Here is a 161,604-nt window from a genome sequence, read left to right as displayed (position 1 = left end):
ACGGCCGCCATCGGTGATGATCTCTATCTCAGACATAAGCACGTGCTCAGGCATAGACCTGAGCCTCCATGGTTATGCCCAAGTGTCCGGTCGAAACGGGGGCCAGTTCACAAGGTTCTTCGGCTGGAGGAAGTTTCTGCGAAAGATCCTACCCCCCTGCCCCTGCGTCGTCACGCGAGATTTCAAAGCACCGCCGCGCCGCAGGGTGCATGGTCGAAGGAAATGATCAGGGAGGAAGGATCATGAGGATTGGCTGCCCGCGGGAGATCAAGCCGCAGGAATATCGCGTGGGTCTCACGCCCCATGCCGCGCGCGAAGCCGTGGCCCACGGGCATGAGGTGCTGGTGGAAGCCGGGGCCGGCGCGGGTTCGGGCTTTCCCGACGAGGATTACCGCGGCGCCGGTGCCCGTCTGGTCTCCACCGCCGAAGAGCTTTTCGCCGAGGCCGACCTGATCGTGAAGGTAAAGGAGCCGCAGCCCGTCGAGCGCAAGCGCCTGCGCGAGGGGCAGGTGCTGTTCACCTACCTGCATCTGGCGCCCGATCCCGAGCAGACGCGCGACCTGCTGGCCTCGGGCGTCACGGCCATCGCCTATGAGACGGTGACCGACGCACGGGGCGGCCTGCCGCTTCTGGCGCCCATGTCCGAGGTGGCGGGCCGGCTCGCGCCGCAGGTGGGCGCCTGGACCTTGCAGAAGGCCAACGGCGGGCGGGGAGTCCTGCTCGGCGGTGTGCCGGGGGTGGGCCCGGCGAAGGTGGTGGTGATCGGGGGCGGCGTGGTCGGCACCCATGCAGCGCGGATCGCCGCCGGCATGGGCGCCGACGTGACCGTGCTCGACCGCTCGCTGCCGAGGCTCCGCGCGCTCGACGAGGCGTTCGGCACGCTCTTTCGCACCTCCTACGCCTCGAGCGGCAACACCGCCGAGCAGGTGACCGGCGCCGATCTGGTGATCGGGGCGGTGCTGATCCCGGGCGCCGCCGCGCCCCGGCTGGTGAGCCGGGCGCAACTGTCCGAGATGAAGCCGGGGGCTGCGATCGTCGATGTGGCGATCGACCAGGGCGGCTGCTTCGAGACCTCGCGCCCGACCACGCATCAGGACCCGATCTACGAGGTGGACGGGGTGATGCACTACTGCGTGGCCAACATGCCGGGGGCGGTGGCCCGCACCTCGACGCTCGCCCTCGGCAACGCGACCATGCCCTTCCTGCTCGCGCTCGCGGACAAGGGGTGGAAGCGCGCCTGCGAGGAGGACCCGCATCTGCTGGCCGGCCTCAACACCCACGCCGGGCATCTGACCTACTACGCCGTGGGACGCGCGCTTGAAATCGACGTGCTGTCGCCTCAGCTTGCGCTGAAGATGTAAGACCGGGGGCCCGGCCTGACCGTCGTCAGGCCGCGGCGTTTTTCAGAAGATCCCGGATCTCGGCCAGCAACTGCTCCTGCGTGGGTCCGGCCGGCTCGGCCTCGGCCGCGGGCGGGCTCTTGTGCAGGGCGGTCTCCTTCACCCGGTTCACCATCTTCACCAGCAGGAACACGACCCAGGCGATGATGAGGAAATTGATGACCGCGGTGATGAAGGCGCCGTAGGCAAAGACGGGCGCGCCCGCCTCACGGGCGGCGGCGAGGCTCGTGTAGTCGCCGTCGCCGAGGTTCACGAACAGGTTCGAGAAGTCGATCCCGCCGGTGATGAGCCCGATGACCGGGTTGATCAGATCGGCCACGAGGCTCGAGACGATCCCGGTGAAGGCCGCGCCTATGATGATGCCCACTGCCATGTCCATCACGTTGCCCTTGGCGATGAAGGACCGGAACTCGTCGAGAATGGTCATGCCCGTCTCCTGCTGTCGCGGCCGGAGGATGCTCCGGCCTCTCGCGCGACCATAGCGACCCACGGGGCGGAACGGAAACGCCCGCGATCAGACGGACCGCCTCACTGCATCAGCGCTCCGAGCACGGCCATCGCCTCGGGCGAATCCCAGTCGGCGTCCCCGATGAGCCGCGCCACCTCGCGCCCCTCGGGATCGAGGACCAGCGTCACCGGCAGCCCCATCACCCCGATCTGCCGGGCCAGGGCCGACTTCGGATCGCGCAGCACGGGCAGGTGCGTGACCTCGGCCTCCTCGAAGAACTTGCGGATGCCGGGCACGGCGTTGCGGCCGGTGGCAACCGTGACCACCGAGAATCCCTCGCCGCCCAACTCCGCCTCGAGCCGGTCGAGCGTCGGCATCTCCTCGCGGCAGGGGGCGCACCAGGTGGCCCAGAAGTTCGCCACCACCCACCGGCCGCGCCAGTCCGAGAGCGACCGCGGAGCCTCGTCGAGATCGGCCAGCATCACCTCGGGCAGCGGCCGGGCCTCGGAATGGATGACGAGCTTCTTCATGTCCCCGGCCAGGAGAGTGCGCGCCTCGGCCGGCCCCGCCGCCGCGCCGTTTGCACCGAAGGTCAAGGCCGTGTAGATCACGGCAAACAGCAGACGCAGCATTCCACCTCCCGAAGGCTTTCCATGTCCGACGCGCCCGTTTCCTCCTCCGCCGCCAACGCCATGTGGGGCGGCCGCTTCGCCGCCGGCCCCGACGCGATCATGCAGGCGATCAACGCCTCGATCGGGTTTGACAAGCGGCTCTACGCGCAGGATATCCGCGGCTCGCGCGCCCATGCCGCGATGCTCGCGGCGCAGGGCATCCTGAGTTCTAGGGATGCCGAGGCGATCGGGGAAGGGCTTCTCACCGTCTTGTCAGAGATCGAGGCGGGCGGCTTCCCGTTCCGGGTCGAGCTTGAGGACATCCACATGAATGTGGAGGCTCGGCTGAAGGAGCTGATCGGCGAGCCCGCCGGCCGGCTGCACACCGCGCGCTCGCGCAACGATCAGGTGGCGGTGGATTTCCGCCTGTGGGTCCGCGACCAGTGCGACGCGGCCATCACGGGCATCGAGGCGCTGATGCGGGCCTTCGTCGCGCAGGCCGAGGCGGGGGCCGATTGGGTGATGCCGGGCTTCACCCACCTGCAGACGGCGCAGCCGGTGACCTGGGGCCATCACATGCTGGCCTATGTCGAGATGCTGGCCCGCGACCGGTCGCGCTTCGCCGATGCCCGCGCGCGGATGAACGAATGTCCGCTCGGGGCGGCTGCGCTGGCAGGGACCGGCTTCCCCATCGACCGGCACATGACGGCGGCGGCGCTCGGCTTCGACCGGCCGACGGCGAACAGCCTCGATTCCGTCTCGGATCGCGATTTCGCGCTGGAATTCCTGTCGGCCTCGGCGATCTGCGCCCTGCATCTGTCGCGCTTCGCCGAAGAGCTCGTGATCTGGTCCTCGGCGCAGTTCCGGTTCGTCCGGCTGTCCGACCGCTGGACCACCGGCTCGTCGATCATGCCGCAGAAGAAGAACCCCGACGCGGCGGAACTGCTGCGCGCCAAGCTCGGCCGGGTGCTGGGCGCGGCGGTGGCGCTCTTCACGGTGATGAAGGGCCTGCCGCTGACCTATTCCAAGGACATGCAGGAAGACAAGGAACAGGTCTTCGACGCGGCCGACACGCTGATGCTGGGGCTGGCTGCCATGACCGGCATGGTGGCCGACATGCAGGCCAACCGCGAAAGCCTCGCCGCCGCCGCCGCCTCGGGCTTCTCGACCGCGACCGATCTCGCCGACTGGCTGGTGCGCGAGCTGGATCTGCCCTTCCGCGACGCGCACCATGTGACGGGCACGCTCGTCGCCCGCGCCGAGGCCCGCGGCTGCGACCTGCCCGACCTGTCGCTGGCCGAGATGCAGGAGGTCCATCCGGGCATCCGCGAGGATGTGTTCGCCGTCCTCGGCGTCGCGAATTCCGTGCGCAGCCGCACCTCCTACGGCGGCACCGCGCCCGACAATGTCCGCGCGCAGGCCGCGCGCTGGAAAGAGCTGCTGGGAGGCGCCGCATGAGAGCCCCGCTGATCCTTCTTGTCCTCGCGCTGGCCGGCTGCGGCATTGATGGCCCGCCGCTGCGGCCCGGCACCGACCAGCCGGTCGAGGTTCAGCCCGGTCTCACGATCGGCGGCACCGCCGAGTTCGGCATCAGGAGCAACTGAGCAGGATGGGCCGCGCGCTTCTCCTGCTGCTGGCGCTCGCCGCCTGCGCCGATCCGAATGCACCGCATGTCGGGTTGGGCGTCGGCGTCGGACCGGGAGGGGTGAGCGTCCATCCCCGCATGTCCACCCGCGTGGGCGCAACAAGCGTCGGCGTGTCCCCGCACGGCGCCTCGGTGGGCACGGGCATCGGAAACGTAGGCGTCGCCGTTGGAGGAGCTTTCTGACATGTCCCCGCTGCGCATGATCTTTCTGGCCCTCGCGATCTGGGGCGCCATCCACCCGATGTATCACTTCGTCTCCTACATGGTGACGACGGGCGAAGGGTTCGGCGGCCTGATCGACGCCTGGTATGTGAACGCCTCGACCACGGGCCTCGTCTGGGATCTGACCATCGCGGCCATCACGCTCACGGTCTGGATCCTCGCAGAGTGTTTCTCCCGCAGGGCATGGATCGGGCTGGTGGCCATCCCGGCCACCTTCCTGATCGGCGTCTCGTGCGGGTTGCCGCTCTATCTGTTCCTCCGTTCGCGCCCCGCCACCTGAGGCTGCGGCCCTTCCGACCCACGAGACCGAGACATCATGGACCATTTCCTCTACCGCAACGGGTCGCTCCACGCCGAAGAGGTGCCGCTGGCCGATATCGCCGCCACCGTCGGCACCCCCTTCTACTGCTATTCGGCGGCCACGCTCGAGCGGCACTACCGGCTCTTCACCGAGGCGCTGACCCCGCTGCCGCACATGGTCTGCTTCGCCATCAAGTCGCTGTCGAACCTTGCGGTGCTCAAGCTGCTGGGCGATCTCGGCGCGGGGATGGATGTGGTCTCGGGCGGGGAATATCTGCGCGCGCGCGCCGCCGGCGTGCCGGGCGAGCGCATCGTCTTCTCGGGCGTGGGCAAGACGCGCGAGGAGATGCGCCTCGCGCTCGAAGGCGGGATCCGCCAGTTCAACGTGGAGTCCGAGCCCGAGATGCGGGCGCTGTCCGAGGTGGCGGCCTCGATGGGCCTGCGCGCGCCGATCGCCGTCCGGGTGAACCCGGATGTGGATGCCCGCACGCACGAGAAGATCGCCACCGGCAAGAAGGAAAACAAGTTCGGCATCCCGATCGCGCGCGCCTCCGAGGTCTATGCCGAGGCGGCGGCCCTGCCGGGGCTGGAGGTCGTGGGCATCGACGTGCACATCGGCTCGCAGCTGACCGAACTCGAACCGTTCGAGCAGGCCTACCTCAAGGTCGCCGACCTGACCGGACGCCTGCGCGCCGAGGGCCACGAGATCCGCCGGCTCGATCTTGGCGGGGGCCTCGGCATCCCCTACACCCGCTCGAACGAGGCCCCTCCCCTGCCCACCGATTACGGCGCGCTCATCAAGCGTACCGTCGGGCATCTCGGCTGCGAGATCGAGATCGAGCCGGGGCGGCTGATCTCGGGCAATTCGGGTGTGCTGGTCAGCCGGGTCATCTATGTCAAGAACGGCGAGGGGCGCGACTTCCTGATCCTCGACGCGGCGATGAACGATCTCGTGCGGCCCTCGATGTATGGCGCGCACCACGACATCGTGCCGGTGGCCGAGGCCGCGCCGGGCACCAAGGGCCAGCCCTATGACGTCGTGGGCCCGATCTGCGAGACGGGCGACACTTTCGCCAAGGCGCGTCCGCTGCCGCCCATGTCCGAGGGCGATCTCGTGGCCTTCCGCTCGGCCGGCGCCTACGGCGCGGTGATGGCCTCGGAATACAACTCGCGCCCACTGGTGCCCGAGGTGCTGGTGCGCGGGGATCACTTCGCCGTCATACGGGCGAGACCGACGTTTGACGAAATGCTGAGGCGCGATAGCATCCCTGAATGGCTGTGACGCGCGCAGCCTCAGTCAGGCGAGGCGCATGGCCCAGAAGAACCGCGACACCGCCCCGGATCCCGCGACCGAGACGGCCCTTGCCCGTCTGATCTGGCCGCTCCGCCTGACGTGGGCGGGGCTCTGGGCCGAGCGGCTTGCGCGCGGCTTCTGGCCGGTCTGGACGATCCTGATCGCCGCGCTGGCGGCGCTGGTCCTCGGGGTGCAGGATGCCCTGCCGCTCGAGTGGGTGCAGGGTGGGCTGGCGGCGACGGGCATCGGGGCACTGCTCGCCGCGGGCTTCGGCCTGCGGACCTTCCGCAGACCCGGCCGGGCGGAGGCGCTGGCGCGTCTCGACGCTTCGCTGCCGGGCCGGCCGATCTCCTCCATGACCGACGCGCAGGCCATCGGCAGCGCCGATCCCTGGTCACGCGCGATCTGGGAGACCCATCGCCGCCGGATGGCGGAACGCGCGGCCCTCGCCCGGCCGGTCCCGCCGGACCTGCGGCTTGCCCGCCGCGATCCGTTCGCGCTGCGCTACCTGGCGCTGACGGCGCTGGTGGTGGCGCTGATGTTCGGCTCGGTCTGGCGCGTGGCTTCGGTGACGGGGCTTGCCGGAAGCGGGGCCGAGGCGATGGTCGGGCCGAGCTGGGAGGCCTGGGCGCAGCCCCCCTCCTACACCGGCAAACCCTCGCTCTATCTCAATGACATCGACGCGCCCGAGATCACGCTGCCCGTGGGCAGCCGGCTGCAGATCCGCCTCTATGGCGAGGTGGGATCGCTGAGCGTCAGCGAGAGCGTCTCGGGCCGTCCGGCGGGCGAGGCCCCGGCCGGCCCCGCGCAGGATGTCGAGGTGCGCCAGAACGGCGCCGTGACGATCGACGGTCCCGCCGGCCGCGCCTGGAAGGTGATGGCCCTGGCCGATCGCCCGCCGCTCGTCACCGCCGACGGCAACATGGAGCGCGAGGCGGACGGGCAGATGAAGCTCTCGTTCTCGGCGCAGGACGATTACGGCGTGACCGGCGGGCAGGCGACGATCCTGCTCGACCTGCCCGCCGTGGATCGCCGCTTCGGCCTGACGATCGAGCCGGAACCGCGCGAGCCGGTGACGCTCGACCTGCCGCTGCCGATCTCGGGCAGCCGGGCCGAGTTCACCGAGACGCTGGTCGAGGATCTGGCCAGGCATCCGTTCGCCAACCTGCCCGTGGTGCTGAACCTGACGGTGACCGATGCGGCGATGCAGGAGGGCCGGGCCGAGCCGCTGAAGGTGGTACTGCCGGGCCGGCGCTTCTTCGACCCGCTGGCCGCGGCGCTGATCGAGCTGCGGCGTGACCTGCTCTGGAATCGGGCAAACGGTCCGCGGACGGCGCAGATCCTCCATGCCGTCACCCATGCGCCCGCCGGTCTCTTCCGCAACGAGGGCGCCTTCCTGCGCACGCGGGTGCTGATGCGGAGCTTGGACGCCGAGGCCGCCACCCTTGCGCCGGCGCTGCGCGACGAGATCGCCGAGCAGCTCTGGGAGATCGCCCTGATGGTCGAGGAAGGCGATCTCGCCTCGGCACTCGAGGCGCTGCGGCGCGCGCAGGACCGGCTGGACGAGGCGATCCGCAACGGCGCCTCGCCCGACGAGATCCAGCGCCTCATGGACGAGATGCGGCAGGCGCTCGAGAATTACATGCGCGAGCTGGCCGAAGAGGCGATGCGCAACCCCGACCAGCAGCAGTCCGAGAACCGGCAGACGATGGAGATGTCCGGCGACCAGCTGCAGGAGATGCTCGACAAGCTGCAGGAGCTGATGGAGCAGGGCCGGATGGCCGAAGCGGCCGAGCTGATGGAGATGATGCGTCAGCTGATGGAGAACATGCAGGTCACGATGGGCGAAGGCCAGGGCCAGGGGCAGGGCAGCCAGGCGATGCGGGACCTGTCCGAGACGCTGCGCGACCAGCAGGGCCTGTCGGACGAATCCTTCCGCCAGTTGCAGCGCGGGCCGAACGGCCAGCCCCGCGGCGGCGAGGAGGGCGAGGGTGAGGGTGAGGGCCAGGACGGCCGCAGCCTCGCCGACCGCCAGCGCGAACTGGGCGACCGGCTGAACGGGACGCAGCGGGGCGACCTGCCCGGGCAGGGCAGCGAGCGCGGCGAGAGCGGCCGCCGCTCGCTCGACGAGGCGGGCCGGGCGATGCGTGAGGCCGAGCGGGCCCTGCGCGAGGGCGACATGCCCGGCGCGCTCGACCGGCAGGCCGAGGCGATGGAACGGCTGCGCGAGGGGATGCGGGAGCTGGGCGAGGCCATGGCCGAGGAGCAGCGCCAGCAGAACGGCGACGGCCAGGGCGAGGCCTTCGGCCGGGCGGATCCGAACAGCCAGCGCGATCCGCTGGGCCGCGAGCCGGGCGAGACCGGCCGGATCGGCTCGGACCGCAACATGCTGCAGGGAGAGGATGTCTATCGCCGGGCGCAGGATCTGCTGGACGAGATCCGGCGCCGCTCGGGCGATCTTTCGCGGCCCGAGATCGAGCGCGAGTATCTGCGCCGGTTGCTCGACATGTACTGACGGAAGCGGGGGGCTGTCTGCCCCCCGCACCCCCCGAGGATATTTTCACAGAGTGAAGGGACGGCCTGTCAGGCGCCGCCGCGGAGTTGGTCGGCCGCCGCGCGCAGCAGCCGGTCGAGGAGGAGCCGCGCCTCGTCCACCCCCGCCACGTAGCGGCGCAGGGCGGGCTCCGCGCCGGGGATCTCGGCCGCGATCCGGGGCGCCATGACATAGGCCAGCGCGAGCATCAGCGCGGCAAAGATCATCAGGAAGAAACCGGCGCGATGGGCCGCGCGCGACGGGCGAACCGGCGCGGGTGCGGGCAGGAGATCCTCGGCGGGGCGGGCGGCGTTCGACCTGAGGCTGGAATTGATCTCCTCGATGTCGGGGAGAAGATCGCGGCGCGGGCGCGGCATGGGTTCCGCGAGGGCCGGCTCGGGCGGCGGGGGCGCGGCTGGCGCGGCAGAGGGGGCCGGCTCGGGCGCCGGTTCCGGCCGCATGGCTGGCGGACCGGTCACCTCGGCCTCGCGCTGGCGGGCGGCCAGTTCGGCCTCTTCGCGCAGGACGGCCAGGAGGCCCTTGTCGAGGCTGCGGCTGGGCGGCGCGACGGGTGCAGGTTCGGGAAAGCCCGCGTCCTCCTCCTCCTCATCGGGGAGCGGCGGCAGGGGCGCCGCGGGATGCGGCACGGATGCGGGGGACGGCGGCGCCGCCTCTGGCGGGGGGGCCAGGGGGACCGGGTGCTCGGCCTCTGACGCGGGAGTCAGCGAGACCGGGCGATGGAACCAGCCGTGGCCGCAGTTGGAGCACTGGACATCCCGCCCCTCCGGCGGGATGGCATCATCGGACACCTCGTATTGCGCATCGCAATTCGGGCAAATCAGCCGCATGTCCCTCTTCCTGCCGCATGTTCTGGTTCTTGCCCCATCTTGTAGCGCCGTTGGTCGGCCCATCCAAGCCTTTGCGGCCCGCGCCGCACCGAGCCGCATTGAAACCGCGCACAGGTCGGTTAAGACTGCGGCCGCATCGCGGGGACCCGAGGAGAGTGCAGGCGTGATCGCCTTCGACAATGTCGCCTACAGTTACGGCGGGGGGGAACTCCTGTCGGAGATCTCGCTGCGTCTCACGCCGGGGTCGTTCCATTTCCTGACCGGGCCTTCCGGGTCGGGCAAGTCCACCTTCCTCAAGCTCTGCTACGCCGAACTGCTGCCGACGGCCGGCAGCGTCACCATCTTCGACCGCGAGGTGCGCAGCCTCGGCCGGGACGAGGTGGCCAGGATGCGTCGGCGCGTGGGCGTGGTCCATCAGGACTGCCAGTTCCTCGACCACCTGCCGCTGGCGGCGAACGTCACCCTGCCGCTTGCGGTCACGGGGCGCGAGACGAACGCGCAGGATCTGGCCGACCTGATGGCCTGGGTCGGCCTCGGGCAGTTGGCGGATGCGCTGCCGCCCGCCTTGTCGGGGGGCGAGCGGCAGCGGGCCGCCGTGGCACGGGCCATCATCACCTCGCCCGACGTGCTTCTGGCGGACGAGCCCACCGGAAACCTCGACTGGGAGATGTCGCTGCGGCTCTTGAAACTGCTGGTCGAGCTGAACCGGATGGGGACCACGATCCTGGTCGCGACCCACGATCTCAACCTGATCCGCAACGCCAAGCAGCAGGTGGCGGCGCGGGTGCTGCGGATCTCGAACCGGCGCATCCAGCTTGCGGGGGCCGACCTGTGACGCTGCGCGAGCTGCTGAGCGAGATCGCCACGCCGGACCGGCAGGCGGACCGGGTGGTGCCGCCCTCGGGCCACACGGCCTGGCTCACGGGGTTCACGGCCGGAACCATGGCCTTTCTTGCCGTCTTCGCGCTCGCCCTGTCGCTGGCGGCGGGGCGGCTTGCGGATCGCTGGGGCGAGGCGCTGGAGCGGACGGCCACGATCCGCATCTCGGCCCCGGAAGAGCAGATGGAGCTGCAGACGCGCGCCGTTCTCGACCTGCTGGCCACGACGCCGGGCGTCGCCTCGGCGCGGGCGCTGACGGACGCCGAGGAACATGCGCTGCTCGAGCCCTGGTTCGGCTCGGACCTGCCGCTCGACACGCTGCCGATCCCGCGGCTGATCGAGCTGCAGGAGGAGGGCGAGGGCTACGACGCGCAGGGCCTGCGCCAGAGGCTGGCGGCCGAGGCGCCGGGCGCGGTGCTTGACGATCACCTGCGCTGGCGCCAGCCGCTGGCCATCGCGGCGTCGCGGCTCAGGCTGCTGGGGGGGGTGTCGATCCTTCTGATCCTCGCGAGCACGGCCGCAATGATCACGCTGGCCGCCCATGCGTCGCTGGCCGCCAACGCCAAGGTGATCGGCGTGCTGCGCCTCGTGGGGGCGCGCGACATCTACATCGCGCGGGCCTTCGTGCGCCGCTTCACGCTGCGCGCGCTGGCCGGCGCGGCGGTGGGCACGGGGGCGGGGCTGCTTGCCGTGGCGCTGCTGCCCTCGGCCGATGCGGCGGGCGGCTTCCTTACTGGGCTGGGCTTTCAGGGCGCGGGCTGGCTCCTGCCGTTGCTGCTGCCACCCGTGGCCGCCGTCACCGCCTTTCTCGCCACCCGCGCCGCCGCCTTCCGCAAGCTCAAGGAACTCACCTGATGCGCACCGCGCTGCAATGGATCCGGTCGATCCTCTTCAACATCGTGATGTATGTCTCGATGATCGCCCTCGCGCTGGCCTTCACGCCGCTGGTGCTGGTGGATCCGAAATGGGCGCCGGTCTGGATGCGGCTCTTTGCGCGCTGGACGCGGTTCATCCTGCGCTGGATCGCGGGCCTGAAGACCGAGGTCCGCGGAGAGGTGCCGACGGGCGCCGCGCTCATCGCCTCGAAGCACCAGAGCTTCCTCGATTCCATCCTGCTCTTCTCGGTGCTGCCGGCGCCGCGCTTCATCATGAAGAAGCAGCTGGCCTGGATCCCGCTGATGGGCTGGATGGCGATCAAGGCGGGCTTCATTCCCCTCGATCGCGGCAAGCGCGGTGTGGCGATCAAGAGGATGATGGCCGATGTCGAGAAGGGCCGCGCCACGCCGGGGCAACTGATCATCTATCCGCAGGGCACCCGCGTGGCGCCGGGCCGGCATCTGCCCTACAAGATGGGCACCGCCGCGCTCTATGCGCAGCTCGAGCAGGACTGCTATCCGGTGGCGGCGAACGTGGGGGTGTTCTGGCCCCGGCACGGGATCTACCGGCGTCCGGGCACCGCGGTGATCGAGTTCCTGCCGCCGATCCCGCCGGGCCACACGGCCGCGACCTTCATGGTCGAGCTTGAAGGCGCAATCGAGACCGCCTCGAACCGGCTGATCGCCGAGGCGCGGGCGGACTGAGGCAGCCTTGGCGGTCAGCGGCCGGCCGGCCTCACCATGGTGATGGCGGCCTTGAAGCCGAAGACATGGCGCAGGGCCCCGATCCCGTGGCTGCGGATCGCAACGAACCCCTGCCGCTCGTAAAGGGCGCGGGCGCGCCAGTTGCTGTCGATCACGTCGAGCCGGACGGACGCGTAGCCGCGCCGCCGCGCCTCGTCGCAGATCTCGGCCAGAAGCGCGCTGCCGATCCCCTGGCTGCGCATGTCGCGCGCGACGCAGATCCCGTCGAGCAGGAAGCGGTCATTGTCCACCTCGCTCTGAAGCGCGCGCAGGATCAGCGCGCGCCAGGTTCCGCCCCAGACGCCATAGACCGCACGCATGTCGGCGAAGGTGCCACCGGCGAACCCGCCCGCGGGCGTCTTGAAGCCCGCGAGCCCCTGCAACCGCCCCTCACCGTCGAGGGCGGCGATTGCATGATCGGCCCGCATCACCCGCTCGAGGAAGGCCAGCGCCCGGGGCTCGGGGCCCATCACCCGGTCGAGCTTGCCGCCGAAGGCCTGCCAGTAGAGTTCGGCCGCCAGCCGCCTCTGCCCCGACGGCAAGCCGCGCCTGAGTTCGATCCTCATATCAGGGCCAGCCGAAGCTGGTCGGCGTGGCCCGCGCCGAGGATCCAGCCCTCTTCCCGGCGTCCGGGCCAGTCGGGCACATCCTCGAGCAGCTCGGAGAGCGAGCCGTCCCGCGCCATGCGCCAGAGCGCGCGCGCCATCAGCCGCACCTGCGCGGAATCCTTGATCTCGCCGTCGCGGGTGGCCTTGGCGATGGCGGGCCCGAGGAGCGACGGGTAGATCTCGGCCACCACGAGCGGCCCCGAGGCCGGCTCGAACGGCCAGGCCTGCGCGTGGAAGCGGCGGCGCAACCGCGAGATCACCGGCAGTCCGAGCAGCGCCTGCGAGCCGACCGAGCCGGTGGTGTAGAGCTTCCAGACCGGATGGGCCCTGGGCACGGCCAGTTCCACCCGGCGCCGCTCGGCCAGGCCGAGCGCGGCATGGTCGCAGAGCTTGCGGTCGGGCAGATGGGCCAGATCGAGCCCGCCCGGCCGGCCCCAGAAGGGCCCCTCGCCGGGAAAGTCGGCGTTGATCCGGTCGGCCAGCTGGAAGCGGTTGTTGGCGTTGTCCGGCCCGTCCTCGATCCGGGCCTCGAGCCACTCCCAGAGCGCGGGCGCGAAGGCCTCGCCCGTCAGACGGGGGGCAAAGCCCTCGGGATAGCCGAAGGGGAAGTCGAACCCCGCCAGCACCCGCCGCCCCGCGACCAGCTCGAAGGCGAAGAGGTCGTTCAGATGCGCCTCGGCATCGGCGCGCGTGCGGTGGTAGCTGACCGTCTCGCCAAGGGGCGAGGCCACGCCGATCCAGATCGCGTCCGACGAGGGCTTGCGCGGCGAGGGCACCGAGGCGCCCGACCAGTCCACCGCGATCACCGTGTCGAAGCCCGACCGCACGAGCCCCGAATCCTTCAGGATGAAATCCGCCACCGCCTCGGTGTCGTCGAGGTCCAGCACCGGCACCGGAAGCGCAAGCGCGGCGTCGCTGGCCACGGCGCGCACCCAAGGGTCCTCGGGCTGGATGAGTGCATGGCCCGCGCCCTCGCGGAAGACCTCGATCCTGGGATGGGGCTCGGTCTTGAACCCCTCGACCAGCACCAGATCGACCGGCGCCATGCGGTCGAGGATGGCCGCCAGACGGGGGGCCTCGCCCCGGTGTTCGTGCGTGAGAACAAAGCGGCCGGGCCCGGCCAGCACCACCTCGGAGGCGCCCGCGATCCGATGGCGGTGGCTGTCGCTGCCGGGCCGGTCGGGATCCACGTCATGATGGCTGTGCTTGACCGTCGAGACACTGAAGCCGCGCGCGCCGATGGCGGCAACCAGCCGCTCCACGAGGCAGGTCTTGCCCGCGCCCTTCCAGCCGATGATCCCGTAGATCCTCATTCACCCTTTCCGCAGCAACGATTCGGCGCGCGCGAGATCCTCGGGCGCGTTGAGGTTCAGGAAGGCGTTTTCATCGGGAAATCCAGCCCGTGCGGCCCCATGCCGCGCCGCGAAGCCCATCACCCGCGCCTCGCCCGACGCGAGCCAGCGGTCAAGATCCTCGGCCAGCGCCACGGGCCAGAGGCCGCAGGCCGGGTGGGTGCGCCCGCCCGCCTCGGCCACCGCGCAGCCGCCGTCGCCCGCCAGCCAGAGCCTCGGCGCCAGATCGCCGGGCAGGAAGGGCGTGTCCACCGGCGCCGTGACCAGCGCATCCGCCCCCGCGGCCGCGGCCCACCGCAGCCCCGCAAGCACGCCCGACAGTGGCCCCTGCGGATGGGCGTCCGGCAGGACCGGCAACCCGAGCGCCGCGAAGCGCGCGGGATCGCCGTTGGCGCTGATGGCCAGTTCCTCGACCTGCGGGGCCAGCCGCTCGGCCACATGCCGCACAAGGGGCCGGCCCGCCAGCGGCACGAAGGCTTTGTCCGTGCCGCCCATGCGCCGCCCCTGCCCGCCCGCAAGGATCAGACCGTAAAGCCTCATCTCAGCCTCCGATTGCATCGCCCGGCGAGAAGCCCTAAGCGCAAGAGTCGCGGCCGACAACCCGAAGGTTCCTGCCATGTCCATCCGACGTTCCGCCTTCCTGCGCGGCCTGTGGGCCGCCCTGCCCTTCTCGCTGGTGATCGCGCCCTTCGGGCTGCTGTTCGGCGTGGTGGGCACCGAGGCCGGGCTCGACATCGTCGAGGTCATGGGCTTTTCCATCATCGTCATCGCGGGCGCGGCGCAGTTCGCAGCCGTGCAGATGATGGCCGACCATGCGCCGACGCTGATCATCCTCGCCACCTCGCTGGCGGTGAACCTGCGGATGGCGATGTATTCGGCCTCGCTCACGCCCCATCTGGGCAAGGCCCCCACCGGGATGCGGGCGCTGATCGCCTATTGCCTCGTGGACCAGACCTACGCCGCCTCGATGATCGAATACGAGCGGAAGCCGCAGCAGAGCCTCGGCGAGAAGGTCGCCTTCTTCTTCGGCACGGTGCTGCCGATCTGCCCGCTGTGGTATGCGGCAACCTACGCCGGCGCCAGGCTCGGCACCCGGATCCCGCCCGAGTTCGCGCTCGATTTCGCGGTGCCGATCACCTTCCTTGCCATGATCGCGCCGCTGTTGCGCACCCCGGCCCATATCGCCGCGGCGGGCGTGTCGGTGGCCCTGTCGCTGGCGCTGGCCTTCATTCCCTACAACGGCGGACTTCTGGTGGCCGCGATGGCCGCGATGGTGACGGGGGCGCAGGTCGAGGCCTGGACGGAACGGAGGCGCGTCGCATGATCGAGAACACCACCCAGGTCTGGACCGTGATGATCGTGCTGGGCCTCGGCACGTTCCTGTTGCGCTTTTCCTTCCTCGGGCTGATCGGCAGCCGGTCGCTGCCGGTCTGGGCGCTGCGGCTGCTGCGCTACACGCCCGTGGCGGTCCTGCCGGGGCTGGTGGCGCCGCTCGTCCTCTGGCCGCCGGCCACCGGGGGCGTCACCGACCCCGCACGTCTGGCCGCCGCCATCGCGACGGTCGGGGTCGGGCTCGTGACGCGCAACGTGTTCGCCGCGATCTTCGGTGGGGCGGCGGTGCTCTACCTCACGCCCTGGCTGATGGGGCTCTGAGAGCGGCCCGTCAGCCCAGCCGCGGATCGCCCTGCTGCACGATCAGCACGCCGTGATTGTCGTCGGCATCGTCGTCGCGGATGGTGCGGGTGGTGACGCCCGGCAGCTTGGCGAACTCCGCCCTGAGCCGGTTCGGGAACCATGTCACGCCGACCTGCTCCAGGCCCGGCGTGCCGTGCAGGATGGTCGAGATCGCGCGCGTGCAGTTGGCCTTGGGCACCGCGCCATAGGCCATCGCCCGCCGCATCACCGTCTCGGCGATCTCGGGCGAGACCAGAACCGTCTGCTCGTGGACGTCAAAGGTCTCGCGCGCGTGATAGTCGATGTAGAAGGACACGACCTTCGGCGTCACGCCGAAATGGACGTCGTTCCGCTCGGGCAGCGCGGGATGGTGCCAGCTGCCCGCGGGATCGAACATGATCACCTGCGAGCCGTTGATCAGCAGCCCCGAATGGGCCCCCGCCCCGTCCTTCACCCGCGTCACGGTGAAGAGGGTGATCGAGGTCGGCTCGCCCGAGACGAACCGGGCGCGGGTCACCTGGTCGTCCGGCGCCCAGACGGGCTCGGCACCGCCACAGGCGGCCAGCGCCAGGAAGGCGACGCAGAAGAGGAAATGGCGCATGATCTGTCCGGTGTGCGTCGCCGCGGGAGGCGTCAGACGTTGGCGAGAGCGAGGAAGATCAGCACGGCGACGATGATGACCGCGCCCCACGAGACCATGCGGATGAAGGCCGCAAAGGTCTTCTGCTGCTCGCGGATGTCCATCGTGCCGGGCACATGCCCGTGCGCGGGGTGCGTGTGATCTGCCATCGGTCCGGTTCCCTTGTTGTCTTTCGCCATCTATCCGACTTCCTCGCTTCTGTCACGCGGTTCGGGCCCTGGGGCGGCGGATCGGACGGCGGTCAGTTCCCCGCCCGCTGCCAGATCCACGCGCCGTCCGGCCCGCGCCTGCGCACCGCCTCTCCGCGGTGCCAGAGGTGGTTCAGATGCGCCACCGCCTCGACCAGCCCCATCCCGTAGGCGGTGCCGGTGAGCTCGCGCCCGAACAACGGCACAAAACACTGAACGGCCGTCCGAGGTTCCACGAGATGCGCGCGCAGCCGGTCGAGCGCGCCCTCGTGGTTCTCGATCATCTGGCGCAGGCGGAGCGGCAGGCCCGTGAAGGGCAGCTTGTGACCGGGCAGGACCAGATGCCGCGACTCCGCATGCGTCTGGAAGGCCCGGCAGGAATCGAGCCAGTCGGCCAGCGGATCGGCCTCGGGCTCGGAGGCATAGACCCCGATGTTGGCCGAGATCCCCGGCAGAAGCTGGTCGCCGCCCAGCACGAGATCGTCGTCGAGGCTCCAGAGCGTGGCATGTTCGGGCGCGTGGCCGTGCCCGATCCGCACCCGCCAGCGCCGCCCGCCCGCCACGAGTTCCGAGCCTTCGACGATGCGGGTGAAGCCCAGCGGCAGCGGCGCCACCATGTCGGAGAAGTTGAAGGGACGCTCGGCCGCGCGCTCGGCCAGCATGGCGGGCGGCATGCCTGCGCCGCGCCAGAAATCCAGCGTCTCGGCCGCGGGCACCGGCTGCACATCCAGCACCAGCATCCGCGCGTAAAGCCACGAGGTGCGGGTCGTCACAAGCTCGGCCCCCATCGACTGGAACCAGCCGGCGAGGCCCACATGATCGGGATGGTAATGGGTCACGATCACCCGCCGGACCGGCCGCCCGCCCAGCGGCCCCGCCATCAGGCGTTCCCAGATCGCGCGGCCCCGCCGGCTGTCGAAGCCGGTATCCACCAGCGTCCAGCCGTCGCCATCATCCAGCGCAAAGACATTCACATGGTCGAGTTGCATCGGCAGCGGCAGGCGCAGCCAGAACACCCCCTCGGCCAGCGGAATGGCGGCGCCCTCTTCGGGAGGGTTTCCGAAGGGCGTGCGGATCTGGCAGGTCACGCCGCAAGATCCTCGGGCGAGAGCGCGTAGAGACCCGCCGCCCCCTCGCGCACCTGCGCCAGCAGCGCCGCATGTTCGGGCAGAAGCCTGCGGATCGCCACCCGCGCCAGCGGCTCGCGCGCGGGATCGGCCACGGCGGCGGTCAGGTGATAATGCGCGCCCAGCACGCGGGCGAAGGCGCGCAGGTAGGGGACCGCGCCGGCGAAACGGTCCTGCATCTCCTGCCCCACCAGCAGTTCGGTCGCCTCGCGCAGCGCCTCGGTCGCGGCCCAGACATCGTTGGCAAGCTCCGGCCGCGTGTGGCGCGCGGTCTCGGCCGCGTCCTCGATCTCCTGCAGCAGGCGGAAGGCGGCCTCGCCGCCGTCCATCATCTTGCGCCCCACGAGGTCCATCGCCTGGATGCCGTTCGTGCCCTCGTAGATCGCCGTCACCCGCACGTCGCGCAGGAACTGCGCCGCGCCGGTGCCCTCGATGAACCCCGTGCCGCCGTGGACCTGCACGCCCATCGAGGCGACCTCGATCCCCACGTCGGTGCCGTAGGCCTTGGCGATCGGCGTCAGCAGCGCCGCCCGCGCCTGCCACTCGACCTGACCCGTCGCGCGGCCCATGTCGATCGCCACCGCACAGGCCAGCGCGATGGCGCGGGCCGAGAAGGTCTCGGCGCGCATCACCGCCAGCATCCGCCGCACGTCGGCGTGGCCGATGATGGTGCCCTGCCCGCCCTGCCGCCGCTCCATCGCGTAGGCCACGGCGGCCTGAGTCGCGGCCTCGGCCACGCCCACGCCTTGCGCCCCCACTCCCAGGCGGGCGTTGTTCATCATGGTGAACATGGCGGCCATCCCCTTGTGCGGCGCCCCCACCAGCCAACCCTTCGCTTCGGCGTAGTCCATCACCGCCGTGGGCGAGCCATGCAGGCCCAGCTTCTCCTCGAGGCTCACCACCGAGACCGCGTTGCGGGGCCCCGGATTGCCGTCAGCGTCGGGCAGGAATTTCGGCACGAGGAAGAGGCTGATCCCGCGCGTGCCGGGCTCGGCGTCCGGCAGGCGCGCCAGCACCAGATGGCAGACGTTCGCGTTGAAGTCGGTGTCGCCCCAGGTGATGTAGATCTTCTGGCCGGTGATCGCATAGGTCCCGTCCGCCAGCGGCTCCGCCCGCGTCCGAACGGCCCCCACGTCCGAGCCCGCCTGCGGCTCGGTCAGGTTCATGGTGCCGCTCCACTCGCCCGAGATGAGTTTCGGCAGATAGAGCGCCTTCAGCTCGTCCGAGGCGTGGTGCTCGAGCGCCTCGATCTGGCCCTGCGTCAGCAGCGGGTTCAGCTGCAGCGACAGGCAGGCCGCCGACATCATCTCGTTCACCGCCGTCGTCACCGTCATGGGCAGGCCCATCCCGCCGTGCGCGGGATCGGCCGCGATGCCGACCCAGCCGCCCTCGGCGATGGCGCGGTAGCCCTCGGCGTAGCCCGGTGAGGTGCGCACGACCCCGTTCTCGAGCCGCGCGGGATGCATGTCGCCCGGCCGCTGCAGCGGCGCCAGCACCTCCTCGCAGAGCTTGCCCGCCTCGGTCAGCACCGCCTCGACCGTTTCGGGCGTCGCCTCGGCAAACCGCTCCGTCGCGGCCACCTGATCGAGGCCGACCACATGGCCCAGAAGGAAGCGGTAGTCTGCCAGGGGGGCGCGATAGGGCATTGGGTCCTCCGGGAGGGGCTGCCTTGGCAAAGGCGCCGGACGGGTCTAAGTCAGCCCGAAGCCTACCTTACGCGCCTCCATCCTCAAGCTCGAACGCTGCGTCACGCGATGATTGACACCCGCCTTCTGCCCGCCACGCCCGAAGGTGTGGCCGAAGCCGCCCGGATCCTGGCCGGGGGCGGGCTCGTGGCGCTGCCGACCGAGACGGTCTATGGCCTCGCGGGCGATGCGCGCAACGACCGGGCCGTGGCGCGCATCTTCGAGGCGAAGGGCCGGCCGCAGTTCAACCCGCTGATCGTCCATGTGCCGGATCTGGAGGCCGCCCGCCGTTACGCCCGGTTCGACCCCGAGGCGCTGCGGCTGGCCGGGACCTTCTGGCCCGGCCCCCTGACCCTCGTCCTGCCGCTCGAGGGCGAGCCGGTCTCGCCCCTCGTGTCCGCGGGCCTTCCGACGGTGGCGATCCGGGTGCCCGCCCACCCGCTTGCCCAGCGGCTGATGCGCGCCTTCGGGGGCCCGCTGGCCGCGCCCTCGGCCAACCCGTCGGGCCGCGTCAGCCCCACCCGTCCCGAACATGTGCTGGAAGGGCTGGCCGGGCGGATCGAGGCCGTGCTCGACGGCGGCGCCTGCGAGGTGGGGGTGGAATCGACCATCGTCGCGCCGGGGGACCCGCCGCTCCTGCTCCGGCCCGGGGGGCTGCCCGTCGAGGCGCTCGAGGACTGCACCGGCCAGCCGCTGATGACGGGCGGCGATGCCGAGCGTCCATCGGCCCCGGGCCAGCTCTCCTCGCACTATGCGCCCGACGCGCCCGTGCGGCTGGGCGCGACCGAAGCCGGGCCGGACGAAACCTGGATCGGCTTCGGGCGCACGGGCGGTCCGCTGAACCTCTCGCCCGGCGGCGACCTCGTCGAGGCGGCGGCCAACCTCTTCCATCTCTTGCGGCAGGCCGACCGGCTGGGCCGGCCGATCGCCGTCGCCCCGGTGCCCGAGCGGGGGCTGGGCCGCGCGATCAACGACCGGCTGCGCCGGGCGGCCTCGCCGCGTCCCTGACGCCCTTCAGGCCTCGGCCAGCCGGGCGCAGCGGTCATGCGCCGCGCAACTCACGAGATGGTCGTTCACCATGCCGGTGGCCTGCATGAAGGCATAGGTGATGGTCGCCCCGCAGAACCGGAAGCCGTTGGCCCTCAGCTCCTTCGACATGGCGCGCGCGGCGGCCGTCTCGGTCGGGATCTCGGCCATGGTGGCGAAACGGTTCTGCACCGGCCGCCCGTCCACATGCTTCCAGAGGAAGTCCGAGAACCCCGTCTTCTCTTCGACCGCAAGAAAGGCGCGGGCGTTGCCGATGGTGGCCTCGATCTTGCCACGATGGCGCACGATGCCCGCATCGCCCAGCAGCCGCGCCACCTCGGCCTCGCCCCAGGAGGCGATCGTGAGAGGATCGAACCCTTCGAAGGCGTCTCGGAACGCCTCTCTTTTTCTCAGAATGGTAATCCACGCGAGGCCCGCCTGAAAGCCGTCGAGGATGAGTTTCTCCCAAAGCGCGCGGGAGTTCCACTCGGGAACGCCCCATTCCGTGTCATGATAGGCGGTGTAAAGCGGATCCTGTCCGCACCAGGGGCAGCGTATGGGGTTCATATCCGAATGATAGAATTGGGTGTCTGAACGTTTCCTTTACGGTTGTGGCTGCAATCTGTCATCGGATTTCGCATGGGGTTGGGCGCCGGGATGACACAGGAACGCAAGCTGGATGCGGCTTCGCCGGGCGAACCGCTTGATCTCGCAACGGACGAGATCGAGAGGCACACCCTGCGGATGGTGGAACAGGCCCTGCGGGCCGACCGGCTCATGATGGCCTGGCAGCCCGTCGTGGTGGCGTCCGAGCCGGCACGCGCCGTCTTTCACGAAGGGCTGATCCGGGTTCTGGACGAGACGGGCCGCATCGTCCCGGCTCGCGACTTCATGTCGGCCGTCGAGACGCTGGAACTCGGTCGGCTCATCGACTGCGCGTCGCTCGAGAGGGGTCTGGCCGTCCTCGCGCGCAATCCGGCGCTCAGGCTCTCGGTCAACATGTCGGCGCGCTCGATCGGCCACACCCGCTGGATGCAGATCCTGCAGGGCGCCCTGCGCGCCGAGCCGAGCCTCGGGCCGCGGCTGATCCTGGAGATCACGGAAAGCTCGGCCATGCAGGTGCCAGAGCTTGTCGTGCCCTTCATGGACGAGTTGCAGCGCGCAGGCATCGCGTTCGCCCTCGACGACTTCGGGGCAGGCTTCACCGCCTTCCGCTATCTCAAGGACTTCTTCTTCGACATCATCAAGATCGACGGCCAGTTCATCCGCAACATCCACCGCGATCCCGACAACCAGGTGCTGACCCTGGCCATGCTGTCGGTCGGGCGGCACTTCGACATGCTCACGGTGGCCGAATCCGTCGAAACCGCCGAGGAGGCCGAGTGGCTCCGCGCGGCCGGTGTGGATGGCCTGCAGGGCTACCTCTTCGGCAGACCCTGCACCCAGCCTGCGTGGGCGCCCGCGGGCACGCGCCTGATCGCCTGACCCCCGCCCCGGCCGGTCCTTGGCGCCCGGCAGCGCAAACATCTTGCGCAATGGCCCTCCGGTGCTTACCCGTTTTCTGCACAGCGGCGGAGAATGCCCTCTGCCGACACCGGCTCAAGGGAGAGGATAGGACATGACCAACGTGGTAATCGTGTCGGCGGCGCGCACGGCCGTCGGCAGCTTCAACGGAGCCTTCGCCAACACGCCGGCCCATGATCTCGGCGCCGCCGTGATCGAGGCCGTGGTCGCCCGCGCCGGTATCGACAAGTCCGAAGTGAGCGAGACGATCCTCGGCCAGGTGCTGACGGCCGGCCAGGGCCAGAACCCGGCCCGTCAGGCCCACATCAAGGCCGGCCTGCCGCAAGAGAGCGCGGCCTGGAGCATCAACCAGGTCTGCGGTTCGGGTCTGCGCGCGGTGGCGCTGGCCGCCCAGCATGTGCAGCTTGGCGACGCCTCGATCGTCGTGGCGGGCGGGCAGGAGAACATGAGCCTCTCGCCCCATGTCGCGCATCTGCGCGCCGGCCAGAAGATGGGGGATCTGAACTTCATCGACTCGATGATCAAGGACGGGCTGTGGGACGCCTTCAACGGCTATCACATGGGCCAGACCGCCGAGAACGTCGCCGCGAAATGGCAGATCAGCCGCGACATGCAGGATGAGTTCGCGCTGGCCAGCCAGAACAAGGCCGAGGCCGCCCAGAAGGCGGGCAAGTTCGCCGACGAGATCGTGGCCTTCACCATCAAGACCCGCAAGGGCGACGTGACGGTGGACGCCGACGAATACATCCGCCACGGCGCGACGCTCGACGGGATGACCAAGCTGCGCCCCGCCTTCATCAAGGACGGCACCGTGACCGCGGCCAACGCCTCGGGCATCAACGACGGCGCGGCCGCCGTGCTGGTGATGAGCGCCGACGAGGCCGAGAAGCGGGGCCTGACGCCGCTGGCCCGCATCGCCTCGTACGCCACGGCGGGGCTTGATCCGTCGATCATGGGCGTGGGCCCGATCCACGCCAGCCGCAAGGCGCTGGAGAAGGCGGGCTGGAAGGTCGGCGACCTCGATCTGGTCGAGGCCAACGAGGCCTTCGCCGCGCAGGCCTGTGCGGTGAACAAGGACATGGGCTGGGATCCGTCCATCGTGAACGTGAACGGCGGCGCCATCGCCATCGGTCACCCGATCGGCGCGAGCGGTGCGCGCGTGCTGAACACGCTCCTGTTCGAGATGAAGCGGCGCGACGCCAGGAAGGGCCTCGCCACGCTCTGCATCGGCGGCGGCATGGGCGTCGCCATGTGCCTCGAACGCCCCTGATCCCTTCGCAGATGCAGAAAACGGAGGCGCAATTTAATTGCGTCTCTGAGCTTCAAACGATAACAGTCTTTCACGGGCAGATCTGCTGAGGAGGAATCATGTCGAAAGTCGCTCTGGTTACCGGGGGTTCGCGGGGGATTGGTGCCGCCATCTCGCTCGCTCTGAAGAACGCGGGCTACACCGTCGCCGCGAACTACGCGGGCAATGACGAGGCCGCGCAGAAGTTCACCGCCGAAACCGGCATCAAGACCTACAAGTGGTCGGTGGCCGATTACGACGCCTGCGCCGAGGGCATCGCCAAGGTCGAGGCCGAGCTCGGGCCCGTTGCGGTTCTAGTGAACAACGCCGGGATCACGCGCGACTCGATGTTCCACAAGATGACGCGCGAGCAGTGGAAAGAGGTGATCGACACCAACCTCTCGGGCCTCTTCAACATGACCCATCCGGTCTGGTCCGGCATGCGCGACCGCAAGTTCGGCCGGATCATCAACATCTCGTCGATCAACGGGCAGAAGGGTCAGGCCGGCCAGGCCAACTATTCGGCCGCCAAGGCCGGCGACCTCGGCTTCACCAAGGCGCTGGCGCAGGAAGGCGCGCGTGCCGGGATCACCGTCAACGCGATCTGCCCGGGCTACATCGGGACCGAGATGGTCCGCGCCATCGACGAGAAGGTGCTGAACGAGCGCATCATTCCGCAGATCCCGGTGGGTCGCCTCGGCGAGCCCGAGGAGATCGCCCGCTGCGTGGTCTTCCTGGCCTCGGACGATGCGGGCTTCATCACCGGCTCGACCATCACGGCCAACGGCGGCCAGTATTTCACCTGAGCCCGCCGCAGAACGGCGCAAGCCGCGCAGGTCCTCCTGCGCGGCTTTTCATTTCCTCAGGTCGGGATCAACCGGCGGCTGAAGCACCCCGCGCCGGAGGGGAAAGGGGCACCGGACCCGAAGACCGGCGCCACGCACTCAGCACGCCTGCGACAGACGGGAGATTTCCTCTTTAAGCTTCAGCTTCTGTTTCTTCATCTCGGAGATCTTCAGGGCGTCGATGGCGGGGTTTCGCTGGGCTTTCTCCACGCTTTCCGACAGAGTCTCGTGCCTGCGGCGCAGTTCCTGCAGATGCGAAGCGACAGTCATTCTCGTCCTCCTGTGCATGATCCGAGTGTCATGAGTTCATCACAAAGGACGAGTCGTGTCACGCGAACTCGGGCCTCTTGGCGGATCCTCGCAACCGCTCAGATCAACCTGAACGGGAAATCGCCTCCGTTGCGCAGGATATGGGCGGCCGCGGGGGTAAAGCTCTCGCCATCGCCGTCATGGCAGGCACCTTCGTGCAGCAGGAAGGGGGGCAACAGGCGGAACGGGGCCCTGCCGCCCTTGCGGGATTGAAGGATCACCCTTTTCGCCGTGCGCCCCTCGCGTGCCTGCAACGGCAGCACGGCGGTTGAGCCCATGCGCGCATCGAGGGCCGAGAGCGCATCCGGCAGGCGATCAGCCCCGAAGATGAGCGACAGAATGCCGCGGGGGGCCAGCCGGCGCACCGCCGCCTCGATCCAGAGCGCAAGCGGCGTCTCTTCGCGCATCGCGCGCTCGCGGCCGGGGTCGGCGGCCCCGGTGCCGCCGCCCGCGGGGTAGTAGGGCGGGTTCGCGATCACATGGTCGAAGCTGCGGCGCAGGACGGGCGGCATCGCCGCCAGATCGCCCTCGACCACCTCGAGCGCCACGCCGTTGCGCGCAGCGTTCCCGCGCGCCAATTCGGCATAGGCGGGCTGCACCTCCAGCCCCGCAAGGCGCAGGCCGGGCACGCGGGCAGCAAGACAGAGGCTCGCCACCCCTGCCCCGCAGCCAAGCTCCAGCACGCTCTGCCCCGGCCGGGCCGGCACCGCGGCGGCCAGGAATACCGGATCGGTCGCCGCCCGATAGCCGCGCCGGGGCTGCAGCACCCTCAGGCGCCCGCCGAGGAATCCGTCGTCGGTCAACTCGTCCGGGGCGAACATCAGGGGGTCGTGGGGATGCCGTTGTCGGCCATCACGCGGCAGGCCCGGGCCCAGTCTTCCTCCGGGACAAACAGCCGCCGCGGCAATATGCCGATCGAGCCTTCGAGGACGCTCATGTGGACGTCCACGGGAAAGGCGTCTATATCCTCGCCCTGAAGGAGCGCGGTGGCGAAGGCGATGATCGTCGGATCGGTCGAGCGTAACAGTTCCTTCATGTTGGGAACATTGTCGGCAACGCTTCAATTTGTCGAGCAGGTTGCAGGATCGGGATGGGATTGGACGAGGTTTCGCAAAAGCCGCATGAACGGCTCGCAGCGTGGCTGGCCGGGGACATGGCCGCCGTCAACGGGCTGATCCGCGAACGGATGGCCTCGAAGCACGCGCCCCGCATCCCCGAGGTGACGGCGCATCTGGTGGAGGCCGGCGGCAAGCGGCTGCGGCCGCTGCTGACGCTGGCCGCCGCGCGGATGTGCGGCTATGACGGCCCCTATCACGTCCATCTGGCGGCGACGGTCGAGTTCATCCACACGGCGACGCTCCTGCATGACGACGTGGTGGACGAAAGCCACCGCCGGCGCGGCAAGCCCACGGCCAACCTCCTGTGGGACAACAAGTCCTCGGTGCTGGTCGGCGACTATCTGTTTGCGCGCAGCTTCCAGCTGATGGTCGAGACCGGCTCGCTTCGGGTCATGGACATCCTCGCCAATGCCTCGGCCACGATCTCGGAAGGCGAGGTTCTGCAGCTGACCGCGGCGCAGGACCTGCGCACGACCGAGGACATCTACCTGCAGGTGGTGCGCGGCAAGACGGCGGCGCTGTTCGCCGCGGCGACCGAGGTCGGCGGCGTGGTCGCGGGCGTGCCCGAGGCGCAGGTTGCGGCGCTTCACGCCTATGGCGACGCGCTGGGGATCGCCTTCCAGATCGTCGATGACCTGCTCGACTACGGCGGCGCGGATGCCCAGATCGGCAAGAACACCGGCGACGACTTCCGCGAGCGCAAGCTGACCCTGCCCGTCATCAAGGCCGTGGCCAAGGCCGATGCCGAAGAGCGCGCCTTCTGGCAGCGCGTGATCGAGAAGGGCGACCAGCGCGAGGGCGATCTTGCGCAGGCCCATGCGATCATGGCGCGGCACGGCGCGATGGAGGCCGCGCGGCAGGACGCGCTGCATTGGGTCGCGGTGGCGCGCGAGTCGCTCACGCAGCTGCCCGAGCATCCGTTGCGCGACATGCTGCACGACCTTGCGGAGTTCGTGGTCGAGCGCATCGCCTGACCGACGGCGCTGGCCGCAGACCGCAAAGGCGCCCCTCGGGGCGCCTTTTTTCAGCCCATCATGCGTGCGGGCTCGATCCACCAGCCCGGATGCGCGGCCCGCAGCGCCTCGGCCGCGGCACGGGCCGGGCGCTCCTCGGCAAAGAGGCCGAAGCAGGTGGCGCCGGAGCCCGACATGCGCGCGATCAGGCAGCCGGGCTCGGCCGCCAGCGCGGCACCGGTCTCGGCGACCTCGGGGGCCAGCGCGATGGCCGGCGCCTCGAGGTCGTTGCGCATGGCCGCGAGGAAGGCCGCAAGCTCTTCGGCGGAACCCCAGCCGGGCAGTCTCTCGGGCATCGGAGGGTTGTCCCGGCGGGCGAGGGCCTTGAAGACCGGCGGCGTCGGCACCGAAACGCCGGGGTTGGCGAGCACCAGCCAGGCCGGCGGCAGCGACGCCGAGAGCGGCTCGAGGATCTCGCCCACGCCGGCCATGCGCACGGCCCGCCCCTCGAGGCAGACGGGCACATCCGCCCCGAGCCCGAGCACCACACCGGCGTCGGGCAGGGGCAGCTGCCAAAGCTCGGCCAGCGTCTTCAGCGTGGCGGCCGCATCGGCCGACCCTCCCCCAATCCCCGAGGCCACCGGCAGGTGCTTTTCGAGCGTGATCCGCGCGCCCTGCCCGCCCATCGCGCGCGCGGCTCGCAGAACAAGGTTGTCGTCCGAGACCGGCAGGTTCGCGGCCTGCGGGCCCGTGCTGGTCAGGCTGAGCGCCTCGGCCGGCTCGGCCCGCACCCGGTCGCCCACATCGGCAAAGACCACAAGCGAATCGAGGAGATGGTAGCCGTCCGGCCGCTGGCCGGTGACATGCAGGGTCAGGTTGATCTTGGCGCGGGCAAAGGCTTCAGTCATTCGCTCTTACGGCTACGGACAAGGGTTTTGCGCCTTCCTCCGCCAGCAGCGCATCGAGGCCGACCTCGAGCTTGCGGCGGATGCGTTGCGCCTCCTTTTCCTCCGGGTCGAAGGAGAGCGCGCGGCGCCACTGGAAACGGGCCTCGAGCTTGCGCCCGACGGCCCAATAGACATCACCGAGGTGATCGGTGACGATCGGATCGACCGGCTCGAGGAGCGAGGCCTTCTCCATCGGCGCGACCGCCTCCTGATAGCGGCCCAGACGGAAATAGGCCCAGGCGAGGCTGTCGATGATGTAGCCGCTTTCGGGGCGCGCGGCGACGGCGCGCTCGATCATCGAGAGCGCCTCCTCGAGGTTCTCGCCCCGGTCCACGAAGGAATAACCGAGGTAGTTCAGCACCTGCGGCTCATCGGGGTTGAGCGCGAGGGCCTTGCGGAAGTCGGCCTCGGCCTCGGTCCAGTGCGACAGCCGCTCGTGGCAGATGCCGCGGCTGTAGAAGAGCGGCCAGTGCTGCCGCTCGGGCGTGGCGACGCGGGCAATGGCGGCGTCATAGGCCGCCACCGCATCGGCGTAGCGTTCCTCACGGCGCAGCGCATCGCCGAGCGCGAGATGGACCTGCATGAGATCCGACCGGCTGCGCGCGATCGCCTGCAGCACCTCGAGCGCGGCCTCGGTCTTGCCATCGGCCCGGAGCGCCTCGGCGCGGCCGATCTCGGCCACGAAGAACATCGGGTCCGAGGTGGGAATGCGCGCGTAGGTCTCGGAGGCGAGCTGGTGCTGGCCCTGATTGTCGAGGATCTGCGCCGAGAGCAGCAGGGCCTCGGTATGGTCGGGCCGCAGGAAGGTCGCCGTGCGGGCATAGAGCAGGGTCGAGCCGTCATCCACCTCGCCGCTGAGGGCGCCCGCGAGGGTGAAGAAGATCTCGGCCATCCCTTCGGTGGCGTTGCGCGCCACATCGTAAGGCAAGGTCTCGCCGGCCAGAAGGCGCGCCTCGAGCGCGTCGATGCCGGCGTCGGCGTCGGTCCCGAAGCTCCGCTTAAGCATGGCCACCGCATCGGCGTTGCGGTCGAGCTGGCTCAGGATCTGCGCGTGGGCGATCGAGCCCCGGCGCATGACGCGCAGAGCGTTGCCGTCGCGCCCCGAGAGGATCTCGTCCGCGCCCTCGAAGTCGCCCGCCGCGGCCAGCGCAAGCGCCTTGTGATAGAGACCGAAGGCCTGAAGCCCCTGCGCCGTCGCAAGCTCGTCGAAGGCTTCGAGCGCCTCGGACATGCGTCCCGCGCCGAAGGCCGCCCAGGCAAGAGCCAGCCGGTCCACGAGCGGACCGAGCCCGGTCGCATCCGCGGTGAGGATCGCCTGATAGTCTTCGCGGCCCGCGCGGTCCGCAAGCAGCACGAGGGCCGCCGCCTGCGACCCGGCCCCCGCCTCGGTGAGGCGCGAGGCCAGGGGTACGGCCTTGCCCAGCTCGCCCAGCGAAAAGTCCGAGATCAGCGCGCCTTCGATCAGGCTCTGGTTGTTGGGATCGGCCGAGAGGGCGCGCGTGAACCAGTCGGAGGCGGCGCGGTAGTCGCTGCTGGCCGCGGCGACGCGGGCCGCGAGATAGGCCCCTGCATCCTGTTGCTGTCCCTGCGCCGTCACCGGCAGAAGCGCCGCCAGCGCCAGAGCCAGAACCGGCCGCATCAGGATGTTCGCCATCGTCACTCGCCTCCGCTTTCCGGCAACGCTAGTCTTGCCACAGGGGCAAGGCAATGCAGGCAGGGGCGGAACCGCGCTGCTCTCGCAAATGTCAGACGCTCACATGTTGGGATAGTTGGGACCATCCCCGCCCTGCGGCGTCGCCCAGTCGATGTTCTGGCTGGGGTCCTTGATGTCGCAGGTCTTGCAGTGGACGCAGTTCTGGAAGTTGATCACGAAGCGCGGATCGCGTCCGGCCTCGCTCACCACCTCATAGACACCGGCGGGGCAATAGCGTTGCGCGGGCTCTGCGAACTTTGGCAGGTTGACCGCGATCGGCACCGACGGATCGCGGAGCTTGAGATGCGCGGGCTGGCTCTCTTCGTGGTTGGTGAAGGAGAAGGCCACGTTCGTCAGCCGGTCGAAGGACAGGACGCCGTCGGGCTTGGGATAGTCGATCGGCGCGAAGTCCTTGGCGAGCCCGGTGTCGGCGGCATCGCTCTTGTGATGCTTCATCGTGCCGAAGAACGAGAAGTTGAACAGGCTGTTCGTCCACATGTCGAGCCCGCCCAGCGCCATCGAGGCATAGAGCCCGAGATGCGACCAGATCGGCTTGACGTTGCGGACCTTCCAGAGATCCTTGCCGATCGGGCCGGTGCGGACCTGCTGCTCGTAATCCGACAGCTCGTCGCCCTGACGACCGGCCTTGATCGCGGCATGGGCGGCCTCGGCCGCGGCCTTGCCCGACAGCATCGCATTGTGGTTGCCCTTGATGCGCGGCACGTTGACCATGCCCGCCGAGCAGCCCAGGAGCGCGCCGCCCGGAAAGACCATCTTCGGCAGCGACTGGAAGCCGCCCTCCGAGATGGCGCGCGCGCCGTAGGCCACCCGCTTGCCGCCCTTCAGCAGCTCGGCCACCATCGGATGGTGCTTGAACCGCTGGAACTCCTGATAGGGGTAGAGGTGGGGGTTCTCGTAGTTCAGGTGGACGACGAGGCCGATGAAGACCTGATTGTTCTCGGCGTGGTAGATGAACGACCCGCCGCCCGCATTCTTGCCCAGAGGCCAGCCCATCGTGTGCCAGATCCGGCCCGGCTTGTGCTTGGCCGGGTCGATCTCCCAGATCTCCTTCATGCCGAGGCCGTATTTCTGCGGCCCATAGCCATTGCGCAGGTCGAACTTCGCCATCACCTGCTTCGAGAGCGAGCCGCGCACGCCTTCGGCCAGCAGCACATACTTGCCCAGAAGCTCCATCCCCGGCTCGTAGTTCGGGCCGGGCGTGCCGTCGGCGTTCTTGCCGAACTCGCCCGCCACGACGCCGCGAACCTCGCCAGCCTCGCCATGGACCAGCTCCGAGCAGGCCATGCCGGGGAAGATCTCCACCCCCAGCTCCTCGGCCTGCGTGGCCAGCCAGCGGCAGACGTTGCCCATCGACACGACGTAGTTGCCGTGGTTGTCCATCAGCTTGGGCACCGGCCACGAGGGCAGCATGGTCTGGCCCGCGGGGGTGAGGACGAAGAAGTGATCCTCGGTCACCGGCGTGTTCAGCGGCGCGCCCTTTTCCTTCCAGTCGGGAATCAGCGCGTTCAGCCCCACCGGATCGAGCACCGCCCCCGAGAGGATGTGCGCGCCCACCTCGGACCCTTTCTCGAGCAGGACGACAGACAGATCCGGGTCGAGCTGCTTCAGACGGATGGCCGCCGACAGGCCTGCAGGACCGCCCCCCACGATGACGACATCATATTCCATCTGCTCGCGGGGGGTCTGGTCGGTCATCAGGCGATCCTCTGGCGGGCCTTGCGGTCCGGCTGGAAAAGGCTGTTGGGATGGCAGCGGCTGTCAAGACGTCCGTCGTTCCTGCAACATGGATGGCGCAAGGTCAATCGTGACGCGGCGATCCGCCCTCCGCGTCACCGCGACAAATGCTGCGAACGCGCGGTGCTCCGCCCTCGGGGAATTGACCCCCTTGCAATCGTCGCCCCCATCGGATCAGGTGAGGGGAACGCAAGCGCAAGGTCATGGCCCCGCCCGGGCCGTGGCTTTCTGTTTTTCTGGTGAAGGCAGATGGAAAAGATCCCGATGACCCGCGCAGGCTTCGCCGCGCTCGACGACGAACTCAAGCTGCTGAAGACCGTGGAGCGCCCCGCCGTCATCCGCGCGATCGCCGAGGCGCGCGAACACGGCGACCTGTCGGAAAACGCCGAATACCACGCCGCCCGCGAGAAGCAGAGCTTCATCGAAGGCCGCATCAAGGAGCTGGAAGCCCTTCTGTCGCTGGCCGAGGTGATTGATCCGGCCCGGCTGTCGGGCTCGATCAAGTTCGGCGCGACGGTGACGATCCTCGACGAGGAGACCGAGGAGGAGAAGACCTACCAGATCGTCGGCGAGGCCGAGGCCGACATCGAGAACGGTCTGCTCAACATCAAGTCGCCGCTCGCCCGCGCGCTGATCGGCAAGGACGAGGGCGACTCGATCGAGGTCAAGACGCCCGGCGGGGAGCGCGGGTACGAGGTGGTCTCGGTCCGGTTCGTCTGACGAGGGCGCCATGGCCGAGCCGCAGGACAAGCCCGTCGATCTGGGGTTCTACGCCCGCGAGCGGCTGGCCGCGCTCTCGCCGCTCGAGGCGGGCGTGGCGGGCGCGGGCCTGCTCTGGACCTTCTCGGTCGCGCTCCACCTGATCTTCCGCGGCGGGGAGAGCGTCTTCGCCCATGTTCTCGCCATTCTCGCCGTGCTGCTGCCGCTGGTCCTGACGGTGGCGATGGTGCAGTTCCTGCGCATCATCCGCCAGTTGCGGGCCGAGAACGAGCGGATGGCGAGTGCGGTCGATGCGATGCGCAAGGCCCACCTCGTGAGCCAGCAGGGCGGGGCCGCCCGCGTGGCCCTCGAAAAGCGGGTCGAGGAACTGGCCGTGGCGCAGCACCATTTCGAGATGCAGCTGTCCGCGCTCTTCCCGCCCGAGGAGCCTGCCCCGGCTTCGGCCCCGGTTGAGCACCAGCCGGCGCTCGAGCTGGGCGGGCCCCGCAAGCGCGCGGCGCTCACCATGGCCGATCTGGTGCGGGCGATGAACTTCCCCGAGAGCGCCGAGGACCGGGCGGGCTTCCGCGCCCTGCGCCGCGCGCTCGAGGATCCGGCCTCGGCCAAGCTCATCCGCGCGGCGCAGGATGTGCTGACGCTGCTGAGCCAGATCGGCCTCTTCATGGAGGATCTCGCCCCCGACCGGGCCCGCCCCGAGATCTGGCGCCGCTTCGCCGAAGGAGAGCGGGGGCGCGCCATCTCGGATCTGGGTGGCATCCACGACAAGGATGCGCTGGCCTCCGTGACGGGGAAGATGCGCGAGGATCCCGTCTTCCGCGACGCGGCCCACCATTTCCTGCGCGCCTTCGACCGGACGGTGTCGCAGTTCGCCGCCACCGCCAGCGACGGCGACTTAGCCGAGATGGCCGAGACCCGCACCGCCCGCGCCTTCATGCTGATCAGCCGCGCCTCGGGCACCTTCGACTGAGACCTCAGCCCTCCGGCGTGGCGGGCGTCACGCGGAGGATCTCGCCGTCAGCGGCATCGATCAGCAGCAGAAGCTCGCCCTCGGCGGTCTCCTCCACGTCGCGCACACGGCCAACGTCACGCAGCAGGTGCTCCTCTCCGGCCACCCGGTCTCCGTCGATCTCGAGCCGCACGAGCCCGCCGGGGCTGAGCGAGCTGACCAGCAGGTTGCCCTGCCACCCCTCGAACGCCGAGCCCTGGTAGAAGACCATGCCCGCAGGCGCGATCACGGGATCCCAGTAGTAGGCGGGTTCGGTGAAGCCCTCGCCGCGCGGCTCGCCCGTGCCGACGGGCGTGCCGTCATAGTTCACGCCATAGCTCACCTCCGGCCAGCCGTAGTTGGCGCCCGCCTCGATCAGATTGAGCTCGTCTCCGCCCTTGGGGCCGTGCTCGATGATCCAGAGCCGCCCGTCGGGGGCGAAATCGGCGCTCTGGATGTTGCGGTGACCGTAGGTCCAGATCGTCTCGAGCCCCTCGCCCTCGGCGAACGGATTGCCCTCGGGCACCGAGCCGTCCAGCGCGACGCGGATCACCTTGCCGTAGCTTGTGCCCAGATCCTGCGCGCGGTCCCGCTCGGCCTCGATGGAATGTTCGCCCGTGGTGATGAAGGCATGACCCTCGCCGTCAAAGACGATGCGCGAGCCGTAGTGCATGGCGGCCGCCGAAGGAGGCTCCTGCACGAAGATGTCCTCGACCTCGGTCACCTCGGTGAGATCGTCCGAGAGGACGCCGCGGGCGGCGGCCGTGACGGTGCCGCCCTCGACCGACTTGGCGTAGGTCCAGTAGATCCTGCGGTCATTGGCGAAGTCGGGCCCCACGGCCACGTCCAGCAGCCCGCCCTGTCGGCGCGCATCCACCTCGGGCAGGCCCGAGACCGGATCGGACAGGTCGCCGTCGGCCGAGACCACCCTGAGCCGCCCCGGCCGCTCGGTCACCAGCCAACCGCCCTCGGGCAGCGTGGCAATGCCCCAGGGATGTTCCAGCCCGCCGACGAAGCTCCGGGCCTCCACCTCGGTCTCGGGCAGGGCCGGGGCTCGGGTCTGGTTCTCGAACGCCGGCTCGAAGTCGGTACTGGCGGGCCCCTGCTCCACCGGTTGCGCGAGAGCGGTTGCGGGGGCGAGCAGAAGGGCAAGTGGCATCAGGCGCTTCATCGTGACGTCTCCCTGTCGGTTTCGCCCCGGCAACGGGCCGCATCGGGCCGGGTTCCAGCGTCTCACCCGCTCGTGACAGGGCGAACGGCGCGGCGCAGCCGGATCAGGGGCCGGGCACCCCCTGACGTTCGGCCGACGGCCTGCCGCGGAACAGCGGCTCGCAGCCGAAGAGGATGCGACGCCGCGCCGAGGCGCAGAGCAGGTTCTCGACCAGCAGGGCCGCCCCGTCATCGAGCACGAGGCGCGTGGTCGCCACGGGCCTCTCGGGCTGGCGTTGCGTGACACCGCGGCCAGTGACCAATGCCACCGCGGGGACGAGCGCCTCCTGCGGACGCGCGCCCTCCTGCCGACGGCCGGAGAGGACAAGACGTTGATCCGGCAGCACCAGCAGCGCGGCTGACGGCACATCCGGGCCCAGCGCGCCGGCTGCAATCCGAACCGGCCAGAGGCGCGGGTCCCCCAGAAGTTCGGGTTGCAGGACCCGACGCTCCAGCGCCTTGAGCGGCAGGTAGCGCCTTCCGCGGCACCACAGCAGATCCCCCGGACAAAGGGCGCCGACCGCGCGAAGGCCCCGGTCGGTCAGAACCCGCGCCTCATCGGGAAAGAGCCCCTCGGCCTGCGCGGCGGCCTCATCCTCTTCCGGTACCCACCGGAAGGTGAACCTGCGCCCGTTCCAGACCTTTGTGAACATTCCAAGCCTCCGCTTCCGCGGCGAAAGCTCGCAGGGGGAAGTTTCGGGAAGGTTGCTGCCCCGGCCCCCAGTGCATCGAATTGTCGGAAACCAGCCGCCGCCTCAGGCGAGCTTGAGCGCCACGATCCCCGCCACGATGAGCGCGATCCCCGCGAGCCGGAGCGGAGAGGCGGGCTCGCCGAACAGCGCCATGGCGAGGAGCGCCGTTCCCACGACGCCGATGCCCACCCAGACCGCGTAGGCCGTGCCGACGGGCAGGCTCTTCATGGCCAGACTCAGAAGCCAGAAGCTCGCCAGCGCGCCGGCGACGGTCAGCACGCTCGGCAGCGGGCGGGTGAAGCCATCGGAGTATTTCAGGCCCAGCGCCCAGCCGGTCTCGAGCAGGCCCGCAACCAGCACCAGAAGCCAGGGACTCAAGCCGCGAGGCCCTTCGACCCCATGTCGAGGAACTTGTTGCGGCGGTCCTTGATCAGCCACTCGGGCTTGCGGCCCACCAGCTCCTTCAGCATCATCTCGATGGCCTTGCCCACGGCCTCGACCGTCTCGCGCCGGCCGCGTTGCGCGCCGCCCAGCGGCTCCTTGATGATCCGGTCGATCACGCCCAGCTTGTGCAGGTCCTGCGCGGTCAGGCGCAGCGCCTCGGCCGCTTCGCGCATCTTCTCGGCGTCCTTCCACAGGATCGAGGCGCAGCCCTCGGGCGAGATCACCGAATAGACCGAATGTTCCAGCATCGCGATCCGGTTCGCCGTGGCCAGCGCCACCGCCCCGCCCGAGCCGCCCTCACCGATCACCACCGTCACCAGGGGCACGCCGATTTCCAGACATTTCTGCGTGGCGCGCGCGATGGCCTCGGCCTGTCCGCGTTCTTCGGCGCCCTTGCCGGGATAGGCGCCGGGCGTGTCCACCAGCGTGATCACCGGCAGACGGAACCGGTGGGCGAGATCCATCAGGCGGATCGCCTTGCGATAGCCCTCGGGGCGGGCCATGCCGAAGTTGCGCTCGATCCGGGTCTTGGTGTCGTGGCCCTTCTCCTGCCCGATCACCACCACCGGGTTGTCGTTGAACCGTGCGAGCCCGCCCATGATCGCATGATCGTCGGCAAAGTTCCGATCCCCGGCGAGCGGCATGTATTCGGTGAAGAGCCCCTCGATATAGTCCTTGCAGTGCGGACGGTCGGGGTGGCGCGCGACCTGGCACTTCCGCCAGGGCGTCAGATCCTTGTAGAGGTCCTTCAGCAGCGCCTCGGCCTTGCGGTCGAGCGCCGCCGCCTCCTTCTCGACGTCCATCTCCTTGTTGCCCCGCGCGAGCGCGCGCAGCTCCTCGGCCTTGCCCTCGATCTCGGAGAGAGGCTTTTCGAATTCGAGATAGTTCATCGCGGACACTCCGTGCGGACCGGCACGGTATATGCAGCCGGGCGGGGGCAAATGCAACATGAGGACCGGGAGGCTGCGACACAGGCAGCCGGTGCACCGACGCCGCAGCAGGGGCTTTGACGCGCGGGCCGGTCAAGATGCCACACGAGCGAGGGCCGCGAAATGGGCCAACATGGGCCGGTGTCCGTGACGAGTTGAGGAGCCAAGGCCATGTACCCCGTGCATATCCGTGAAAAGACCCCTCGCCGCCTCGCTGCCCTGCGCCATGCCGGCGCGTTCGAGGAGATCGGCTGCACCTTCGGCCAGACCTGCCAGATCCTCGAGGAGCGGGGCCTGCTGTCGCAGGCCGGCTGCATGATCGGCATCTACTGGGACAATCCCGTCTCCACGCCCCCGGGCGCGCTGCACAGCCATGCCGCGATCCAGGTGCCCGAGACGATGCCCATCGCCGCCCCGCTCGAGGAGCTGCGCCTGGCCGGCGGGCGCCATGCGGTCCTGCGCTACACCGGGCCCTACTCGGGCCTTGCCAATGCCTACCGCTACCTCTTCGACGAATGGCTGCCCGCCGCCGGCGAGTTGCAGACCGAGGGGCCGGTGATCGAGATCTACCGCAACGCGGCGATGGATACGCCGTCGAACGAACTGGTCACCGAGATCTGCGTGCCGCTGCTCTGAACACAGCAACGCCCCGGACCGGGGTCCGGGGCGTGCGTCCTCCCGATTTGCTGCGGCTTGCCTCCCAACTCACCGCAGCTCCGGTATGGCTCAGGCTGAGATCATTTCCGCCTGCCTTACGATCACTTCTGCCTGTTTGATGGACGCGATGTCAACAAGTCTTCCCTTGTAAACCGTCGCTCCTTCCCCGCGCGCCTTGGCGGCTTCCATCGCGGCGAGGATCTCGCGCGCCTCGGCTACCGCCTTGTCGGAGGGGGTGAATACCTCGTTCGCCAGAGCCACCTGCTTGGGGTGGATCGCCCACTTGCCCACCATGCCAAGGGTGGCCGAGCGGCGCGCCTGGGCGCGGAAGCCCTCATCGTCCGAGAAGTCGCCGAAGGGGCCATCCACTGGCAGGATCCCGTGCGTGCGGCAGGCCGCCACGATGGCCGCCTGCGCCCAGTGCCACGGATCGGACCAGTGCTTCTGCCCCTCATGCAACATGTAGTAGTTTTCCTGCGTCCCACCGATACCAGTGGTCTGCATTCCCATCGAAGCGGCGAAATCGGCGGCGCCCAGGCTCATGGCCTGCAACCGCGGAGACGCGGCGGCGATCTCCTCGACATGGGCGATGCCGGCGGCCGATTCGATGATCACCTCGAAGCTGACGGGGTTCGTGCGGCCTTTGGCTCGCTCGACCGCCGTCACCAGCGCATCGACGGCATAGACGTCCGCGGCGCAGCCCACCTTGGGGATCATGATCTGGTCGAGCCGATCGCCCGCCTGCTCGAGCAGGTCCACCACGTCGCGGTACCAGAAGGGCGTGTCGAGCCCGTTGATCCGCACCGAGAGATATTTCCTTCCCCAGTCGAGCGTGTTGATCGCCTCGATGATGTTCAGGCGGGCCTGAGGCTTGTCGTCGGGCGCAACCGAATCTTCCAGATCGAGATTTATGACGTCCGCCGCCGAGGCCGCCATCTTCTCGAACAGGGCGGGCCGCGAGCCGGGACCGAACAGCTGGCAGCGGTTCGGACGGGCGGGCGGCGGAGGCTGAAGTCGGAAGCTCATCGGATCTCTCGGCAATGAAGTTTCATCTCTCTGGCGAGATTGGTTATTATATTGCGCTGCGCAGCGCAAGTCCGTTTCGCGGTTGCAGAAAACTCCGGCCGGCGGATCAGAGATTGCGCCAAACCGATCAGTGGCGCGTCATTCTTCGGCCAATACGCCTTCTGGCCGAACAATCTTGTTCACATGTTGCCTCACGAGGGATGAATTGCGATGCAATTCGCAAGAATGCCGCGCATGATCCCGAGGACACTTTCAAGGATGCCCGACATGATCCAGACACCCTACCTTCTCTTTCTCGGCGATGCGCCGGACGCCCTGGCCGCCAAGGTGGCGCAGGGCATCAAGGACTGGCGCCCCGAGTTCGCGGTGGGGCAATACCGGATGGAAGGGTGCAAGGCCGACATGGGCCTGCCGGACATGACGCTGGCCGAGGCGAAGGCGGCGGGCTGCAGGACGCTGGTGATCGGCGTGGCCAACCGCGGCGGCGTGATCTCGCAGGCCTGGAAGAAGGTGCTGATCGCGGCACTCGAGGAAGGGTTCGACCTCGCCTCGGGCCTGCACAACCTCCTGCGCGACGAAGAGGATCTGGCCGCCGTCGCCCGCGCCACTGGACGGGCTCTGCATGACGTGCGCGTGCCGGAGGTGGATTATCCGATCGCCAACGGCCGCAAGCGCAGCGGCAAGCGGATGCTGGCCGTGGGCACCGACTGCTCGATCGGCAAGATGTACACGGCGCTCTGCATCGACCGCGAAATGCGCGAGCGCGGGCTGAAGTGCAGCTTCCGCGCGACGGGCCAGACCGGCATCCTCATCACCGGCGACGGCGTGCCGCTCGACGCGGTGATCGCGGATTTCATGGCGGGCTCGATCGAATATCTCACGCCCGACAACGACGCCGACCACTGGGACCTGATCGAGGGCCAGGGCTCGCTCTTCCATGTCAGCTACTCGGGCGTCACGCTGGCCCTGATCCACGGCGGGCAGCCCGATGCGCTAATCATCTGCCACGAGCCGACGCGGACCCACATGCGCGGCCTGCCCGACTACACCCTGCCCTCGATCGAGCAGGTGCGGGACGCGGCGCTCGCCATGGCGCGGGTGGCCAATCCCGCCTGCGTGGCGGTCGGCTGCTCGATCAACACCCAGGCCCTCTCGGACGAGGAGGCGCGGGCCTATTGCGCCGAGGTCGAGGCCCGCACCGGCCTGCCGACCGTCGATCCCTTCCGTCATGGCGCCGGTCGTCTGGTCGATGCGCTGATGGCCGTGTAGCCTCCGCTTCCGCAGGGCCTGCGCCGGCCGGGCCCGTCCCGGCCGGTCCGCGGCCCGCCCCGCCTGCGGGTCCGCCCGCAGCCCTGGACACGCACGGCCGGAGGAGCCGCCATGATCACCGTCACCCCCGAGAGCTTCCGGCTCGCGGAAACCTTCACCATCTCGCGCGGCTCGCGCACCGAGGCGCATGTGCTGACCGTCACGGTCACGCGCGAGGGCCTCAGCGGGCGGGGCGAATGTGTCCCCTACGCCCGCTACGGCGAGACGCTGGACAGCGTCGCCGCCCAGATCGCCACCCTGCCCGAGAACCTGACGCGGGCCGATCTCCAGTCGCTGCTGCCCGCGGGTGCTGCGCGGAACGCGGTGGATTGCGCGCTCTGGGATCTCGAGGCGAAGGATTCCGGCAAGCGCGTCTGGCAGCTTCTGGGCCTGCCTGCGCCGCAGCCGCAGGTCACGGCCTTCACCCTCTCGCTCGACACGCCCGAGAAGATGCAGGCCGCGGCGGCGCGGAACGCGCACCGGCCGCTCCTGAAGATCAAGCTCGGCACGCCCGACGACATGCCCCGGCTCGAGGCGGTGCGCCGCGGCGCTCCTGCGACGCGGATCATCGTGGATGCCAACGAGGGCTGGACCGCGGATGTCTATTCCGACCTCGCCCCGCATCTGCTGCGCCTGGGCGTCGCGCTGGTCGAACAGCCGCTGCCGGCCGATCAGGACGAGCTGCTGGCCGAGATCGCCCGCCCGCTGCCGGTCTGCGCCGACGAATCCTGCCACGACCGCCACTCGCTGCCCGGCCTCAAGGGCAAGTATGACGTGATCAACATCAAGCTCGACAAGACCGGCGGGCTGACCGAGGCGCTGGCGCTGCGTGAGGCGGCGCAGGCCGAGGGCTACGGGCTGATGGTCGGCTGCATGGTGGGCAGCTCGCTTGCGATGGCGCCGGCCACGCTTGTTGCGCAGGGTGCGTCTTACGTCGATCTTGACGGCCCTCTGCTTCTGGCAGAAGACCGCGAGCAGCCGCTCGTCTTCGACGAGGCCGGCATCCATCCTCCATCCGCCGAACTCTGGGGTTGAACATGAGCCGCACCGTCTATGTGAACGGGGAGTATCTCCCCGAGGAAGAAGCCACCGTCTCGATCTTCGACCGGGGCTTCCTGATGGCCGACGGCGTCTATGAGGTCACCTCGGTCCTCGGCGGCAAGCTGATCGACTTTGCCGGCCATGCCGCGCGCCTCGAACGCTCGCTGAACGAGCTGGAGATGGCCACTCCCATGAGCACCGAGGAGCTGCTCGAGGTTCACCGTGAACTGGTGGCGCGCAACGGGATCGAGGAGGGGATGGTCTATCTCCAGATCACCCGCGGCAATCCCGGCGACCGCGACTTCGCCTTCCCGCCGGCCGACACGAAGCCGACCGTGGTGCTCTTCACCCAGTCGAAGCCGGGCCTCGCCGCCAATCCGGTCGCCCGGGTCGGCATCAAGGTCATCTCGATCCCCGACATCCGCTGGGGCCGGCGCGACATCAAGACGGTGCAGCTGCTCTATCCGTCGATGGCCAAGATGGCGGCGAAGAAGGCCCATGTCGATGACGCCTGGTTCGTCGAGGACGGGTTCGTGACCGAAGGCACCTCGAACAACGTCTATATCGTGAAGGGCGGCAAGATCGTCACCCGCGACCTGTCCAACGACATCCTGCACGGGATCACGCGCGCCGCCGTCGTCCGCTTCGCGCGCGAGGCGCAGATGGAGGTCGAGGAGCGCCCCTTCACCATCGAGGAGGCGCAAGGCGCCGACGAGGCCTTCTTCACCTCGGCCTCGGCGTTCGTGCTGCCGGTGGTCGAGATCGACGGCAAGGCGGTGGGCACCGGCACGCCGGGCCCCGTGGCCGCCCGCCTGCGCGAACTCTACCTCGAGGAAAGCCTGAAGGCCGCCGTCTGAGCGGCGCCCCTGCCAGCGGAACCGTGCGGGCGGCCAGGGGCCGCCCGTTCTCATTCCGGGCAGGCGGCGAGCACCTCCTCGAGGATCGGCGCCAGCCTTTCGGCCCAGCCCGCCTGCTCGGCCTCGTGCCGGATCAGGTCGTGGCGCAGCTCGATCAGCGTGTTCAGACGGCCGCGCTGCAGGGCGTGCCGGTCGATGGAATCCCCCGGCAGATGGCCGAGATAGGGCTGGTTGTCGCCCACGCAGAGATCGGGTTCGGCCCGCAGCCTCTCGATCAGCGCCCGACTGAAGCGGTCGTTCAGCGGCGAATGCAGGATGCCCACATGCCAGGGCCGCGGCCCCCTGCCCTGCAGCCGCGGCGTGAAGGAATGGATCGCCACGATCACCGTATCCGCCCGCCGCGCCGCCAGCCGGGCCAGCGCCGCGTGATAGGGCCGATGGAGCGTCTCGAGCCGCCGCTCGACCTCGGCCGAATCCACATGCCGGTTGGCGGGGATGATCGTCCCGTCATAGAGGCGCATCACCAGCGTCGGGTCCTTCTCGCCCCGGTTCGGATCGATCACCAGCCGCGAGAAGGTGGAAAGCACGCACGGCCCGTCCAGCCGCTCGGCCAGCGCCCTGGCCACGCCGGCCGCGCCCACGTCATAGGCGATGTGCCGCTCCATCTCGGCGGGCGGCAGGCCCAGATCGCCCCCCGCCACCTCGGGCGGCACGCGGTTCGAGGCATGGTCGCAGGTCACCAGCCAGCGCGAGGGGCGCTCCGCTCCCACGATCTCGAAGGCGTCCATCAGCCACTCCGTCACATCCATGTCAGCCTCCCGGTTTAGGACGCATTGGCAAAAAGCGCCAGTTGCCGCGCCCCCGGCTTTCGGCCATAGAGGGACCGGCCCACCACGACATCGACAGAACGACAAGGAAACGAGGCAGGATGAGACGCCTTCGCAATGTAAAGATCGTGGCCACACTGGGGCCGGCCTCCAACGACTATGCCACCATCCGCGCGCTGTTCGAGGCCGGAGCGGACGTGTTCCGGCTGAACATGAGCCACGGATCGCATGACGACATCCGCGCACGGCACCAGACGCTGCGCCAGATCGAGGCGGACACGGGAACGCCGGTCTGCATCCTCGCCGACCTGCAGGGGCCGAAGCTCCGCGTCGGCACCTTTGCCAACGGGTCGGAAGAGCTGGTCGAGCGCGCCCGCTTCCGGCTGGATCTGGACCCCGCGCCGGGCACGGCCGAGCGGGTGAACCTGCCCCATCCCGAGATCTTCGCGGCGCTGGAGCCCGGCTCGTCGCTGCTGGTGAACGACGGCAAGATCCGGCTCGAGGTCGCCGAGTGCGGCCCCGACTTTGCCAATTGCATCGTGACCGTGGGCGGCACCATCTCGAACCGCAAGGGCGTGAACGTGCCCGACGTGGTGCTGCCGCTGGCCGCGCTGTCCGAAAAGGACCGCCGCGATCTCGAGTTCGTCTGCGAACTGGGCGTGGACTGGCTGGCGCTGTCCTTCGTGCAGCGTCCCGAGGACGTGGAAGAGGCGCGCAGCCTCGCCCGCGGCCGGGCGGCGATCCTGTCCAAGATCGAGAAGCCCGCGGCCGTGAAGGCCTATGACGCGATCCTCGCGGTCTCCGACGGGATCATGGTCGCCCGCGGCGATCTGGGGGTGGAACTGCCAGTGCAGGCGGTGCCGCCGATCCAGAAGCGCCTCGTGCGGGGCGCCCGCGCGGCGGCCAAGCCCGTGATCGTGGCGACCCAGATGCTCGAGTCGATGATCGACTCGCCCATGCCCACCCGCGCCGAGGTCTCGGACGTGGCGACGGCCATCTACGAGGGCGCCGACGCGGTGATGCTGTCGGCCGAATCCGCCGCGGGCTCCTACCCGATCGAGGCGGTCACGACGATGAACAACACCGCCATCTCGGTCGAGAGCGACCCGGTCTATCGCGACATCATCGAGGCGAGCCGCTCCGCCCGCCGCACCAGCGTCGCCGATGCCATCGTGGCCGCCGCCCGCGAAATCGCCGAGAACACGCCGATCAAGGCCATCTGCTGCTTCACCCAGACCGGCACGACCGTGTCGCTGGTGGCGCGCGAGCGGCCGCGGGTGCCGATCGTCGCCCTGACCCCGCTGGTCGAGACGGCGCGTCGCCTCTCCTTGACCTGGGGCACCCACTGCGTCGTGACCGAGCCGCAGGAGCGGTTCAAGGGCGCGGTGATCTGCGCCGCCCGCACCGCCCTCGCCGACGGCTTCGCGCGCGAGCACGAGCAGATCGCCGTGGTCGCGGGCGTGCCCTTCAACGTGCGCGGCACCACCAACATCCTGCGCGTCGCCCCCTGCGACGAGCGGCTGATCTACAGCGGCGACCCCGAATAGGGCTTTCCGCTTGCGCACCGGCCCGCTCCCGGCTATGGGAGCGGCCTTCAAACCCGCACGGCCGGCCGGAGAGGCATGCCGAGTCGTGCTTGACCACTCGCAAGAGGAGATGGAAATGCCCAAGATGAAGACCAAGTCCGCGGCGAAGAAGCGGTTCAGCTTCACCGCCACCGGCAAGGTGAAGGCCGGCCCCGCCGGCAAGCGCCACGGCATGATCAAACGCTCGACGAAATTCATCCGCGACGTCACCGGGACCATGATCCTGTCCGACGCCGACGCGAAGATCGTCAAGAAATACATGCCCTACGACCGGTAAGGAGAGCTTCACATGTCCCGCGTCAAGTCCGGCAAGGTCACCCACGCCCGCCACCGCAAGGTCATCAAGGCCGCGAAGGGCTACTACGCCGCCCGCTCCACCAACTTCCGCACCGCGACCCAGGCCGTCGACAAGGCCAACCAGTACGCGACCCGTGACCGCAAGGCCCGCAAGCGCAGCTTCCGCGCGCTGTGGATCCAGCGGATCAACGCCGCCGTCCGGCTGTTCGACCTCGAGATGACCTACTCGCGCTTCATCAACGGCCTGTCGAAGGCCGGTATCGAGGTGGACCGCAAGGTGCTCGCCGATCTCGCCGTGCACGAGCCCGAGGCGTTCAACGCCATCGCCGCCCGCGCGAAGGCCGCGCTGGCCTGAGGCCCGCGACAGTTCCCGGAAAGGCCCCGCACCCTCCGGGTGGCGGGGCTTTTTCATGTCACGCCCCGGCGAGGATTGCTGCTCTGGACAAAGCGTCCCTCGCCCGGTAGCACCCGCTCACCTGCACCGGAGGCTGACATGACCGCGCTCGACACGCTCAGAGGCAAATATATCGAGGCCATCGCCAGCGCCGCCGACGAGGCCGCGCTCGAGGAGGTCCGCTTGGCGGCTCTGGGCAAGAAGGGCGAGATCAGCCTCAAGATGCGCGAGCTGGGCCAGATGTCGCCGGAAGAACGCCAGACCACCGGCGCCGCGCTGAACCGGCTGCGCGACGAGATCGACGCAAGCCTGCGCGCCCGCAAGCAGGGGCTGGCCGATGCGGCGCTGGATGCGCGACTGAAGACCGAGTGGCTCGACGTGACGCTGCCCGGCCGCCCGCGCCGGATGGGCACGATCCATCCCGTGAGCCAGGTGATGGCCGAGTTGACCGCGATCTTCGCCGACATGGGCTTCGCCGTGGCCGAAGGCCCGCAGGTCGAAAGCGACTGGTTCAACTTCGACGCGCTGAACATCCCGCCCGAGCACCCCGCCCGGCAGGAGCATGACACCTTCTTCATGGCGCGCGCCGAGGGCGATCCCCGCCCGCCGCACGTCCTGCGCACCCACACCTCGCCGGTGCAGATCCGCGCCATGCAGGCGCAGGGCGCGCCGATCCGGGTGATCGCGCCCGGCCGCGTCTACCGCATGGACATGGACCAGACCCACACGCCGATGTTCCATCAGGTCGAGGGGCTGGCCATCGACCGCGACATCTCGATGGCCAACCTCAAGTGGGTGCTCGAGGAATTCTGCCGCGCCTTCTTCGAGGTGCCGAGCGTCGAGCTGCGCTTCCGCGCCTCGCATTTCCCCTTCACCGAGCCGTCCGCCGAGGTGGACATCCGCTGCTCGTGGGAGGGCGGACAGCTGAAGATCGGCGAGGGCGACGGCTGGCTCGAGATCCTGGGCTCGGGCATGGTGCATCCCAAGGTGCTGGCGGCGGCCGGCGTCAACCCTGACGAGTGGCAGGGTTTCGCCTTCGGCATGGGGATCGACCGCATCGCGATGCTGAAATACGGCATCCCGGATCTGCGCGCCTTCTTCGAAAGCGACCTGCGCTGGCTGCGTCACTATGGCTTTGCCGCTCTGGACATGCCTGATCTGGCAGGGGGGCTCTCACGCTGATACCCTGACCGGATCATGGTAAAGGGTCCGGTCATGGTTAGTGTGCACCAAATCGTCACGATCCAGAACGTCATCGCGGCGACCCTCGTCGTCTGGTATTTCGCCGCGATCTACTATCTCGAGTTGCGGCGCCAGTTCCGCTACCCCGAATATCCCGCCGCACGGCGCTATCCGATGTGGCGCAGGCGCTTCCAGCTTTACGGCCAGCTTCAGGCCAACGCGCCGGGCAATGTCACCGACCGCAGCCCCGAGGCGCAGGAGGTGCTGCAGTCCTTCCTCCGCAAGGTCGAGATCCGCAGCGCCACGCTGGTCGCGCTCTGGGCCGTGCTGCTGGGGGCCGAGCTGACCTTCGCCTTCTCGATCCCGAGCTGGCAGCCGGGGCGGCTCCTGCTGATCGGCCTTGCCGTCTGCTGCCTGCCCTTCGTGCTGCGGCTGGCCTTCGGCCTCTCGCCGGTGGATCAGATCGAGACGCACCGCATCCTGACCAACAGCACGGATGATGCGACAGCCGCGCGCCGCCTGCAGGATCAGCTGATCGAGGATCTCTACCGCAAGGAGCTGGCCTTCCGCTTCTCGGCGCAGGGGTTCCGCCTGATGCTGCTGGTGCTGGCCATGCTGACGGTCGGCTATCTCTCGACCTACATCGACTGGGCGGCCGTTCGGGCCCATCTGCCCGAACTGACGATGCCCAGCTTCTCGCTGCCCGAGCTGAGCCTGCCGAGCCTGAGCCTGCCCGAGTTCTCGCTGCCGAAGATCGGCTTCTGATCGGACAGGCCTGACAGGCCAAGGTCATCGCCCCGCCGGCGCCTGTGGTGCTGGCGGGGTTCGCATGTCCGGCCCCCGCAGGGACTGCAGCCCCAGCAGCGCCAGCAGCGCGAGCAGCAGACAGAGCCGAAAGGGCCCGATCAGAGATCGGCGGTTCGCGGGAAGAGCAAGCATCTTGTCCATCCCCTCAACCTCCACGCGATTCCGGGCAAAAGAATGGCGCCGGCCGACGGTCTTCCGAACAGGCCGTTTCCCGCCCGGAAACCCCGGCCTTCCCCTTCGCGCCCGTTTGCGCTAAGGCCCGAACCGCAATCATTTCCGAGGGGCGCCCGATGAAATTCACCCTGTCCTGGCTGAAGGATCACCTCGAGACCGAGGCCCCGCTCGACGAGATCGTGACCGCCCTGACCGACCTCGGCCACGAGGTCGAAGGGGTCGAAGACCCGGCAAAGGTGCTCGGCGCCTTCCGCATCTGCCGCGTGATCGAGGCCCAGCCGCATCCGAACGCCGACCGGCTCCGCCTCTGCCGGGTCGAAACCTGGCCCAACGGCCCTGACGCCCCCTCCGAGGAGGTTCAGGTGGTCTGCGGCGCGCCGAACGCCCGCACCGGCCTCGTGGGGGTCTTCGCGCCCGTCGGCACCCATGTGCCCGGCACCGGCGTCGATCTGAAGCCCGGCGTGATCCGGGGCGTCGAGTCGAACGGCATGCTCTGCTCCGAGCGGGAACTGATGCTGTCGGATGATCACGACGGCATCATCGACCTGCCCGCGGACGCGCCGCTCGGCGTGCGCTTCATCGACTACAAGGGCGTGAACGATCCGGTGATCGAGGTGAAGATCACCCCGAACCGGCCTGACGGTCTGGGCGTCCGCGGCCTGGCACGCGACCTCGCCGCCCGAGGCCTCGGCACCCTCCGGCCGCTTCCGATCGAGCCGGTGGCCGGTCGCTTCCCCTCGCCCGTCAGCGTGACCATCGCGCCCGAGCTGAAGGAGAAGGGCTGCCCGCTCTTTGCCGGTCGCACCATCCGCGGCGTGAAGAACGGCCCCTCGCCCGACTGGCTGCAGGCACGGCTGCGCGCCGTGGGCCTGCGCCCGATCTCGGCGCTGGTGGACATCACCAACTACTTCACCATCGGGCTGAACCGCCCGCTGCACGTCTTCGACGTCGCCAGGATCAAGGGCGGCCTGCGCATCCATGCCGCAGAGGGCGGCGAGGAACTGCTGGCGCTGGACGGCAAGAGCTACACCGTGCGCGCGGGCCAGATGCTGATCTCGGACGATGAGCAGCCCGAGTCGCTGGCCGGCATCATGGGCGGCGAGCTTTCGGGCTGCACCGAAGAGACCACCGAGGTCTTCCTCGAAAGCGCCTACTGGGACCCGATCACCATCGCGGCCACCGGCCGCGCGCTCAAGATCGTCTCGGACGCCCGCTACCGGTTCGAGCGCGGCGTGGACCCGGCCTTCACCCTGCCGGGGCTCGAGCTGGCGACCCGGATGATCCTCGACCTCTGCGGCGGCGAGGCTTCGGAGGTGGTGATGGACGGTGCGGTGCCCGACACGTCGCGCGCCTATCGCTTCGATCCGAAGCGGGTGGTGAGCCTCGTCGGCATGGACATCCCCGCGGCCGAGCAGCGCGCCACGCTCGAGGCGCTCGGCTTCACCTTCGAGGGCGACATGGCCGCCCCGCCCAGCTGGCGGCCCGACGTGCAGGGCGAAGCCGATCTGGTGGAAGAGATCGCCCGCGTGGCCTCGCTCACCAAGCTGAAGGGCAAGCCCCTGCCCCGCGCGCAGGCCGGCGTGCCGAAGCCGATCCTCACCACGCTCCAGGTGCGCGAGCAGACGGCGCGGCGGACGCTGGCCGCGCTCGGCTACAACGAATGCGTCACCTACAGCTTCATCGACGAGGCCGCGGCGAAGCTCTTCGGCGGCGGGACCGAGGCGGTGCGGGTCGAGAATCCGATCTCGTCCGAGATGACCCACCTGCGCCCGGACCTGCTGCCGGGCCTCTTGCGGGCGGCGGCCCGCAACCAGGCCCGCGGCTTTGCCGACATCGCGCTCTGCGAGATCGGGCCGGTCTTTTCGGGCGGCGAGCCGGGGGAGCAGCAGTTGCAGGCGACGGGCCTTCTGGTGGGGGCCGTGGCCCCGCGCGATCCCTTCGGCTCGCGCCGCCCCGTCGATGTCTATGACGCGAAGGCCGATGCCGAGGCGGTGCTGGCCGCCGTGGGCGCGCCGGCCCGGATGCAGATCAGCCGCAAGGTGCCGGGCTGGTGGCACCCCGGCCGGTCGGGGATCGTGGGCCTCGGGCCGAATGTGCTGGCCACCTTCGGCGAGGTCCATCCCCGCATCCTGCGCGAGATGGACGTGAAGGGGCCCGCGGTGGCCTTCACCGTCCTCGTGGCCAATGTGCCGCTGCCGAAGGTCAAGACGCCCACGCGGCCCGCGCTGAAACTCTCGGACCTGCAGGCGGTCGAGCGCGACTTCGCCTTCGTGGTCGATGCTTCGGTCGAGGCGCTGGCGCTGGTGAATGCCGCGCAGGGCGCCGACAAGGCGCTGATCGAGAGCGTCCGGGTGTTCGACCAGTTCACCGGCGAGAAGGCCGAGGCGCAGATGGGGCCGGGCAAGAAGTCGCTCGCGCTGACGGTGCGGCTCCAGCCCACCGACCGGACGCTGAACGACAAGGACATCGAGGCGGTCTCGGCCAAGATCGTCGAGAAGGTCTCGAAAGCCACGGGCGCCACGCTGCGCGGCTGAGAGGCGCGGTCCTCACATCAAAAGGCGCCTGGGTCCCTGCCCCGGCGCCTTTTCCGTCCTCTCTGGCCGCGGCCTTCGGGCCCGCCGCAGGATCAGCTTCTCAGAGACCGCATCCAGGCCTTGAAGCGGCCCACGTTGGTGCGGGCGCGTTTCCGGGCGAGGTCGGATCGGGTGTCCCAAGCATCCCCCATGTCCTCGAGCGCGGGATCGATCGTGCGCTCGCGGAACTGCATCCACATGCCCCGCACGAGGATCGCCAGACCGGCCAGCGCAATGAAGAAGAAGATGTTGAACCACGGGATCACGGTGACCTCCGGCCCCTCGACCTCGCGCAGTTTCACCGCGTTGGGGAACATGCTCAACACCTGCACGCGCCAGCCGTAGCGCGTCACCACGACCCAGGTCGGATCGCCCGCGGTCGAGGTCAGATCCTCGGCCTTGGCCTGTATGTCGGAGCTGTTGAACTTGAAATAGGGCGGCCAGCCCCATTCGGTATCCTCGTTGCGGTAGACCATGGGCTTCCCGTCGGGGAAGATCGCGTAGATCACGTTGCCGAAGGTCGCGCCCGCGCGCGAGTCCGCCCCGGAGTTCAGGGTGCCGAACACCCTCGTGTCGCCGGGATCGATCCGCTGGATGTTGGTGCCCACGATCCGCACCACATCATGCCGCGGCAGGTTGTAGTGCAGCGCGGACACGACAAGAACCGCCCCCAGCGCCAGAAGAGCCCATTTCAGATAACGCATGACAACCTCACGAGTAATTCAGGGTCCAGAACACGACCGTGAAGATTATGGCCGGAATGATATAGACGAGCAGGATCAGCTTCTTGCGCAGACCCTTCTCGTACTTCTTCATACCGGCCTCGATATAGGCCTCACGCGGTCCGTCGCCATACCCCTCGTCATACTCCTTCTCCAGCGCCTCGCGCCGCAGCGAGCGCGAGTAGATGGACAAAAGGACGTAGAACACCGTCAGCACCACGGCGCCGATCAGTGCGACGCGGAGGAATCCGAGGATCATCGCTTTCTCCTTCCCGGCCCGGAGGGGCCGCTGCGCCGTTCTAGCGCGGGGCGGAAAGTCGCGGTATCGGGCAGATGGCCGCGCTGTTGCCCTTCGGCCTCGGGCGGGGCACTCTGCGGACATGAAGGACAGCCGCCTGATCGCCGAAGTCGAGTCCCGCCGCGCCGATCTGATCGCTCTGGCGCAGGAGCTGGTGCGCATCCCGACCCTGAACCCGCCGGGGCGCAACTACCGCGAGATCTGCGAGACGCTGGCCGCGCGCCTCGCGCCGGCCTTCGATGTCGAACTGATCCGCGCCGAGGGCGCGCCGGGCGATTCCGGGACCCATCCGCGCTGGAACCTGATCGCCCGGCGGGCGGGCGCGCGGCCGGGCGACTGCGTGCATTTCAACTCGCATCATGACGTGGTCGAGGTGGGCCACGGCTGGACGCGCGACCCGTTCGGGGCCGAGGTCGAGGGCGACCGGCTCTATGGCCGCGGCGCCTGCGACATGAAGGGCGGCCTCGCCGCCTCGGTGATCGCGGCCGAGGCCTTTCTTGCCGTCTGCCCGGACTTTGCGGGCAGCATCGAGATTTCGGCCACCGCCGACGAGGAGTCGGGCGGCTTTGGCGGCGTGGCCTACCTCGCCGGGCAGGGCCGCTTTGCCCATGTCCAGCATGTGCTGATCCCCGAACCGCTGCACAAGGACCGGATCTGCCTCGGCCATCGCGGCGTCTGGTGGGCCGAGGTCGAGACCATGGGCCGGATCGCCCACGGCTCGATGCCCTTCCTGGGCGAGAGCGCGATCCGGCACATGGGGGCGCTGCTCTCCGAGATCGAGGAGCGGCTCTATCCGCTGCTCGCCGGCCGCACCACCGCGATGCCGGTGACGCCCGAGGGCGCGCGGCAATCGACGCTCAACATCAACTCGATCCACGGCGGCGAGCCGGAGCCGGAGCCCGGATACACCGGCCTGCCCGCCCCCTGCGTGGCCGACCGTTGCCGCATCGTGATCGACCGCCGCTTCCTGATCGAGGAGGATCTGGCCGAGGTGAAGGCCGAGTTGCACGCCCTCGCCGCCCGGCTGGCCGAGAGCCGCCCCGGCTTTGCCTTCGAGATCCGCGACCTCTTCGAGGTGCAGCCCACCCTGACCGACCGCGAAGCCCCCGTGGTGCGCTCGACCGCCGCCGCCATCGAGCGGGTTCTGGCGCGGCAGGCGGATTATGTGGTCTCGCCCGGCACCTACGATCAGAAGCACATCGACCGGATCGGCAAGCTGAAGAACTGCATCGCCTACGGGCCGGGGCTGCTGCATCTGGCGCACCAGCCCGACGAGTGGGTGGGCATCCAGGACATGCTGGACAGCGCCAAGGTCATGGCGCTGGTGCTGGCCGACCTGCTCGACCCTGCGTGACGCGCGCGGCCCGGAGCGGCACCCCGCGCGCGGTTGACAGCTGGCAACCGCCTCAGACGGGGATGTTGTCGATCAGCCGCACGCCCTCGAGCGTGGCCGCCGCCAGCAGCCGGCCCTCGCCCTGAAGCCGCTCCATCGGAAGAAGCAGATCCGCCGTGCGCAGCTCGAGATAATCCACGGCCTCGAAACCCGCCGCCAGCACCTCGGAGCGGGCCTGCGCCAGCGCCTCGGGGACCGGCAGGCCGCCGCGCATTGCCGCCGCCGCCGCCTGCATCGCATGGCAGAGCGCCGGCGCCCGCGCGCGCCCCTCGGCCGACAGGCGGACGTTGCGCGAGGACATGGCCAGCCCGTCGGGCTCGCGCACCGTGGGGCAGCCCTCGATCCCGATCGGAATGTTGAGATCGGCCACCAGCCGCTGCACCACCATCAGCTGCTGCCAGTCCTTCTCGCCGAAGAAGGCACGGTCGGCGCGCGTCATGCCGAAGAGCTTGGCCACCACCGTGGCCACCCCGTCAAAATGGCCCGGCCGGTGCGCGCCTTCCAGAGGCTCGCTGACGCCCGTCACCGAGACGGTGGTGGCAAAGCCGCGCGGATAGACTTCCTCAGGCGGCGGGGCGAAGACCGCATCCACCCCCACCTGCGCCAGAAGCGCGGCATCCTGCTCTTCGGTCCGGGGGTACTTGTCCAGATCGGACGGGTTGTTGAACTGGCGCGGGTTGACGAAGATCGTCACGATCACCCGGTCGCAGGAGGCGCGAGCCCGACGGGCCAGGCTCAGGTGCCCGTCATGCAGCGCGCCCATCGTCGGCACGACCCCCACTGTCGCGCCCGCGGCCTTCCAGTCGGCAACGCGGGCGCGCAGCTCTGCCACCGACCGAAGAACGGTGGGCGTCACGGCTGCTTCCCCTTCAGCTCGTCGGGAAAGACATGATCGGGCGCCGGAAAGCGGCGCGCGCGCACCTCGGCCGCATAGGCGGCGATGGCCTCGTCGGCCGCCGTGCCGAGTTCGCCATACCGCTTGACGAACTTGGGGCGGAAATCGGTAAACAGTCCCAGCATGTCGTCGAGCACCAGCACCTGCCCGTCGCAATGGACCGAGGCGCCGATGCCGATGGTGGGGATCGCGATCCGCTGGGTGATGCGCTGCGAGAGCCCATCGGGCACCTTCTCGAGCACGACCGAGAAGGCCCCGGCCTCGGCCACGGCGATGGCATCCTCCATCACGCGGTCCGCGTCGGCGCCACGGCCCTGAACCTTGTAACCGCCCAGCGCATTGACCGCCTGCGGCGTGAGCCCGACATGCGCCATGACCGGAATGCCCCGCTCGACGAGGAAGCGGATCGTCCCGGCCATGTGTCGGCCGCCCTCCAGCTTGACCGCCGCGCAGCCGGTCTCGGCCATCAGGCGGCGGGCACTGGCGAAGGCCTGCGCGGGGCTTTCCTCGTAGCTGCCGAAGGGCATGTCGATCACGAGCATCGCGCGCGAGGTGCCGCGGGCGACCGCCTTGCCGTGCAGGATCATCATCTCCATCGTCACGCCGAGCGTCGTGGGCAGGCCGTGGACCACCATGCCGAGGCTGTCGCCCACCAGCGTGATGTCGCAATGGGCATCGACCAGACGCGCCATCGGCGTCGTGTAGGCGGTGAGGCAGACAAGCGGCTCGCCGCCCTTCCGCGCCAGAATGTCGGCCGCCATCACCGGACGGACGGGGCTGTTCACGCTCATCGCTCTGCTCTCCCCCCAGAGGAACCATCGGCTTGGGTATAAAGGCCAAAGACCGGAAGGGCCAGAAGGCAAGTGCCGGAGGAACCGCGGCTTCTTCCGGCTCGGGACCGCCGTCGGCGGCGCCTCAGCGGGCGGTGGCCGGGATGCCCGAGAGAAGGACGCGCTCCTCCTCGGTCAGGGGTTCGCCGGGGCCGGCGGCGATCCGGCCGAACTCGTCATCATGGAACGGCCCCTCCAGCTCGAGCGACTCGGCCTGCGTGCGCACCTTGACCGGCGTGCCGATGCGCGTGCGGTCGTAGAGGTCGATCGCATCCTGATTGAAGAGCCGGATGCAGCCCGCCGACGTGGCGTGCCCGATCGAGGCGTTCTGCACCGTGCCGTGGATGCGGAACATCGTGTCCCGCCCCCCGCGGTAAAGGTAGAGCGCGCGCGCCCCCAGCGGATTCTCGAGCCCGCCGGGAAGGCCCGCGGCGTAGGGGGCATACATCTCGGGCTGGGTGCGGACCATGTTGGCGGTGGGTTGCCACGAGGGCCACTCGCGCTTGCGCTGCACGGTGGCCGAGCCGCGGAAGGCCAGGCCCGCGCGTCCCACGGCGATGGCGTAGCGCATGGCCCGCCCCTCTTCGAGCACATAGTAGAGCCGCCGGGCGAAGGTATCGACGACGATGGTCCCCGGCCGTTCGGGCCCGGCATAGGGCACCTCCTGCCGGATGGCGTCGGGCGTCAGGTAGCGCATCGGCACCGGCTCGATGAAGAACTCGCCATCCTGGATGCCGGGATAGAGCGGATGCTCCTTCGGCCCCTCCAGCGGAGCGGGCGCCTGAGCGCAGGCAGCGAGGAACGGCAGAAGCGCCATCAGCGCGAAGGAGAGGATGCGGCCGGTCACGTTGAACCCATCTGGCTGGAGGACATGCCGTTGATCGGACATGGCGCAGCGGATCGCGTCAAGGGTGTGGGAACGGAAAGGCCGCAGGCGTGGCGCCAGAGGATCACTTCCGCCCGCCGGGCCCGCAGATCGCAGGCCCGGCGACCGTTGCCGCCGCGCCTGCGTCAGGCGATCACGTTGAACCCCGGACCATAGGGATAGCCGGTGATGTTCTCGTTCCCCTCGTCGGTGATCACGAGGATGTCGTGCTCGCGGTAGCCGCCGGCGCCGGGCTGGCCGGCGCCAAGCGTCAGCATCGGCTCCATCGAGATCACCATGCCGGGCTCGATCACGGTCTCGATATCCTCGCGCAGTTCCAGCCCCGCCTCGCGGCCGTAGTAGTGCGAGAGGATGCCGAAGGAATGGCCATAGCCGAAGGTGCGGTAGCGCAGCAGGTCGCGCTCCTCGAGGAAGGCGTTGATCTTCGCCGTCACCTCGGCACAGGAGGCGCCGGGCCTCAGCAGCGAGATGCCATACTCATGCGCGGCGACGTTGGCCTCCCAGATCCGCAGGCTCGCCTCATCCACCTCGCCCAGAAAGAGCGTGCGCTCGAGCGCGGTGTAATAGCCCGAGATCATCGGAAAGCAGTTGAGCGAGAGGATGTCGCCGCGTTCGAGCGCCCGGTTCGTGACCGGGTTGTGCGCGCCGTCCGTGTTCAGGCCGGACTGGAACCAGACCCAGCTGTCGCGGTACTCGGCCTCGGGGAACCGCAGGGCTATCTCGCGCTCCATCGCGTCGCGGCCGGTCATCGCGATCTCCAGCTCGGTCGCCCCCACGCGGATCGCGTCGCGGATGGCGTAGCCGCCCGCATCCGCCACCTGCGCGCCCTGACGGATCAGCGCGATCTCGGCCGGCGACTTGACCATGCGCTGCGCCATCGTGCCCGGCGCCACATCCATGCCGCGTCTGGGCTTGAGGAAGGCGTTCAGCTTTTCCGCCTGAACCATGGTCAGATGGTCGGCCTCGCAGCCGATGGCCTTGCCGGTGCCGGCGACCGCGGCCACCGTGCGCCAGAAATTGTCGCGCTGCCAGTCGGTGTAGGTGATGTTGTCGCCGACGCTGCGCCGCCAGGGCTGGCCCGCGTCGATGCCCGCGCTGATCGTCACGCAATCGGTGGGCGTGACGACGCAGGCATAGGGCCGCCCGAAAGAGCAATAGAGAAAGCCGGAATAGTAGGCGACATTGTGCATCGAGGTCAGCACGACCGCATCGAGCGAATGCAGCTCCATCAGGTCGCGCAGGCCTTCCAGCCGGGTCGCGTATTCTTCGGCCGCGAAGGGCAGGCGTGCCTTCTCGCCGTTGTGGAAGCGGTAGTTTTCGGGACGTTCCATCTCGGACCTCATCGGATGGGGCCCGGTGATCGGGACCCCGCAGGAGTCCCGGCGTACAGGACGGATGCGGGTTGCCCCGCAAGCACCGGAGGGGTGCCCCCTCCCACGGCGACGCCATCGCCGCTTGCGCATTCCCGCCGGGACTTCCCCGGTCGTCGGGTCCGACGCCTCCTTCCACGCGGGGCACCGGCCTCCGCCAGGAAGGGCCTCCGCGAAGAAGGGCCGCGTCGGGCCCGTTCTTCCCGTTTCTTCCCGCGCCGCCCGCGTCCTGTCAAGCGGGGCGTCCGCCGTGAGGATCAGGCGCCGCCGGGGGCGCCGGTGAAGGACACGGTCACATCCTCGTCGCGGGCGATGAACTGGCAGGCCAGCCGGTAGCGCGGCGGCATGTCGAGAACCTCGGCATCCTGGATCTCCTGCGCGGTGATCTTGCCCAGCTCGCGCAGCTTGGCCTTTTCCTTCTCGGTGAGGGTGATGCCCTTCTTCACCGTCGGATCCGCATAGGAGACCTCGATCAGGCACGAGGCGCAGTTGCCGTCCTTGCACTCGAAGGGGATCGGGATCCTGTGCTCTTCGGCGACCGCGAGGATCGTCTTGGTGTCCCCCGCGACGGCATAGACGGTCTTGGGTTCGTGCATGATCGGCGAGGTGAAGGTGATGTTGGCCATGTCGCTTGTCCCTTGCTGAGCACCCGTCCACCGCGTCACGCGACGGGCGAGGCTGGTCTCGTGGGAAAACCATAGCCAAGGTTACGGAGCGGTAAGACCTTGCCCGCCGTCGCATCTGCGCGGCGGGCGCCATTCGAGTCCCGCCCGCCGAACGGGCAACGGGACGAAAAAGGCGCCACCCTGATGGGTGGCGCCCATGTTTTTGGCAAGAAGCGCCGCGCGCGGCTGCGGCGTCAGTGCCCGAGGATCTGGCTCAGGAAGAGCTTGGTGCGCTCGGACTTCGGGTTGCGGAAGAACTCGCCCGGCTCGTTCTGCTCGACGATCTGGCCCTGGTCCATGAAGATCACCCGGTTCGCCACCGCCTGCGCGAAGCCCATCTCGTGGGTGACGCAAAGCATGGTCATCCCCTCTTCGGCCAGCTCGATCATCGTGTCGAGCACCTCCTTGATCATCTCGGGGTCGAGCGCCGAGGTCGGCTCGTCGAAGAGCATGATGCGCGGCTTCATGCAGAGGCTGCGCGCGATCGCCACCCGCTGCTGCTGCCCGCCCGAGAGCTGGCCCGGATACTTGAGGGCCTGCTCGGGGATCTTGACCTTCTTGAGGTAGTGCATCGCCACCTCCTCGGCCTCCTTCCGGGGCGTCTTGCGGACCCAGATCGGCGCGAGGGTGCAGTTTTCCAGGATCGTCAGATGCGGGAACAGGTTGAAGTGCTGGAACACCATCCCGACCTCGGAGCGCACCTTGTCGATGTTCTTGAGGTCGGAGGTCAGCTCGATCCCGTCCACGACGATCTGGCCGGACTGGTGCTCTTCCAGCCGGTTGATGCAGCGGATCAGCGTGGACTTGCCCGACCCCGAGGGGCCGCAGATCACGATGCGCTCGCCCTTGTGGACGGTCATGTTGATGTCGCGCAGGACGTGGAAGCTGCCGTACCACTTGTTCATCTGGCTGATCTGGATCGCGACCTCGTCGCTCACCTGCATGTGGCTGCGGTCAATCTTGCGTTCGATGACTTCGGACATGGGTGGCTCCTAGCGGTGGTCGGTCTTCAGCCGGCGCTCGAGATACATCGAATAGCGCGACATGGCGAAGTTGAAGATGAAGAAGATGAGGCCGACGAAGATGTAGGGCTCCCAGTAGATGCCCTTCCAGTCGGTCGAGGCGCGGACGGCGTCGGTGATGCCCTTCAGCGGATCGAGAAGCCCCACGAAGACCACCAGCGTCGTGTCCTTGAACATGCCGATGAAGGTCGAGACGATGCCAGGGATCGAGATCTTCAGCGCCTGCGGCAGGATGATCAGCCGCTGCGCCTTCCAGTAGTCGAGCCCGAGCGCGTCGGCGGCCTCGTATTGTCCGCGTGGCAGCGCGGCGAGGCCGCCGCGGATCACCTCGGCGATGTAGGCCGCGGCAAAGAGGGTCACCATGATGATGACGCGCAGGATGATGTCGAAGGTCGTCCCCGGCGGCAGGAAGTAGTTCAAGAGCAGCGAGGCGGTGAAGAGCAGCGTGATCAGCGGCACGCCGCGGATGAACTCGATGAACGAGACCGACAGCGCCTTGATGAGGAACATGTCCGACCGCCGCCCCAGGGCCAGCATGATGCCAAGGGGCAGCGACAGGGCGATCCCCGACACCCCGATCGTGATGGCAAGGACGAAGCCGCCGAACTTGTCCGAGCGCACCGGCTCGAGCCAGAGCGGCGCCGACCGGCCCAGCAGCCCCGCAAGATCGCGCGAGACGTCGCCCGCAAGGAACAGCCACCAGAGGATCGGGATCAGCACGGCGCCCGCGACGGCCGCGATCGTGCCGAAGCGGTGGAGAAGCGCATAGGCGGCCCAGCCGATGGCGAAGCCCGCCGCCGCCGCGATCGGAAGGAAGATCGACCCGCCCCAGAGCAGCCAGAAGGCCAGGAACGGATAGGCGAGGCTGAACCACATGAGCTTGCGCGGCACCGCCGAGAAGAGCACCGGCGCCAGCGCCACGAACAGCAGCGCGAAGGCCAGCGTCGGCCGCCAGTAGAGATGCTGCGGGTAGAAGCCATAGAGGAACTGCGGCCACCGCTCGCGGATCACGGCCCAGCAGGCGCCGGTGGCCCCGGCGCCCCAGCGTTCGGCGACGATCTGGCGGCATTGGGCGATGTTGTCCGCCTCCCAGACCGAGCGCATGAGCCAGGGCACGATCCCCTGCAGCAGGTAGTAGATCGCCAGCACGCCCAGGATCGTCAGGGCGATGTTGAGAGGGCCGGAGAACAGGTTCTGGCGCAGCCAGCTGACCGCCCCCGCCTCGTTCGTGGGGGGCTGCGCCGGGGGCAGCATCGTCTCGCGGACGAAGGGCACCGTCTGGGCGTGGGTATCGCTCATCTCAGCGCTCCTTCAGCTTCACGGCGGCGTTGTAGACATTCATCACCGCCGAGATCACGAGGCTGATGGCCAGGTAGATCAGCATCATCAGGAGCACGCATTCCAGCTCGCGCCCGGTCTGGTTCAGCGTGATCCCCCCCAGCGTGCCGCGCAGGTCGAGGTATCCCACCGCAATGGCGAGCGAGGAGTTCTTCGTCAGGTTCAGATATTGCGAGATCAGCGGCGGGATGATGACCCGCAGCGCCTGCGGCAGGATCACCAGGTTCATCGTCCGCCCGGGGCGCAGGCCGAGGGCAAAGGCCGCCTCGGACTGGCCGCGCGAGATGGCGAGGATGCCCGCGCGCACGATCTCGGCGATGAAGGCCCCGGTGTAGAGCGACAGCGCAAGCCAGAGCGCCATGAAGGAGTTCGAGACGTTCAGGCCGCCCACGAAGTTGAAGCCGCGCAGTTCGGGAAACTCGAGATGGAAGCCGAGCGCCAGCAGCACCGCGACCGGCAGCCCCAGAAGCAGCAGGAGCGACGACCACCAGGTTGCGGGCCGCACCCCGGTCTCGTTCTGGATCCGTGTGGCGCGCGCCTTCACCATCCGGTTCAGCCACCAGCCGAGCACAACCGCCGCAAGGACCGCAAGTACGTCGATGTTGACGTAGAAGAGCCCGAGGTCGAGCCAGCCCAGCTCGCGGCTGAAGACCGGGTTCGGCACCGCGGTGTAACGGTTGGTGATGGCGATCGCGTCGAGGAACATCGAGCGGTCGGCGATGCCGGTCTCGGGGTTCGGGCGGAAGGCGTTGGGCGCCGGCGTCGCCTCGGTGAAGACGGCGTAGATCAGCAGGATCCACAGGAGCAGCGGCACGTTGCGGAAGATCTCGACATAGACGGTCATCAGCCGCCCGACGAGCCAGTTCTTCGACAGGCGCAGGACACCCACGACCACGCCGATCACGGTTGCGGCGATGCAGCCGAGGAGGGCCACCAGCAGCGTGTTCAGCAGGCCCACCAGCATGGCCCGGCCGTGCGTGCTGTCGTTGGTGTATTCCACGAGCCGCTGGCTGATGTCGTAGCCCGCGCGGTTCCACAGGAAGCCGAAGTTGAAATCCTTTCCCAGCGCCTCGAGGTTGCGCATGGTGTTGTCCACCAGCCAGGCGGCGCCGGCCATGAACAGGAAGAAGACGAAGACCTGTATGGTCAGCGAACGATACCGCGTATCGTATAGCAGCATGCTGAGCCGAAAGGAGTCCTTCGGCGCGTCCGCGACGTTTGCCATGCGGTGATTCCCCATTGCTCGGATTGCGGGGCCGGCAGGTCCGGCGGGTTGGCGTCGTTGCGCCCCTCGCGTTCCGATCGTTGTTGCCCCGCCCGGTGCGGCGGGTTGTGGAAAGGGGCGCCCGGTCGGGCGCCCCTCGTCAGATCAGCGGAACGGCGGGGCGTAGAGCAGGCCGCCCTGCGTCCATTGCGCGTTCAGGCCACGGGCCAGCCCGATCGGGGTGGCCTCGCCGATGGTGGCGGCGAAGATTTCGCCATAGTTGCCGCCCACGGAGATGGCGCGCTTGGCCCAGTCCTTGTCCAGACGGATCATCGGGCCGAGGTCCCCCTCGACGCCCAGAAGGCGGCGGATCTCGGGGTTCGGCGAGTTGGCGGCCAGTTCCTCCATGTTGGTGGAGGTAACGCCATATTCCTCGGCCGCGATCAGCGCGTTCAGCGTCCAGCCGACGACATCGGCCCATTCGTTGTCGCCGTGGCGCACGGCCGGCCCGAGGGGCTCTTTCGAGATGATCTCGGGAAGGATGACATGGTTTTCCGGGTCGGCGAAGGCTGCGCGGGTGGCGGCAAGGCCCGAGGCGTCGGTGGTGTAGGCGTCGCAGGCGCCGGCGGCATACTGCTGCTCGCCCTCGGCGTTGGTCTCGACCGCAACCGGCGTGTAGCTCAGGTTGTTGACCTTGAACCAGTCGGCCAGGTTCAGTTCGGTCGTGGTGCCGGTCTGGATGCAGACGGTGGCGCCGTCGAGTTCCTTGGCCGAGGTGACGCCAAGATCCTTGCGCACCATGAAGCCCTGGCCGTCATAGTAGTTCACGCCGACGAAATCGAGTTTCAGATCGGTGTCGCGCGAGAAGGTCCAGGTCGAGTTGCGGGCCAGCATGTCCACCTCGCCCGAGGCGAGCGCGGTGAAGCGGGTCTGGCCGGTGGTCGGCACGAACTTGACCTTGGTGCCGTCGCCAAGGACGGCGGCCGCCACGGCACGGCAGAGGGAAACGTCGAAGCCGGTCCAGTTGCCGTTGGCATCGGGCAGCGAGAAACCGGTCAGGCCGGTCGAGACACCGCAATTCAGTTCGCCACGCGCCTTCACGTCATCGAGCGTCGCCGCCGAGCCGAGCCCGGCCGCAAGGCCCGCCACGGTCAGCGTGCCGAGAAAAACGGATTTTTTCATGCGTACCTCTTCCTGATTGCCGCCCGGTTGCAGGGCGGTTCTTTGATCCCCGGTGAGCGGGGACGTCTCTTGTGGAGGACAGCTTCCTCACAGTGGCCGTCAGTGTCGACCGAAGCCGTTTCGATCGTCAAGTCAAACCGCAGAAGCGTCGCTTTTCGCAGCAATTTCACTCTATTGCGAAGCAATTGTGCAAAGTTGCGAAGGTGCCTGCGAGAGTGCCGGAGGATTGTTACCCGCACAATGCGTAGAATCGCGCGGCCTGAAGGAAGGCGGCGCGTCTGGCAGCCTCAATCTCGGCCGCCTCCTCGTCCTCGCCCCACTGCTCGACCTGCCATGTCTCGTCGATGCGCGACAGCTCCCACGCCTCCTCCGCAAGGAGGCGTCCCTCGGTCACGCCGAAGGCGAGGACGAGCGAGTTGGAGATCGCCACGAGGTCGTGGAAGGCCGCAACCTGGAAGGGAGACAGGGCGCCCACCCTCTCGGCAAGGCGCCGGAGGCTCTCTTCGGGCTGGGGCCGGTGCATGACGCCCACCGTCGGCTCGAGCGGCGCGCCGAGGGCTTCGGCCGCCCATGCGAGGAGCGGATCCCAGGCCTCGGCCTGCCGCGCGGTCAGGGCGGCCGGCGCGGGGGCGCGGTAGCAGAGCAGGTCCGTGCCGCCATAGGCCGCCAGCATCGCGGCCACCTCGTCGAACTGGGGCACAACCTTGTCGAGCGCGGAATTGGCCGAACGGGTGAAGGGCATCGTCCGGGGCCGGACCTCGCCCTCCTGCGCCCGCCACTCGTCCGCCACCGCCTCGGCCAGCGGACGGGTGGGCAGGATCAGCGGGCGCTTGGCGGGCGTGCGCAGGGCCCGCTCGTCGAGGAGGACGGCAAAGCCCCCCGCGTCTTCCACGACCGAGACGTCCTTCCAGAAGCGTTTCGCAACCCAGCCCGCCATCAGAAGGCTCCGAACGGATCTTCCGGCACGTCCCCTTCCTTCCAGTCGAGGAGTTTCCAGGTCTTGGTCATGTGCGGGGGAAGCGGCGCGGTGAAGGTCACGAGTTCCTTGCGGATCGGATGTTCGATGGTCAGGCTGCGGGCGTGGAGATGCAGCTTGCGGCTGACCTCGCCGCCGATCTGCGCCCCCCAGCCGTCGCCGGCGTTCTCCTGGCTGGAGCCACCGTATTTCCCGTCGCCCACGATCGGATGGCCGAGTTCGGCCATGTGGGCGCGGAGCTGGTGCGTGCGCCCGGTGATCGGCGACAGCGCCATCCAGGCGCACCGGCTGCCGAGGAACCAGAGGGTGAAGAAGTCGGTCTGGGCCCGCTTCGCCTCGGGGTAATCGGCGACCTTGGCGGGGTGGATGCAGAGCATCTTCTCGCCCTCGCCGCCGCGGCCATGCCCCGGCGCCTTCATCAGCGCATATTTGATCGAGCCCTGCTTGGGGCTGGGCACGCCCGCGACCAGCGCCCAGTAGATCTTGCGCGTGTTGCGATGGCGGAAGGCCTCGGACAGCGCCCGCGCCACCCGGTCGGTGCGGGCCAGAACCAGCACCCCCGACGTGTCCTTGTCGAGCCGGTGCACCAGCTTCGGCCGCTCCTTGTAGCCGAACTTCAGCGCCTCGGTCAGCCCGTCCACATGCCGCTCGCCCTGCCCCGAGCCGCCCTGCGAGGGCAGGCCCGCGGGCTTGTTCAGCACGATGATGTCATTGTCCCTGTAGATCACGCAGTCCTGGATCATCTGCTCGTCGGACTTCGTGACCCGCGATGCCTGCGGCCGCGGCGCGTCGGGGTCGGGCAGCGGGGGGACGCGGATCTCCATCCCCTCGGCCACGCGGTCCGAGGCCTTGGCGCGCGCACCATCGACGCGCACCTGCCCGGTGCGGCACATCTTCTCGACCGCGCCTTGCGTCACATGCGGAAAGCGGCGCTTGAACCAGCGGTCGAGCCGCTGCTCGCCCTCATCGGCCGTCACCTTCAGAAGCTGCACGCTCTTCATGCCGGGAACCTCACCTGCGGAAGGAGTGCGCGCGCGGTGTTCGCACCGATGGCACAGGACGAGACGGGCACGGAGCGGACGCCGCCGGAGGAAGGGGCAGAGCCGGACGGGCGCAGGGCGCCATCGGTCGGGCAGCGCGCCGAGGCGCCACCGGGCGCCACCTGAAGAAGAGAGCTGATCATCGCGCTTCTCTGTTCTCCATGGTGCCCATTGTCAACCGCCCTGCCGCTTGGCACGCAGCTTGGCGAAATAGTCGGTGCGCTTCTTCAGTTCCCGCTCGAAGCCACGCTCCTGCGGCAGATACCAGACCGGGCGCTTCATGCCCTCGGGGAAGTAGTTCTGGCCCGAAAAGCCGTCCTCGGCGTCGTGGTCATACTGGTAGCCCGAGCCGTATCCGATCTCTTTCATCATCTTCGTGGGCGCGTTCAGGATGTGCCTGGGCGGCGGCTCGGAGCCGGTCTGTCTCGCCGCCGCCCGCGCGGCCTTGTAGGCGGTATAGACCGCGTTCGATTTGGGGCTGAGCGCCAGATAGACCAGCGCCTCCGCCAGCGCCAGTTCGCCCTCGGGCGAGCCGAGGCGTTCGTAGGTGGCCCAGGCCTCGAGGCAGATCCCCTGCGCCTGCGGATCGGCCAGCCCGATGTCCTCGACCGCCATGCGGGTGATGCGGCGGGCAAGGAAGCGGGGATCCTCGCCCCCCTCCAGCATCCGCGCGAACCAGTAGAGCGCGGCATCCGGGTCCGAGCCGCGCACCGATTTGTGGAGCGCCGAGATGAGGTTGTAATGCTCTTCGCCCGACTTGTCGTATTTCGCGGCCCGACGCATCAGCCGCGTCGCCAGCTGGTCGCGGTCGAGGTGGCCCGTGACCTTCCAGGCCATCACCTGCTCGACGAGGTTCAGAAGCGCCCGCCCGTCGCCGTCCGCCATCTCGAGCAGCGCCTCACGCGCGGGACCGTCGAGCGGCAGGGCGCGGCCGGTCTCATGCTCGGCCCGCTGGGCCAGACGCTCCAGATCGGCAAGACTGAGCCGTTCAAGCACGATCACCTGCGCCCGCGACATCAGCGCCGCGTTCAGCTCGAACGAGGGGTTCTCGGTCGTGGCGCCCACGAGGAGGATGGTCCCGTCCTCCATGTGGGGCAGGAAGCCGTCCTGCTGGGCCTTGTTGAAGCGGTGGATCTCATCGACGAAGAGCAGCGTCCCCTGCCCGTTCGCCCGACGCAGCCTTGCCGCCTCGAACACCTTGCGCAGGTCCGGCACGCCGGTGAAGATCGCCGAGATCTGCACGAAGGCCAGATCGGTCTCCTTGGCCAGCAGGCGCGCGATCGTCGTCTTGCCCACGCCGGGCGGGCCCCAGAGGATCAGCGACGAGAGGCTGCCCGAGCCCAGCATCGCCCCCAGCGGCCCGTCGGCAGACAGCACCTTCTCCTGCCCGATCACCTCGTCAAGCGCCTTCGGCCGCAGCCGGTCGGCGAGCGGTCGGGGCGCATCGGGCTGCGCGGGCGCGGGCTGTCGGTCGAACAGGTCGGACATGGGCAAAGCCTACGCGCGCCGCGATGGCAGGGAAAGGGTCACAGACGGAAGCGGAGACGCAGCGACTGGCCGTCGCGCAGCACGTCGATCTGCCACCAGCGCGACTGCTCCCGCGCCGCCACCAGCACATCGCGCGGCCGCTCGATGCGGCGGCCGTTGATCTCGAGAAGGAGATCGCCCTGCCGAAGCCCGGCCCGCGCCGCCGACGCCTCGGCGCCCCGCACCACGACACCGTCCAGCGTCAGCGGCAGGTTCATCTCGGCCCGGACGGCGGGGTTCAGCCGCTCGACCGTGAGGCCCGCAAGCACCGTCTCGCGCAGCGCCAGCGTCTCACGCGGGGGACTGTCGGGCGGCGCCATCAGCGCAACCTCGGCCTCGCGCGGCTGGCCGTCGCGCAGATAGGTGACCGTGGTGCGCGAGCCGATCCCCATCGAGGACAGGCGGAACATCACCTCCTGCGGACTGTCCGTCCGCTGGCCGCCAAGCGCCACCACCACATCGCCCGACCGCAGGCCCGCCGCGCGGAACGGACTTTCGGGATCGAGTTCGGTCAGGACGACCCCCTCGGGCCGCTCGAGCCCCATCGCCTCGGCCATCGCCGCATCGACCACCTGCCCGTTCACCCCCGCCCAGGGGCGCTGAAACCGGCTCTCGCCCGCCTCGGCCTGCGTCAGGAAGCTGCGCACCAGGTTGGCGGGGATGGCAAAGCCGATCCCGTTCGATCCGCCCGACTGGGTCAGGATCGCGGTGTTGATGCCCACGAGCCGCCCGGCCGTATCGACCAGCGCGCCGCCCGAGTTGCCGGGGTTGATGGCCGCATCGGTCTGGATGAAGTAGCCCCGCCCGCCGTCGATCGAGAGGCCCGACCGGGCGAGCCCCGAGACGATCCCCTGCGACACCGTCTGGCCCACGCCGAACGGGTTGCCGATCGCGAGCACCAGTTCGCCCACCTCGATCCCGTCGGAATCGCGCAGCGACAGATAGGGCAGATCGTGCGCATCCCTCAGCTTCAGCACGGCAAGATCGCTGTCCTGGTCGGCCAGCATCACCTCGGCCTCATACTCGCGGCGGTCGTTCAGCACGACACGGATCGCATCGGCCTGCCCGACGACATGATGGTTCGACACCACGATCCCGTCCGCCGAGACAATCACGCCCGAGCCGAGCGAATTCTGAACCCGCGGCTGGCGGCGTCCGAAGTCGCGGAACAGCTGGTCGAAGAACGGGTCGGCCGCAAAGGGGCTCACCCGCTGGGCCACGACACGCGTTGCATAGATATTCACCACCGCCGGGGCCGCCGAGCGGACAACGGGGGCAAAGGTCAGCGAAATCTCGGCCGCGCTTTGCGGCACCCGCGTCTCGGCAAGGATCGGCAGGGGAAACAGGGCGGCGGTCAGAAGGAGGGCAAGGAAAGCCTGGCGCATGGGAACCTCTCGGGACGGGCGATATGTAAGCCGCCCCCGCGCTGGCGCAAGCGTCAGATCAAGCCGTAATCCTTGGCCCGCTGGATCGCCTCGGCCGTCGTCCGCGCGCCAAGCCGCTGCCGTGCGCCCGCAATCCGCGCCTTGAGCGCACTCTCGGAAATGCCGAGCTTTTGCGCCGCCGCTGCATGCCGGTCGCCGTTGCCGATGCAACGCAGCGCGTCGATCTGCGGCTGGGTCAGCTCGTCCGGCGGTAGGGTAAGCTCGTGAACGCGCTGGAACAACGCGAAGACCAGTTCAACCTCACGGTCGGTAAACTCACGATCCGAGCGCGCGAAACTGCCGATGCTGCGCTTGCTGCCCGAACCCCACGAGCAACTCACGCCAAATCTGAGGCCGAATTGCGCCGCCTCTGTCAGAACACCGCGCGGATCGCTGTCGACGAAATCGCTCCACCGCCGGGTGCCATTCTCGGACAGCCCCCATTGGATCGAGGGATCAAACAATACATATCCCTTTTCCGTGTAATATTCGACCCAGTCTTCGCGGTATGATTGCAAAGAGACGAGGGGCGATGCGAAACGGATATGCAGGCCCATGTAGTAACCCGCGGTGGCCACCCTCCGCAGTTGGCTGAGTTCCAGATCGAGCTTCGAATTTATCGTCATTGGGGAAACAGTCGCAATGAAAACCGGGTTGGATGGAAAAGCCGAGTCAAAATGATCGGGCCTTGGCGCCAATCTCTCACACAGCTTTATTGCAACCATCTCTTGAAGCAAACACGTTTTTTGGCAATGGTGAATCCGGCTCCACTGCCCTGCCTTTAGCCAAGGCTACATCCCTTCGTTGGTGGCGCAAAAAACCGAAGGCGTAAAAAGTAATAGGCCCGCCTCCGAAGAGACGGGCCCGAATTGTCCGACCGAACGAACGGTCTCAGTCTTCCAGGGCTTCTTCCGCAAGCACACGAGCCTTGTCGGCGGCGCCCTTGGCATTCGGATCGCGATCGACGAACTCGATGATCGCCATCGGGGCCATGTCGCCGTAGCGGAAGCCGGCCTTCAGGACGCGGACATAGCCGCCGGCGCGCTCGGCGTAGCGCGGGCCGAGGATGGCGAACAGCCGCTCGACGTGACGGTCTTCCTTGAGCTGGGCCGCGGCCTGCCGGCGGGCGTGCAGGTCGCCGCGCTTGGCGAGCGTCACCAGCTTCTCGATGATCGGGCGCAGTTCCTTGGCCTTGGGCAGGGTCGTCTTGATCTGCTCATGCTCGATCAGCGAGCCGGCCATGTTGGCGAACAGCGCCTTGCGGTGCTCGTGGGTGCGGTTCAGGCGGCGGTAGCCGCGGGCGTGACGCATGATGGTCTCCTATGCTTTGTCTTGCCCTTCGTGCGTAGCGACGGGCTTCGTTGGGGCGGGATTGCCCGGGAGTTTCCAGAGGGGGCCGAGGCCCCGCCCTCAGAACTGGTCTTCGAACCGCTTGGCGAGGTCTTCGATGTTCTCCGGCGGCCAGTCCTCGACATCCATGCCGAGGTGGAGGCCCATGCCCGAGAGCACTTCCTTGATCTCGTTCAGCGACTTGCGGCCGAAGTTCGGCGTGCGCAGCATCTCGGCTTCCGTCTTCTGGATCAGGTCGCCGATATAGACGATGTTGTCGTTCTTGAGGCAGTTGGCCGAACGGACCGACAGCTCCAGCTCGTCCACCTTCTTGAGCAGGAGCGGGTTGAACTCCAGCCCATCCTCGACGTCGTGGCGGGTGGCCGATTCCGGCTCCTCGAAGTTCACGAAGATCGACAGCTGATCCTGCAGGATGCGCGCGGCGTAGGCCACCGCATCTTCCGGAGTCAGGCCGCCGTCGGTCTCGACGCGCATGGTGAGCTTGTCATAGTCCAGCACCTGCCCCTCGCGGGTCGGGGTGACTTCGTAGCTCACCTTCTTCACCGGCGAGTAGATCGCGTCGATCGGGATCAGGCCGATCGGAGCATCCTCGGGACGGTTCTTGTCGGCCGCGACATAGCCCTTGCCGGTGTTCACGGTCAGCTCCATGAACACGTCCGCGCCCTCGTCGAGGTGGCAGATCACGTGATCCTTGTTCAGGATCTCGATGCCGTTGGATTCCGAGATGTCGCCGGCGGTCACCACACCCGGCCCCTTGGCCGAGATCGAGAGACGCTTCGGACCCTCGACTTCCATCTTGATGGAGACGCCCTTGAGGTTCAGCACGATGTCCGTCACGTCCTCACGGACGCCCGCGACGCTCGAGAACTCGTGCAGGACGTTGTCGATCTGGACGGAGGTGATGGCGGCGCCCTGGAGCGACGACAGCAGCACGCGACGCAGGGCGTTGCCCAGCGTCAGACCGAACCCGCGCTCGAGCGGTTCGGCAATCACGGTGGCGACCCGTGCCGGATCGGCGCCCGGCTTTACGACCAGCTGCGTCGGCTTGATCAGCTCGGCCCAGTTCTTGTGGATCATGCGTTTGCCTCCATACCTGTCGCCGGCCCATGTCCGTTAGCCAGCGACGCCCGAGGATCAGAACAAGTCGATCGGGCCGCGCCAGATGGCACGGCCCGACCCGATGGATCTGCTGTCAGACGCGACGACGCTTCGGCGGACGGCAGCCGTTGTGCGCCATCGGCGTCACGTCGCGGATCGAGGTGATGTTGAGCCCGGCGGCGGCCAGCGCGCGCAGCGCCGATTCACGCCCCGAACCCGGGCCCTGCACTTCGACCTCGATGGTCTTCATGCCATGCTCCTGCGCCTTCTTGGCGGCATCCTCGGCGGCCATCTGGGCCGCATAGGGGGTAGATTTCCGCGAGCCCTTGAAGCCCATGGTGCCGGCCGACGACCACGAGATCGCGTTGCCCTGCACGTCGGAGATCAGGATCTTGGTGTTGTTGAACGAGGAGTTCACATGAGCAACGCCGGCGGCGATGTTCTTGCGTTCCTTGCGCTTCATGCGGGTCTTGTCACGTGCCATGGTTCAGCGCCCCTTATTTCTTCTTGCCAGCGATGGCTTTCGCCGGGCCCTTGCGGGTGCGGGCGTTGGTGTGGGTGCGCTGGCCGCGGACCGGCAGGCCACGACGATGACGCAGGCCGCGGTAGCAGCCGAGGTCCATCAGGCGCTTGATGTTCATCGACGTCTCGCGGCGAAGGTCGCCCTCGACGGTGACGTTCGCGTCGATATATTCGCGGATCGCCAGCACTTCGGCATCGGAGAGCTGGTTCACGCGACGGGCGCGGTCGATGCCCACGGCGTCGCAGATCTGCTCGGCCACATGGTTGCCGATACCGTGGATGTAGGTGAGCGCGATCGGAACCCGTTTCGCGGTCGGGATGTTGACGCCAGCAATACGTGCCAAACGTGTCTTCCTTATGTTGCGGTCCCGTAATTCCAGGACCTTTTTTCACAACCACCGGAGCCGGCAGTCGCTCCGGACTGTTCGTCGCAGGGAAGAATCCCCGCATTCGGACGATTCCCTTGCGGGACGCCGTGATCTATGGGGTTTTGCTCCGGCCGTCAAGGCCGGAAGCCACTTCAATCGCGCTTGTCAAGGACCTTTGCGATCGCAGCCGTCACCTCGTCCATCTCGGCCAGGCCGTCGACGGTCGAGAGCTGGCCCTTGGCGTAATAGTAGCCAATGAGGGGCGAGGTCTTCTTGTAATATTCCATCAGCCGCTTCGACAGTGCCTCGGCCGTGTCATCCGCCCGCCGCCGCAGGTCGGTGGAGCCGCAGACGTCGCAGACGCCCTCGACCTTGGTCGGCTTCGTCTCGTCGTGATAGACCGCCCCGCAGTTGCCGCAGGAGTAGCGGCCGGTGATGCGTGCCACCAGCGCCGCATCGTCCACCTGCATCTCGATCACCGCATCGAGCCCCTGCCCCATCTGGGCAAGCAGTTCCCCGAGGGCATCCGCCTGCTTCAGCGTGCGCGGAAACCCGTCAAAGATGAAGCCGCCGGCAGCCGGAGATTGCAGCCTTTCGCGAATCAGGCCGATCACGATTTCGTCGGTGACAAGCTCGCCGCGGTCCATCACCTCGGCCGCGCGGCGGCCCATCTCGGAGCCCGAGGTCTTGGCCTCGCGCAGCATGTCGCCCGTCGAGAGCTGCACCATCCCCCGGCTCTCCTCGAGCCGCTTGGCCTGCGTGCCCTTGCCCGCACCCGGCGGCCCCAGAAGTATCACATTCACCATCACTCTTCCCTCAACGACGGGTCGGAGTCTTCGCTCCGTACCGTTTTCTCCCTCTCAGCTGCGACCGCTCGATCAGCCCCTCATACTGGTGGGCGAGCAGATGCGACTGAACCTGGTTGATCGTGTCCATCGTGACCGACACCACGATCAGGACCGACGTGCCCCCGAAATAGAACGGGATGCCAAACTGGTCGCGCAGCACCTCGGGCAGCAGACAGACCGCCGCGAGATAGGCCGACCCCAGCACGAGGACCCGGTTCACGACATATTCGAGATATTCCTCGGTCTTCTTGCCCGGCCGGATGCCGGGGATGAAGCCGTTCTGGTTCTTGAGGTTCTCGGCCACGTCATCGACCTTGAAGGCCACGTTCGCCGTGTAGAAATAGGCGAAGAAGATGATCATTCCGGCGAAGAACAGCAGGTAGAGCGGCTGTCCGGGCCCGAAATAGGCCAGGATCGTGGACATCACCGGACCCGTCTGGGCCCCCGAGAAGGTCGAGATCGTCACCGGCAGCAACAGGAGCGACGAGGCGAAGATCGCCGGGATGACGCCCGCCGGGTTGACCTTGACCGGCAGGTGCGACGAGCCGCCGTCGTAGATCTTCATGCCGACCTGACGCCGCGGATACTGGATGTGGATCTTGCGGAGCGCCCGCTCCATGAAGACCACAAAGGCGATCACGGCGACGACCATGACGATCACACCCACGATCACCGCGGGGCTGATGGCGCCCGAGCGGCCCTGGCTGAAGAACTGCGCGAGGGCCGCCGGAATCTCGGCCACGATCCCCACGAAGATGATCAGGGAGATCCCGTTGCCGATGCCGCGCGCGGTGATCTGCTCGCCGAGCCACATCAGGAACATGGTGCCGCCGACCAGCGTGATGACGCAGGCGGCGCGGAAGAACATCCCCGGATCGGTCACCAGATCGCCGGCCTCGAGGCTCATGGCGATGCCCCAGGCCTGGAAGGTGGCCAGGAACACGGTGCCGTAGCGCGTGTACTGGTTGATCTTCTTGCGGCCCTGCTCACCCTCTTTCTTGAGCTGCTCGAGCTTCGGCACCATCGAGGCCATCAGCTGCACGATGATCGAGGCCGAGATGTAGGGCATGATGCCGAGCGCGAAGATGCCCATGCGGCTGATCGCGCCGCCGGTGAACATGTTCAGCATGCCGCCGATGCCGGCGGTCGCGGTGTCCATGAACTCGCGCAGGGCCGAGCCGTCGATCCCCGGAACGGGAATGTAGGTGCCGAGGCGATACACCATCAGCAGGCCGATGGTGAAGAAGATGCGTTGGCGAAGGTCGGTGGCCTTGCCGAGGGCGCCCCAACTCAGGTTCGCCGCCATTTGCTCTGCAGCAGATGCCATGCCCGGTCTCTTTCATGACGGCGCCGCCGATCCGTTCTCCGGGTCGGCGGCGCGGGAAAACTCGCAGGTGATGTATGCGCCCTGAGGCGCAGTCACAACCTTATTCTGCGCTGGCCGCCGCAGCCGGAGCGGTCAGCGTGATCGAGCCGCCGGCCTTCTCGATGGCTTCCACCGCCGACTTCGAGGCGCCGGAAACGGTCAGGGTCAGCTTCGCGGTGATCTCGCCCTTGGCCAGCACGCGGATGCCGTCGCGCTTGTGCGAGGTCACGCCCGCGGCGACGATCGCGTTCTCGTCGATCGGCTGGCTGGCGTCCAGCTTGCCGGCGTCGACGAACTTCTGGATCAGGCCGAGGTTGACCACCGCATATTCCTTGCGGTTCGGCTTCGAGAAGCCGCGCTTCGGCAGACGCCGGTAGAGCGGCATCTGGCCGCCTTCGTAGCCGTTCAGGGCCACGCCCGAACGCGACTTCTGGCCCTTGATCCCGCGGCCGGCGGTCTTTCCCTTGCCCGAGCCCGGGCCGCGCGCCACGCGCTTCTTCTTGCGGGCTGCGCCTTCGTTGTCGCGGAGTTCGTTCAGTTTCATGTCGCTATCTCCTGGCCGGAACCCCTCCGCCAGCGACGGATGGAGGGAACACGGCGTTTCTTGATTGTTGGGCGGCGAGTCGCCTCACCGCGCGCCTGATATGGGGAAAGGGCGCCCGGTGCAAGCCCGCGCGCCCTCGGATCGTTCGAGCCCGGCCTCAGCCGCGCTCTTCGATGATCTCGACCAGATGCGGGATCTTGGCGACCATGCCGCGAATCGACGGCGTGTCCTCCAGTTCCCGGGTCCGGTGCATCTTGTTCAGCCCGAGGCCCTTCAGGACCGCGGTCTGCACGGCCGGACGGCGCGCGGCCGACCGGACCTGCTTCACGATGATCGTTTTCGCCATGGTGCGGACTCCTTACGCTTCCGCCACTTCGGCTTCGGGCTTCTTCAGGATCTCGGCCACCTTCTTGCCGCGACGCTGCGCGACCTGACGGGGGCTGGATTCCCGCTTGAGCCCGTCCATCGTGGCACGGATCATGTTGTAGGGGTTCTGCGAGCCCATCGACTTCGCGACCACGTCCTGGATGCCGAGCATCTCGAACACGGCGCGCATCGGACCGCCGGCGATGATGCCGGTCCCGGGAACGGCGGCGCGCATCACGACCTTGCCGGCGCCGTGGCGGCCTTCCTGGTCATGGTGCAGGGTCCGGCCGTCACGCAGAGCGACGCGGATCATCTGCCGCTTGGCCTGCTCGGTCGCCTTGCGGATCGCCTCGGGCACTTCCTTGGCCTTGCCCTTGCCGAAGCCGACGCGGCCGCGCTGGTCACCGACCACGACCAGAGCCGCAAAGCCGAAGCGCTTGCCACCCTTCACGGTCTTGGACACGCGGTTGATCGCCACCAGACGATCGGCGAATTCCGGGGTCTCCTCGCGCGAACGATCGTCGCGACGGTCCCGGCGGTTCTCTCTTTCTGCCATCGTCTTACTCCTCAGAACTTCAGGCCGCCTTCACGGGCAGCGTCGGCCAGGGCCTTGATCTTCCCGTGAAAGAGGAAACCGCCGCGGTCGAAGTAGCATTCCTCGATCCCGGCCGCCTTCGCCCGTTCGGCGATCGTGCGGCCCACGGCCGCCGACGCCTCGACGTTGTTCTTGCCAAAGAAGCCCAGGCCCTTCTCGAGGGTCGAGGCGGCGGCCAGCGTCACGCCATTGGCATCGTCGATCAGCTGGGCGCTGATGTTCTTGCTGGAGCGGTGGACGGACAGCCGCAGCCGCCCGTTCGCCGAGGCCTTCAGTTTGTTCCGGACGCGCAGGCGGCGCTTGAGGAACAGCTCTCTTTTCGTGTTCGCCATTGTCGCGCCCCTTACTTCTTCTTGCCTTCCTTGCGGAAGATGAACTCGTCCTTGTAGCGGATGCCCTTGCCCTTGTAGGGCTCGGGACGCCGCCACTCGCGGATGTTCGCCGCCACCTGGCCGACCAGCTGCTGGTCGATGCCTTCGATGGTGATCTCGGTCTGCTTCGGGGTGGTGACGGTCACGCCCGCCGGCACCTCGAAGTTGACGTCGTGGCTGTAGCCCAGCGACAGTTTCAGCACGTTGCCGGCCATCTGCGCGCGGTAGCCCACGCCGGTGATCTCCAGCTCTTTCTTGAAGCCGGAAGTCACGCCGGTCACAAGGTTCTCCACCTGCGACCGCACCATGCCCCACTGCTGGCGGGCGCGCTTGGAGGTGCCGCGCGGCGTCACCTTCACCGAGCCCTCTTCCAGCGCGATCGTCACGTCGTCGGTCGCCGAGAAGGTACGGGTGCCCTTCGGCCCCTTCACCTCGACGGTCTGGCCCGAGATCGAGGCCGTCACGCCCTTCGGCAGCGGGACGGGTTTCTTGCCAATACGAGACATTGAACCCTCCTCAGAACACGGTGCAGAGCACTTCGCCGCCAACATTGGCGGAGCGGGCGCTCGCATCGGACATGACGCCTTTCGGCGTGGAGATGATCGACACACCGAGGCCGTTGCGGACGCTCGGCAGGTCCTTGGTCGCCATGTAGACGCGGCGGCCGGGCTTGGAGACGCGCTTGAGCTCACGGATGACCGGGGCGCCCTCGAAGTACTTCAGCGAGATGACCAGTTCGCCCTGGCCGTTCTCGGTTTCCTTCTTCTCGTAGCCGCGGATGTAACCCTCGGCCTGCAGCACGTCGAGCACCCAGGCGCGCAGCTTCGAGGCTGGCGTCGAGACGGTCGACTTGCCGCGCAGCTGCGCGTTGCGGATGCGGGTCAGCATATCGCCGAGCGGATCGTTCACAGACATATCCCGATCTCCTTACCAGCTCGACTTCACCATGCCGGGGATCTGGCCGAACGAGGCCAGTTCACGCAGCATGATCCGCGAGAGTTTCAGCTTGCGATAATACGCATGCGGACGGCCCGTCAGCTGGCAGCGGTTGTGGATCCGCGTGGCCGACGAGTTGCGCGGAAGTTCCGCCAGCTTCAGCTGCGCCTTGAAGCGCTGCTCCATCGGCAGGTCCGCGTTGGTGGTGATCTCTTTCAGCGAGGCGCGCTTGGCAGCGTATTGCTGCACCATCTTCGCGCGCTTGATCTCGCGTTCGATCATGGATTTCTTCGCCATTCTCTTCTCCCTCCCGCGATCAGCTGACGAACGGCATGTTGAACTGCTTCAACAGCGCCTTCGCTTCCGCGTCGGTCTTCGCGGTGGTGCAGATGATGATGTCCATGCCGAGAACCTCGTCGACCTTGTCGAAGTTGATCTCGGGGAACACGAACTGCTCTTTCAGGCCCATCGCGTAGTTGCCGCGCCCGTCGAACGAGTTGCCCTTGACGCCGCGGAAGTCGCGGACGCGGGGCAGCGCGATCGTGATCAGACGGTCGAGGAATTCATACATGCGGTCGCCGCGCAGCGTGACCTTGCAGCCCAGCGGCATCAGCTCGCGCACCCGGAAGCCGGCGATCGACTTCTTCGCGTGCGTGATGACGGCCTTCTGGCCGGCGATCATCGACAGCTCTTCCGCGGCGGTCTTCACCTTCTTGGTGTCCTTGACCGCCTCGCCGACGCCCATGTTCAGGACGATCTTGTCCAGACGCGGGATCTGCATGTCGTTCTTGTAGCTGAACTGCTCCTTCAGCGCCGCGCGAACATTGCTGGCATAGAGCGACTTCAGCCGCGGGGTGTAGTTGGTCTGGTCGAGCATCAGATGACGTCCCCCGTGGTCTTGGCGTAGCGGACCTTCTTCTCGCCCTCGAAGCGGAAGCCGACGCGCGTCGCCTTGCCGTTGGCATCGATCAGCGCGAGGTTCGACAGGTCGATCGGCATCGCCTTGGCAATCCGGCCACCCTGCGACGTCGGCGTCTGCTTGGCGTGACGGATGGCGATGTTCACGCCCTCGACCACGGCCTTGTTGTCCTTCGGCATCACCGAAGTGATCTCGCCCTGCTTGCCCTTGTCCTTGCCGGCCAGCACGACGACGCGGTCACCCTTTTTCAGCTTCGCAGCCATCAGAGCACCTCCGGCGCCAGCGAGATGATTTTCATGAAGTTCTTAGCACGCAGCTCACGCACGACCGGCCCGAAGATACGGGTGCCGACCGGTTCGCCCTGGTTGTTCAGGATGACGGCAGCGTTGCGGTCGAAGCGGATGGTGGTGCCATCCTCACGACGGACTTCCTTGGCGGTGCGCACGACGACGGCCTTGCGGACATCGCCCTTCTTCACGCGACCGCGCGGGATGGCTTCCTTGACCGACACCACGATGATGTCGCCGACGCTGGCGTAGCGGCGGTGGGAACCACCCAGAACCTTGATGCACTGCACCCGGCGAGCACCCGAGTTGTCAGCGACATCCAGATTGGTATGCATCTGGATCATTTGGTTTCTCCCGACCTTTGGGGACCGTCAGATCCCACGGCCCCAGGGTTTCGTTCAGGCAGGCAGGTCAACCTCAGGCCGTTACGGCTTCGGTCACGACCTTCCAGCGCTTCGTCTTCGAGATGGGCGCGCATTCCTCGATGCGGACGACGTCGCCGACCTTGAACTGGTTCTCCGGGTCATGCGCCCGGTATTTCTTCGACAGGCGGACCGTCTTCTTCAGCAGCGGATGCTTGAAGCGGCGCTCGACGAGGACCGTCACGGTCTGCTCGTTCTTGTCGCTGGTCACGGTGCCTTGCAGGATGCGTTTGGGCATGGAATCCCCCCTCTCAGTTCGCAGCGGCCGAAGCGGCCATCTCGTTCAGGACCGTCTTGATGCGGGCGACGTCGCGACGGACGGCACGCATGCGGGCGGTGTTCTCGAGCTGGCCGGTGGCCTGCTGGAAGCGGAGGTTGAAGGCTTCCTTCTTCAGCGCCACGAGCTGGTCGCGGAGCTGGTCCGGGGTCTTGGACCGCAGTTCCTGGGCGTTCATCGCCGGTTCCTTTCTTCAATCACCAGAGGGCCCCCGACCGTTGTGCAGGGTCACCTTGAACCTGGTGGATCAATGACAAATCCGCGAATCCGGTCGCCCGGAATCCGCAGGATGCAGCCTGCTACAGGAGACCGGCCCGAAGGGCAAGCAAAAGATTCGCAGCAGACCTTATCCTCATGAAAGGCCCCCGGATGCACGCGCATCCGGGGGCCCTTCGATCCCTGCCGGGGTCCGAGAACTTACCAGTCCTCGCGGACCACGATCCGGGTCGTGATCGGCAGCTTCATCGCGCCGAGGCGCAGCGCCTCACGGGCGATCGTCTCGGAGACGCCGTCGATCTCGAACATGATCCGGCCCGGCTTCACCTTGGCCGCCCAGAAATCGACCGAGCCCTTGCCCTTACCCATACGCACTTCGGTGGGTTTCGACGTGACCGGAGTGTCCGGGAAGACGCGGATCCAGACCCGGCCCTGACGCTTCATGTGGCGGGTGATCGCGCGGCGGGCCGCCTCGATCTGCCGCGCGGTCACACGCTCGGGCTCGGTGGCCTTGAGGCCGAAGCCGCCGAAGTTCAGGAGGAACCCGCCCTTCGCTTCACCGTGAATACGGCCCTTGTGCTGTTTGCGGAACTTCGTCCGTTTCGGTTGCAGCATCTTATTGCTCCCTTACGCGCGTTCGCGATCGCGACGCGGCGGCCGCGGCGCGGCACCTTCCTGAGCTTCCGAATGCCGGCGGTCGTGCGCCTGCGGATCGTGCTCGAGGATCTCGCCCTTGAAGATCCAGACCTTCACCCCGATGATCCCGTAGGGCGTCGAGGCTTCCGACGTCGCATAGTCGATGTCGGCGCGCAGCGTGTGCAGCGGCACGCGACCCTCGCGGTACCATTCGGTCCGCGCGATCTCGGCGCCGCCGAGACGGCCCGCGACATTGACCCGGATCCCCAGCGCGCCGATCCGCATGGCGTTCTGCACGCCGCGCTTCATGGCGCGACGGAACGACACCCGACGCTCCATTTGCTGGGCGATCGACTCGGCCACCAGCTGGGCGTCAAGCTCCGGCTTGCGGATCTCGACGATGTTCAGGTGAAGCTCGGACTTGGTGAAGGCCGCCAGCTTCTTGCGCAGCGTCTCGATGTCCGCGCCCTTCTTGCCGATGATCACGCCCGGACGGGCGGTGTGGATCGTCACGCGGCACTTGCGGTGCGGACGCTCGATGATCACCTTCGACACGCCGGCCTGCTTGGCGTAGTCGTGGATGAACTCGCGCATCTTGAGGTCTTCCAGCAGCAGGTTACCGTAGTCCTTCGACTCGGCGAACCAGCGGCTGTCCCAGGTGCGGTTGACCTGGAGGCGCATGCCGATCGGATTGACCTTCTGACCCATTACGCAGTCTCCCCGACTTGCTTCACCTTGATCGTGAGCTCGCTGAACGGTTTCATGATCTTGCCGAACCGGCCGCGGGCGCGCGGACGGCCACGCTTCATCACGAGGTTCTTGCCGCAATAGGCTTCCGAGACCACGAGCTCGTCCACGTCGAGGCCGTGGTTGTTCTCAGCGTTCGCGATGGCCGACTGAAGGCACTTCAGCACGTCCTGGCTGATGCGCTTCTTCGAGAAGGTCAGGTCGGCAATGGCCTTGTCCACCTTCTTGCCACGGATCAGGGCCGCGACGAGGTTCAGCTTCTGCGGCGAGGTGCGCAGCATCTTCGCCTTGGCAAAAGCCTCGTTTTCGCCCACGCGGCGCGGGTTCTTGTCCTTGCCCATGGATTACTTCCTCTTCGCTTTCTTGTCGGCCGCGTGACCGTAATAGGTCCGGGTCGGCGAATATTCACCGAACTTCTGGCCGATCATTTCCTCGGTGACATTGACCGGGACGTGCTTCTTGCCGTTGTAGACGCCGAAGGTCAGGCCCACGAACTGCGGCAGGATGGTGGAGCGACGCGACCAGATCTTAATCACTTCGTTCTTGCCCGACTCGCGCGACTTCTCTGCCTTCTTCAGCAGGTACCCGTCGACGAAGGGGCCTTTCCAGGTAGAACGTGCCATGGCTTAGCGCCCTTTCTTCTTCGCGTGCCGCGAGCGGACAATCAGCTTGTCCGACGCCTTGCTCTTGCGCGTGCGGTTGCCCTTGGTGCCCTTGCCCCACGGGGTGACCGGGTGACGGCCGCCCGAGGTCCGGCCTTCGCCGCCGCCGTGCGGGTGGTCGATCGGGTTCATCGCAACGCCGCGGACGGTCGGGCGCACGCCCTTGTGCCGCATGCGGCCGGCCTTGCCGAAGTTCTGGTTCGAGTTGTCGGGGTTCGACACCGCGCCAACCGTGGCCATGCACTCCTGGCGCACCATGCGCAGCTCGCCCGAGCTCAGACGGATCTGGGCATAGCCGCCGTCGCGGCCCACGAACTGGGCGTAGGTGCCGGCGGCGCGCGCGAGCTGCCCGCCCTTGCCCGGCTTCAGCTCGACGTTGTGCACGATCGTGCCGATCGGCATGCCCGAGAAGGGCATCGCGTTGCCCGGCTTCACGTCGGTCTTGGCGCCGGCGATGACGCTGTCACCCACGGCGAGGCGCTGCGGCGCGAGGATGTAGGCGAGTTCGCCATCCTCGTAGCGCACCAGCGCGATGAAGGCGGTCCGGTTCGGGTCATATTCGATGCGCTCGACCACGGCCGGAACATCGAACTTGCGACGCTTGAAATCGACGATGCGGTAGAGGCGCTTCGCCCCGCCGCCCTTGTGCCACATCGTGACGCGTCCGGTGTTGTTCCGGCCACCGGTCTTGATCAGGCCCTCGACGAGGGTCTTGACCGGACGGCCTTTCCACAGCTCCGAACGGTCGATCAGAACCAGCCCACGCTGGCCAGGCGTCGTCGGTTTGTACGACTTGAGTGCCATGCTTCCTGTCTTCCGTCAGCTAGAGACCCCCTTGCGGGGGCCGGTACAGGGCTCCGAAGATCCCCAGATGATAAAAATCACGGCCCCGGAAACCCGGGGCCGCGAGATTCGCAGGCCTTCTATCAGAGACCGGTCGAGACGTCGATGGTGTTTCCTTCCTCGAGCGTCACATAGGCTTTCTTGCGGTCCGAGCGCACGCCGGGGCGGCCCTTGAACTTCTTGGTCTTGCCCTTGGTAATGGTGGTGTTCACCGCCTTCACCTTGACGTTGAAGATCGACTCGACCGCTTCCTTGATCTGCGGCTTGGTCGCGTCCATCGCCACCGCGAAGACGACGCCATTGGCCTCGGAGGTCATGGTCGCCTTCTCGGTGATCACGGGCTTGCGGATCACATCGTAATGTTCGGGTTTGGCGGTCATTTCAGACGAGCCTCCAGAGCTTCGACACCCGCCTTCGTGATCACGAGCGTGTCACGCTTCAGGATGTCATAGACGTTCGCCCCGATCGACGGCAGCACATCGACGCCCTCGAGGTTGCGCGCGGCCTTGGCAAAGTTCTCGTTGATGTCCGCACCGTCGATGACGAGCACGCGCTTCCAGCCGAGTTCCTTCACCGCCTTGGCGAGGACCGCGGTCTTCGCCTCGGTCAGCGCGATGTCCTCGATCACGATCAGGTTGCCGGTCGTGGCCTTGGACGACAGCGCATGCTTCAGACCCAGCGCCCGGAACTTCTTGTTCAGGTCGTGGGCGTGGCTGCGCGGGGTCGGGCCCTTGTAGACACCACCGTGACGGAAGATCGGCGCCTTCTTCGAGCCGTGGCGAGCGCCGCCCGTGCCCTTCTGGCGGTAGATCTTCTTGGTCGAGTAGCTCACGTCCGACTTGCCCAGCACCGAGTGGGTGCCGGCCTGGGCCTTGGCCCGCTGCCAGCGCACGACGCGGTGCAGGATGTCGGCGCGCGGCTCGAGGCCGAAGATCGCGTCGTCCAGTTCAATCGAGCCCGCGGGGCTCGCGTCCAGCTTGATGACTTCAGCCTTCATTGCTTTCGCCTCCAACGGAGGTTTCCTCAACGGCCGCGGTGCGGATCGCCGCCGGGCGCACCGCCTGTTCCGGGACCGGCTTCTTCACGGCGTCCTTGATCGTGACCCAGCCGCCCTTGGATCCGGGAACAGCGCCCTTCACCATGATCAGGCCGCGGTCGCTGTCGGTGCGCACGACCTGCAGGTTCTGCGTGGTCACACGGGCAGCACCCATGTGGCCGGCCATCTTCTTGCCCTTGAACACCTTGCCGGGGTCCTGGCACTGGCCGGTCGAACCGTGCGAGCGGTGGCTGATCGACACGCCGTGCGAGGCGCGCAGACCGCCGAAGTTGTGCCGCTTCATCGCACCGGCAAAGCCTTTACCGATCGAGGTGCCGGCGATGTCCACGAACTGACCCGCAAAGTAGTGGTCAGCGGTGATCTCGGCACCCACATCGATGAGGCAGTCCGGCGTGACGCGGAATTCGGCGATCTTGCGCTTGGGCTCCACGTTCGCTTTCGCGAAGTGGCCACGCATCCCGGCCGAGGTCCGCTTGGCCTTGGCCGCACCCGCGCCGAGTTGAACGGCGGTGTAGCCGTCCTTCTCGGCCGTGCGCTGCGCGACGACCTGAAGCGAATCGAGTTGGAGGACGGTCACGGGAACCTGCTTCCCGTCCTCGAGGAACAGCCGGGTCATGCCCAGCTTCTTGGCGATAACACCAGAACGCATCTTCGTGGACCCCTCAAACCTTGATCTGAATGTCCACGCCGGCCGCGAGGTCGAGCTTCATCAGCGCGTCCACGGTCTGCGGGGTCGGATCGACGATGTCGAGAAGACGCTTGTGCGTCCGGATCTCCCACTGGTCGCGCGACTTCTTGTCGATGTGCGGACCGCGGAGAACGGTGAACTTCTCGATCTTGTTCGGCAGCGGGATCGGGCCGCGCACCTGCGCGCCGGTCCGCTTGGCGGTGTTCACGATTTCCTGGGTGCTGGCGTCCAGCACCCGGTAATCGAAGGCTTTCAGCCTGATGCGGATAGTCTGACCTTGCATTTCAATGCCCTCGGGCTTGGCGGGAAACGGGGGGGCGTGGTGTCGTCCCCCCGCCCCTCTGCCAATTGCGGTTTACGCGATGATTTTCGAGACGACGCCGGCGCCGACGGTGCGGCCGCCTTCACGGATGGCGAAGCGGAGCTTCTCTTCCATGGCGATCGGCGCGATCAGCTCGACGTTGAACTTCAGGTTGTCGCCCGGCATCACCATCTCGGTGCCTTCCGGCAGCTCCACCGTGCCCGTCACGTCGGTCGTGCGGAAGTAGAACTGCGGACGGTAGTTCGCGAAGAACGGCGTGTGACGGCCGCCTTCCTCTTTCGTCAGGATGTAGGCCTCGGCCTCGAACTTGGTGTGCGGCTTCACCGAGCCGGGCTTGCACAGCACCTGGCCGCGCTCGATCCCGTCGCGGTCCACGCCACGGAGCAGAAGGCCCACGTTGTCGCCCGCCTCGCCCTGGTCCAGCAGCTTGCGGAACATCTCGACACCGGTGCAGACCGTCTTCTTCGACGGGCGGATGCCGACGATCTCGAGTTCCTCGCCCACCTTCACCACGCCACGCTCGATCCGGCCGGTGGCCACGGTGCCGCGGCCCGAGATCGAGAACACGTCCTCGACCGGCATCAGGAAGGGCTGGTCCACGGCACGCGCCGGGGTCGGGATGTATTCGTCCACCGCGGCGATCAGCGCGCGGATCGAATCCTCGCCGATTTCCTTGTCGGTGCCGTTCATCGCGGCCAGAGCCGAGCCCTTGATGATCGGAATGTCGTCGCCGGGGTAGTCGTAGGACGACAGCAGCTCACGGATTTCCATCTCGACCAGTTCGAGAAGTTCCGGATCGTCCACCTGGTCGACCTTGTTCATGTAGACGACCATGTAGGGGATGCCCACCTGGCGGCCGAGCAGGATGTGCTCGCGCGTCTGCGGCATCGGGCCGTCGGCGGCCGACACCACGAGGATCGCGCCGTCCATCTGGGCGGCACCGGTGATCATGTTCTTCACATAGTCGGCGTGGCCGGGGCAGTCGACGTGCGCATAGTGACGCGCCTCTGACTCGTACTCGACGTGCGCGGTCGAGATCGTGATGCCGCGGGCCCGCTCTTCCGGCGCGCCGTCGATCTGGTCATAGGCGCGGAACTCACCGAAATACTTCGTGATCGCGGCCGTCAGCGTCGTCTTGCCGTGGTCAACGTGGCCGATCGTGCCGATGTTGACGTGCGGTTTGTTACGTTCAAACTTTGCCTTTGCCATGATGGCCTCCTGAGACTTTCGCGGGTGGGGAGCACCCTACGGGGTGGGTAGGGTGGGCTGAACGCCCACCGCGCTTAGGCGTATTTCTTCTGGATCTCGTCCGAGATGTTCTGCGGCACCGCGTCGTAGTGGTCAAAGTGCATCGAGAACACGGCCCGGCCCGAGGACATCGAGCGCAGCGTGTTGATGTAGCCGAACATGTTGGCGAGCGGCACGAAGGCGTTGATCACGTTCGCGTTGCCGCGCGTGTCCTGCCCCTGCACCATGCCCCGCCGCGAGGTCAGGTCACCGATGATGCCGCCGGTGTATTCTTCCGGGGTCACCACCTCGACCTTCATGATCGGCTCGAGAAGCTTCGCGCCAGCCTTCTTCAGGCCCTCGCGCATCGCGGCGCGCGCCGCGATCTCGAATGCCAGGACCGACGAGTCGACGTCGTGGAAGGCCCCGTCGATCAGCGCCACCTTGAAGTCGATCACCGGGAAGCCGGCGAGCGGGCCGGAGTCCATGACCGACTTGATGCCCTTTTCGACGCCGGGAATATATTCCTTCGGCACCGCACCGCCCACGATCTTCGACTCGAACGAATAGCCCACACCGGGTTCGGTCGGCTGGATCTCGAGCTTGATGCGGGCAAACTGGCCCGTGCCGCCGGTCTGCTTCTTGTGGGTGTAGTCGATCTCAGCCGGACGCGAGATGGTCTCGCGGTAGGCCACCTGCGGCGCACCGATGTTCGCCTCGACCTTGAACTCGCGCTTCATGCGATCCACGAGGATGTCGAGGTGAAGTTCGCCCATGCCCTTCATGATCGTCTGCCCCGACTCGAAGTCGGTCTCGACGCGGAAGGACGGGTCCTCGGCGGCCAGACGCGCGAGCGCCAGACCCATCTTCTCCTGGTCGGCCTTGGTCTTCGGCTCGACGGCGATCTCGATCACCGGCTCGGGGAAGGTCATGGTTTCCAGGACGACCTGGTTCGCCGGGTCGCAGAGCGTGTCGCCGGTGGTGGTCTCTTTCAGACCGGCGAGCGCGATGATGTCGCCTGCAAAGGCTTCGTCGATTTCTTCCCGGTTGATGGCGTGCATCATCATCATCCGGCCCACGCGCTCGCGCTTGCCCTTCGTCGAGTTGACCATCTGGTCACCCTTCTTGAGCACGCCCGAGTAGATGCGGGTGAAGGTGAGCGAGCCCACGAAGGGGTCGTTCATGATCTTGAACGCCAGCGCCGCGAAGGGCTGCGCGTCATCGGCCGAGCGCGGGATGTTCCGCGTCTCGGTCTCGTCGCCCGGGGCGAAGCCCATGTAGGCCGGCACGTCGAGCGGCGACGGCAGATAGTCGATCACCGAGTTCAGGACCGGCTGCACGCCCTTGTTCTTGAACGCGGAACCCGCGGTCACCGGCACGAAGGACATGGAGAGGCAGCCCTTGCGGATCAGCGCCCGCAGGGTCGGCACGTCGGGCTCGTTGCCCTCGAGATAGGCCTCCATCGCGGCGTCGTCCTGCTCGACGGCAAGCTCGATCAGCTTGCCGCGCCACTCTTCGGCCTCGGCCTTGAGCTCGTCGCGGACGTCCTTGATGATCCAGGAGGCGCCCAGGTCTTCGCCCTGGTAAACCCATTCCTGCATCGTCACGAGGTCGATGATGCCTTCCAGCTTGTCCTCGGCACCGATCGGCAGAGCGATCGGGGCGGGGGTCGCGCCGGTGCGGTCCTTGATCATCTTCACGCAGTTGAAGAAGTCGGCGCCGATCTTGTCCATCTTGTTGACGAACACGATCCGCGGAACCTTGTAGCGGTCAGCCTGACGCCAGACGGTCTCGGTCTGCGGTTCGACGCCGGCGTTGGCGTCCAGAAGGCACACGGCCCCGTCGAGCACCGCCAGCGAACGCTCGACCTCGATGGTGAAGTCCACGTGTCCGGGGGTATCGATGATGTTGAAGCGGTGCTTCGGCGTCATCGGGGTCTTGCCGTCCTCGGTGCGCTCCCAGAAGGTCGTGGTCGCGGCCGAGGTGATGGTGATCCCCCGCTCCTGCTCCTGCTCCATCCAGTCCATCGTCGCGGCGCCGTCATGCACCTCGCCGATCTTGTGGGACTTGCCGGTGTAATACAGGATCCGCTCGGTCGTCGTCGTTTTACCGGCGTCGATGTGAGCCATGATCCCGAAGTTCCGGTACAGCTCGAGGGGGTATTCGCGTGCCATGGGGATGGTCCTCAGGCTGAAGGGTTACCAGCGGTAATGGCTGAACGCCTTGTTCGCGTCGGCCATCTTGTGGGTGTCTTCCCGCTTCTTCACCGCGGTGCCGCGGTTGTTGCAGGCATCGGCCAGCTCGGCGGCGAGGCGCTCTTCCATGGTGTTCTCGTTGCGCTTGCGCGCCGCGGTGATCAGCCAGCGGATCGCCAGCGCCTCACGACGTTCGGTGCGCACTTCGACCGGAACCTGGTAGGTGGCACCACCGACGCGGCGCGAGCGCACTTCGACCGAGGGCTTCACGTTGTCGAGCGCCTCGTGGAAGGCTTCCAGCGGCTCGCGCTTCAGACGGGTCTGAACCCGGTCGAGCGCGTTGTACACGATGGATTCCGCGACCGACTTCTTGCCGTCGATCATCAGGTTGTTCATGAACTTGGTCAGCACCGTATCGCCGAACTTGGCGTCGGGCAGGATTTCGCGCTTCTCGGCTGCGTGACGACGGGACATACCCGGATCTCCTTATTTCGGACGCTTCGCGCCGTATTTCGAACGGCGTTGACGACGGTCTTTGACACCCTGGGTATCGAGGACACCGCGCAGGATGTGGTAACGCACGCCGGGAAGGTCCTTCACGCGGCCGCCGCGGATGAGCACGACGGAGTGCTCTTGCAGGTTGTGCTTTTCGCCGGGGATGTAGGAGATCACCTCGAAGCCGTTGGTCAGGCGGACCTTGGCGACCTTACGCATAGCGGAGTTCGGCTTCTTCGGCCTCGTGGTGTAGACGCGCGTGCAGACGCCACGCTTCTGCGGGCAGGACTCCAGGTGCTGGGACTTGGAGCGGACTCGTTTCGGCTCCCGCGGCTTGCGGATGAGCTGTTGGATCGTTGGCATTCACGTTCCCCGTGTTGCAACCCGTTTCATTCACGCCTGCCCGGATCCGGTCGGGGGGCGCCGTTCGTGGTGCCTGCTTGCACAAACACCAAAACCGCGGACGTCCCTTTGGCGGGGACGACGCGGTGGAATTCCAGAGGATCGGGGCTTTGGGCCCGGATCATGACCACTACAGTTAACTGAGCCTTGGCCGCAGGCCGAGGAGCCCGCAGCTCAGGTAGGCGGCGTATAGGGGGAGTCGCGGGTGATGTCAACAGATGCTTCCCGCGACCGCCGGCGAAGCCGCGACTCGCGCCAGAGCGTGAAGATGCCAGTGGCGGTCACGATCGCCGAGCCGGCCAGCGTGAGCCCGTCGGGCAGGTTGCCGAAAAGCAGCCAGCCGAGGCCGATCGCCCAGACCAGCGCCGTATAGCGGAACGGAGAGACCACGCCAATGTCCCCTCCCCTCATGGCGAGAACGATCGCAAGATAGCCCACGATCAGCGCCACGGCCGCCCCGAGGATCTGCATCATCTCGGCAGCCGCGACCGGGGCAATCCCGGACCCGATCAGCCCCACGAGCCCCATGACGGTCACGGCCGCCGATGTCCAGAAGGCCACTGTGGCGGCCGGAAGCCTCCCCCCGAGCCTGCGAGTCGCCAGATCGCGCGCCACGACGCAGCCGACCGAGGCCAGACCAAGGAGCGACCACAGGTTGAAGCCTTCGGCCCCCGGTCGCACGATGAGGAGCACGCCGCCGAAGCCGATCAGGATCGCGGTGAGCCGCCGCCAGCCCAGAGGCTCCTTCAGCCACAGGGCCGCCGCGAGCGTGACCGCCAGCGGAACCGACTGAAGGATCGCGACCAGGTTCGCGAGCGGCAGCATCATCAGGGCCGTGAGGTACATGACCGTTGCCAGCACATCCGCGACGGCCCGGAGCGTCAGCAGCGATCTGTCGGGCCGCGGCATGCGCCAGTGGAGCCCGCCCGAGACCCATCCGCAGACCAGCAGCAGCGGCAGGGTCACCATCCCCCGCAACGCGATGGCCTGAAAGAGCGGCATGGTCTGGGTGACGGCCTTCATCAGCGCGTCATTGACGGTGAAGGCGGCCATGGCGACCGACATGGCCAGAGCGCCACGCAGATTTTCCGAGAGTTGCACGGCGACCTCCGTCTCACCGCGGACAGTAGCCCGCGGCCCGGACAGGGGGAAGGCGGCCTGCGCGAAATTCTGCGCCTTTTCCGCCGGGCCGCTGCCGGGATTGGCCACGCTTGCCCATGAAAAAGCCCGCGCCAGAGGGCGCGGGCTTCATCTCAGCATGGGTCGCAGGGATCACTCCTTGCGGCTCTCCACCGTTTCCACCAGACCCGAATCCTCGGGGCCGAGGTCGATCACCTCGTCCGTCGGCGCGGCGAGCGCCGCGGCGGACTCGGCTTCGGCGCGGCGAGCGTCGATCACGGTCTGGTCGCGGTCGTGCGCGATCTTCTTGACGCGCGAGGTCGCCCCGCCCGTCCCGGCCGGGATCAGCCGGCCGACGATCACGTTCTCCTTCAGGCCGACAAGCTTGTCGCGCTTGCCCTGCACCGAGGCTTCGGTGAGCACGCGCGTCGTCTCCTGGAACGAGGCCGCCGAGATGAAGCTGCGGGTCTGCAGCGACGCCTTGGTGATCCCGAGCAGGATCGGCTCGGCATGGGCCGGACGCATCCCGTGCTGGATCGCCTTCTCGTTGGTCTCGTCAAGCTCGGCCTTGTCCACATGCTCGCCCTTGAGCAGCGTGGTCTCGCCCGAGTCGAGGATCTCGTATTTCTGCAGCATCTGCCGCACGATCACCTCGATGTGCTTGTCGTTGATCTTCACGCCCTGCAGACGGTAAACCTCCTGCACCTCGTCGATCATGTAGTTCGCCAGCGCCTCGACCCCCATGATCCGCAGGATGTCGTGCGGAGCCGGGTTGCCGTCCATGATGTAGTCGCCCTTCTGCACGAAGTCGCCTTCCTGCACCGGGATGTGCTTGCCCTTGGGCACCATGTATTCAACGGCCTGAAGCGTCTCGTCCACCGGCTCGATCGTGATGCGGCGCTTGTTCTTGTAGTCCTTGCCGAAGCGCACATAGCCGTCGTTCTCGGCGATGATCGCGTGATCCTTCGGACGACGGGCCTCGAACAGTTCCGCCACGCGGGGAAGACCCCCGGTGATGTCCTTGGTCCGGGCACCCTCGCGCGGGATACGCGCCACCACGTCGCCGGCCCGCACGGTCTGGCCGTCCTCGACCGAGAGGATGGCCTCCACCGACATCGGGTACGAGATCGGGTTGCCCGCCTCGTTCCGCATCGGATTGCCCGTGTCGGGGTCCATGATGATGATCTCGGGCTTGAGATCGCCGCCCTTCGGGGTCGAGCGCCAGTCCGAGACGATCTTCTGGGTCATGCCGGTGGCTTCGTCGGTATCTTCGCGCACCGAGATCCCCGAGACGAGATCCACGAACCGCGCCACACCGCCCTTTTCGGCGATGATCGGCAGGGTGTAGGGGTCCCATTCGAAGAGCCGCGTGCCGCGCTTCACCGACTGGCCGTCCTTCACATGGACCTTGGCGCCATAGGTCAGCTTGTGCGTCGCCCGCTCCTGCCCCGCCTCGTCGATGATCGCGAGCTGCATGTTGCGGCCCATGACGATCTGCTCGCCGTTGGCGTTCTCGAGCAGGTTGGGGTTGCGGAACTCGATCTTGCCCTCCTGGCTCGCTTCGAGGAACGACTGCTGGCCGCCCTGCGCGATGCCGCCGATGTGGAAGGTCCGCATCGTCAGCTGCGTGCCGGGTTCGCCGATCGACTGGGCGGCGATGATGCCGACCGCCTCGCCGATATTGACCAACGTGCCGCGAGCGAGGTCACGCCCATAGCACATGGCGCAGACGCCCTCTTCGGCCTCGCAGGTGAGCGGGCTGCGGATGCGCACCAGCGCCACGTTCGCCTGGTCGATCAGATCGGCGCGACGCTCGTCGATCAGCTCGCCCTTGGCGACCACGACCTCGTCCGTGCCCGGGACAAGGATGTCCTCGGCCGCGACACGACCCAGCACGCGCTCGGAGAGCGGGCTGACAACCTCGCCCTCGTTCACCGCCGCCGAGGCCGTGATCGCGTTCTCGGTGCCGCAATCGTGCGTGCGCACGATGCAGTCCTGCGCCACGTCCACGAGACGGCGCGTCAGGTAGCCCGAGTTCGCCGTCTTCAGCGCGGTGTCGGCCAGACCCTTCCGGGCGCCGTGGGTCGAGTTGAAGTACTCGAGCACGGTCAGGCCTTCCTTGAAGTTCGAGATGATCGGCGTCTCGATGATCTCGCCGTTCGGCTTGGCCATCAGGCCGCGCATCCCGCCGAGCTGCTTCATCTGCGCCGGCGAACCCCGCGCGCCCGAGTGCGACATCATGTAGACCGAGTTCGGCTCCTTCTCGGCGCCGGCGTCGTCGTACCGGACCGCCGAGATCTCGGCCATCATCTCGCCCGCCACCTTGTCCGAGCACTTGGACCAGGCGTCGACCACCTTGTTGTACTTTTCGCCCTGGGTGATCAGGCCGTCCATGTACTGCTGCTCGAACTCCTTCACCTGATCGCGAACCTCGTTCACGATCGGCCACTTGGTGTCCGGGATCAGCATGTCGTCCTTGCCGAACGAGATGCCGGCCTTGAAGGCTTCGCGGAAGCCCATGCCCATGATCTGGTCGCAGAAGATCACCGACTCTTTCTGGCCGCAGTAGCGGTAGACGGTGTCGATGACGTTCTGCACGTCCTTCTTCCGCAGCAGCCGGTTCACGAGTTCGAACGGTGCCTTGGCGTTCAGGGGCAGCAGGTTGCCCAGCCGCAGGCGGCCCGGCGTGGTCTCGTAGCGCTTGATGACCTCGTTGCCCTCGTCGTCGATCTGCTTGATCCGGGCGGTGATGCGGGCGTGCAGATGCACCTCGCCGGCGGCAAGGGCATGCTCGACCTCTTCCACGGAAGAGAAGGCCATGCCTTCGCCCTTCATGCCCTTGCGCTCCATCGTGGTGTAATAGAGCCCAAGCACCATGTCCTGCGACGGCACGATGATCGGCGCGCCGTTGGCGGGCGACAGCACGTTGTTCGTCGACATCATCAGCACGCGCGCCTCAAGCTGGGCTTCCAGCGAGAGGGGAACGTGAACGGCCATCTGGTCGCCGTCGAAGTCGGCGTTGAAGGCCGAGCAGACCAGCGGGTGAAGCTGGATTGCCTTGCCCTCGATCAGGATCGGCTCGAACGCCTGGATGCCCAGACGGTGCAGCGTCGGCGCGCGGTTCAGCAGGACCGGGTGCTCGCGGATCACCTCGTCGAGGATGTCCCAGACCTCCGGACGCTCCTTCTCGACCAGCTTCTTCGCCTGCTTCACCGTGCTGCTGAGGCCCTTGGCCTCCAGCCGCGAGTAGATGAACGGCTTGAAGAGTTCGAGCGCCATCTTCTTCGGCAGGCCGCACTGGTGCAGCTTCAGCTCCGGCCCGGTTACGATGACCGAACGGCCCGAGAAGTCCACGCGCTTGCCGAGCAGGTTCTGACGGAACCGGCCCTGCTTGCCCTTCAGCATGTCCGAGAGCGACTTCAGCGGGCGCTTGTTGGTGCCGGTGATGACGCGGCCGCGGCGACCGTTGTCGAAGAGCGCGTCAACCGCCTCTTGCAGCATCCGCTTTTCGTTGCGGACGATGATGTCCGGCGCGCGCAGCTCGATCAGCCGCTTGAGGCGGTTGTTCCGGTTGATCACGCGGCGGTAGAGGTCGTTGAGGTCCGACGTGGCAAACCGGCCGCCGTCGAGCGGCACCAGCGGGCGCAGTTCCGGCGGGATCACCGGAAGCACGGTCAGGATCATCCACTCGGGCCGGTTGCCCGACTCGAGGAACGATTCAACGATCTTCAGCCGCTTGATGATCTTCTTCGGCTTCAGCTCGCCCGTCGCCTCCTTCAGCTCCTCGCGGAGCGTCTCGGCGGTCTGCTCGAGGTCGATGGCCGACAGCATCTCGCGGATCGCTTCCGCGCCGATGTTGGCGGTGAAGGCGTCGGCGCCGTACTGATCCTGCGCGTCGAGGAACTCTTCCTCGGTCATCAGCTGGCCGTAGGTGAGGTCGGTCAGGCCCGGCTCGATGACGACGTAGTTCTCGAAGTAGAGGATGCGCTCGAGGTCACGCAGCGTCATGTCGAGCATGAGGCCGATGCGCGAGGGCAGCGACTTCAGGAACCAGATGTGCGCGACCGGAGCGGCGAGCTCGATATGGCCCATCCGCTCGCGCCGCACCTTCTGGAGCGTCACTTCCACGCCGCACTTCTCGCAGACGACGCCGCGATACTTCATGCGCTTGTACTTGCCGCAGAGGCACTCGTAGTCCTTGATAGGCCCGAAGATCCGGGCGCAGAACAGGCCGTCGCGCTCGGGCTTGAAGGTCCGGTAGTTGATGGTCTCGGGCTTCTTGATCTCGCCGTAGGACCACGAGAGGATCCGTTCCGGCGAGGCGAGCGAGATCTTGATCTCGTCGAAGGTCTTGACCGGCGCAACCGGGTTGAACGGATTGGTCGAGAGTTCCTGGTTCATGTCCTGATCCCAAAGAAAAGGTTGCGGTCGAGGGCCGGGCGGCGCTTCCCCCGAAGGGGAAGCGCGGGCGGCTTATTCCTCGTCCGCATCCAGGAGTTCCATGTTGAGGCCGAGGCCCCGCACTTCCTTGACGAGCACGTTGAACGACTCAGGGACTCCCGCCTCGAAGTTGTCCTCGCCCTTGACGATCGACTCGTACATCTTGGTGCGGCCCGCCACGTCGTCCGACTTCACCGTCAGCATCTCCTGCAGGGTGTAGGCGGCGCCGTAGGCTTCCAGAGCCCACACCTCCATCTCCCCCAGACGCTGGCCGCCGAACTGCGCCTTGCCGCCCAGCGGCTGCTGGGTAACGAGCGAGTACGGCCCCGTGGAACGGGCGTGCAGCTTGTCGTCAACGAGGTGGTGCAGCTTCAGCATGTACTTGACGCCCACGGTGACGGGACGCGCGAACTGCTCGCCCGTCCGGCCGTCAAAGACGATGGACTGCCCGCTCTGGTCAAAGCCCGCGCGGCGCAGGGCGTCGTTGACGTCCGGCTCCTTCGCACCGTCGAAGACCGGGGTCGCGATCGGCACGCCCTTGGTGACGCGGCTGGCCATCTCGACCAGATCCTCGTCATCGCGGTCGGCGAAGGCCCCTTCATAGGTCTCGTCGCCATAGGCCAGACGCATCGCTTCCTTGACCGGGGTCAGGTCGCCCGAGCGGCGGTAGTCCTGCAGCGCCTCGTCGATCTGGATGCCCAGACCGCGCGCGGCCCAACCCATGTGGGTCTCGAGGATCTGCCCGACGTTCATCCGCGACGGCACGCCGAGCGGGTTGAGCACGAGGTCGACATGCGTGCCGTCCGCGAGGAACGGCATGTCCTCGATCGGGACCACCTTCGAGATGACGCCCTTGTTGCCGTGACGGCCGGCCATCTTGTCGCCCGGCTGCAGCTTGCGCTTCACCGCGACGAAGACCTTGACCATCTTCATCACGCCCGGAGGCAGGTCGTCGCCGCGGCGGACCTTCTCGACCTTGTCCTCGAAGCGGTGATCGAGCGCGCGCTTCTGCGCCTCGAACTGCTCGTGGAGGGCCTCGACTTCCTTCGCGTCGGCTTCCTCACCCAGCGCCAGCTGCCACCACTGCCCGCGCGAGAGCGTGGACAGCAGCTCGTCATTGATCTCGGAGCCCGCCTTGATGCCCTTCGGGCCCTTCACGGCAACCTTGCCCATGATCAGCGACTTGAGGCGCGAGTAGATGTTGCGCTCGAGGATCGCCAGCTCGTCGTCGCGGTCGCGGGCGAGGCGTTCGACTTCCTCGCGCTCGATCTGCAAAGCACGCTCGTCCTTGTCGACGCCATGGCGGTTGAAGACCCGCACTTCCACGATGGTGCCATAGGCCCCCGGCGGCAGGCGCAGCGAGGTGTCGCGCACGTCCGACGCCTTTTCGCCGAAGATGGCGCGGAGGAGCTTTTCCTCCGGCGTCATCGGGCTTTCGCCCTTGGGCGTGATCTTGCCCACCAGGATGTCGCCCGGCTGCACTTCGGCGCCGATATAGACGATGCCAGCCTCGTCGAGGTTGCGCAGGGCTTCCTCACCGACGTTCGGGATGTCGCGGGTGATCTCTTCCGGCCCGAGCTTGGTGTCACGGGCGGCGACCTCGTATTCCTCGATGTGGATCGAGGTGTAGACGTCATCGCGCAGGATGCGCTCGGAGATCAGGATCGAGTCCTCGTAGTTGTAGCCGTTCCACGGCATGAAGGCCACGACCACGTTCCGACCAAGGGCGAGTTCGCCCATGTCGGTGCAGGGACCGTCGGCCACCACCTCGCCGCGGTGCACCACGTCGCCCACCTTCACCAGCGGACGCTGGTTGATGCAGGACGACTGGTTCGAGCGTTTGAACTTGCGCAGGCGGTAGATGTCGACACCCGGCTCGCCCGGCTCCAGCATCTCGGTCGCGCGGACGACGATACGGGTCGCGTCCACCTGGTCGATCACGCCGGCGCGGCGCGCCATGATCGCGGCGCCCGAGTCACGCGCCACCACGGCCTCGATCCCCGTGCCCACGAAGGGCGCGTCGGATTGCAGGAGCGGCACCGCCTGACGCTGCATGTTCGAGCCCATCAGAGCGCGGTTCGCGTCGTCGTTCTCGAGGAACGGGATCAGCGAGGCCGCGACCGACACGAGCTGCTTCGGCGACACGTCGATCAGGTCGATGGCATCCGGCGGGTTCAGCATGAACTCGCCCGCTTTCCGCGACGAGATCAGGTCCGACACGAACCGGCCCTCCTCGTCGAGTTGCGCGTTGGCCTGCGCCACGGTGTGGCGCATCTCCTCGGTCGCCGACATGTAGACCACATCGTCGGTCACGGCACCCTCGACCACCTTGCGGTAGGGGGTCTCGATGAAGCCGTACTTGTTCACCCGCGCGAAGGTCGCGAGGCTGTTGATCAGGCCGATGTTCTGGCCTTCCGGCGTCTCGATCGGGCACATCCGGCCGTAGTGGGTCGGGTGAACGTCGCGCACCTCGAAGCCTGCGCGCTCACGGGTCAGACCGCCCGGCCCGAGCGCCGAGAGACGGCGCTTGTGGGTGACTTCCGACAGCGGGTTGGTCTGGTCCATGAACTGCGACAGCTGCGACGAGCCGAAGAACTCACGCACGGCAGCCGCCGCCGGCTTCGCGTTGATCAGGTCCTGCGGCATGATCGTGTCGATCTCGACCGAGGACATCCGCTCCTTGATCGCGCGCTCCATGCGCAGCAGACCCACGCGGTACTGGTTCTCCATCAGCTCGCCGACCGAGCGCACCCGGCGGTTGCCGAGGTGGTCGATGTCGTCGATCTCGCCCTTGCCGTCGCGCAGTTCGGTCAGCGCCTTGATGCAGGCGATGATGTCGTCGCGGTCGAGCGTGCGCTGGGTGTCGGGCTTGTCGAGGTCGAGACGCATGTTCATCTTGACCCGGCCGACGGCCGAGAGGTCATAGCGCTCGCTGTCGAAGAACAGCGTGTCGAAGAGCGCGGCCGCGGCCTCGACGGTCGGCGGTTCACCCGGACGCATCACGCGGTAGATGTCCATGAGCGCGGTATCGCGGCCCATGTTCTTGTCCGCCGCCATCGTGTTGCGGATGTAGGGGCCGACGTTGACGTTGTCGATGTCGAGCACCGGAATGTCGGTGATGCCCTGGTCGAGCAAGAGCTTCAGCGTCCCGCCCTTCACCTCGCCGTCGCGGTCATACTCCATCGTGAGTTCGTCACCGGCTTCGACCCAGATCTCACCGGTTTCTTCGTTGATGATGTCCCGCGCGACGTAGCGGCCGACGATATGGTCGAACGGCACCAGAAGCTCGGTGATCTGGGCGTCGTCGATCCACTTCTTGACCATCCGCGGCGTGGCCTTCTCGCCCGCCTTGAGGATGACCTCGCCGGTGGCCGCATCGACCAGATCGTAGGTCGGGCGGGTGCCACGCACCCGCTCGGGGAAGAAGCGCGTGACCCAGCCGCGGTTCTTCTGATACTTGAAGTCCACCGTGTCGTAGTAGGCATCCATGATGCCTTCCTGATCCATGCCGAGGGCATAGAGCAGCGTCGTCACCGGCAGCTTCCGGCGGCGGTCGATGCGCGCGAAGACGATGTCCTTGGCGTCGAACTCGAAATCGAGCCACGAGCCGCGGTAGGGGATGATGCGGCAGGCAAAGAGCAGCTTGCCCGAGGAATGGGTCTTGCCCTTGTCGTGATCAAAGAACACCCCCGGAGAGCGGTGCATCTGGCTGACGATCACGCGCTCGGTTCCGTTCACGATGAACGTGCCGTTCGCGGTCATCAGGGGCATGTCGCCCATGTAGACGTCCTGCTCCTTGATGTCCTTGACCGAGCGGGCGCCCGTGGTCTCATCGACATCGAACACGATCAGACGCAGGGTCACCTTCAGCGGCGCGGCATAGGTCATGTCGCGCTGCTGGCACTCGTCCACGTCGTACTTCGGCTTCTCCAGCTCGTACTTCACGAACTCGAGCACGGCGGTCTCGTTGAAGTCCTTGATCGGGAAGACCGACTGGAAGACACCCTGGATGCCTTCGCCATCGGCCGCCTTCGGGCCCTCGCCGGACTTCAGGAACAGATCGTAGGAGGATTTCTGAACCTCGATCAGGTTCGGCATCTCCAGCACTTCGCGGATCTTGCCGTAGTACCTGCGGATACGTTTCTGGCCAACGTAGCTCTGAGCCATGCTCGAAGTCACCTTTCGTTTTCGCGGGCGCATGGACCGTCGGGCCACGGGCATGCGCCGCTTGCGAAGAAGGGGGTGAGGTCCCATTCACGCCCGCCGTCCCACCGGAGGGCTCCCGAACCTCGAACCACGCCTTGGAAGGGGCTTTGGGCAAAGCCCCTTCCGAGACAGGTTCGGCTGGGCCCGACTATCCGCCGGACCCAGCCCGATTTCAACCGCAGGATGCCTCGGGCATCCGCCGGATTACTTCAGCTCGACTTTCGCGCCAGCTTCTTCGAGCTTCTTCTTCATGGCTTCGGCGTCGGCCTTCGAAGCGGCCTCTTTCACCTTGCCGCCGGCTTCCACCAGGTCCTTGGCTTCTTTCAGGCCAAGACCGGTGATCGCGCGCACTTCCTTGATCACGTTGATCTTGTTGGCGCCGGCGTCGGTCAGGACGACGTCGAACTCGGTCTTTTCTTCCTCGGCCGGAGCCGCGGCAGCGGCCGGGCCGGCCATCATGACGGCGCCACCGGCGGCCGGCTCGATGCCGTACTTGTCCTTGAGGATCGTCTTCAGCTCTTGGGCTTCGAGCAGGGTCAGACCGACGATGTCTTCGGCGAGTTTGTTCAGATCAGCCATTTTCTGTTCCGTTCAGTTAGATGGGGTCCAACATGGTGGGCAACAACCCACGCAGGTCGACGAGATTGCTCAAGCGGCTTCCCGCTCCTCCAGGGTGGAGAGGATGCCGGCGATGTTCGAAGCAGGTGCGCCAATGGCACCGGCGATGCTCGACGCGGGCGCACCGATGCACGACACGATCTGAGCGATGAGCTCTTCGCGCGACGGCATGGCGGCGACGGTCTTGACACCGGCCGGGTCCAGGATCGTGTCGCCCATTGCCCCGCCAAGGATCACGAACTTGTCGTTCTTCTTGGCATAGGCTTCCGCAACCTTCGCCGCAGCGACGGGGTCCTCGGAATAGGCCATCACGGTCATGCCCGTCAGCAGGTCGCCCATCTTTTCAGAGGGTTTCCCGGCGAGGGCGATCTTGGCAAGCCTGTTCTTGGCAACGCGTACGGAGCCACCGACGTCGCGCATCTGCGCGCGCAGCTCCTGCATCTGAGCAACCGTGACGCCTGCGTAGTGTGCAACCACGACCACGCCAGAGCTTTCGAAGATCTGGCCGAGTTCCTCGACCACTTTCTCTTTCTGGGCTCTATCCACAGTTTCACTCCAAGTTTGGGGGTTTCCCCCCGGCTCACTTCTGCCCCGCAAGCGGGGCGTTCGGGTCCGCGATGCGGTCGCGAGCCAAGATCCGGCGGTCTCCCGCGAAAATCCGTCTCGTTCCCCATCTCAGGCAGGATATTAAGAGGTTGCCCCCACCCGCCGTCTCGGACAGGACGGGGCGTCTCCGCCCCGTCATCCCGCGCGTCGCCGCGCGGAAATTCGCACGTCCAGCCTCAGTGGCTGGTGGCCGAGGCCAGATCGACCGACACGCCCGGGCCCATGGTCGAGGACAGCGACACCTTCTTGAGGTAGGTCCCCTTCGCCCCGGCGGGCTTGGCGCGGTTCACGGCATCGACGAAGGCGCGCACGTTCTCGGCTAGCTTTTCGGCGTCGAACGAGATCTTGCCGACGCCGGCATGGATCACGCCCGCCTTCTCGACCTTGAACTGGACCTCGCCGCCCTTGGCGTTGCCGACGGCGCCGGCGACGTCCATCGTCACCGTGCCCACCTTCGGGTTCGGCATCAGGTTGCGGGGGCCGAGGATCTTGCCCAGACGACCGACGAGCGGCATCATGTCCGGGGTCGCGATGCAGCGGTCGAACTCGATCTTGCCCGACTGGATCGTTTCCATCAGGTCCTCGGCGCCGACGATGTCGGCACCGGCAGCCTTGGCCTCGTCCGCCTTGGCGCCGCGGGCGAAGACCGCCACGCGCACCGTCTTGCCCGTGCCGTTCGGCAGGGTGACGACGCCGCGCACCATCTGGTCGGCGTGACGCGGGTCAACGCCCAGGTTCATCGCCACTTCCAGCGTCTCGTCGAACTTCGCCGAGGCCGCGCCCTTGATCAGCGCCACCGCATCCTCGACCGAGATCATGTCCTTGCCAACGAAGGCTTCCCGCGCCGCGCGCGTCCGTTTTCCAACCTTGGCCATGACTTACCCCTTGACCTCGATGCCGCAGGACTTGGCCGAGCCAAGGATGATCTGCATCGCCGCCTCGACGTCGTTGGCGTTCAGATCCTTCATTTTCGCCTCGGCGATCTTGCGGATCTGCGCCACGGTCACCGTGCCCGCGACTTCGCGGCCCGGCTTGGTCGAGCCCTTCGGACGGTTCCGCTTGCCCACCGGAGCCAGGCCCGCGGCCTTCTTCAGCAGGAAGGACGCCGGCGGCGTCTTCAGCTCCAGGCTGAACGACTTGTCCTGATAGTAGGTGATGATGACCGGCGTCGGCGTGCCCGGCTCGAGATCGGCGGTCTTCGCGTTGAATTCCTTCACGAAGGCCATGATGTTCAGGCCGCGCTGACCCAGCGCGGGACCGACCGGCGGGGACGGGTTGGCTTGCCCCGCCTTCACTTGCAGCTTGAGGCTGCCGATAATCTTCTTGGCCATGTGGCCTCTCCTCTGTCACTGCCCCGAGGGGCGAGTTTAGTGGTCCGGTCCGTCACGCCCGCGGGCGCGCTCGCCTCCCACGCGATGCACGTCAGATGCCGCCCTTGGCGACCTGCGTGAATTCCAGCTCGACCGGGGTCGCCCGGCCGAAGATCGAGACGGTCACCTTGAGGCGCGAATGCTCCTCATCCACATCCTCGACCATGCCCGAGAAGCCCTCGAACGGGCCGTCGGTCACCTTCACCGTCTCGCCGATGTCATAGCGGATCAGGCTGCGCGGCTGCGCCTCGCCTTCCTCGACACGGTTCAGGATCGTGTTCACTTCCGAGTCGCGCATCGGCATCGGCTTGCCCTGCGGCCCGAGGAATCCCGTGACCCGGTTGATCGAGGAAATCAGGTGATAGCCGCGGTTCGACATTTCCATGTGGACGAGCACATAGCCCGGCATGAAGCGACGCTCGGACGTGACCTTCTTGCCGCGCCGGACCTCGATCACCTCTTCGGTGGGGACCAGCACCTCGTCGATCTCTTCCTCGAGCCCGGCATCCGCCACGGCCGTACGGATCTGCTCGGCGACCTTCTTCTCGAAGTTCGAGAGAACACTCACCGAATACCAACGCTTCGCCATGCTTCCGCCCACCTCTTCGCGCGGGGCATTCCCCGCTCCTCCGGCGGATCTTGATCCGCCCCAGAACAAAAAACAGCGCGCAACCCGAATCGCTGCGCGCCGGCCTCTTCCCTGTGACCGCCCGCTTACAGGCAGCCCCCCTCGCGTTCAAGCGAAAATGTCAGAAGCTGTTGAGCAGCAGGCTGAGACCCTGCCGGATCGCGAAATCCACGAGCGAGAAGAAGGTCGCCGTGAGCGCGGCCATGACGAAGACCATGACGGTGGTCAGCAGAACCTCGCGCCGGCCCGGCCAGACGACCTTGCCGACTTCGCTGCGCACCTGCGAGATGAACGTGAAGGGATTCGCCTTGGCCATCGTCAGTCCTCAAGAAGCGTCGTGCGGTACATACGCCCTCGGGCGCGGAACTTCAAGGCTCCTGCCGGGAGAACGGCTGTTTCGGAAAGGGCCTGGCAGGGGCAGAGGGACTCGAACCCCCGACCCTCGGTTTTGGAGACCGATGCTCTACCAACTGAGCTATACCCCTAGGCCAGCCGCGAGATACGGCAGGCAGCGCCCGACCGCAAGGACAAAATTGCAGGTCCTGCGCCGGGTGCGGCACCAGCGCACGCCCCCGCCCATGGGCTCACGGCACCAGCCATGGAAAAGGGGCGCGCAGGATCCCCTGCGCGCCCCCGCTGCCGATCCGACGCCGGATCAGGCGATGATTTTCGAGACGACGCCGGCGCCGACGGTGCGGCCGCCTTCACGGATGGCGAAGCGGAGCTTCTCTTCCATGGCGATCGGCGCGATCAGCTCGACGTTGAACTTCAGGTTGTCGCCCGGCATCACCATCTCGGTGCCTTCCGGCAGCTCCACCGTGCCCGTCACGTCGGTCGTGCGGAAGTAGAACTGCGGACGGTAGTTCGCGAAGAACGGCGTGTGACGGCCGCCTTCCTCTTTCGTCAGGATGTAGGCCTCGGCCTCGAACTTGGTGTGCGGCTTCACCGAGCCGGGCTTGCACAGCACCTGGCCGCGCTCGATCCCGTCGCGGTCCACGCCACGGAGCAGAAGGCCCACGTTGTCGCCCGCCTCGCCCTGGTCCAGCAGCTTGCGGAACATCTCGACACCGGTGCAGACCGTCTTCTTCGACGGGCGGATGCCGACGATCTCGAGTTCCTCGCCCACCTTCACCACGCCACGCTCGATCCGGCCGGTGGCCACGGTGCCGCGGCCCGAGATCGAGAACACGTCCTCGACCGGCATCAGGAAGGGCTGGTCCACGGCACGCGCCGGGGTCGGGATGTATTCGTCCACCGCGGCGATCAGCGCGCGGATCGAATCCTCGCCGATTTCCTTGTCGGTGCCGTTCATCGCGGCCAGAGCCGAGCCCTTGATGATCGGAATGTCGTCGCCGGGGTAGTCGTAGGACGACAGCAGCTCACGGATTTCCATCTCGACCAGTTCGAGAAGTTCCGGATCGTCCACCTGGTCGACCTTGTTCATGTAGACGACCATGTAGGGGATGCCCACCTGGCGGCCGAGCAGGATGTGCTCGCGCGTCTGCGGCATCGGGCCGTCGGCGGCCGACACCACGAGGATCGCGCCGTCCATCTGGGCGGCACCGGTGATCATGTTCTTCACATAGTCGGCGTGGCCGGGGCAGTCGACGTGCGCATAGTGACGCGCCTCTGACTCGTACTCGACGTGCGCGGTCGAGATCGTGATGCCGCGGGCCCGCTCTTCCGGCGCGCCGTCGATCTGGTCATAGGCGCGGAACTCACCGAAATACTTCGTGATCGCGGCCGTCAGCGTCGTCTTGCCGTGGTCAACGTGGCCGATCGTGCCGATGTTGACGTGCGGTTTGTTACGTTCAAACTTTGCCTTTGCCATTGGCGGAGCGCCTCGCGGATTGGGGGGCGGCCCAGGAACGGCCGGACAGCCCTGTTCTACACCGCGGCGGAGTTATCGGCTGGCAAGGGGAAAATCAAGTATCACTTGTCCGAAGCCCGCGCCGGGCGGGGTTCCGGCGGCAGGGGCGGCAGGCCGAACCACTCGGGATGCCCGAGCAGCCAGCCCTCGACCCGCTTGGCGGCGTTGTAGGCCAGCGCCTCCATCTGCTCCTCCTTGCTCATCGTGTAGCCGCTGCCCACGATCGAGCCGCCGGTGAGGCTTTCGAAGACGGTCATCTTCTCGCCCGTCTCGTTCAGCTTCCGTCCGGCCGCGTCGTCCCAGATGTTCGCCGTGATGGCCATCACGGACTTCGGCGCCGCCACCACCGGGATCCCGGGCGGCGCCAGGGCATAGCCGTCCACGCTGATCCCGAGATTGTAGAGCTTCGTTCCATCATAGCGCCCGAAGCGGTCGTCGATCGCCTTCTTCATCACCGCCTCCCACTCCTCGACCGAAGCCTCGCGCGAGATCGGCACCTTCTGCACATGGTCTGCCACCACGATGTTCAGGCCCAGGGCAAAATCCCCCAGTTCGGCCGGCGGCTCCGCAAGGTCATTGCGCTGGCAAGCGCCGACGAGAAGAGCCCCGAGACAGAGGACAGCAATGCGCGCGATCATGGGCTCCTCCGAAAGACGGCGCCCCGCCTTAGCCCGCCGCGGCGGCGCGCGCAACCGCAGCAGGCGACCCCGGCCGCCTTTCATTCTCGCAAAAATATCCCGCGGGGGTCCGGGGGCGCGAAGCCCCCGGCGGCGTCCCTAGTTGAAGCGGTTGTCGCGCGGGAACCCGCGCGGCGCCATCTTGCCCGCGCCCGCCCGCGCGGCGGTCCATTCGGCCAGATCGGTCTCGGTCCGGGTGCGCCCCGCTGGATCCTTCCAGCTCAACCCCCTCGCCAGGTCGAAGGTGATCGCATCCGAAAGGCCGCCGTCCTTGTATTTCTGCAGCCGCACGCCCTTCCCGCGCGCCATCTCGGGCAGTTCGCTCAGCGGGAAGACGAGGAGCTTGCGGTTCTGGCCCACCACCGCGACGTGATCGCCGCGGACCGGGCGGCAGACGGCGGTCGTCACGCCGTCCTTCATCGAGAGCACCGCCTTGCCGGCCCGCGTCTGGGCCAGCACCTCTTCCGAGGGCACCACGAAGCCGTCCCCCGCCGAGGACGCCAGCAGCAGCTTCTCGCCCGGCCGCCAGATGATCAGATCGGCAATCTCGGCCTCGTTCGGCAGATCGACCATCAGCCGCACCGGCTCGCCCATGCCGCGCCCGCCGGGCAGGCTTGCCCCGGTCAGCGTGTAGAACCGTCCGTTCGATCCCACCAGCAGCAGCCGGTCGGTGGTCTCGGCGTGGAACATGAAGCGCGGCCCGTCGCCGTCCTTGAACTTCACCTCCGAGCCGAGCGGCTGGTGCCCCTTCATCGCCCGAATCCAGCCCATCTTCGAGCAGATCACCGTGATCGGCTCGCGCTCGATCATCGCCTCCAGCGGCACTTCCTCGACCTCGCCGGCCTCGGCGAACTGGGTCCGGCGGGCGCCCGCCACCGTCCACTTGCCAAAGAGTTTGCGGATCTCGCCCAGGTCCGCGCCGATCCGCTCCCACTGCCGGGGCTCGGACCCGACCAGATCGGCCAGATCCGCCCGTTCGGCGGTCAGGGCGTCGCGTTCGGCCAGCAACTCCATCTCCTCGAGCCGCCGCAACGAGCGCAGGCGCATGTTGAGGATCGCCTCGGCCTGCACCTCGGTCAGATCGCCCTGCCCCGCCGCCGGCGGCACATAGTCCTTTTCGGAAGTGGCCCGCTTGAACTTGCGTCCCCAGGTTTCGGCCATCAGGGCCCGCTTGGGCTCTTCGTCGTAGCGGATGATGTCGATCACCCGGTCGAGGTTCAGGAAGGCGATGATCAGCCCGCCCAGCACCTCGAGCCGGTGGTCGATCTTCTCCATCCGATGTTCGGACCGGCGGATCAGCACCTCGCGCCGGTGATCGAGGAAAGCGCGCAGCACCTCCTTGAGCGAGCAGACCTTGGGCGTGCGCCCGTCGATCAGCACGTTCATGTTCATCGAGAAGCGCACTTCCAGATCCGAGTTGCGGAAGAGCATCCCCATCAGCATCTCGGGATCCACCGTCCGGGCCCGCGGCTCCAGCACGATGCGGACATCGTCGGCGCTCTCGTCGCGGACGTCGGCAAGCGCCGGAACCTTCTTGGTCTGGATCACTTCGGCCAGCCGCTCGATCAGCTTGGACTTCTGCACCTGATAGGGGATCTCGGTCACGACGATCTGCCAGGTGCCGCGGCCCAGATCCTCGGTCTGCCACTTCGCCCTGAGGCGGAAGGCGCCGCGCCCGGTGCGGTAGGCGTCGAGGATCGACTCACGCGGCTCGACGATCACGCCGCCGGTGGGGAAGTCGGGGCCGGGGATCAGGCCCACCAGCGCCTCGTCGGCGATGGCGGGGTCGCGGATCATCGCAAGGCAGCCCTCGATCAGCTCGTCCAGGTTGTGCGGCGGGATGTTCGTGGCCATGCCCACGGCAATCCCCGAGGCGCCGTTGGCCAGAAGATGCGGGAAGGCCGCCGGCATCACGACCGGCTCTTCCAGCGTGCCGTCGTAGTTCGGGCGGAAGTCGACCGCGTTCTCGGCCAACCCCTCCATCAGCAGTTCGGCAATGGGGGTCAGGCGGGCCTCGGTGTAGCGGCTGGCCGCCGGGTTGTCGCCGTCGATGTTGCCGAAATTGCCCTGCCCGTCCACCAGCGGATAGCGGACGTTGAAATCCTGCGCGAGACGAGCCATCGCGTCATAGATCGCGGCGTCGCCGTGCGGGTGGTAGTTGCCCATCACGTCGCCCGCGATCTTGGCGGACTTGCGGAAGCCCCCGGTCGGCGACAGCCGCAACTCGCGCATCGCGAACAGGATGCGGCGGTGGACGGGCTTCAGCCCGTCGCGCGCATCGGGCAGCGCGCGGTGCATGATGGTCGAGAGCGCATAGGTCAGGTAACGCTCGCCGATGGCACGGCGGAGCGGTTCCGAGGTCGTAAGCGGCTCTTCGGTCGGATCTTCGGGCGTGTCGGTCATGGCGCGTGTCTAGTCCCGGCCGCGGCCCCGGTCCAGAAGGAAAGGAATCCGGGAACCTGCCGCGGCGGAAAGATGTTCGTTCGGCAGGGGACCATTGCCCCGGTCCCCCGATTGAGCCCCGGAGAATTTTCCCATGCTGCGCCTGACGTTGCTTCTTTGCTGCACCCTCTTCCTTGTCATGCTGATCGGTGGTCGGGACGGCGGCAAGATGCGGCCGGGGCTGGCCGCAGCGGCGCGCCTCGAGCCCGATCCCCAGCCCGTGGTGACGCCGGTCGAGATGGCCTCGCTCGACGGCGCGGGCCCGACGCTCACCGTCGCGGCCGAAGCCCAGTCCTCGCCGGCCCCCGCGACGTCCTCGCCCGCACCCGCGACGATCCCGGCCTTGCGGACGCGCGGCGACCGGCTGGAGGTCTTGCCCCTGCCCGCCCGCCGGGCACCCGCCCCGCAGCCGATGCCCGCAGCACCCCCCGAAATCCTCGAGGCGCGGGGCGACGTTCGGCTGGTGACGGCCGACGCCGTCAACGTGCGCAGCGGCCCCTCGACCGCCTTTCCGGTCGTCGGGCGCGTGACGCGCGGCGAGGCCGTCCTCGTCGTTGACCCGAACGCGAAGGGCTGGGCCCCGATCCGCATCGAAGGCGACGGTGTGGAAGGCTACATGGCCACCCGCTTCCTCCGGCCCGCGCCCCGGTAGGCGCCGCCCGTCGCCGGCATCTTCAAGACCCGTGGCCATTCGCCCCGTTCTCGCCTAGAGGAGGGCTGCACAGAGCGGGGCCGATGGATGAAAAGCGTACTGATCACCGGCTGTTCCTCGGGCATCGGCATTGACGCGGCCCATGGCCTGAAGGCGCGCGGCTGGCGGGTCTTTGCCACCTGCCGGAAGGCCAAGGATTGCGAGGCCCGCCGGGCCGAGGGCCTCGAGAGCTTCCGGCTCGACTATGACGATCCCGACAGTCTTGCCTCGGCCGTCGAGGAAGCCACGCGGCGCACCGGCGGCACGCTCGACGCGCTCTACAACAACGGCGCCTTTGCCTGCCCCGGCGCGGTCGAGGATCTCCCGCGCGAGGCGCTGCGGGCGGTGCTGGAAACGAACATCGTGGGCGTGCACGACCTGACCCGCCGGGTGATCCCGATCATGCGGCGGCAGGGGCACGGGCGCATCGTCAACTGCTCGTCGGTGCTCGGCTTCGTGGGCTACCCGTGGCGCGGCGCCTATGTCGCCTCGAAGTTCGCCATGGAGGGGCTGACGGATGTGCTGCGGATCGAGATGTCCGACACGCCGATCCGGGTGATCCTGCTCGAGCCCGGCCCCATCGCCTCGCGCATCCGCGAGAACTCGATCCCGCATTTCGAGCGGTGGATCGACTGGAGGGGCTCGGCGCGGGCCGACCAGTACCGCTCGCTTCTCGGGCGGCTCTACGAGGGCGGCGAGGACCGCTGGCAACTGCCGGCCTCGGCGGTGACCGAACAACTGGCGCTGGCGCTGGAAAGCCCCTCACCGCGGGCACGCTACCGGATCACGGTGCCAAGCCGCACGGCCTGGATCCTGCGCCGGCTGCTGCCCACGCGGATGCTCGACCGGGTGCTGCGGAACTGAGGGCGCCACGCCGATCGGGATCGGCCGCTTGCGTCTGCCCCGCCCCCTGCACTAAAACTCGCATCACAAATAGGTCGATTTCCACGTCTGAGCGCCTACATCACGCCGGCAATCGAGAGGGAAGCCATGCTGCAGGACCCGCTGTTCGTCGTCGTCGTCCTGGCCGTGCTGGGGGTGCTGGTGATCCTGATGATCGGGATCGGCGGCTTTGCCCGTGGGGGCGAGTTCAACCGCAAGCACTCCAACCGGCTCATGCGCTGGCGCATCATCGCCCAGGCCATCGCCGTCGTCCTGATCCTGCTTTTCGTCGCATTCCGCCAGTCTGGAGGTTTCTGAATGGTTGTCCTGTCGAGGATCTACACGCGGACCGGCGACGCCGGCGACACCGCCCTGGGCAACGGCGCGCGGGTGGCCAAGCACTCGTCCCGCGTCACGGCCTACGGCACGGTTGACGAGACCAACGCCACCGTCGGCCTTGCCCGCCTTCATGCCGAGGGCGAGATGCAGACGGCGCTTGCCCGCATCTCGAACGACCTCTTCGATCTGGGCGCCGATCTCTGCCGCCCCGAAATGGAGCGCGACCACGAGGCGGACTACACGCCGCTCCGCATCATCGCCGCGCAGGTTGCCCGCCTCGAACGCGAGATCGACGCGATGAACGCGCGGCTCGAGCCTCTGCGCAGCTTCATCCTGCCCGGCGGCACGGCGCTGGCCGCACAGCTCCATCTCTGCCGGACGGTCTGCCGGCGGGCGGAGCGCAAGGTGGTCGAACTGGCCGCGGTGGAATCGGTCAACCCCGAGGCGCTGCGCTACCTGAACCGGCTGTCCGACTGGTTCTTCGTGGCCGGCCGCATCGCCAATGACGACGGCCGTTCCGATGTCCTGTGGGTTCCCGGCCTCACGCGTGAGGCATAAGGACGCATGAGGACGCGGCGTCGGACGCGGTCCGACCGTCGGTTTTGATCTGTTGTCGCTGGATCGATGCGGCTAACAAAGTTGCGGAGAGCTAGCCCGCGAGGGCGGATGAGAAGGGAGATTGCCACTGATGAAGGTTCTGGTGCCTGTCAAGCGCGTGATCGACTACAACGTGAAGGTCCGCGTGAAGGCGGACGGAAGCGGGGTCGATCTTGCGAACGTGAAGATGTCGATGAACCCGTTCGACGAAATCGCGGTCGAAGCGGCGATCCGTCTGCGCGAGGCCGGCACGGCGACCGAGGTGGTGGTTGTCTCGATCGGGGTCAAGCAGGCGCAGGAGACGCTGCGCACGGCGCTCGCGATGGGGGCCGACCGCGCGATCCTTGTCGAGGCGGCCTCGGACGTCCATCAGGACATAGAGCCGCTGGCGGTGGCCAAGATCCTCAAGGGCGTGGTCGAGGCCGAACAGCCCGGCCTCGTGATCTGCGGCAAGCAGGCCATCGACAATGACATGAACGCCACCGGCCAGATGCTGTCCGCGCTGCTTGGCTGGAGCCAGGCCACCTTCGCCTCGGACCTCGCGATCGAGGGCGACGCGGCCCTCGTCACCCGCGAGGTGGATGGCGGCATGCAGACGATCCGGGTCACGATGCCCACGATCGTCACCGTGGACCTGCGGATGAACGAGCCGCGCTATGCGTCGCTGCCCAACATCATGAAGGCCAAGAAGAAACCGCTCGAGGAAAAGAGTGCGGCCGACTACGGCGTGGACGTGACGCCGCGGCTGACCGTGGTGAAGACCTCGGAGCCGGCGGGGCGCAAGGCGGGGGTCAAGGTCGCCTCGGTGGATGAGCTGATCGCGAAACTGAAAGACGAAGCGGGGGTGATCTGATGGCCGTTCTCCTGATTGCCGAAGTGACCGGCGGCACGCTGGGCGCGGACTCGACCGCCAAGGCCCTGAGCGCGGCCAGGGCCCTGGGCGACGTGACGGTGCTCGTCGCGGGAACCGGCGTGGACGCGGCGGCCGCCGAGGCCGCGTCGTTCGAGGGCGTGACCAAGGTACTGGCGGCCGATGATGCGGCCTATGGCAACGGTCTGGCCGAGCCGCTCGCCGACCTGATCCTGAGCCTAGCCCCCTCCTACAGCCACATCCTGGCCCCGGCCACCTCGGCCGCCAAGAACGTGATGCCGCGCGTGGCCGCCCTGCTCGACGTGATGGTGATCTCGGAGATCACGGCGGTCGTGGATGCCGACACGTTCGAGCGCCCGATCTACGCCGGCAACGCGGTCCAGACGGTCAAGAGCGCGGACGCAACCAAGGTCGCCACCGTGCGGACGGCGACCTTCGAGGCGACCGGCAAGGGCGGCTCGGCCCCGGTCGGGACGATTGCGGCCACCGGCGACAAGGGTCTGTCGTCGTGGGTCGAGGACAAGGTGGCGGCCTCGGACCGCCCCGAGCTGACCTCGGCCAGGATCGTGGTTTCAGGCGGCCGCGGCATCGGCTCGGAAGAGAACTTCGCCATGATCGAGCAGCTGGCCGACAAGCTCGGCGCGGCGGTCGGCGCCTCGCGTGCGGCGGTCGACTCGGGCTATGCGCCGAACGACTGGCAGGTGGGGCAGACCGGCAAGGTCGTGGCGCCCCAGCTCTATATCGCGGTCGGCATCTCGGGCGCGATTCAGCACCTCGCCGGGATGAAGGACTCGAAGGTCATCGTCGCCATCAACAAGGACGAGGAGGCCCCGATCTTCCAGGTGGCCGACTACGGCCTTGTCGGCGACCTCTTCACCCTCGTGCCGGAACTGACCGGCAAACTCTGACCCTCGCGGAACGAGACCTGTCGGCGGGCGCCCCGAGGGGCGCCCGTTTCATATCAGCCGCATCAGAACCGGGGCGAGCGCCGCCGCCACCTCGGCGTGCACCGCGGGCCCCGGCACCTCGGCCGCCACGGGCGCATCAAGGGGAGGAAAGCGCATTCCCGCGGTGCCTGCGGCGCTGGCCTCGGCCGAAATGACCACCTCGAGGTAGTCTGTGGCGTGGGGCCGCACCGCCGCGATCATGTCGGCGTCGATCAGCAAGGGCGCGACATCCGGTGTCAGCGGCTGCCTGTGCGGCGGAGCGTGGTCGGCGATCCACAGAAGCAGCGTCGGCGCGGCGATCCGGCCCAGAAGCGTGCGCATCCGGGCCACCCATGCCGCCCGCAACTCGACCGCCACCTGCTCGAACTTGCCCTGCGAGACGGCGTGAAGCGTCTGCATCATGTGCCGGGTAAAGGAAAAATCGGCGAAGTCCACCTCGCGGTACATGGCCTGCAGCACCGCCGAGGCTGACAGGAACCGATCGTTCCGCCGAGGATGCACGGCGTAGAGCCGGTTCGTCAGGTTCGCCGCCCCCACCACCTGCACGATGGCCAGCGACGACCGGCTGGCGATCTGCACCACCGTCGGGTCGTTCAGGAAGACGTCGATCCCGGCATTCATGCAGCCGAGGTTGACCATGCGCAGCCCCGTCGCCTCCTCCAGCAGATCGGGGAAGGGCCGCGACACGAATTTCCCGTAGGTCTCCGTCCCCCCGAGAACGGCACAAAAGCTTCCTTCCAGACTTCGACGCGGCCCGCGGAACAGCAGTTTCGACGCGCCATATCGGCACGGAAAATAGTCCAGCGCGCCCTCGCCCTGATATGCGAACGCCATGACACCCACCTTGATAGTTCACCCACCCGTCACGATGGCGGCGAGGCGTTGCCAAATGCCTAAAAGCTGCATTCGATGCGAAGTTTCACCAGCTTGCGGACCGGAGCCGCCCTTGCGTGCGCCGCGGCACCGCGCCTATTGTTCGCCCGGGTCAGCAGGAGGGACATCATGGAGATCCGCAAGGTCGGCGTCGTTGGCGCGGGACAGATGGGCAGCGGCATCGCGCATGTCTTCTCGCTGGCCGGTTACGACGTTCTGCTGAACGACATCAGCGCCGAGGGGCTGAACAAGGCCCTCTCGATCATCGACCGCAACATGGAACGGCAGGTCTCGCGCGGAAAGATCACCGAGGAAGAGAAGACCGCCGCCCTCGCGCGCATCCGCACCACGCTGACGCTGACCGACATCGCGAAAACCGATCTCGTGATCGAGGCCGCAACCGAGCGCGAGACGGTGAAGCAGGCAATCTTCGAGGATCTGGTGCCGCATCTGCTGCCGCACACGATCCTGACATCGAACACCTCCTCGATCTCGATCACGCGGCTGGCCTCGCGCACGGATCGGCCCGAGAAGTTCATGGGCTTTCACTTCATGAACCCCGTGCCGGTCATGCAGCTCGTCGAGCTGATCCGGGGCATCGCGACCGACGATCCGACCTATCAGGCGCTGCTGAAGGTGGTGCAGAACCTCGGCAAGACCGCCGCCAGCGCCGAGGACTTCCCGGCCTTCATCGTCAACCGCATCCTGATGCCGATGATCAACGAGGCCGTCTATACGCTCTATGAAGGAGTCGGCTCGGTCCGCTCGATCGATGAGTCGATGAAGCTCGGGGCGAACCACCCGATGGGGCCGCTGGAGCTGGCTGATTTCATCGGGCTCGACACCTGCCTGGCCATCATGAACGTGCTGCACGACGGGCTCGCGGACACGAAATACCGGCCCTGCCCGCTTCTGGTGAAGTATGTCGAGGCGGGCTGGCTCGGCCGCAAGACCGATCGCGGATTCTACGACTATCGGGGCGAAACGCCGGTGCCGACGCGCTGATCCGCCGGCCGGCTACATATCCTCGCCGAAGCGGTCCGCGACCAGCGTCGAGAGCGCATCGGCCAGAGCGGCGGCCTCGGTCCCCACGGTCTTGACCCGGATCGAGGTCCCACGCGACGCGGCGAGCATCAGGAGCCCCATGATGGAGTCACCCGACACCACCATGCCGTCCTTGGACACCTCGGCCTGCGCGTCATGCCGCTCGACCACCTCGACGAACTTTGCCGAGGCTCGCGCATGCAGGCCCTTTTCATTCACAATCAGAAGTTCGCGTTCAATCATTCCATCCCGCCGCCAAGATCAAGGCTGTTGATGTATTTCCGGCCCGCATCCAGCGCCAGCGCCACCGCCTCGGGCACGGCCAGCTCGCGCGACTTGGCCAGCTTGATGAGCATGGGCAGGTTGGCGCCGTAGATGATCCGCCGATCACGGGCGGTGCAGGCGGGCAGCGACAGGTTCGAGGGCGAGCCGCCGAACATGTCCGTCACCACGACCACGCCCGCCCCCCGATCGACCGCGCGGGCGGCGGCGCTGATCTCGGCCTGCTTCGCGGCGCGGTCATGATCGTCCTCGATCGCAATGGCAGCCATCGCCTCCTGCTTGCCCACCACATGCTCGACCGCCGCGAGATACTCTCTGGCCAGACCGCCGTGCGCAACGATGACGATACCGATCACGCCTTCTCACCCTGATGCGTGGGGAGCACCGCGGCCGCCCTGCGTTCCAGTTCCCTGTGCCGTTTTGACACCGGCCAGCCGGCCTCCGCAAGCGCCTTGCCCAGGATCTCGGCCACCGCAACCGAGCGGTGCTGCCCGCCCGTGCAGCCGAAGCCGATGGAAAGATGCGCCTTTCCCTCTTCGAGCTGCGCCGGCAGCAGGAACAGCACAAGCTCGCGCAGCTTCTCGAGGAACGGGGCGAAACGCGGGTCCGAGCGGATGTAGTCCTCAACGGCGGCATCGCGCCCGTCGAGCGCGCGCAGGCTTTCGACCCAGTAGGGATTTCTCAGAAACCGGCAGTCAAAGATCATGTCCACCCCCCGCGGAACGCCCCGCTTGTAGGAGAAGGACTGCACCGATACCGCAAGGCGGGTTGCCGCACCCCGGTCGAACCAGCGGGCCAACTCGGCCTTGAGGTCGTGGGGCGACATCTCGGATGTGTCGATCAGGTGGTCCGCGCGCGCACGCACGGGCGCGAGCAGGTCGATCTCGCGTTCCACCCCTTCGGCCGGCGTTTCGGCCGGGGCGAGCGGATGCCGCCGCCGCGTCTGGCTGTAACGGCGGATCAGTTCCGAGGCCGAACAATCCACATAGAGCACCTCGAGCTGCACGCGGGCATCCTGCGTCAGCCCGTCGATCAGCTCGATCAGGGCGGTGGCGTTGAAGTCGCGGTTGCGCACGTCAAGCCCCAGCGCGATCGGCGGCCCGATTGCGGGCCCCTCGATCAGTCGGGGCACGAAGGACAGGGGCAGGTTGTCGATGACCTCGTAGCCCATGTCCTCGAGCGCATTGACCGCCGTCGTTCGACCCGCTCCCGAAGGGCCGGTCACCAACACGAGCCGGTATTCCTGCGCAGGCTCTGACATAAGGTCCAAGATCAGTTGCGTTCAGGCGACACGCCCCGATCGGAGTCGGAGCAGAAGCGCAGAGGAAAAATGGCTGCCTTCCTGCCCGAGCACAAGGTCGAGAGGCACTCCGAGCACCTGAATGTTATGGATCTGTGGCAAACGCTCCGTCTCGCGCCTGCCCATATCGACAGCCAGCGCCACTCGCGCTTCGTGAATGGACGGGGCGCGCAGGATGCCCAGGCCCCGCGCCTCGATCAGTCCGGCAAGCGCCGGCGGACTGCGGGCGATCAGATCCTGTCCCTGACGCTCGAGTTCCGTCCGGTCGTCGGCCACCAGCAGCGCGCCCAGCCCGATCATCTCGAGCGCGAGCGACGACTTGCCGGCACCCGACGGCCCGAGGATCAGCAGCGCCCGCCGGTCGAGCGCGATGCAGCTGGCATGAAGGATCGTGCGGCCCTGCCCGCTCACAGCGGCAGACCGACCACGAAGCGGGCGCCCAGCGGCTCGGAGGTGATGTCCGCGCTGGTCGGGCGGATGTTCTCAGCCCAGATCACACCCCCATGCGCCTCGACGATCTGCTTGGAGATGGCAAGCCCGAGACCCGAGTGATTGCCGAACTGGCCCGCCGGACGTTCCGAGTAGAAGCGGCGGAAGATCTTGGTGAGCGCCTGTTCGGGCACGCCCGGCCCCGTATCCTCGACCACCACCAGAACGCGGTTCTCGCGGCGGCGCGCCCAGACCCTCACGGCATCGCCCTCTTCGCAGAACGAAAGCGCGTTCGTGATGAGATTGACAAACACCTGCGCAAGCCGCGCCTCGAGCCCCCGGATGCGGATCGGATCGGCCGGCAGATCGGCGATGAAATCCACCCCCTTCTCGGCCGCCTGCTTCCCGAGATACTCTCCGAGGTTCGAGAGGGTGCGCAACAGGTCGAACTCTTCCTCCTCTTCCTTGACCAGTTCGCTGTCCAGCCGCGAGGCATTGGAAATGTCGCTGACCAGCCGATCCAGCCGACGCACATCATGTTCGATCACATCCAGCAGCCTTTCGCGCTGCTCGTCGCGCTTGGCCAGCCGGAGGGTCCCCACGGCCGAGCGCAGCGAAGCGAGCGGGTTCTTGATCTCGTGCGCCACGTCCGAGGCGAACTGCTCGTTGGCGTCGATCCGGTCATAGAGGGCGGCCACCATGCCGCGCATGGCGATCGAGAGGCGTCCGATCTCGTCGGGACGGGCGGTCAGGTCGGGAATGCGCACCCGCCCGGGCGCCATCCTGCGCGCGTCCCGGTCGCGTCCCAGCTCCGCCGCCGCCGCGAGGTCCGCAAGCGGGTTGGCGATGGTCGAGGCCAGCACGAGGCTGAGCCCGATCGAGACAAAGAGCGCGACCACGAACATCTGCAGGATCTGCTCGCGCTCGTGGCGGACGAGCCGGTCGATCTCGCCCGCGGCCGAGGTGATCGCCACCACCCCGGTCACGCGGCCGCCATCCAGGATCGGCGCCGCCACCGAGAACAGCGCCCCGCCGTTCCGGTCCCGGCCCGTGTTGATGCTGACGCGCCCCTCGCGCGCGCCCGCGAAGACCTGCCGCGCCAGCGCCACTGCGTCGATCTCGCCCTGCGGCTCCTCCTGCCAGGACAAGGTGCTGGACACCGCCTCCCAGACCCCGTTGAGGAAGTCCGTGATGAGGGTGGACCGCTGCTCGTCGACATTCGGCTGCCGCGTTCCGCGGTCCGCCGCCACGACCTCGCCCGACGTGTCCAGTATGAAGAGATCGATGGAAGGATCGACCGCGACAGCGGCAAGGGCCGCCGGGATGTCGATCCCCATGGGCGCGTCGAGCGTCGCACCCGGCACGGCGGCAAGCCGCGCCTCGAACACATTGGCCACGAGGCGCGCCTCGGACACCAAGGCCCGCTCGCGCTGGAGCACAAGGTTCTCGCGGAACGGATTGGTGAAGAGCACGCCCGACACCTGGATGACGAGCGCGAGCAGGTTGAAGATGATGATCTTGCGCGCAAGGGGCGAGCGGTTCAGCAGGACAATGCCGCGCCGCCCCCTGGTCTTCAGAAGCAGGGGATCGCCCTCGACGTCGGGCGCGATCCAGTCTTCTCCAAGAAGCACGTCGCCGGTGCGCGACTGCGCGCCTTCCGGCTCGGGACGGCCCAGGGTCGGCGTGACGGTCATGGCCCCGCCCCTTCGCGCACCATCACTCCTCGTTGTAGCGGTAGCCGATGCCGTAGAGGGTCTCGATGGCGGCGAAGTCCGGGTCGGCCGTGCGCATCTTCTTGCGCAGGCGCTTGATGTGGCTGTCGATGGTCCGGTCATCGACATAGACCTGATCGTCATAGGCCACATCCATCAGCTGGTCCCGGCTCTTGACGAAGCCCGGCCGCTGGGCGAGCGCCTGAAGCAGCAGGAACTCGGTCACCGTGAGCGAAACGTCGATGCCCTTCCAGCTGACGGCGTGGCGCAGGGGATCCATGCGCAGGTTGCCGCGCTCCAGGATGCGGTTGTCTTCCTGAACGTCCGCCTCGCCGCCGGCGAGCGCGTCCTGGCGGCGCAGAAGGGCGCGGATCCGCTCGACCAGAAGGCGCTGCGAGAAGGGCTTCTTGACATAGTCGTCGGCCCCCATGCGCAGGCCGAGCACCTCGTCGATCTCGTCATCCTTCGAGGTGAGGAAGATCACCGGCATCGCCGTCTTCTGCCGAAGGCGCTGGAGGAGGTCCATGCCATCCATGCGCGGCATCTTGATGTCGAGCACCGCCATGTCCGGCATCCGCTTGTTGAAGGCATCGAGCGCCGACTGACCGTCATTGTAGGTCTCGACCTCGAACCCTTCAGCCTCGAGCGTCATGGCAACCGAAGTCAGGATGTTGCGGTCGTCATCGACGAGGGCGATCCTGGACATATTCCCAACTCCAACTGCCTGTGACCGAAATGCGCTTCATGATCAGATTTCCGCCGAAGGAATCAATAGCCTTCTGCGAATCGGCGGCCTCCCGCGCCTCACGATGAGGTCGATTATGCAAAGGAATGACTAATTTGCCTCGGTCATCGCCCATCAGTTGCGCCAACCTGTCGCTGGTTGCGCTAACGCCTTGCTGTCACTCTGTTGTCGCTTGGCCGGGACATGCTATACCCTTTGCTGTCGGCACCCGTCTCCGGGGGCTGACCGGTATCCTATTGGCCCGGGATGCCGTTGGAGGACCGGAAACAGCCGCTCGGGCGGCATCGGGGAGCTTGCAGTATGAATTTTGGACGCGTGAACCCAGCCCAGACGCTGGACGCACAAGGCATCACTGGACTTGGAGAGGTTCATTACAACCTCATCGAGCCCGCGCTGGTCGAGGCCGCGGTGAAGCGCGGCGAGGGGCGGCTCGGTCGCGGGGGCGCCTTCCTCTGCTCGACCGGGGCTTTCACGGGCCGCTCGCCCAAGGACAAGTTCGTCGTGCGCACGCCGTCGGTTGAGGACACGATCTGGTGGGAGAACAACGCTCCCATGGATCCGGCGGCCTTCGACCGCCTCCATGCCGACATGCTCGAGCACATGAAGGGCCGCACCTATTTCGTGCAGGACCTGTTCGCAGGCGCTGACCCCGAGCTGCGCCTTGACGTCCGCATGGTGACCGAGCTTGCCTGGCACGGCCTCTTCATCCGCCACATGCTGCGCCGCCCCGAGCGCACCGAACTCGACAGCTTCGTGCCGGAATGGACGGTCATCAACTGCCCGTCGTTCAAGGCCGATCCGGCCCGCCACGGCTGCCGCACCGACACCGTGATCGTGCTGAACTTTGACAAGAAGCTGATCCTGATCGCCAACACCGAATACGCCGGCGAGAACAAGAAGTCGGTTTTCACGCTCCTCAACTACATCCTGCCCGGCAAGGGCGTGATGGCGATGCACTGCTCAGCCAACCACGCGATCGGCGATACCGACGACGCCGCCGTGTTCTTCGGCCTGTCGGGCACCGGCAAGACCACGCTTTCGGCCGACCCGACCCGCACGCTGATCGGCGACGACGAGCACGGCTGGTCGGACAAGGGCACCTTCAACTTCGAAGGCGGCTGCTACGCCAAGACAATCAACCTCTCGGCCGAAGCCGAACCCGAGATCTATGCCACGACCTCGAAGTTCGCGACCGTGGTCGAGAACATGGTCTACAACGAGGAAACGCTGGAACTCGACTTCGACGACGACAGCCTGACCGCGAACACCCGCTGCGCCTATCCGCTGGAATACATTTCCAACGCCTCGGCGACCGGGATGGGCGGCCATCCGAAAAACGTGATCATGCTGACCTGCGACGCCTTCGGCGTGCTGCCGCCGATCGCGCGGCTGACGCCGGCGCAGGCTATGTATCACTTCCTGTCGGGCTTCACCTCGAAGGTGGCCGGCACCGAGCGCGGCGTGACCGAGCCGCAGCCGACCTTCTCGACCTGCTTCGGCGCGCCCTTCATGCCGCGCCGGCCCGAGGTCTATGGCAAGCTCCTGCAGGAGAAGATCACCAGCCTCGGGGCGACCTGCTGGCTGGTCAACACCGGCTGGACCGGCGGCGCCTACGGCACCGGCAAGCGGATGCCGATCAAGGCCACCCGCGCCCTGCTGACCGCTGCGCTCGACGGCTCGCTGACGAACGCCACCTTCCGCAAGGACCCGAACTTCGGCTTCGAGGTTCCGGTGTCGGTGCATGACGTGGACTCCAGCCTGCTCGACCCGCGCTCGACCTGGGCCGATCCGGCGGCCTACGACGCGCAGGCCAAGAAGCTGGTCGAGATGTTCGCCAACAACTTTGCCCAATATGTTCCCTACATCGATGCGGACGTGAAGGCGGCGGCCATCGGCTGATCCCGATCGGCAGGACGAACCCAAGGGGCGCTTCGGCGCCCCTTTTTCGTGGAACCCGAATCGGACGGGCCATATTCTTACACGCTACGACACCCACGCGCATTTTTGTTGCGCTGCGACTGCAAAGTGATTAGGACAACGCAGTCGCAAAATGAGGAGTCACGCCATGCCGAAGGACGGATCGACCATGACCGAACAGCCGCTTCTCGCCGATCTTCTGTCGCTGACGGCCGAGGCGCTGCCGGAGGTCGAGGCGCTTCTGGAAACTGCCCGCGCCAGCCTGAAGGAGCGGGTCACGGTCAATGGCAAGGTCTCGTCGGCGGCGCTGGAAAAGGACCAGTATGCCGCCCATGCGCTGTCGTGGCTGGCGACCTATGTCGAGTCGCTGCGCCAGATGCGCGCCTGGGCCGGCCGGCTTGAGACCGAGGGCCGCTTTGGCGAGATCGAGGCGCTGATCCTGCAGATCGCCTTCGGCGAGTATCTGGCCCAGATCCGCGGCGGCATTCCCATGAGCCAGAACGAGACCGCGCGGGTGCAGGACATCGGCGTGGATCTCGGTCATCCGGGCGAAGCGGTGAAGGCCCTGATCCGCACCGGCAACACGCCCGCCGCCCGCACGGCGCTGGTGGCGCTCATGCGCGACAACCACGGCCGCGCGACCTTCGGCGCGACCGGGCTCGACGAGGAACTGGAGATGATCCGGGACCAGTTCCGCCGCTTTGCCGACGAGCGCGTGGCGCCCCATGCCCACAACTGGCACATGAAGGACGAGCTGATCCCGATGGAGATCATCGACTCCCTCGCCGAGATGGGCGTCTTCGGCCTGACCATCCCCGAGGAGTTCGGCGGCTTCGGCCTCTCGAAAGCCTCGATGGTGGTGGTCTCGGAGGAGCTGTCGCGCGGCTACATCGGCGTGGGCTCACTGGGGACGCGGTCCGAGATCGCGGCCGAGCTGATCCTCTGCGGCGGCACACCGGAACAGAAGGCGGAATGGCTGCCGAAGATCGCGAGCGCCGAGATCCTGCCCACCGCGGTGTTTACCGAACCGAACACCGGATCGGATCTCGGCAGCCTGCGCACCCGCGCGGTGAAGGAGGGCGATGACTGGGTGGTGAACGGCAACAAGACCTGGATCACCCATGCCGCGCGCACCCATGTGATGACGCTGCTGGCCCGCACCGACCCCGAGACGACCGACTACCGGGGCCTGTCGATGTTCCTCGCGGAAAAGATGCCCGGCACCGACGAGAACCCCTTCCCCACCCCCGGCATGACCGGCGGCGAAATCGAGGTTCTGGGCTACCGCGGCATGAAGGAATACGAGATCGGCTTCGACGGCTTCCGCGTGAAGGGCGCGAACCTGCTGGGCGGGGTGGAGGGCCAGGGTTTCAAGCAGCTGATGCAGACCTTCGAGAGCGCCCGCATCCAGACCGCCGCCCGCGCCATCGGCGTGGCGCAAAGCGCGCTGGAGGTGGGGATGCAATATGCCGAGGACCGCAAGCAGTTCGGCAAGTCGCTGATCGAGTTCCCGCGCGTCGCCGGCAAGCTCGCCATGATGGCGGTCGAGATCATGGTGGCGCGGCAGCTGACCTATTTCTCGGCCTGGGAGAAGGATCACGGCCAACGCTGCGACCTCGAGGCCGGGATGGCGAAGCTGCTCGGCGCCCGCGTGGCCTGGGCCTCGGCCGACAACGCGCTGCAGATCCACGGCGGCAACGGCTTTGCGCTGGAATACCAGATCAGCCGCATCCTCTGCGACGCGCGCATCCTGAATATCTTCGAGGGCGCGGCCGAGATCCAGGCGCAGGTGATCGCGCGGCGCCTGCTCGACTGAGCCGTCGCGCCATTCGCGCTTCGTGAATGACATCAGCCGCGGGCGAGGAGGTCGATCAGCCTCGCCCGCGCCTCGGGCAGCGGCCGGCCCGCCAGCGGCAGTTCGCGGGCGAGGAAATGGCCAGTGATGGCCAGGCCCTGCCGCACCTCCGGGCCCGAGGCCGGCCCCTGCCCCAACAGCGCCAGCGGCAACGGGAACAGCCGGTCGGCCCAGTCGCCCGCCGCCCCGCGACCGACGGCGCGGCCCGTCCTGGGGCTGACGAAGGCCAGATCCTCGCGGCTGCCGGTCACGGCGCAGCGGGTGAGGTCAAGGCCGAAGCCCGCCTCCTCCAGAAGCCGCATTTCCCAGCGCAGATAGGCCGCGGGCCAGCCCGGCGCCGCAAGCGCATCCATCAGTTCGATGCTTTCGCGCCAGAGGCCGACATGCGGCTCGCGCTCGGGCAGCACCACATGCAGCATGGCGCAGATCGCGTTCAGCCCCGCCAGCGCCAGCCGATCCGTGAACAGCCCCGTGCGGGCCCGCAGCGGCTCGACCGTGAAGGCGCCCATATGCTCGTCGAGCCGCGCCTTCCACGTCAGGTCAAGCTGCGCGCCCGGCTGCAGCACCGGCGCGAGCCGGCGCGAGGCACCACCGCGCACCACGCCCATGTGGCGGCCATGGGCGGCCGTGAAAACCTCGATGATCGCGGCGCTCTCGCCGTGGCGGCGCACCGACAGAAGCGCGCCCTCGTCCCGCCATTCCAGCATGGCGGCACTATCCCGCCGGGCGGCTCAGTCGGCAAGCCCCGGCTGATCCAGCAGCGTGCGGCCCTGCCGGTCCTCGATCTCGATCACCCAGAGGTCGGGATCGAAGCGCCGCTGCCGCGCGATTGCGGCATCCACCTCGGTCTCGGCGCCCTCGGCCAGCACCACCCAGGCCCGCGCCCCCGTCATCAGGTCGAACGAGCGGTGCCATGCCCGCGCCTGACCGTCCAGCGTCGCGCATTTCACCAGCACGGTGCCGGCGGTGGCGTCGCCCTTCGCGGTCACGAAGGCAGGGATGTCGGCCAGCCGCAGCCGCGCCAGATAGGCGCGGACCCAGAAGTCGGCGGTCAGCCGCGGCGTCAATCGCCGTCCTTGAAGTCGAGGCCCATCTCGGAATAACGCTCGGGCTCTTCCAGCCAGTTCGGGCGCACCTTTACCTGCAGGAAGAGGTGCACGGGGCGTTCGAGGAAGGCCGCGATCTCGGCGCGGGCGGCCTGACCGATCTGCTTGATCGTCTCGCCCTTGTTGCCGAGCACGATCCCCTTGTGGCCGTCGCGCGCGACATAGACCACCTGGTCGATGCGGGTCGAGCCGTCGGAGCGATCCTCCCAGGCCTCGGTCTCGACCGTGAGCTGGTAGGGCAGTTCCTCGTGCAGGCGGAGCGTCAGCTTCTCGCGGGTGATCTCGGCGGCGATGGCGCGCATCGGCACGTCGGCGATCTGGTCTTCGGGGTAGAACCACTGCCCCTCGGGCAGGACGCCCGCCAGCCACTGGCGCAGCTTGTCCACGCCATAGCCCTTCTCGGCCGAGATCATGAAGGTTTCGGCGAAGGGGAAGGCCGCGTTCAGCTCCTGCGCGAGGCCCAGCAGCACCTCGGCCTTCACCCGGTCGATCTTGTTGATCGCCAGCGCCACGGTCTGGCCCTGCGGGATGCGGTCGCGCATCGCGTCGATGATGGCCTGCGTGCCCTCGGTCAGGCCGCGGTGCGCCTCGACCAGCAGCACGATCACATCGGCATCGGCCGCCCCGCCCCAGGCGGCGGCGACCATCGCCCGGTCGAGCCTGCGGCGCGGGCGAAAGAGGCCGGGCGTGTCGACAAAGACGATCTGGGTCTCGCCCTCCATCGCCACGCCGCGGATGCGGGCGCGGGTGGTCTGGACCTTGTGGGTCACGATCGAGACCTTGGCCCCGACCATGCGGTTCAGAAGGGTGGATTTGCCGGCATTCGGCTCGCCGATCAGGGCCACGAAGCCCGCGCGGGTGGTGTCAGTCATCTCTCGCCTCCATCCGCGCGAGAAGCGCCCGCGCCGCCGCCTGTTCCGCCACCCGCTTGGTGCCGGCCGCCGAACGTTCCGTCTCGCCGTTGCCCAGCCGCACCTCGACAGTGAAGATCGGGGCATGGTCGGGGCCGGAGCGATCGACGGCCTCGTAGCACGGCGGCGGCAGGCCGCGCGCCTGCGCCCATTCCTGAAGCGCCGTCTTGGCGTCGCGGGCGTCGGCCTCGACCTGCGCGATCCGCTCGCCCCAGAGCCCGAGCACCAGCCGCCGCGCCGCCTCGAACCCTGCATCGAGATAGACCGCGGCGATCACCGCTTCCAGGGCATCGCCCAGAAGGGCCTCCTTCCGCCGCCCGCCCGACAGCATCTCGGACCGGCCGAGCTTCAGCACGTCGCCCAGGCCCACCTCACGCGCGACGGCGGCGCAGGTCTCCTTGCGCACGAGCGCGTTGAAGCGGGGGGCGAGCTGACCTTCGGTCGCGGCCCTGTCGGCGGCGAGCAGCGCCTCGGCCATCACGAGGCCGAGCACCCGGTCGCCCAGAAACTCGAGCCGCTGGTTGTCGGGCCGGGTCGCGGACGAGAGCGAAGCATGGGTGACCGCGCGAAGCAGCAGGTCGGGCTCGCGGAACGCGTGCCCGATCCGGCCCTCGAAGGCCCGGAGATCCGTGGAGAGTTTCACTCGATCGCCTTGAAGAAGCGGTCGGCGCGCCAGGTCCAGAAATAGAGCATCGAGCGCCCGGCCGAAGAGAACATGATCCGGTCCGCGCGGCCGATCAGGTTTTCGGCCGGAACGAAGCCCACACCGCCGACGGCCTGGCCATAGCGGCTGTCCTGGCTGTTGTCGCGATTGTCGCCCATGAAGAAATAATGGCCGGCGGGCACGGTGAAGACGTCGGTGTTGTCGCCGAAGCCGTTGGTGTCGATGTTCAGCACATGATGCACTCGGCCGCCGGGCAGGGTCTCGGAGAAGCGGCTCTTGGTGCAGATGCCGCCCTCGCCCACAGGGCCGTTCTCGCAGCGCGGCAGGTTGCCCATCGGGCCCTGCTGCTCATAGACCTCGTCGAAGGTTCCGACGGGCTCCTGCGGGACTTCCTGACCGTTCAGGAAGAGAACGCCGTTCCTCATCTGCACCGTGTCGCCCGGCAGGCCGATCAGCCGCTTGATGAAGTCCGAGCCGTTCACCGGGTGGCGGAAGACCACCACATCGCCGCGCTCGGGCTCGGAGGCGAGGATGCGGCCTGAAAAGGGGCAGAGGCCGAAGGGGCAGGAATATTGCGAATAGCCGTAGGCCATCTTGTTGACGAACAGGAAGTCGCCGATCAGCAGCGTGTCCTTCATCGACCCCGACGGGATCCAGAAGGGCTGGAAGAAGAGCGTGCGGAACACGCCCGCGATCAGCAGCGCATAGACGACTGTCTTGATCGTCTCGAGGATGCCGCCTTCGGTTTTCGCCTTGCTCGCCATGGTCTCTGCCTGTCTGTTTGCGGGCCGGCTGCCCAATCCGGCGCTTCATGCGCGCCGGTGCGGGATGAGTCAAGCTGGCGGGGCTGGAAGCGGCCGGGCCTCGATCACCACGAAGGCCTGGGCCCAGGGATGATCGTCCGTAAGGCTGACATGCACGATCGCCTCGTGCCCCGGAGGGGTCATGGCGGCCAGCCGTTCGGCCGCCCAGCCGGTCAGCTGCATGACGGGCTGCCCGGTGGCAAGGTTCGCCACGCTCATGTCCTTCCAGGCAATGCCCATGCGCAGGCCCGTGCCGAGCGCCTTGGAACAGGCCTCCTTGGCCGCCCACCGCTTGGCATAGGTGCCGGCCACATCCGCCCGCCGCTCGGCCCGGGCCTGCTCGAGCGGGGTGAAGACACGGTTGCGGAACCTGTCGCCGAAGCGGGCCAGCGTCTTCTCCACCCGCTCGATGTTGGCGAGGTCGGTGCCGATGCCGAGGATCATGCCGCAGTTCGCTCGGGCAGGCTCAAGCCATCGTCTCACGCGCCGCGTCCATTCGCCGCCGCATCCCCTCGATCGCGCTGCCGAGGCCGCGGAAGATCGCCTCGCCGATCAGGAAATGGCCGATGTTCAGCTCCATCACCTGCGGGAAGGCCGCGATCTCGGCCACCGTGTCGTAGCTGATCCCGTGGCCGGCATGGACCTCGAGCCCCAGCGAATGGGCCAGCGCCGCCCCCTCGCGCAGCGCCTCGAGTTCGCGGGCGGCCTCGGCGCTGCGCCCTTCGGCCATGAGATCGCAGTAGTGGCCGGTGTGCAGCTCGACCACCGCGGCGCCGATCTCGGCCGACGCCTCGATCTGGCGCACGTCGTGGCCGATGAACATCGAGACGCGGCAGCCCGCCTCGCGCAGGGGCGCCACGAATTCGGTCAGGCGGGGGATGTCGCCGGCCACGTCGATCCCGCCCTCGGTCGTGCGCTCCTCGCGCCGCTCGGGCACGAGACAGACCGCGTGCGGCTTGTGCCGCAGCGCGATCGCCTGCATCTCGGGGGTGGTCGCCATCTCGAGGTTCAGCGGCACGCGCAGCCCCTGCATGAGCGCGGTGATGTCCTCGTCACGGATGTGGCGGCGATCCTCCCGCAGGTGCGCGGTGATCCCGTCCGCCCCGGCCGCCTCGGCCAGCAGCGCCGCGCGCAGCGGATCAGGATAGGGGGTCCCGCGCGCGTTGCGCACCGTCGCCACATGGTCGATGTTCACGCCAAGCCGCAGCCGACCCAAAGCTTTCATTCCGCATCCGCCCGTTGCCAGATTGTCCTGCCCATCCTATTGGCTTCCGGCCTCGCCGTCATCCGCCTCCGAAAGGCCACGGCGGCGCAGGCGGGCCCGCCGGGCCTCGGCCTTCAGGGCCCGCAGCTTCTGGTAGGCGCGGATCACGGGGATGGTGAGATAGTAGAAGCCGAAGCCCACGACGAGCCCCGGAAAGATCCCGCCGACGAGATAGGGAAGGTAGATCGTCTCGAAGAACCGGGCAAGGTTGCGCCAGCGCGCAACGTCATCGGTGAAGATGGCCAGGAAGTTCGCCCACAGCTCCGACCCGGCGTCCGAGAAGGCCTTGAAGATGTTGACCATCGTCAGCGGCACGTCGATGCCGAGCATCCAGTGGCCGATCTCGACCGACACGAAGGCGATCAGCGGCATGGTCACCGGGTTGCCGACGAAGGTCGCCAGCAGGGCCGCAAGGATGTTGCCGCGCAGGATCCACGCGAGCAGCGCCGCCCCGAAGAAGTGAAAGCCGAACAGTGGCGTGAACGAGATGAACACCCCGGCGAACACGCCGCGCGCGATGCGATGCGGCTCGTCCGGCAAGCGCGTCAGCCGGTGCTTGACATATTGCGCGGCGCGCGACCAGCCGCCGCGGGGCCAGACGGCCTCCTGCGCAAGCTGCCGCCATGTGCGTGGAGTGCGTCGCTTGAAGACCAAAACGTGCCTCGTCCCCGGTCAGGGTTTCCTGCTCAGATCGCGGTGCCGCGTGATCTGCGCCACGTCCGTTTCGGCCTCGAGTGCCGTCATCAGCGTATGCAGATGCTCGACGTCGCGCAGATCCACATCAACCAGAAGACGGTAGAAGTCGGGCTTGCGATCCGTGAACCTCAGGTCGGAGATATTGGCCTTCTGTTCGCCAATCAAGGTGCAGATCCGACCAAGCACGCCCGCGTCATTGGAAATGGTAAGATCGAGCGTCACGGTATGCACCGCCGCATGCCGGCCGGTGTGCCAGTGCAGGTCGATCCAGCGCGAGGGTTGCTCTTCGAACTCTTCCAGCGCGGGGCAGTCGATGGCATGGATGACCACGCCCTGCCCGCGGTAGGTGATGCCGACGATCCGCTCGCCGGGCACCGGCTGGCAGCATTTCGCGCGGCGGAACTGCTGGTCGTCGGACAGGCCCACGACGGGGCGCCGCACATCCACCTCGGGGCCGCTGGAGCGGGCGAGTTCGGGATACAGGGTCTCGACCACCTTGCGGGCCGTCAGCTCGGCCGAACCGAGCTGCGCCAGAAGCTCTGTCTCGTCCGGCAGACCAAGCATCTTGGCCGCGGTCCTGAGCGCCTTGTCGGTCGCCTTGCGGCCGACATGATCGAAGGCCGCGCGGGCCAGCTCCTGCCCCAGCTTGACGAAGCGGCCCCGGTCTTCCTCGCGCAGGCTGCGGCGGATCGCGGCCTTGGCCCGGCCCGTCGTGGCGATGTCGATCCAGGAGGCCTGCGGACGCTGCCCCTCGGCGGTGATGATCTCGACGGACTGTCCGTTCTTCAGCCGCGTCCAGAGCGGCACGCGGATGCCGTCGATCTTGGCCGAGACCGTGGAATGGCCGATCCTTGTATGGATGGCATAGGCAAAATCCAGCGGCGTCGCCCCCCGAGGCAGCTGGATCACGTCGCCCTTCGGCGTGAAGCAGAACACCTGGTCGGTGTACATTTCCAGCTTCACGTTCTCCATGAATTCGTCGTGGTCGTCCTCGTCGAGCCGTTCCGTCAGGCTCGCGATCCACTTGGCGGGATCGACGGCGAAGGGGTTGTGGACGCGCACACCCTCGCGGTAGCTCCAGTGCGCGGCGACGCCCGCCTCGGCGACCTCGTGCATCTGGCGGGTGCGGATCTGCACCTCGACCCGCTTGCCATCGCGCCCGGATACCGTGGTGTGGATCGAGCGGTAGCCGTTCGACTTCGGCTGGCTGACGTAGTCCTTGAACCGCCCCGGCACCGCGCGCCACCGCTGGTGGATCACGCCGAGGATGCGGTAGCAGTCGGCCACGTCCTTGCAGATCACGCGGAAGCCGTAGATGTCCGAAAGCCGCGAGAAGGCCAGATCCTTCTCCTGCATCTTGCGCCAGATCGAATAGGGCTTCTTGGCCCGGCCATAGACGTCGGCCTCGATCTGCGCCTTTTCCAGCTCGAGCCTTATGTCGGCGGTGATCTTGTGGACCACATCGCCGGTTTCTCGCTGAAGCGTGATGAAGCGGCGGATGATCGAGTTGCGCGCCTCGGGGTTCAGGACGCGGAAGGCCAGATCCTCCAGCTCTTCGCGCATCCACTGCATGCCCATGCGGCCGGCAAGGGGCGCGAAGATCTCCATCGTCTCGCGCGCCTTCTGGGCCTGCTTCTCGGGGCGCATCGACTTGATCGTGCGCATGTTGTGCAGACGGTCGGCCAGCTTCACGAGGATCACCCGCAGGTCCTTGGACATCGCCATGAACAGCTTGCGGAAATTCTCGGCCTGCTTGGACTGCGCCGACGACAGCTCGAGGTTGGTGAGCTTGGTCACGCCATTCACCAGCTCGGCGATGTCCTCGCCGAAGAGGCGCGCAACCTCGGTGTAGGTGGACTTGGTGTCCTCGATCGTGTCGTGCAAGAGCGCGGTGACGATCGTCGCATCATCGAGCCGCTGCTCGGTCAGGATGGCGGCGACGGCGACGGGATGGGTGAAATAGGGCTCGCCCGAGTGGCGGAACTGCCCCTCGTGCATCTGCCGGCCATAGGCGTAGGCCCGGCGAATGAGGTCGGCATTCGTGCGCGGATTGTAGTTGCGGACGAGGGCGATCAGGTCTTCGACGTCGATCATGGCCCCGGCCGCAACAGATTCACCACGTAATCAGTTCTGCCCCTGCGCTTCCATCAGGGCGCGCAGCAGCTTTTCCTCGGACATGTCGTCCTGCACCGGGCGATCGACCTCGCTGCCCATGAGCAGCGCCATCTGATCCTCTTCCGGTTCGTCCACCTCGATCTGGGTCTGGTGGCTTTCGATCATCCGCTCGCGCAGCGACTCGGCGCCCTGGGTCTCCTCCGCGATCTCGCGCAGGGCCACGACCGGGTTCTTGTCGTTGTCGCGGTCGATCGTCAGAGCCGAGCCCGATGCGATCTCGCGTGCGCGATGGGCGGCCAGCATCACCAGTTCGAACCGGTTCGGGACCTTGTCAACGCAGTCTTCAACCGTCACGCGGGCCATGGGAGTCTCCGTTTCGGACAGGGGGCATGGAGCGGCCTATGTAACGGTCGCCCGACCTCTTGACAAGGGCGGATTCCCTGCTCCTCAGGCATCGAGCGGCACCACCGCCGCCCGGTCGGCCGCGGGAAGCGCCGCCAGCATCTCGAGGACGGTGCGGCCGAGCAGCGGATGACGCCATTCCGGCGCCACATCGGCGAGCGGCACGAGGACGAAGGCTCGGTCCTGAAGCCGGGGATGGGGCAGGATCAGCCCCTCGGGCGCCCGCCGGGCCTGATCTTCGGGGGGCAGGTTTCTCCACAGCCCCTGCGTCCCGGCGTCGGGCCAGACCGAATCACCCAGCGCGATCAGATCCAGGTCGAGAGTGCGGCTCGCCCACCGCTCCGAACGCGATCGGCCGAAATCCGCCTCAACCTCATGCAGGCGGCGCAGAACCGCCTCTGGACCCACTTCATCCGATAGGTGCAGTGTCATGGCCGCATTGACAAAATCCGGTGCGTCACCCTCAGGAAAAAAAGGGGTATGGTAGAGTCTGCTGGCATGAAAACTTGCACCAAATGCCTTCGCGACCGCAGCAATCGCATCCCGGACGGCGCCCTCGGGGAACCTTCCCGCAAACGGCATGTTTGAGCCGAGTGCAACCAGAGCTTGCTTTCCAGGTGGCCTGTCCAATGGTATAAGTTTCTGATGAGGCCCGCTTGCCGGTAGATGTATTAGACTGATATCCGACCCCTTGTCGATTTTTGCTAACCGAAATCTATTCTCGATGACAGCAGATTGACCGGGGCAAGGGTTCTCGCAGGGGACAAGGATAATGTTCTACAAAGACGAACGGCTGGCGCTGTTCATCGACGGTTCGAACCTCTATGCCGCCGCCAAGGCGCTGGGTTTCGACATAGATTACAAGCTGCTGCGCCAGGAGTTCATGCGCCGCGGAAAGCTGCTGCGGGCATTCTACTACACCGCACTTCTCGAGAACGACGACTACTCGCCCATCCGCCCGCTCGTGGACTGGCTGCACTACAACGGTTTCACGATGGTGACGAAACCGGCCAAGGAGTACACGGACAGCCAGGGGCGACGCAAGGTCAAGGGCAACATGGACATCGAGCTTACGGTCGATGCCATGGAACTCGCGCCGCGCGTGGATCACATCGTGCTCTTCTCGGGCGACGGCGATTTCCGGCCGCTGGTCGAGAGCCTGCAGCGGCAGGGCGTGCGCGTCTCGGTGGTCTCGACCATCCGCAGCCAGCCGCCCATGATCGCCGACGAGCTGCGCCGTCAGGCCGACAATTTCATCGAACTGGACGAGCTGCGCGAGGTGATCGGACGCCCCCCGCGAGAGCCGCGGATAGAACGTGAAGAGATCGCCGTCGAAGCCAAGTGACCTGTTGGCGCGCACGGACAGCGCACCGGCCGGACCATGCGGCATCCTGAGGCGGCCACCCGGCCGGGGCTGGACCTGAGCGCCCGATCGGACTAGGTCTGGGCTGCACAGGACGAAGAGAGCCGGCCATGACGAAGCCCCCCCTCACCCTCTATCTGGCCGCGCCGCGCGGCTTCTGCGCGGGCGTGGACCGCGCGATCAAGATCGTCGAGATGGCGCTCGAGAAATGGGGGGCGCCGGTCTATGTCCGCCATGAGATCGTCCACAACAAGTTCGTGGTGGATCGGTTGCGCGACATGGGCGCCGTCTTCGTCGAGGAGCTCGACGAGGCGCCGACCGACCGCCCGGTGATCTTCTCGGCGCATGGCGTGCCCAAGTCGGTCCCGGCCGAGGCCGAGCGGCGCAACATGGTCTATGTCGATGCCACCTGTCCGCTGGTGAGCAAGGTCCATCTCGAGGCCGAACGCCACCATGAGAACGGCCTGCAGATGATCATGATCGGGCACGCCGGCCACCCCGAGACGATCGGGACGATGGGCCAGCTGCCCGAAGGCGAGGTGCTGCTGGTCGAGACGGTCGAGGATGTGGCGGGGCTTGATGTGCGCGACCCCGAGCGGCTGGCCTACATCACCCAGACGACGCTGTCGATCGACGACACGGCGGCCATCGTGGCGGCGCTGCGCGAGCGGTTCCCCGCGATCAACATCCCGCGCAAGGAAGACATCTGCTACGCGACCACCAACCGTCAGGGAGCGGTCAAGGCGCTCTCGGACCGGATCGAGGCCCTCCTCGTGATCGGCGCGCCGAACTCGTCGAACTCGCGGCGTCTGGTCGAGGTCGGGCGCGCGGCCGGCTGCCGCGTGGCGCAGCTCGTGCAGCGGGCGACCGACATCGACTGGGATTCGCTCCAGGGGGTGACGGCGGTGGGGGTTGCCGCAGGCGCCTCGGCGCCCGAAGTGCTGGTGGACGAGGTGATCGCGGCCTTCCGCGAGCGGTTCGACACGACGGTCGAGCTGGTCGAGACCGTGAAGGAGCGGGTCGAGTTCAAGGTGCCGCGCATCCTGCGCGAAACCGCCGAAACGCCCTGACCCGGAGGCGGGAACGGATGACGCGCGTCCCCCGCTCTGCCCTGCTGCTCGGCCTGGCCGGGCTTATCCCTTTTGTCTGGAGCGCGCTTACCGAACTCCAGCCCGATCTGGCCGACTGGGGCGCCCGGACGCTCGGCCCGCGGTTCGTGGGGCCCTATGCGGGCCTCGCCTACGGAACGGTGATCCTGTCGTTCATGTCGGGCGTGCTCTGGGGCTTTGCCACGAAGACGAGCGGGCGCGAGGCCTTCACCGGCTATGCCTTGTCGGTGATTCCCGCGCTCTGGGCCTTCTTCTTCGTGGGCGGAGGGCCGACCTCCTCGGCGATCTATCTCGCGGCCGGGTTTGCGGGCCTCCTCGCGCTCGACTGGAACTTCTGGAGCCACGGACTTGCGCCCGAGTGGTGGATGCGGCTGCGCATCCCGCTGACCGTCGTCGTGCTGGCCTGCCTTTCGGTGACGATCTTCACCTGACGACCCTGCGGATCGTGTCCCCCGGCTCGAGCTTGGGCTCGAGCTCGATCACGAGCCCCGAGGTCGCGCCATCCGGCCGCTTGCCCGCCACGATCTCCGCCGCCTTGCGCCCGATCTCGAGCCGGCAGGCATCCATGGTCGCCAGGTGGCAGGGCAGGCCCTGCACCAGCTCCACCCCGTTGAAGCCCGCCAGCCCAACCTTTGCCGGAACATCTATGCCGTGGTGCAGGCACCACAAGAGCCCCCCGGCCCCGATCATGTCATTGGAATAGTATAGAAAATCGAGGTCCGGCGAGCGTGCGAGAATGGCTTCGGTCATCTCGCGCCCCTTGAGCAGCGCCGACCCGCCCGAGTAGAACTCGCGGTCTTCGACATGCAGTCCGGCGGCGGCCAGCGCCTCTTCGAAACCTTCGAGCCGCTTCCGGGCCCGGTGATCGTGCGGCATCATCGTTCCGAGGAAGCCGATCCGCCGGTATCCGGCCGCAATGATCGCCTCGGCAATGTGCCGGCCGGCGCGGCGGTGCGAGATGCCCACCGCATGGTCCACCGGCGTTCCGTCCACATCCATGATCTCGACGATCGGGATGCCCGCATTCTCGAGCATCGCCCGCGCGGCATGACTCCGCTCGAGCCCGGCGATGATGATGCCCGAAGGCCGCCACGAGAGCATCTCGTAGAGGACCTTCTCCTCACGCTCGGGCGAGTAGTTGGTGACCCCCACGACCGGCTGGAGCCCGGTATCCTCGAGCACCTCCGACACGCCGGTCAGCACCTCGGGGAAGACCATGTTGGACAGCGACGGGATGATGACCGCCACGAGGTTCACCCGCTGGCTGGCCAATGCGCCGGCAATGCGGTTGGGCACATATCCCAGCTCGCGCGCGGCGGCGAGCACCCGCTCGCGCGTGGCACCCGATACATCGCCGCGGTTCCGCAGCACCCGGCTGACGGTCATCTCGGACACCCCCGAGGCATCCGAGACATCGCGCAGGGTCAGGGGACGCCGCTGCAGGGCGGAAGCCGGCTCTTTGGCCACGGAAACATCTCTCGCGTAATGATCTTACCTTTTCTTGTTAGCGCCAAAGGGGGGCTTGTCCAAGGGCTCTTCCTGTGGCATGTTAGCGTTAACGGTCAGGAACACTGGCCTTTCTGATCCTGAGCGTCGTGCAAGCTCTCCAAGACGGACGCGATGGACCCATGGGGGAGTGGTGGGCCAAGAGTCACTCCCCCAGCTCTCCCTCCCGACAGTCTTCCCTCGCCTCCCCCTCGTGGCTTGCAACGGGCTGCGAATGGCTCCATTAAGGGCAAGCCCGAGTGGCAGCCGGCCCCGTAGCTCAACGGATAGAGCGATCCCCTCCTAAGGGATAGGTTGCAGGTTCAAGTCCTGCCGGGGTCACCAAGCAATTAGCCTCTTGGATGGCAATCAAGGGACCGCGCATAGGTTCGCGGACCTTGTGCAGCCTGCCGAAGTCCACCGCAGCCGCCGTGTCGGGTCTCATGCTCCGCCCTGAACCGGTGCTGCAAGGGCGGCCTGACAGGGCCGAGGCGATCCCTGAGGGGGATCGTGCGCGCCGGTCGTCGTGCGCGCTCCGTCGCGGATTCCTCTGGTATTTTGCGAACCGCCCGGCGCCGCGCCCGCGCCGGTTCTCTCTTTTGGTCCGCAACGACTGTCGAGGATCCGCCGGGCGGTGGCACGAGGGGTTGTGGCCGCCTGAGTCCACACCTTCGTCCCGCTTGCCCGGTCTTGCCTCGTCCCTCGGCCGAGACGCTCGCTGCGTGGATCGGCTCAAAGCTGAACCAGGCGTGCGGCCGCTGATGCTGCCGATTGTCAACTCATGCCTGGTACATCTGCTGCCCGCAGCGGCCTTCCGGCTGCGCCGCTGAGGGCTGGCCAGGTTCGTGACCAGCAAGGAAGGATGGGCTGCCCTTGTCGCCCGGGTGGCCCGCATCACCGAGATGGCGCGACGCGCCCCATGGAGATCCCAATGTCCGATCCGTTCAAGCACCACTCGTCCGGCCTTGACAGCCCCGCGCTCGGCGCGCTCGCGGTGACGCCGTCCGACGGCATCGACCTCGCGACCGCCATCCGGGCCGTGACCATCGGCGGTGGCGGAACGCTCGCCTTCGTCGGCGCGGATGGGGCAATCCATACGACCGGCGATCTGCCCGCCGGCACCTACGCCCTGCGCGCTTCCCGCATCCGCGCCACCGGGACGAGCGCCACCGACATCACGGGGTGGATCTGACATGCATCCCGGCCTTGGCCTCGGGCTGACCGCGCAGCGTGGGCGCGCGGCATCCCCCTTCATCACAGCCACATCGGCGCCCGTGCTCGCCCCGCTCTCATCCGGGATGACCATTTCCAGCGCGTGGGCGGCAGGAACCTACGCCTCGACCGCCGGCACGATCTCCTCCGTGGTGGAGACTTACGCTTGCAATGCCGAGGCGGTGGCGGCTTCGACCAATGTCGCGGAAGGTGACGTGATCTCTGTCTCGGTTCTGGTGACAGACAGTGCGGGCAACCAGCGGACCTTCTCGTCCGGGCCGCAGGCGGTGCCCTTCGAGGCACCGACGATCAGCGGTCTGCAGGATCTGAGCGCACGCCATGGCGCGAGCATCAGCATCGACGCCGCGCTCAAGGCGAGCGGCTCGAGCCTCGGCTATGCCCTGACCGGGCCGGCGTGGCTCTCGATCAACCCCTCCACCGGCATGATCACCGGCACCGCGCCGGAGGCCGATGTGACCAGCACGGCCACCGTGACGGTCACCAATCCCGGCGGCAGCGCGAGCGACACGTTCGCGGTGGAGGTGGTGGCGGCCCCGATGGTCACTCCGGCCGCCAACAGGATCCTCGTCGTCAACGGCGACAGCCGCACGGCCTCGGGCATGACCACACTGCGGGCCCATGGATCGACGGCCGAGACCAACCCGCTCGAAAATGCCGGGGTCTCGTTCGCGGCGGGCTGGCAGGCCCACGCACTGGCCGCGCTGTCGCATCGTGTCCTCGTTCCGAAGGGCGGCAACTTCGCCATCGGGGCCGAGACGACCACCCAGATGGCGGCGCGGGCGGAGCGGGATGCGGCTCAGGCGGCGGCGCTCGGCGCCAAGGTCTGCGTCTTTCTGGGCGGGGTCAACGACACGACCCTGACGAGCGCCCAGAGCATCGCCAACTACATCACGATCTTCAACGCATGGACAGCGCAGGGCGTTCGCCTCGTGGTCTGCAACGAGGCGCCCCGTGACAACCTGGCCGGGGCAAATCTCACTGCGCATCAGGAGCGCCGGGCCTGGCTCGAGGATCCGCAGCGGGCTGCGGACTGGCCGGGATATGTCAGCGTCAACAGCTGGGACGCGCTGGCCGATCCGGCGGATCCGACCAAGTGGGCGCCGGGCCTGTCCTACGACGGGCTGCATCCGACCTACGCAGGGTCCAGGATCCTGGGTCAGACCATCGCGGCGGCGCTGGCCCCGCTCTATCCGGGTGCCACCTTCCCGAGCCTGCTGGACCTGCCGATCTTGGCTGAGGGATGTCTCAACACAGCGCCCATGATGACCGGAGCGACCGGGACCATTCAGGCCACTCCGGCTGCTGTCATCACCGGGGACGTGGCGACGGGATGGATCCTGTCGGCCGAGCGGGTGCAGGACGGGCTGTCGATCGCGGCCGGCAAAGGCACCGACCCGGACGGCTATGATGAGCAGATCATCACCCTGAGCGGGGCGACCAGCGTCTCGGCCGCCTGCGGCGCGCGCTTCGCCAATGCGATGACGGCCGCCGTCAGCGCCCTGTCGCCAGGCGACGTGATCCGCCTGCATGGGCGGCTGCGCATCGACGTGGGCCACAAGGGCCTGCTGGGCGTGAGGATGGGCGGCTTCATCCAGGGCACCGGCCTCGACACCCCGGCCGACGCCTTCAAGCTGCGCTACTTCGGGGCCTTCGCCGGGCTCTGGAACGCTGCCGGGACCAACGTCATGGATGGGTCGGCGGTGGATCTGGAGATCATGTCTCAGGATCTCGTGATCCCGGCGAACTGGGCAGCGGCCACCGGCCGTCAGGGCTTCGCGCAGGTCAACATCCTCTGCATGGGCAGCAACGTGCCCGTCAGCGCGACCGTGCGCCTGTCCCGGCTGGGGATCCGCCGGGTGCCGTAGCAGGCACCCGAACCAGCCACAGGAGCACCCACCGCACGGCGCAGCCGGCTCCGGTCGATCGCCGAGAGCGGCGCGGCCCTTCCCCTGCTGATGACACCGCCCGGCGGCACCTGATGGCCGCCGTGGCGGTTGTCGTTGCTTGCGATGATGCGTCTCGCTCCCACCTTCCGTCCGGCGCAGACTGGTTCCCGCGCGTTCCCTGGGAACAGGCGCTGGTGTCTACGATCCAGGAGGCGTGGATCCGTGGCGTCTCGATCTGTGACGCTCACCGCCCGCGGTTCACTGTCTCCGGCGGTCCAGCGATTCCGGTTCGACTGCGAGCGGCCCGGTCCGCCTGCGCCTCGGGGTGCCCAGACGCCGCGAATCAGGCCGCGGCACGGGCTCGTCGTCGGGCAGAGGCAGCGCGCGGTGTGGTTTACGAATATCAATCTCCAGCGGCGATCACCTTGCGAAGGGCCCCTGCGGCGCCTGTCATCAGAGGAAACGCCATGGCAATAGATCCCGACATCACACCCTTCCTCGACGCGCTCTCGTCCCGGATCGCGGGGCTCGAGGCACAGCTGGCCGCTCAGGTCCAGAACGCGCAGACCGAAGCCGACGGGCTCGCCGCGCAACTCGCTGCGGTCCGGGCCGATCTCCTCGCGCTCGGCTCGCATGCCTCGGACGAGGCCGCCGACCTTCTCGCGCGCCTCGGGGCTCTCGAGACCGCCCTTCCGGGGCTCGCCGACAGCAGCAGCTGCGGCGACAACGCACTGTCCGACCGGCTGAACACTCTCAGCCTGACGACCGATGCCGGCGACGCCGCGCTCGCCGACCGCCTGGTGCGGGTGCAGGATGCGCTCGACCAACTGGAGAGCCATCTCACCGGGGCGCTGGACCGCATCAGCCAGCTCGAAGGCACCACCACACCGGATGCCGGCCTGGCCGACCTGTTCGAGGATGGCACGGGCCAGTCCCCGGACGGCTGGCGGCAGGTGTGGCACGCGCTCTCCTGGGTCGAGGCGCAGGGTTGCGTGCGGGCCGAGCCGACAAGCACCGCCCGTTCGCTCCTGGCCTGCGACGCGGCGGACGGAGCCGTCGATATCGAGACACTCGCGCTCTTCACCTTCGCCGATGCGAGCGGATTTGCCGGCCTTGCGGTGCGGGCCGCCGGCGCGGCCGCGAGTGAAACCGGCTACCGGGTGATGTTCAACAACAACGGCTCGGGCCCGTCGCTGCAGGTCGTGCGGTTCAACGGGGGCGCGGCCACGATCCTGTCGAACCTCGCCTTCGCGCGGGCGGCCGCGGGCGATTACTGGCTGCGCGTTCGCATGGTGGGTGCGACACTGTCCTGGAAGGCCTGGGCCGCCACCGCGAACGAGCCCGCCGCCTGGACGGGAACCCTGACGGACACGAGCCCGATCACCACCGGCGGCTGGGCGGGCCTCTGCGCCGGAGGCGGGAACGGGCTGGCGACCGTCCGTTGCCAGCGATTCTCGTGGGCCTTCGACGGGGCGTCGGCCGCCCCGGTCGAGGTTGCCGCCCCCGCCGACAGCGGCGGCACCGTTCCGGCTCCTGTCGAGGCAAACCCGTGGGAGCTGCTGGGCACCCTGCCCCTGCCCGTGATCGCCTATGACGATCCGGCCACCCGAACGATCCATGTTCCGCCGGGCCAACGCTATGCCTACATCAAGGTGACGGCGGATCAGCCCGTGCGGATGACCGCGATCCTGCGACCCTTCGTCCAGAACACGACCGGGGGCGGCATCAATGTCGGCGCCGACCAATCGCTCTGGGTCGGAAACTACTGGCATGTCTGGCGGCCGGATGACGATGCCGAGATGTGGATCACCATCGACATGCGGACCACGACCCGGACCGCGGGCCAGAGGTTCCTCCTCTATCTCCACACGGACATGGGCGGCTGGCGCACGGCGTCTCCGGTCACGGCCTATGTCGAGATCAAGGACGGCGCGGTGAACGAGCCACCGGCCGTCCTGCCCCGCCATCGCCCGCCGATGCGGCTGAACATCACCGGCACGCCGACGGCGCAGCTCGATGCCGCCAGCGCGCGCTGGTCGGATACGGGCTATCTCGACAACAGCGCGTCCGGCACGCCCTGCTGGCGCTCGCGCCTTTCACATGGCTACACGCAGGACGGCAACGCCGAGGTCGGCCTCTACATGAACGAGGATATCTGGCCCACGCAGTCGGCATCCCCGCATGCGAGGGTGAGCGACGGGCAGGGCCGCGCCGCGATCCGCCTGCGCTCCTGCCGTCTGCCCGCTCCGGTGACCTACAACTCGACCCGCATCTTCTACCATCAGGCCTCGGTCCTGATCGGCCAGCGCATGCCGGAATGGCGGGGCAAGACCGGCATCTGGAGGGCGCGCTGCGTCACGTCCAGCCGCAAGTATTCTTGGCCGGCGTTCTGGCTGATCGCCGAAGGATGGCCGCCCGAGATCGACGTCTTCGAGCATTTCAACAGCATCTACGGATCCTGGCCCGATGGCGGCTGGAGCACCTGCAACGTCCACTCGGGCGAGTATGGCTCGCTGTCGGTCAGGACGCGCGCGCCGCTCAAGTTCGATCTTCGCAAGCTGGGTTTCGACGGCTTTGACGCCTACTCGGAGATCCACGACTACGCCGTCCTTGTGACCCGAGAGCGGGTCTACTGCTTCATCGACGGCATCGAGGTCTATTGCGGGCCGAACGGGGCCAAGCACCAGAACTGGGACGCGAACTGGTCGCTCTATCCGATGTTCGACGTGGCGGCCAAGTTCTCGAGCCCGGACAGCTACGCCTACAGCGACGGAAGCGGCGACATGCACATCTACTCGGCCGCGCGCTACGAGACCTCGGCCGCCTCGCTCGTGCCGGTTACCGAAGCGCGCCCGTGGCCGAACGGCAAGCAGCTTCCCGATCCGACCTACTGACCTACTGACCCGCTGTCCTTTGCAGCTGTCAGCCGGGCGCGGCGCCGCGAGACGGCGCCGCGCCCTCTTCCTGTTTCCCGGCACCCCGACTAGGGTGCGCCCGCGGGAAAGATGCGGGACGAACAGATGGACGCTCTGGTGATCGGCGGCGGGCCGGCGGGGCTGATGGCGGCCGAAGAACTTGCGAGGGCCGGTCGCCGGACCGTGATCTGCGAGGCGAAACCCAGCGTCGCGCGCAAGCTGCTGATGGCCGGCAAATCGGGCCTCAACATCACCAAGGACGAGCCGGCCGCCCCTTTCCTTGCCCGATATGAGGAGGCCGCGGACTGGCTGGCGCCCATGCTCGCCGACTTCGGGCCGACCGAGGTGCAGGACTGGTGCCGCGCGCTCGGGCAGCCGGTCTTCACCGGCTCGTCCGGGCGGGTGTTCCCGCAGGCCATGAAGGCCTCGCCGCTGCTGCGGGCGTGGCTGGCGCGGCTGGCGTCGCTCGGGGTCGAGATCCGCACCCGCTGGCGCTGGGAAGGGTTTGGCAAAGGTCTCCGCTTCCGCACGCCCGAAGGCATGGTCGACCTCGCGCCGCGCGTGACTGTGCTCGCCCTCGGCGGGGCGAGCTGGTCGCGGCTGGGCTCGGACGGCGCGTGGGCCCCGTGGCTTGACGCGCGCGGCATCGGGATCGCGCCCTTCCGCCCCGCCAACATGGGCTTCCGCGTGGCCTGGTCGGCGCACATGGCCCGGCATTTCGGTTCGCCCGTCAAGGGTGTGGCCCTGCTGGCGGGCAATCGTCGGGAGAGGGGGGAGTTCGTGATCTCGGCCCGCGGCCTCGAGGGCGGCGGCATCTACGCCATCGCCCGCCTGCTGCGCGAGGGCGCTCCGCTTGCGCTCGATCTGTTGCCGGATCTGACACTGGATGAGGTGCGCGCCCGGCTGGCCCGCGGCCGGGCCGGAGAGAGCCTCGCCAACCGCCTCCGCAAGCTGGGCCTTGCGCCCGCAGCCGTGGCGCTGGTGCAGGAGTTCGCGCGCCCCCTCCCCCCGGTCGAGGCTCTGGCGGCCCGGCTCAAGGAGCTGCCGGTGCCGCTGGACGGGCCACGTCCGCTCGACGAGGCAATCTCGACCGCGGGAGGCATCATCCGTGAGAGCCTGACCAGCGGGCTCGAACTGCGCGCGCTTCCCGGCGTCTTTGCCTGCGGGGAAATGCTGGACTGGGAGGCACCGACGGGAGGCTATCTCCTCACCGCCTGCCTCGCGACCGGACGCCATGCCGGCCGCGCGGCAGCCTTTTTCAACGGCCCCGGCCTCAGAGCCCCGGAGCCACCGCCGTCAGGGTCCGCCGGCTGAACATCGTGCCGCGTCCGAAGTCGAAGCGGGCACCGAGACCGATGTAGGGCTCGGACCCGTCAAGCCCGAGATCGTCCGCATTCACCGTCCCCAGCTCGGCCGTCAGCGCCAGCCCGTTCGGCAGCGTGTAGTCGCCGGTCAGCCCGACGCGCGTGGTATCAAGCCCCTCGACGTCAAGGTGGTTCACCTTGGCGCCGACCCCGAAGCCGCTGGCCAGCGACACGCGACCTTCCAGCCCCATCATCGAGCCCGTCAGGCCGGAGTTGTCCGCGCGCCCGACATAGGCCTCGACATCGAAAAGGTCGCTCTTCTGGCCGACCTCGAACCCGTAGAAGTTCACGCCGTCGCCCGCCAGCTCCTCGATCCCGTAAAAGGCCCCGAGCGCGGTCTCGGGCGTGACATAGAGCAGGCCGTGAACGGCCACCGAGGTCGCATCATCCTCGATCCCGTGCAGCCGCGCGTAGCCGAGATCGCCCTGCACGCCAAAGTTGGTCCCGATCGACATCTCGGCGCTGCCGCCAAGGCTGGTCTTGGACACGTCGCCATCCTCGGTGAAGAAGGAATGGCTGAAATCGAGGGTCGCACCCGTCATCTGGGCGGCCGCCGGAGATGCCGCCAGCGCCGCCCCGAGGGCGAGCAGGGATAGCCTGTTCATGGTCTGCTCCAAGTTTCTTGTTCTGCCTGCCACAGGATCTAGCATGTTCCGCACGAGGATTCACCCCCGGTAGAGGCATCATCGTGCCCCGCCTGCGAGAATCGGCCGTCACCTGACCGTGCAGAGCCGGATCAGCGCGCGCTCCATCACGGCCATCGCGGGGGCGCGACTGGCCGAGCGGAGCGTGAGGTCGGTCTCGACCAGCAGCGTGAGCGCCTCTTCCAGCCGGCTCGCGCCCCACTGGCGGGCCTGCCGCTGCATCCGCTCCTGCCGGGGGTTGAAGCCTCCCCGCCCCGGCTCCGCCCCGGCGGCGATCCGGTGCAGGCTGCGGAAATGGCGCATGGCGCCGATACAGAGGGCGACGGCCGTGACCCCCTGCGCCTCGAGCCGGCGCACCAGCGGCGAGACTTCGGCGCGCCGCCCCTCGGCGACGGCGTGGATCACCTCGTCAACGCCCGCCTCGATCGACGCAGGCGCCATCTCGGCCACATCCGCCGACGAGAGCGGTGCGGAATCGCCGAGCTTGTAGAGCGCGAGCTTTTCCACCGTCTGCCGGAAGTCGCCCGGATCGAGGTCGCGGGCCAGCGCAGCGAGACCCGCCATCGCCGCAGGGTCGATGCGCCCGAGGCCGGCCTGCCGGAGCATCGTGTCGATCTCCTCCCGCGTGGGCGGATCGTCGTAGAGGCCGATGCAGACCGCGTTCGGATGGGCCTCGAAAAGTTTTTTCAGCGACGACCGGCCGGTGAGTCCCCCCGCCGTCACCACCACCTGCGCATCCCCCGGGCGCCACTCCCTGAGCACCTTCCCGACCAGATCCGCCAAACCGTCCGTGGCCTCTTCCAGCAGCACCGCACGAGGGCCGTCGAAAAAACCTTTCGCCGTCATGGCGTCCATCAGCGCCGCCGGATCGCGGCGCAGGTCCGAGGCGGGAATCCGGGTCAGCCGCATCTCGGCCGCGCCCTCCGCCCCGATCAGCCCAAGGATCGCCTCCTGCCGTTTCAGCGCGACCCGCATCGCATCCTGCCCGAAGACAAGCAGCCCCGCGCGCGCCGGATCGGGCTTTGCAAGGTAGCGCACGGCCTCGGCGCCGCGCAGGATCATGCCAGCCAGCGCCCCGACGTCGCGATCAGTTGCGTCACGATCTGGTCGGCCAGGATGCGCATCAGGCGGTATTTCGCATCTTCTTCGGCCACCAGCGCCGCAACGGTCGAGCCGGTCGCCGACCAGGAGGTGAAGTTGGAGACCGTCCCGCTCTGGACGACCTCGCCGCTCGCCCGCTCCACAAGCGTGAACTCGATCCGGCCGGTCAGGTTGTAGCGGGTGATGGAGTCCGAAGGCGTGATGCCCACGCTGTCGATGCCGGTCGAGATCCGGTAGCGCAGGTCGAAGCGCGGGGCCTCGGGGCGGCCGATCCGCTCTTCCAGCCGCTCCACGAGGTCGAACCCGTTCTTGTCGGTCGGATCCTCCACGCGGATCGAGCCCTGCAGCTGCTCGGCCGGGCCGCCCGGCCCATAGGCCGGACGGAAGCCGCAGCCGGCCAGTGCCAGCGCGGCGAGCAGGAAGGAGCGGCGGTCAGATGACGACATTGACGATGCGGCCCGGCACGACGATCAGCTTCTTCGGAGCGCCTCCCGACAGCGCCCGCTGCACAGCTTCGTCCGCCAGCACCAGCTTTTCAACCTCGGAAGCGGCCATGTCCTTCGGCACCGTGACTTCGGCCCGGCGCTTGCCGTTGATCTGGATCGGCAGGGTCACCATGTCATCGACCAGAAGCGCAGGGTCCGCCTTGGGCCAGGGCGCCTGCGCGACCAGCCCCTCGCCGCCGAGCATCGACCAGACCTCTTCCGCAAGGTGCGGCACCATCGGCGACATGAGCTGCGCCATGGTCCGCATCGCGCGCCGCTTCGCCTCGGCCCCCGCGGCCGAGCGCGACAGCGTGTTGGTGAATTCGTAGAGCTTGGCGATGGCCTTGTTGAAGGCAAAGCCCTCGATGCCTTGCGTCACCTCGGCGATGGCCTTGGCGGTGGCACGATCGAGCGCCACATCCTCGGCATTGGCGGCAGCGTCGGCGCGGCTGATCTCGTCGGCGAGCCGCCAGACGCGGCCCAGATGCTTGAACGCCGCCTCGGCGCCCGAGGCCGTCCATTCCACGTCGCGCTCGGGCGGGCTGTCCGACATCACGAACCAGCGCGCCGTATCGGCACCGAACTGGCTTATGATGTTCATCGGATCGACGACGTTCTTCTTCGACTTCGACATCTTTGCCGAGGGAATAATTTTAACTTTGGAGCCATCCGCCTTCAGGAAGGCATTCCCTTGTTCATCCTTCTTCACTTCCTCAGGAAGGAAATAGACGAGCCTGACATTGATAACCCCATTGGGCGATGTGCCTGCACATTGGCTCTGGCAGTAGATCTCGTGCGTCACCATCCCTTGCGTGAAGAGCGCGTTGAACGGCTCGATCGCCTTGGCGGGCAGGTGGCCGGTCTTCTGCATCGCCCGCGCGAAGAAGCGGGAATAGAGCAGGTGCAGGATCGCGTGCTCGATGCCGCCGATATACTGGTCGACGTTCATCCAGTAGTCGGCTTCCTCGGGGTCGGTGGGCGTCGCGGCGCGCGGCGCGGTGAAGCGCGCGTAATACCAGCTCGAATCGACAAAGGTGTCCATCGTGTCGGTCTCGCGCCGGGCCTTGGCGCCGCATTTCGGGCAGGTGCAGTCGCGCCATGTCGGATGGCGGTCGAGCGGGTTGCCCGGCACGTCGAAGGTCACGTCATCGGGCAGGCGGACCGGCAGGTTTTCCTTCGCCTCAGGCACCACGCCGCAGGTCTCGCAGTGGATCACCGGGATCGGGCAGCCCCAGTAGCGTTGCCGGCTGATGCCCCAGTCGCGCAGGCGGTAGTTGGTGACGCCGCGGCCGACACCCTTCGATTCGCAGAACTCGATGGCGGCGGCGACAGCTTCCTCGCCGGTCTGCACCAGCGAGCCGGCAAAGCCGCGGACATAGGCCACGCGCTCGGATTTCATTGGCACGAAGGCTTCGGTCAGCGGCGCCTCCTCGGTGCCTTCGGCGACGAAGACCGGCGGGATCGGCAGGCCGTATTTCGAGGCGAACTCGAAATCGCGCTGGTCATGCGCCGGGCAGCCGAAAATTGCCCCCGTGCCGTAATCCATCAGGATGAAATTGGCGATATAGACCGGCAGTTCCCACGCCGTGTCAAAGGGATGCCGCACCCGGATACCGGTGTCGAAACCCTTTTTCTCCGCCTTCTCCAGCGCCTCTTCCGAGGTGCCGACGCGGCGGCATTCGGCGACGAACCCGGCCACCTCGGGCGAGTGCCGCTCGAGATGCCTGGCCAGCGGATGATCCGGCGAGATCGCGGCGAAGGACGCCCCCATCAGCGTGTCCGGGCGCGTCGTGTAGACCTCGAGCCGGTCGAAGCCCTCGGGCGCGCCCACGGTCGAGAAGGCGAACTGCAGCCCGCGCGACTTGCCGATCCAGTTGGCCTGCATCAGCCGCACCTTCTCGGGCCAGTCCTTCAGCCTGTCGAGTGCCTCCAGCAGTTCACCCGCATAGTCCGAGATCCGGAAGAACCACTGCGTCAGCTCGCGCCGCTCGACCGGCGCGTTCGAGCGCCAGCCCTTGCCGTCGATCACCTGCTCGTTCGCGAGCACCGTCATGTCGACCGGGTCCCAGTTCACCACGGCGTTCTTGCGGTAGATCAGGCCCGCCTCAAGCATGTCGATGAACATCGCCTGCTGCTGGCCGTAATACTCCGGGTCGCAGGTCGCGAACTCGCGGCTCCAGTCGATCGACAGGCCCAAAGGCTTCATCTGCGCGCGCATGTCGGCGATGTTGCCGTAGGTCCAGTCCTTGGGATGGCCGCCGCGCTCCATCGCGGCGTTCTCGGCCGGCATCCCGAAGGCGTCCCAGCCCATCGGATGCAGCACCGAATAGCCGGCGGCGGCCTTCTGCCGCGCCACCACATCGCCCATCGTGTAGTTGCGGACATGCCCCATGTGGATGCGCCCCGACGGATAGGGGAACATCTCGAGCACATAATATTTCGGCCGCGAGGGGTCGTGCCGCGCCGTGAAGACGCCCGCCTCATCCCAGGCGGCCTGCCAACGGCTTTCGGTTGCTGCGGGGTCGTAACGCGACATGGCGGCCTCTTCGGAACAGGGATCGCCCGCAGTTACACCGAGGCAGCGGCCGAGGTCCAGAGCCGCCCCGGCCCCCGCCCCGTCAGAGACGCGAGTCGCGCAGCCTCAGCTGCCGTGCCCGGGTCAGGATCGCATCCTCGACCGCACGCTGGGTCTCGGCCGAGACCGGACCGCCGCCCTGCCCCTGCAACGCCACCTTGAGCGAGCGCGCATCGAGCGCCGCATCCTGCACATAGACGGTCGCGCGATAGGCCCGCCCGCCGCCCGGCGGCACGCCATAGCCGGTCGAGATCACCCCGGTGAAGGGATCGACCGACTGCACCGGCAGGAAGTTCAGCACCTCGAGCGCGGCGTTCCAGATATACTTGTTCACGCCGACGGTGGTGTTGGGGTTGTCCTTGGTCCCGAACAGGTCCCACACGCTCGAGCGCCCACCACTGTTGGCCCCCGCCACCGTGGCGCCGCGGTTGCGCTCGGCGAACTCCGCCTGCCGCTGGGCCGCCGCCGCTTCCACCTGCCGCTCGGCCCCGCCGCCCGTGAAGCCGCTGTTTCCCCCGCCCGTCATGCCGCCGCAGGCCGAGAGCGAAAGCGCAAGCCCGACCGGAAGGGCGGCGCGCGCGAGGCGATGGAAGCTCATGAAGTCCCCCGTGTGTGACGTCCCGTGCTGTCTATCCGAGGCTCCGGACCGTGCCAAGGTTTTTCCGGCGCCGCGGTCCGGGCGGCGGGAAAGCGACTGTTTTACCGACCCTTGGACGGTTCCGCGGGCACCCTCGCGGACTGTGGCAAGACTGCACCATCATCAACGTCTTTCCCCGCAACAGGCCCGTTCCGTTTGCAATCGAGGCCATCCGGAGGGAAACAGAGGCAGGCCCACTCGGATTCCCCTGAGCTGGGGCGCAGACGAGACAAACGAGGGAAACTATGAAACAGATTCTTCTTGCGACCACGGCTCTGGTCATGACCGCGGGCGTGGCTGCGGCCGAAATCAGCTTCTCGGGCTACGCCGAGATGGGCGTCGTCGGCGGCGGTGACGACAACATCAACTTCGCTTCCAACGGCGAAACCCAGTTCCACAACGACTTCGACCTCAAGGTCACCGCGACCAGCGAGACCGACACCGGCCTCGCGTTCGGTGTGAGCGTCGAAATCTCGAAGGACGAAGGCCGCTCGAACGGCAACTTCTCGGCCGACAACGAAGCGGCCTTCATCTCGGGCGCCTTCGGCACCCTGACCATGGGCGAGATCGACGGCGCCGTTGACTGGGCGATCACCGAAAACGTCGGCAACCCGGGCTCGATCGGCGACGACGAAACCATGCACGCCGGCTACATGGGCGCGTTCGGTGACGGCAACTACGACAACCAGATCGCCCGCTACGACTACAGCTTCGGCGACTTCGGCGTGGCCATCTCGGCCGAGCTGGACGACAGCGGCGAGAACGACGACGGCTACGCCGTCGGTATGAAGTACCGTGGCGACTTCGCCGGCTTCGGCCTCGGCCTCGGCCTCGGCTACCAGAGCATGACCACCTCGGGCAACTGGGCCCCGGGCAACCTCGGCGACTTCCTCGGCGCTCTGCCGGGCGGTGTTGACATGGACATCTACTCGGTGTCGCTCACCGGTGACTTCAACAACGGCTTCGTGGCTGGCGTTGCTTACACCAAGTTCAACAACGACATCGAAGACTTCGAGCACCTCGGTGTGTCGGCTGGCTACACCATCGGCGCCTTCCAGGTCGGCGCGAACTACGGCGAGTTCGACCTCGACGGCGACAAGGCCAAGGGCTACGGCATCGCGGCGGCCTACGACCTCGGCGGCGGCCTGAAGCTGCACGGCGGCTACGGCGACTCGGACATCGACGGCGTGGACGGCGACTTCGAGACCTACTCGGTCGGCGTGTCGATGTCGTTCTGATCGGATCTCCGATCCTGAATGGAAAGAGCGGGCCTTGTGCCCGCTCTTTTCATTTCCACCGCTTGCATCCTGACCCTCTTGCCGCACCAGAAAGACCCGCACCGGCGCTCGCAACGCAGTCCGGGAACGGGCGGCGAGCCGACAGTTCCGGCACAGAGGCGCCTCCCGCCAAATCGACAGAGGCGCCCCGCCGTGGTAATCGCGCGGCAGACCCTGCGGATGGATCCCATGCTGCCCCTGAACCCTGCCCACCTCCCCCGGCTTCTGACCGAGGCGCTGCGCCTGCACGAGGCCGGCCGCCTGCCCGAGGCCGAGGAGCGTTACCGCTCGATGCTGGCCATCGCGCCCGACGATGCGCCGGCGAACTTCCACCTCGGCCGCCTGCTCGCCACCCGCCGCGCGCCCGAGGCGCTGGACCGTCTCGGCCGCGCCGCGCGGAGCCGCCCGCAGGAGGCCGCCGCCTGGCAGACCTGGAGCGCCGCCGCGGCCACCTTTGGCGACAGCGCCGCCCGCCAGACCGTGATCGAGGCCGCGCGCGAGGCTCGCCTGCCCCCTCCGCTCCTGCAGCAGATCGAGGGCCGGCTGTCGGCCGGGCAGCCGAAGCCCGTGGCGCAGCCCCGCATCGGGCGCGCGGCACCCGCCGAGGTGAAGGCGCTTCTGGCCGACTATCAGGCAGGGCGGATGCCGACCGCCGAGCGCCGCGCCCTCGCGATCCTCAAGGCCGCTCCCGACTGCGCACTCGCCGCGGATGTGCTGGGCAATGCGCGGATGGCGCTCGGCCAGCCCGCAACCGCCCTCGCCGCCTTCCAGCGCGCCACGGCGCTCGAACCGGGCTGGCCGGATGGGCATCTCCATCTGGCGCAGGCGCTTCTCGCACTCGGACGCCCGGCCGAAGCGCTCGATCCGCTGGGTCGCGCCGCGAGCCTGTCCCGCAAGCCCGCCCGCGCGCTCATCCTGCTTGCGGTGACGCTGGCCCGGCTGGGCCGACCCGCGCAGGCGCTGGCGGCTCTCAAGCGCGCGGTGGCCGCCGAACCGGACCATGCCGAGGCGCACCTCCAGCTCGGGATCCTGCAGACCGACCTGCGCAACCTGGCCGAGGCCGAAGCCGCCTTCCGCGCCGCCGAGGCGGCCGGCAACCGCTCGGCCGATCTGCAGCTGCGGCTCGGACAGGTGTTGCTGTTGCGGGGCGACGAGGCGGGGGCGGAGGCCGCCTACGACAGGGGCCTCGCGCGCGAGCCCGACCATGCGATGCTGCTCTCGCGCAAGGGGCTGCTGCTGCAGGGCCGCGGCGCCTTTGCCGAGGCCGAGGCGCTGCTGCGCCGGGCGATCACCCTCGCGCCGGATCGGGGAGAGTTCTACCGCATCCTGTCGGCGAGCCTGAAGATGACGCCCGACGACCCGCTTCTGGCCGACATGCAGCGCCGCTTCGACGACCCCGCCACGCCCGAGGCCGACCGGATGCATCTCGGCTTTGCGCTGGCCAAGGCGATGGACGACCTCAAGCGCCCCGACAGCCTCTTTGCCTATCTGCACCCGGCCAACCGGCTGATGCGCAAGGCCCACCCCTATGACATCGCCACCCGCCGGGCGGAGCTTGACGGGATCTTCAGGACCTTCGCCGATTTCACCCCCGCGCCCGCGCCCGGTGCCACGGACTACGCCCCCGTCTTCGTCACCGGCATGCCGCGCTCGGGCACAACGCTTGTCGAGCAGATCATCGCCAGCCACAGCCGCATGACCGGCGCGGGTGAGGCCGGGGTTGCCGCGCGCGAGGTGCAGAAGGTCGTGCTCGACGCCGAGGGTCGCCACCGCCGCTGGGGCGACATCCCGCCCGAAGAGGTCGCCGCCATGGGCCGCCGCTACGAGGCCGAGATGCGCCGCCGCTTTCCCGACGCGCTTCAGGTCACCGACAAGTCGATCCAGACCCACGCCTGGATGGGCTTCATCGCCTCGGCCCTGCCCAGGGCGAAGTTCGTGGTCGTGCGCCGCGACCCGCGCGATACCGCGCTCTCGATCTATCGGAATGTCTTTGCCGAGAACACGCATCTCTACGCCTATGACCTGCGCGACCTCGGCCTCTACTTCCGCATGTTCGAGGAGCTGATCGACTTCTGGCGCGAAAAGCTGCCGGGGGGCTTCCACGAGATCCGGTATGAGGATCTGGTGGCCCATCCCGAAGAGGAGTCGCGCCGCCTGATCGCCGCCTGCGGCCTGCCGTGGGAGGATGCCTGCCTCAATTTCCACGAGAACACGCGCCGCGTGCAGACGCTGAGCCTCTATCAGGTGCGCCAGCCGATCTACCGCAGCTCGACCCGGGCGTGGGAGCGCCATGCCGCGGACCTCAAGGAGTTCATCGACGCGCTGGAGGGCAAGAATGCTTGAGACGATCCTAAAACGCATCGCCGAGGCCGAGAAGGCCGCGGGCCGCGCGCCCGGCTCGGTCGAGCTGATCGCGGTCTCGAAGGTGCAGCCGCTTGACCGCGTGGTGGCGGTGCTCGAGGCGGGCCACCGGATCTTCGGCGAGAACTACGTTCAGGAGGCGCAGGGCAAGTGGCCCGACCTGAGGGCGCGGTTCGGGCGCCTCTCGATCCACATGATCGGGCCGTTGCAGACCAACAAGGCCAAGGCCGCCGTCGGGCTTTTCGACGCGATCCACACGCTCGACCGGCCGTCGCTCGCCGACAAGCTGGCCCGCCTCGCGCAGGAGCGCGGCGCCTCGCCCGAGCTGTTCGTGCAGGTGAACACGGGCGAAGAGCCGCAGAAGGCCGGCGTCCTGCCCGCCGACGCCGACGGCTTCATCGCCACCTGCCGCAGCATGGATCTGCCGGTCCGCGGCCTCATGTGCATCCCGCCCGAGGGCGAGGACAGCGCGCCCCACTTCGCCCAGCTGGCCGCGATCGCCGATCGGAACGGGCTCGGCGGCCTGTCGATGGGCATGAGCGGCGACTTCGAGGCGGCCATCGCCGCGGGCGCGACCCATGTCCGCGTGGGATCGGCCATCTTCGGCGCGCGCGACTACACGGCCGCCGGCCGGGCCTGAGCGGTCAGCGCACGACCAGCCGGCTCTCGGGCGTCAGGCGGTGCGCGAGCCACAGCAGGTCGGTGCGGGAAAAGGCCACGCAGCCCGCCGTCGGATGGCGCGGCCGCCGCCAAGTGTGCAGGAAGATCGCCGAGCCGCGGCCCGGCACCGCCTCGGGCCAGTTCCAGTCGGTGAGCAGGATCACGTCATAGAGCGGATCCGCGCGGCTCAGCCGTTCGTGCCCGTAGCGGTGGGGCGCGCGCACCAGCTGGTTGTAATCCACGTCGCGCGGATCATCCGACCACAGGTCCGACGGGCCGAAGGGCTGGGCCCAGTCGGGCAACTCCGAAGTGGCCACCCGGTCGGGGCGATAGAGCAGCCCGGCGATGCGGTGCGTGCCGCGCGGCGTGGCGCCGTCTCCCTCGCGCTTCTCGTGCGTGATGCCGCCCCTCCCGATCGAGCAGGGCAGGAACCGGCGTCCGAAGCGCGCGCCCTGGTGGGTGACCACAAGATCCGTCATGCGAGATGCCCCGACTTGGCGGCCTTGGTGGCAAGATAGGCCGCGTTGAACTCGTTCCGCCCGACATGCAGCGGCGCACGCTCGGTCACCCGGATGCCGTTCGCCTCCATCATGCGGATCTTCGCCGGATTGTTCGTCATGAGGCGCACCGCCGAAAAGCCCATCTGCCGCAGGATGCCCGCCCCGATGCGGAAATCGCGCTCGTCATCCTCAAAGCCCAGCCGATGGTTGGCTTCGACCGTGTCAAACCCCTGATCCTGAAGCGAATAGGCCCGCATCTTGTTGGCGAGCCCGATCCCCCGCCCCTCCTGGTTGAGGTAAAGCAGCACGCCCGCCCCCTCCTCGCCCATCCGCGCCAGCGCCGACCGGAGTTGCGGGCCGCAGTCGCACTTGAGGCTGCCCAGAACGTCGCCGGTGAAGCAGGCCGAATGGAGCCGGGCAAGCACGGGCTCGGCCCTGTCGGGCTTGCCGATCTCGATGGCGTAATGCTCTTCGCCGCCGTCTTCGGGACGGAAGACATGCACGCGCCCCGCCTGCGAGGCGACCATCGGCACCCGCGCCGAGACCACCGGATGGAGAGGCGACCCGCGGCTGAGTTCCGGCTCGACCTCGGACAGCGGCAGGAGGGTCAGGGAATGCTCGGCGGCGAGCCTAATCGGATCGGGCACCGCAACCAGAACCGCCGCGGGCAACAGATGCGCCGATTTCGCCAGCGCCAGGGCGGCCCGCGCCAGCCCCGCCCCGCCGCCCCGCAGGGCGCGGAGCGGGCCCTTCATCGGCAGCCGCAGGTCGTCGGCCGGATCCGCCACCGCCTTCAGCCAGTCCTCGCCCGCCGCGTCCGGCAGCTCGATCCGGGCAAGATCCCCGTCATAGACGCGCGCCTTGAGCGTCTCGGCCCGGCGCGCGGTGATGGCCAGCACCGGCTGCCCCATGAGACGCAGCTCGGCCAGCCGCGCGGGCTCCAGCGCCTCGACGGCGACGGCAAGCACGCCCTGGCCGTTTTCGGTCAGCACGACAGGCACGCCCATCCGCAGGTCGCCTCGGGCACGGTTCAGGCGTTCGACGATGCTGAGGGAAAGCGGCATGACGGGTCCTTTCCGCTTCTTCCTAGCGAGACCTGAAGGAAATTGAAACATTCCGCCGTCTTGCGACACGAGCGCGTGAGAAATCGGCCGCAAATCTTGCCGTCTGCCGGGCGCACGCACATGTGATCACCACGAACGAAGGAGTGACGGATGGCTTCCCTGAAGAAGATTCTCTTGGTGGACGATGACGACGACCTTCGCGAGGCCCTGAGCGAACAGCTCGTGATGACCGAGGATTTCGACGTCTTCGAGGCCGCCTCGGGCGCGGAAGGCATGGAGAAGGCCAAGGCCGGTCTCTATGACCTCGTGATCCTCGACGTGGGTCTGCCGGACACCGACGGGCGCGAACTCTGCCGCCGGATGCGCAAGGCCGGGGTCAAGTGCCCGGTGATGATGCTGACGGGACATGATTCGGACAGCGACACCATTCTGGGGCTCGATGCGGGCGCAAACGACTATGTGACCAAGCCCTTCAAGTTCCCGGTGTTGCTTGCGCGCATCAGGGCGCAACTCCGTGCGCACGAACAATCAGAGGATGCAATCTTCCAGCTGGGTCCCTACAGCTTCCGCCCGGCGCAGAAGATGCTGGTGGACGAAAAGGACCGCAAGATCCGCCTGACCGAGAAGGAAACCAACATCTTGAAGTTCCTTTACAGGGCCTCACAAGGTGTTGTGGCGCGAGAGGTGCTTCTCCACGAGGTTTGGGGCTATAACGCCGGCGTCACAACCCACACGTTAGAGACGCACATCTACAGGTTGCGCCAGAAGATCGAGCCCGATCCGTCCAATGCCCGTCTTCTCGTCACCGAGTCCGGCGGTTACAGGCTGGTTGCGTGAGATCAATTTAACGATCACACTCTTCTGTATAGACTGCATGAGAAGCGGCGGGCTCGCCCGTTGCGAGAGTTCCCTCCCGTGTCGGGGTTAGAGACACGGACCCTCCCTGTTGGATCTGGCCGGGCCTCGTGCCCGGCCTTTTTTCATGCTTCGTGAATGACCGCGCTGCGGCGGGGCGATGGACCCGCCCGGCCGCGCGGGCTAGGAAGAAGGGCCCTGAGACCGGAGCCTGCCATGACCTTCACCCTCGCCACCTGGAACATCAACTCGGTCCGCCTGCGCGAGGCGCTGGTCTCGCGCCTGCTGACGGAAGAGATGCCCGACATCCTCTGCCTGCAGGAATGCAAGAGCCCGGTCGAGAAGATGCCGCTCGAGGCGTTCCGGGCGCTCGGCTACAACTGGTGCGTGGCCCGCGGGCAGAAGAGCTACAACGGCGTGGCGATCCTGTCGAAGCTGCCGCTGGTCGATGCGGGCGACCATGACTTCGCTGATCTGGGCCATGCGCGCCATGTCTCGGCGACGCTCGGGAACGGAGTCACGATCCACAACTGCTATGTGCCAGCGGGCGGCGACATCCCCGACCGCGAGCAGAACGTGAAGTTCGGGCAGAAGCTCGACTACCTGACCCGGATGCGCGACTGGTGCCGCGCCGACACGCCGCGCAAGGCGATCCTCGTGGGCGACCTCAACATCGCGCCGCGCGAGGATGATGTCTGGAACCACAAGGCGCTCCTCAAGATCGTGAGCCATACGCCGATCGAGGTGGACCATCTGAACGCGCTGATGGAGGCCGGCGCCTGGATCGACGTGACCCGCAAGGACCTGCCCGAGGGGCGGCTCTATTCCTGGTGGTCCTACCGGTCGCCGGACTGGGAGGCGGCCGACAAGGGCCGGCGGCTCGACCACATCTGGGCCACGCCCGACATTGCGAACGCAGCCCACGGCAGCCGGATTCTCCGCGCAGCCCGAGGCTGGCTGCAACCCTCCGACCACGCGCCGGTGTTCGCGACCTTCGATCTCTGAGGGCAGCGCCGGGACCCTGGTGCGTAGCGGAGCAATGTGAAACCGGCCGCGCGCATTCAGCCGCTGGGCGCGTAGCGGGCGAGGAACATCTCGACCGCTCCGGCCACCACCCGGCGCCGCTCCCCGGCACTCACCGCCGCGCCCACGCCAAAGACGATGCGGTTGAAGAGGTCGGCCTTGCACAACTCGGCGAACTGGTCGGCGGCAAGCTCGAGATCCTCGATGATGAGCTCATGCCGCGCCACGGCCTGCCGCAGGTATTCCACGATCCTCTGGCGGACGAGGGCCGGTCCGCTTGCGTAGAACTCGTGCCCGAGTTCCGGGAACCTGTCGGCCTCGGCCACGCAGATCCGGTAGGTTCGGATCCCGAAGTCGGACAGCACGAAATCGACGATGCGCGCGGCCGCCATCGTCAGCACCTCGCGCGGGCCGAGGTCGGAGGTGATCAGCGCCACGGCCTCTTCGGCCTGCCGCAGGCACTCGGCCTTGGCGACCTCCAGAAACAGAAGCCGCTTGTCGGGGAAATAGCTGTAGAGCGTCGCCTTTGACACGCCCGCCTCGCGCGCGATGTCATCGACGCTCGCCCCTTCGAACCCGTTGCGCAAAAAGACCTTCCGGGCGCCCTCGAGCACCTGTGGCATCTTGCGGCCCTTGCGAAGCGGGATCGTGTCGGCTGGCATCGGGCTCCTCCTGCCGCGACCTTACGCGCGCCGCAGGAGGAGCCGCAAGAACCCGCCGCTCAACCGCCGCAGGCCGTGCAGGCCTTGGGCCAGGTGAGGTGGGGAATGTCCAGCGGCAGCGCAAAGGACGGAGCCGCCAGACCCAGCACCAGCGTCAGGGTCGCCATTGTCAGGGTCAGACGTTTCATCTCGATCTCCTTATGAACCGAACGGTTCAGTTTGAAGATGGAGCGAGTTGGCGGGAGAGGCAAGCGGAAAACGAACCGAACGGTTCACCTCGGGCATCTTGTCGCCCTGCGGCAGATCCCGCCATCAGGGTTGGGATCCCCACCGGACGTGCGGGCGAGACGGGGAGCGAAGAGGGGGGCTGTCTGCCCCCGTCTCCGGCAGAGCCGGAGACTCCCCCGAGGATATTTGGGCAGAGTGAACGCGAAGGCGGGCGTCGGAGACGAGGCGGCATCTGCGGAGGCGGCGCCCGATCGTGCACAAGAGGCGGCGCCTGTCGCGGATGCGGCGACGGGAGCCTTGCGCGGCGGCGCGGCACGGGGATCAGACGATTGGCCGAGCTTGCATCCAGCGGGGTGGCGTGAAACCTTGGCGCCAACCCGAGCCGAAAGCCTGAGATGCTGCCCGTCCTTCTCAAGACCTTGCCCTTCTTCGCTCTGATCGGGATGGGCTATCTCGCCGGGCGGGCGCGGTTCTTCACACCGGAGGCGACCTCGTGGCTGACGAAGTTCGTGTTCTACTTCGCCCTGTCGGCCATGCTCTTCCGCTTTGCGGCGAACCTGTCGCTGGCCGAGATCTGGTCGCTGCCCTTCGTGATGGCCTATCTCACGGGCTGCACCCTCGTCTATCTGCTGGCCGTGGCGGTGGCGCGGCTGCGGCGGGTGAGCACCGAGGAGGCCGCGATCGAGGGGCAGTGCGCTGTGATCGGCAACACGGGGTTTCTCGGGGTGCCGATGCTGGTCCTGCTGCTGGGGCCCGAGGCCGCGGGGCCGGTGCTGATGGTGCTGGCGATCGACCTCATCGTCTTCTCCTCGCTCATCACCCTCATCATCACCGGCGTGCGCGAGGGGCACATGAGCCTGCGCATCATCAGGGTGCTGGGCGTGGGGCTGCTGAAGAACCCGATGATCGTCTCGATGGTGGCGGGGCTCGGCTGGTCGGCCACGGGCGCACCCGTTCCGGGGCCGGTCAACGAGTTCCTCGCGCTTCTGGGGGGCGCGGCCACGCCCGGCGCGCTCTTTGCCATCGGCGCCTCGCTTGCCACCCGCTCGGCCGAGCGGATCGAGGTCGCGGCCTGGCTCTCGTTCTGCAAGCTCGTGCTGCATCCGCTGGCCGTGGCGGCCTCGGCGCTCCTGGTCTTTCCGGTCGAGCGGCAGGCGGCGGGCGTGATGATCGCCGCGGCCGCCCTGCCGGTGGCGGGCAATGTCTATATCCTTGCGCAGCACTATGGGGTCGCGCCGCAGCGCGTCTCGGCCTCGATCCTGATATCCACCGCGGTCAGCATCCTGACCATCACCGGCGTGATCGCCTGGGTCACGACCTTCTGAGGAGAGGAGACCACCATGAAGACCATCTCTGAGAGCCGTTGCTTTGGCGGAACGCAGGGCGTCTACAGCCACACGTCGCAGATCACGGGCTGCGACATGACTTTCGGGCTGTTCCTGCCGCCCGAGGCCGAGAACGAGGCGGTGCCGCTGGTCTGGTATCTCTCGGGCCTCACCTGCACCCACGAGAACGCGATGGTGAAGGCGGGCGCGCAGAAATGGGCGGCGCAGGAGGGGCTGGCGCTGGTCTTTCCCGACACATCGCCGCGGGGCGAGGGCGTGCCGGATGACGAGAATTACGCACTGGGCCAGGGCGCCGGCTTCTACGTCAACGCCACCGAGGCGCCCTGGTCCACGAACTTCCGCATGTGGGACTACATCACCGAGGATCTGCCCCGCGTCCTGTTCTCGGCCTTTCCGCTCGACGAGAGCCGGCAGTCGATCATGGGGCATTCGATGGGGGGCCACGGCGCGCTGACCATCGCCATGAGCTTTCCGGGGCGGTTCCGCTCGGTCTCGGCCTTCGCTCCGATCACCAATCCGACGGCGTCGGACTGGGGGCGCAAGCAGCTCACGGCCTATCTCGGGGCGGACGAGAGCAAGTGGGCGCCGCACGATTCGGTCCTGCTGATGAAGAAGCGTGGCTTCGACGGGCCGATCCTGATCGACCAGGGCGCCTCGGACCAGTTCCTCGAGTCGCTCAAGCCCGAGGCGCTGGCCGAGGCGATGATGGCGCGGCGCCAGCAGGGCATCTTCCGCATGCAGCCGGGCTACGACCACAGCTACTTCTTCGTTTCGACCTTCATGGAGGACCATATCCAGTTCCACGCCGAAGCCCTGTATGACTGAGCTCTACATCGACGCCGACGCCTGCCCGGTGAAGGCCGAGGCAGAGCGGGTCGCCGTGCGGCACGGGGTGCGGATGTTTCTCGTGTCGAACGGCGGCATCCGGCCTCCGGCCCATCCGCTTGTCGAGAGCGTCTTCGTGCCCGAGGGGCCGGATGCCGCCGACAAGTGGATCGCCGAGCGGGCGGGCACGGGCGATGTCGTGGTGACCTCGGACATCCCGCTTGCCGCGAAGGCCGTGGCGGCGGGGGCCCTGGTCGTCAAGCCCACTGGCGAGACGCTGACCACGGCCAACATCGGCAACGCACTGGCCACGCGCGACCTGATGGCCGACCTGCGGTCGGCCGATCCGTTCCGGCAGGGCGGCGGGCGGCCCTTCTCCAGGGCCGACCGGTCGCGCTTTCTCGACGCGCTGGAACGTGCGATGCGCAAGGCAGCGGAAGCGGCGCGCGGCGCAGGACAGGATGAGGCAGGAACATGAGCATCGAGATCATCGGCCCCGAGGCCGAGGCGCATCTGAACTGGCACGGGCTGACCACGGCGCTCGCACAGGGCCACAAGCTGCCGCGGGCCGAGGTAGCGGACATCTTCCTCTACCGCGGCAAGGACACGCTGCTCTCGCGGGCGGCCTGGATTGACGGGCTGGGCCAGCTCGTGAAGACGGCGACCATCTTTCCGGGCAACGGGGCCGCGGGCAAGCCCACGGTCAACGGCGCGGTGACCCTCTATTCCGACCGGGACGGCACGCTTGAGGCGCTGGTCGATTTCCATCTCGTGACCAAATGGAAGACGGCGGGCGACAGCCTCCTGGCGGCGAAGACCCTTGCCCGGCGCGACAGCCGCGAGATCCTGCTGGTGGGCGCGGGCAATGTGGCGCGATCCATGATCGAAGCCTATTCGAGCCATTTCCCTCACGCGCGCTTCACGGTCTGGAACCGCTCGCCCGAGAAGGCGCGCGCGATGGAGGGGCCGCGGGTGCGCGCGACCGAGGATCTCGAGGGCGCGGTCCGGGCGGCCGACATCATCTGCACCGCCACCATGAGCCACGATCCGGTGGTGAAGGGCGCATGGCTGAAACCCGGCACGCACCTCGACCTGATCGGCGCCTACCGGCCCGACATGCGCGAGGTCGATGACGAGGCGATCCGGCGCGCCACCCTCTTCGTCGACTCGCGAAAGACCACGATCGGGCATATCGGCGAGATCCAGGATCCGCTCGACCGCGGCATCATCACCGAGGCCGACATCCGCGCGGACTACTACGATCTCGCCTCGGGCCTCTACGCGCGCCGGTCCGACGAGGAGATCACGCTGGCCAAGAACGGAGGCGGGGCGCATCTCGACCTGATGACGGCGGCTTACATTGCCGCCATGTGGCGCCTGCGCTGATCCTCAGCCGGCCCGCGTGAGGCGCCGCGTGAAGAGGGCGGCGCCGCCGAGGTAGGGAACCAGCCCCGCCACCGCCATCATCGCGCCTCCGAGGCGCTGGTTTCCCAGCGGGTCGAGCCCGAAGGCCGTGCCGCAGATCTCGGGCGCATAGAGCAGCCGCGGCGCCAGCGTCAGAAGCACGCCCAGCATCGTCATGTGCATGAGCGAGAAGAGCATGGCGAGAAGGCCCGCCGCGGCCGCGGCCTTGCCCGGTGCAAGCCCGGGCAGCCAGACGAGGACGCCCGCCACCAGAAAGCTTGCTTGCTGCACGAGAAACAGCAGGGGATCGAGCGCGGCCGCCTCATGCAGGCGCGGCGCGTGCCAGCCCCAGACCACGGCCAGCTCGACCAGGGAGGCCGCGACGGCAAGAGCGATCGGCCACTGCGCGCGCAGCGGCGCGATCTGCGAGAGCCCGATCGCGACCAGCGGCGCTGCCCCGAGGATCACGCCCAGATGCAGGATCATGTGCCACGCGAAGGAGATCCGGGCGAGTTCAGGCAGCGGGCCGCCCCACAGCGCCAGAAGCGCGGCCAGACCTGCACCGAGCGGCACCACCCCGCCCCGCCATGTCGCTCCGCCCGCCGTGCCGTCCATCAACCCACCATCCTGTGCCCCCTCAAACCTAGTGCGCCACGGGAAAGGGGAAGGCTGCGGATGGTCCGGCCCTTCGGATCAGAGGCACGGCCGCCTCATGTCACGCGCGGCCACGGGATGAGGATCAACGGCGGCAACGGCCGGCTCGGCCCGTCGCGGATGCGTGCAGGCACAGCCCGTAGCAATGGATCACCAGTGTCACGGCCCTGCCCCTGGAGCGGCACCGAAAGCTCCCGGTTCGGGAGAAGGGGCGCCGCGGCAAGAACCGCAAGGACCGTCAGGAGAAACGCGAGAACAAGCTGGATCATGCGCGCAGTGAGCCACAGGATCCTTAAGGACGGGTTCAAGCCCGCCCCGCGTCGGGAACGTCGGGGCGCCGCCGCGCGTTCGAAGGCGAGCAACCACGGAGTTTCACCATGAAGAAGTCTTTCCTTCTCCTGCCGCTTCTCGCCGTCATGGGTCTGGCCGCCTGCCAAACCGTCGAAGGTGCGGGGCAGGATCTCTCGGCTGCCGGCAGCGCGATCAGCCAGGAGTCGCGCGAGGCTCAGGCCGGCATGTAAGCGCCCGAAGCGGCGCCGGAAGGCGCCGCTTCCAGCATCTCAGCTGTCCATCTTCAGCGCGTTGATGAAGGCCTGCTGCGGAATCTCGACCTTGCCGAACTGGCGCATCTTCTTCTTGCCGGCCTTCTGCTTGTCCAGCAGCTTGCGCTTCCGCGTCGCGTCGCCGCCGTAGCACTTGGCCGTCACGTCCTTGCGCATGGCCGAGATCGTCTCGCGCGCGATGACCCGGCCGCCGATCGCCGCCTGGATCGGGATCTTGAACATGTGCCGCGGGATCAGCTCCTTCAGCTTCTCGACCATCGCCCGGCCGCGCAGATCGGCGCGGTCGCGGTGCACCATCATCGACAGCGCATCCACCGGCTCGTCGTTCACGAGGATCGACATCTTCACGAGGAAATCCTCGCGGTAGCCGGTGATCTGGTAATCGAAGCTCGCGTAGCCCTTCGTCACCGACTTCAGCCGGTCGTAGAAGTCGAACACCACCTCGTTCAGCGGCAGGTCATAGACCACCATCGCACGCGACCCGGCATAGCTCAGGTCGAGCTGGATGCCGCGCCGGTCCTGACACAGCTTCAGCACATCGCCGAGATACTCGTCGGGCACCATGATCGTGGCGCGGATGCGCGGCTCCTCGATATGGTCCACCAGCGTCAGGTCGGGCATGTCGGTGGGGTTGTGCAACTCCTGCACCGTGCCGTCGCGCATGTAGATCTGATAGACCACCGAGGGCGCCGTGGTGATCAGATCGAGGTCATATTCGCGTTCCAGACGGTCGCGCACGACCTCCAGATGCAGCAGGCCGAGGAAGCCGCAGCGGAAGCCGAAGCCGAGCGCCGCCGAGGTCTCCATCTCGTAGGTGAAAGAGGCGTCGTTCAGCGCGAGCTTCTCGATCGCTTCACGCAAGCCCTCGAAATCGTTGGCATCGACCGGGAAGAGACCGCAGAACACCACCGGCTGCGCGGGCTTGAAGCCCGGCAGCGGCGCCTCGCAGCCCTTCTTCTCGTGGGTGATCGTGTCGCCCACCCGCGTGTCGCGCACCTGCTTGATCGAGGCGGTCAGCACGCCGATCTCGCCCGGCCCCAGTTCCGCGATGTCCACCATCTGCGGCTTGAGCACGGCCAGCCGGTCGATGCCATAGACCGCGCCGGTCTGCATCATCTTCACCCGGTCGCCCTTGCGGATGACGCCGTCCATCACGCGGATCATCACGACCACGCCGAGATAGGCGTCGTACCAGCTGTCCACCAGCATCGCCTTGAGCGGCGCCTCGCGGTTGCCCTTGGGCGGCGGCAGGCGCGTGACGATCGCCTCGAGCACGTCGGGGATCCCGAGGCCCGACTTGGCCGAGATCAGCACCGCGTCCGAGGCGTCGAGGCCGATCACATCCTCGATCTGCGACTTCACCCGCTCGGGTTCGGCCGCCGGCAGGTCGATCTTGTTCAGGACGGGGACGATCTCGTGCCCCGCATCCAGCGCCTGATAGACGTTGGCCAGCGTCTGCGCCTCGACCCCTTGCGACGCATCCACCACCAGGAGCGAGCCCTCGACCGCGCGCATCGAGCGGCTGACCTCGTAGGCGAAGTCCACGTGGCCGGGCGTGTCGATCAGGTTCAGGACGTAGGTCTTGCCGTCCCTGGCCGGATATTCGATCCGCACCGTGTTGGCCTTGATGGTGATGCCGCGCTCGCGCTCGATCTCCATCGAGTCGAGGATCTGGGCCTTCATGTCCCGCTCGGCCACCGTCCCCGTCAACTGGATCAGCCGGTCGGCGAGGGTGGATTTGCCGTGGTCGATGTGGGCCACGATGGAAAAGTTGCGGATGAGGTCGAGCTGGGTCATGCGCGGCGTATATCCTGTCCCGGGCCCGCCGGGAAGAGGCCAGCAAGGCCAGAAACCACGCCGCGCGCCGCGCCGGTTCACGGCTCAAAGGATCCACCGGAGCAGGCTCTTCGCGCCGAGGATCGCCGGGGGAAGCGGGGGAACGATCCGGGCCGTCAGGGCCGCGCGATTCTCGCCCGCGGGGGCCCCTCAGCCCCCGAACGCTACGCGCGCGACCGGCGTCGGCGGCCCCTCGCGGGAGCGTGATCCGTGAGGAACGTCCGCCAACCATCGAATCGCTTTGAAGAAAAGCCGCTTTTGCGGCATAGTCTTCGGACATCGAAAACGGCGGGACCAACCTGCCGGAGCAGTGAACGAGGCAGAACATGAAGAAACCGGCCCTTGCGGCGGCGCTTGCCGTGCTTGTCCTTCCGTCCCTTGCCGCTGCCGGCGGCCCGATCGAGCGGGCCTGCCTGCGCTCTGACCGGCAGGCGGCCAATGCGTCCACATGCAACTGCATCCAGCAGGTGGCCGACATGACCCTGCCTTCGGCCGACCAGCGCCGGGCGGCGAAGTTCTTTGCCAACCCGGACGAGGCGCAGGAAGTGCGCTTCTCGGGGCGCAGCTCGGATTCGGCCTTCTGGCGGCGCTACAAATCCTTCGGAGAGGCGGCTCAGGCCTACTGCGGCTGAGCCTATAAGGGCGCGCGCTCCGGCGCGCCCTGCCCCCGCGCCCGGTCAGTGCGCGTGATCCATGCCCTGCATCTGGTGGGCCGCCGCATCCTCTCGGGTGGGGTCCACGGGCACGCTGAGATCCACCCGCGCGCCGCTCTCGAAGGTGAGCGTAAGCGCCACCTCGTCGCCCTCCTGCAGCGGCCGCGTGAGGCCCATCAGCATGACATGGTCGCCGCCGCGGGCGAGCGCATGGCTGTCGTGGGCGGGAACCTCGAACCCCTCGGCCACCTCGACCATCCGCACGATCCCGTCCTCACCCGCGAGATGGGTGTGAAGCTCGACCCTGGCGGCGGCCTCGGAAGCGGCCGACACCAGCCGGTCGGCGGTGGTGCCGAGATTCTCGATCACCATGAAGATGGCCCCGGATTTCGCGGCGGGGCTTGAGACGCGGGCATAGGCGTCCCGGACGGCAATGTTGCTGTCGGCGAAGGCCGGCAGGGCGAAGGTGACGGCGGCGGCCGCGAGCAGCGTCTTGAACGGTGTCATGGGTCTCTCCTGTGAAACGGGCTGGGGATGCGTCAGGCGGCAGGCGCCGGCGGATCGCGGGCACAGGGAGCAGGAGAGGGAAGGCTTGCGGCCACAACGGGCGCAGAGCGCGGGAGTCCCTCGCCGCGCAAGAGCGGCGCGCGGGGCATAGGACCGAAAGGTGGGGCAACCGCCGTGCCCAGCCCCGCCAGACAGTCCGGGCAGGGGTGAACCGGTCCGACCGGCCTGCCCTCGCGGTCGAGCGCGATGGTGGCGACACCATGGCCGGTGCAGATCACTACCTGCCGTGCCGCCGCCGGACCATGCGCGGCCGAGACCGTCAGAGAGGCGGCCGCAAGAACGAGGGAGAGAAGGCAGGCCAGCACGGGGCGCATCATGCACCGGATCATAGGGGCCCAAGCGCCCGCAACAAGCCGGCATCGGCGGCGAGCTTGCGCTGGCTCAACAGCTGGCGGTGCAAGCCCTGGACAAGAGCCGCCGCTGACCGGCGGCGCGGCGGCAGGGGAAACCCGACCGAGTCCACCGCGGCCGCGCTTTCCGCCGCCATGCCAAAGGCCCAAAAGCAAAGACCCCGCCGACTGGCGGGGCCGAGGCCGATGAGCGCCGAGCCGGATCAGGCGGCGGTGGCGCGGACCTTCTCGATCTCTTTCTTGATGGCGAGGGCCTTGAGCGACAGCTCTTCGTCCCGGGCCTTCGCGAGGAAGGCGTCGAGCCCGCCACGGTGGTCCACGGTGCGCAGGGCCGCGGCCGAGATGCGCAGCTTGAAGGACTGGCCCAGAACGTCCGAGATCAGGGTGACGTCGTTCAGGTTCGGCAGGAAGCGCCGACGGCTCTTGTTGTTGGCGTGGCTGACCGTGTTGCCGGTCATCGGAGCCTTACCGCTAAGTTCGCAGACGCGCGACATGGTCGTGATCCTCGTGGTTGTGCATCGACTGCACGGTTGTGCATGAAGGGCACCGCCAGAGGCAGCGCGCCGAATTCCATCGGGGCCGTTTAGGGGCAAAGCGGAGCGGCGTCAAGCGATTCAGGGCGGTTCGGAGCGAGCGGCCGATGGGGCCGAGAATGGCCACCCGCGGCGGGGGCTTCGCGCCCCCGCACCCCCGCGGGATATTTGAGCGAGAATGAAGGGATCAAATAGAGGCGAGCATCCGGGCGGCGGCCGCCTCGGGGGTGAGATCGCCGCGGGTGACGGCCTCGCCCAGCCGGCTCATGGCCTCGCGCGCGGGGCCCGGGCGGCTCAGGACGGAGAGGAGGCCCTGGCGGACCTCTTCCTCGAACCAGTGGCGGGACTGCTCGGACCGGCGGCGGGCGAAATGTCCGGTGTCGCGGCGCCAGCCGACGAGCGCCTGCATCTCGGCCCAGGCATCGGAGAGGCCCTGCTCTTCGATGGCCGAGACCGGCATCGCCTTGGGAAAGCCCTCGGGATCCTGCGGCCGGCGGCGCAGGAGGCTCAGCGCGCCGGCGTAGTCCGCCACGGTTCGCATGGCGGCGGGCCTGAGGTCGCCGTCGGCCTTGTTGACGAGGATGATGTCGGCCATCTCCATGATGCCGCGCTTGACGCCCTGCAGCTCGTCGCCGCCCGCGGGGGCGAGGAGCAGAAGGAAGAGGTCGCAGAGCTGGGCCACCACGGTCTCGGACTGGCCGACGCCCACCGTCTCGATCAGGATCACGTCGAAGCCCGCCGCCTCGCAGAGCGCCACAGCCTCGCGGGTGCGGCGCGCGACGCCGCCCAGGTGGCTCTGGGACGGCGACGGGCGGATGAAGGCCATCGGATCGCGCGAGAGCCGCTCCATCCGGGTCTTGTCGCCGAGGATCGAGCCGCCCGAGCGGGAGGAGGAGGGATCGACGGCGAGAACCGCCACCCTGAGCCCCTGGCCGGTCAGCATCAGCCCGAAGCTCTCGATGAAGGTGGATTTGCCGACGCCCGGCGCGCCCGACAGACCGATCCTCAGCGCCTCGCGGCCGGTCTCCGCCAGCTGGCCGAGAAGCGCCAGGGCCTGTTCGCGGTGATCGGTGCGCTGGCTTTCGACGAGCGTGATGGCGCGGGCGAGGGCGCGACGGTCGCCGCTGGCGATACGGGAGGCGAGGTCGGCTGTGTCCATCGGGTGCTCCGGCAAGATCGGGCGCAGCCTCTCCGGCCGCTGACGCGATTGTCAGGGCGGAACCGGACTGCGGGGCTGTTGTGCCCTCTCTTCCCGCGATATGCCAGAGGCGAGAATGCGGCAGATGGAGGTTCCATGCGCACGGCTCTCGGGATGGCGGCGCTGGCGCTGCTGCTGGCGGTGCCCGCCGCCGCACGGACGGACGAGGCCGCGTTCGATCTCGTGCTTCGCGGTGTGCGGGCTGGAACCTTCTCGTTCAGTGGCGCCGAGGAGGCGGGACGCTACAGCGTCAACGGGCGGCTGCAGAGCGGGGGTCTGCTCGGGCTGGTCCGCAGGATGCGCTACGATGCGCAGGCCAGTGGGCGGATGGAGCAGGGCCGCCCCGAGGCGCTTCGCTACAGCGAGAAGGCCGACACCGGACGGCGGCAGTCCGAGGTGGTCCTGACCTGGGACCGGGGCGGGCCGAGGGTCGAACGCTACGCGCCCGCGCGCACCCCCCGCCCCTACGACGTGGATCCGGCGGCGCAGCGCGGCACGGTGGACCCGATGACGGCCCTCTACGCCGCGCTCCGGGATGTCGAGCCGGGGCAGGAATGCCGGCTGTCGCTGGACATCTTCGACGGGCGGCGGCGGACGCAGGTGGTGCTGGGCACGCCGAAGGCGACCGAGGGCGGCGTCAGCTGCGCGGGCGAGTTCCGGCGCGTGGCGGGCTACTCGCCCGAGGACATGGCCGAGAAGCCGCGCTTTCCCTTCACGCTCTACTACCAGCCGACAGCCGACGGGCGGATGCGCGTGATGCAGGTGGCGACGGACACGATCTACGGCAAGGCCACGCTGCGGCGGCGCTAGCGCGCCTCTGGCGCGGGGCGCGAGGTCCGGCCATAAGGGCGCATGACCGAAACGCTGCCGATCGACTCTGCGCTGCCTGCCCTGGTGGAGGCGCTCGTGACCCGCCGGATGGGGGTGCTCCAGGCACCGCCCGGGGCAGGCAAGACCACGCGCGTGCCGCTTGCAATCCTGGGCGCCGGGCTGACCGGAGAACGGATCGTGATGCTCGAGCCGCGGCGTCTGGCGGCGCGGGCGGCCGCCGAGCGGA

General features: G+C 67.8%; 174 protein-coding genes and 2 tRNA genes (1 of these 176 cut by a window edge). 60 read left to right on the top strand and 116 right to left on the bottom strand.

The window, feature by feature from the left end; all coding sequences use genetic code 11:
• Positions 1-242 precede the first annotated feature (242 nt).
• Complete coding sequence (gene ald / locus FG154_RS04970; protein WP_145104874.1) at positions 243-1,361, top strand: alanine dehydrogenase; 1,119 nt, start codon at positions 243-245, stop codon at positions 1,359-1,361.
• Positions 1,362-1,386: 25 nt separating this feature from the next.
• Here ald and mscL read toward each other — a convergent pair whose 3' ends face one another.
• Both mscL and FG154_RS04960 read right to left on the bottom strand, forming a co-directional pair.
• Entirely contained in the window at positions 1,387-1,827 is a 441-nt protein-coding gene (mscL, locus tag FG154_RS04965) for a large conductance mechanosensitive channel protein MscL (RefSeq protein ID WP_145104872.1), read from the bottom strand.
• Positions 1,828-1,928: 101 nt separating this feature from the next.
• Positions 1,929-2,480, bottom strand: a complete 552-nt coding sequence (locus tag FG154_RS04960; protein ID WP_145104870.1) for a TlpA disulfide reductase family protein — start codon at positions 2,478-2,480, stop codon at positions 1,929-1,931.
• Positions 2,481-2,501: 21 nt separating this feature from the next.
• On the opposite strand from FG154_RS04960, the gene argH reads away from it, so the two are divergent.
• The 5 genes from argH to FG154_RS04930 all read left to right on the top strand — a co-directional run bounded on the left by argH (position 2,502) and on the right by FG154_RS04930 (position 8,435).
• Complete coding sequence (argH, locus tag FG154_RS04955; RefSeq protein WP_145104868.1) at positions 2,502-3,917, top strand: argininosuccinate lyase; 1,416 nt, start codon at positions 2,502-2,504, stop codon at positions 3,915-3,917.
• On the top strand, positions 3,914-4,063 hold the full coding sequence (locus FG154_RS04950; protein WP_145104866.1) for an argininosuccinate lyase: 150 nt from the start codon (positions 3,914-3,916) through the stop codon (positions 4,061-4,063). The genes argH and FG154_RS04950 overlap by 4 nt, the downstream gene beginning before the upstream one ends.
• Positions 4,064-4,288: 225 nt before the next feature.
• Positions 4,289-4,606 (top strand): DUF2834 domain-containing protein, encoded by a 318-nt coding sequence (locus tag FG154_RS04940; RefSeq protein WP_145104862.1) that lies wholly within the window; start codon positions 4,289-4,291, stop codon positions 4,604-4,606.
• Between the two features lie 36 nt (positions 4,607-4,642).
• The gene (gene lysA, locus FG154_RS04935) at positions 4,643-5,908 is read left to right on the top strand and encodes a diaminopimelate decarboxylase (RefSeq protein ID WP_145104860.1); all 1,266 of its coding nucleotides are present in this window, start codon (positions 4,643-4,645) and stop codon (positions 5,906-5,908) included.
• Positions 5,909-5,936: 28 nt separating this feature from the next.
• Positions 5,937-8,435 (top strand): TIGR02302 family protein, encoded by a 2,499-nt coding sequence (locus FG154_RS04930; RefSeq protein WP_145104858.1) that lies wholly within the window; start codon positions 5,937-5,939, stop codon positions 8,433-8,435.
• A 68-nt stretch (positions 8,436-8,503) separates the two neighbouring features.
• On the opposite strand, the gene FG154_RS04925 is transcribed toward FG154_RS04930, so the two are convergent.
• Positions 8,504-9,301 (bottom strand): zinc-ribbon domain-containing protein, encoded by a 798-nt coding sequence (locus tag FG154_RS04925; protein ID WP_145104856.1) that lies wholly within the window; start codon positions 9,299-9,301, stop codon positions 8,504-8,506.
• A 163-nt stretch (positions 9,302-9,464) separates the two neighbouring features.
• On the opposite strand from FG154_RS04925, the gene FG154_RS04920 reads away from it, so the two are divergent.
• The 3 genes from FG154_RS04920 to FG154_RS04910 are packed head-to-tail and all read left to right on the top strand — an operon-like array spanning position 9,465 to position 11,760.
• Positions 9,465-10,136: a cell division ATP-binding protein FtsE gene (locus FG154_RS04920; protein WP_011909409.1), complete on the top strand. Its 672-nt coding sequence runs from the start codon at positions 9,465-9,467 to the stop codon at positions 10,134-10,136.
• The gene (locus tag FG154_RS04915; RefSeq protein ID WP_145104854.1) at positions 10,133-11,035 is read left to right on the top strand and encodes a cell division protein FtsX; all 903 of its coding nucleotides are present in this window, start codon (positions 10,133-10,135) and stop codon (positions 11,033-11,035) included. The genes FG154_RS04920 and FG154_RS04915 overlap by 4 nt, the downstream gene beginning before the upstream one ends.
• A complete protein-coding gene (locus tag FG154_RS04910) occupies positions 11,035-11,760 on the top strand; it encodes a lysophospholipid acyltransferase family protein (RefSeq protein ID WP_145104852.1) in 726 nt (241 codons plus the stop codon). The genes FG154_RS04915 and FG154_RS04910 overlap by 1 nt, the downstream gene beginning before the upstream one ends.
• Before the next feature lie 14 nt (positions 11,761-11,774).
• On the opposite strand, the gene FG154_RS04905 is transcribed toward FG154_RS04910, so the two are convergent.
• The 3 genes from FG154_RS04905 to mobA are packed head-to-tail and all read right to left on the bottom strand — an operon-like array spanning position 11,775 to position 14,299.
• A complete protein-coding gene (locus FG154_RS04905; protein ID WP_145104850.1) occupies positions 11,775-12,365 on the bottom strand; it encodes a GNAT family N-acetyltransferase in 591 nt (196 codons plus the stop codon).
• A complete protein-coding gene (mobB, locus tag FG154_RS04900; RefSeq protein ID WP_145104848.1) occupies positions 12,362-13,720 on the bottom strand; it encodes a molybdopterin-guanine dinucleotide biosynthesis protein B in 1,359 nt (452 codons plus the stop codon). The genes FG154_RS04905 and mobB overlap by 4 nt, the downstream gene beginning before the upstream one ends.
• Positions 13,721-14,299, bottom strand: a complete 579-nt coding sequence (gene mobA / locus FG154_RS04895) for a molybdenum cofactor guanylyltransferase MobA (protein WP_145104846.1) — start codon at positions 14,297-14,299, stop codon at positions 13,721-13,723.
• 76 nt (positions 14,300-14,375) lie between these two features.
• Here mobA and FG154_RS04890 point away from each other — a divergent pair, with 76 nt between their 5' ends.
• Both FG154_RS04890 and FG154_RS04885 read left to right on the top strand, forming a co-directional pair.
• On the top strand, positions 14,376-15,083 hold the full coding sequence (locus FG154_RS04890; protein WP_145104844.1) for an AzlC family ABC transporter permease: 708 nt from the start codon (positions 14,376-14,378) through the stop codon (positions 15,081-15,083).
• Positions 15,080-15,412 carry an AzlD domain-containing protein gene (locus FG154_RS04885; RefSeq protein WP_011909416.1) on the top strand — a complete coding sequence of 111 codons (333 nt, stop codon included), beginning with the start codon at positions 15,080-15,082 and terminating at the stop codon, positions 15,410-15,412. The genes FG154_RS04890 and FG154_RS04885 overlap by 4 nt, the downstream gene beginning before the upstream one ends.
• 10 nt (positions 15,413-15,422) lie before the next feature.
• Here FG154_RS04885 and FG154_RS04880 read toward each other — a convergent pair whose 3' ends face one another.
• The 4 genes from FG154_RS04880 to FG154_RS04865 all read right to left on the bottom strand — a co-directional run bounded on the left by FG154_RS04880 (position 15,423) and on the right by FG154_RS04865 (position 19,034).
• Complete coding sequence (locus tag FG154_RS04880; RefSeq protein ID WP_145104842.1) at positions 15,423-16,034, bottom strand: hypothetical protein; 612 nt, start codon at positions 16,032-16,034, stop codon at positions 15,423-15,425.
• A gap of 32 nt (positions 16,035-16,066) precedes the next feature.
• Positions 16,067-16,252 (bottom strand): aa3-type cytochrome c oxidase subunit IV, encoded by a 186-nt coding sequence (locus FG154_RS04875; RefSeq protein ID WP_011909418.1) that lies wholly within the window; start codon positions 16,250-16,252, stop codon positions 16,067-16,069.
• A 62-nt stretch (positions 16,253-16,314) separates the two neighbouring features.
• Positions 16,315-17,349 (bottom strand): MBL fold metallo-hydrolase, encoded by a 1,035-nt coding sequence (locus tag FG154_RS04870; RefSeq protein ID WP_145104840.1) that lies wholly within the window; start codon positions 17,347-17,349, stop codon positions 16,315-16,317.
• Positions 17,346-19,034 (bottom strand): acyl-CoA dehydrogenase, encoded by a 1,689-nt coding sequence (locus tag FG154_RS04865; protein ID WP_145104838.1) that lies wholly within the window; start codon positions 19,032-19,034, stop codon positions 17,346-17,348. Before FG154_RS04865 ends, FG154_RS04870 begins: the two co-directional genes overlap by 4 nt.
• A gap of 108 nt (positions 19,035-19,142) precedes the next feature.
• Between FG154_RS04865 and FG154_RS04860 the strand changes: the two genes are divergently transcribed.
• Positions 19,143-20,081, top strand: a complete 939-nt coding sequence (locus FG154_RS04860; RefSeq protein WP_145104836.1) for an L-threonylcarbamoyladenylate synthase — start codon at positions 19,143-19,145, stop codon at positions 20,079-20,081.
• A gap of 6 nt (positions 20,082-20,087) precedes the next feature.
• Here the strand turns inward: FG154_RS04860 and FG154_RS04855 are convergent, their stop codons facing one another.
• Positions 20,088-20,666: a DNA-3-methyladenine glycosylase I gene (locus FG154_RS04855; RefSeq protein ID WP_145104834.1), complete on the bottom strand. Its 579-nt coding sequence runs from the start codon at positions 20,664-20,666 to the stop codon at positions 20,088-20,090.
• Positions 20,667-20,756: 90 nt separating this feature from the next.
• On the opposite strand from FG154_RS04855, the gene FG154_RS04850 reads away from it, so the two are divergent.
• From FG154_RS04850 to phbB, 3 genes are all read left to right on the top strand, one after another.
• Complete coding sequence (locus FG154_RS04850; RefSeq protein WP_145104832.1) at positions 20,757-21,584, top strand: EAL domain-containing protein; 828 nt, start codon at positions 20,757-20,759, stop codon at positions 21,582-21,584.
• Positions 21,585-21,717: 133 nt separating this feature from the next.
• Positions 21,718-22,893, top strand: a complete 1,176-nt coding sequence (locus FG154_RS04845; protein ID WP_145104830.1) for an acetyl-CoA C-acetyltransferase — start codon at positions 21,718-21,720, stop codon at positions 22,891-22,893.
• Between the two features lie 98 nt (positions 22,894-22,991).
• Positions 22,992-23,717, top strand: coding sequence for a beta-ketoacyl-ACP reductase (phbB, locus tag FG154_RS04840; RefSeq protein ID WP_145104828.1), 726 nt, complete (start codon positions 22,992-22,994; stop codon positions 23,715-23,717).
• A 138-nt stretch (positions 23,718-23,855) separates the two neighbouring features.
• On the opposite strand, the gene FG154_RS04835 is transcribed toward phbB, so the two are convergent.
• From FG154_RS04835 to FG154_RS04825, 3 genes are all read right to left on the bottom strand, one after another.
• Positions 23,856-24,026, bottom strand: coding sequence for a YdcH family protein (locus FG154_RS04835; RefSeq protein ID WP_145104826.1), 171 nt, complete (start codon positions 24,024-24,026; stop codon positions 23,856-23,858).
• Between the two features lie 98 nt (positions 24,027-24,124).
• Entirely contained in the window at positions 24,125-24,886 is a 762-nt protein-coding gene (locus FG154_RS04830) for a tRNA1(Val) (adenine(37)-N6)-methyltransferase (RefSeq protein WP_145104824.1), read from the bottom strand.
• Positions 24,886-25,101: a putative signal transducing protein gene (locus tag FG154_RS04825; protein ID WP_145104822.1), complete on the bottom strand. Its 216-nt coding sequence runs from the start codon at positions 25,099-25,101 to the stop codon at positions 24,886-24,888. Before FG154_RS04825 ends, FG154_RS04830 begins: the two co-directional genes overlap by 1 nt.
• Positions 25,102-25,155: 54 nt before the next feature.
• On the opposite strand from FG154_RS04825, the gene FG154_RS04820 reads away from it, so the two are divergent.
• On the top strand, positions 25,156-26,157 hold the full coding sequence (locus FG154_RS04820; protein WP_145104820.1) for a polyprenyl synthetase family protein: 1,002 nt from the start codon (positions 25,156-25,158) through the stop codon (positions 26,155-26,157).
• 50 nt (positions 26,158-26,207) lie between these two features.
• Here the strand turns inward: FG154_RS04820 and FG154_RS04815 are convergent, their stop codons facing one another.
• From FG154_RS04815 to FG154_RS04805, 3 genes are all read right to left on the bottom strand, one after another.
• On the bottom strand, positions 26,208-27,044 hold the full coding sequence (locus tag FG154_RS04815; protein WP_145104818.1) for a 4-(cytidine 5'-diphospho)-2-C-methyl-D-erythritol kinase: 837 nt from the start codon (positions 27,042-27,044) through the stop codon (positions 26,208-26,210).
• Entirely contained in the window at positions 27,037-28,737 is a 1,701-nt protein-coding gene (locus FG154_RS04810; protein ID WP_145104816.1) for a tetratricopeptide repeat protein, read from the bottom strand. Before FG154_RS04810 ends, FG154_RS04815 begins: the two co-directional genes overlap by 8 nt.
• Before the next feature lie 99 nt (positions 28,738-28,836).
• The gene (locus tag FG154_RS04805; protein WP_145104814.1) at positions 28,837-30,492 is read right to left on the bottom strand and encodes an electron transfer flavoprotein-ubiquinone oxidoreductase; all 1,656 of its coding nucleotides are present in this window, start codon (positions 30,490-30,492) and stop codon (positions 28,837-28,839) included.
• A 288-nt stretch (positions 30,493-30,780) separates the two neighbouring features.
• On the opposite strand from FG154_RS04805, the gene greA reads away from it, so the two are divergent.
• Both greA and FG154_RS04790 read left to right on the top strand, forming a co-directional pair.
• Entirely contained in the window at positions 30,781-31,251 is a 471-nt protein-coding gene (greA, locus tag FG154_RS04795; RefSeq protein WP_011909432.1) for a transcription elongation factor GreA, read from the top strand.
• 10 nt (positions 31,252-31,261) lie between these two features.
• Positions 31,262-32,218, top strand: coding sequence for a hypothetical protein (locus FG154_RS04790; protein WP_145104810.1), 957 nt, complete (start codon positions 31,262-31,264; stop codon positions 32,216-32,218).
• 4 nt (positions 32,219-32,222) lie between these two features.
• On the opposite strand, the gene FG154_RS04785 is transcribed toward FG154_RS04790, so the two are convergent.
• The 4 genes from FG154_RS04785 to FG154_RS04770 form a co-directional block, all read right to left on the bottom strand.
• Entirely contained in the window at positions 32,223-33,407 is a 1,185-nt protein-coding gene (locus FG154_RS04785; protein ID WP_145104808.1) for a PQQ-dependent sugar dehydrogenase, read from the bottom strand.
• Positions 33,408-33,510: 103 nt separating this feature from the next.
• Positions 33,511-34,098 (bottom strand): Hint domain-containing protein, encoded by a 588-nt coding sequence (locus tag FG154_RS04780; RefSeq protein ID WP_145104806.1) that lies wholly within the window; start codon positions 34,096-34,098, stop codon positions 33,511-33,513.
• A 102-nt stretch (positions 34,099-34,200) separates the two neighbouring features.
• Positions 34,201-34,515, bottom strand: coding sequence for a DMT family transporter (locus FG154_RS04775; RefSeq protein WP_145104804.1), 315 nt, complete (start codon positions 34,513-34,515; stop codon positions 34,201-34,203).
• Positions 34,512-35,471, bottom strand: a complete 960-nt coding sequence (locus FG154_RS04770) for an acetyl-CoA carboxylase carboxyltransferase subunit alpha (protein ID WP_145104802.1) — start codon at positions 35,469-35,471, stop codon at positions 34,512-34,514. Before FG154_RS04770 ends, FG154_RS04775 begins: the two co-directional genes overlap by 4 nt.
• Positions 35,472-35,681: 210 nt before the next feature.
• On the opposite strand from FG154_RS04770, the gene FG154_RS04765 reads away from it, so the two are divergent.
• Positions 35,682-36,146 (top strand): AraC family transcriptional regulator, encoded by a 465-nt coding sequence (locus tag FG154_RS04765; protein ID WP_145104800.1) that lies wholly within the window; start codon positions 35,682-35,684, stop codon positions 36,144-36,146.
• A 90-nt stretch (positions 36,147-36,236) separates the two neighbouring features.
• On the opposite strand, the gene FG154_RS04760 is transcribed toward FG154_RS04765, so the two are convergent.
• Entirely contained in the window at positions 36,237-37,193 is a 957-nt protein-coding gene (locus FG154_RS04760) for an L-malyl-CoA/beta-methylmalyl-CoA lyase (RefSeq protein ID WP_145104798.1), read from the bottom strand.
• Between the two features lie 267 nt (positions 37,194-37,460).
• On the opposite strand from FG154_RS04760, the gene dgcN reads away from it, so the two are divergent.
• The 3 genes from dgcN (at position 37,461) to FG154_RS04745 (ending at position 40,399) form a co-directional block, all read left to right on the top strand.
• Complete coding sequence (gene dgcN, locus FG154_RS04755) at positions 37,461-38,462, top strand: N-acetyltransferase DgcN (RefSeq protein ID WP_145104796.1); 1,002 nt, start codon at positions 37,461-37,463, stop codon at positions 38,460-38,462.
• 111 nt (positions 38,463-38,573) lie between these two features.
• Positions 38,574-39,536: an N-acetyl-D-Glu racemase DgcA gene (dgcA, locus tag FG154_RS04750; RefSeq protein WP_145104794.1), complete on the top strand. Its 963-nt coding sequence runs from the start codon at positions 38,574-38,576 to the stop codon at positions 39,534-39,536.
• Positions 39,537-39,538: 2 nt separating this feature from the next.
• Positions 39,539-40,399 carry a D-amino-acid transaminase gene (locus tag FG154_RS04745; protein WP_145104792.1) on the top strand — a complete coding sequence of 287 codons (861 nt, stop codon included), beginning with the start codon at positions 39,539-39,541 and terminating at the stop codon, positions 40,397-40,399.
• A gap of 50 nt (positions 40,400-40,449) precedes the next feature.
• Here the strand turns inward: FG154_RS04745 and FG154_RS04740 are convergent, their stop codons facing one another.
• On the bottom strand, positions 40,450-41,187 hold the full coding sequence (locus FG154_RS04740) for an N-formylglutamate amidohydrolase (protein WP_145104881.1): 738 nt from the start codon (positions 41,185-41,187) through the stop codon (positions 40,450-40,452).
• A 140-nt stretch (positions 41,188-41,327) separates the two neighbouring features.
• Between FG154_RS04740 and pyk the strand changes: the two genes are divergently transcribed.
• The 6 genes from pyk to pheT all read left to right on the top strand — a co-directional run bounded on the left by pyk (position 41,328) and on the right by pheT (position 48,200).
• Positions 41,328-42,773, top strand: coding sequence for a pyruvate kinase (pyk, locus tag FG154_RS04735; protein WP_145104790.1), 1,446 nt, complete (start codon positions 41,328-41,330; stop codon positions 42,771-42,773).
• Positions 42,774-42,888: 115 nt separating this feature from the next.
• On the top strand, positions 42,889-43,089 hold the full coding sequence (gene rpmI / locus FG154_RS04730; RefSeq protein ID WP_002722593.1) for a 50S ribosomal protein L35: 201 nt from the start codon (positions 42,889-42,891) through the stop codon (positions 43,087-43,089).
• Positions 43,090-43,101: 12 nt separating this feature from the next.
• Positions 43,102-43,464, top strand: a complete 363-nt coding sequence (gene rplT / locus FG154_RS04725; protein WP_145104788.1) for a 50S ribosomal protein L20 — start codon at positions 43,102-43,104, stop codon at positions 43,462-43,464.
• A gap of 138 nt (positions 43,465-43,602) precedes the next feature.
• The gene (gene pheS / locus FG154_RS04720) at positions 43,603-44,685 is read left to right on the top strand and encodes a phenylalanine--tRNA ligase subunit alpha (protein ID WP_145104786.1); all 1,083 of its coding nucleotides are present in this window, start codon (positions 43,603-43,605) and stop codon (positions 44,683-44,685) included.
• Positions 44,686-44,718: 33 nt separating this feature from the next.
• A complete protein-coding gene (locus FG154_RS04715; protein ID WP_108220965.1) occupies positions 44,719-45,450 on the top strand; it encodes a hypothetical protein in 732 nt (243 codons plus the stop codon).
• 332 nt (positions 45,451-45,782) lie between these two features.
• Entirely contained in the window at positions 45,783-48,200 is a 2,418-nt protein-coding gene (pheT, locus tag FG154_RS04710; protein ID WP_145104784.1) for a phenylalanine--tRNA ligase subunit beta, read from the top strand.
• Between the two features lie 92 nt (positions 48,201-48,292).
• On the opposite strand, the gene FG154_RS04705 is transcribed toward pheT, so the two are convergent.
• Entirely contained in the window at positions 48,293-48,943 is a 651-nt protein-coding gene (locus FG154_RS04705) for a DUF1523 family protein (RefSeq protein WP_145104782.1), read from the bottom strand.
• Between the two features lie 7 nt (positions 48,944-48,950).
• Positions 48,951-49,220, bottom strand: coding sequence for a hypothetical protein (locus FG154_RS04700; RefSeq protein ID WP_011909450.1), 270 nt, complete (start codon positions 49,218-49,220; stop codon positions 48,951-48,953).
• Between the two features lie 121 nt (positions 49,221-49,341).
• Between FG154_RS04700 and FG154_RS04695 the strand changes: the two genes are divergently transcribed.
• On the top strand, positions 49,342-50,613 hold the full coding sequence (locus FG154_RS04695; protein ID WP_145104781.1) for an acetylornithine deacetylase/succinyl-diaminopimelate desuccinylase family protein: 1,272 nt from the start codon (positions 49,342-49,344) through the stop codon (positions 50,611-50,613).
• A 52-nt stretch (positions 50,614-50,665) separates the two neighbouring features.
• Here FG154_RS04695 and panC read toward each other — a convergent pair whose 3' ends face one another.
• The 11 genes from panC to FG154_RS04640 form a co-directional block, all read right to left on the bottom strand.
• Complete coding sequence (gene panC, locus FG154_RS04690; RefSeq protein ID WP_145104779.1) at positions 50,666-51,508, bottom strand: pantoate--beta-alanine ligase; 843 nt, start codon at positions 51,506-51,508, stop codon at positions 50,666-50,668.
• On the bottom strand, positions 51,505-52,338 hold the full coding sequence (gene panB / locus FG154_RS04685; protein ID WP_145104777.1) for a 3-methyl-2-oxobutanoate hydroxymethyltransferase: 834 nt from the start codon (positions 52,336-52,338) through the stop codon (positions 51,505-51,507). The genes panC and panB overlap by 4 nt, the downstream gene beginning before the upstream one ends.
• 124 nt (positions 52,339-52,462) lie before the next feature.
• The gene (locus FG154_RS04680) at positions 52,463-53,266 is read right to left on the bottom strand and encodes a L,D-transpeptidase (RefSeq protein WP_186312288.1); all 804 of its coding nucleotides are present in this window, start codon (positions 53,264-53,266) and stop codon (positions 52,463-52,465) included.
• A gap of 122 nt (positions 53,267-53,388) precedes the next feature.
• Complete coding sequence (locus tag FG154_RS04675; protein ID WP_145104775.1) at positions 53,389-54,594, bottom strand: aminopeptidase P family protein; 1,206 nt, start codon at positions 54,592-54,594, stop codon at positions 53,389-53,391.
• A gap of 296 nt (positions 54,595-54,890) precedes the next feature.
• A complete protein-coding gene (locus tag FG154_RS04670; protein WP_145104773.1) occupies positions 54,891-55,259 on the bottom strand; it encodes a 2Fe-2S iron-sulfur cluster-binding protein in 369 nt (122 codons plus the stop codon).
• Between the two features lie 233 nt (positions 55,260-55,492).
• Positions 55,493-56,281 carry an amino acid ABC transporter ATP-binding protein gene (locus FG154_RS04665; RefSeq protein ID WP_145104771.1) on the bottom strand — a complete coding sequence of 263 codons (789 nt, stop codon included), beginning with the start codon at positions 56,279-56,281 and terminating at the stop codon, positions 55,493-55,495.
• Positions 56,282-56,290: 9 nt separating this feature from the next.
• Positions 56,291-57,619, bottom strand: a complete 1,329-nt coding sequence (locus tag FG154_RS04660) for an amino acid ABC transporter permease (protein WP_145104769.1) — start codon at positions 57,617-57,619, stop codon at positions 56,291-56,293.
• A 1-nt stretch (position 57,620) separates the two neighbouring features.
• Positions 57,621-58,883, bottom strand: a complete 1,263-nt coding sequence (locus FG154_RS04655; RefSeq protein WP_145104767.1) for an amino acid ABC transporter permease — start codon at positions 58,881-58,883, stop codon at positions 57,621-57,623.
• Positions 58,884-59,027: 144 nt separating this feature from the next.
• On the bottom strand, positions 59,028-60,044 hold the full coding sequence (locus tag FG154_RS04650) for an amino acid ABC transporter substrate-binding protein (protein ID WP_145104765.1): 1,017 nt from the start codon (positions 60,042-60,044) through the stop codon (positions 59,028-59,030).
• A 229-nt stretch (positions 60,045-60,273) separates the two neighbouring features.
• A complete protein-coding gene (locus FG154_RS04645; RefSeq protein ID WP_145104763.1) occupies positions 60,274-60,981 on the bottom strand; it encodes an ATP12 family chaperone protein in 708 nt (235 codons plus the stop codon).
• Positions 60,981-62,021 (bottom strand): RluA family pseudouridine synthase, encoded by a 1,041-nt coding sequence (locus FG154_RS04640; protein ID WP_145104762.1) that lies wholly within the window; start codon positions 62,019-62,021, stop codon positions 60,981-60,983. Before FG154_RS04640 ends, FG154_RS04645 begins: the two co-directional genes overlap by 1 nt.
• Before the next feature lie 36 nt (positions 62,022-62,057).
• Between FG154_RS04640 and FG154_RS21710 the strand changes: the two genes are divergently transcribed.
• Positions 62,058-62,186 carry a hypothetical protein gene (locus FG154_RS21710; RefSeq protein WP_281282042.1) on the top strand — a complete coding sequence of 43 codons (129 nt, stop codon included), beginning with the start codon at positions 62,058-62,060 and terminating at the stop codon, positions 62,184-62,186.
• A gap of 48 nt (positions 62,187-62,234) precedes the next feature.
• Here FG154_RS21710 and FG154_RS04635 read toward each other — a convergent pair whose 3' ends face one another.
• The 47 genes from FG154_RS04635 to parC all read right to left on the bottom strand — a co-directional run bounded on the left by FG154_RS04635 (position 62,235) and on the right by parC (position 102,707).
• Positions 62,235-63,548, bottom strand: a complete 1,314-nt coding sequence (locus tag FG154_RS04635) for a replication-associated recombination protein A (RefSeq protein ID WP_145104760.1) — start codon at positions 63,546-63,548, stop codon at positions 62,235-62,237.
• Positions 63,549-63,586: 38 nt separating this feature from the next.
• The gene (locus tag FG154_RS04630) at positions 63,587-64,972 is read right to left on the bottom strand and encodes a Do family serine endopeptidase (protein ID WP_145104758.1); all 1,386 of its coding nucleotides are present in this window, start codon (positions 64,970-64,972) and stop codon (positions 63,587-63,589) included.
• A gap of 53 nt (positions 64,973-65,025) precedes the next feature.
• Complete coding sequence (locus FG154_RS04625; RefSeq protein WP_145104756.1) at positions 65,026-65,637, bottom strand: autoinducer binding domain-containing protein; 612 nt, start codon at positions 65,635-65,637, stop codon at positions 65,026-65,028.
• A gap of 265 nt (positions 65,638-65,902) precedes the next feature.
• Positions 65,903-66,322, bottom strand: coding sequence for a 50S ribosomal protein L17 (gene rplQ / locus FG154_RS04620; protein ID WP_011909466.1), 420 nt, complete (start codon positions 66,320-66,322; stop codon positions 65,903-65,905).
• Between the two features lie 99 nt (positions 66,323-66,421).
• Positions 66,422-67,438 carry a DNA-directed RNA polymerase subunit alpha gene (locus FG154_RS04615; RefSeq protein WP_145104754.1) on the bottom strand — a complete coding sequence of 339 codons (1,017 nt, stop codon included), beginning with the start codon at positions 67,436-67,438 and terminating at the stop codon, positions 66,422-66,424.
• 115 nt (positions 67,439-67,553) lie between these two features.
• Complete coding sequence (rpsK, locus tag FG154_RS04610; protein WP_011909468.1) at positions 67,554-67,943, bottom strand: 30S ribosomal protein S11; 390 nt, start codon at positions 67,941-67,943, stop codon at positions 67,554-67,556.
• 13 nt (positions 67,944-67,956) lie between these two features.
• Positions 67,957-68,325, bottom strand: a complete 369-nt coding sequence (rpsM, locus tag FG154_RS04605; protein ID WP_011909469.1) for a 30S ribosomal protein S13 — start codon at positions 68,323-68,325, stop codon at positions 67,957-67,959.
• A 176-nt stretch (positions 68,326-68,501) separates the two neighbouring features.
• Entirely contained in the window at positions 68,502-69,155 is a 654-nt protein-coding gene (locus FG154_RS04600) for an adenylate kinase (protein WP_145104752.1), read from the bottom strand.
• A gap of 10 nt (positions 69,156-69,165) precedes the next feature.
• Positions 69,166-70,524 (bottom strand): preprotein translocase subunit SecY, encoded by a 1,359-nt coding sequence (gene secY, locus FG154_RS04595; protein WP_145104750.1) that lies wholly within the window; start codon positions 70,522-70,524, stop codon positions 69,166-69,168.
• 100 nt (positions 70,525-70,624) lie between these two features.
• A complete protein-coding gene (gene rplO, locus FG154_RS04590) occupies positions 70,625-71,107 on the bottom strand; it encodes a 50S ribosomal protein L15 (protein WP_145104748.1) in 483 nt (160 codons plus the stop codon).
• A gap of 157 nt (positions 71,108-71,264) precedes the next feature.
• Positions 71,265-71,453, bottom strand: a complete 189-nt coding sequence (gene rpmD, locus FG154_RS04585; RefSeq protein WP_002722524.1) for a 50S ribosomal protein L30 — start codon at positions 71,451-71,453, stop codon at positions 71,265-71,267.
• Between the two features lie 12 nt (positions 71,454-71,465).
• Entirely contained in the window at positions 71,466-72,029 is a 564-nt protein-coding gene (rpsE, locus tag FG154_RS04580) for a 30S ribosomal protein S5 (protein ID WP_011909473.1), read from the bottom strand.
• Positions 72,030-72,040: 11 nt separating this feature from the next.
• Positions 72,041-72,400, bottom strand: a complete 360-nt coding sequence (rplR, locus tag FG154_RS04575) for a 50S ribosomal protein L18 (protein WP_011909474.1) — start codon at positions 72,398-72,400, stop codon at positions 72,041-72,043.
• 11 nt (positions 72,401-72,411) lie between these two features.
• Positions 72,412-72,945: a 50S ribosomal protein L6 gene (gene rplF, locus FG154_RS04570; protein ID WP_145104747.1), complete on the bottom strand. Its 534-nt coding sequence runs from the start codon at positions 72,943-72,945 to the stop codon at positions 72,412-72,414.
• A gap of 10 nt (positions 72,946-72,955) precedes the next feature.
• A complete protein-coding gene (gene rpsH, locus FG154_RS04565) occupies positions 72,956-73,354 on the bottom strand; it encodes a 30S ribosomal protein S8 (protein ID WP_145104745.1) in 399 nt (132 codons plus the stop codon).
• A 12-nt stretch (positions 73,355-73,366) separates the two neighbouring features.
• A complete protein-coding gene (gene rpsN, locus FG154_RS04560; protein WP_002722514.1) occupies positions 73,367-73,672 on the bottom strand; it encodes a 30S ribosomal protein S14 in 306 nt (101 codons plus the stop codon).
• A gap of 19 nt (positions 73,673-73,691) precedes the next feature.
• Positions 73,692-74,252 (bottom strand): 50S ribosomal protein L5, encoded by a 561-nt coding sequence (rplE, locus tag FG154_RS04555; protein WP_011909477.1) that lies wholly within the window; start codon positions 74,250-74,252, stop codon positions 73,692-73,694.
• The gene (gene rplX, locus FG154_RS04550; RefSeq protein ID WP_101340201.1) at positions 74,252-74,557 is read right to left on the bottom strand and encodes a 50S ribosomal protein L24; all 306 of its coding nucleotides are present in this window, start codon (positions 74,555-74,557) and stop codon (positions 74,252-74,254) included. The genes rplE and rplX overlap by 1 nt, the downstream gene beginning before the upstream one ends.
• A complete protein-coding gene (gene rplN, locus FG154_RS04545) occupies positions 74,557-74,925 on the bottom strand; it encodes a 50S ribosomal protein L14 (RefSeq protein WP_145104743.1) in 369 nt (122 codons plus the stop codon). The genes rplX and rplN overlap by 1 nt, the downstream gene beginning before the upstream one ends.
• Before the next feature lie 73 nt (positions 74,926-74,998).
• Positions 74,999-75,241: a 30S ribosomal protein S17 gene (gene rpsQ, locus FG154_RS04540; RefSeq protein WP_011909479.1), complete on the bottom strand. Its 243-nt coding sequence runs from the start codon at positions 75,239-75,241 to the stop codon at positions 74,999-75,001.
• Positions 75,242-75,254: 13 nt separating this feature from the next.
• Positions 75,255-75,458 carry a 50S ribosomal protein L29 gene (rpmC, locus tag FG154_RS04535; protein WP_011909480.1) on the bottom strand — a complete coding sequence of 68 codons (204 nt, stop codon included), beginning with the start codon at positions 75,456-75,458 and terminating at the stop codon, positions 75,255-75,257.
• Between the two features lie 239 nt (positions 75,459-75,697).
• Positions 75,698-76,111 carry a 50S ribosomal protein L16 gene (gene rplP / locus FG154_RS04530; protein WP_096784577.1) on the bottom strand — a complete coding sequence of 138 codons (414 nt, stop codon included), beginning with the start codon at positions 76,109-76,111 and terminating at the stop codon, positions 75,698-75,700.
• 12 nt (positions 76,112-76,123) lie between these two features.
• On the bottom strand, positions 76,124-76,840 hold the full coding sequence (gene rpsC, locus FG154_RS04525; RefSeq protein ID WP_011909482.1) for a 30S ribosomal protein S3: 717 nt from the start codon (positions 76,838-76,840) through the stop codon (positions 76,124-76,126).
• Positions 76,840-77,220, bottom strand: coding sequence for a 50S ribosomal protein L22 (gene rplV / locus FG154_RS04520; RefSeq protein WP_145104741.1), 381 nt, complete (start codon positions 77,218-77,220; stop codon positions 76,840-76,842). The genes rpsC and rplV overlap by 1 nt, the downstream gene beginning before the upstream one ends.
• A gap of 3 nt (positions 77,221-77,223) precedes the next feature.
• Positions 77,224-77,502 carry a 30S ribosomal protein S19 gene (rpsS, locus tag FG154_RS04515; RefSeq protein ID WP_002722496.1) on the bottom strand — a complete coding sequence of 93 codons (279 nt, stop codon included), beginning with the start codon at positions 77,500-77,502 and terminating at the stop codon, positions 77,224-77,226.
• A 3-nt stretch (positions 77,503-77,505) separates the two neighbouring features.
• A complete protein-coding gene (rplB, locus tag FG154_RS04510) occupies positions 77,506-78,345 on the bottom strand; it encodes a 50S ribosomal protein L2 (RefSeq protein ID WP_011909484.1) in 840 nt (279 codons plus the stop codon).
• Positions 78,346-78,467: 122 nt separating this feature from the next.
• A complete protein-coding gene (locus FG154_RS04505) occupies positions 78,468-78,764 on the bottom strand; it encodes a 50S ribosomal protein L23 (protein ID WP_101340203.1) in 297 nt (98 codons plus the stop codon).
• Positions 78,761-79,381, bottom strand: coding sequence for a 50S ribosomal protein L4 (gene rplD / locus FG154_RS04500; protein WP_145104739.1), 621 nt, complete (start codon positions 79,379-79,381; stop codon positions 78,761-78,763). Before rplD ends, FG154_RS04505 begins: the two co-directional genes overlap by 4 nt.
• The gene (gene rplC, locus FG154_RS04495; RefSeq protein WP_011909487.1) at positions 79,371-80,090 is read right to left on the bottom strand and encodes a 50S ribosomal protein L3; all 720 of its coding nucleotides are present in this window, start codon (positions 80,088-80,090) and stop codon (positions 79,371-79,373) included. The genes rplD and rplC overlap by 11 nt, the downstream gene beginning before the upstream one ends.
• Before the next feature lie 13 nt (positions 80,091-80,103).
• Positions 80,104-80,412, bottom strand: a complete 309-nt coding sequence (gene rpsJ / locus FG154_RS04490) for a 30S ribosomal protein S10 (protein ID WP_002722490.1) — start codon at positions 80,410-80,412, stop codon at positions 80,104-80,106.
• A gap of 72 nt (positions 80,413-80,484) precedes the next feature.
• Complete coding sequence (gene tuf / locus FG154_RS04485) at positions 80,485-81,660, bottom strand: elongation factor Tu (protein WP_145104726.1); 1,176 nt, start codon at positions 81,658-81,660, stop codon at positions 80,485-80,487.
• A gap of 74 nt (positions 81,661-81,734) precedes the next feature.
• Positions 81,735-83,852: an elongation factor G gene (gene fusA, locus FG154_RS04480; protein WP_145104737.1), complete on the bottom strand. Its 2,118-nt coding sequence runs from the start codon at positions 83,850-83,852 to the stop codon at positions 81,735-81,737.
• Positions 83,853-83,876: 24 nt separating this feature from the next.
• On the bottom strand, positions 83,877-84,347 hold the full coding sequence (gene rpsG, locus FG154_RS04475) for a 30S ribosomal protein S7 (RefSeq protein WP_002722484.1): 471 nt from the start codon (positions 84,345-84,347) through the stop codon (positions 83,877-83,879).
• A gap of 12 nt (positions 84,348-84,359) precedes the next feature.
• Positions 84,360-84,731 carry a 30S ribosomal protein S12 gene (gene rpsL / locus FG154_RS04470; RefSeq protein WP_145104735.1) on the bottom strand — a complete coding sequence of 124 codons (372 nt, stop codon included), beginning with the start codon at positions 84,729-84,731 and terminating at the stop codon, positions 84,360-84,362.
• Positions 84,732-84,944: 213 nt separating this feature from the next.
• Entirely contained in the window at positions 84,945-85,871 is a 927-nt protein-coding gene (locus tag FG154_RS04465) for a DMT family transporter (RefSeq protein ID WP_145104733.1), read from the bottom strand.
• Between the two features lie 171 nt (positions 85,872-86,042).
• Positions 86,043-90,290 (bottom strand): DNA-directed RNA polymerase subunit beta', encoded by a 4,248-nt coding sequence (gene rpoC / locus FG154_RS04460; protein ID WP_145104731.1) that lies wholly within the window; start codon positions 90,288-90,290, stop codon positions 86,043-86,045.
• 72 nt (positions 90,291-90,362) lie between these two features.
• Positions 90,363-94,496, bottom strand: a complete 4,134-nt coding sequence (gene rpoB, locus FG154_RS04455) for a DNA-directed RNA polymerase subunit beta (protein WP_145104730.1) — start codon at positions 94,494-94,496, stop codon at positions 90,363-90,365.
• Positions 94,497-94,739: 243 nt separating this feature from the next.
• Complete coding sequence (gene rplL, locus FG154_RS04450) at positions 94,740-95,114, bottom strand: 50S ribosomal protein L7/L12 (protein WP_097029159.1); 375 nt, start codon at positions 95,112-95,114, stop codon at positions 94,740-94,742.
• 69 nt (positions 95,115-95,183) lie between these two features.
• A complete protein-coding gene (gene rplJ / locus FG154_RS04445; protein ID WP_011909494.1) occupies positions 95,184-95,699 on the bottom strand; it encodes a 50S ribosomal protein L10 in 516 nt (171 codons plus the stop codon).
• A 236-nt stretch (positions 95,700-95,935) separates the two neighbouring features.
• Complete coding sequence (gene rplA / locus FG154_RS04440; protein ID WP_145104729.1) at positions 95,936-96,634, bottom strand: 50S ribosomal protein L1; 699 nt, start codon at positions 96,632-96,634, stop codon at positions 95,936-95,938.
• 3 nt (positions 96,635-96,637) lie between these two features.
• Positions 96,638-97,090: a 50S ribosomal protein L11 gene (gene rplK, locus FG154_RS04435; protein WP_145104728.1), complete on the bottom strand. Its 453-nt coding sequence runs from the start codon at positions 97,088-97,090 to the stop codon at positions 96,638-96,640.
• Between the two features lie 91 nt (positions 97,091-97,181).
• A complete protein-coding gene (nusG, locus tag FG154_RS04430) occupies positions 97,182-97,718 on the bottom strand; it encodes a transcription termination/antitermination protein NusG (protein WP_011909497.1) in 537 nt (178 codons plus the stop codon).
• A 160-nt stretch (positions 97,719-97,878) separates the two neighbouring features.
• Positions 97,879-98,073, bottom strand: a complete 195-nt coding sequence (gene secE, locus FG154_RS04425; RefSeq protein WP_145104727.1) for a preprotein translocase subunit SecE — start codon at positions 98,071-98,073, stop codon at positions 97,879-97,881.
• Between the two features lie 93 nt (positions 98,074-98,166).
• A tRNA-Trp gene (locus tag FG154_RS04420) sits at positions 98,167-98,242 on the bottom strand.
• 170 nt (positions 98,243-98,412) lie between these two features.
• The gene (gene tuf / locus FG154_RS04415; protein WP_145104726.1) at positions 98,413-99,588 is read right to left on the bottom strand and encodes an elongation factor Tu; all 1,176 of its coding nucleotides are present in this window, start codon (positions 99,586-99,588) and stop codon (positions 98,413-98,415) included.
• A gap of 101 nt (positions 99,589-99,689) precedes the next feature.
• On the bottom strand, positions 99,690-100,265 hold the full coding sequence (locus FG154_RS04410) for a hypothetical protein (RefSeq protein ID WP_145104723.1): 576 nt from the start codon (positions 100,263-100,265) through the stop codon (positions 99,690-99,692).
• 138 nt (positions 100,266-100,403) lie between these two features.
• Entirely contained in the window at positions 100,404-102,707 is a 2,304-nt protein-coding gene (parC, locus tag FG154_RS04405) for a DNA topoisomerase IV subunit A (RefSeq protein WP_145104721.1), read from the bottom strand.
• Between the two features lie 133 nt (positions 102,708-102,840).
• Here parC and FG154_RS04400 point away from each other — a divergent pair, with 133 nt between their 5' ends.
• The 6 genes from FG154_RS04400 to FG154_RS04375 all read left to right on the top strand — a co-directional run bounded on the left by FG154_RS04400 (position 102,841) and on the right by FG154_RS04375 (position 107,034).
• Positions 102,841-103,398 (top strand): SH3 domain-containing protein, encoded by a 558-nt coding sequence (locus FG154_RS04400; RefSeq protein ID WP_145104719.1) that lies wholly within the window; start codon positions 102,841-102,843, stop codon positions 103,396-103,398.
• Between the two features lie 87 nt (positions 103,399-103,485).
• A complete protein-coding gene (locus tag FG154_RS04395) occupies positions 103,486-104,301 on the top strand; it encodes an SDR family NAD(P)-dependent oxidoreductase (RefSeq protein WP_145104717.1) in 816 nt (271 codons plus the stop codon).
• Positions 104,302-104,427: 126 nt separating this feature from the next.
• Positions 104,428-104,637, top strand: coding sequence for a twin transmembrane helix small protein (locus tag FG154_RS04390; protein ID WP_145104715.1), 210 nt, complete (start codon positions 104,428-104,430; stop codon positions 104,635-104,637).
• Positions 104,638-105,216, top strand: coding sequence for a cob(I)yrinic acid a,c-diamide adenosyltransferase (locus FG154_RS04385; RefSeq protein ID WP_145104713.1), 579 nt, complete (start codon positions 104,638-104,640; stop codon positions 105,214-105,216).
• Between the two features lie 130 nt (positions 105,217-105,346).
• Positions 105,347-106,108, top strand: coding sequence for an electron transfer flavoprotein subunit beta/FixA family protein (locus FG154_RS04380; protein ID WP_145104711.1), 762 nt, complete (start codon positions 105,347-105,349; stop codon positions 106,106-106,108).
• Positions 106,108-107,034: an electron transfer flavoprotein subunit alpha/FixB family protein gene (locus FG154_RS04375; protein WP_145104709.1), complete on the top strand. Its 927-nt coding sequence runs from the start codon at positions 106,108-106,110 to the stop codon at positions 107,032-107,034. Before FG154_RS04380 ends, FG154_RS04375 begins: the two co-directional genes overlap by 1 nt.
• 48 nt (positions 107,035-107,082) lie before the next feature.
• Here FG154_RS04375 and FG154_RS04370 read toward each other — a convergent pair whose 3' ends face one another.
• Positions 107,083-107,907: a DUF6473 family protein gene (locus FG154_RS04370; protein ID WP_145104707.1), complete on the bottom strand. Its 825-nt coding sequence runs from the start codon at positions 107,905-107,907 to the stop codon at positions 107,083-107,085.
• Positions 107,908-108,075: 168 nt separating this feature from the next.
• Here FG154_RS04370 and FG154_RS04365 point away from each other — a divergent pair, with 168 nt between their 5' ends.
• A complete protein-coding gene (locus FG154_RS04365) occupies positions 108,076-108,951 on the top strand; it encodes a 3-hydroxybutyryl-CoA dehydrogenase (protein WP_145104705.1) in 876 nt (291 codons plus the stop codon).
• Between the two features lie 12 nt (positions 108,952-108,963).
• Here FG154_RS04365 and FG154_RS04360 read toward each other — a convergent pair whose 3' ends face one another.
• The 6 genes from FG154_RS04360 to FG154_RS04335 are packed head-to-tail and all read right to left on the bottom strand — an operon-like array spanning position 108,964 to position 113,419.
• The gene (locus FG154_RS04360) at positions 108,964-109,233 is read right to left on the bottom strand and encodes an HPr family phosphocarrier protein (RefSeq protein ID WP_145104703.1); all 270 of its coding nucleotides are present in this window, start codon (positions 109,231-109,233) and stop codon (positions 108,964-108,966) included.
• Entirely contained in the window at positions 109,230-109,628 is a 399-nt protein-coding gene (locus tag FG154_RS04355; RefSeq protein WP_145104701.1) for a PTS sugar transporter subunit IIA, read from the bottom strand. Before FG154_RS04355 ends, FG154_RS04360 begins: the two co-directional genes overlap by 4 nt.
• Positions 109,625-110,533 (bottom strand): RNase adapter RapZ, encoded by a 909-nt coding sequence (gene rapZ, locus FG154_RS04350; protein WP_011909511.1) that lies wholly within the window; start codon positions 110,531-110,533, stop codon positions 109,625-109,627. Before rapZ ends, FG154_RS04355 begins: the two co-directional genes overlap by 4 nt.
• 21 nt (positions 110,534-110,554) lie before the next feature.
• Entirely contained in the window at positions 110,555-110,983 is a 429-nt protein-coding gene (locus FG154_RS04345) for an HPr kinase/phosphorylase (protein WP_145104699.1), read from the bottom strand.
• The gene (locus FG154_RS04340) at positions 110,980-112,695 is read right to left on the bottom strand and encodes a sensor histidine kinase (RefSeq protein ID WP_145104697.1); all 1,716 of its coding nucleotides are present in this window, start codon (positions 112,693-112,695) and stop codon (positions 110,980-110,982) included. The genes FG154_RS04345 and FG154_RS04340 overlap by 4 nt, the downstream gene beginning before the upstream one ends.
• A gap of 22 nt (positions 112,696-112,717) precedes the next feature.
• Positions 112,718-113,419, bottom strand: a complete 702-nt coding sequence (locus FG154_RS04335) for a response regulator transcription factor (RefSeq protein ID WP_145104695.1) — start codon at positions 113,417-113,419, stop codon at positions 112,718-112,720.
• A gap of 339 nt (positions 113,420-113,758) precedes the next feature.
• On the opposite strand from FG154_RS04335, the gene FG154_RS04330 reads away from it, so the two are divergent.
• Both FG154_RS04330 and FG154_RS04325 read left to right on the top strand, forming a co-directional pair.
• Complete coding sequence (locus tag FG154_RS04330) at positions 113,759-115,357, top strand: phosphoenolpyruvate carboxykinase (protein WP_145104693.1); 1,599 nt, start codon at positions 113,759-113,761, stop codon at positions 115,355-115,357.
• 166 nt (positions 115,358-115,523) lie between these two features.
• Positions 115,524-117,191 carry an acyl-CoA dehydrogenase family protein gene (locus tag FG154_RS04325; RefSeq protein WP_145104692.1) on the top strand — a complete coding sequence of 556 codons (1,668 nt, stop codon included), beginning with the start codon at positions 115,524-115,526 and terminating at the stop codon, positions 117,189-117,191.
• Between the two features lie 32 nt (positions 117,192-117,223).
• Here the strand turns inward: FG154_RS04325 and recO are convergent, their stop codons facing one another.
• From recO to folK, 11 genes are all read right to left on the bottom strand, one after another.
• Positions 117,224-117,937, bottom strand: a complete 714-nt coding sequence (gene recO / locus FG154_RS04320; RefSeq protein WP_145104690.1) for a DNA repair protein RecO — start codon at positions 117,935-117,937, stop codon at positions 117,224-117,226.
• Positions 117,938-117,961: 24 nt separating this feature from the next.
• Positions 117,962-118,297 carry a DUF1491 family protein gene (locus FG154_RS04315; protein ID WP_145104688.1) on the bottom strand — a complete coding sequence of 112 codons (336 nt, stop codon included), beginning with the start codon at positions 118,295-118,297 and terminating at the stop codon, positions 117,962-117,964.
• Positions 118,294-119,208: a GTPase Era gene (gene era / locus FG154_RS04310; RefSeq protein ID WP_145104686.1), complete on the bottom strand. Its 915-nt coding sequence runs from the start codon at positions 119,206-119,208 to the stop codon at positions 118,294-118,296. The genes FG154_RS04315 and era overlap by 4 nt, the downstream gene beginning before the upstream one ends.
• Positions 119,201-119,890, bottom strand: a complete 690-nt coding sequence (gene rnc, locus FG154_RS04305; protein ID WP_145104684.1) for a ribonuclease III — start codon at positions 119,888-119,890, stop codon at positions 119,201-119,203. The genes era and rnc overlap by 8 nt, the downstream gene beginning before the upstream one ends.
• On the bottom strand, positions 119,887-120,675 hold the full coding sequence (gene lepB, locus FG154_RS04300) for a signal peptidase I (RefSeq protein ID WP_145104682.1): 789 nt from the start codon (positions 120,673-120,675) through the stop codon (positions 119,887-119,889). The genes rnc and lepB overlap by 4 nt, the downstream gene beginning before the upstream one ends.
• A gap of 69 nt (positions 120,676-120,744) precedes the next feature.
• On the bottom strand, positions 120,745-121,158 hold the full coding sequence (gene acpS / locus FG154_RS04295; protein ID WP_145104877.1) for a holo-ACP synthase: 414 nt from the start codon (positions 121,156-121,158) through the stop codon (positions 120,745-120,747).
• A 22-nt stretch (positions 121,159-121,180) separates the two neighbouring features.
• Positions 121,181-121,939 (bottom strand): pyridoxine 5'-phosphate synthase, encoded by a 759-nt coding sequence (locus tag FG154_RS04290; protein WP_145104680.1) that lies wholly within the window; start codon positions 121,937-121,939, stop codon positions 121,181-121,183.
• 36 nt (positions 121,940-121,975) lie between these two features.
• On the bottom strand, positions 121,976-122,632 hold the full coding sequence (locus tag FG154_RS04285; protein ID WP_145104678.1) for a DUF2062 domain-containing protein: 657 nt from the start codon (positions 122,630-122,632) through the stop codon (positions 121,976-121,978).
• Positions 122,633-122,650: 18 nt separating this feature from the next.
• Positions 122,651-124,768 carry a RelA/SpoT family protein gene (locus FG154_RS04280; RefSeq protein WP_108220942.1) on the bottom strand — a complete coding sequence of 706 codons (2,118 nt, stop codon included), beginning with the start codon at positions 124,766-124,768 and terminating at the stop codon, positions 122,651-122,653.
• Positions 124,769-124,798: 30 nt separating this feature from the next.
• Entirely contained in the window at positions 124,799-125,152 is a 354-nt protein-coding gene (gene rpoZ / locus FG154_RS04275) for a DNA-directed RNA polymerase subunit omega (RefSeq protein ID WP_145104676.1), read from the bottom strand.
• Positions 125,153-125,236: 84 nt separating this feature from the next.
• Positions 125,237-125,821, bottom strand: a complete 585-nt coding sequence (gene folK / locus FG154_RS04270) for a 2-amino-4-hydroxy-6-hydroxymethyldihydropteridine diphosphokinase (protein ID WP_425456831.1) — start codon at positions 125,819-125,821, stop codon at positions 125,237-125,239.
• A 142-nt stretch (positions 125,822-125,963) separates the two neighbouring features.
• Between folK and FG154_RS04265 the strand changes: the two genes are divergently transcribed.
• The 3 genes from FG154_RS04265 (at position 125,964) to FG154_RS04255 (ending at position 128,094) form a co-directional block, all read left to right on the top strand.
• Positions 125,964-126,536 carry a LabA-like NYN domain-containing protein gene (locus FG154_RS04265; protein WP_011909528.1) on the top strand — a complete coding sequence of 191 codons (573 nt, stop codon included), beginning with the start codon at positions 125,964-125,966 and terminating at the stop codon, positions 126,534-126,536.
• A 128-nt stretch (positions 126,537-126,664) separates the two neighbouring features.
• Positions 126,665-127,624, top strand: a complete 960-nt coding sequence (gene ispH / locus FG154_RS04260) for a 4-hydroxy-3-methylbut-2-enyl diphosphate reductase (RefSeq protein WP_145104672.1) — start codon at positions 126,665-126,667, stop codon at positions 127,622-127,624.
• Between the two features lie 17 nt (positions 127,625-127,641).
• A complete protein-coding gene (locus FG154_RS04255) occupies positions 127,642-128,094 on the top strand; it encodes a DUF3429 domain-containing protein (protein ID WP_145104670.1) in 453 nt (150 codons plus the stop codon).
• Here the strand turns inward: FG154_RS04255 and cceR are convergent.
• A complete protein-coding gene (gene cceR, locus FG154_RS04250; RefSeq protein ID WP_145104668.1) occupies positions 128,087-129,130 on the bottom strand; it encodes a LacI family DNA-binding transcriptional regulator CceR in 1,044 nt (347 codons plus the stop codon). The genes FG154_RS04255 and cceR overlap by 8 nt on opposite strands.
• Positions 129,131-129,417: 287 nt before the next feature.
• Between cceR and FG154_RS04245 the strand changes: the two genes are divergently transcribed.
• The 5 genes from FG154_RS04245 to FG154_RS04225 all read left to right on the top strand — a co-directional run bounded on the left by FG154_RS04245 (position 129,418) and on the right by FG154_RS04225 (position 136,496).
• A tRNA-Arg gene (locus FG154_RS04245) sits at positions 129,418-129,493 on the top strand.
• A 586-nt stretch (positions 129,494-130,079) separates the two neighbouring features.
• Entirely contained in the window at positions 130,080-130,340 is a 261-nt protein-coding gene (locus tag FG154_RS04240) for a spike base protein, RCAP_Rcc01079 family (protein WP_145104666.1), read from the top strand.
• Position 130,341: 1 nt separating this feature from the next.
• Complete coding sequence (locus tag FG154_RS04235; RefSeq protein ID WP_186312287.1) at positions 130,342-132,246, top strand: SGNH/GDSL hydrolase family protein; 1,905 nt, start codon at positions 130,342-130,344, stop codon at positions 132,244-132,246.
• A gap of 488 nt (positions 132,247-132,734) precedes the next feature.
• Positions 132,735-135,161, top strand: a complete 2,427-nt coding sequence (locus FG154_RS04230; protein WP_145104662.1) for a hypothetical protein — start codon at positions 132,735-132,737, stop codon at positions 135,159-135,161.
• A 126-nt stretch (positions 135,162-135,287) separates the two neighbouring features.
• Entirely contained in the window at positions 135,288-136,496 is a 1,209-nt protein-coding gene (locus FG154_RS04225; RefSeq protein WP_145104876.1) for a TIGR03862 family flavoprotein, read from the top strand.
• Here FG154_RS04225 and FG154_RS04220 read toward each other — a convergent pair.
• From FG154_RS04220 to FG154_RS04200, 5 genes are all read right to left on the bottom strand, one after another.
• Positions 136,456-137,151, bottom strand: coding sequence for an outer membrane beta-barrel protein (locus tag FG154_RS04220; RefSeq protein WP_145104660.1), 696 nt, complete (start codon positions 137,149-137,151; stop codon positions 136,456-136,458). The two genes, FG154_RS04225 and FG154_RS04220, sit on opposite strands and share 41 nt — an antisense overlap.
• 108 nt (positions 137,152-137,259) lie before the next feature.
• Entirely contained in the window at positions 137,260-138,252 is a 993-nt protein-coding gene (gene holA, locus FG154_RS04215; RefSeq protein WP_145104658.1) for a DNA polymerase III subunit delta, read from the bottom strand.
• Entirely contained in the window at positions 138,249-138,737 is a 489-nt protein-coding gene (gene lptE, locus FG154_RS04210; RefSeq protein ID WP_145104656.1) for an LPS assembly lipoprotein LptE, read from the bottom strand. The genes holA and lptE overlap by 4 nt, the downstream gene beginning before the upstream one ends.
• Positions 138,724-141,312 (bottom strand): leucine--tRNA ligase, encoded by a 2,589-nt coding sequence (gene leuS, locus FG154_RS04205; protein WP_145104654.1) that lies wholly within the window; start codon positions 141,310-141,312, stop codon positions 138,724-138,726. Before leuS ends, lptE begins: the two co-directional genes overlap by 14 nt.
• 82 nt (positions 141,313-141,394) lie before the next feature.
• Positions 141,395-141,949 carry a DUF3576 domain-containing protein gene (locus FG154_RS04200; RefSeq protein WP_145104652.1) on the bottom strand — a complete coding sequence of 185 codons (555 nt, stop codon included), beginning with the start codon at positions 141,947-141,949 and terminating at the stop codon, positions 141,395-141,397.
• A 284-nt stretch (positions 141,950-142,233) separates the two neighbouring features.
• Between FG154_RS04200 and FG154_RS04195 the strand changes: the two genes are divergently transcribed.
• The 3 genes from FG154_RS04195 to FG154_RS04185 all read left to right on the top strand — a co-directional run bounded on the left by FG154_RS04195 (position 142,234) and on the right by FG154_RS04185 (position 146,266).
• A complete protein-coding gene (locus FG154_RS04195; protein WP_145104650.1) occupies positions 142,234-143,226 on the top strand; it encodes a porin in 993 nt (330 codons plus the stop codon).
• A 228-nt stretch (positions 143,227-143,454) separates the two neighbouring features.
• Positions 143,455-145,608, top strand: a complete 2,154-nt coding sequence (locus FG154_RS04190) for a tetratricopeptide repeat-containing sulfotransferase family protein (RefSeq protein WP_145104647.1) — start codon at positions 143,455-143,457, stop codon at positions 145,606-145,608.
• A complete protein-coding gene (locus tag FG154_RS04185) occupies positions 145,601-146,266 on the top strand; it encodes a YggS family pyridoxal phosphate-dependent enzyme (protein WP_145104646.1) in 666 nt (221 codons plus the stop codon). Before FG154_RS04190 ends, FG154_RS04185 begins: the two co-directional genes overlap by 8 nt.
• A 4-nt stretch (positions 146,267-146,270) precedes the next feature.
• Here the strand turns inward: FG154_RS04185 and FG154_RS04180 are convergent, their stop codons facing one another.
• Both FG154_RS04180 and ribA read right to left on the bottom strand, forming a co-directional pair.
• Positions 146,271-146,765, bottom strand: coding sequence for a L,D-transpeptidase family protein (locus FG154_RS04180; RefSeq protein ID WP_145104644.1), 495 nt, complete (start codon positions 146,763-146,765; stop codon positions 146,271-146,273).
• Positions 146,762-147,850 carry a GTP cyclohydrolase II gene (gene ribA, locus FG154_RS04175; RefSeq protein WP_145104642.1) on the bottom strand — a complete coding sequence of 363 codons (1,089 nt, stop codon included), beginning with the start codon at positions 147,848-147,850 and terminating at the stop codon, positions 146,762-146,764. Before ribA ends, FG154_RS04180 begins: the two co-directional genes overlap by 4 nt.
• Positions 147,851-148,000: 150 nt before the next feature.
• On the opposite strand from ribA, the gene FG154_RS04170 reads away from it, so the two are divergent.
• Both FG154_RS04170 and FG154_RS04165 read left to right on the top strand, forming a co-directional pair.
• Positions 148,001-148,687, top strand: coding sequence for a response regulator transcription factor (locus FG154_RS04170; protein WP_011910071.1), 687 nt, complete (start codon positions 148,001-148,003; stop codon positions 148,685-148,687).
• 234 nt (positions 148,688-148,921) lie between these two features.
• On the top strand, positions 148,922-149,710 hold the full coding sequence (locus FG154_RS04165) for an exodeoxyribonuclease III (RefSeq protein ID WP_145104640.1): 789 nt from the start codon (positions 148,922-148,924) through the stop codon (positions 149,708-149,710).
• Between the two features lie 56 nt (positions 149,711-149,766).
• On the opposite strand, the gene FG154_RS04160 is transcribed toward FG154_RS04165, so the two are convergent.
• Together FG154_RS04160 and FG154_RS21705 are read right to left on the bottom strand one after the other, a co-directional pair.
• The gene (locus FG154_RS04160; RefSeq protein WP_145104638.1) at positions 149,767-150,390 is read right to left on the bottom strand and encodes a TetR/AcrR family transcriptional regulator; all 624 of its coding nucleotides are present in this window, start codon (positions 150,388-150,390) and stop codon (positions 149,767-149,769) included.
• 59 nt (positions 150,391-150,449) lie between these two features.
• Positions 150,450-150,578 (bottom strand): hypothetical protein, encoded by a 129-nt coding sequence (locus tag FG154_RS21705; RefSeq protein ID WP_145104636.1) that lies wholly within the window; start codon positions 150,576-150,578, stop codon positions 150,450-150,452.
• 435 nt (positions 150,579-151,013) lie between these two features.
• Between FG154_RS21705 and FG154_RS04150 the strand changes: the two genes are divergently transcribed.
• Genes FG154_RS04150 through FG154_RS04135 form a run of 4 tightly spaced genes read left to right on the top strand, consistent with a single transcriptional unit; the run spans position 151,014 to position 154,175 of the window.
• Positions 151,014-151,943: an AEC family transporter gene (locus tag FG154_RS04150; RefSeq protein WP_145104634.1), complete on the top strand. Its 930-nt coding sequence runs from the start codon at positions 151,014-151,016 to the stop codon at positions 151,941-151,943.
• Between the two features lie 15 nt (positions 151,944-151,958).
• A complete protein-coding gene (fghA, locus tag FG154_RS04145) occupies positions 151,959-152,789 on the top strand; it encodes an S-formylglutathione hydrolase (protein ID WP_145104632.1) in 831 nt (276 codons plus the stop codon).
• Positions 152,782-153,267 carry a YaiI/YqxD family protein gene (locus FG154_RS04140; protein ID WP_145104630.1) on the top strand — a complete coding sequence of 162 codons (486 nt, stop codon included), beginning with the start codon at positions 152,782-152,784 and terminating at the stop codon, positions 153,265-153,267. The genes fghA and FG154_RS04140 overlap by 8 nt, the downstream gene beginning before the upstream one ends.
• The gene (locus FG154_RS04135; protein ID WP_145104628.1) at positions 153,264-154,175 is read left to right on the top strand and encodes an ornithine cyclodeaminase family protein; all 912 of its coding nucleotides are present in this window, start codon (positions 153,264-153,266) and stop codon (positions 154,173-154,175) included. Before FG154_RS04140 ends, FG154_RS04135 begins: the two co-directional genes overlap by 4 nt.
• Before the next feature lie 3 nt (positions 154,176-154,178).
• Here the strand turns inward: FG154_RS04135 and FG154_RS04130 are convergent, their stop codons facing one another.
• Positions 154,179-154,808, bottom strand: a complete 630-nt coding sequence (locus FG154_RS04130; RefSeq protein WP_145104626.1) for a cytochrome c oxidase assembly protein — start codon at positions 154,806-154,808, stop codon at positions 154,179-154,181.
• A gap of 416 nt (positions 154,809-155,224) precedes the next feature.
• On the opposite strand from FG154_RS04130, the gene FG154_RS04125 reads away from it, so the two are divergent.
• Positions 155,225-155,368: an entericidin A/B family lipoprotein gene (locus FG154_RS04125; RefSeq protein WP_145104624.1), complete on the top strand. Its 144-nt coding sequence runs from the start codon at positions 155,225-155,227 to the stop codon at positions 155,366-155,368.
• A 39-nt stretch (positions 155,369-155,407) separates the two neighbouring features.
• Here the strand turns inward: FG154_RS04125 and lepA are convergent, their stop codons facing one another.
• Positions 155,408-157,207 (bottom strand): translation elongation factor 4, encoded by a 1,800-nt coding sequence (gene lepA / locus FG154_RS04120; RefSeq protein ID WP_145104622.1) that lies wholly within the window; start codon positions 157,205-157,207, stop codon positions 155,408-155,410.
• 365 nt (positions 157,208-157,572) lie between these two features.
• On the opposite strand from lepA, the gene FG154_RS04115 reads away from it, so the two are divergent.
• Positions 157,573-157,878 carry a hypothetical protein gene (locus tag FG154_RS04115; RefSeq protein ID WP_145104620.1) on the top strand — a complete coding sequence of 102 codons (306 nt, stop codon included), beginning with the start codon at positions 157,573-157,575 and terminating at the stop codon, positions 157,876-157,878.
• Between the two features lie 45 nt (positions 157,879-157,923).
• On the opposite strand, the gene FG154_RS04110 is transcribed toward FG154_RS04115, so the two are convergent.
• The 3 genes from FG154_RS04110 to meaB form a co-directional block, all read right to left on the bottom strand.
• A complete protein-coding gene (locus tag FG154_RS04110) occupies positions 157,924-158,406 on the bottom strand; it encodes a copper chaperone PCu(A)C (RefSeq protein WP_145104618.1) in 483 nt (160 codons plus the stop codon).
• A 613-nt stretch (positions 158,407-159,019) separates the two neighbouring features.
• Positions 159,020-159,310 carry a 50S ribosomal protein L28 gene (rpmB, locus tag FG154_RS04100; protein WP_011910057.1) on the bottom strand — a complete coding sequence of 97 codons (291 nt, stop codon included), beginning with the start codon at positions 159,308-159,310 and terminating at the stop codon, positions 159,020-159,022.
• A 226-nt stretch (positions 159,311-159,536) separates the two neighbouring features.
• Positions 159,537-160,508 carry a methylmalonyl Co-A mutase-associated GTPase MeaB gene (gene meaB / locus FG154_RS04095; RefSeq protein ID WP_145104614.1) on the bottom strand — a complete coding sequence of 324 codons (972 nt, stop codon included), beginning with the start codon at positions 160,506-160,508 and terminating at the stop codon, positions 159,537-159,539.
• Positions 160,509-160,643: 135 nt separating this feature from the next.
• Here meaB and FG154_RS04090 point away from each other — a divergent pair, with 135 nt between their 5' ends.
• Positions 160,644-161,357 (top strand): DUF3108 domain-containing protein, encoded by a 714-nt coding sequence (locus FG154_RS04090; protein WP_145104612.1) that lies wholly within the window; start codon positions 160,644-160,646, stop codon positions 161,355-161,357.
• Between the two features lie 42 nt (positions 161,358-161,399).
• Positions 161,400-161,604 carry the start of an ATP-dependent helicase HrpB gene (gene hrpB / locus FG154_RS04085; protein WP_145104610.1) on the top strand. 2,222 nt of this gene lie beyond the right edge of the window, so 205 of the gene's 2,427 nt are visible here — the first part of the coding sequence; it begins with the start codon at positions 161,400-161,402; the stop codon falls past the right edge of the window.

Source organism: Cereibacter sediminicola, from assembly GCF_007668225.1.
Lineage (GTDB): Bacteria > Pseudomonadota > Alphaproteobacteria > Rhodobacterales > Rhodobacteraceae > Cereibacter_A > Cereibacter_A azotoformans.
The sequence above is the reverse complement of the archived record's forward strand: the minus strand, read 5'-3'. Positions and strand labels throughout refer to the sequence as shown.

Excerpts from the sequence above, each read along its gene's own strand:
- ald (WP_145104874.1), top strand. The coding sequence starts at position 243 with ATGAGGATTGGCTGCCCGCGGGAGATCAAGCCGCAGGAATATCGCGTG.
- mscL (WP_145104872.1), bottom strand. The coding sequence starts at position 1,827 with ATGACCATTCTCGACGAGTTCCGGTCCTTCATCGCCAAGGGCAACGTG.
- FG154_RS04960 (WP_145104870.1), bottom strand. The coding sequence starts at position 2,480 with ATGCTGCGTCTGCTGTTTGCCGTGATCTACACGGCCTTGACCTTCGGT.
- argH (WP_145104868.1), top strand. The coding sequence starts at position 2,502 with ATGTCCGACGCGCCCGTTTCCTCCTCCGCCGCCAACGCCATGTGGGGC.
- FG154_RS04950 (WP_145104866.1), top strand. The coding sequence starts at position 3,914 with ATGAGAGCCCCGCTGATCCTTCTTGTCCTCGCGCTGGCCGGCTGCGGC.
- FG154_RS04940 (WP_145104862.1), top strand. The coding sequence starts at position 4,289 with ATGTCCCCGCTGCGCATGATCTTTCTGGCCCTCGCGATCTGGGGCGCC.
- lysA (WP_145104860.1), top strand. The coding sequence starts at position 4,643 with ATGGACCATTTCCTCTACCGCAACGGGTCGCTCCACGCCGAAGAGGTG.
- FG154_RS04930 (WP_145104858.1), top strand. The coding sequence starts at position 5,937 with ATGGCCCAGAAGAACCGCGACACCGCCCCGGATCCCGCGACCGAGACG.
- FG154_RS04925 (WP_145104856.1), bottom strand. The coding sequence starts at position 9,301 with ATGCGGCTGATTTGCCCGAATTGCGATGCGCAATACGAGGTGTCCGAT.
- FG154_RS04910 (WP_145104852.1), top strand. The coding sequence starts at position 11,035 with ATGCGCACCGCGCTGCAATGGATCCGGTCGATCCTCTTCAACATCGTG.
- FG154_RS04905 (WP_145104850.1), bottom strand. The coding sequence starts at position 12,365 with ATGAGGATCGAACTCAGGCGCGGCTTGCCGTCGGGGCAGAGGCGGCTG.
- mobB (WP_145104848.1), bottom strand. The coding sequence starts at position 13,720 with ATGAGGATCTACGGGATCATCGGCTGGAAGGGCGCGGGCAAGACCTGC.
- mobA (WP_145104846.1), bottom strand. The coding sequence starts at position 14,299 with ATGAGGCTTTACGGTCTGATCCTTGCGGGCGGGCAGGGGCGGCGCATG.
- FG154_RS04890 (WP_145104844.1), top strand. The coding sequence starts at position 14,376 with ATGTCCATCCGACGTTCCGCCTTCCTGCGCGGCCTGTGGGCCGCCCTG.
- FG154_RS04885 (WP_011909416.1), top strand. The coding sequence starts at position 15,080 with ATGATCGAGAACACCACCCAGGTCTGGACCGTGATGATCGTGCTGGGC.
- FG154_RS04880 (WP_145104842.1), bottom strand. The coding sequence starts at position 16,034 with ATGCGCCATTTCCTCTTCTGCGTCGCCTTCCTGGCGCTGGCCGCCTGT.
- FG154_RS04875 (WP_011909418.1), bottom strand. The coding sequence starts at position 16,252 with ATGGCGAAAGACAACAAGGGAACCGGACCGATGGCAGATCACACGCAC.
- FG154_RS04865 (WP_145104838.1), bottom strand. The coding sequence starts at position 19,034 with ATGCCCTATCGCGCCCCCCTGGCAGACTACCGCTTCCTTCTGGGCCAT.
- FG154_RS04860 (WP_145104836.1), top strand. The coding sequence starts at position 19,143 with ATGATTGACACCCGCCTTCTGCCCGCCACGCCCGAAGGTGTGGCCGAA.
- FG154_RS04855 (WP_145104834.1), bottom strand. The coding sequence starts at position 20,666 with ATGAACCCCATACGCTGCCCCTGGTGCGGACAGGATCCGCTTTACACC.
- FG154_RS04850 (WP_145104832.1), top strand. The coding sequence starts at position 20,757 with ATGACACAGGAACGCAAGCTGGATGCGGCTTCGCCGGGCGAACCGCTT.
- FG154_RS04845 (WP_145104830.1), top strand. The coding sequence starts at position 21,718 with ATGACCAACGTGGTAATCGTGTCGGCGGCGCGCACGGCCGTCGGCAGC.
- phbB (WP_145104828.1), top strand. The coding sequence starts at position 22,992 with ATGTCGAAAGTCGCTCTGGTTACCGGGGGTTCGCGGGGGATTGGTGCC.
- FG154_RS04835 (WP_145104826.1), bottom strand. The coding sequence starts at position 24,026 with ATGACTGTCGCTTCGCATCTGCAGGAACTGCGCCGCAGGCACGAGACT.
- FG154_RS04830 (WP_145104824.1), bottom strand. The coding sequence starts at position 24,886 with ATGTTCGCCCCGGACGAGTTGACCGACGACGGATTCCTCGGCGGGCGC.
- FG154_RS04825 (WP_145104822.1), bottom strand. The coding sequence starts at position 25,101 with ATGAAGGAACTGTTACGCTCGACCGATCCGACGATCATCGCCTTCGCC.
- FG154_RS04820 (WP_145104820.1), top strand. The coding sequence starts at position 25,156 with ATGGGATTGGACGAGGTTTCGCAAAAGCCGCATGAACGGCTCGCAGCG.
- FG154_RS04815 (WP_145104818.1), bottom strand. The coding sequence starts at position 27,044 with ATGACTGAAGCCTTTGCCCGCGCCAAGATCAACCTGACCCTGCATGTC.
- FG154_RS04810 (WP_145104816.1), bottom strand. The coding sequence starts at position 28,737 with ATGGCGAACATCCTGATGCGGCCGGTTCTGGCTCTGGCGCTGGCGGCG.
- FG154_RS04805 (WP_145104814.1), bottom strand. The coding sequence starts at position 30,492 with ATGACCGACCAGACCCCCCGCGAGCAGATGGAATATGATGTCGTCATC.
- greA (WP_011909432.1), top strand. The coding sequence starts at position 30,781 with ATGGAAAAGATCCCGATGACCCGCGCAGGCTTCGCCGCGCTCGACGAC.
- FG154_RS04790 (WP_145104810.1), top strand. The coding sequence starts at position 31,262 with ATGGCCGAGCCGCAGGACAAGCCCGTCGATCTGGGGTTCTACGCCCGC.
- FG154_RS04785 (WP_145104808.1), bottom strand. The coding sequence starts at position 33,407 with ATGAAGCGCCTGATGCCACTTGCCCTTCTGCTCGCCCCCGCAACCGCT.
- FG154_RS04780 (WP_145104806.1), bottom strand. The coding sequence starts at position 34,098 with ATGTTCACAAAGGTCTGGAACGGGCGCAGGTTCACCTTCCGGTGGGTA.
- FG154_RS04770 (WP_145104802.1), bottom strand. The coding sequence starts at position 35,471 with ATGAACTATCTCGAATTCGAAAAGCCTCTCTCCGAGATCGAGGGCAAG.
- FG154_RS04765 (WP_145104800.1), top strand. The coding sequence starts at position 35,682 with ATGTACCCCGTGCATATCCGTGAAAAGACCCCTCGCCGCCTCGCTGCC.
- FG154_RS04760 (WP_145104798.1), bottom strand. The coding sequence starts at position 37,193 with ATGAGCTTCCGACTTCAGCCTCCGCCGCCCGCCCGTCCGAACCGCTGC.
- dgcN (WP_145104796.1), top strand. The coding sequence starts at position 37,461 with ATGATCCAGACACCCTACCTTCTCTTTCTCGGCGATGCGCCGGACGCC.
- dgcA (WP_145104794.1), top strand. The coding sequence starts at position 38,574 with ATGATCACCGTCACCCCCGAGAGCTTCCGGCTCGCGGAAACCTTCACC.
- FG154_RS04745 (WP_145104792.1), top strand. The coding sequence starts at position 39,539 with ATGAGCCGCACCGTCTATGTGAACGGGGAGTATCTCCCCGAGGAAGAA.
- FG154_RS04740 (WP_145104881.1), bottom strand. The coding sequence starts at position 41,187 with ATGGACGCCTTCGAGATCGTGGGAGCGGAGCGCCCCTCGCGCTGGCTG.
- pyk (WP_145104790.1), top strand. The coding sequence starts at position 41,328 with ATGAGACGCCTTCGCAATGTAAAGATCGTGGCCACACTGGGGCCGGCC.
- rpmI (WP_002722593.1), top strand. The coding sequence starts at position 42,889 with ATGCCCAAGATGAAGACCAAGTCCGCGGCGAAGAAGCGGTTCAGCTTC.
- rplT (WP_145104788.1), top strand. The coding sequence starts at position 43,102 with ATGTCCCGCGTCAAGTCCGGCAAGGTCACCCACGCCCGCCACCGCAAG.
- pheS (WP_145104786.1), top strand. The coding sequence starts at position 43,603 with ATGACCGCGCTCGACACGCTCAGAGGCAAATATATCGAGGCCATCGCC.
- FG154_RS04715 (WP_108220965.1), top strand. The coding sequence starts at position 44,719 with ATGGTTAGTGTGCACCAAATCGTCACGATCCAGAACGTCATCGCGGCG.
- pheT (WP_145104784.1), top strand. The coding sequence starts at position 45,783 with ATGAAATTCACCCTGTCCTGGCTGAAGGATCACCTCGAGACCGAGGCC.
- FG154_RS04705 (WP_145104782.1), bottom strand. The coding sequence starts at position 48,943 with ATGCGTTATCTGAAATGGGCTCTTCTGGCGCTGGGGGCGGTTCTTGTC.
- FG154_RS04700 (WP_011909450.1), bottom strand. The coding sequence starts at position 49,220 with ATGATCCTCGGATTCCTCCGCGTCGCACTGATCGGCGCCGTGGTGCTG.
- FG154_RS04695 (WP_145104781.1), top strand. The coding sequence starts at position 49,342 with ATGAAGGACAGCCGCCTGATCGCCGAAGTCGAGTCCCGCCGCGCCGAT.
- panB (WP_145104777.1), bottom strand. The coding sequence starts at position 52,338 with ATGAGCGTGAACAGCCCCGTCCGTCCGGTGATGGCGGCCGACATTCTG.
- FG154_RS04680 (WP_186312288.1), bottom strand. The coding sequence starts at position 53,266 with ATGTCCGATCAACGGCATGTCCTCCAGCCAGATGGGTTCAACGTGACC.
- FG154_RS04675 (WP_145104775.1), bottom strand. The coding sequence starts at position 54,594 with ATGGAACGTCCCGAAAACTACCGCTTCCACAACGGCGAGAAGGCACGC.
- FG154_RS04670 (WP_145104773.1), bottom strand. The coding sequence starts at position 55,259 with ATGGCCAACATCACCTTCACCTCGCCGATCATGCACGAACCCAAGACC.
- FG154_RS04665 (WP_145104771.1), bottom strand. The coding sequence starts at position 56,281 with ATGTCCGAAGTCATCGAACGCAAGATTGACCGCAGCCACATGCAGGTG.
- FG154_RS04660 (WP_145104769.1), bottom strand. The coding sequence starts at position 57,619 with ATGAGCGATACCCACGCCCAGACGGTGCCCTTCGTCCGCGAGACGATG.
- FG154_RS04655 (WP_145104767.1), bottom strand. The coding sequence starts at position 58,883 with ATGGCAAACGTCGCGGACGCGCCGAAGGACTCCTTTCGGCTCAGCATG.
- FG154_RS04650 (WP_145104765.1), bottom strand. The coding sequence starts at position 60,044 with ATGAAAAAATCCGTTTTTCTCGGCACGCTGACCGTGGCGGGCCTTGCG.
- FG154_RS04645 (WP_145104763.1), bottom strand. The coding sequence starts at position 60,981 with ATGGCGGGCTGGGTTGCGAAACGCTTCTGGAAGGACGTCTCGGTCGTG.
- FG154_RS04640 (WP_145104762.1), bottom strand. The coding sequence starts at position 62,021 with ATGAAGAGCGTGCAGCTTCTGAAGGTGACGGCCGATGAGGGCGAGCAG.
- FG154_RS04635 (WP_145104760.1), bottom strand. The coding sequence starts at position 63,548 with ATGTCCGACCTGTTCGACCGACAGCCCGCGCCCGCGCAGCCCGATGCG.
- FG154_RS04630 (WP_145104758.1), bottom strand. The coding sequence starts at position 64,972 with ATGCGCCAGGCTTTCCTTGCCCTCCTTCTGACCGCCGCCCTGTTTCCC.
- FG154_RS04625 (WP_145104756.1), bottom strand. The coding sequence starts at position 65,637 with ATGACGATAAATTCGAAGCTCGATCTGGAACTCAGCCAACTGCGGAGG.
- rplQ (WP_011909466.1), bottom strand. The coding sequence starts at position 66,322 with ATGCGTCACGCCCGCGGCTACCGCCGCCTGAACCGCACCCACGAGCAC.
- FG154_RS04615 (WP_145104754.1), bottom strand. The coding sequence starts at position 67,438 with ATGATCCACAAGAACTGGGCCGAGCTGATCAAGCCGACGCAGCTGGTC.
- rpsK (WP_011909468.1), bottom strand. The coding sequence starts at position 67,943 with ATGGCACGTGACAAGACCCGCATGAAGCGCAAGGAACGCAAGAACATC.
- FG154_RS04600 (WP_145104752.1), bottom strand. The coding sequence starts at position 69,155 with ATGGTGAATGTGATACTTCTGGGGCCGCCGGGTGCGGGCAAGGGCACG.
- secY (WP_145104750.1), bottom strand. The coding sequence starts at position 70,524 with ATGGCATCTGCTGCAGAGCAAATGGCGGCGAACCTGAGTTGGGGCGCC.
- rplO (WP_145104748.1), bottom strand. The coding sequence starts at position 71,107 with ATGAAACTGAACGAACTCCGCGACAACGAAGGCGCAGCCCGCAAGAAG.
- rpmD (WP_002722524.1), bottom strand. The coding sequence starts at position 71,453 with ATGGCGAAAACGATCATCGTGAAGCAGGTCCGGTCGGCCGCGCGCCGT.
- rpsE (WP_011909473.1), bottom strand. The coding sequence starts at position 72,029 with ATGGCAGAAAGAGAGAACCGCCGGGACCGTCGCGACGATCGTTCGCGC.
- rplR (WP_011909474.1), bottom strand. The coding sequence starts at position 72,400 with ATGGCGAACACGAAAAGAGAGCTGTTCCTCAAGCGCCGCCTGCGCGTC.
- rplF (WP_145104747.1), bottom strand. The coding sequence starts at position 72,945 with ATGTCTCGTATTGGCAAGAAACCCGTCCCGCTGCCGAAGGGCGTGACG.
- rpsH (WP_145104745.1), bottom strand. The coding sequence starts at position 73,354 with ATGTCTGTGAACGATCCGCTCGGCGATATGCTGACCCGCATCCGCAAC.
- rpsN (WP_002722514.1), bottom strand. The coding sequence starts at position 73,672 with ATGGCGAAGAAATCCATGATCGAACGCGAGATCAAGCGCGCGAAGATG.
- rplE (WP_011909477.1), bottom strand. The coding sequence starts at position 74,252 with ATGCTCGACCAGACCAACTACACCCCGCGGCTGAAGTCGCTCTATGCC.
- rplX (WP_101340201.1), bottom strand. The coding sequence starts at position 74,557 with ATGGCTGCGAAGCTGAAAAAGGGTGACCGCGTCGTCGTGCTGGCCGGC.
- rplN (WP_145104743.1), bottom strand. The coding sequence starts at position 74,925 with ATGATCCAGATGCATACCAATCTGGATGTCGCTGACAACTCGGGTGCT.
- rpsQ (WP_011909479.1), bottom strand. The coding sequence starts at position 75,241 with ATGCCCAAACGCATCCTGCAAGGCACCGTGACCAGCGACAAGAACGAG.
- rpmC (WP_011909480.1), bottom strand. The coding sequence starts at position 75,458 with ATGAACGCCCAGGAACTGCGGTCCAAGACCCCGGACCAGCTCCGCGAC.
- rplP (WP_096784577.1), bottom strand. The coding sequence starts at position 76,111 with ATGCTGCAACCGAAACGGACGAAGTTCCGCAAACAGCACAAGGGCCGT.
- rpsC (WP_011909482.1), bottom strand. The coding sequence starts at position 76,840 with ATGGGTCAGAAGGTCAATCCGATCGGCATGCGCCTCCAGGTCAACCGC.
- rplV (WP_145104741.1), bottom strand. The coding sequence starts at position 77,220 with ATGGGCAAGGACAAGAACCCGCGCCGCGTGGGCGAAAACGAGGCTTTT.
- rpsS (WP_002722496.1), bottom strand. The coding sequence starts at position 77,502 with ATGGCACGTTCTACCTGGAAAGGCCCCTTCGTCGACGGGTACCTGCTG.
- rplB (WP_011909484.1), bottom strand. The coding sequence starts at position 78,345 with ATGGCACTCAAGTCGTACAAACCGACGACGCCTGGCCAGCGTGGGCTG.
- FG154_RS04505 (WP_101340203.1), bottom strand. The coding sequence starts at position 78,764 with ATGACCGCCAAACCCGAACATTACGATGTGATCCGCAAGCCCGTGATC.
- rplD (WP_145104739.1), bottom strand. The coding sequence starts at position 79,381 with ATGAAGGCTGAAGTCATCAAGCTGGACGCGAGCCCCGCGGGCTCGATT.
- rplC (WP_011909487.1), bottom strand. The coding sequence starts at position 80,090 with ATGCGTTCTGGTGTTATCGCCAAGAAGCTGGGCATGACCCGGCTGTTC.
- rpsJ (WP_002722490.1), bottom strand. The coding sequence starts at position 80,412 with ATGCAAGGTCAGACTATCCGCATCAGGCTGAAAGCCTTCGATTACCGG.
- tuf (WP_145104726.1), bottom strand. The coding sequence starts at position 81,660 with ATGGCAAAGGCAAAGTTTGAACGTAACAAACCGCACGTCAACATCGGC.
- fusA (WP_145104737.1), bottom strand. The coding sequence starts at position 83,852 with ATGGCACGCGAATACCCCCTCGAGCTGTACCGGAACTTCGGGATCATG.
- rpsG (WP_002722484.1), bottom strand. The coding sequence starts at position 84,347 with ATGTCCCGTCGTCACGCAGCCGAGAAGCGCGAAATCCTGCCCGACGCC.
- rpsL (WP_145104735.1), bottom strand. The coding sequence starts at position 84,731 with ATGCCAACGATCCAACAGCTCATCCGCAAGCCGCGGGAGCCGAAACGA.
- rpoC (WP_145104731.1), bottom strand. The coding sequence starts at position 90,290 with ATGAACCAGGAACTCTCGACCAATCCGTTCAACCCGGTTGCGCCGGTC.
- rpoB (WP_145104730.1), bottom strand. The coding sequence starts at position 94,496 with ATGGCTCAGAGCTACGTTGGCCAGAAACGTATCCGCAGGTACTACGGC.
- rplL (WP_097029159.1), bottom strand. The coding sequence starts at position 95,114 with ATGGCTGATCTGAACAAACTCGCCGAAGACATCGTCGGTCTGACCCTG.
- rplA (WP_145104729.1), bottom strand. The coding sequence starts at position 96,634 with ATGGCCAAGGTTGGAAAACGGACGCGCGCGGCGCGGGAAGCCTTCGTT.
- rplK (WP_145104728.1), bottom strand. The coding sequence starts at position 97,090 with ATGGCCAAGAAGATTATCGGCAGCCTCAAGCTGCAAGTGAAGGCGGGG.
- nusG (WP_011909497.1), bottom strand. The coding sequence starts at position 97,718 with ATGGCGAAGCGTTGGTATTCGGTGAGTGTTCTCTCGAACTTCGAGAAG.
- secE (WP_145104727.1), bottom strand. The coding sequence starts at position 98,073 with ATGGCCAAGGCGAATCCCTTCACGTTCATCTCGCAGGTGCGCAGCGAA.
- tuf (WP_145104726.1), bottom strand. The coding sequence starts at position 99,588 with ATGGCAAAGGCAAAGTTTGAACGTAACAAACCGCACGTCAACATCGGC.
- FG154_RS04410 (WP_145104723.1), bottom strand. The coding sequence starts at position 100,265 with ATGATCGCGCGCATTGCTGTCCTCTGTCTCGGGGCTCTTCTCGTCGGC.
- parC (WP_145104721.1), bottom strand. The coding sequence starts at position 102,707 with ATGACCGACACGCCCGAAGATCCGACCGAAGAGCCGCTTACGACCTCG.
- FG154_RS04400 (WP_145104719.1), top strand. The coding sequence starts at position 102,841 with ATGCTGCGCCTGACGTTGCTTCTTTGCTGCACCCTCTTCCTTGTCATG.
- FG154_RS04395 (WP_145104717.1), top strand. The coding sequence starts at position 103,486 with ATGAAAAGCGTACTGATCACCGGCTGTTCCTCGGGCATCGGCATTGAC.
- FG154_RS04390 (WP_145104715.1), top strand. The coding sequence starts at position 104,428 with ATGCTGCAGGACCCGCTGTTCGTCGTCGTCGTCCTGGCCGTGCTGGGG.
- FG154_RS04385 (WP_145104713.1), top strand. The coding sequence starts at position 104,638 with ATGGTTGTCCTGTCGAGGATCTACACGCGGACCGGCGACGCCGGCGAC.
- FG154_RS04380 (WP_145104711.1), top strand. The coding sequence starts at position 105,347 with ATGAAGGTTCTGGTGCCTGTCAAGCGCGTGATCGACTACAACGTGAAG.
- FG154_RS04375 (WP_145104709.1), top strand. The coding sequence starts at position 106,108 with ATGGCCGTTCTCCTGATTGCCGAAGTGACCGGCGGCACGCTGGGCGCG.
- FG154_RS04370 (WP_145104707.1), bottom strand. The coding sequence starts at position 107,907 with ATGGCGTTCGCATATCAGGGCGAGGGCGCGCTGGACTATTTTCCGTGC.
- FG154_RS04365 (WP_145104705.1), top strand. The coding sequence starts at position 108,076 with ATGGAGATCCGCAAGGTCGGCGTCGTTGGCGCGGGACAGATGGGCAGC.
- FG154_RS04360 (WP_145104703.1), bottom strand. The coding sequence starts at position 109,233 with ATGATTGAACGCGAACTTCTGATTGTGAATGAAAAGGGCCTGCATGCG.
- rapZ (WP_011909511.1), bottom strand. The coding sequence starts at position 110,533 with ATGTCAGAGCCTGCGCAGGAATACCGGCTCGTGTTGGTGACCGGCCCT.
- FG154_RS04340 (WP_145104697.1), bottom strand. The coding sequence starts at position 112,695 with ATGACCGTCACGCCGACCCTGGGCCGTCCCGAGCCGGAAGGCGCGCAG.
- FG154_RS04335 (WP_145104695.1), bottom strand. The coding sequence starts at position 113,419 with ATGTCCAGGATCGCCCTCGTCGATGACGACCGCAACATCCTGACTTCG.
- FG154_RS04330 (WP_145104693.1), top strand. The coding sequence starts at position 113,759 with ATGAATTTTGGACGCGTGAACCCAGCCCAGACGCTGGACGCACAAGGC.
- FG154_RS04325 (WP_145104692.1), top strand. The coding sequence starts at position 115,524 with ATGCCGAAGGACGGATCGACCATGACCGAACAGCCGCTTCTCGCCGAT.
- recO (WP_145104690.1), bottom strand. The coding sequence starts at position 117,937 with ATGCTGGAATGGCGGGACGAGGGCGCGCTTCTGTCGGTGCGCCGCCAC.
- era (WP_145104686.1), bottom strand. The coding sequence starts at position 119,208 with ATGACTGACACCACCCGCGCGGGCTTCGTGGCCCTGATCGGCGAGCCG.
- lepB (WP_145104682.1), bottom strand. The coding sequence starts at position 120,675 with ATGGCGAGCAAGGCGAAAACCGAAGGCGGCATCCTCGAGACGATCAAG.
- acpS (WP_145104877.1), bottom strand. The coding sequence starts at position 121,158 with ATGATCCTCGGCATCGGCACCGACCTCGCCAACATCGAGCGGGTGGAG.
- FG154_RS04290 (WP_145104680.1), bottom strand. The coding sequence starts at position 121,939 with ATGAAAGCTTTGGGTCGGCTGCGGCTTGGCGTGAACATCGACCATGTG.
- FG154_RS04280 (WP_108220942.1), bottom strand. The coding sequence starts at position 124,768 with ATGATCGACGTCGAAGACCTGATCGCCCTCGTCCGCAACTACAATCCG.
- rpoZ (WP_145104676.1), bottom strand. The coding sequence starts at position 125,152 with ATGGCCCGCGTGACGGTTGAAGACTGCGTTGACAAGGTCCCGAACCGG.
- FG154_RS04265 (WP_011909528.1), top strand. The coding sequence starts at position 125,964 with ATGTTCTACAAAGACGAACGGCTGGCGCTGTTCATCGACGGTTCGAAC.
- ispH (WP_145104672.1), top strand. The coding sequence starts at position 126,665 with ATGACGAAGCCCCCCCTCACCCTCTATCTGGCCGCGCCGCGCGGCTTC.
- FG154_RS04255 (WP_145104670.1), top strand. The coding sequence starts at position 127,642 with ATGACGCGCGTCCCCCGCTCTGCCCTGCTGCTCGGCCTGGCCGGGCTT.
- FG154_RS04240 (WP_145104666.1), top strand. The coding sequence starts at position 130,080 with ATGTCCGATCCGTTCAAGCACCACTCGTCCGGCCTTGACAGCCCCGCG.
- FG154_RS04235 (WP_186312287.1), top strand. The coding sequence starts at position 130,342 with ATGCATCCCGGCCTTGGCCTCGGGCTGACCGCGCAGCGTGGGCGCGCG.
- FG154_RS04230 (WP_145104662.1), top strand. The coding sequence starts at position 132,735 with ATGGCAATAGATCCCGACATCACACCCTTCCTCGACGCGCTCTCGTCC.
- FG154_RS04225 (WP_145104876.1), top strand. The coding sequence starts at position 135,288 with ATGGACGCTCTGGTGATCGGCGGCGGGCCGGCGGGGCTGATGGCGGCC.
- FG154_RS04220 (WP_145104660.1), bottom strand. The coding sequence starts at position 137,151 with ATGAACAGGCTATCCCTGCTCGCCCTCGGGGCGGCGCTGGCGGCATCT.
- holA (WP_145104658.1), bottom strand. The coding sequence starts at position 138,252 with ATGATCCTGCGCGGCGCCGAGGCCGTGCGCTACCTTGCAAAGCCCGAT.
- lptE (WP_145104656.1), bottom strand. The coding sequence starts at position 138,737 with ATGTCGTCATCTGACCGCCGCTCCTTCCTGCTCGCCGCGCTGGCACTG.
- leuS (WP_145104654.1), bottom strand. The coding sequence starts at position 141,312 with ATGTCGCGTTACGACCCCGCAGCAACCGAAAGCCGTTGGCAGGCCGCC.
- FG154_RS04200 (WP_145104652.1), bottom strand. The coding sequence starts at position 141,949 with ATGAGCTTCCATCGCCTCGCGCGCGCCGCCCTTCCGGTCGGGCTTGCG.
- FG154_RS04195 (WP_145104650.1), top strand. The coding sequence starts at position 142,234 with ATGAAACAGATTCTTCTTGCGACCACGGCTCTGGTCATGACCGCGGGC.
- FG154_RS04190 (WP_145104647.1), top strand. The coding sequence starts at position 143,455 with ATGCTGCCCCTGAACCCTGCCCACCTCCCCCGGCTTCTGACCGAGGCG.
- FG154_RS04185 (WP_145104646.1), top strand. The coding sequence starts at position 145,601 with ATGCTTGAGACGATCCTAAAACGCATCGCCGAGGCCGAGAAGGCCGCG.
- FG154_RS04180 (WP_145104644.1), bottom strand. The coding sequence starts at position 146,765 with ATGACGGATCTTGTGGTCACCCACCAGGGCGCGCGCTTCGGACGCCGG.
- ribA (WP_145104642.1), bottom strand. The coding sequence starts at position 147,850 with ATGCCGCTTTCCCTCAGCATCGTCGAACGCCTGAACCGTGCCCGAGGC.
- FG154_RS04170 (WP_011910071.1), top strand. The coding sequence starts at position 148,001 with ATGGCTTCCCTGAAGAAGATTCTCTTGGTGGACGATGACGACGACCTT.
- FG154_RS04165 (WP_145104640.1), top strand. The coding sequence starts at position 148,922 with ATGACCTTCACCCTCGCCACCTGGAACATCAACTCGGTCCGCCTGCGC.
- FG154_RS04160 (WP_145104638.1), bottom strand. The coding sequence starts at position 150,390 with ATGCCAGCCGACACGATCCCGCTTCGCAAGGGCCGCAAGATGCCACAG.
- FG154_RS21705 (WP_145104636.1), bottom strand. The coding sequence starts at position 150,578 with ATGAAACGTCTGACCCTGACAATGGCGACCCTGACGCTGGTGCTGGGT.
- FG154_RS04150 (WP_145104634.1), top strand. The coding sequence starts at position 151,014 with ATGCTGCCCGTCCTTCTCAAGACCTTGCCCTTCTTCGCTCTGATCGGG.
- fghA (WP_145104632.1), top strand. The coding sequence starts at position 151,959 with ATGAAGACCATCTCTGAGAGCCGTTGCTTTGGCGGAACGCAGGGCGTC.
- FG154_RS04140 (WP_145104630.1), top strand. The coding sequence starts at position 152,782 with ATGACTGAGCTCTACATCGACGCCGACGCCTGCCCGGTGAAGGCCGAG.
- FG154_RS04135 (WP_145104628.1), top strand. The coding sequence starts at position 153,264 with ATGAGCATCGAGATCATCGGCCCCGAGGCCGAGGCGCATCTGAACTGG.
- FG154_RS04130 (WP_145104626.1), bottom strand. The coding sequence starts at position 154,808 with ATGGACGGCACGGCGGGCGGAGCGACATGGCGGGGCGGGGTGGTGCCG.
- FG154_RS04125 (WP_145104624.1), top strand. The coding sequence starts at position 155,225 with ATGAAGAAGTCTTTCCTTCTCCTGCCGCTTCTCGCCGTCATGGGTCTG.
- lepA (WP_145104622.1), bottom strand. The coding sequence starts at position 157,207 with ATGACCCAGCTCGACCTCATCCGCAACTTTTCCATCGTGGCCCACATC.
- FG154_RS04115 (WP_145104620.1), top strand. The coding sequence starts at position 157,573 with ATGAAGAAACCGGCCCTTGCGGCGGCGCTTGCCGTGCTTGTCCTTCCG.
- FG154_RS04110 (WP_145104618.1), bottom strand. The coding sequence starts at position 158,406 with ATGACACCGTTCAAGACGCTGCTCGCGGCCGCCGCCGTCACCTTCGCC.
- rpmB (WP_011910057.1), bottom strand. The coding sequence starts at position 159,310 with ATGTCGCGCGTCTGCGAACTTAGCGGTAAGGCTCCGATGACCGGCAAC.
- meaB (WP_145104614.1), bottom strand. The coding sequence starts at position 160,508 with ATGGACACAGCCGACCTCGCCTCCCGTATCGCCAGCGGCGACCGTCGC.
- FG154_RS04090 (WP_145104612.1), top strand. The coding sequence starts at position 160,644 with ATGCGCACGGCTCTCGGGATGGCGGCGCTGGCGCTGCTGCTGGCGGTG.